The sequence below is a fragment of the Staphylococcus felis genome, assembly GCF_003012915.1.
Lineage (GTDB): Bacteria > Bacillota > Bacilli > Staphylococcales > Staphylococcaceae > Staphylococcus > Staphylococcus felis.
Window position 1 is genome coordinate 922,744 of the sequence record NZ_CP027770.1, and the last position, 230,686, is coordinate 1,153,429.

At 36.1% G+C, this 230,686-nt stretch carries 182 protein-coding genes and 2 pseudogenes (2 of these 184 running past the window's edge); 133 read left to right on the plus strand and 51 right to left on the minus strand.

Annotated features, from left to right (window positions below; genetic code table 11):
• Together hisG and C7J90_RS04350 are read right to left on the minus strand one after the other, a co-directional pair.
• Nucleotides 1–476, minus strand: the 5' portion of a protein-coding gene (gene hisG / locus C7J90_RS04345; protein ID WP_103209197.1) for an ATP phosphoribosyltransferase. The gene continues 139 nt to the left of window position 1, outside the view; the window shows 476 of its 615 coding nt (coding positions 1–476); it begins with the start codon at nucleotides 474–476; its stop codon lies off the left edge, out of view.
• Between the two features lie 15 nt (nucleotides 477–491).
• Nucleotides 492–1,295 carry an ATP phosphoribosyltransferase regulatory subunit gene (locus tag C7J90_RS04350; RefSeq protein ID WP_103209199.1) on the minus strand — a complete coding sequence of 268 codons (804 nt, stop codon included), beginning with the start codon at nucleotides 1,293–1,295 and terminating at the stop codon, nucleotides 492–494.
• Nucleotides 1,296–1,508: 213 nt separating this feature from the next.
• Between C7J90_RS04350 and deoC the strand changes: the two genes are divergently transcribed.
• The 9 genes from deoC (at nucleotide 1,509) to dhaM (ending at nucleotide 10,005) form a co-directional block, all read left to right on the plus strand.
• Complete coding sequence (gene deoC / locus C7J90_RS04355; protein ID WP_106465097.1) at nucleotides 1,509–2,171, plus strand: deoxyribose-phosphate aldolase; 663 nt, start codon at nucleotides 1,509–1,511, stop codon at nucleotides 2,169–2,171.
• A 27-nt stretch (nucleotides 2,172–2,198) separates the two neighbouring features.
• Nucleotides 2,199–3,377, plus strand: a complete 1,179-nt coding sequence (gene deoB / locus C7J90_RS04360) for a phosphopentomutase (RefSeq protein ID WP_106465088.1) — start codon at nucleotides 2,199–2,201, stop codon at nucleotides 3,375–3,377.
• 519 nt (nucleotides 3,378–3,896) lie between these two features.
• Nucleotides 3,897–5,648, plus strand: a complete 1,752-nt coding sequence (locus C7J90_RS04365) for a sensor histidine kinase (RefSeq protein WP_103209073.1) — start codon at nucleotides 3,897–3,899, stop codon at nucleotides 5,646–5,648.
• A 3-nt stretch (nucleotides 5,649–5,651) separates the two neighbouring features.
• On the plus strand, nucleotides 5,652–6,380 hold the full coding sequence (locus tag C7J90_RS04370; protein ID WP_103209071.1) for a response regulator transcription factor LytR: 729 nt from the start codon (nucleotides 5,652–5,654) through the stop codon (nucleotides 6,378–6,380).
• A gap of 350 nt (nucleotides 6,381–6,730) precedes the next feature.
• Complete coding sequence (lrgA, locus tag C7J90_RS04375) at nucleotides 6,731–7,159, plus strand: antiholin-like murein hydrolase modulator LrgA (RefSeq protein ID WP_103209069.1); 429 nt, start codon at nucleotides 6,731–6,733, stop codon at nucleotides 7,157–7,159.
• Complete coding sequence (gene lrgB / locus C7J90_RS04380; RefSeq protein WP_103209068.1) at nucleotides 7,152–7,853, plus strand: antiholin-like protein LrgB; 702 nt, start codon at nucleotides 7,152–7,154, stop codon at nucleotides 7,851–7,853. The genes lrgA and lrgB overlap by 8 nt, the downstream gene beginning before the upstream one ends.
• Before the next feature lie 226 nt (nucleotides 7,854–8,079).
• Nucleotides 8,080–9,048, plus strand: coding sequence for a dihydroxyacetone kinase subunit DhaK (gene dhaK / locus C7J90_RS04385; protein ID WP_103209066.1), 969 nt, complete (start codon nucleotides 8,080–8,082; stop codon nucleotides 9,046–9,048).
• 11 nt (nucleotides 9,049–9,059) lie between these two features.
• The gene (gene dhaL / locus C7J90_RS04390; protein ID WP_103209064.1) at nucleotides 9,060–9,638 is read left to right on the plus strand and encodes a dihydroxyacetone kinase subunit DhaL; all 579 of its coding nucleotides are present in this window, start codon (nucleotides 9,060–9,062) and stop codon (nucleotides 9,636–9,638) included.
• 1 nt (nucleotide 9,639) lies between these two features.
• Nucleotides 9,640–10,005, plus strand: a complete 366-nt coding sequence (dhaM, locus tag C7J90_RS04395) for a dihydroxyacetone kinase phosphoryl donor subunit DhaM (protein WP_103209063.1) — start codon at nucleotides 9,640–9,642, stop codon at nucleotides 10,003–10,005.
• Nucleotides 10,006–10,272: 267 nt separating this feature from the next.
• On the opposite strand, the gene C7J90_RS04400 is transcribed toward dhaM, so the two are convergent.
• Nucleotides 10,273–10,620: a zinc ribbon domain-containing protein YjdM gene (locus C7J90_RS04400; protein ID WP_103208535.1), complete on the minus strand. Its 348-nt coding sequence runs from the start codon at nucleotides 10,618–10,620 to the stop codon at nucleotides 10,273–10,275.
• Between the two features lie 153 nt (nucleotides 10,621–10,773).
• On the opposite strand from C7J90_RS04400, the gene C7J90_RS04405 reads away from it, so the two are divergent.
• The 4 genes from C7J90_RS04405 (at nucleotide 10,774) to C7J90_RS04420 (ending at nucleotide 15,315) form a co-directional block, all read left to right on the plus strand.
• Entirely contained in the window at nucleotides 10,774–12,153 is a 1,380-nt protein-coding gene (locus tag C7J90_RS04405; RefSeq protein WP_103208533.1) for an NAD-dependent succinate-semialdehyde dehydrogenase, read from the plus strand.
• Between the two features lie 325 nt (nucleotides 12,154–12,478).
• The gene (locus tag C7J90_RS04410; RefSeq protein WP_103208531.1) at nucleotides 12,479–12,874 is read left to right on the plus strand and encodes a YbaN family protein; all 396 of its coding nucleotides are present in this window, start codon (nucleotides 12,479–12,481) and stop codon (nucleotides 12,872–12,874) included.
• A gap of 6 nt (nucleotides 12,875–12,880) precedes the next feature.
• The gene (locus tag C7J90_RS04415) at nucleotides 12,881–13,210 is read left to right on the plus strand and encodes an antibiotic biosynthesis monooxygenase (protein ID WP_103208529.1); all 330 of its coding nucleotides are present in this window, start codon (nucleotides 12,881–12,883) and stop codon (nucleotides 13,208–13,210) included.
• 167 nt (nucleotides 13,211–13,377) lie between these two features.
• Nucleotides 13,378–15,315, plus strand: a complete 1,938-nt coding sequence (locus tag C7J90_RS04420; RefSeq protein ID WP_103208527.1) for a hypothetical protein — start codon at nucleotides 13,378–13,380, stop codon at nucleotides 15,313–15,315.
• A gap of 58 nt (nucleotides 15,316–15,373) precedes the next feature.
• Here C7J90_RS04420 and C7J90_RS04425 read toward each other — a convergent pair whose 3' ends face one another.
• The gene (locus tag C7J90_RS04425) at nucleotides 15,374–17,371 is read right to left on the minus strand and encodes a glucosaminidase domain-containing protein (RefSeq protein ID WP_103208526.1); all 1,998 of its coding nucleotides are present in this window, start codon (nucleotides 17,369–17,371) and stop codon (nucleotides 15,374–15,376) included.
• A gap of 355 nt (nucleotides 17,372–17,726) precedes the next feature.
• On the opposite strand from C7J90_RS04425, the gene C7J90_RS04430 reads away from it, so the two are divergent.
• Nucleotides 17,727–20,576 carry a YhgE/Pip domain-containing protein gene (locus tag C7J90_RS04430; RefSeq protein WP_103208524.1) on the plus strand — a complete coding sequence of 950 codons (2,850 nt, stop codon included), beginning with the start codon at nucleotides 17,727–17,729 and terminating at the stop codon, nucleotides 20,574–20,576.
• Between the two features lie 77 nt (nucleotides 20,577–20,653).
• Here the strand turns inward: C7J90_RS04430 and C7J90_RS04435 are convergent, their stop codons facing one another.
• Together C7J90_RS04435 and C7J90_RS04440 are read right to left on the minus strand one after the other, a co-directional pair.
• Nucleotides 20,654–21,100, minus strand: coding sequence for a hypothetical protein (locus C7J90_RS04435; RefSeq protein WP_103208522.1), 447 nt, complete (start codon nucleotides 21,098–21,100; stop codon nucleotides 20,654–20,656).
• 198 nt (nucleotides 21,101–21,298) lie between these two features.
• Nucleotides 21,299–21,517 (minus strand): YozE family protein, encoded by a 219-nt coding sequence (locus C7J90_RS04440; protein ID WP_103208519.1) that lies wholly within the window; start codon nucleotides 21,515–21,517, stop codon nucleotides 21,299–21,301.
• A gap of 166 nt (nucleotides 21,518–21,683) precedes the next feature.
• On the opposite strand from C7J90_RS04440, the gene C7J90_RS04445 reads away from it, so the two are divergent.
• From C7J90_RS04445 to C7J90_RS04470, 6 genes are all read left to right on the plus strand, one after another.
• Nucleotides 21,684–22,424: an epoxyqueuosine reductase QueH gene (locus tag C7J90_RS04445; RefSeq protein WP_103208518.1), complete on the plus strand. Its 741-nt coding sequence runs from the start codon at nucleotides 21,684–21,686 to the stop codon at nucleotides 22,422–22,424.
• A gap of 76 nt (nucleotides 22,425–22,500) precedes the next feature.
• Complete coding sequence (gene nikA / locus C7J90_RS04450) at nucleotides 22,501–23,988, plus strand: nickel ABC transporter substrate-binding protein (protein WP_103208516.1); 1,488 nt, start codon at nucleotides 22,501–22,503, stop codon at nucleotides 23,986–23,988.
• Nucleotides 23,978–24,964 carry a nickel ABC transporter permease gene (gene nikB, locus C7J90_RS04455; protein WP_103208514.1) on the plus strand — a complete coding sequence of 329 codons (987 nt, stop codon included), beginning with the start codon at nucleotides 23,978–23,980 and terminating at the stop codon, nucleotides 24,962–24,964. The genes nikA and nikB overlap by 11 nt, the downstream gene beginning before the upstream one ends.
• Nucleotides 24,961–25,782, plus strand: coding sequence for a nickel transporter permease (gene nikC / locus C7J90_RS04460; protein WP_103208512.1), 822 nt, complete (start codon nucleotides 24,961–24,963; stop codon nucleotides 25,780–25,782). The genes nikB and nikC overlap by 4 nt, the downstream gene beginning before the upstream one ends.
• Nucleotides 25,775–26,551 (plus strand): ATP-binding cassette domain-containing protein, encoded by a 777-nt coding sequence (locus C7J90_RS04465; RefSeq protein WP_103208510.1) that lies wholly within the window; start codon nucleotides 25,775–25,777, stop codon nucleotides 26,549–26,551. Before nikC ends, C7J90_RS04465 begins: the two co-directional genes overlap by 8 nt.
• Nucleotides 26,544–27,248, plus strand: a complete 705-nt coding sequence (locus C7J90_RS04470) for an ABC transporter ATP-binding protein (RefSeq protein WP_103208508.1) — start codon at nucleotides 26,544–26,546, stop codon at nucleotides 27,246–27,248. The genes C7J90_RS04465 and C7J90_RS04470 overlap by 8 nt, the downstream gene beginning before the upstream one ends.
• Nucleotides 27,249–27,351: 103 nt before the next feature.
• Here the strand turns inward: C7J90_RS04470 and C7J90_RS04475 are convergent, their stop codons facing one another.
• On the minus strand, nucleotides 27,352–29,523 hold the full coding sequence (locus tag C7J90_RS04475) for a bifunctional glycosyltransferase/CDP-glycerol:glycerophosphate glycerophosphotransferase (protein ID WP_103208506.1): 2,172 nt from the start codon (nucleotides 29,521–29,523) through the stop codon (nucleotides 27,352–27,354).
• A 119-nt stretch (nucleotides 29,524–29,642) separates the two neighbouring features.
• Nucleotides 29,643–31,814, minus strand: coding sequence for a bifunctional glycosyltransferase/CDP-glycerol:glycerophosphate glycerophosphotransferase (locus C7J90_RS04480; RefSeq protein WP_103208504.1), 2,172 nt, complete (start codon nucleotides 31,812–31,814; stop codon nucleotides 29,643–29,645).
• Between the two features lie 154 nt (nucleotides 31,815–31,968).
• On the opposite strand from C7J90_RS04480, the gene C7J90_RS04485 reads away from it, so the two are divergent.
• The gene (locus C7J90_RS04485) at nucleotides 31,969–33,450 is read left to right on the plus strand and encodes a glycosyltransferase (RefSeq protein WP_106465099.1); all 1,482 of its coding nucleotides are present in this window, start codon (nucleotides 31,969–31,971) and stop codon (nucleotides 33,448–33,450) included.
• 16 nt (nucleotides 33,451–33,466) lie between these two features.
• The gene (locus C7J90_RS04490) at nucleotides 33,467–34,399 is read left to right on the plus strand and encodes an NAD-dependent epimerase/dehydratase family protein (RefSeq protein WP_103209454.1); all 933 of its coding nucleotides are present in this window, start codon (nucleotides 33,467–33,469) and stop codon (nucleotides 34,397–34,399) included.
• A 277-nt stretch (nucleotides 34,400–34,676) separates the two neighbouring features.
• Here C7J90_RS04490 and C7J90_RS04495 read toward each other — a convergent pair whose 3' ends face one another.
• The 4 genes from C7J90_RS04495 to C7J90_RS04510 form a co-directional block, all read right to left on the minus strand.
• Nucleotides 34,677–36,170 (minus strand): tripartite tricarboxylate transporter permease, encoded by a 1,494-nt coding sequence (locus C7J90_RS04495; RefSeq protein WP_103209451.1) that lies wholly within the window; start codon nucleotides 36,168–36,170, stop codon nucleotides 34,677–34,679.
• A gap of 12 nt (nucleotides 36,171–36,182) precedes the next feature.
• Nucleotides 36,183–36,626, minus strand: a complete 444-nt coding sequence (locus C7J90_RS04500; RefSeq protein ID WP_103209450.1) for a tripartite tricarboxylate transporter TctB family protein — start codon at nucleotides 36,624–36,626, stop codon at nucleotides 36,183–36,185.
• A gap of 14 nt (nucleotides 36,627–36,640) precedes the next feature.
• A complete protein-coding gene (locus C7J90_RS04505) occupies nucleotides 36,641–37,597 on the minus strand; it encodes a tripartite tricarboxylate transporter substrate binding protein (protein WP_416060872.1) in 957 nt (318 codons plus the stop codon).
• Nucleotides 37,598–37,861: 264 nt separating this feature from the next.
• Nucleotides 37,862–38,527, minus strand: a complete 666-nt coding sequence (locus C7J90_RS04510; protein ID WP_103209448.1) for an NAD(P)H-dependent oxidoreductase — start codon at nucleotides 38,525–38,527, stop codon at nucleotides 37,862–37,864.
• Between the two features lie 155 nt (nucleotides 38,528–38,682).
• On the opposite strand from C7J90_RS04510, the gene C7J90_RS04515 reads away from it, so the two are divergent.
• Nucleotides 38,683–39,546: a fructosamine kinase family protein gene (locus C7J90_RS04515; RefSeq protein ID WP_103209446.1), complete on the plus strand. Its 864-nt coding sequence runs from the start codon at nucleotides 38,683–38,685 to the stop codon at nucleotides 39,544–39,546.
• A complete protein-coding gene (locus C7J90_RS04520) occupies nucleotides 39,533–39,979 on the plus strand; it encodes a DUF1648 domain-containing protein (RefSeq protein WP_103209444.1) in 447 nt (148 codons plus the stop codon). The genes C7J90_RS04515 and C7J90_RS04520 overlap by 14 nt, the downstream gene beginning before the upstream one ends.
• 281 nt (nucleotides 39,980–40,260) lie before the next feature.
• Here the strand turns inward: C7J90_RS04520 and C7J90_RS04525 are convergent, their stop codons facing one another.
• Complete coding sequence (locus C7J90_RS04525; RefSeq protein WP_158701906.1) at nucleotides 40,261–40,863, minus strand: YIP1 family protein; 603 nt, start codon at nucleotides 40,861–40,863, stop codon at nucleotides 40,261–40,263.
• 215 nt (nucleotides 40,864–41,078) lie between these two features.
• Here C7J90_RS04525 and C7J90_RS04530 point away from each other — a divergent pair, with 215 nt between their 5' ends.
• The 3 genes from C7J90_RS04530 to C7J90_RS04540 are packed head-to-tail and all read left to right on the plus strand — an operon-like array spanning nucleotide 41,079 to nucleotide 43,985.
• Entirely contained in the window at nucleotides 41,079–42,134 is a 1,056-nt protein-coding gene (locus C7J90_RS04530; protein ID WP_103209126.1) for an efflux RND transporter periplasmic adaptor subunit, read from the plus strand.
• Nucleotides 42,131–42,817 (plus strand): ABC transporter ATP-binding protein, encoded by a 687-nt coding sequence (locus tag C7J90_RS04535; protein WP_103209124.1) that lies wholly within the window; start codon nucleotides 42,131–42,133, stop codon nucleotides 42,815–42,817. Before C7J90_RS04530 ends, C7J90_RS04535 begins: the two co-directional genes overlap by 4 nt.
• Entirely contained in the window at nucleotides 42,810–43,985 is a 1,176-nt protein-coding gene (locus tag C7J90_RS04540; RefSeq protein ID WP_103209122.1) for an ABC transporter permease, read from the plus strand. The genes C7J90_RS04535 and C7J90_RS04540 overlap by 8 nt, the downstream gene beginning before the upstream one ends.
• A gap of 580 nt (nucleotides 43,986–44,565) precedes the next feature.
• On the opposite strand, the gene lip is transcribed toward C7J90_RS04540, so the two are convergent.
• Nucleotides 44,566–46,635 (minus strand): YSIRK-targeted triacylglycerol lipase, encoded by a 2,070-nt coding sequence (gene lip / locus C7J90_RS04545; RefSeq protein ID WP_103207227.1) that lies wholly within the window; start codon nucleotides 46,633–46,635, stop codon nucleotides 44,566–44,568.
• A 349-nt stretch (nucleotides 46,636–46,984) separates the two neighbouring features.
• On the opposite strand from lip, the gene C7J90_RS11965 reads away from it, so the two are divergent.
• Together C7J90_RS11965 and C7J90_RS04550 are read left to right on the plus strand one after the other, a co-directional pair.
• Nucleotides 46,985–47,122: a hypothetical protein gene (locus C7J90_RS11965; RefSeq protein WP_167388986.1), complete on the plus strand. Its 138-nt coding sequence runs from the start codon at nucleotides 46,985–46,987 to the stop codon at nucleotides 47,120–47,122.
• Nucleotides 47,123–47,306: 184 nt separating this feature from the next.
• Nucleotides 47,307–48,242, plus strand: a complete 936-nt coding sequence (locus tag C7J90_RS04550; protein WP_103207225.1) for a cation diffusion facilitator family transporter — start codon at nucleotides 47,307–47,309, stop codon at nucleotides 48,240–48,242.
• 116 nt (nucleotides 48,243–48,358) lie between these two features.
• Here C7J90_RS04550 and yut read toward each other — a convergent pair whose 3' ends face one another.
• Nucleotides 48,359–49,279, minus strand: coding sequence for an urea transporter (yut, locus tag C7J90_RS04555; protein WP_232618883.1), 921 nt, complete (start codon nucleotides 49,277–49,279; stop codon nucleotides 48,359–48,361).
• 326 nt (nucleotides 49,280–49,605) lie between these two features.
• On the opposite strand from yut, the gene C7J90_RS04560 reads away from it, so the two are divergent.
• The 5 genes from C7J90_RS04560 to C7J90_RS04580 all read left to right on the plus strand — a co-directional run bounded on the left by C7J90_RS04560 (nucleotide 49,606) and on the right by C7J90_RS04580 (nucleotide 53,595).
• The gene (locus tag C7J90_RS04560) at nucleotides 49,606–49,908 is read left to right on the plus strand and encodes an urease subunit gamma (protein WP_103207222.1); all 303 of its coding nucleotides are present in this window, start codon (nucleotides 49,606–49,608) and stop codon (nucleotides 49,906–49,908) included.
• An 11-nt stretch (nucleotides 49,909–49,919) separates the two neighbouring features.
• A complete protein-coding gene (locus C7J90_RS04565; RefSeq protein ID WP_103207221.1) occupies nucleotides 49,920–50,276 on the plus strand; it encodes an urease subunit beta in 357 nt (118 codons plus the stop codon).
• Nucleotides 50,273–51,988 carry an urease subunit alpha gene (gene ureC / locus C7J90_RS04570; protein ID WP_103207219.1) on the plus strand — a complete coding sequence of 572 codons (1,716 nt, stop codon included), beginning with the start codon at nucleotides 50,273–50,275 and terminating at the stop codon, nucleotides 51,986–51,988. The genes C7J90_RS04565 and ureC overlap by 4 nt, the downstream gene beginning before the upstream one ends.
• Nucleotides 51,989–52,147: 159 nt before the next feature.
• Nucleotides 52,148–52,693: a dCTP deaminase gene (dcd, locus tag C7J90_RS04575; protein WP_103207218.1), complete on the plus strand. Its 546-nt coding sequence runs from the start codon at nucleotides 52,148–52,150 to the stop codon at nucleotides 52,691–52,693.
• Nucleotides 52,693–53,595 (plus strand): CobW family GTP-binding protein, encoded by a 903-nt coding sequence (locus C7J90_RS04580; protein WP_103207216.1) that lies wholly within the window; start codon nucleotides 52,693–52,695, stop codon nucleotides 53,593–53,595. The genes dcd and C7J90_RS04580 overlap by 1 nt, the downstream gene beginning before the upstream one ends.
• 423 nt (nucleotides 53,596–54,018) lie before the next feature.
• Here the strand turns inward: C7J90_RS04580 and C7J90_RS04585 are convergent, their stop codons facing one another.
• Nucleotides 54,019–55,254, minus strand: a complete 1,236-nt coding sequence (locus C7J90_RS04585; protein ID WP_103207215.1) for an aminoacyltransferase — start codon at nucleotides 55,252–55,254, stop codon at nucleotides 54,019–54,021.
• A 216-nt stretch (nucleotides 55,255–55,470) separates the two neighbouring features.
• Here C7J90_RS04585 and C7J90_RS04590 point away from each other — a divergent pair, with 216 nt between their 5' ends.
• From C7J90_RS04590 to C7J90_RS04625, 9 genes are all read left to right on the plus strand, one after another.
• A complete protein-coding gene (locus C7J90_RS04590; RefSeq protein WP_103210069.1) occupies nucleotides 55,471–55,893 on the plus strand; it encodes a universal stress protein in 423 nt (140 codons plus the stop codon).
• A 441-nt stretch (nucleotides 55,894–56,334) separates the two neighbouring features.
• Complete coding sequence (gene cidR / locus C7J90_RS04595) at nucleotides 56,335–57,216, plus strand: cidABC operon transcriptional activator CidR (RefSeq protein ID WP_103210067.1); 882 nt, start codon at nucleotides 56,335–56,337, stop codon at nucleotides 57,214–57,216.
• A 116-nt stretch (nucleotides 57,217–57,332) separates the two neighbouring features.
• Nucleotides 57,333–57,722, plus strand: a complete 390-nt coding sequence (locus C7J90_RS04600; RefSeq protein ID WP_232332032.1) for a CidA/LrgA family protein — start codon at nucleotides 57,333–57,335, stop codon at nucleotides 57,720–57,722.
• Nucleotides 57,722–58,405 carry an LrgB family protein gene (locus tag C7J90_RS04605; protein ID WP_103210063.1) on the plus strand — a complete coding sequence of 228 codons (684 nt, stop codon included), beginning with the start codon at nucleotides 57,722–57,724 and terminating at the stop codon, nucleotides 58,403–58,405. The genes C7J90_RS04600 and C7J90_RS04605 overlap by 1 nt, the downstream gene beginning before the upstream one ends.
• A 221-nt stretch (nucleotides 58,406–58,626) precedes the next feature.
• Entirely contained in the window at nucleotides 58,627–58,803 is a 177-nt protein-coding gene (locus tag C7J90_RS11970) for a hypothetical protein (protein WP_167388987.1), read from the plus strand.
• A gap of 203 nt (nucleotides 58,804–59,006) precedes the next feature.
• Nucleotides 59,007–59,975, plus strand: a complete 969-nt coding sequence (locus C7J90_RS04610; protein ID WP_103210062.1) for an ABC transporter permease — start codon at nucleotides 59,007–59,009, stop codon at nucleotides 59,973–59,975.
• Complete coding sequence (locus C7J90_RS04615) at nucleotides 59,965–60,924, plus strand: iron chelate uptake ABC transporter family permease subunit (protein ID WP_103210060.1); 960 nt, start codon at nucleotides 59,965–59,967, stop codon at nucleotides 60,922–60,924. The genes C7J90_RS04610 and C7J90_RS04615 overlap by 11 nt, the downstream gene beginning before the upstream one ends.
• Nucleotides 60,921–61,739 (plus strand): iron ABC transporter ATP-binding protein, encoded by an 819-nt coding sequence (locus C7J90_RS04620; protein ID WP_103210058.1) that lies wholly within the window; start codon nucleotides 60,921–60,923, stop codon nucleotides 61,737–61,739. Before C7J90_RS04615 ends, C7J90_RS04620 begins: the two co-directional genes overlap by 4 nt.
• A 2-nt stretch (nucleotides 61,740–61,741) precedes the next feature.
• The gene (locus tag C7J90_RS04625; protein ID WP_103210056.1) at nucleotides 61,742–62,776 is read left to right on the plus strand and encodes a ferrated catecholamine ABC transporter substrate-binding lipoprotein SstD; all 1,035 of its coding nucleotides are present in this window, start codon (nucleotides 61,742–61,744) and stop codon (nucleotides 62,774–62,776) included.
• A 115-nt stretch (nucleotides 62,777–62,891) separates the two neighbouring features.
• Here C7J90_RS04625 and C7J90_RS04630 read toward each other — a convergent pair whose 3' ends face one another.
• Complete coding sequence (locus tag C7J90_RS04630) at nucleotides 62,892–63,332, minus strand: MarR family winged helix-turn-helix transcriptional regulator (protein WP_106465101.1); 441 nt, start codon at nucleotides 63,330–63,332, stop codon at nucleotides 62,892–62,894.
• Nucleotides 63,333–63,465: 133 nt separating this feature from the next.
• On the opposite strand from C7J90_RS04630, the gene C7J90_RS04635 reads away from it, so the two are divergent.
• Both C7J90_RS04635 and C7J90_RS04640 read left to right on the plus strand, forming a co-directional pair.
• Entirely contained in the window at nucleotides 63,466–64,095 is a 630-nt protein-coding gene (locus C7J90_RS04635; protein WP_103210054.1) for a nitroreductase family protein, read from the plus strand.
• 162 nt (nucleotides 64,096–64,257) lie between these two features.
• The gene (locus C7J90_RS04640; RefSeq protein ID WP_103210052.1) at nucleotides 64,258–65,001 is read left to right on the plus strand and encodes a GTP pyrophosphokinase; all 744 of its coding nucleotides are present in this window, start codon (nucleotides 64,258–64,260) and stop codon (nucleotides 64,999–65,001) included.
• A gap of 73 nt (nucleotides 65,002–65,074) precedes the next feature.
• Here the strand turns inward: C7J90_RS04640 and C7J90_RS04645 are convergent, their stop codons facing one another.
• Complete coding sequence (locus tag C7J90_RS04645; RefSeq protein WP_103210050.1) at nucleotides 65,075–65,632, minus strand: M23 family metallopeptidase; 558 nt, start codon at nucleotides 65,630–65,632, stop codon at nucleotides 65,075–65,077.
• A gap of 416 nt (nucleotides 65,633–66,048) precedes the next feature.
• Between C7J90_RS04645 and C7J90_RS04650 the strand changes: the two genes are divergently transcribed.
• The 3 genes from C7J90_RS04650 to C7J90_RS04660 all read left to right on the plus strand — a co-directional run bounded on the left by C7J90_RS04650 (nucleotide 66,049) and on the right by C7J90_RS04660 (nucleotide 68,365).
• Nucleotides 66,049–66,723 carry an ABC transporter ATP-binding protein gene (locus C7J90_RS04650; RefSeq protein WP_103210049.1) on the plus strand — a complete coding sequence of 225 codons (675 nt, stop codon included), beginning with the start codon at nucleotides 66,049–66,051 and terminating at the stop codon, nucleotides 66,721–66,723.
• A 4-nt stretch (nucleotides 66,724–66,727) separates the two neighbouring features.
• Entirely contained in the window at nucleotides 66,728–67,888 is a 1,161-nt protein-coding gene (locus C7J90_RS04655; protein WP_103210047.1) for an ABC transporter permease, read from the plus strand.
• A gap of 66 nt (nucleotides 67,889–67,954) precedes the next feature.
• Nucleotides 67,955–68,365 (plus strand): hypothetical protein, encoded by a 411-nt coding sequence (locus tag C7J90_RS04660; RefSeq protein ID WP_103210045.1) that lies wholly within the window; start codon nucleotides 67,955–67,957, stop codon nucleotides 68,363–68,365.
• A 244-nt stretch (nucleotides 68,366–68,609) separates the two neighbouring features.
• On the opposite strand, the gene C7J90_RS04665 is transcribed toward C7J90_RS04660, so the two are convergent.
• Together C7J90_RS04665 and C7J90_RS04670 are read right to left on the minus strand one after the other, a co-directional pair.
• On the minus strand, nucleotides 68,610–70,454 hold the full coding sequence (locus tag C7J90_RS04665) for an acyltransferase family protein (RefSeq protein ID WP_103210043.1): 1,845 nt from the start codon (nucleotides 70,452–70,454) through the stop codon (nucleotides 68,610–68,612).
• A 248-nt stretch (nucleotides 70,455–70,702) separates the two neighbouring features.
• On the minus strand, nucleotides 70,703–71,407 hold the full coding sequence (locus C7J90_RS04670) for a transglycosylase SLT domain-containing protein (protein ID WP_103210041.1): 705 nt from the start codon (nucleotides 71,405–71,407) through the stop codon (nucleotides 70,703–70,705).
• 409 nt (nucleotides 71,408–71,816) lie between these two features.
• On the opposite strand from C7J90_RS04670, the gene C7J90_RS04675 reads away from it, so the two are divergent.
• Entirely contained in the window at nucleotides 71,817–73,235 is a 1,419-nt protein-coding gene (locus C7J90_RS04675; RefSeq protein ID WP_103210039.1) for a phosphate--AMP phosphotransferase, read from the plus strand.
• Between the two features lie 142 nt (nucleotides 73,236–73,377).
• A complete protein-coding gene (locus C7J90_RS04680; RefSeq protein WP_103210037.1) occupies nucleotides 73,378–74,262 on the plus strand; it encodes an alpha/beta fold hydrolase in 885 nt (294 codons plus the stop codon).
• Between the two features lie 337 nt (nucleotides 74,263–74,599).
• On the opposite strand, the gene C7J90_RS04685 is transcribed toward C7J90_RS04680, so the two are convergent.
• Nucleotides 74,600–74,809: a hypothetical protein gene (locus C7J90_RS04685; protein ID WP_103210036.1), complete on the minus strand. Its 210-nt coding sequence runs from the start codon at nucleotides 74,807–74,809 to the stop codon at nucleotides 74,600–74,602.
• 210 nt (nucleotides 74,810–75,019) lie between these two features.
• Here C7J90_RS04685 and C7J90_RS04690 point away from each other — a divergent pair, with 210 nt between their 5' ends.
• Entirely contained in the window at nucleotides 75,020–79,408 is a 4,389-nt protein-coding gene (locus C7J90_RS04690; protein ID WP_158701907.1) for an Ig-like domain-containing protein, read from the plus strand.
• 101 nt (nucleotides 79,409–79,509) lie between these two features.
• Here the strand turns inward: C7J90_RS04690 and C7J90_RS04695 are convergent, their stop codons facing one another.
• Together C7J90_RS04695 and C7J90_RS04700 are read right to left on the minus strand one after the other, a co-directional pair.
• Nucleotides 79,510–80,376, minus strand: a complete 867-nt coding sequence (locus C7J90_RS04695; protein ID WP_103210033.1) for an SDR family oxidoreductase — start codon at nucleotides 80,374–80,376, stop codon at nucleotides 79,510–79,512.
• Between the two features lie 27 nt (nucleotides 80,377–80,403).
• On the minus strand, nucleotides 80,404–82,398 hold the full coding sequence (locus C7J90_RS04700) for a catalase (RefSeq protein ID WP_103210032.1): 1,995 nt from the start codon (nucleotides 82,396–82,398) through the stop codon (nucleotides 80,404–80,406).
• 297 nt (nucleotides 82,399–82,695) lie between these two features.
• On the opposite strand from C7J90_RS04700, the gene C7J90_RS04705 reads away from it, so the two are divergent.
• The 6 genes from C7J90_RS04705 to C7J90_RS04735 all read left to right on the plus strand — a co-directional run bounded on the left by C7J90_RS04705 (nucleotide 82,696) and on the right by C7J90_RS04735 (nucleotide 102,155).
• The gene (locus C7J90_RS04705; RefSeq protein WP_103210031.1) at nucleotides 82,696–83,823 is read left to right on the plus strand and encodes a hypothetical protein; all 1,128 of its coding nucleotides are present in this window, start codon (nucleotides 82,696–82,698) and stop codon (nucleotides 83,821–83,823) included.
• 129 nt (nucleotides 83,824–83,952) lie between these two features.
• On the plus strand, nucleotides 83,953–84,834 hold the full coding sequence (locus tag C7J90_RS04710; RefSeq protein WP_103210030.1) for an SDR family oxidoreductase: 882 nt from the start codon (nucleotides 83,953–83,955) through the stop codon (nucleotides 84,832–84,834).
• Nucleotides 84,835–85,795: 961 nt separating this feature from the next.
• Entirely contained in the window at nucleotides 85,796–89,989 is a 4,194-nt protein-coding gene (locus C7J90_RS04720; RefSeq protein WP_106465102.1) for an Ig-like domain-containing protein, read from the plus strand.
• 463 nt (nucleotides 89,990–90,452) lie between these two features.
• On the plus strand, nucleotides 90,453–100,292 hold the full coding sequence (locus C7J90_RS04725) for an Ig-like domain-containing protein (RefSeq protein WP_158701908.1): 9,840 nt from the start codon (nucleotides 90,453–90,455) through the stop codon (nucleotides 100,290–100,292).
• A gap of 236 nt (nucleotides 100,293–100,528) precedes the next feature.
• Nucleotides 100,529–101,683 carry an FAD/NAD(P)-binding protein gene (locus C7J90_RS04730; RefSeq protein WP_103208437.1) on the plus strand — a complete coding sequence of 385 codons (1,155 nt, stop codon included), beginning with the start codon at nucleotides 100,529–100,531 and terminating at the stop codon, nucleotides 101,681–101,683.
• A gap of 79 nt (nucleotides 101,684–101,762) precedes the next feature.
• Nucleotides 101,763–102,155 carry an NUDIX domain-containing protein gene (locus C7J90_RS04735; protein ID WP_103208441.1) on the plus strand — a complete coding sequence of 131 codons (393 nt, stop codon included), beginning with the start codon at nucleotides 101,763–101,765 and terminating at the stop codon, nucleotides 102,153–102,155.
• A gap of 226 nt (nucleotides 102,156–102,381) precedes the next feature.
• Here the strand turns inward: C7J90_RS04735 and C7J90_RS04740 are convergent, their stop codons facing one another.
• Nucleotides 102,382–102,768 carry a hypothetical protein gene (locus C7J90_RS04740; protein ID WP_232618879.1) on the minus strand — a complete coding sequence of 129 codons (387 nt, stop codon included), beginning with the start codon at nucleotides 102,766–102,768 and terminating at the stop codon, nucleotides 102,382–102,384.
• A gap of 67 nt (nucleotides 102,769–102,835) precedes the next feature.
• A complete protein-coding gene (locus C7J90_RS04745) occupies nucleotides 102,836–103,966 on the minus strand; it encodes a PucR family transcriptional regulator (RefSeq protein ID WP_103208439.1) in 1,131 nt (376 codons plus the stop codon).
• A 411-nt stretch (nucleotides 103,967–104,377) separates the two neighbouring features.
• Between C7J90_RS04745 and C7J90_RS12310 the strand changes: the two are divergent.
• From C7J90_RS12310 to ltrA, 3 genes and pseudogenes are all read left to right on the plus strand, one after another.
• Nucleotides 104,378–104,489 (plus strand): annotated as a pseudogene (locus C7J90_RS12310) (YSIRK-type signal peptide-containing protein); the annotation flags it as partial.
• A gap of 302 nt (nucleotides 104,490–104,791) precedes the next feature.
• On the plus strand, nucleotides 104,792–111,331 hold the full coding sequence (locus C7J90_RS04750) for an Ig-like domain-containing protein (protein WP_425319623.1): 6,540 nt from the start codon (nucleotides 104,792–104,794) through the stop codon (nucleotides 111,329–111,331).
• Between the two features lie 596 nt (nucleotides 111,332–111,927).
• Entirely contained in the window at nucleotides 111,928–113,214 is a 1,287-nt protein-coding gene (gene ltrA, locus C7J90_RS04755) for a group II intron reverse transcriptase/maturase (protein WP_106465067.1), read from the plus strand.
• A 168-nt stretch (nucleotides 113,215–113,382) separates the two neighbouring features.
• Here the strand turns inward: ltrA and C7J90_RS04760 are convergent, their stop codons facing one another.
• Both C7J90_RS04760 and C7J90_RS04765 read right to left on the minus strand, forming a co-directional pair.
• Nucleotides 113,383–114,378 carry a YeiH family protein gene (locus C7J90_RS04760; RefSeq protein ID WP_406688127.1) on the minus strand — a complete coding sequence of 332 codons (996 nt, stop codon included), beginning with the start codon at nucleotides 114,376–114,378 and terminating at the stop codon, nucleotides 113,383–113,385.
• A gap of 456 nt (nucleotides 114,379–114,834) precedes the next feature.
• The gene (locus C7J90_RS04765) at nucleotides 114,835–115,623 is read right to left on the minus strand and encodes a putative hydro-lyase (RefSeq protein WP_103209143.1); all 789 of its coding nucleotides are present in this window, start codon (nucleotides 115,621–115,623) and stop codon (nucleotides 114,835–114,837) included.
• A gap of 148 nt (nucleotides 115,624–115,771) precedes the next feature.
• Here C7J90_RS04765 and C7J90_RS04770 point away from each other — a divergent pair, with 148 nt between their 5' ends.
• The 9 genes and pseudogenes from C7J90_RS04770 to C7J90_RS04805 all read left to right on the plus strand — a co-directional run bounded on the left by C7J90_RS04770 (nucleotide 115,772) and on the right by C7J90_RS04805 (nucleotide 125,059).
• On the plus strand, nucleotides 115,772–117,412 hold the full coding sequence (locus C7J90_RS04770; protein ID WP_103209141.1) for an alpha-keto acid decarboxylase family protein: 1,641 nt from the start codon (nucleotides 115,772–115,774) through the stop codon (nucleotides 117,410–117,412).
• A gap of 523 nt (nucleotides 117,413–117,935) precedes the next feature.
• Complete coding sequence (locus tag C7J90_RS04775; protein WP_103209140.1) at nucleotides 117,936–119,339, plus strand: anthranilate synthase component I; 1,404 nt, start codon at nucleotides 117,936–117,938, stop codon at nucleotides 119,337–119,339.
• On the plus strand, nucleotides 119,336–119,899 hold the full coding sequence (locus C7J90_RS04780; protein ID WP_103209138.1) for an anthranilate synthase component II: 564 nt from the start codon (nucleotides 119,336–119,338) through the stop codon (nucleotides 119,897–119,899). The genes C7J90_RS04775 and C7J90_RS04780 overlap by 4 nt, the downstream gene beginning before the upstream one ends.
• 3 nt (nucleotides 119,900–119,902) lie before the next feature.
• Nucleotides 119,903–120,907: an anthranilate phosphoribosyltransferase gene (gene trpD / locus C7J90_RS04785; RefSeq protein WP_103209137.1), complete on the plus strand. Its 1,005-nt coding sequence runs from the start codon at nucleotides 119,903–119,905 to the stop codon at nucleotides 120,905–120,907.
• Nucleotides 120,904–121,674, plus strand: a complete 771-nt coding sequence (gene trpC / locus C7J90_RS04790) for an indole-3-glycerol phosphate synthase TrpC (RefSeq protein ID WP_103209135.1) — start codon at nucleotides 120,904–120,906, stop codon at nucleotides 121,672–121,674. The genes trpD and trpC overlap by 4 nt, the downstream gene beginning before the upstream one ends.
• A gap of 6 nt (nucleotides 121,675–121,680) precedes the next feature.
• Nucleotides 121,681–122,292, plus strand: a pseudogene (locus C7J90_RS12155) (phosphoribosylanthranilate isomerase); the annotation flags it as partial.
• Between the two features lie 15 nt (nucleotides 122,293–122,307).
• Nucleotides 122,308–123,525, plus strand: coding sequence for a tryptophan synthase subunit beta (gene trpB / locus C7J90_RS04795; protein WP_232618930.1), 1,218 nt, complete (start codon nucleotides 122,308–122,310; stop codon nucleotides 123,523–123,525).
• Entirely contained in the window at nucleotides 123,518–124,243 is a 726-nt protein-coding gene (gene trpA, locus C7J90_RS04800) for a tryptophan synthase subunit alpha (protein WP_103209131.1), read from the plus strand. Before trpB ends, trpA begins: the two co-directional genes overlap by 8 nt.
• A 105-nt stretch (nucleotides 124,244–124,348) precedes the next feature.
• A complete protein-coding gene (locus tag C7J90_RS04805; protein ID WP_103209128.1) occupies nucleotides 124,349–125,059 on the plus strand; it encodes an HAD family hydrolase in 711 nt (236 codons plus the stop codon).
• 663 nt (nucleotides 125,060–125,722) lie between these two features.
• Here C7J90_RS04805 and C7J90_RS04810 read toward each other — a convergent pair.
• Nucleotides 125,723–126,151: a 6-pyruvoyl trahydropterin synthase family protein gene (locus C7J90_RS04810; protein WP_103207934.1), complete on the minus strand. Its 429-nt coding sequence runs from the start codon at nucleotides 126,149–126,151 to the stop codon at nucleotides 125,723–125,725.
• A gap of 531 nt (nucleotides 126,152–126,682) precedes the next feature.
• On the opposite strand from C7J90_RS04810, the gene C7J90_RS04815 reads away from it, so the two are divergent.
• The 13 genes from C7J90_RS04815 (at nucleotide 126,683) to C7J90_RS04865 (ending at nucleotide 139,239) form a co-directional block, all read left to right on the plus strand.
• On the plus strand, nucleotides 126,683–128,473 hold the full coding sequence (locus tag C7J90_RS04815; protein WP_103207936.1) for an ABC transporter ATP-binding protein: 1,791 nt from the start codon (nucleotides 126,683–126,685) through the stop codon (nucleotides 128,471–128,473).
• A complete protein-coding gene (locus C7J90_RS04820; RefSeq protein WP_103207937.1) occupies nucleotides 128,454–130,235 on the plus strand; it encodes an ABC transporter ATP-binding protein in 1,782 nt (593 codons plus the stop codon). Before C7J90_RS04815 ends, C7J90_RS04820 begins: the two co-directional genes overlap by 20 nt.
• A 355-nt stretch (nucleotides 130,236–130,590) precedes the next feature.
• Nucleotides 130,591–130,731 carry a hypothetical protein gene (locus tag C7J90_RS11870; protein WP_158701909.1) on the plus strand — a complete coding sequence of 47 codons (141 nt, stop codon included), beginning with the start codon at nucleotides 130,591–130,593 and terminating at the stop codon, nucleotides 130,729–130,731.
• 204 nt (nucleotides 130,732–130,935) lie between these two features.
• Complete coding sequence (locus C7J90_RS04825) at nucleotides 130,936–131,142, plus strand: hypothetical protein (RefSeq protein ID WP_103210275.1); 207 nt, start codon at nucleotides 130,936–130,938, stop codon at nucleotides 131,140–131,142.
• A 25-nt stretch (nucleotides 131,143–131,167) separates the two neighbouring features.
• The gene (locus C7J90_RS04830; RefSeq protein WP_103210277.1) at nucleotides 131,168–131,746 is read left to right on the plus strand and encodes an MptD family putative ECF transporter S component; all 579 of its coding nucleotides are present in this window, start codon (nucleotides 131,168–131,170) and stop codon (nucleotides 131,744–131,746) included.
• On the plus strand, nucleotides 131,743–132,183 hold the full coding sequence (locus C7J90_RS04835) for an energy-coupling factor transporter transmembrane protein EcfT (RefSeq protein WP_232618877.1): 441 nt from the start codon (nucleotides 131,743–131,745) through the stop codon (nucleotides 132,181–132,183). Before C7J90_RS04830 ends, C7J90_RS04835 begins: the two co-directional genes overlap by 4 nt.
• Nucleotides 132,184–132,221: 38 nt before the next feature.
• A protein-coding gene (locus tag C7J90_RS04840; protein ID WP_103209691.1) for an IS3 family transposase occupies nucleotides 132,222–133,366 on the plus strand; the annotation gives its coding sequence in 2 pieces (ribosomal slippage) (nucleotides 132,222–132,468 and nucleotides 132,468–133,366; 1,146 coding nt in all).
• A gap of 21 nt (nucleotides 133,367–133,387) precedes the next feature.
• Nucleotides 133,388–133,702, plus strand: coding sequence for an energy-coupling factor transporter transmembrane component T (locus tag C7J90_RS04845; RefSeq protein ID WP_269780138.1), 315 nt, complete (start codon nucleotides 133,388–133,390; stop codon nucleotides 133,700–133,702).
• The gene (locus C7J90_RS04850) at nucleotides 133,695–135,149 is read left to right on the plus strand and encodes an ABC transporter ATP-binding protein (RefSeq protein WP_103209941.1); all 1,455 of its coding nucleotides are present in this window, start codon (nucleotides 133,695–133,697) and stop codon (nucleotides 135,147–135,149) included. Before C7J90_RS04845 ends, C7J90_RS04850 begins: the two co-directional genes overlap by 8 nt.
• Before the next feature lie 29 nt (nucleotides 135,150–135,178).
• On the plus strand, nucleotides 135,179–136,933 hold the full coding sequence (locus tag C7J90_RS04855; protein WP_103209939.1) for an ABC transporter ATP-binding protein: 1,755 nt from the start codon (nucleotides 135,179–135,181) through the stop codon (nucleotides 136,931–136,933).
• Between the two features lie 34 nt (nucleotides 136,934–136,967).
• Nucleotides 136,968–138,701, plus strand: coding sequence for an ABC transporter ATP-binding protein (locus C7J90_RS04860; RefSeq protein ID WP_103209938.1), 1,734 nt, complete (start codon nucleotides 136,968–136,970; stop codon nucleotides 138,699–138,701).
• 3 nt (nucleotides 138,702–138,704) lie between these two features.
• Nucleotides 138,705–138,848, plus strand: a complete 144-nt coding sequence (locus C7J90_RS11875) for a Rossmann-fold NAD(P)-binding domain-containing protein (RefSeq protein ID WP_142380720.1) — start codon at nucleotides 138,705–138,707, stop codon at nucleotides 138,846–138,848.
• A 13-nt stretch (nucleotides 138,849–138,861) separates the two neighbouring features.
• Nucleotides 138,862–139,239, plus strand: coding sequence for a hypothetical protein (locus tag C7J90_RS04865; protein WP_158701910.1), 378 nt, complete (start codon nucleotides 138,862–138,864; stop codon nucleotides 139,237–139,239).
• A gap of 114 nt (nucleotides 139,240–139,353) precedes the next feature.
• On the opposite strand, the gene C7J90_RS04870 is transcribed toward C7J90_RS04865, so the two are convergent.
• The 3 genes from C7J90_RS04870 to C7J90_RS04880 form a co-directional block, all read right to left on the minus strand.
• On the minus strand, nucleotides 139,354–140,742 hold the full coding sequence (locus C7J90_RS04870; protein ID WP_103209935.1) for an alanine/glycine:cation symporter family protein: 1,389 nt from the start codon (nucleotides 140,740–140,742) through the stop codon (nucleotides 139,354–139,356).
• 427 nt (nucleotides 140,743–141,169) lie between these two features.
• On the minus strand, nucleotides 141,170–143,116 hold the full coding sequence (locus C7J90_RS04875) for a fructose-1,6-bisphosphatase (RefSeq protein WP_103209933.1): 1,947 nt from the start codon (nucleotides 143,114–143,116) through the stop codon (nucleotides 141,170–141,172).
• Nucleotides 143,117–143,529: 413 nt separating this feature from the next.
• Nucleotides 143,530–143,916 carry a hypothetical protein gene (locus C7J90_RS04880; RefSeq protein WP_103209932.1) on the minus strand — a complete coding sequence of 129 codons (387 nt, stop codon included), beginning with the start codon at nucleotides 143,914–143,916 and terminating at the stop codon, nucleotides 143,530–143,532.
• Between the two features lie 214 nt (nucleotides 143,917–144,130).
• Here C7J90_RS04880 and C7J90_RS04885 point away from each other — a divergent pair, with 214 nt between their 5' ends.
• The 4 genes from C7J90_RS04885 to C7J90_RS04900 all read left to right on the plus strand — a co-directional run bounded on the left by C7J90_RS04885 (nucleotide 144,131) and on the right by C7J90_RS04900 (nucleotide 148,031).
• Nucleotides 144,131–145,402, plus strand: a complete 1,272-nt coding sequence (locus C7J90_RS04885; protein ID WP_103209930.1) for a pyruvate MFS transporter — start codon at nucleotides 144,131–144,133, stop codon at nucleotides 145,400–145,402.
• Nucleotides 145,403–145,602: 200 nt separating this feature from the next.
• A complete protein-coding gene (gene srtA, locus C7J90_RS04890) occupies nucleotides 145,603–146,205 on the plus strand; it encodes a class A sortase SrtA (RefSeq protein ID WP_103209928.1) in 603 nt (200 codons plus the stop codon).
• Between the two features lie 118 nt (nucleotides 146,206–146,323).
• On the plus strand, nucleotides 146,324–147,466 hold the full coding sequence (locus C7J90_RS04895; RefSeq protein ID WP_232618873.1) for a glycerate kinase family protein: 1,143 nt from the start codon (nucleotides 146,324–146,326) through the stop codon (nucleotides 147,464–147,466).
• A gap of 16 nt (nucleotides 147,467–147,482) precedes the next feature.
• Nucleotides 147,483–148,031 (plus strand): tubby C-terminal domain-like protein, encoded by a 549-nt coding sequence (locus tag C7J90_RS04900; RefSeq protein ID WP_103209926.1) that lies wholly within the window; start codon nucleotides 147,483–147,485, stop codon nucleotides 148,029–148,031.
• A gap of 329 nt (nucleotides 148,032–148,360) precedes the next feature.
• Here the strand turns inward: C7J90_RS04900 and scdA are convergent, their stop codons facing one another.
• On the minus strand, nucleotides 148,361–149,035 hold the full coding sequence (scdA, locus tag C7J90_RS04905) for an iron-sulfur cluster repair di-iron protein ScdA (protein ID WP_103209924.1): 675 nt from the start codon (nucleotides 149,033–149,035) through the stop codon (nucleotides 148,361–148,363).
• A 256-nt stretch (nucleotides 149,036–149,291) separates the two neighbouring features.
• Here scdA and C7J90_RS04910 point away from each other — a divergent pair, with 256 nt between their 5' ends.
• Nucleotides 149,292–150,383: a Glu/Leu/Phe/Val family dehydrogenase gene (locus C7J90_RS04910; protein WP_103209923.1), complete on the plus strand. Its 1,092-nt coding sequence runs from the start codon at nucleotides 149,292–149,294 to the stop codon at nucleotides 150,381–150,383.
• A gap of 105 nt (nucleotides 150,384–150,488) precedes the next feature.
• Here the strand turns inward: C7J90_RS04910 and C7J90_RS04915 are convergent, their stop codons facing one another.
• The 3 genes from C7J90_RS04915 to pflB form a co-directional block, all read right to left on the minus strand.
• On the minus strand, nucleotides 150,489–151,547 hold the full coding sequence (locus C7J90_RS04915; protein WP_103209921.1) for a PTS sugar transporter subunit IIC: 1,059 nt from the start codon (nucleotides 151,545–151,547) through the stop codon (nucleotides 150,489–150,491).
• Nucleotides 151,548–152,059: 512 nt separating this feature from the next.
• Nucleotides 152,060–152,815 (minus strand): pyruvate formate-lyase-activating protein, encoded by a 756-nt coding sequence (gene pflA, locus C7J90_RS04920; protein WP_103209920.1) that lies wholly within the window; start codon nucleotides 152,813–152,815, stop codon nucleotides 152,060–152,062.
• Nucleotides 152,816–152,849: 34 nt separating this feature from the next.
• A complete protein-coding gene (gene pflB / locus C7J90_RS04925) occupies nucleotides 152,850–155,099 on the minus strand; it encodes a formate C-acetyltransferase (RefSeq protein ID WP_103209918.1) in 2,250 nt (749 codons plus the stop codon).
• Nucleotides 155,100–155,426: 327 nt separating this feature from the next.
• Between pflB and C7J90_RS04930 the strand changes: the two genes are divergently transcribed.
• The 9 genes from C7J90_RS04930 (at nucleotide 155,427) to argS (ending at nucleotide 165,998) form a co-directional block, all read left to right on the plus strand.
• On the plus strand, nucleotides 155,427–156,089 hold the full coding sequence (locus C7J90_RS04930) for an SDR family oxidoreductase (RefSeq protein ID WP_103209917.1): 663 nt from the start codon (nucleotides 155,427–155,429) through the stop codon (nucleotides 156,087–156,089).
• 558 nt (nucleotides 156,090–156,647) lie between these two features.
• Nucleotides 156,648–158,363 carry an oligopeptide ABC transporter substrate-binding protein gene (opp4A, locus tag C7J90_RS04935; protein WP_103209915.1) on the plus strand — a complete coding sequence of 572 codons (1,716 nt, stop codon included), beginning with the start codon at nucleotides 156,648–156,650 and terminating at the stop codon, nucleotides 158,361–158,363.
• Nucleotides 158,364–158,447: 84 nt separating this feature from the next.
• Complete coding sequence (locus C7J90_RS04940; protein ID WP_103209914.1) at nucleotides 158,448–159,425, plus strand: ABC transporter ATP-binding protein; 978 nt, start codon at nucleotides 158,448–158,450, stop codon at nucleotides 159,423–159,425.
• A gap of 24 nt (nucleotides 159,426–159,449) precedes the next feature.
• Nucleotides 159,450–160,439 carry an ABC transporter ATP-binding protein gene (locus tag C7J90_RS04945; protein ID WP_103209912.1) on the plus strand — a complete coding sequence of 330 codons (990 nt, stop codon included), beginning with the start codon at nucleotides 159,450–159,452 and terminating at the stop codon, nucleotides 160,437–160,439.
• Nucleotides 160,436–161,398 carry an oligopeptide ABC transporter permease gene (gene opp4B / locus C7J90_RS04950; RefSeq protein WP_103209910.1) on the plus strand — a complete coding sequence of 321 codons (963 nt, stop codon included), beginning with the start codon at nucleotides 160,436–160,438 and terminating at the stop codon, nucleotides 161,396–161,398. Before C7J90_RS04945 ends, opp4B begins: the two co-directional genes overlap by 4 nt.
• A 10-nt stretch (nucleotides 161,399–161,408) precedes the next feature.
• Nucleotides 161,409–162,296: an oligopeptide ABC transporter permease gene (gene opp4C, locus C7J90_RS04955; protein WP_103209909.1), complete on the plus strand. Its 888-nt coding sequence runs from the start codon at nucleotides 161,409–161,411 to the stop codon at nucleotides 162,294–162,296.
• A 181-nt stretch (nucleotides 162,297–162,477) separates the two neighbouring features.
• Nucleotides 162,478–163,617, plus strand: coding sequence for a hypothetical protein (locus C7J90_RS04960; protein ID WP_103209907.1), 1,140 nt, complete (start codon nucleotides 162,478–162,480; stop codon nucleotides 163,615–163,617).
• Nucleotides 163,618–163,817: 200 nt separating this feature from the next.
• Complete coding sequence (locus tag C7J90_RS04965; RefSeq protein ID WP_103209906.1) at nucleotides 163,818–164,072, plus strand: hypothetical protein; 255 nt, start codon at nucleotides 163,818–163,820, stop codon at nucleotides 164,070–164,072.
• A 261-nt stretch (nucleotides 164,073–164,333) separates the two neighbouring features.
• Nucleotides 164,334–165,998: an arginine--tRNA ligase gene (gene argS / locus C7J90_RS04970; RefSeq protein WP_103209904.1), complete on the plus strand. Its 1,665-nt coding sequence runs from the start codon at nucleotides 164,334–164,336 to the stop codon at nucleotides 165,996–165,998.
• Between the two features lie 833 nt (nucleotides 165,999–166,831).
• Here the strand turns inward: argS and sdaAA are convergent.
• The 3 genes from sdaAA to C7J90_RS04985 are packed head-to-tail and all read right to left on the minus strand — an operon-like array spanning nucleotide 166,832 to nucleotide 169,481.
• Complete coding sequence (gene sdaAA / locus C7J90_RS04975) at nucleotides 166,832–167,731, minus strand: L-serine ammonia-lyase, iron-sulfur-dependent, subunit alpha (RefSeq protein WP_103209903.1); 900 nt, start codon at nucleotides 167,729–167,731, stop codon at nucleotides 166,832–166,834.
• A 17-nt stretch (nucleotides 167,732–167,748) separates the two neighbouring features.
• On the minus strand, nucleotides 167,749–168,426 hold the full coding sequence (sdaAB, locus tag C7J90_RS04980; protein WP_103209901.1) for an L-serine ammonia-lyase, iron-sulfur-dependent subunit beta: 678 nt from the start codon (nucleotides 168,424–168,426) through the stop codon (nucleotides 167,749–167,751).
• Nucleotides 168,427–168,440: 14 nt separating this feature from the next.
• Nucleotides 168,441–169,481, minus strand: a complete 1,041-nt coding sequence (locus C7J90_RS04985) for a PTS sugar transporter subunit IIC (protein ID WP_103209900.1) — start codon at nucleotides 169,479–169,481, stop codon at nucleotides 168,441–168,443.
• 458 nt (nucleotides 169,482–169,939) lie between these two features.
• Between C7J90_RS04985 and C7J90_RS04990 the strand changes: the two genes are divergently transcribed.
• On the plus strand, nucleotides 169,940–170,119 hold the full coding sequence (locus tag C7J90_RS04990) for a hypothetical protein (protein ID WP_103209898.1): 180 nt from the start codon (nucleotides 169,940–169,942) through the stop codon (nucleotides 170,117–170,119).
• Between the two features lie 428 nt (nucleotides 170,120–170,547).
• Here C7J90_RS04990 and C7J90_RS04995 read toward each other — a convergent pair whose 3' ends face one another.
• A complete protein-coding gene (locus C7J90_RS04995; protein ID WP_103209897.1) occupies nucleotides 170,548–172,035 on the minus strand; it encodes an aldehyde dehydrogenase family protein in 1,488 nt (495 codons plus the stop codon).
• 1,216 nt (nucleotides 172,036–173,251) lie between these two features.
• On the opposite strand from C7J90_RS04995, the gene C7J90_RS05000 reads away from it, so the two are divergent.
• The 19 genes from C7J90_RS05000 (at nucleotide 173,252) to C7J90_RS05090 (ending at nucleotide 196,226) form a co-directional block, all read left to right on the plus strand.
• Nucleotides 173,252–174,259: a PTS sugar transporter subunit IIC gene (locus tag C7J90_RS05000; RefSeq protein WP_103209895.1), complete on the plus strand. Its 1,008-nt coding sequence runs from the start codon at nucleotides 173,252–173,254 to the stop codon at nucleotides 174,257–174,259.
• A gap of 179 nt (nucleotides 174,260–174,438) precedes the next feature.
• The gene (locus C7J90_RS05005) at nucleotides 174,439–175,953 is read left to right on the plus strand and encodes an SLC13 family permease (RefSeq protein ID WP_103209894.1); all 1,515 of its coding nucleotides are present in this window, start codon (nucleotides 174,439–174,441) and stop codon (nucleotides 175,951–175,953) included.
• A 47-nt stretch (nucleotides 175,954–176,000) separates the two neighbouring features.
• Nucleotides 176,001–176,180, plus strand: a complete 180-nt coding sequence (locus C7J90_RS05010) for a hypothetical protein (protein WP_103209892.1) — start codon at nucleotides 176,001–176,003, stop codon at nucleotides 176,178–176,180.
• 100 nt (nucleotides 176,181–176,280) lie between these two features.
• Nucleotides 176,281–177,096: a formate/nitrite transporter family protein gene (locus C7J90_RS05015; protein WP_103209891.1), complete on the plus strand. Its 816-nt coding sequence runs from the start codon at nucleotides 176,281–176,283 to the stop codon at nucleotides 177,094–177,096.
• Nucleotides 177,097–177,259: 163 nt separating this feature from the next.
• Nucleotides 177,260–177,805, plus strand: coding sequence for a GNAT family N-acetyltransferase (locus C7J90_RS05020; protein WP_103209889.1), 546 nt, complete (start codon nucleotides 177,260–177,262; stop codon nucleotides 177,803–177,805).
• A 524-nt stretch (nucleotides 177,806–178,329) separates the two neighbouring features.
• A complete protein-coding gene (locus C7J90_RS05025) occupies nucleotides 178,330–179,040 on the plus strand; it encodes a sirohydrochlorin chelatase (RefSeq protein WP_103207705.1) in 711 nt (236 codons plus the stop codon).
• On the plus strand, nucleotides 179,021–179,482 hold the full coding sequence (locus tag C7J90_RS05030; protein WP_103207658.1) for a precorrin-2 dehydrogenase/sirohydrochlorin ferrochelatase family protein: 462 nt from the start codon (nucleotides 179,021–179,023) through the stop codon (nucleotides 179,480–179,482). Before C7J90_RS05025 ends, C7J90_RS05030 begins: the two co-directional genes overlap by 20 nt.
• Complete coding sequence (gene nirB, locus C7J90_RS05035) at nucleotides 179,475–181,880, plus strand: nitrite reductase large subunit NirB (RefSeq protein ID WP_103207660.1); 2,406 nt, start codon at nucleotides 179,475–179,477, stop codon at nucleotides 181,878–181,880. Before C7J90_RS05030 ends, nirB begins: the two co-directional genes overlap by 8 nt.
• 2 nt (nucleotides 181,881–181,882) lie before the next feature.
• The gene (gene nirD / locus C7J90_RS05040; protein ID WP_232618926.1) at nucleotides 181,883–182,197 is read left to right on the plus strand and encodes a nitrite reductase small subunit NirD; all 315 of its coding nucleotides are present in this window, start codon (nucleotides 181,883–181,885) and stop codon (nucleotides 182,195–182,197) included.
• Nucleotides 182,188–183,126, plus strand: a complete 939-nt coding sequence (cobA, locus tag C7J90_RS05045) for a uroporphyrinogen-III C-methyltransferase (RefSeq protein WP_103207664.1) — start codon at nucleotides 182,188–182,190, stop codon at nucleotides 183,124–183,126. The genes nirD and cobA overlap by 10 nt, the downstream gene beginning before the upstream one ends.
• A 454-nt stretch (nucleotides 183,127–183,580) precedes the next feature.
• The gene (locus C7J90_RS12240) at nucleotides 183,581–185,977 is read left to right on the plus strand and encodes a 5'-nucleotidase C-terminal domain-containing protein (protein WP_269780129.1); all 2,397 of its coding nucleotides are present in this window, start codon (nucleotides 183,581–183,583) and stop codon (nucleotides 185,975–185,977) included.
• Between the two features lie 212 nt (nucleotides 185,978–186,189).
• A complete protein-coding gene (locus C7J90_RS05055; protein ID WP_103207666.1) occupies nucleotides 186,190–189,861 on the plus strand; it encodes a nitrate reductase subunit alpha in 3,672 nt (1,223 codons plus the stop codon).
• Entirely contained in the window at nucleotides 189,851–191,407 is a 1,557-nt protein-coding gene (gene narH / locus C7J90_RS05060; protein WP_103207668.1) for a nitrate reductase subunit beta, read from the plus strand. The genes C7J90_RS05055 and narH overlap by 11 nt, the downstream gene beginning before the upstream one ends.
• Nucleotides 191,400–191,975: a nitrate reductase molybdenum cofactor assembly chaperone gene (gene narJ / locus C7J90_RS05065; protein ID WP_103207670.1), complete on the plus strand. Its 576-nt coding sequence runs from the start codon at nucleotides 191,400–191,402 to the stop codon at nucleotides 191,973–191,975. The genes narH and narJ overlap by 8 nt, the downstream gene beginning before the upstream one ends.
• A complete protein-coding gene (gene narI / locus C7J90_RS05070; protein ID WP_103207672.1) occupies nucleotides 191,968–192,645 on the plus strand; it encodes a respiratory nitrate reductase subunit gamma in 678 nt (225 codons plus the stop codon). The genes narJ and narI overlap by 8 nt, the downstream gene beginning before the upstream one ends.
• A gap of 15 nt (nucleotides 192,646–192,660) precedes the next feature.
• Nucleotides 192,661–193,122 (plus strand): nitrate respiration regulation accessory nitrate sensor NreA, encoded by a 462-nt coding sequence (nreA, locus tag C7J90_RS05075; protein WP_103207674.1) that lies wholly within the window; start codon nucleotides 192,661–192,663, stop codon nucleotides 193,120–193,122.
• On the plus strand, nucleotides 193,119–194,162 hold the full coding sequence (locus C7J90_RS05080) for a sensor histidine kinase (RefSeq protein WP_232618922.1): 1,044 nt from the start codon (nucleotides 193,119–193,121) through the stop codon (nucleotides 194,160–194,162). The genes nreA and C7J90_RS05080 overlap by 4 nt, the downstream gene beginning before the upstream one ends.
• Before the next feature lie 10 nt (nucleotides 194,163–194,172).
• Complete coding sequence (gene nreC, locus C7J90_RS05085; protein ID WP_103207676.1) at nucleotides 194,173–194,823, plus strand: nitrate respiration regulation response regulator NreC; 651 nt, start codon at nucleotides 194,173–194,175, stop codon at nucleotides 194,821–194,823.
• A 233-nt stretch (nucleotides 194,824–195,056) separates the two neighbouring features.
• Entirely contained in the window at nucleotides 195,057–196,226 is a 1,170-nt protein-coding gene (locus tag C7J90_RS05090) for a nitrate/nitrite transporter (protein ID WP_103207678.1), read from the plus strand.
• Nucleotides 196,227–196,523: 297 nt separating this feature from the next.
• Here the strand turns inward: C7J90_RS05090 and C7J90_RS05095 are convergent, their stop codons facing one another.
• Nucleotides 196,524–198,131, minus strand: coding sequence for a M20/M25/M40 family metallo-hydrolase (locus C7J90_RS05095; protein ID WP_103207680.1), 1,608 nt, complete (start codon nucleotides 198,129–198,131; stop codon nucleotides 196,524–196,526).
• Nucleotides 198,132–198,316: 185 nt separating this feature from the next.
• Between C7J90_RS05095 and C7J90_RS05100 the strand changes: the two genes are divergently transcribed.
• From C7J90_RS05100 to C7J90_RS05110, 3 genes are all read left to right on the plus strand, one after another.
• Nucleotides 198,317–198,673, plus strand: coding sequence for a DUF3139 domain-containing protein (locus C7J90_RS05100; protein WP_103207681.1), 357 nt, complete (start codon nucleotides 198,317–198,319; stop codon nucleotides 198,671–198,673).
• 282 nt (nucleotides 198,674–198,955) lie between these two features.
• The gene (locus C7J90_RS05105; protein ID WP_103207683.1) at nucleotides 198,956–200,029 is read left to right on the plus strand and encodes a M42 family metallopeptidase; all 1,074 of its coding nucleotides are present in this window, start codon (nucleotides 198,956–198,958) and stop codon (nucleotides 200,027–200,029) included.
• Between the two features lie 246 nt (nucleotides 200,030–200,275).
• Complete coding sequence (locus C7J90_RS05110) at nucleotides 200,276–201,184, plus strand: EamA family transporter (RefSeq protein ID WP_103207685.1); 909 nt, start codon at nucleotides 200,276–200,278, stop codon at nucleotides 201,182–201,184.
• 75 nt (nucleotides 201,185–201,259) lie between these two features.
• Here the strand turns inward: C7J90_RS05110 and C7J90_RS05115 are convergent, their stop codons facing one another.
• Nucleotides 201,260–201,604, minus strand: a complete 345-nt coding sequence (locus C7J90_RS05115) for a DUF4889 domain-containing protein (RefSeq protein ID WP_103207686.1) — start codon at nucleotides 201,602–201,604, stop codon at nucleotides 201,260–201,262.
• Between the two features lie 200 nt (nucleotides 201,605–201,804).
• Between C7J90_RS05115 and C7J90_RS05120 the strand changes: the two genes are divergently transcribed.
• A complete protein-coding gene (locus C7J90_RS05120) occupies nucleotides 201,805–202,998 on the plus strand; it encodes a CynX/NimT family MFS transporter (protein WP_103207688.1) in 1,194 nt (397 codons plus the stop codon).
• 85 nt (nucleotides 202,999–203,083) lie between these two features.
• Here C7J90_RS05120 and galU read toward each other — a convergent pair whose 3' ends face one another.
• From galU to C7J90_RS05140, 4 genes are all read right to left on the minus strand, one after another.
• A complete protein-coding gene (galU, locus tag C7J90_RS05125) occupies nucleotides 203,084–203,977 on the minus strand; it encodes a UTP--glucose-1-phosphate uridylyltransferase GalU (RefSeq protein ID WP_103207690.1) in 894 nt (297 codons plus the stop codon).
• Nucleotides 203,978–204,206: 229 nt separating this feature from the next.
• Nucleotides 204,207–206,348 (minus strand): helix-turn-helix transcriptional regulator, encoded by a 2,142-nt coding sequence (locus C7J90_RS05130; RefSeq protein WP_103207692.1) that lies wholly within the window; start codon nucleotides 206,346–206,348, stop codon nucleotides 204,207–204,209.
• Between the two features lie 562 nt (nucleotides 206,349–206,910).
• Nucleotides 206,911–207,849: a magnesium transporter CorA family protein gene (locus C7J90_RS05135; protein WP_103207695.1), complete on the minus strand. Its 939-nt coding sequence runs from the start codon at nucleotides 207,847–207,849 to the stop codon at nucleotides 206,911–206,913.
• The gene (locus C7J90_RS05140) at nucleotides 207,846–208,310 is read right to left on the minus strand and encodes a MarR family winged helix-turn-helix transcriptional regulator (RefSeq protein WP_103207697.1); all 465 of its coding nucleotides are present in this window, start codon (nucleotides 208,308–208,310) and stop codon (nucleotides 207,846–207,848) included. Before C7J90_RS05140 ends, C7J90_RS05135 begins: the two co-directional genes overlap by 4 nt.
• Before the next feature lie 341 nt (nucleotides 208,311–208,651).
• Here C7J90_RS05140 and C7J90_RS05145 point away from each other — a divergent pair, with 341 nt between their 5' ends.
• The 5 genes from C7J90_RS05145 (at nucleotide 208,652) to tnpA (ending at nucleotide 213,668) form a co-directional block, all read left to right on the plus strand.
• Nucleotides 208,652–210,331: a Na/Pi cotransporter family protein gene (locus C7J90_RS05145; protein WP_103207711.1), complete on the plus strand. Its 1,680-nt coding sequence runs from the start codon at nucleotides 208,652–208,654 to the stop codon at nucleotides 210,329–210,331.
• A 265-nt stretch (nucleotides 210,332–210,596) separates the two neighbouring features.
• Complete coding sequence (locus tag C7J90_RS05150; protein ID WP_103207699.1) at nucleotides 210,597–211,847, plus strand: copper resistance CopC/CopD family protein; 1,251 nt, start codon at nucleotides 210,597–210,599, stop codon at nucleotides 211,845–211,847.
• Between the two features lie 17 nt (nucleotides 211,848–211,864).
• Nucleotides 211,865–212,473, plus strand: a complete 609-nt coding sequence (locus tag C7J90_RS05155; protein ID WP_103207701.1) for a YcnI family protein — start codon at nucleotides 211,865–211,867, stop codon at nucleotides 212,471–212,473.
• 100 nt (nucleotides 212,474–212,573) lie between these two features.
• Complete coding sequence (locus C7J90_RS05160) at nucleotides 212,574–212,996, plus strand: DUF2871 domain-containing protein (RefSeq protein ID WP_103207703.1); 423 nt, start codon at nucleotides 212,574–212,576, stop codon at nucleotides 212,994–212,996.
• 213 nt (nucleotides 212,997–213,209) lie between these two features.
• Nucleotides 213,210–213,668 (plus strand): IS200/IS605 family transposase, encoded by a 459-nt coding sequence (gene tnpA, locus C7J90_RS05165; protein WP_106465105.1) that lies wholly within the window; start codon nucleotides 213,210–213,212, stop codon nucleotides 213,666–213,668.
• 150 nt (nucleotides 213,669–213,818) lie between these two features.
• Here tnpA and C7J90_RS05170 read toward each other — a convergent pair whose 3' ends face one another.
• From C7J90_RS05170 to C7J90_RS05180, 3 genes are all read right to left on the minus strand, one after another.
• Nucleotides 213,819–214,241, minus strand: a complete 423-nt coding sequence (locus tag C7J90_RS05170; protein ID WP_103209028.1) for a GNAT family N-acetyltransferase — start codon at nucleotides 214,239–214,241, stop codon at nucleotides 213,819–213,821.
• A gap of 44 nt (nucleotides 214,242–214,285) precedes the next feature.
• On the minus strand, nucleotides 214,286–215,623 hold the full coding sequence (gene glcP / locus C7J90_RS05175) for a glucose transporter GlcP (RefSeq protein ID WP_103209030.1): 1,338 nt from the start codon (nucleotides 215,621–215,623) through the stop codon (nucleotides 214,286–214,288).
• A gap of 510 nt (nucleotides 215,624–216,133) precedes the next feature.
• Nucleotides 216,134–217,135, minus strand: coding sequence for an acrylyl-CoA reductase family protein (locus tag C7J90_RS05180; protein ID WP_103209031.1), 1,002 nt, complete (start codon nucleotides 217,133–217,135; stop codon nucleotides 216,134–216,136).
• Nucleotides 217,136–217,447: 312 nt separating this feature from the next.
• Here C7J90_RS05180 and C7J90_RS05185 point away from each other — a divergent pair, with 312 nt between their 5' ends.
• Nucleotides 217,448–218,161, plus strand: a complete 714-nt coding sequence (locus C7J90_RS05185) for a hypothetical protein (RefSeq protein WP_103210129.1) — start codon at nucleotides 217,448–217,450, stop codon at nucleotides 218,159–218,161.
• A gap of 185 nt (nucleotides 218,162–218,346) precedes the next feature.
• Nucleotides 218,347–219,966 (plus strand): L-lactate permease, encoded by a 1,620-nt coding sequence (locus C7J90_RS05190; RefSeq protein ID WP_103210127.1) that lies wholly within the window; start codon nucleotides 218,347–218,349, stop codon nucleotides 219,964–219,966.
• Between the two features lie 104 nt (nucleotides 219,967–220,070).
• Here the strand turns inward: C7J90_RS05190 and C7J90_RS05195 are convergent, their stop codons facing one another.
• Nucleotides 220,071–221,228: a glycosyltransferase family 4 protein gene (locus C7J90_RS05195; protein WP_103210125.1), complete on the minus strand. Its 1,158-nt coding sequence runs from the start codon at nucleotides 221,226–221,228 to the stop codon at nucleotides 220,071–220,073.
• A 349-nt stretch (nucleotides 221,229–221,577) separates the two neighbouring features.
• On the opposite strand from C7J90_RS05195, the gene mqo reads away from it, so the two are divergent.
• Nucleotides 221,578–223,083: a malate dehydrogenase (quinone) gene (gene mqo, locus C7J90_RS05200; RefSeq protein ID WP_103210123.1), complete on the plus strand. Its 1,506-nt coding sequence runs from the start codon at nucleotides 221,578–221,580 to the stop codon at nucleotides 223,081–223,083.
• 286 nt (nucleotides 223,084–223,369) lie between these two features.
• On the opposite strand, the gene C7J90_RS05205 is transcribed toward mqo, so the two are convergent.
• Complete coding sequence (locus tag C7J90_RS05205; RefSeq protein WP_103210121.1) at nucleotides 223,370–224,692, minus strand: MFS transporter; 1,323 nt, start codon at nucleotides 224,690–224,692, stop codon at nucleotides 223,370–223,372.
• A gap of 33 nt (nucleotides 224,693–224,725) precedes the next feature.
• Nucleotides 224,726–225,562, minus strand: coding sequence for an MBL fold metallo-hydrolase (locus tag C7J90_RS05210; RefSeq protein WP_103210119.1), 837 nt, complete (start codon nucleotides 225,560–225,562; stop codon nucleotides 224,726–224,728).
• Nucleotides 225,563–226,201: 639 nt separating this feature from the next.
• Here C7J90_RS05210 and C7J90_RS05215 point away from each other — a divergent pair.
• The 5 genes from C7J90_RS05215 to C7J90_RS05235 all read left to right on the plus strand — a co-directional run.
• Nucleotides 226,202–226,549, plus strand: coding sequence for a DUF3870 domain-containing protein (locus C7J90_RS05215; RefSeq protein ID WP_103210117.1), 348 nt, complete (start codon nucleotides 226,202–226,204; stop codon nucleotides 226,547–226,549).
• A gap of 214 nt (nucleotides 226,550–226,763) precedes the next feature.
• Nucleotides 226,764–227,720, plus strand: coding sequence for a hypothetical protein (locus C7J90_RS05220; RefSeq protein WP_142379858.1), 957 nt, complete (start codon nucleotides 226,764–226,766; stop codon nucleotides 227,718–227,720).
• On the plus strand, nucleotides 227,717–228,979 hold the full coding sequence (gene fahA / locus C7J90_RS05225; RefSeq protein WP_103210113.1) for a fumarylacetoacetase: 1,263 nt from the start codon (nucleotides 227,717–227,719) through the stop codon (nucleotides 228,977–228,979). The genes C7J90_RS05220 and fahA overlap by 4 nt, the downstream gene beginning before the upstream one ends.
• Nucleotides 228,980–228,997: 18 nt before the next feature.
• Nucleotides 228,998–230,173: a homogentisate 1,2-dioxygenase gene (locus C7J90_RS05230; protein ID WP_103210111.1), complete on the plus strand. Its 1,176-nt coding sequence runs from the start codon at nucleotides 228,998–229,000 to the stop codon at nucleotides 230,171–230,173.
• Nucleotides 230,174–230,266: 93 nt separating this feature from the next.
• A protein-coding gene (locus C7J90_RS05235; RefSeq protein ID WP_103210109.1) for an acetyl-CoA C-acetyltransferase crosses the window boundary here: on the plus strand, nucleotides 230,267–230,686 show its 5' end (the start). It continues 762 nt past the right edge of the window; 420 of the gene's 1,182 nt are visible here — the first part of the coding sequence; it begins with the start codon at nucleotides 230,267–230,269; its stop codon lies beyond the right edge, outside the window.

Sequence of the window (230,686 nt, forward strand, 5' to 3'; positions counted from 1 at the left end):
CGTAACGTTGTCCCTGTTTGTACAATATCAACAATGCCATCAACCATTCCGATAACACATGCTAATTCAATAGAACCTGATAGTTCTATGCAGGTGATATCACGGCCTGTGGATTTAAAGTAATCTTGAGCCATGTTAGGAAAAGAAGTGGCAATCGTTTTATATGTTTGAGTGGAATCAAACGATGCGACGGATAGGTGACATTGACCAAAAGGCAATGCTAATAACTGATTGACATCATATTGATTTTCACTTAGAATATCGCCTCCTGTAATCCCGATGTCTGCAATCCCTTGTTCGACATAAATAGGGACGTCTTTACCTTTTACAAATAAAAAGTGATAGTTTTCGGTTTTTATTTGTAATTGTCGCTCGCGTGACTCAAGTTGTTCGACTAATTCATTTTGATTGATTGAAGCCAAATAGGCTATAAAGCTTTTTAATAAACGTCCTTTTGCTAATGCAATCGTAAGCACATCGTTTGCCTCCTTTTATAATGTCAATCCGAGTCCAAAGCCTTCTAAGCCGTTATTATAATAACCACCTGACAATACACGTTCATCTGTTAAATGTGCTTTTACGAAAGTTCCCTTGTAATAGGAACGTGGTGCAAGTGGAGTGATATCTAGATGAATTTCGTTTAGGCCTAGTAATTTAAAAAATGTTGCCCAACGATTTAAGCTTGCGATGATATGGTGCTCTACGTTATAAATCAAGTTTAATCGCTCGAGTTGTTGGTGTGTTGGTGTTAGAAGTAACTGTACAATGGGATGTTGAACGCCTAGTTTTACTTTAAGTTCTGAGATATTGCGCTGTGTGATAAGTGTAAGAATATCTTCTGTCTTTTCTTTTTGATCTAAAAGTAAATCGATCAACTGGTAATGTCCGATAACTACATATTGTATGTCAGCATTGAGTTCAGATTGAATATAAGTGTAAAAAAATTTAAATGCTTGATGAATATCTTGAATAGTAGGGTTGTAACATTCTAATCCTAGTTGTGTATGGACTTGTTGATGTCTCACAATAGGGCCACTATATGCAATTGCAAAATCTTGAAGTGGATAATGTTGATAGTAACGTACTAGTTGATCTGTAAAGTCATTGCGTAATGCATAAATCATTTCACCATTTTGCCAAATGCTACGCTCACCCATCTGCTTTAAATCATCAGAAGTTAGTTGTGACCACTTCAAAGATTCAATAAAAGACGTGTCGATGAGCGTAAAGCCATGACGAGAGAAATACTCTAAAAAGCGAACTTCTAATGTCTTGTATTTGAGAAGTTGTTGCATGAAGATAACCTCACTTTCATTCTCTACCGAACTAAAGTATTTTTAAGAATATGGTTATCATAGCATACTGATATTTTGATTTCAATGAATAATCTGAAAATAAAGAAAAATACAAGCTTGCTAGGTAGATATTAAATAATCGTATTTCATGCAATCAAACTGTATAATTGAAAGTGAATCGTTAAATTTTATAGATATAAGGAGTGATTCATGATGAATTATGAAAAATATATAGATCATACACTTTTAAAACCAGAAACAACGCGTGATCAAATCGATCGTATTATCGAAGAAGCGAAAACATATCACTTTAAATCAGTGTGTGTCAACCCTACTCATGTTGAATATGCTGCCCAACAATTAGAAGGGTCTGACGTTTTAGTATGTACGGTCATTGGCTTCCCACTTGGAGCGTCAACAACTGAAACGAAAGCATTCGAAACACGTGACGCAATCGCAAAAGGTGCAGATGAGATTGATATGGTGATCAACATCGGCGAATTAAAAGACGGGCGTGATGACGATGTGCAACGTGATATCGCAGCTGTTGTAGAAGCGGCGCAAGGTCACACAGTCAAAGTCATTATCGAAACAGTTTTATTAACAGATGAGGAGAAAGTGAAAGCGTCAGAACTTTCAAAAGCAGCAGGGGCGCACTTTGTGAAAACATCTACAGGCTTCGCTGGTGGTGGCGCAACACCTGAAGATGTGAAGCTCATGAAAGATACTGTAGGGGATGCATTAGAAGTGAAAGCATCAGGTGGCGTTCGAAACTTAGATGACTTTAAAGCAATGCTCGATGCAGGTGCTACGCGTGTAGGCGCAAGTGCAGGTGTACAGATTATGCAAGGATTAGAAGCAGACACAGACTATTAATGACTCGGCGAAGAGGAGTGAAGGAGTATGGCAAGACCATTTCAACGTATTCATATCATCGTAATGGACTCAGTCGGCATCGGTGAAGCACCAGATGCCAAAGACTTTAACGACGAAGGTTCACATACGCTCAAACATACATTAGAAGGCTTCAATCAAACGTTACCCGCGTTAGAACGTTTAGGCTTAGGTAATATTGATGATCTACCAGTGGTCAAGCGTGTTGAAGACCCACAAGCGTACTATACAAAACTGAGCGAAGCGTCAGTAGGTAAAGATACGATGACAGGACATTGGGAAATAATGGGACTGAATATTCACAAGCCATTCAAAGTTTATCCGAATGGCTTCCCAGATGAACTTATCGAACAAATTGAATCGGTGACAGGACGCAAAGTAGTCGCTAACCGTCCAGCATCAGGCACACAAATTATCGATGAGTGGGGCGAGCATCAGATGAAAACAGGCGATTTGATCGTCTATACATCGGCGGATCCAGTTTTACAAATTGCAGCACATGAAGATATTATTCCACTCGAAGAACTGTATGATATTTGTGAAAAAGTACGTGAGATGACAAAAGATCCGAAATATTTGATCGGTCGGATTATTGCACGACCATACGTCGGGGAGCCTGGCAATTTTACCCGCACAAGCAACCGTCATGACTATGCGCTAAAGCCATTCGGCAAAACAGTGATGAACACATTAAAAGATGAAGGCTACGATGTGATTGCGATCGGTAAAATTAATGACATCTTTGATGGAGAAGGCGTGACACAAGCGGTTCGTACGAAAAATAATATGGACGGCATGGATCAACTCATGAAAGTCGTTGAGCAAGACTTTACAGGGATGAGCTTTTTAAATCTCGTTGACTTCGATGCGTTGTATGGACATCGTCGTGACAAACCAGGCTATGCGCAAGCCATTAAAGACTTTGATGAGCGCTTACCGGACTTGCTTGAAGCATTGCATGAAGATGACTTACTCATCATTACAGCTGATCACGGTAACGATCCAACAGCAGAAGGAACAGATCATACACGTGAGTATATTCCAGTCTTAATGTACAGCCCAAAATTCAACGGAGGTCAAGCGCTTGAAGGTGATACGACCTTTAGTTCGATCGGTGCGACCATTGCGGACAACTTCGGCGTAACATTACCTGACTATGGCCGCAGTTATTTAAAAGCATTAAAATAACATAACTTGACTATAAGAGATTGGGACATCAATCTCAAAATAATAGCGTAGAGATGATTGATTCATGATTGAATCACCTCTACGTTTTTCTTTTATCAATCATTCGTATTGTTTGGCTCGCATTTCCTAGGGGATGGGTCGAGCCGCGGTCTCGACGCTCATCCTATTCCCTCAGGCGTCTCGCCAACAATACTATGTGATATACATGTAATTTTGCTTTAAAAAAAGACATTTTCGTATCATTGAATGAATCGCCTCATTATAAGAAAACTTCGAGATATTTATGTCCCAGCCTGTTTTTTATCTTGTTGTGACCCAATTCCAAATATTTGAGGAGATACTTTATATTAAAATTGATTCATAAACTTCACAATTATAAAAGTATGTAAACAAATTCATATGCTAAAATAAAATGTAATCCATATTAATTTTATAGTGAATGAATATAGATGATAGACTGTACTGTAAAGTATCGTCTGTTTTGAGCACGATTAAAAGAAAACGGTAGAAGGTGCATATATGTTTAACTTAATGATTCTATTACTTGAGCGTGTCGGTTTAATTATTATTCTGGCTTATCTTTTAATGAATTTACGCTATTTCAAAAAGACAATGAACAACCGAGACAGTTGGCGTTCAAAATGGCAGCTCTGTATCGTGTTTAGTTTGTTTGCGATTATGTCTAATTTTACGGGGATTGTGATTCATAATGGAGACATCTTATCAAGTCAAATTTATTTTCAACTTGAGGATGATGTATCACTCGCAAATACACGTGTACTTACAATTGGTGTAGCTGGTTTAGTTGGAGGTCCATTTGTAGGGGCTATTGTTGGGATTGTTTCTGGCGTATTTCGGTTTTATATGGGCGGTGCAGAAGCGTATACATATTTAGTTTCATCACTCTTTATTGGTTTGATTGCAGGTTACTTTGGTCAGCATACGCGTCGCATTCAAGAGCGATATCCTTCAATTGGAATGAGCGCATTAATTGGTGCATTGATGGAGATTTTACAGATGATTTGCATCTACCTATTAGCCCAAGATAAAACCCATGCCATTGATTTATTGCAATTAATCGCACTGCCGATGATTATTGTCAATAGTACAGGGACGGCTATTTTTATGTCAATTATCATTTCAACACTCAAGCATGAAGAACGTATGCGTGCTGTTCAGACACATGACGTATTACAGATTACCAACCAAACATTGCCATACTTTAAAGAAGGGTTAAACCAACACTCCGCGCAACATGTGGCGATGATTATTAAAGACTTAATGAAAGTGTCAGCAGTTGCTATTACGAGTGGGCGTGATATTTTAGCGCATGTCGGTGCAGGAAGTGATCATCACGTCCCGCAAAAGGAAATTGTGACACACTTATCTAAAGAGGTCATGCATACAGGCGAACTCAAAGAAGTGCACACTAAAGAAGAAATAGGATGTCCTCACGAAGATTGTCCTTTACATGCAGCTATTGTGATTCCACTAAAGACACATGGCGTTGTCATCGGCACATTGAAAATGTATTTCACAGATCCAAACGATTTGACCTTTGTTGAGCGCCAACTTGCAGAAGGATTAGCAAAAATCTTTTGTAGTCAAATTGAACTAGGTGAAGCTGAAATGCAAGGTAAATTATTAAAAGATGCAGAAATTAAATCCCTACAAGCGCAAGTGAATCCACACTTTTTCTTTAATGCGATTAATACGATTTCAGCACTAGTTAGAATTGACAGTGAAAAAGCACGAGAATTATTATTAGAGCTTAGTCATTTTTTCAGATCCAACTTACAAGGGTCTCGTCAAAATAAAATCACACTTGATAAAGAGTTAGGTCAAGTGTCTGCATACTTATCTTTAGAGCAAGCACGATTTCCGGGGCGCTTCAATATTCAATTTGATGTTCCAGAGTCTTATATGGATGTATTAGTCCCGCCATTTTTGATTCAAATTCTTGTTGAAAATGCGTTGAAGCATGCATTTCACAATCGAAAAAAAGACAATCAAATTATTGTTTCAGCTCGGTTAGAAAGTGAGGGACTAATGATTTCGGTACAAGATAATGGTCAAGGTATTCCTCAAGATAAGCTCACCATCCTTGGGAAAAAAGCAGTGAAGTCGGAGTCTGGGACAGGTAGTGCGCTTGAAAATTTAAATTTACGGTTGAAAGGATTATTCGGAAAAGCGTCGATGCTCCATTTTGAATCCAATCAAACTGGTACAACAGTATGGTGTCAATTACCATATGAAAGAGAAGAGGTGTAAGTGATGCGAGTCTTAATTGTTGATGATGAACCTTTAGCACGTAATGAACTCATGTATTTACTCAATCGCATTGGCGGTTTTGAAGTTTTGGATGAAGCTGAAAATGTCTCTGAAACTTTAGAGGCATTACTCTTACATGAATATGATGTTATTTTCTTAGATATTAACTTAATGGACGAAAATGGCATTGAACTAGGGCGGAAAATTCAAAAAATGAAGGCCCCCCCAGCAATTATATTTGCGACAGCTCATGATCAATATGCGGTTCAAGCCTTTGAATTGAATGCGACAGATTATGTACTCAAACCATTTGAGGAAGATAGGATTAAACAAGCCGTCCAAAAAGTACGTCTACAACAAAAAGAACCCTCAGAAACGCAGGTCGTACATACACAATCGACAGAGCAAGCGTTGCCAATTGAAATAGAGGATCGTATTCATATGTTGAATCAATCAGATATTATTGGTTTTAGTGTAAACCAAGGCGTCACGACTATATTTACGATACAAGGTGAATTTGAAGTGGCTGAACCCCTTAGTGCGTACGAAAAGAAATTGAACCCGCATTATTTTTTACGAATACATCGCGCACATATTATTAATAAACAACATATTCAAGCGGTGGAACATTGGTTTAATTATACATTTATGGTGACGTTAACGAATGATATTAAAATGCAGGTGAGTCGCTCATATATGAAAGGATTCAAAGTAGCGATTGGTTTATCGTAATCATTTTTAAAAAGAGGCTGAGAGATAAATCTCAAAACCCTATTGTTAAAAAGGATACTGTGTATGATGTCATAAGTTGGCAAAAATAAAGATAGCGTTTAATCAAACCACTTTCATTAATGCTGTGAACTTTAGAATTAGGGCTGAAAATGCCAATTGTAAAGGGTGCACATTATGGGAGTGGTTTTTTGTGTTGCTCGTTTTGTGATTCGGACTGTCGCCATTTGCTTCACTACCTATGTGTTTGTGCATTTCACATGTGAATATGTGCATTTCGGAATGAAAACGCTTTATTTATCGTTTTTCATACTAAAATAGAGTTAATCAATAAGCCACAGGAGGCCGGGAAAATGAGAGAGGAAAAAGGGAAAGCGTATAGTTTTTTACATCAAGTTTTAGTGATGGCATTGATATTATTTGTTTCAAAAATAATTGAGTCATTTATGCCAATACCGATGCCTGCTTCAGTGATAGGTCTTGTATTATTATTTATCTTATTATGCACAGGAATCGTCAAACTAGGACAAGTAGAGTCAGTTGGGACAGCACTAACGAATAATATCGGTTTCTTATTCGTTCCAGCAGGCGTATCAGTCGTCAACTCATTAGGCGTTTTGGGTCAAAGCCCATTTTTAATTATCGCTTTAATCATCGTTTCAACATTATTGTTACTCGTGTGTACAGGATTTGCATCACAAATCATTTTGAAAGTTACATCAAAGCCTGCCGAAACATCGCGTAAATCGAAAAAAGTGAAGGGAGCGCACTCACATGGTTAATCATCTTGCGTTAGATACACCTTATTTTGGGATATTGCTATCGGTTATTCCATTTTTAATTGCAACATATCTATTTAAAAAAACAAACGGATTTTTCTTATTTGCACCATTGTTTGTAGCTATGGTTGTCGGTGTTGCATTCCTTTACTTTACTGGTATACCATACGAAAAGTATAAAGTAGGTGGCGATGTCATTAACTTCTTCTTAGAGCCAGCCACAATAGCCTTTGCGATTCCACTATACAAAAAGCGTGATGTACTTGTTAAACATTGGCATCGTATTATTGGAGGCATTGGCTTAGGAACAGTGGGGGCACTGGTCGCAATTTTCTTCATTGCAAAGGCGCTACAATTTGGGGATCAAATTATCGCATCAATGTTACCACAAGCAGCAACAACTGCAATTGCATTACCGGTATCAGAAGGGATTAATGGTATTAAAGAGCTTACATCTTTAGCTGTTATTTTAAATGCGGTAATCATTTATGCACTAGGAAATAAACTATTGAAATTTTTCCATATTGAAAATCCAATCGCAAGAGGCCTTGCGTTAGGCACAAGTGGTCATACTTTAGGAGCTGCTGCAGCAAAAGAACTTGGACAAACTGAAGAATCAATGGCAAGTATTGCGATTGTACTTGTGGGTGTCGTTGTTGTAGTCGTTGTTCCAATCTTAACATCAATATTCTTCTAAGAATTCACTTAGTTTAATATAAAAAATAAAAACGATAATTCATCATTTCAACATAAGCGCGAAGAGAAAGGTTGAGCACATCACCTTATTCTTTGCGCTTATCGTTTGATGTGAAAGCAATAAGCAAAAAAGATATAATACTAGAAAAGGGACAAAAGATTTGAATTGATAGAAGTATGTACCATCATTTTTAATCTTTTAAATCTTAGAAAAGCAGGTGAGTCGATTGAAAAAATTAGTTCAAGACAAGCAACATTTTCTTAAAGATATGTTAGAAGGGATGCAATATGCAAACTCAGATATTGAAGTCATTCATGATACGATTGTTGTCCGTCAATCCAAAAAGCAATCTGGCGTTGCTATCGTGTCAGGTGGCGGAAGTGGCCATGAACCGGCTCATGCGGGTTATGTCGCGAGTGGTATGTTAGATGCAGCTGTTTGTGGCGAAGTGTTTACATCACCAACGCCTGACAAAGTATTAGATGCGATTAAAGCAGTGAATACAGGAGACGGTGTACTGTTGATTGTCAAAAATTATGCAGGTGACGTGATGAACTTTGAGATGGCCCAAGAAATGGCGCAAATGGAAGGGATTGATGTTGAGACGGTCATTGTCAGAGATGATATCGCAATAGAAGATGTCAAACAGCGCCGTGGTGTTGCAGGAACAGTGTTTGCACATAAATATGCAGGTTATCTCGCTGATCAAGGTGAGGCACTTTCGACTATCCAATCTAAAGTCGCGACGTTTATTGAAGATATACGCTCGATTGGTATGGCCTTAACGCCACCAATGGTTCCAACTACAGGTAAATATGGTTTTGATATCGATGAAAAAGACATGGAAATCGGAATTGGCATTCATGGTGAAAAAGGACTTAAACGTATACCAGTTGAACCAATTCAGAGTATCACTGATCAACTCGTCGAACGTCTTGTTGAAGAGGTTCAAGATGAAGAAGTCATTGTGATGGTGAATGGAATGGGGGCAACACCACTCTCAGAATTGAATATTGCTACGAAATATGTGGCTCAATCACTTCAATCGCAAGGAAAAACTGTTCAATCTTGGTTTGTTGGAGACTATATGACATCTCTAGATATGCAAGGTTTTTCCATTACGTTAGTTCCGTATCAAGAAGAAATTAGTAAAGCATTGAATGCACCGACAGCGAGTCAATATTTTGCAAATTAGGAGGCGAACATATGGATAAAACAACACTTAAACAGCGCTTACTACAACTCAAAGAGACATTTCAAGATCAAGAAGAGACATTAACAGAACTTGATCGTGCTATTGGAGATGGTGATCATGGTGTAAATATGCGCCGTGGTTTTGAAGCATTAGAAGAGAAAATCGATGACAATTCGGTTGCGAGTATTTTGAAATCTACGGGTATGACACTTATGTCAAATATTGGTGGTGCGTCAGGTCCGTTGTATGGGTTTAGTTTTGTCAAAATGGCGCAGGTCGCACAAGAAGATGAAATTAATCATGACCAATTAGCCCAATTATTAGCGGCTTTTTCAGAAGCAGTAGCACAGCGTGGTAAAGTAGAACTCAATGAAAAAACGATGTATGACGTTATTGAAAGGGCACGCCAAGCCGTCGAAAATCATGAGTCAGTCACGTTAGAAGTGTTGCAAAATTTTGCGAATGAGACAAAAGATATGGTTGCTACAAAAGGGCGTGCAGCTTATTTTAAAGAAGATTCCAAAGGCCATATCGATCCAGGTGCACAAAGTAGTGTCTATATTTTAAATGCATTGATTGGAGAGGATTAAGATGACAACGATTGTGATTGTAAGTCATAGTGAAGCCATTGCCACAGGGACTAAATCTTTACTCAATCAAATGGCACAAGGTGTTGATGTGATTGCTGTAGGTGGTAACCAAGGCGAAATCGGGACATCATTTGATGAAGTTTCAGAAGTGATCAATCAACTTGAAGAGGATGCATTATGTTTTTTCGATATTGGTTCATCTGAAATGAATCTCGATATGGCGATTGAAATGTATTCAGGTCAACAGCGCATTGAAAAAGTGACGGCACCTATCGTTGAGGGAAGCTTTGTTGCAAGCGTTGCACTTTCAACAGGGAAAAGTTTTGACGAAGCGATTGAAGCGGTTTATGAAGCATATGCAAGATAAGTAGAAAAAGCGGTGAAGAAAATGGTTAACATCTTTCTTCACCGCTTTTTAAATCCTATTGCTAAAAACAATTTTGTTTGCTATGAGGTTCTGCTCAAATCCTAAACGCTTTTGTCCCAACCTTGGCTTTGCTCAACAACCTTGTGATAGACGGTGTTTCGCATGCAGAGTTTTCGGCATAACTTCGCAATTCTTCAAAATTTGAGGAACAATTTTTTGAATTGCTCGAGTTATGCTCAAACTCTAACCGCATGCTCAACAACCTTTTTATATTTTTTTGACGAGTTCTGATTTCAGGCCGATTTGTCCGAAGCCTGGGATTTTACAGTCGATGTCGTGTCCGTCTTCGGGTTCGACGATTTTAATGTTTTTGACTTTTGTGCCTTGCTTGATGGCACTTGATGAGCCTTTGACTTTTAAGTCTCGGATGACTGTGACTGTATCGCCGTCTTTAAGTTCGTTGCCATTTGCATCGCGTACAATGGCGGCTTCAGTGGCTTCATCGATTGAAGCTTGTGTCCATTCGTGTCCACACATAGGGCATACGTAGGACGTGCCATCTTCGTAAGTGTATTCTGATTCACATTGTGGACAGTTGGGTAATGTTGCTGTCATTTCTTTAATCCCTACTTTCATGAGTACTTACCTATAATCTAGCACAATTAATCAAAAATGTATGTATGTAAACGTTTAAAATGATACGATAAAAGGGAATAAATCAATAAAATAGCCGATATACGAGGTTATTGTGAAAAGGGGTCTGTTAACATGTCAAAATTAGAAGTTACCAATCCTTCAACAGGTGAAGTGATTCAAACTTTGGATTTTACCTCAGATGAAGCTATCACAGCAACAATTGAACGTGCGTATAAAGCATTTAAATCATGGCGTCACGTTGATGCGCATGAACGTGCATCATTACTTTGGAAATGGTCATCATTGATTAAAGCACATCGAGATGACCTTGCTCGATTAATTACATTAGAAGGTGGTAAACCATTTAAAGAGGCACAGGGTGAAGTTGATTATGCTGTGTCGTATGTAGATTGGTATGCGGAAGAAGCCAAACGGACATATGGACGCACTATCCCTGCTAATACACCTGACAAGAAAATCATTATTGATAAGTTTCCAGTTGGTGTTGTCGGTGCGATTACACCATGGAATTTCCCAGCAGCAATGATTACTCGAAAGATGGCTCCTGCACTTGCAGCAGGTTGTACCATTGTATGTAAGCCAGCTACACAAACACCACTGACAACGATACGCCTTGTTGAGTTAGCGCATGAAGCTGGGATTCCAGAAGATGCTATTTCATATATTATTGCGAGTGGCAAAGATGCCGGCAAACACTTTACAGAAAATACGAAGGTTCACAAAGTGACATTTACGGGTTCAACTGGCGTTGGTAAAAAGTTAATTGCACAAGCGTCAGAACAAGTTAAAAATGTAACGATGGAATTAGGAGGACTTGCACCGTTAATTGTACACAAGGATGCTGATATTGAGAAAGCAGTCGAACAAACAATCGCATCAAAATTTAGAAATGCTGGTCAAACGTGTATTTGTGCAAATAGAATCTATGTCCATGAAGATATCGCAGAAGCGTATGAACAACAATTGATTGAAGCCGTACATGCACTCAAAGTAGGAGATGGTTTCGATCAAGATGTGAAAGTTGGACCGCTCATCAATGAAGGTGCTGTTGAGAAGGTGCTCGACCATATTAATGATGCCATTGCGCATGGTGGGGAGTTGTCGCGTTCGCTCGAGGATATTAAGATGGGCGGCAATTTCTTAAAACCTGTTGTCATCACAAATGTGAATCAAAATATGAAAGCAATGCATGAAGAGACATTTGGCCCCATCGCACCTGTTATGCGTTACAGTGATTTAGATACAGCGATTAAATATGCAAATGATACTGAATTCGGTTTGGCAGCGTACTTTTTTACGAATGATTATCGTACAGGTCTCTATATTTATAATCATTTAGATTATGGTGTTGTTGGATGGAATGATGGTGGACCATCAGCAGCGCACGCACCATTTGGTGGCATGAAGGAAAGTGGATACGGCCGTGAAGGTGCAATCGAGGGTATTGAGCCGTATTTAGAAACGAAATATTTATCAATCGGATTAGAATAATAAAGTCATTAAAGCGTCTAAGACATCAATCTCAAAATAATAGCGTAGAGATGGTTCAATGATTGAATCACCTCTACGCTTTTCCTTTATCAATAATCCGTATTATTTGTCTCGCATTTCCTAATATACATGTAATTTTACATTAAAATACTTTAAAAAGACACTTTTGTATCATTGAATGAATCATCTCATTATAAGAAAACTTCGAGATATTTATATCCCAACCTGTTATTTTATAACCATTAAATCATGGCATTTACAAAATGAAAATGTTACAATACAATTGATAGTGATAATCGTTATCAATAGAAATGGAGGTTGTGAGATGAAGCCATTGTTGATTACGATAGGCATATTGTTTTCGGGATTGGGTTTTTTAGGTGTGATACTTCCATTACTTCCAACTACGCCATTTTTATTAGTAGCAGTCATTTGTTTTTCGAAAAGTTCGGATCGCTTTCATGACTGGCTAGTCCAAACGAAAATGTATCGTACGTATGTTGAAAGTTTCCGTAAATATCGAGGGTATAGTATGCCAGAAAAAATCAAACTTTTAGTGAGTTTGGTTATTGTTGTCGGTTTTTCCATTATAATGATTTCGAATACATATATACGTATAGGCCTCTCAGTCATGTTAATTATGCAAACGATTATTTTGTTTACAGTGGTCAAAACGTTGCCGAGATCTTATCGAGAAACCAATATTTTAAACAAGGAGTGACAAAGGATGTTTATGGCAGAAAATAAGCTCACTTTGACTAAAGGGGCTGCAGAAGAGACAATGCAACGCTTCGATAAGCGACAAGGTATCGAAACGGTTGACGGATTTTTAGACATGTATGTTACCAAAACTGAAAATCTTAAGGAATATGATGAGGTTAAAATTTTAACAATTTGGCGCTCAGAAGATGACTTTAAAACATGGTTACAATCAGATGTATTCAAAGAGGCGCACCAAAATGTACGCCAACATAATGAAGATCAAAAGAGTCCTATACTCGATAACAAAATTTCAAAATATACAATTGGATACCATTATGGGAAGGCGCACGCTTAATATATCTCTGATAACCAAACGTGTACGTCATATCGTAACAGGATGCACCTTGAAAAGTTGGACAAAAGTTCTAACTTTTTCGGGTGTATTTTGATATGGATTTTATAGTTTAAATTAATGGTTCGGACGTTTATAATATGATGTATGATAATGAAAGGATGGATGACATGTTACACAAAAAGAATGTACGCCATGTCAAAATGTTACATCAGTTTACGTTAACGACAACAATGTTATTAACAGGGGCGCTTGTGTATCATGAGGCTAATGATCATGTGTATGCTGACACAAACCCTGCAGTACAAGAAGGAACGAATCAAACATTAAAGCAACAATTGGAGGAAGCTGAACGTCACATTAATGATTTAAAACATCTAAATACAGATTATAAACAATCATTTTTAGAACTTGCACAGTTACAACATGATTCAAAATCAGGGATCAATTCTATCTTGGATAAGGCCGATCATGCGGATGAATTGGCTCAAGCGTCCGCAACGCAAGAGAACAAAAGACCTATTGTTGATGAGATTGATCAGATGATTGAAAAGTTAAACGAAAAAGTTGATACGTATCAACGGGGGAGCTCAACTGCTAAAACTACATCAAATCATAACACGACTGGGCATGATCATCGCACTGACACAAATACAGATGTAACGAAAATATTAGATGATATTGATTCATTATCGCGCGTAATCGGTAATGAAGGTGAAACGTCTGAATCTCAAGTTGATGAGGCAACAGGAAATACAGAGAATCATGAAGCAACGCAAAACGAAGGGGCTTCATCAGAAGTTGGTGTAGTAGAAGCGTCATCCAAAGATAAATCACACCATACAATGATAGATGATATTTTCAAAACAACTGACGCCTCATCGCAATCATCATTACTGTCTGCTGATCGAACGACTCAAAAAATTGATGATATTGTTAGTGACAATGCCAATCGTCACAGTCGAAATGACAGCTATTACGCATCTAAATCTCAAGCTTTAAAGCAATTGAAAGAGACATTCCAAAAGAATGAAAATGTCAGCGATGCTCAAAAAAAGCAAATTGACCAAAGTGTTCAAAATGTACAATCGCAATTGGATCAGCAAAATAATGCTATTTTAACGCAATTAAGCGAATCAAATCATAAGCGTCAAGCTACTGAAGACGTATTAGGTCAATTGTTTAGTGATGCAGAGTCAAAGAAAATAGCCAATCAAATGGCGATATCAGGACAATCTGATCAACATATAGCTGACCAAATTCAACGTGCGATGGGACAATTACGTGACACGTCAAGTGATACACTACTTGATGGCATGTTAAATAATACGTCAGATCAAAAGCAATTGGTTAAAAGTCTATTAGCATCAAGGTTTGATCGAGGCGATGCGACAGCACTTGCAGATCGGATTATGCAAGACAATCCTACAAATGATGTCATCATAGAGCGATTAAAGCAAAATTTTAATTCAAATGGTCAAGCGACAAGTGATGATATTTTAAATGCATTATTGAATAACACGGATCGCAAAAAAGAAGTGGTAGAAGCGATATTAGGTGCAAAATTGAATCCTGAAAATGCACGTATTCTTGCTGAAGATATCGCAAAAGATATCAAAAATGCGAACGATTTGTTAGGATTAGTACGTGGAGAGCTTAATGATAAAGCCAATCATTTATTAGCATTGCGCCACGAAATCGCACAAGCACGAGAAGATGCCCAAAAACGACTGGATTGGATTGTAGCCCCATTAAAAGGATTGCCAGATTTAAATTTGGATCAAGGATTGAGTGATTTGAAATTACCTTCACCAAGTACAAATGATCGATACCGTCATTTAATGAATAATGGTGGTTCAGGATTAAAAGACAAATTAGGTAGTGGGTTGTTTCAACATGATTTTGCATCTAAACCACATATTGATCCGAATCAATTGATTGGCAAGAACACAAGTGGTGGCATACTCGATGGATTGTTTGATGATAAAGGCAACTTGAGTTTACCTGATACAGGCACAGTCGCAAAACGCGCATTACTACCAGTAGGAATCATGATAATCGCCTTAGGTGCATGTCTCATTTGGAAGTTTCGTAAAAAGCGCAAATAGTTATATAAAGCTAAAAAAAATCCCCGTTTCATCGTTGAAGCGGGGATTGATAGTATATTTATGACTCACCTTGAATATAATCAAGTGTTTTAGCAGATTCTGCATCAATCGTACGATAAGATATGACACCGAGTCCTTTAACGTTTGACTCTGAAATCACAATTGAGCCGTCTTGATTCACTTTTTCTACAAATGCGACATGACCATAATAACGGTCAGCACCCAATTCTCCGGGACTGAAGACAACAACGCTATGCTGACGCGGATGATCTGAAACGCTGTAGCCTTTAACCAATGATGAGTATGTCCAATCTTTGGCATCGCCCATGTCGCCTGCAATATCGAGTCCAAATTGACTCATACGGTGATAGACATACCACGTACATTGCCCAAATGGATAAGGAGATACGCCATGAGGGGAGAACGCCTTAAATGGGCTACCGTCAGCAGTGCGCGTCTCTTTTATATCTTTTGATTTTAATAATGTTGGCATCTTTTTCTGATCAAATCTTTCCAAATCATACGTTTCGATTAGCGATTTGAGTTTTATGTCATAGTTAGGGTCTGTCGCATATGTGCCTACTAATTCAGAAGTTGCGGTGCGATAGCTCACGCTTTGACTTTTCCAAACTGCTTTATAAATATCGGGATTACCATCAATACCATGCTTAATCAAATCCGCATAATCATTCAGTGAAGCCTTCAAATTAGGATACTTTCGGAATGACGCATTAATCTGATACATCGAATGACCGTTAGATTCTAAAGTATCAAAGTTTGACGATTGTCCTTGATAAGCCCCTTTCATCCCAAATAAGTTGTAATTCGGTGCTTGAGATAATGCACTACGACCCGAATCAGACTCTAAAATTGCTTGAGCAATCATGATTGATGCATAAATATCGTGGTCTTGCCCGATGTCATGAGCCTCTTTGGCGATAGAATTGATAAATTGACGTGTAGACTGATTTGGGACCGCTTTGAAGCTTGCATCGTCGTGATTTGCCCCTGTTATCTCTTGGAATAATGTGATCTGACGCAAAGTGTCGGCATCTGTATCGTTTTTGAATGATTGTTTAGGGACTTGGGATGCATCATTTTTATATGTGTCAGTACTTGGGATTTGTGGATTACGAGATGTCTTGTCATTTACAGATGAAGACGATGATTTAGGGTTATCTTGGTATTCATTTTGTGTCTTTTCGGCTTTTTCGCTATATTCATCAAGTAAGGCGTTAATGGTTGCCTCGCTACCGACGGATTCTGTAGAGGATTCACTAGCTTGATCCGATTGCGAAGGTTCTTCTTCGGGTAGTTTTGCGTCGGTTTCTTGATCTGTTGGTGTTTCGTTTGTTGTTTCCTCAGATGATGTTTCCTCTTCATCAGAGGGATTTTGATGAGACTCATCATCTTGAGTCGATTCGGTGCTAGGTGTTTCCTCTGATAATGACTCTTTCGCATTTTCATTTGCTTGAGAGTCAGAACTTGATGGTGCATCTAATTCACCTGATAAAATTGCATTTAAATTGTCAAAAAAGCTACGATCGTCTGGTGTTTCAGATGAAGGACGTGATTCATTCTCTGCTGTATTTGAGTGCTCCTCAGATGACGATTCTGATGGAGTTTGTGATTCATCTGTCACACTTGTCGCTGAATCTGAAGATGATGGTGTCTCAAGAGATGATGATGAATCAGATGAGTCAAACAGGGTATCGAAAAATGACGTATTCGATGATGACTGTGAAGGGACTTTGAATGGCGCAAATACATCAAAGTGATAGGGATATGCATTTTGGTTTGACTCTAATTGATCTTTGGACTTTTCGTCGTTACGTTCAGATGATGTGTCTTCTTTTTTTGAACGTTTTGATTCTGTGTCATCGGAGCGTTCGTTTTGTGTTTCAGATGAAGGTGACGCATCAGTGACTGTACGTGCTTTATGATTCGGTGATTGCGATGAGGATGTCTCAGTCGCTGCTTGCGAAATGTTTGATATAAGTGATGGTAAAAGTAGCGCAGTGGATAAAACTCCAGCAACAATGTATTTTTGATTCAAGATAATCCTCCTTATTTATATGTTAAATTTCGAATGATGTGATCTTTTAAATATGTATAAGCGATGTCGTATATCATACAATTTTAATGTACATAGATGAATTGAATATGGGTTTTCAACAGCGAAGTACAGCTCGACTCAATTGGAGGCATGATTTTGCGCGCTGTTAGGAAAACACTTTTTCAACAACTTGGTGTTTGTTATACTATGTTAGGTTATCCTATAATGTTGATACATATCAACCAAAATGATTTCAAATAGATAGAATAATAAAGTTTTACGATTACAATTCATATGATAAGATATTTTTCAATTGATGTACATCTTTATAAGAATAAATTTTGAGGTGAAAAAAATGAAAAATGCCATCAAGCTCTTTATGATGGATGTGAAAAAAGTTGCTCAAACGCCTGGTGCACTGGTTTTAATTGCAGGGCTGGCTATTTTGCCCTCTTTTTATGCATGGTTTAACTTAGAAGCAACCTGGGATCCTTATTCGAATACGGATCAAATTAAGATTGCCGTTGTGAATGAGGATGAGGGGGATGTTGTCAAAGATAAAAAAATTAATGTTGGGAATAAAATTGAAGAAACATTGAGAAAAGACGACCATTTTGACTGGCGATTTATGAGTCGTGAAAAGGCGGATCAAGATTTGCGTATGGGTAAGTATTACGCAGCTATTTATATTCCTAAGGCGTTTACACATGAAATTACAGGTACGTTACGAAAAGATCCGCAACAAGCTAAAGTGACGTATAAGGTCAATCAAAAATTGAATGCGATTGCGCCTAAAATGACAGATGCTGGTACGAGTGAAATTGTCAAAAAAGCGAATGATAACTTTAATGAAACAGTCACTAAAGTGTTGCTCGATCAAGCAGACCAACTCGGTATTAAATTAGAAGATCAAATTCCAGCTTATGAAAAGATACGGGATGGTGTTTTTGCGGCGGATCAAGCATTACCAAAGATTGAACGTTTCCGCCGAGCGATTATTTATGCAGATGATAATCAAGATAAGATCGATAACTATGCCAATGAATTTAGGAATTTAGAAAATTATAAAGATGAAGCGATTAGTGCGACAGAGCGTCTCAATCAAATTAATGCAAGTATTCCAGCAATTAATGAACGCGCGGAATTGATTGTGGATTTGAACCGATATATGCCCGATATTGAGCGAGCATTGCAGGTCGCAAGTGGTGTGCCAAATCGTTTTCCAGCGATTAATAATGGCGTTGATTTAGCAGTCGCAGGAACGGAAAAAGGATTGCAAGACTTAAATGCGGCGAATGAACGATTACCGCTTGTGAAAGAGCGTCTCAATGCATATGGAGAAGTGATTGATCGTGCGCAATCAACAAATCAAGATATTGCGAACAGCATACAAAATGCACCTACTGACAATCACGTACAAACTACACCTCAAAGTAGTCCATCACATCAATATCAGACGGCACAACTGAGTACGGCAAATGACTCAAATCTTCAGCCACTACCAGATGGCCAAGTGATGTCAGAAGAGGATGCAAATGCGATGACTGCTGCTTATGCTAAAGCACTAACGAGTGTGAATGATACGGCGGCTTCACAAATAGAGGCCACACAATCAGATATTGAAGCTGCTAAGACGTTAAGTTTTGGCATTATGAGTTCAAACCAACCTGATGAGTTCAAACAACCTCTAACACATCTCATTGCGCGAATGAATCATGCGAGTAAGTCTTTGCGTGATTATCGTGACTTTTTATCACAAGTTGAACAAACAGAAGGTATTGACCTTTCAAAAGCGCAACAAAAGCTCAAGAATACGCAAGAGGATCTAACGACTGTGACAAAACGTTTAAACGCACTGAATGATGCTATTGCTGGAGGGAACTCTGGTAAAAGTGAAGCGGCTGATGTCATACATGCACTCAGTGATATTCAAGAGCGCCTTAACTCAGCTCAAACAACAGTTGAGACTGATATACAAAATGCACTGTTGAATGTTTCAGATGCAGTGGGTAAAGCACTGAATAAAGGTGCGACAACGATTGATACTGCGCAGGCGAAATTACAAGACGTTGAACGCATCATTCGAACAGGTCAAAGAGTGTTGACAGAAGGCAATGAACGTTTAACACGTCTAAGAGAAGTATTGCCGTCAATTGAGGCAACGTATGTCGATGCGATGTCAATTGCACAATCAAACTTCCCGAAATTTAAAGAGAATGTCGCACGTGCATCAGATTTTGTCCAAAATGATTTGCCAAAATTAGAGTCGCGTCTCAACAACGCAACAAATACGGTCAATCAAAACTTACCGGAACTCTTTGCAAAATATGATCGCTTACGTGAAATCTTAGATGAAAATCAACCTAGAGCCAAAGCGTCGTTAAGTCAACTAGCGGACTTTGCACGTAACCAAATGCCAAATGTAGAAAAAGATATCCAAAAAGCGAATGATATTTTTACAGAGTTGGATAAAAATAATACGTTACAAGATATGATTGACTTTTTACGTAATGACCTTAAGAAACAAGCAGGTGTCATCGCTAATCCAATAGATATCCAAAAAGAAGACGTCTTCCCAGTTAAGGATTACGGTTCGGCTAGTACACCGTTCTACACGGCACTTGCGATATGGGTTGGCGCACTCCTTTTAGTGAGTTTGTTGACGGTTCATAATAAGCACGAAACACTTAAACCTTACTTAACGATTCGAGAAACATATCTTGGTAAGATGGGTATCTTTTTGACGATGAACATGATACAAGCCTTTATTGTTTCGGTTGGAGATATTGTCATATTAAAAGCATCTGTTGAGTCAGTCCCTTTATTTATTGCATTATGTGTCTACTCAGCGATGATTTTTATGACGATTGTTTACACGTTAGTATCATTACTGGGAAATCCAGGTAAAGCATTAGCCATTATTATTTTAGTGTTACAAATTGCAGGAGGAGGGGGCACGTTCCCTATTGAAGTGACACCAGCATTTTTTCAAGCGATTCATCCATTTTTACCATTCTCATATAGTATCGATGCACTACGTGAAGCTGTAGGAGGACCTGTACCTGAGATATTAACGTACAAAGTACTAACACTTGGACTATTCGGTGTTGGATTCTTTTTACTCGGTATTATCGGTAAGCCTTATATCGGTCCATTAGCTCAAACGCTCGCAGATAAAGCAGAAAAAAGTGATATTTTAGAATAAAAGTCACCATACTATTAAAAAAGAGGGAACATATTCAAGCTGTTAAATGGTCTTTGAATATGTTCCCTTTGTCTATATTAATTGGAGTTATCACTTGTACCGTTCGATTGTGCGGGTGGTGTCTCTAAACTTTGATTCGTTTGTGGTGTGCTTCTTTCAGGAGATGCATCTTGATTATTTGTGTCTTGTGATTGAGACGGTTCGGTTACAGGTTTGGATTCCTCGGTAGACGGCGTATTAGTTTGTTGTGACTCTGATGAACGCTGAATGGGTGTTGACTGTTGTCCTTGTTGAGGAGCGTACTGATTCTGATTGTTCGATGGTACATTAGAACGAGGTGTCGTTTCTTGTGTGGGTGGTGTCTCTACATTGTTCTCTTCAGTAGACGGTCCTTCTTCTGTTTGAGGTTCGTCTTTTTTTGAATTTACAAATGGAATCGTTTCATGGTTGATGGCTAAAACTGTAAAGAAGACAAGCGCTATGACAAGAATGCCAATGATCATTGAAATGAGTGCTTTTTTCATCGTCGCACCCCCTTTGTAAGGTTGTTTATATTGAGTATAGCGATTTTAGAGCAAAATCAAAAGTAAATATCGAATGAACTTATAGAAATGATATGGACTTAAAAAGGGCTGGTCATCAAGCAGTGACGTTTGAAAACGTGTTGTACTTTAGACTCAACCCATGAGGTGATATATACGTTTATTTAGTGAGTATTGGCTTCATTCGGCTGATCCAAATTGCAAATAGATTGCAATCGCTCGCTTAATATCAGCTAACTTGAATTGACCAGTCTGACAAGCAAATTGAAAATACGCTAATATTTCATCGGACGTATGAACATCTTTAGGAAACTTAGCATCCGACTGTATATAGCGAGCCAAATCACCTAATAGAGTATCATCACCAATGTATATTTGCATATAATCATAAAAGCTCAAATAACGTCACCTCATTTACGAGCTAGCAAATATTATAACACAACCCGAAAGAAGAGAGGTGAAAAATAGGGATAAATGCTTCTAAAAAGATTCAAAATATGATGAGATTCTTGAGATAGATATGATATAGTTAGTGTCATAATATAGATATAAGCGGGGGTATATCATGATACAAGCTGAACAAATTTTAGATAAAATGAAAAATCAAAAAATCAATTACGATAAAGTTTTACGCAAAATGATTATGAATTGGGAACGTGAAGGTGAGAGACCTTCTATTTTACTTCACAGTTGTTGTGCGCCATGTAGTACATATACGTTGGAATTTTTAAGCGAATATGCAGATATAGCGATCTATTTTGCAAATCCTAACATCCATCCTAAAAATGAATACTTACGTCGTGCGCGTGTCCAAGAGGAATTTGTAAAAGAATTTAATGAACGAACAGGGAACCACGTCAAATATATTGAAGCTCCATATAAGCCGCACGAATTTATGAAAATGGCCAAATCACGTGGGCTGACAGAAGAGCCAGAAGGTGGCGCAAGATGCTCAGCTTGTTTTGGGATGCGTCTTGAAATGGTAGCTGAAGCTGCAGTTGAATTCGGTTACGATTATTTTGGAAGTGCGATTACTTTATCACCAAAGAAAAATGCACAGCTCATCAATGAGATTGGTCTTGATGTGCAACAACTTTATGATGTGAAATATTTACCGAGTGACTTTAAGAAAAATAAAGGATACGAACGTTCAATTACAATGTGTAATGACTATAATATTTTCCGACAATGTTATTGTGGGTGTGTTTTCGCTGCGCAACAACAAGGTATTGACTTTAAGACGATTAATCAACAAGCAAAAGCTTTTCTAGATCAATTGGAGAGTACAAAATCCCAGAACGTATAATTAGGTTCGCCTAACAAAATTATGCTAAAATAGCTTTGTATTTTTGACAATGAAATAGAAAGAAGGCGTTTGAAGTATGAAGTTGAAGCATGCATTAGCAGTAGTTGCAACGAGTTCGGTCGTTTTAGCGAGTTGTGGGACGCAATCGTCATCAAATGATAAAGTGTTGGATATAGAGTTACCTCTTAAGACGACATCGATTGCGCCGTATGAGACAGATGTTCCTGTAGAAGCGGGTGCAATGGAATCTTTATTTAAAGTCACTGATAAAGGTAACGTAGAGCCATTTCTTGTGAAAAGTTACGAACAAGTGACACCACAACAATTAGATATGACGATCAAAGACGATGTCACATTTCAAAATGGAGAAAGACTCACAGGGGAAAAGGTCAAACAAAGTTTAGAATATGCACTTAAGCATAGTGACCTTGTCAAAGCGACGTTACCTATTCAAAGCATCCAAGCAGATGGTCAGAAAGTGACGATTAAAACGTCTGAGCCCTATCCAGAATTAGCATCAGAATTAGCAAGTCCTTTTGCTGCAATTTTTGATGCAAAAGCTAAAGGTAATATCGACGCTAAGCCTGTTGGAACGGGACCGTATCAAATTAAAGATTACAAACGATCTCAAAAGATTGAGTTGAGTCGATTTGATGATTATTGGCAAGGGCGACCTAAACTTGATGGTGTGAATGTGACATATCAGGAAGATGGAGAGACACGTGTAAGTCATCTGAAGTCAGGTAAAGCAGACTTGATTACCAATGTCCCTGTGACAAGTGTCAATCAATTGAAAAAAGATACAAAGACAAAAGTATCAAGTGTACCAGGATATCGCACGCAAATGATCGTTTATAATCAAGACAGTGACAAAATGTCGAAAGATGTGCGTGAAGCATTAGATTTGATAATCGATCGCGAAAGTATTGCGAAAGAAATCTCAAAAGGACATGCTAGACCTGCTACTGGCCCATTTAATGATACTTTGGATTTTGTAAAGCATCAGTCCGTGCCAAAACAAGATATTGCAAAAGCCAAGCAATTAATAGAATCACTGGGTTATACCAAAGACAAGCCACTCAAAATTCAACTTGCTACTTATGAAGGGCGTCCAGAACTACCTAAAATTGCACAAGTGATCCAATCGGATGCTAAAAAAGCACACATTAATATTGAGATACGAAATGTAGACGATATTGAAGGATACTTAGCAGACCGCTCACAATGGGATGCAACGATGTATAGCTTTGGTACAATTCCACGTGGTGATGCAGGATACTTCTTTAATCAAGCGTACCACCCAGATGGTGCTGTCAATAAAGGTGATTATCACAATCAAAATGTGACAAAAATGATTGAGCAACTGAACAAAACAGTAGATCGTAAAGAGCGTGAGAGACTCTCTAATGAGATTGTTCGTGAAGCTGCTAAAGATACGCCGAATAGTTATATTACTTACAATGATACAATTGATGGATTGAACCGTAATGTTTCTAACTTTAAAGCGACACCAGAAGGCATATATTTAATAGATTATAAAGTTGAGATAAAAGATGCGGATTAAGCAATTGCTGATGTCGCTTATTCAAATGATGGTCGTGTTGTGGATACTCTCGACCATCACTTTTATTTTAATGAAGTTGACACCTGGAGACCCTGTCAATGCGATATTACATGTCGGGGAATCTAATGTGTCTCAAACATCTATTAATGAAACTAAAGAAGCATTAGGTCTCAATCAATCTATCTTTCAACAATATTTTGAATGGCTGGCTCAAATTGTAAGGCTTGATTTTGGCACAAGCTATCAAACAGGAGAGCCTGTGATTCAGGAGTTATTATTTTATACGCCTCCAACACTTACAATAGCAGGATTAACGGTTATATGTGTGTTGATAGTGGCTTTACCGCTCGGTGTGATAGCAGCCTTTCATTATCAAAAATCATTAGATCGTATGATTCGTGTAGGGACTTCTATGACAGTAAGTATTCCCTCATTCTTTTTAGGGATTATACTGATTTATGTTTTTGCGACACGGCTCAATGTGTTGCCATCATCGGGGTTTGACTCACCTTTTCATATAGTGCTACCTGTAATTGCAATGAGTGTTGGAATGAGTGCGTATTATGTTCGACTCATGCGATCAAATGTTATTGATTTATATCAGAGTCGAGAAGTTGAAGCTTCAAGGTTACGAGGAATGTCAGAGCGTTATATTTTCTTATATGATGTGCTTAAGCCATCTCTCGTGCCAGTCGTGACAATATTAGGGATGTCAGTGGGCAGTTTAATCGGAGGCACAGTCGTGATTGAAAATTTATTTGGTATACCAGGTGTGGGACAGTTTCTTGTCGATAGTATTCGTGCACGTGATTACCCTGTGATTCAAGGGGTTGTTTTGATGATTGGCTTATTTGTAATGGTAGCCAATTTTCTGAGTGATATGCTCATCTTATGGCTTGACCCTAAGCAGCGCTATCAGAATCACCGAAAGAATAAAGCAAAGATCAAAACACCTGATCGCGAGGTGACGTTATGACACAGATAAAGCGTATTCCTTGGCTTGTTTGGGTGTGTATCGGATATATAGTGTGTATTGTTCTTGCCCAATTTGGGGTGTCTGAAGGACGTGCATTTGAAGTGCATTTAGGTGATACATTATTGCCAATCAGTGCTGAACATTGGTTAGGTACAGATGATTACGGAAGAGACTTGTTTTCACGTATCGTCATGGGTGCGCGTGATACATTGCTTGTGAGTTTATTAACACTTCTCGTCACTGTTCTCATCGGAGTGCCTATCGGTTTAGTAGCAGGCTATTTCAAAGGATATATAGATCGCATGATTATGCGCATAGTTGATATCGGTCTAAGTATTCCAGAGTTTGTTTTGATGATTGCGATGGCTAGCTTTTTAAAGCCAAGTATTTGGAATTTAGTAATCGCGATGACACTTTTGCGATGGATGACATATGCGCGTATGACTCGTACGATTGCTGGGGGTGTCCGTGACATGGACTACATTCGAATGGCTAAAATGTTCAAAGTACCGACACCTATCATTATGATTCGTCATGTTGTACCACATATTTTGCCATCGCTTCTCGTTATAATGACTGTTGATTTTGGCAAGATTATTTTATATATATCCTCGCTATCATTTTTAGGACTAGGTGCACAACCCCCATCACCAGAGTGGGGCGCAATGCTGAATGCAGGACGTAGCTTTATGACAACACATCCTGTCATGTTAATTGCGCCAGCTGTGATGATTACAGTGACCATTTTGATATTCCAACTAACAGGCGATACATTGCGCGATCATTTTATGAAAGAGGGGCGTGAGCTTCATGAATAAGCTACTTGAGATACAAGACTTAACTGTCCGTCATGTGTCTCATACACTTGTTGACCATATTCATCTCAATCTTTATGAAGAAAAGGTTAATGTTTTGATTGGTGAAAGTGGTTCTGGCAAAAGTATGACAGCTAAAGCGATATTGAATGCGGTGCCAAAAGGGATTGATGTAACGATGGATAGTATGATATTCAAAGGTGAAAGGGTACAGTCAATCCAATCTCACCTTGGTCGAAATATTGGTTATATCTCACAAGATTATACACATAGTTTTAATGCGCATATGACTATCGGGAAGCAACTAATTGCGATTTATCGGCAGCATTTTAACGTATCTAAGGCAGAAGCTTACCAAAAAGTGTTACGTGCACTAAAATGGGTAGACTTGCATCATATTGATATGATGAAGCGTTATCGTTTTTCATTGTCAGGAGGTCAGCTTGAACGAGTGCTTATAGCGAGCGTGATGATGTTAAATCCCTCATTGATTATTGCGGATGAACCGACAGCATCACTTGATGTCGTAACGGGACATCATATTATGTCATTGTTGCAGCATTTAGCAGATGCGCATGGGGTGACGTTGTTCATCATTACACATAATCTGTCACACGTCCAACGATTTAGTGACTACATCAATGTGATGAGAGAAGGACGCATGATTGATCAAGGGACAAAAGCGTATTTTGAAAATAATCATGTCAGTGCATATACGAAGCAACTCTTTCAACGTCGAAGTCAGCTCAAACGTGGTGATTATCATGCTTAAAGTTGAAGCGGTAGGTTTTTCTTATGGACAGAATCTCATATTAAATCAAATCACCTTTGATGTTATGCCTGGGGAAATTGTCGGTATTGTCGGTATAAGTGGTTCAGGTAAATCAACATTAGGCCGTTTGATTTTACAAGAAATGGCACCTAACCAAGGACGAATAGCGTCTACATACGAATCAGTACTTCCTATTTTTCAACATGCGACGTATGCATTTAATCCAAAGTTAACGATACAAGCTTCGTTAAATGAGGCTGCTCAGTATCAACAGCAAACAGAAAAAGAGATCAAAGCTTATCGTGATGAGTTGATGAGTCAAATGGAATTACCCAAACATCTTTTATCGCATTACCCGAGTGATGTCAGTGGTGGGCAGCTTCAACGGTTTAATGTCATACGGACGTTAATGTTAAAACCGGACCTACTTATTTGTGATGAAGTGACAGCCAATTTAGACGTTGTTGCAGAAGCTAAAATGGCGCATCAATTAAAACGTTATGCAGAAGAAGCGGGTAAAGCAATGATTATCATTTCGCATGATATTGCTTTTTTGCAAGGCATTGTCAATCGCATCATCGTCTTGCATGAAGGGCAGTTGGTAGATGACTTCCCGATTTCAGAGTTGTTTGAGACGTCAAGACATCCAGCAACACAAGATTTGTTACGAATTTATACAGATATGATGTCGGTATAATGGTTGCGCTACGTTGGCATCATCAGTTTATGATTATAAATAGAAAGAGCTATGAAAAATGTATGATTAGCATTTTTCATAGCTCTTTTGCGTGGCGTTATATTTAATGTTGAGTCTCAATATAGTTGTGAATTATGTCCCCAATATACTTTGAAGCTTGTCCATTCTCAGTAGTACAAAAACGTTCGTAAAAGCGATCGATTTTGGGTTGATACTGTTGTTGCAATAGATCTAAGTCTTTCAGTCCATGAATAAGAGAGGACGCATCAGTGTAGATTGGACCGGGTAAATCTTCATGATAATCAATGTAAAAGCCACGCAAATCATTTGCATACTTGTTGATATCATATGCAAAGAAAAGTTGTGGGCGCTTTAATATACCATAATCAAACATAACAGAAGAGTAATCTGTAATTAAACAATCACTCATCAAATAGAGTTCAGAAACATTCTGATAGTTTGACACATCATATGCAAACCCTTCATATCCAGAAAGATCTAGCTGATTGGCAATAAGATAATGCATGCGCAATAAGACAACTGTATTTTTGCCTAGTGCTTGCTGCATCTGTGCTAAATCAATTTTTAGATCGAATGTATAAGCATCAGCTTCGATATATTCATCGTCTCGCCATGTCGGTGCATATAGCACAACACGTTTATGTGAAGGGATACCTAATGATGATTTAAGTGATTGAATATAATCTGCATCATCTTGATGATTCACTAAAATATCATTTCTAGGGTAGCCAATCTCTAAAATTTGATCACGTTGCATCCAAAATGCCGATTGAAAGATGTCTGTCGAATACGCATTAGGCGAAATGAGAAAGTCCCACCGTTGTGTCGCGCGATAAAAATTGCGCTTATATTTTGGCGTTGTGGTATTGGGCAAACGGACTTGTTTCATATCATTGGCTAAACGTTTCAGTGGTGTGCCATGCCATGTTTGAATATAAAGTTGATTCGGTTTCTTTTTCAAATAGAGTGGTAATCTAGCGTTAGTGACCCAAACTTGCGCAGTTTTGAAAAGATTGTAATACGCTTTACTGCCTTTTTTAATGACATGTACATCATCAGGTAATGATGGGTGATTGACGTCTTGTAGAATCCAATAATAATGATAATCAGGATAGTGTGTCTTCATATAGTCATAAATAGCTTGAGGACTGTCATTAAATGATTTACCACCAAAGGATTCAAAAAGCACCGTTTTAGGTTTCACTGCACGTGTTGAGTTATATAACATATACTTCGAATAATGTTTACTCGGCTTATTCAAAGCAATATTTTTTAATAAGCGACTACGATAACGATATTTATTTAAAAACCATGCCAAAGGTACATACTGCCACTTTAAAGAGAGAAGCTCTAACTTAAAGAGTAACTTTTGACGATAGTTCATAACAGGCTTTAATAAAGGAATGATTTGAGATAGGACCTCATGAAATGCCTGATAACGAGCCTTAATATCACGATGACTAGGGTCAAATGCTTTATAAATCTTGTCAAGCATCTCTTGTAAGATGACATGGCGCACTGCATCATTATTTGATCGTGCTAACGCATCGTAAAAAGCAGCAATATAATCAGAAAAAGTCTCATCAAATTGACGTGCAGTTAACTTTGAACCGTAGAAAGGGTCGAATACTTCCCCTTTATAGTAAAATGCAATACCACTTAGTTTAGTCGCAGTATGAGTTAAATTTATATAATCAATGAGGAATGACCAGTCTACATAAATCGATAAATCTGTATTAAAAGCTAAGCCGTACTCTTGTATGATAGATGTCTTGAAGATGATATTACTGATGGCCCGATGCTTAAGTAAAGGTGCAACCCTCTCATCGTCTGTTAAATGATCGTATGTTAACGTTGTAGCGTCAAAACGAGTAGATGGCTCAACTGTAAAAGGTGAGATAGGCGCGAATAATATATCTTCATGAGCAAGTGCTGATAAATAAGTTTCAATTGTATATGGCGATAAAGTATCATCAGCATCTAAAAACATCAGATAAGGTGTTTCAACGTGAGACATGCCAATATTTCGAGCATGAGCATGTCCATGATTTTGGTCAAGTGTAATCACGCGTACCGATTTATGATAGTGCTCAAGTGATGTCATTAATAAACGTTCGCTTTCATCAGTTGACCCGTCATTAACAACAATCACTTCAAAATCTTGAGACGTTTGGTGTATGACAGATGTCACACACGACTCAATATAATCAGCCGCATTATACATTGGTATAATAATCGTTAATGGATGTGTCATAAAATAACCTCTTAATTTTTTTATTATGCTCCCTATTATAGTAAAGAAACCGACATGTTAAAAATAAAATAGTAAAGAAACCGACATGTTAAAAATAAAAATTAACATGTCGGTAAAAATTAACCTTCATTTTTTTTGATTTCTTGATAAATCATATCTCCAATGAATTTGGAAGCTTTACCATTTTCAATAGAGCAAAAACGATTATAAAAAGTGTCTATATTTTTTTTGTAATCTTTCTTGATTTGGTCAATATTTTTTAGTCCAGCTATCAATTCTACTGGATCTGTATATATAGGACCAGGTAAGTCGTTATGATAATCAATATAGAAGCCACGTAAATTTTTATCGTATTTTTCAATGTCATATGCAAAGAAAAATTGAGGTCTTTTGAGTATACCATAGTCAAACATTACCGAAGAATAGTCAGTAATTAAACAATCACTTATTAAATATAACTCTGAAATATCGCTATAGTTTGACACATCATATGCGAAATCTTCATATCCATTCAAGTCTAAGGCATTTGCGATAAGATAATGCATTCGTAGAAGAATAACGTATTCGTCTCCTAGCTCCTTCTTAAGTCTTGGTAAATCGATTTTGAGATCAAAAGTATATTTGCCTTTTTTTATAAATTCATCATCTCGCCAAGTGGGAGCATACATGATTATCTTTTTATTTAGAGGAATATTTAAGTCTTCACGTATATTTGCTTTTAATTTTTCATCATTTGATTTTTTAACTAAAATATCATTACGAGGATAACCAATTTCTAAAATATCGTCTGTTGACATCCAAAAAGCAGTTCTAAAAATTTCTGTAGAATAATGGTTTGGAGAAATTAAGTAATCCCAACGTGATGCTTCAGCGTGAAAATTTTTCTTATATAAAGACGTCGTGGTACCAGGCATACGAACAACCTTCATATCATTAGCTAAGCGTTTTAATGGTGTGCCATGCCATGTTTGGATATATATTTGATTAGGTTTTTTATTTAAATATAAAGGTAATCGTGCATTTGTTACCCAAAACTTAGCTTCTGAATAAGCTTTATAATACGCATCAGTTTCTTTTTTGACTTTTACAACTGAGTGTGGAGAATCATTATTTTCAGGATCTTTAAAAATCCACTTATATTTTAATTCTGGATAAGTATCTTTCATATATTCGTAAATATATTTAGGGCTATCACTGTAATTTTTACCACCAAATGATTCAAATACAATAGTTTTATTATCAACATTTTGCTCTTTATCAGATAAAAAGTATTTAGAACGTGAGTAGCCTTTTTGTCTAAGCAATATACGTTTGATATGACGAGTAATAAACCTTAATTTATTAATCTTGCTAGCTAGCTTGGGACGTTTAATCATCAGAGCAAACATTTCAAAAGCAAATAAAATTTTCTTTTCTTTAACTATAGATATTCCTAATTTACGTGAAACGTAATGCAGTTGGTGTTTATGAGTTTCATAACGCGAAGGTGTTGCTTTTAAATTAGGGGTAAACTCTGTATGTAATTTTTCTAACATTTTTTTCTTTATAAAGTAACGGACATTTGAATCCTTAACTCGAGATAAAGAATCGATAAAACTTTTTGCATAGTCTTCAAATAATATGTCAAAATTTTGTTCTGATAAAGTATTGGTTTCAAAAGGATCATAAACTTCCCCTTTGAAATAAAATGGGAATTTAGTTATTCGAACAAATTCATTTGCATATTGCATGTATTCCAATATAAATGACCAGTCTGAATAAACTTTAAGGTTTTCATTAAATTTAATATTATGTCCTTTTACGATACCTGTTTTAAATACAATATTACATACAGTATTTTTTCGTAAAAAGGAATTGGCGTTATTTTTTATATTGTAATAATGGATTTGTACTTTATTTTTATCAACATATTGTGGTATTTGTAAACTAAAATCATGAACTGGAGCAATTAGTGCATCTAAACCATTCAAATGTTTTAAATAGAAATTGATAGCATATGTTGTAAGTTTGTCATCAGAATCTACAAACATGAAATATGGCGTTTTAACATTTGCAATACCAACATTACGTGCATACGCATGTCCATGATTATTAGCTAAATATATATATTTTACATCTTTTTTATAATCTTTTAGTGCTTCATCTAGTAATATTTTACTATCGTCTGTAGAACCATCATTGACGATTATTAAATCGAAATTTTGGTTTCGCTGTCTTTTTATATGGTCTATGCAATCGCTAATGTATTCTTCTGAATTATAAAGTGTTACTATTATCGATAGTTTATTCATACAAATCTTCCTTTTCAAATTTCTTTTATCATAGGGTATTATAGCATTTCCAAATAAGGTAAAATAGTAATATCCATAAATAAATTATTATAACTATTTAAGAAACTTAGTATAGCGAGACATTAGAACTTTTTATATAGGAAAGAGGAATTAAATGATTTACACAGTGGCTTCAGTATTAGCAAAGGAACATGGCGGTAGAACTAAATCATTACTAAATAGAATCAAATTATACAGGGAAGAATTAGGGATTGAGCAAGTTATTTTAACAACAAATTACAATGCGAACTATAACAGTGTTTATAATTTATATAAGGAAAAAGAAGTTATAAGTACTGATCAAAAGATAGTAAATATTTACGATTGGTTATCCAATTATAATTTACTTAAAGATAAGAAAAACAAAGTCTTCAAACGGCGTATAAAAGAGCAAGATTTACCTATTGAAAATTATTATTTGAGATCAGATGCAGAAAAAAATTGTATAAGATATTATGATATAAAGACTGACAATTATCTTATGTATCGCAATTACTACAAGGGAACGGATATTGCAAAATTTGACGATTTTTTTACTAGTGGTGTTCGTCATAAGATTGAAAGATGGGAATATAATGATAGCGGTATTTTGCATAGAATAACTAATTATAGTCGTAAGTATAACACTAAACTTGTAGAAAAGTATTATGATTTAAATGGGCGTCTATATTGTAAAAAATTTTATGATAATACGCCAGAAGCTAAACTTAATATGATATTAATATATGAAAATGAAGTCCCATCTTTTAGTTTTTCTAATGAAAAAGACCTATTTACTCATTTTTTTAATGCCTTTTTCTTACCTGGCGATATCATTTTTAATGATGCTAGATTACTTGATAAATCATTAATAAATTGTAAAATTGATATTAAACCAATATTAGTTTTCCATAGTTCACATTTAGAAGGAAATAATACTAAAAACTCTTACAAATTAGCTTTAAGTAACTCGGAAAAAGTGTATAAGTATTATTTATTAACAAACCATCAAAAAGAAGATATACAAAACGTGTACAATATCGGGGATGAAAAATTCGCAGTAATTCCACATTTCATTAAGCCTTCAATAACTACGAGAAATAGAAAAAATCAATTTGTTTTTATGGGAAGATTTAGTCCAGAAAAGCAAATTGATCACATTATTGAAAGTTTTTATAAATATGTAGAAAAAGGTTATCTGTTTAATCTAATGTTATTCGGTGGGAAACCGGGAAAAGAACGAGAAAAAATTGAGAAGTTAATCAAAGAATATAACTTAGAAGAAAGAGTGACAATCAAAGAATTCACTAATAATCCAAGTGAGGTTTTTGCTGAATCAAGGGCATCTTTAGTGACAAGTAAGTATGAAGGATTTCCGCTTAGTATTATGGAAAGTATTAATGAAGGGTGTCCCGTTATCTCATATGATATAAGGTATGGTCCAAGAGAAATCATAGAAGACAATAAAAATGGAATACTAGTTGAGAAAGATAATATTAAAGAATTTTCAGAAGCTATGATGAAAATTACAGATAACCCGTTAGAAGATGTTGAAACTAAAGAAAATATTAAATACCAATCAGCTATAGCAAATTTTAAAAAATTAATTAAGGATTAAAATGGGAGATGGAAAAGTGAAGGTACTTATAACAGGTGGTGCAGGTTTTATAGGATCAAATTTAGCAAAATACTTTTTTGATAAAGGAGAAGAAGTGTTTGTTCTAGATAACCTTTCGACGGGACATTTAGAAAATATTAGTTTTTTAGACAAGAGTTATTTTTTTAAAGGTGATATTACAGATACAAAATTCGTAGAAGAAGTATTTGATAATCATCATTTTGATATAGTGGTTCATCTAGCAGCTGTTGTAAGCGTTGTAGATACTGTTAATGATCCAATAACATCACAGAAAGTAAATATACAGGGAACACTCGATATTTTGAAGATAATAAAAGAAAAAAATGAAAATATCAAGCGTTTTTTATTTGCTTCTTCTGCTGCTGTTTATGGGAATACATCTGATTTACCTAAAAAAATGGACTCTTTAATTTCTCCTGAGTCACCTTATGCAATAGAAAAATTTAGTGGAGAGCAGTATACTAAGTTGTTTTATAAATTATATGGAATACCCACTACAGCTTTAAGGTTTTTCAATATATATGGTCCTAAGCAAGATCCAAATTCTCAGTATTCAGGAGTTATCTCTATCATGATGGATTGTTTTGAAAACAATAAAACGTTTACTTTTTATGGTGATGGCGAACAATCTAGAGACTTCGTTTATATAACAGATTTAATAAAATCAATAGAATTGATTTTATCCGATTCTGATAGTATAGGTAGAATTTATAATGTAGGTACAGGAAATAGTACATCATTGAATGAAGTCTTTAATGCATTTTGTAAAATTTATGAAAAAAGAATACCTGTTGAATATGAAGATTTTAGGAATGGTGATGTAAAACATTCTCTTGCAGATATTTTGCCATTAAAGAAAATAGGGTATGAGCCGGAATACGATATTAATAAAGGATTAGAGGAATATTTCAAAGTGTTAAACCAATAACAATATAATTAGATGTTTAAATAAATCGATGTTTCTAAATTTGATATATACTAAGGCGCTATGTCCAATAAGATTGGCGAACCAATACGTAGAGATTAAGTAGCATAAAGTTACTTAATCTCTTTTTTGAATTAGCTGTAAAAGGTTTGTACATAAAATGAAGATATCCTATTTAGGACTGATGATTTACTCACCAGTCCTAAATGGTACAGAAAGCATTTAATATTGTTAAAAGATAAAGTGTCAGTTAATTTTCAAAATAACGCCACTGCTTTTCTTATATACTATTTCTTTTTACCAACTTCATGATGAGCGGGTAAAAGAGTGCAAGCACTGTCATGATTGTTAATACGATAGAGATAGGTGAACCAAAGAAAATATCTGGTACATTATAATTGTTCGTTATTAAGCTTTTTCGAAAGTTTTGTTCCATATCTGATCCGACGATTGTTGCTAATATTAAGGGTGCTATTGGGAAGTCGAGTAGCTTTAGTAAAAGTCCAATAATACCGAATATAAGTAAAATATAGAAATCAATAACACTATATCCTAAAGTGTATGTACCTAAAAATGCTAAAACGAGAATGATTGGATATAATGTTTTTGGTGGTGTTTTCAAAATTTTCAATAGTACCCCGATTAATGCAATGTTTAAAATAACAAGAAAAATATTTCCGATAAACATACTATTTACAAGAGTCCATACCATTTCAGGATCTTTATCAAATAAAAGAGGGCCAGGTTGTAAACCGAGCATAATGACAGCACCAAGTATCACAGCTGTTGTTCCTGATCCGGGTATTCCCATTGTTAGTAATGGTATTAATGAGCCGACTGAAGCAGCATTATTCGAAGCTTCAGGTGCTGCAACGCCTTCGATAGCGCCTTTACCGAATTTTTTACTGTTTTTTGAAACTTGTTTTTCAATAGAATAACTTAAAAGAGAGGCTACAGAACCGCCAGCTCCAGGCAGTACCCCAATGAGAAAACCAAGAGGACTTTGTCTAAGCATTGTCCAGCGTGTCCGTTTCCAGTCTTCTTTAGTTAGTTTCATGGAACCTAAATCACTACTAGGTGGTTTGAGTGCATCCAAATGCATATAGTTATAAAAAACTTCCGCTACAGCATAAATACCTATAATAATGACTAAAAAATCTATACCTTCACTTAAGTGTGTAGCGCCATATGTAAATCGATAGACACTAGTTTGTAAATCTACGCCTATGGTACTTATCATTAACCCAAGAGACATAGCTATAAATCCTTTAACCATCTTCCCTAAAGATAATGTGACAATCATTGAAAGCGTAAATAAAAATAAGACAAAGTATTCTCGTGGTCCAAAGTTTAAAGCAAAATTAGAAAGAGGTTTAGCTAAAATGATAAATCCAACGACGGCAAAGAGTCCACCAATCAATGAAGCAATAGCAGAAATGGACAAAGCTTTCCCGGCTTGATTATTTTTAGTCATAGGATAACCATCAAATGTAGCGGCAATTGCTGAACCGTCTCCTGGTGTATTTAAAAGTATAGAACTACGAGAGCCACCGTACATAGCCCCATAATAAATTGAAATCATGAGTACAAGAGCACTGACAGGATCCATCCCAAATGTAACGGGAATTAACACAGCAACAGCAGTAGCAGGACCCAATCCTGGTAGCATTCCAACAACTGTACCTAAAAACCCTCCAATTAATATCCAAAGTAAATTCATCGGATGAAATGCTGTTGTCAATCCTTCCCAAAAGCTATTTATATCAATACCCATATTTATCCCCCCTTATGGTAAGCTGACATTCAATAGTACTGAAAATGTGTACCATGCGACTCCAGAAAATATGATGGCGACCAAAACATTTTTTAACCAATGTTTAATCCCATTAATTAAAAACATGATGGAGCCTAAAAATAAAATAGTAGATATTAGAAAACCTATCCTTTCAAAAATAAGCGCATAAACTAAAATCATCAGACAAGTGGCAAGGATACGCTTCAATACGATTCCTGAAAATAATACTTTGAGAGATTCAAATGTTTGATCGTTTTGGCGTAATTCTTGAAAAAAATAAATAAGGCTCATGATGATCAGGATAGTAGCAATTAAGACAGGAAAGAATTTAGGACTATGTGGATGTCCTATATGTGAAATTTGAACATTAAGCGATAGAATAAAATAAATAATACCAATCGATAACATAACAATTGGTGCAATGAGTCTTACCATTAAACAACCTCCTTTTAAAATCCTGCGTCTTGAATAAGTTGCTTGTATTGTTCTTGTTGTTTGTCTAAAAAGGCTTTTGAATCTTTGCTATCTTTATAAAAATCGTCCCAGTCGTTGTTTTCCCTTATTGTTTCCCATTGTTTGCTATCGACGACTTTCTTAATTGTTTCGTCCCAGTATTGAATTTCAGCATGAGTCATATCTGATGGGCCCATGATACCGCGCCAATGAGGAAATACAATATCGAGACCTTGTTCTTTCCAAGTAGGAACATCTTCAAGACCTTTAATTCTTTCATCTGAGGTTGTAGCAAGAATTTTTAATTTGCCGACTTGATGTTGTTCTTTGACTTCGGATACTGCAGTTGAAGCAATATCGACATGTCCACCGAGAAGTGCAGTTTGTAAATCACCGCCACTTTTGTAGACGAGAAAATCAAGATTTTGGACATCTACGCCATATGATTGAGCTGCTTTGACGAATGCTAAGTGGTCATTGTTGCCTAGACCGGGTGCGACGCCAATCGTAAGTGATTTGGGATTGTCTTTGAGTTTTTCCATAACTTCCTTACCAGACTGGAGATTCGACTTTTTCGAAGCAGATAAACTAATCCATTCAGTAGCCAAAATAGCTATCGGTGTAAAGCTGTCATTGTTTAAATCACTAAGGCCTAGTTCATGGTTTGACAACAATAAACTTGAGTTAATAGCTATGGAAGTTGAAGGACGTGATGCCAAATACTGCCAGCCTATTTCGCCGCCACCACCAGGTTTATTGACTACCGTGATATTTTGATCTGTTAAATTTTCATCTTGCATTATTTTTTGAATAGCACGAGCTGTTGTGTCCCATCCGCCCCCAGGAGAAGCGGGAGCAATAATTTCAATATTTTGATCTGGAAAGCTTGATTTTGAATGAGATGACTGATTTGGACTGCATGAAACTAACACAAAAACCCCAATAAAAATCATAATCATTAATCGCCTCACAAATATACCCCCTTTATTGTTTGACAATTAAAAATATTTTAACATATAAATTAAGCGTTTTCATGAAATAAGTGCAAAAAAACTTTATATTATAGTTAGTCCAAAAGATAAATAGGGTATGTCACGTTTTGAATGGGGAATGTAGCAAAAGATGAAAAAAGAGCTGGTGCTGAGAGGGGGAATAAAAATGAGGGATTCATACAAAAATCTGATATCCAGACCTTTGTTTTAATCCCTCAATAGAAGTTATTCTATCCACTTTACGACGTCATCTTGAGGGCGACGTGTTTTTTCGCGCTTAGGATCTTCCTCGCGATAGCCGAATGCGACCATGACAGAGGGCTCGAATACCGAACGATCAAAGTATCCTTTGTCGCTTAAGAGTTGTGCGACCTCCTGGTATTGAAATCCCTCAATCGGACATGAATCGATACCTAACATAGCAGCTGTGGTCATCATGTTAGCTAGTGGAATATAGGTTTGTTTACTTGCCCAATCCCATAAGGCGCGTTCACTTTCATATAAGTTTAAGTTATCACCTTGGAATGCTGTTGTACGTGTCATCATTTGCTCGATGACATCTTCAGGCATTTGCTTTGTATCCTTTAGTAGTTGGTGAACGTATTCGTTACCTGGACGTACATTCTTACGTGCAAGGATTAAAATGAAATGACTGGCAGTATCCAGTTGACCTTGTGCGCCCCAGCTGATTGGTTTTAATGCGTCACGTACGTCTTTATTTTGAATCACTAAAAATTGCCACGGCTCAAATCCTAGAGAGCTTGGCGATAAGCGACCTGCTTCTAAAATGGTTTGGAAGTCTTCGTTGGTAATTTTTTGGTTTGCATCAAAGCGTTTTGTCGCAAAGCGATAGTTAAATGCATCAAGTATGAATTGATGTTTATGCTCCATACGATAACCACTCCTCTATTATCATTGATTTACGATTCTATTATAAGTGAGTTGTTTTCCGTTTGAAAATATTGTGATTTGATATCATGATAATGTATAGGGTGTATCCTTTTGAGGTATACATAAAGAGATAGAATAAGAGAGGAGTCAGTCATATGCATGAGCAATGGTATCAACAGTTGCCACTTGAAGGTATTCAAAATGTGCGACCTGTGAGCGGTGGCGATGTGAATGAAGCGTATCGCATTGAGACAACTACGGATACGTATTTTTTACTGGTTCAGCCTAATCGTACGGAAGATTTTTATGATGCAGAAATCGCAGGTCTTAAAGCTTTTGAGGAAGCAGGTATTACAGCGCCTATTGTGATTTCAAGTGGAGAGATTGAGCAGGATGCTTACCTTCTGTTAAGTTATTTAGATGAAGGCAGTTCGGGGAGTCAGCGTGAATTAGGAGCGCTTGTTGCTAAGCTCCATTATACATATGCTCCGAATGGACAGTATGGTTTTGACTTGCCGTATGAAGGTGGCGATATACGATTTGAAAATGAATGGACGTCGACTTGGAAGGACTTGTTTATTCATCAACGTATCGACCCGTTAGTTGAGCGTATTCGACAAGCACATTTATGGAAGGAGCAAGATGATGTGTTATTTGAAAGTGTACGTCAGATTATGATGGATACTTTAGGGGAGCATCGTAGTGAGCCGTCATTACTTCACGGTGATTTGTGGGGCGGAAATTATATGTTCTTAAAAGATGGCACGCCTGCGTTATTTGATCCTGCGCCGCTTTATGGTGATCGAGAGTTTGATTTAGGTGCGACAAAGGTGTTTGGTGGTTTTACACAAGACTTTTACGACGCATACCATCAAGCGTATCCACTTAGCGAAGGCGCAATGTTTAGAATTCATTTTTATGAATTGTATCTGTTGCTCGTTCATCTAGTGAAGTTTGGTACGATGTATGCAGGTAGTGTCAGACGGATGATGGAGGTGATTCAAAGTGAAGTGGCTTAATAGTGTTATACCGATACTATGGGGCATTGCAATGATAGCTCTAGCTATAACATATCATCATATTCCTGAAACGATAGGAACGCATTTCAATTTTACAGGTCAACCGGATGCTTTTGGATCGAAAAGGGAACTATGGATTATTCCTATCGTGCTTTTAATCGTTTGGTTTGTGATAACAGTACTTGTTAAATACGTTCCAACATTAGAAAAGAATATGACTGGAAAACGCAGCAAACAGTCAGCCTCCCAATCGAAAGGGTTGGTGATTCTATTTGTAGTCATTCAACTTGGAGTATGGTTGTTATATGTATCACATTTATATTTACTTCTGAACGGTCATGATGTGATTCCTATGGGATTAATGTTAGTCGTCATTGCGGCGGTATTGATCGCATTTTGTTATAAAGTGTGGACGATGTTTCGTTTTAACTAAAAAAGAACAGGCTGGGACATCAATATCTCGAAGTTTTCTTATAATGAGATGATTCATTCAATGATACGAAAGTGTCTTTTTCAAAGTATTTTAATGTAAAATGACATGTATATCACGTCGTATTGTTGGCGAGACGCCTGAGGGAATAAGATGAGCGTCGAGACCCAACCCCTAGGAAATGCGAGCCAAACAATACGAATGATTAATAAAAGAAAAGCGTAGAGATGATTGAACCATCTCCACGCTATTATTTTGGGATTGATGTCCCAAAATCTGTTTGATTATAAGAAAAAGAGTGGCAAAATCATGAATAAAATTATATAGATGATAACAAATATCCATGATGCTTTTTTACTTAAATGCAGTGTTGAATGTAAGATGACACCAAACAACCAAGCACTAATTAATGTTGATAAACGAATAGAACCAAGTTTCATATTGCCTGGATCAAAAATGTTCAATGAATCAATCGCAATTTCTTGAGGATCAATATGTGCAATCCATTGAATCACTAAAATAATCAAGGTGATAATCCCTGTAATAATGGTATAGCGAAGAATACTAGCAAAGATTGACTTCGCACTGACGTCGGCTTTAAAGATTTTGCCAATGATAAAGACAACAAGCATTGTAATACCAATCGCAACCCATACGCCGATAAATCCTCCAATCACACTTCCGTATTTCATGATGTTTGCAGTTTCTTCTGCTTGTGATTGAGATAAGCCGTTATCAATAAGCGTTTGTGTAAGATCAACTACAAACATTGACAAAACAGATGAAATAGCGGCAATGATAATCACGAGTAAAATTTTCAACCCTACTTTAGGTTGGTCGCGATCTTGTTCAAAAGAATCAATATGTAAAATTTTCGAATATTCCATCATAGAAGTCCTCCTCAATTTTTTTCAATTGTATTATAACATTATTATTATAAAAAATAATAGGCTATTTAAAATATAATTTTAATAGAATGTATAGGCTCTTTTTACGAATAAAATTAAAGAAAATGTAAAACTTGTATTTTTAATATTTTTTCATACCTATTTTATGATATGATGCAAATGACATCAAAAAATGGAATAAGGAGCGGTGTATTTTGAAAAAGAAAACACTTATCATATTATCAGTGGTTGGTGTGTTATTACTAGTAGGTATTGCATTATTAGTAAGAGCATTTGGCCAAGGTAATCATGACGATAACAAAGGGTACGATACATATAAGGTTCAAAAAGAAAGTCCGATACGAATTACAGGCAAAGTGTCTCCAAATTCTATCAAAACATATCAAAACAATTCGCAAGTCGGTGATTTTGTGAGTGTACAAGTTGAGGATGGTCAATATGTTCAACAAGGAACACCTCTAATCAATTATGATATCGATCCGACGCAGCGCCAAAAACTCGTTGATCAAATTAATCAAGCGAATGCTAAAGGAGATCAACAACAAATCGATAAGGCGATTAAACAACTTAATCGTTATGATGGACAAATTTATAATAGTGTCAACGCGACTTTCAGTGGTACAGTGGCAGTGGACAATTCAACTAATGTCAGTGAGGGTGAGCCGATTTTAAGACTCATTTCAAATGAACCTGAAATTCAAACGACTGTTTCAGAATTTGATTTGGACAAAATTAAAGTCGGTAATGACGTTAAAATTAAAGTAACAAGTAACGGTAAAACAGGCCAAGGGAAAATTACGAGAATTGGTCAATTGCCAACAAGTTATGACTCGCAATCTGCTTCACAATCAGGTGGGGGCGAAGCAATAGGTGGTATGGAAGGTGATGAAGAAGGACAAAGTTCTCTATCTACCAACAATCCAATTGACAGCAATCCTTCACTAGGTAAAGGAAATGAAACATCTAAATATCAAGTGATGATTGGAGAATTAGACTTCGATGTGAAAAATGGATATACAGTTGAAGCACAAATCCCACTTGATGCGCTTAAAATACCGAAAAGTGCACTTACAAAAGATGATAAAGTTTTTGTAGTGGACGATAAAAACATAGCACATAAACGTACAATTCAATATGATGAAAATAATGGAGATATTATCATCAAAAAAGGACTTAAAGCGAACGACAAAATCATTAAAAACCCTGACAATAAAGTGAAAGATGGCAAAAAGGTCGAGGTGTCTGAATGATAGAGCTTGTCGATGTTAATCGTCACTTTAAAAATGGTAATGAAACAAACCATATCCTTAAAGATATTAATTTACGTATCGATCAAGGAGAGTTTGTCGCAATCATGGGTCCATCTGGGTCAGGGAAGAGTACTTTAATTAATATTTTAGGATTTATTGACCGTGGTTACGATGGTAGTTACTATTTTAATGGTGACAATTATCAAAAGCGTTCAGACAATGAATTAGCAGAAATACGAAATGAAACGGTTGGGTTCGTATTTCAAAATTTCAAGTTGATTCAAAACAATACGATTCTTGAAAATGTCAGTATCCCATTATTGTATGCAGGTATTAATGCGAGTGAGCGCAAGCAGCGTGTCATAGAGATGTTGCACAATGTAGGTCTATTTGATAAAGAACACCTCATCCCGAACAAATTATCAGGCGGACAACAGCAACGTGTCGCAATAGCACGTGCAATTGTAAATAAACCTAAGTTCATTATCGCTGATGAGCCAACAGGTGCACTTGATTCTAAAACATCAAAAGATATCATGGAACTTTTTATGCAATTGAATCAAGAGCAAGGGACGACGATGATTGTCGTAACACATGACCCGAAAGTGGCACAGCAAGCAGATCGTGTTATTCACATATTAGACGGGCGTGTGCAACGAGAAGAGGTGAACCACCATGAGTAACTTAGGAAATATTATTAGTGTCTCACTTCGATCGATTTTAAAAAATAAAAGACGTAATATTTTTACGATGATTGGAATTATCATTGGGATTGCGGCTGTTATTACAATCATGTCGCTTGGGAATGGATTTAAGCAAACAGCGAATAAACAATTTAGTGATGCTGGCGCGTCTAAAGATGCGGCACTGATTAATTTTTTAGCGGATAACTTTGACAATCCGAATCCTGAGCCTTTTACGGATGCTGATATTGACCTTGCGAAACAAGTTGATGGAGTGACTGATGCACGAATTAAAGCAGACGATACGTTCGGTTTATCATCTGAAGCAGAAATCCCGAAGAAAAAGACAGATATCTCTATTGTGAAACAAAAAGAAGTGACAAATGCATCTGAAGGTAAAGGGTTTACTACGGATGATAATGATATGAAAAATCGAGTTGTTACGATTTCATCACAAGTAGCAGATGACCTTTTTAAAGGAGATGCAGTTGGCAAAACAATCTATATTGATGACATGGGGTTTGAAGTTGTAGGTATTTCGGATAATATGCAACTGCCAGATGTTGTTAAAATGCCAACACAAACAGCAGAACGTTATTTGCCTAATCTCAAGTCGTCATTCCCACAACTTGAAATTAAGTTTGATGATACATCAAAGAAAAAGAATATCGCTAATGATGTTGCGAAAAGATTGAATCAGAGTGGCTCGGCAACTGGTGATGGTGAGTATCAATACACTGATATGGAAGAAGCAATGAAGAGTATTGGAAAAATTTTCGATGGCATTACTTATTTTGTTGCTGCGGTTGCGGGAATTTCACTTTTTATTGCAGGTATTGGTGTAATGAATGTGATGTATATTTCAGTAGCGGAACGTACTGAAGAAATTGCCATACGACGAGCATTTGGCGCTAAAGGTCGAGATATCGAACTACAATTTTTAATTGAAAGTGTTATTTTATGTTTAATCGGTGGTATTATCGGTTTAATCATCGGTATTCTTATTGCATCTTTAGTAGATGTTTTAACGCCAGATTATATTAAGAGTGCAGTTAGTCTTGGTTCGATTATATTAGCAGTCGGTGTGTCTACATTGATTGGTATCGTGTTTGGATGGATTCCAGCACGCGCAGCTTCGAAAAAAGAATTGATTGATATCATTAAATAAATTAAAAAATGAGGTTCTGTAGTAAATCGGACTGGTGTATAAAAATTTCATTTATTTGATTATTCCATAAAGCCTCGCTTTTCTAGGCGCCTCACCTCAACTCATTTTAAGATTGAACTTACCCAATCTTAAAATGGATTTTCGGTTACGGCAAGATGCCTCAGAAGTCTTGGCTTAGGAAACCAATCAAATGTGCTATATTTATTCACACCCCTAAGTTATAAAATATGTTTTACCAACTCAATTTTACTGATTTTTTGTTGTATTAGAAGAGGCATTAATGTTCAAGACTTTATGATCACACAACGAAAAAGGCGTTATGCAATCCATTATTGCATAACGCCTTAATTTAATGCGACCAGTCCAATTTGACTGAGAGCTAAAAATGAGGTTGGTCTAACTCAAGCTTCTAGAAAACCGGTTCTCGGTATTAAAGGCGCTGTTGTTAGACCAACCTCATTTTATTTATATTTGATGAAAGTGACTAAGTGATTAGCCACCAAATAAGACTTTAAGGACATTGAATAAGGATTGAATCAGTTCTCCAATTGTTCCGCTCATAAGTGTTAGCCTCCTTGTATTATGATGTGACTTTTTCTGCAGCGACAAGATCTTCAGCAATATTGTGCCAGAAATTTTGGAGTTCTTCAGGCGTGCGTGATAAGTCTGTTGAATCTTGACCTACAAAATCAACGTGATCCCAGTCGTGACGGACATCTGTCACTTGCCATATGCCTTTTTGAATTTGATCTGTAGCTTTAACAAAGGCTTGGTTCGCCGGATGTAATGATGAAATGACTGAAACAAGACCATCATTTTCACGCCATTCAGGTTCTTTAGCTTTACCGATAACATTGGCAGTTAATGTAAATAAGAAGAATAGATCAAGGTCTGCTTTTTGTTTGCCAAATAATGTTGAATGTGTTGCTTCGCCTGTATAAGTTTTATAGACGATGTTTGGATTGAGTGATGTTTTTGCATTGAGTTCTGATGCGCCTTGACGAGTCAAATCATAGAAACCATTGTCTTTTGTTTTCCAGAGTGGATTTTCATTTTTGATGCGTTTGTAGTAATCGAGTAGTTTTTCACCTTCACCACGTTTAATGCCCCATTGATCAAGTCCGAATGAGACGCGTGCATCTGCGTTAGAAAGCATTTTCGCAAAGTCATACACAAATTGTCTTACAATGGGTTCGTTACCAATTTGGTCAGCTGCATGTGTTCCATTATGAGGTGTGCCGAGTGTTGTGATAGAAGCTACCATATTGTCATGATTACCAGCAAATAATGGTGAAATATCACCACCGTGTTCTTTTTGATAAGCGATTTCTTCTGCGCTTCCATGACGGAGCAATTCTTCTAATTGACGGATTGTTTGACCACCCATGCTATGACCGACTAAGTGTACTTTTTGGCCAGGTTGCCAATCTTTATATACACCCTCGTATGTTTTACCATAACGTGCATGGCCATATTTTTGGGCATGTGCGGCACCGTAATCCACACGTCCTCCTTTGATGTAGTAGTACAATTCGACAGCGCGATCATAGTTGCTACCAAAGGCACTAATACTTGCTTCATGCGTTTCATAGCCGTTCTTTTCTAAATCATCACGTATATTTAACTTGTCACCACCCCAATAATGCGCAAGAACTGATGGGTTGATGTCATCTGTGAATCCGTTGAAACCATGGACTAAAATAATAGGATACTTGTTTTTATAGAAGCCTTTTTTAGCTTTTTGGCTCGGTTGTTCTTGAAGTTTTTCGGCGTCACGTGTGTTTGTTTTGGATTGTGTTGTTGCGGCATTTGAATCCTTCAATGATGCTAAATCTTTATCAGGTGAAGAGTTGTCATCACTTGAAGGTTGTGACGATTTATTTGTATTCAATGCTTCTGGTACTTTGACATTATCTTTTGCTTTCGGTTCAGATGATGTGATTTCATGTAAGGGTTCTTTCGCTTTAGGTTCAGCCTCAACTGTCGTATTTTGTTGTGAAGATGTTTCGACAGTTTGCTTTGTATCATCTATATCCGGCTGTTGTTGTGTTTCTAATGATGACGTTACGGATTCATTTTGCTTTGGATGAGATAGATCTTGCTCCTTAGTCTTTTGATCTTCAGTTGATGTAGATGTGTCACGCGTTGGTGCTTCTGTAGTATTAGGATGTTCATCTGAAGATTGTAATGTCTGACTTGGATTCGAGTCTTTAGCAGTCTCATTTGAAACAGGCGCATCTTGTGATTTAGGTAACTGTTCATCATTTTTTGCAGTATTGTCAGATGTATCTAATGGTTGATTAGATTCAGCAGTAGTTTCAGTAGATGGTGTTTCGACTGATTCGTCTTCAGTGGTAGGTTTATCTGTTACATGCGTTTCAACTGATTCAGTTTTTTCTGTTGTTTCATCAGTTGTTGAGCCTGTTTCTGGATCTTCTGAAGTATGTAAATCAGATGTTTGTTCATTTACGACATCATTAGTATTTGATGTTGTCGTTTCAGTTTGTGGGTTTGTTTCGCTTGAAGTGACAGAATCAGTTTCGCTCGCTTGAGCCTGACCTGTACTGATGAAGAATAGTGATGCAATCATAATGGATGACGCACCGATGCTGAATTTACGGATGCTATATTTATTTTCCCTTTTGTTCATAATGGACACCTCTTAACTTTTAATATTACCCCAATAAAAAACGCCATTGTCCCATCATTAAACAAAAATATTAATCAAAATGCGCGGAATGAGTTCAAATAATTTACCGATTAACGCTAACATTATTGTGTCCCCCTTTCGTCAAAATGAAAAGGCTTTCAAATAAGTGAATATATCATACAATAATTTATAAATTATGTCAATGCTTAAAAAAACAAAAAGATTAATTTAAAGCATAGTTAATTTTTGGAAGATATATATCATATAATTATAATATTGTGAGGTTTGATTAATGGTGCAAATTGAATAGAATGTGATACACTGTATTTGAACAATGGAGGGATATCATATGGACAAACTATTTAAAAGTGTTGCCTATGTTGCTGGCGGTGTACTTGTACTCGTATTAGGCACTGTTGGTTATTTGACATATCAGCAATATCAAGTGGATGACTCGTTAGTTAATAAAGATTTTGGTGAAAATTAATAAAAATATCAATAAAGCATTTTTTAAGGGTATAGACATATCAGCTTTTTAATGAACGTTGTCTGAGTCCCTGAAACTGTGAAGACCCTTATAAGTTGGGGCGGAACAACAAATTTTGTGATTTGTTATTCCGCTCCTTCGTCGTTTATAGACATTGAGAAATGTTATCAAGGAGATGATTAAGATGGCAAGACGACATTATTTTCATCATGTCGAACATCGAAAAACACAAGCACATTCAAAGTCAACGTTATGGCTTTCGTTGATGATTACATTATTTTTTACGGTCGTTGAGTTTGTTGGAGGGATTGTATCTAACTCTCTTGCACTGTTGTCAGATTCTTTTCACATGCTCAGTGATGTTTTAGCCTTAGGTTTGTCAATGGTAGCGATTTACTTTGCGAACAAAAAGCCTACTTCAAATTATACGTTTGGTTTTTTACGTTTTGAAATTTTAGCTGCATTTTTAAATGGTTTGGCACTGGTAATTATTTCTTTATGGATTTTTTACGAAGCCATTATGCGTATCATTTATCCGAAACCTGTGGAAAGTGGTCTCATGCTTGTCGTGGCAACGATTGGTTTAGTAGTCAATATTGTGTTAACGGTTATTTTGATGCGTTCACTAAAAAGCGAGAATAATATTAATATTCAAAGTGCATTATGGCATTTTATAGGAGATTTACTTAATTCAGTAGGCGTTATTGTGGCAGTTATTTTAATCTATTTTACAGGTATTCAAATGATTGACCCTATTCTTAGTATGATTATAGCGGCAGTAATCTTACGTGGGGGATACAAAATCATCCGTAATGCATGGATTATACTGATGGAAGCTGTTCCGACCACGTTTGATACTGATGAAATTATTGAAACGATGATATCTGTAGAGCGTGTCTTAGATGTACATGAGTTTCATCTGTGGGCGATTACGACGGAACACTATTCATTAAGTGCCCATGTCGTATTAGACAGTAGACATAGTGACGATGCCTACGAAACCATTAATCAATTGGAGCGACTACTCAAAGAAAAATATGGCCTTCAACATACAACGCTACAAATCGAGCATTTAGATATTAATCAACTAGACGAGCAGTACTTTGACCACGTTAAATAAAAAGGGGCTGATGAGAAGCTCTCAATACTGTTTAGCATTTCTAAGTCAATCGTATAGTCAAAAACGCGACCCACAAAATCACTTGGGTCGCGTTTTTTGAATGTGATGATAAGAGGTTAAGTCGTTTCGCTTTCTTTTTGTTCAGGTTGTCCTGCTAGTAATAATGTCCATGTGACTAAGATGAATGGGAAGGTTAATATCGGTATACCAATCGGATCGAAAAATGTGGCTAAAGCTGCGTACATCATAGGTGTCATTAAGACAGTCAATAAAAATGCAACGATTGGATTGAGGTGATTGGCTGAACGAAATGTATAGCTCACTGCAATAATAGCTAAAATCAAGTTAAAACCGAATAATCCGTGGTTAATTGTAGCAATATCTGCGCCTAGAACAAACTCAAGTAATAGCCCTAATATATTGGCAATAAATACGTAAATTCCAGCACGTCTAGAGGCAATCAAACAAGCGATAGCGATTAATAGCCCTGTTAATAGGTGTTCGATTAAGAAAATTTGACTTAAGTTTTCAAAAAAGGCTTGAATTGGCTTGAAAGGTGTCTCCAAATCAACATTAATATTTGTAGTTAAAGGTAAAACGGATACATTGGTTTTTAAAAATTTAAATTGTTCAGCCATTAATAAGACAATCCATGTAATTAACACAAATGGTGTAGTCAATTCAGGCACGTTGAGTGGTTTTAAGAAACTTTTGATGGCTTGAGCAATAGGCATAGATAATAAAATGCTAAGCAAAATGATAAAGACGGCTTGCCAAGACCATTGTAAGAAGAGGGTCAAGTCAATAGCTATTAAAACAGGATTGAATCCTGCAAGGCCAGCATGAATCTCTTGGTGGCTATAATTAAAATACTTTGCAGTCATTAGACTCAATGCATTACCGATCATCGCAGCAAGACCCACTTTCCAATTCCCAATCCAAAGTGCGATTAAAATGAGTGCACCTGTCCATGTATTTTCTAATAAAACGACTTGCGAAATATTTTTGAAAAAGGGTTGTCCCCACTTGATCATCATGTCCACTTCTTTCTCATTTTAAGTGATGAATATGTTCAAAGATTATCACGATAAATAAGTCCTGACAATTATTATGATATAGGATTAAGTTACTTGACACATATTTGGATAAAGAAACAGTAATGTAAAAAATGCATGAAAATAGAGTGGAATTTAGGTTAATTGAAAGGTTTAAAACTGAATAAAGAAGCTTTTGTTTAAATTTATATATCAATTATGAAAATGAAAACTATTCTCATATAGCTTTGTGAATTGATAAAATATTTTGATAAGACTATAATCTGTATCGTGGAGTTACTATTTTGATTTAAAGGAGACGAGAGACCATGTATTTTACTCAGCGTGAACAAGATAAACTTATGCTTGTTGTTGCGGCAGATTTAGCCAAACGCCGTAAAGAGAGAGGATTGAAGTTAAATCATCCAGAAGCTGTGGCCCTGATTAGTTATGAAGTGCTAGAAGGGGCACGTGACGGTAAAACAGTTGCAGATTTGATGAGTTATGGCCGAGAAATATTGTCTAAAGATGATGTGATGGAAGGTGTTGAAGCTTTGATTACCGATATCGAAATCGAGGCGACATTTCCAGATGGCACTAAATTAGTGACAATTCATCATCCAATTGTGTAGGAGGGGAAAGTATGAAACCAGGTGAAGTAATCGTTCATAAATCAGAAATTATGATTAATCAAAATCGTGACAATACTAAAATCAAAGTAAAAAATATGGGCGACCGCCCAATTCAAGTAGGATCACATTACCATTTTTATGAGGCAAATAAAGCGTTAGAGTTTGATCGTGATTTAGCATACGGTAAACATTTAGACATTCCAGCAGGTGCTGCGGTTCGATTTGAGCCCGGTGATGAAAAAGATATCCGCCTTGTACGTTATGCAGGACGCCAACATATATACGGTTTTCACGGTGAGGTAGATGGTCCGATTGACGAATCACGTGTAACACCTCCAAATATGGACGAAGGAAGTGAAGTCAAATGAGTTTTAAAATGACAGAATCTCAATATACGAGTTTATACGGTCCGACAACTGGGGACTCCATTCGTTTAGGTGATACAGATTTATTTGCCAAAGTTGAAAAAGATTATGCATCATTTGGTGATGAGGTTACTTTTGGCGGCGGTAAAGTTATACGTGACGGTATGGGTCAAAACCCGAACATGACTCGAGATAGCAAACGTGTGGCGGATTTAGTGATCACAAATGCGGTTGTGATTGATTATGATAAAGTCATTAAAGGTGATATCGGTATTAAAGGCGGCTATATTATGGGCATCGGTCGAGCTGGAAACCCTGATATTATGGATGATGTGGATATCGTAATTGGATCAGCAACAGATGTAATCGCTGGAGAAGGCAAAATTGTAACAGCGGGTGGTATTGACACACACGTACACTTTATTAACCCTGAACAAGCTGAAGTGGCTTTAGAAAGTGGTATCACGACACATATTGGTGGAGGTACTGGTGCTTCAGAAGGATCCAAAGCGACAACTGTTACACCAGGGACATGGTATGTACATCGTATGTTAGAAGCGGCAGAATCGCTACCAATTAATGTTGGATTTACAGGAAAAGGACAGGCCGCTAGTCATACGGCATTAATCGAACAAATTCATGCGGGTGTAATTGGACTAAAAGTGCATGAAGACTGGGGTGCAACGCCATCAGTATTACGAAATGCATTAGAGGTAGCCGATGAGTATGATGTTCAGATTGCTCTGCATGCTGATACTTTAAATGAAGCAGGGTTTATGGAAGATACTATGGAAGCTATTGGAGATAAAGTGATTCATATGTATCATACAGAAGGGGCTGGTGGGGGTCATGCACCAGACTTAATCAAGTCTGCAGCGTATCCCAATGTACTTCCGTCATCAACGAATCCTACGCTCCCTTATACACATAATACGATTGATGAGCATTTAGACATGGTTATGATTACACATCATTTAAATGCGTCTATTCCAGAAGATATTGCATTCGCAGACTCTCGTATCCGCAAAGAAACGATTGCAGCAGAAGACGTTTTACAAGATATGGGTGTATTCAGTATGATTAGTTCTGACTCTCAAGCGATGGGACGCGTTGGTGAAGTAATCACTCGCACATGGCAAGTCGCACATCGTATGAAACAACAGCGAGGCCCTTTAGAAGGCGATGGTGAATATGATGATAACAATCGAATTCGTCGCTATATCGCCAAATATACTATCAACCCAGCTATTACGCATGGTATTTCTGAATATGTTGGATCAGTTGATCAAGGCAAACTTGCAGACTTAGTGATTTGGGATCCGCGCTTTTTCGGGGTAAAACCTGAAATGGTCGTTAAAGGTGGCTTGATTAATGTTGCGGTTAACGGTGATGCCAATGGGTCGATCCCAACTTCAGAGCCATTAAAATATCGTCATATGTATGGACAACTTGGTGGTAACCTACAAAGTACAGCTGTGACATTTGTATCAGAAGCGGCATATATGTCGGGAATTCGTCGTACTTTAAACCTTAAACGTCATGTGCGTCCAGTACGTAATATTCGTCAACTGACTAAAAAAGATATGAAAAACAACACTGCTACGCCAAAACTTGACGTTGATCCGCAAACATATGAAGTGTTTGTAGATGGTGAAAAAATAACAAGCGAACCAGCCACTGAACTGCCACTCGCACAACGTTACTTCTTATTCTAATCAAAATGTATCAATCAAACACCCTAGCTTTTCGACTCGTTCAACAGCTAGGGTGTTTTCATATGGATGTGGCTTGTATATTTTGTAAGAGCATGTTAAATTTTGAAGTGTCAAAATCGTAATATTTACGATTTAAGTTAATCAAAGTGAGGGACTGACATGATATTATCAGATCGTGATATTCATCAATTTTTAAAGCAAGGACTACTTAAGATTGAACCTTGTATTGAAGAACATATAGAACCTGCATCTGTCGATTTAACATTAGGATGCCATTATTTAAAACCACAGCCTTCAAAAAGTGGTATTCAAAAACTAAGTGAGCCCATTACATATGAAGAAATTGTCCAAGACTCTGTCGTCATTCCTGCACATGCTTTTATACTAGCAACGACAGAAGAATATTTAACGCTACCAGCAGAATTGACGGGCTTTATCGAAGGGCGTAGTTCAGTTGGTCGTGCAGGCTTATTTATTCAAAATGCGGGATGGGTTGACCCGGGATTTGAAGGGAAAATCACGCTTGAATTATATAATGCGAATGATTTTCCACTTGAAGTTTCGAAAGGACAACGAATCTGCCAAATTGTACTTGCTATGACGAAAACAACGCCAAAAGTTGTGTATCAAGGTAAATATCAAGGCCAGAATACAACAACAGGCAGTCGTTTTTTCCGTGATTGGATGAAGGACGGCGGTTATTAGTGGATATTGTAGTGCTGACGGGGTTTTTAGGAAGCGGAAAAACATCACTTTTAAATGCATTGGTACGGGACGTAAAGTCCAAACAACAGAAAGTGGCAGTAATTATGAATGATTTTGGTCACCAAAATGTAGATGCACATCTTGTAGATGAAGAGGTTGAAGTGATGCCGCTTACCAATGGATGTGTTTGTTGTACATTAAAAGAAGACTTAACGGCGCAACTCCATGAAATATATCTTGAGCATCAACCTGATATAGTATTTGTAGAATGTAGTGGCGTTGCACATCCAGTCGAAGTTTTGGATGCATGCTTAACGCCTGTACTGACACCTATTACCACACATGTAGACATTTTGGGTATATTAGATGCTGTATCGATAAGCGATGATAGGGACTACCCTGAAGACATTCAACAGTTAATGTATGCGCAACTCAAATATTCGAGCACAATACTTGTGAACAAAATTGACTTAGTGGACACGACAGCATTATTAGAAGTGATTGACTATGTACAGCATACCTTTCCCAATACACCATACCAATTAACACAATATGGCGATGTCACGCTTGATGTGATGCAACATCAATCCCGACACATATCAGGACACGAAGTTGCGCATCATCATAGTCATCTTAATCATTTTATATATGAGATTGAAACAGCTATTCCCCAGCATGCGCTTTTAGAATGTATAAAACAATTACCCGGCACAGTATATAGAGTAAAAGGCTTTGTAAATATAGAGGGATATCAACAACAGTGCATTGTACAATTCGTTCCCAACCAACTCGATATCAAACCTGCAGCAATGCAGCTACCATCTTATATCGTTGTAATAGGATATCAACTTGACGTTGTGCAATTAAAGGAGATTTTTGATGAAATGGTCATTTCGTCGTAACAGTGTAGCGCATTAAAATTTGAATAGGCTAGGATTTGGACTAGTCTTGTGGGGATCGATAAACGGTGTTTCGCAAGTAGGATTCTCGACAGAATGTCATGACTCGACAAAATTTGGGGAACAATTTTGCTCGTCATTCCATTCTGCTTGAATCCTGAGCACTTGCTCAACAACCTTGTGATAGACGGTGTTTCGCATGCAGAGTTTTCGGCATAACTTCGCAATTCTTCAAAATTTGAGGAACAATTTTTTGAATTGCTTGAGTTATGCTCAAACTCTAATCGCATGCTCAATAACCTTGATAGACGGTGTTTCGATTGCTGACTTCTCAACAGAACTACACAGTTTCACAAAATTTGGGGAGCAATTTTGTTCACTGTTAGGTTCTGCTCGAAGTCAAACCGCAAACTCAACAACCTTTTTTTACAATCGTTTTTGGTATATTTTGTATAATAACGGATAGACTGGTTTGATGAAGTCGCCGATTAATTCTTCAATATGTCCGCCGAATCCTTTTTTGAAGTCTAATACGCCGTAATCTTCAGCTTGAGGTGTAAAGTCTCCTGTAATTCCAAAAAAGTTATAACGACATATTTTTTGATCTAATGCGTATCGAATCATATTCCATTGAAGGGCGTAATTTCCCATGTAACGATTAAATTTAGGGTTAGATCCACTATACATATATGTAAGTTCATCGTCAGTTTGTACGAAAATAGCTGATGCTAAATACAATGTCTTTCCATATTCTTCATATAATGCTTTGGCCTCAGCTTTTCGCTTGTTGATACTATTGACTATAATTTCTTGTTCTTTAAGAACGTTGCGTTTTTTCTTTGATGGTGCTGTGTCAACAGCTTTTTGAAGTTCTTGTCGTTTGGTTTCAGCTTCTTGCCAATCTCGAGCTAAATGTTCAAGATGCTCATCAAGGTTTAAATAAGCAACTTTTAAATGTGTCATACATCCATATGTAGATAGAAATTTTTTCAAGTCTGCTCTAGAAAATAATGAAAAATGATGTTTTTTTTCAGCCATTCGATATAAATCATAAAAAATATCAAATTCGTCTTCGCTCAAGTCTCGAACTTTAACCCCCATTTCAATGGATTTACGGATACTGCGCGCGGTTGTATAATCCATAGCCTCTAAGATTGCTTCTTCATTTCGTCCTTTTAATGCGAGAATCGACAACCATCGAGCTTGGCTAAATTGACTGTAGCCAGTGGTAAATCCTTGATGGTGATAGCCGAGCTTTTTCAAACGAGACATCCAAACAGAGTTATCTTTAGATCTCAAAATGTCCCCGTGATGGTTGCGTATATTTTCGACAACATATGGATCGACTAATACAAAAATAGTTTTTTGACGACGAAAGTATCGCGTTAATGATTTGAAGTAATATTCAACCAGTTCAATGTTGTGGTAATCCATGATTGGTCCACGATGGCTATAAGCATAATTGAAAAACTTCATAATAGGAGCCATTGTAAAAAGACCGGCCGCAATCACTTGCTCATTATCGTCTTTAACGCCTAATAAGACAACCGGTTGCTGATGCGCATTACGATAATTAAAATGCTCAAGCGTTTGTGTGTATTGACTTGAATGTTGTTTGATAAAACTTGCATACTCATCTTGAGTAAGTTTTGTGAAATACATAGCATTCTCTCCTTCTTTTATATAAAATTATCATGTTTAAACTATATATTCCACAAAATTTAGCCCTCTTAGAGAATAAATTTAGCTAAAAATGATTTTTATATAATTTATAAGTAAATTTTTAGTATTATTGTGAAAGCGTTATCAAAATGGTATAATAATGGTGAATTGAAGATGTTTTTGTGAGGAGTACATATTTTGAGGAGGGATGTACACATGTATCAAAATATTTTAGTGCCGTATGACTTTGGCAATAGTTTTAATAATATACCTCAGCAACTTGTTAATTTAACTTATGCAGTTGAGAATTATAGTATTGTGGTATTTAATGTCATTTCAGAAACAGAACTTGCAAATTATGTACGCTATCAAGGTAAACATTTTGAAGAGGTGGTTGAAGAGAAAAAAGAGGAGATGCAACCATTTTTAGCAAAACTTGATCAAGAAGGGCTGAAGTATCAAGTGAAGTTTACGACAGGCACGCCGACAAAATCAATCGTTGAAGAAGTAGAAGAGAATGATTATGATGTTGTTGTAATGAGTAATAAGCGTTCTGAAATAGACATCAAGCACGTATTAGGACATGTTACACATAAAATTGCAAAACGTGTAAACGTGCCAGTATTGATTGTGAAATAATTTTTCAACGGCTCTCAGTCAAATTGGACTGGTCGCATTAAATTAGGGAGTTATGCAATAATGGATTGCTTAACTCCTTTTTCGTTGTGTGATCATAAAGTCTTGAACATTAATGTCTCTTTTAATACGACATAAATCAGTAAAATTGAGTTGGTAAAACATACTTTATAACTTAGGGGTGTGAATAAATATAGCACATTTGATTGATTCCTAAACCGAGACTTCTGAGGCGCCTAGAAAAGCGAGGCTTTATGGAACAATCAAATAAATGAAATTATTTATATACCAGTCCGATTTACTATAGAACCTTTTCAACAAGGCTCAATGCTTTCATGGACTGAATGGTCATGTTAGTGTTGAGTTTTTTATTTTGGATTTTACGTACGGGGTTGAAGAGGACGTGTTAAGATATGTAATGATAAGACGTGATGAGGTGACAGTATGGATATTAAGCAAATGACATATTTTGTAGAAATTGTAAAACAAGGAGGAATGACAAGAGCAGCAGAAGCGCTTTATATCGCACAGCCTACAATTAGTAAAGCCATCAAAGAATTAGAGCACGAGCTCGGTAATGCATTGTTTGATCGTTCAAAACGTCAACTCACTTTAACTGATGTTGGGGAAGTGTTTTATGAGAAGTCTCTTGAGATTTTAAATTTATATGGAAATTTGCCAAATGAAATTAGTAGTGTTTTAGGTGTTGAGCAAGGTCATATTACCATTGGTTTATCAGCGATTATGGATATGGAACGATTTAGTCGTGTGCTGGGGACATTTCATCAAAAATATCCAAGCGTTACTTTCAATTTAATTGAAAATGGTGGTAAAACAATCGAAACGCAAATTCGAAAAGGGGATATCAATATCGGTGTAACGTCACTGCCTGTTGATAACATGCAATTTGACTCTTTTCCATTGTATTCTGAAAAGTTCCAAGTTGTGGCACATAGTTCACACCCATTGGCACAACAACAAACAGTTGAAATATCAGCGTTGAAAGATGAAGATTTTATATTATTTAATGAAGACTTTTATTTGAATGATAAAATTATTGCGGCTGCACGTAAAGTAGGATTTGTTCCTAATATTGTTTCTAAAATTTCGCAGTGGCACTTTATTGAACATTTATTAAGTGCCAAGATGGGCATCAGCATCCTACCAGAAAACATCGTAAATATTATTAGCCAAAATCAAAATATCAGTGTGCTTCAACTAAGTGATGCTGAATTGCAATGGGAAATGGGGGTCATTTGGAAAAAAGATGTCTATCTCAATCATGCGACACAAACTTTTTTAGATTATCTCAACATCCATCATTAGCATTGATGTGATCAAATCATAGCTAAAAGTAATAGGTTATATGAAAAACCTATATTTTTATTATGAGTTGGCGCGAGTTATAATGAAACTACTCGAATGAAGAAAGGATGTTGAAAATGACTGTTAGAAAAGTGTTACGTACATTAACACAAATTGTGATGATTTATGTGATTACCTTGTCAGGTAATTGGATTCAACAGTTTTTTCACATCCCAATTGCAGGAAGTATAATTGGAATGCTGTTATTCTTTATACTCTTACAATTGAAAATCATTAAAGTAGAATGGATTAAAGAAGGTGCCAACTTTCTACTGACGATGATGGTATTTTTCTTCGTTCCATCTGTGGTAGGTGTGATGGATGTTATCACTGAAATGGACTTAAACTTTATTATCTTTTTCTTGTTACTGGTAATAGGTACCATTCTTGTTGCATTATGTTCAGGATTAGTTGCTGAAAAAATGACAATGGGGTATTTATTCCAACAACCCCGAGGTGACAAGTAATGTGGGTTCAAGCAATAGTGATGATTGCCCTAACAATGATTATCTTTTGTCTTGCCCGAATGGTTTATTTAAAGTTTAAATCACCATTTCTCAACCCCGCATTGATAACAGCGATAGGTGTAATAGTCATATTACTCTTATTCCATCAAGACTATCATGCTTATATGGTTGGCGGTAAATGGATTAATCATTTACTCAGTTGTACAGTGGTTTGCTTAGCATATCCGTTGTATGTCAACCGTCAAAAAATCCTTAGACATTTCCAAACGATCTTTACGAGTGTTATTACAGCAGTAATTCTAAACTTTTCCCTAATATTTTTCTCTCTCAAATTACTCGGATACAGTCGTGAAGATATTGTTACTTTATTGCCTCGTTCAATCACAGCCGCTGTTGGGATACAAGTATCACATCAGCTAGGTGGCGAGGATACGTTAACGTCGATGTTTATCATCGCAACCGGTATATTAGGAAGTATTTTAGGCGCCATACTCATCAAAATGACAAACTTCCAATCCTCCATCGCGCGTGGGATGACATTTGGTAATGCGTCACATGCATTTGGGACTGCCCGAGCCCTTGAGATGGACATTGAGTCTGGTGCTTTTAGTTCGATTGGCATGATACTTACAGCTGTGATAAGTTCAATCATGCTACCCCTATTGTTGATGTTATTCTATTAGTTCTGACATGTCATGGTATGACCCTAGATACCATGGCATGTTTTTATGATTAAAGGAGATATTTTGATATAAAGACACTTAGCTTTGCTATGTCTAAACGCTTATTACACAGTGGAATGTGTCACAATTGTTACAGCTCGGGAGCAGTCATAGTCGAAATGAAGTCCTTTGTGATAAAATGGGGAGAGTGAGTATTAGATTGGCGGAGGTGTTAAGATAGGATGTATACCATTATTATTATTTTAGGTATATTGACATTTGTGTCATGGACATTTGCAGTGCTTGCTTTCAGAAAAAATGAAGATCACACAAGTCAAAAGCCAACGAACCTGGCTATTATTTCAGCAGTTATTACAACACTTTGGATTATGTTGATGATTATTCGAAGTTTAAATTAGTTTTGATTAAAATGATATCTTATCAATCGTATCATTCACTATAAAGCTACTATAAAATCTTTCAAAGGAGACGTTTTGTCATAGACTTTGAAGGATTTTTTATTTTAACAATTACTTTGAAAGATATTGTCTAATTTTATATTTGGTGCTACACTCTTATTGATAATGATTTTCATTATCAAAAATATGAAGGAGACAGAGCGATGCGAATTTTAATGAATGGTTATGTTTTATTGGTCATCCTCTGTATTCTTACTGTTTGTTCCTTATTTATTGGTGTGAGTAGTGTTTCGGTAGCGGATGTGTTTCGTTTGGATGATAAGCAACTTAATATTTTATTTGCTAGTCGTATTCCTAGAACGGTAAGTATCCTTATTGCTGGTAGTAGCCTAGCTTTGTCAGGATTAATAATGCAACAGATGATGCAAAATAAATTCGTGAGTCCGACGACTGCAGGAACGATGGAGTGGGCGAAACTTGGGATATTGATTTCGTTGATTTTTTTTCCATCGCAGCATATTTTTTTGAAGCTCATCTTTGCGGTTCTCTGTAGTGTGATAGGAACATTTTTATTTGTTCAAATTATTCAACGTATTCAGTTTAAAGACGTGGTTTTTGTCCCTTTAGTTGGCATTATGATAGGTGGTATTGTTTCTAGTTTTTCAACGTTTATCGCTTTACAAACAAATGCTGTACAAAGTATTGGAAACTGGTTAAATGGCAATTTTGCGATTATTACAAGTGGGCGATATGAAGTTTTATATCTTAGTTTACCGCTACTCATATTGACATATGTATACGCTAATCAGTTTACAATAGCAGGTATGGGACGTGATTTTAGCCAAAGTTTAGGTTTGAATTATCAATTTGTTATGAATATGGGATTAATGATTATTGCAACAATTACTGCATTAGTTGTTGTAACTGTAGGAACGTTACCTTTTTTAGGTTTGATTGTCCCAAATATAGTAGCTATTTTTAAAGGTGATCACTTAAAGTTTGCTTTGCCTCACACAGCGATGCTCGGAGCGATTTTTGTAATGATTTCAGATATTTTAGGTCGTTTAATCGTTTATCCATATGAAATCAATATTGGTCTAACAATTGGTGTATTTGGAACTGTGATTTTCATCTTAATGTTGATGAAAGGGCGTCATCAATATGCACAATAAACCGTTGTATCGATTAATGATTTTATGTGGTGTGACAGTTGTATTCTGTTTTATTTATTTATTTTTAGGGTTAGATTTCGAAATATTTGAATATCAATTTACAAGTCGTTTACGTAAATTAATCCTTATATTATTAGTGGGTGGCGCAATTGGGACCTCTACAGTCATTTTTCAGGCTATTACGGTCAATCGATTATTAACACCTTCAATAATTGGGCTAGATGCGGTGTATATATTTAGTAAAGTACTTGTCTTGTTTATATTTGGTACAAGCTCCATATGGGTCACGCATCTTTATATTAATTTTTCAATATCGCTTATCATAATGATTATTTTTGCATTACTATTATTTGAGGGAATATTTAAGTTTGGTCAATTTTCGGTCTATTTTATTCTACTTATTGGGGTCATTTTAGGTACGTTTTTTAGAAGTTTCACAGGATTTTTAGAATTACTAATTAATCCTGAAGACTTTTTAGCGATACAGAGTGCGATGTTTGCTAATTTCGATGCTTCAAATCCATTATTAGTTACTTTATGTGCGATAGTATTAAGTATTTTATTTGTTATTACATTGGTTTGTTTGCCGTACTTAGATGTATTATTACTTGGAAGAGCTCAAGCTATAAATCTAGGTGTTAACTATACCGCTTTAGTACGATTTTTATTTATTCTTGTCGCATTAATGGTAGCTGTTGCCACATCATTAGTAGGTCCTATTACATTTTTAGGACTTCTTGCAATCAATATTGCACATGAATTTATCAAAACATTTGAACATCGCTATATGTTACCAGCAACACTATTTGTTAGTTGGATTAGCCTGTTATTAGGACAATGGGTTATTGAAAATATTTTTGAAGCGACAACACAAGTGAGTATTTTAATCAACTTAATAGGTGGCGTTTACTTTATTTATCTATTAATTCGGAGGAGGACAACGACATGATTTGTATTCGTGAATTAAATCAAACGATTGATCAGAAATCAATCTTGTCAGATATTAATGTTGATATTCAAAAAGGGAAGTTGACCTCTCTCATTGGCCCTAATGGAGCTGGTAAAAGTACCTTGTTATCAGCTATTAGTCGTCTTAATGCATTTGATAGTGGTGAGATTTTAATAGATAATCAAAAGGTTGAAGATTACCCTTCGATTGAACTGGCTCAAAAGTTGTCAGTATTAAAGCAAGCGAACCATACAGAATTGAATATTACAGTTGAACAACTTGTCAATTTTGGGCGATTTCCGTACTCAAAAGGACGTTTGACACCAAAAGATCGAAATCACATTAATGAAGCTATTCGCTTACTCAAACTAGAACCTATTCGTCATCGTTATTTGAAAACGCTATCAGGTGGTCAACGTCAACGCGCTTATATTGCAATGACGATTGCACAAGATACGGATTACATTTTATTGGATGAACCACTCAATAATTTAGATATGAAACACTCAGTACAGATTATGCAAATATTAAGAGAACTTGCAATGTTTTATGACAAAACAATTGTTATTGTAGTACATGATATCAACTTTGCTTCTGTTTATTCAGATTACATTGTCGCACTTAAAGAAGGAAAAGTGATTAAATCTGCAGAAAAAAATGAAGTGATAGATACACATGTACTGCAACAAGTTTATGATATGAATGTCAGAATTGAAGACATACAAGGTCAAAAGATATGTATATACTTTGATGAATCACCTTGTCAATATCATCAAGTTCACAAAGCACTTTTTAAGGTATCAACAGGAGGATAAAAATGAAAAAATTAGGTATATTATTAATAATAGCACTCATGTTTGTGCTTGTTGCTTGTAGCAATAATGAATCCTCTCAATCAAAAGAGGATCAGAAATCAGATAAAGTAAAAACAGTCAAAATTCAAAATGATTTTATGATGCGTGGTGAAGCAGAAGACGGTAGTGAAGACAAAGCATTCCAAAATACAGTTGAAGTTGTTCAAAATCCTGAAAAAGCAATTGTATTAGATTATGGAGCGGCAGATACAATGCATGCCCTTGGTTTAGAAGATAAAATTGTAGGATTACCAAAAGGTGAGAACAACGCCTCTTTACCTGATTTTATGGATGAGTTTAAAAGTGATGATTATGAGAATACAGGAAGCTTAAAAGAAGTTAACTTTGATGTAATTGCGAAAGCTAAACCAGATGTCATTTATCTATCAGCACGAACAGCAAATCAAAAAACGATGGATGAATTGGAAAAAGCAGCACCTGAAGCGGCACTAGTTTATATGGGTGCAAATAATGATAACTATATTGAATCAATGAAAATGAACACACAAACTATTGGTAAAATATATGACAAATCTAAAGAAGCACAAGCGCTTAATGATGAATTAAATCAAAAAATAGATCAAATGAAATCAAAAACGAAGGATTTAGACAAAACAATGATGTACCTTTTAGTAAATGAAGGTGAATTATCAACGTTTGGCGCTGGATATCGCTTTGGTAATTTGATTTATGACACCCTTGGCTTTAAACCAGCTGATAATCAGATAAAAGGAAGCTTACATGGACAAAATGTTACAAATGAATATGTAAGTGAGAAGAATCCAGACATTATTTTAGCGATGGATCGTGGCCAAGCGGTTGGTGGAAAATCAACAGCACAACAAGTATTGAACAATGACGTTTTGAAAAACGTGAGTGCTATAAAAAAAGGCAATGTAGTCGAAATTGACCCTAAATTATGGTATTTTGCAGCAGGTTCAACAACTACAACAATTAAACAAATTGAAGAACTTGATAAAGCGCTAGATTTGAAATAAGACAATAAAAAGACGTGTATCGAACAAATTTGTTTAGATACACGTCTTTTGCGCTAATTATGGAATTTAGTTAAAGGCACGCATGAATATGAAAAGTATGTAACGCTATCATAGTTTAAACAGTCTTATCGAAATTGTTTTTGACGAAACGATTTAAGATATTGACTAAATCTTCCATATCGTTATCTTCAAATATAAGTTCTTCAGAGACTTGACGTGACAGTTGCTTAATTTCAGCTTTGACGCGTCTTCCTTCGTCAGTAAGGGATAAGTTGAGATTGCGTTCATCATCAGGATTACGCAATTTTTGAACAAGTCCTTTGCTGACGAGTTTTTTGATTAAAGGCGTAAGGGTACCAGAGTTTAGAAAAATACGATCACCAAGTTCTTTAATATTTAATACCTCTTCATCACCAATTGAAGTCAACGTAATGTAGCCAGTATATGTTAGATCGAAAGGCCTTAAATGTGTTGAATATTTTTTAATGACTTCTTTTGATGAGACGTAACACAAAAAACATAATTCACTTTTGAGTTTTGGGTCATTTTTTGGCATCATAGCACCTCCAAGTTATATAATAAATTTATTATAACACTTCTTGCTTGCATGACTTAATCATTTAAAATATAATCAAATCACGCTTGATTTAATTAAAGATATATACATTAGTGAAGAAAGGTGGTATAGTATGCCCTTAAATAATCACTTTGATGATATTTTAAAAGGTAGACGATCAGTAAAAGTCTTTGATGAAAATGTAAAAATACCCCGTTCAGAAATGGATGAAATACTTACAAAAGCCACGCTTGCACCTTCATCAATCAACATGCAACCGTGGCGTTTAGTTGTAGTGGATACTGAGGAAGGTAAAGAAAAATTAAGACCACTTGTAAGATTTAACTCACGTCAAAATGACACTTCAGCAGCGATGATTGTCATTTTTGGAGATATGCTCAATTATGAGTATGCTGAAGACATTTATGGTGCGGCTGTTGAAAAAGGCTATATGCTAAAAGAGATTAAAGAAGAGCTTGTAGAGCGTTTCGTAACGATGTATAAAGCACTAGATAGACAAGCGATGAATGATATTGTGAAAGTGGATAGTAGTTTAATGGCGATGCAATTGATGCTTGTGGCTCGTCAATATGGCTATGATACAAACCCAATCGGAGGATTTGATCGCGAAAATATTGCACAAGCGTTTGATTTAGATCCAGAACGCTATGTACCGGTAATGATTGTTGCTATTGGAAAAGAAGCGGTAGAAGGCCGTCCATCATATCGATTACCCATCAATAAAATTGTACAATACCACTAAATATAATATTTATAAGATCGGAATTATAAAAATAGTTTTCAAAATATACCTGTCTCGATATAATGAGATTAGGTATATTTTTTATAGAATTCTTAACTTGTTAATACAAAAAACCAATAAAATATAGTACTATATAAAAAACTAAAAAAAGAAGTGGTAAAAATGCTTTTTGAGAACTGGTTATCCCTAAATGATTATATTTTAAGGCATAATGATGAAGTAGGTAAAAAACACAGATTCCTCTCTTTTGATGACTATCATAAATATGCACAGTTTCTGGAACTTACTCATATTTATAAAGCTGCAGCACGAGAACTTAGCACTAAATTAATCATTTTAGATGAAGACTTTCAAATCAAAAATGAACATAACCCGATTCATAACATACAACGACGTATTAAAAAAATATCAAGTTTAGTTGAAAAGTTAGAGCGAAAAGGGCTGCCAGTTTCAGCTGAGGCCGCTCAAAAGCATATTATGGATATTGCTGGTATTCGGGTAGTATGCAAGTATATTGAAGACATTTATACTATGGAGTCTTTATTGCTTAAACAAGATGACATTAAGTTATTAAAGCGAAAAGACTATATCTTAAAGCCTAAGAGAAATGGTTACAAAAGCTTGCATATTGTTGTCTCAATATCAATTTTTTTAACTGATCAGAACACTGCAATTGAAGTTCCGGTAGAAGTACAATTACGCACAATAGGTATGGATATGTGGGCAAGTTTAGAGCATAGACTCCATTATAAAAACACAAAAGGTTGTACAAAATTTTATAGAGATATATTAAAAGAGTGTGCAGATGATATTGCGCGAATAGAACGAAAAATGCAACGTGTACATCTGAATATTCAACAACATGATTCGACAAATTATCATTCAAATGAAGACGAATTAAAGTAGGGGTGAATAGTATGCATATCAAAAAAGAGGTCATTCATTACTCCACCCTACTCAATGTTGGAACGACACGAAACTACTTAAGACGATATAAGCTGCGTTGTCCATTAGGCAATGAGTCTATAAATGGTTCTGGATCTTCCGCAAATCGGTTACCAATCCCGCCTTTCATACGTTGGAAGTGAAGATGAGGGCCTGTTGTTCGCTCACCTGTATTTCCTGACTTTGCTATAACATCACCTGTTTCGACAGAATCTCCAACTTTAACTTCATAGTCACTCAAATGCATAAACCATTCGTAATAACGTCCATTTTCTTCTTTTATTTCGAGTACATTGCCACCTAAATCATCTTTGAAAATACGCGTGACCACGCCATCAGTTGGGGCAAGTATATCTGTACCAACTGGTAAACGATAATCTATCCCATAATGACGATTATCGCCATCAAATGATAAATTATAATTATATGTGCCAAATCCATGTGTCTTACGATCTTGTTCAAACCATTCATTTGCTTGATTATCGTACCATTTTGAATAGTCTTGTTGATAGTCATTCAAATGATTCGTGATATATATAATGATTATTCCAATAATTATCAAACTTATAATCGATACAATCCAATTTTTCATTTTAACCCCTCACCTAGACGAATGAAATGTTTCTTTATTGTAAATAGAGCGTATGTATAGCGCAATACAAATGCTTACAGAGCGAAAAGATACATAAAGAGACGTATAAGGTCATCAGACTAAAGTAGTATAGTGAAGCTATTTTATTGAGGGCTAATTGATAAATGCAAAAGAACGTAAAAGCTATTGTCAAAGTGTGACCTATCGAACATTACAATAGATTAAAATGAATACGCTTTTTTTAACACTTCTAAGGGAAGTGTTTTTGATTTAAAAGCAATTAGCACATCAGATGTTGGATTATTTTAATAATATGTTTTAAAAATTTAATATCACCCAATAAGCATTGTTTATAAATATAAACCACAGTATGATGAATAAAAAGAAATCATATGAGAATACGAAAGGAGTGTACAATGCAGAGCATAATAGAATGTACCAATTTAAAAAAGATATATCAAAATGGTGAAACAGAAAACAAAGTACTCAATAATATCAATTTAATTGTTGAGCAAGGAGATTTTATTTCTATAATGGGAACTTCGGGTGTTGGAAAATCGACATTAATTAATATATTAGGGTTGATTGATTCAGATTTCGAAGGAGCATATTGCTTTAATCATGCTGCTGTCAAAGAAATGAACGATGATGAATTATCAGAATATAGAAATAATTATATTGGATTTATCTTTCAAAACTTCAATTTAATCGATGAATATAATGTAAAAGAGAATATTTTACTTCCCTTTTTATATACGAGTCGGAAGTCGAGCGCAAATAAAATCAATGAACTAGCTAAAAAAATGAATATATTTGATAAATTGAGTGAATACCCACCAAATTTATCTGGGGGACAAAAGCAAAGAGTAGCGATAATGAGAGCACTCATTAATCAACCTCAAGTCATCATAGCTGATGAGCCTACGGGATCTCTAGATGAAGAGACGAGAGATGAGATTTTAGATATATTAGTACAACTGAACAAAGAGGGGAAAACAATTATATTAGTGACACACGATCCAAAAGTCGCAAATAAAAGCTCTAAAATTTTAGAAATAAAAGAAGGTCAATTAATGGAGAAATTAGGTTAAAAGAGTGAAATATTATCAAATTTTTAAAGATGTTTTGAAACTATTGAAACGTAACAAAAGGCAAAGTATTTTAACATCGATTGCAATAGGTATAGCAACATTTGTCGTGTTAATCATATTATCAAGTCAGTCATATACGTTTAATGCATTATCAGAAGATATGAAAATAGATGAACATACAACATCACTCACGTTCACACCACATGACAAATTAGATTTAGAAGGTTTTACAGATGAAGATAGTCAAATCATCCAAAAACAAACAGGTTATCATCCTAAGCTGATATCAAGTTCATACGGAAAAATGATACCAGTCAAACTGAATGGTAATCAACAAATTTTGAGTTTTAGAACAGAACATAATTTGAAAGAAAACCATGTTGAATTGCCCGAAGTTTTAAAAGGTAAAGACATTCATCATATTCAAAACGTAGGTCAAGTTGCGATAAGTGATAAAGCGCTTATGAAATTAACGCGAAGTAATGATATCGAAAATGGTTTAGATAAAGTATTAACGATAGATCAGCGTCAATATAAAATTAAAACAATATATCAAAGTTCAGCAGTTAAAGAAGTTATACCAGATATGATTGTTTCAACAAAAAGTGAAAAGGCCATTTTAAAAAATCATGTCTTTTATGATGAAATGGAAGTTTCAACATCTAAAACATCTGACATATACAAAATGTTAGCGATTTTAGATCAGAAAGGAACACATAGGGAAAGAGGAACCTATGATTTTATAGACAATGTTCAAACCTATAAAGATACTAAAAAAGAAGCAAACACCATTTTAAATTTTATCGCTATTTTATCAAGTATCTCTATTTTTGTTGCTGGGTTTGGAGTGATGAATGCAATGTTTTCTACCGTAAGTGAGAGGAGTAGAGAAATTGCTATTAGAAGAGCATTAGGTGCTAAAAAATCGCATATTTACCTATCTTATATGATAGAGGGAACTTTATTATCAATCATGGGTGGCATCATGGGAGTGATTTCGGCATTTATTTTTATTGCTTTAATGAATTTATCTGGAGTTGACTCAGCGGTTTCAACTATACAAGTACTCATCACATTAGCTGCTACTGCTATTTTAGGTGTTTTATTTAGTATGCTACCAGCAATGGTTGCAGCCAATAAAAATGTAGTCGAAGGTATGAAGTAAATGATGTTTGCAATCATGATGCTACATATTCAACAAAATTAATCCAAATAGAGGTGGAATGACATTATGAAAAAGTGGGATTATGTTATATTAGCCCTTATCATTAGCGAATATGTCTTCTGTTTTCTTGTGATGGGTCAAATGAGTATTTTTCGTTTTATGATATTTGGACAAGTATTGCCTACAATATTGTTAGCTATACTAGGGGCTAGAATAGCATCTAACTATAAATTTAAGTGGGGAATCGTTGGAATGATGAGTATTTTGTATGCGGTACTCATGTATATTTTATTAATCAGTGCACCGATGCAAATGATAGAAAACAACACAATTCAAAGCGGATCATCTACATTTGAATTTAATAGAGAAATAGGTTTGAAAACGTATCTAGGCTTATTTATTCAACAATTTATCTTAACAGCTTTGATTACAGTTGTAATCGGAGTGGTGAAAAAGATAAAAAAAGGCGAGTTTTAGTATAAAGTCTAGTCGAATATCGTGCTCGAATTACATGAAAAAATGAACTAGGGCATTTATGGCGGGCTAAAATCCTAATTATACACATAAGAAGTATTTGTAAAAGCAGATTAAATGAGGAAGTCAGACAACAGCATGGTGTTTGATTTCCTTTTAATTTTGTCATTTTTAAAGTATGAATTGAAAGAAATGAGCCTTTCTAAAATGTTAACAAGTTTAGAAAGGCTCATTCATTCATGACATGTTATGAGGATGAGGTTTCTGTTTCATGATGTTTTTTAATACGACTTTGAATTAAGTCAGATAATGCTTTTGATCCTTCATATTCTAAATGAATACCATCATAGGCAAAATAGTCTGTGTGTCCTTCAGAAGCTGAATACCAATCAATCAGATGCACATTTTTATGCTTTTTAGCTGCTTCTGCCATTAATGCATTGACATGTGATTCGTATTCGCGAGGAACACGTACATTCACGAGGTAAACATTTGCTTTTTTAAATCGAGCGAGTAGTGTTTCAAGTTGTTCTTTTGTAAAATCGCCATTCGTTCCCAATTCTAAAACGACATCAGCGTCTTTTGAATTAAAAGATTGATACTGGCTATCTACCAAATCCGGGACGTCAATCAGTTGGCGACCGACTTGACCGTCAATCGTTGCATTTGGAACCTTTTCATGGAAAATATCACCAATATCAACCATGACAGAATCACCAATAAGCAACGGCTCAGCCTTTTCAATATCAAAATCTTCAGCTGGCGCTTCGGTTGACTTGGATTCGTTGTCTTTGGACTCTTGGGTAGACTTTGAAGTTTGATTGTGTGTTGTGAAGCTCGTTTCTTTTTTCTTTTCTTTATGGACTTCACCAATTCCATCAAAGGCACCTAATAAAAAGAGTACCGTTGCTAAAGTTAAAACAGTTGTAATACTTAACCTTACAAAAGACATGAGACGCTTAGGTGTAATAGAAAAAGCTTTAAAACCATGCTTTCGTATTGGATTTTCAATAAAGTGATATGAAATCTCAGTCATAATCAAAATAAGTACAATGTCAATGATATAAACATAAAACGGTATTTGACCATTGACGAAATGACTATGTAAGAAAACAATAATAGGATAGTGCCATAAATACATACTATAAGAACGTTTTCCAATATAAGTGAATAATTTGTTCCCTAATACCATAGCAAAAATACCTGATGGCAATACTGAACTTGCAATGATAAGCAAAGTCAGAACGGAAATAAGGTAAAATCCACCCATATACAGCCAAGTATCATTATTATTGATAAAGAAAAATAACAAGATGAGTCCCGCGATGCTGAATAGTCCTATTAAACTAATCCAGATATTTTGTTTTTTCGGTATATTAAGAGACAGGTTAAACGGTGGCCATATAAATGCTAACAGTGAACCGAGTAGTAAGGTTTGTAATCGTGTATCTGTCCCAAAATAAAGACGTGAATAGTTATGATCGACCACTGTAAAACTTAAAGCTATCATCAAAATGAGTGATAAGAGCGATACTGCTAAAATAATAAAGAATGTTGTTTTTTTCTTGAACACTTTTAAACAAATCAAGAGAATCAAAGGATAAAATAAATAAAATTGCTCTTCGATAGCCAACGACCATAGATGTTTAAAAGGCTCTATAGCAAATTGATTAAAATAGTCAACATCTTCAAATATATACCACCAATTTGAAACATAAAATATTGCCGCGATAGCATCTTTTTTAACACTGAAAAAGATTTGTGGCTCAAATAGAATCGTATAAATGACAACGATTGTAATCATAAAAAAGACTGCAGGTATGAGTCGCTTCACTCTTCGCAACCAAAATTGAACTAAATCAATATGGTTTTTCTGGGTGTATTCAGATAAGAGTAACGAAGTGATTAAGTAACCTGAAATTACAAAAAAAGTATCAACACCTAAAAAGCCACCTGGTAGCCATAGAGGATTAAGGTGAAACATAATAATTGCAAGGACCGCAATAGCTCTAAAACCATCAAGACCAGGCAAGTACCTACGCTTTTGATTGTACTTATAGCGGTGCGTACGCTTTAATTCAGATACTGACATGAATAAACCACCATTTCATTAAAAATTATAACTGTCTCTATGTATATATGAGTATAACCTATCATATCTTAAGGAGTTTATAAAGTTAAAATCCAAGGTTACAATCTAAAAATAAGAATGATGCGTTATAAGTGAGATCAAATCAAAAGGCATAACGAAAGATGAATAAAGGGAAAGAAGTTGAAGAGGGGAATGCGTATGAGTAATCAAAAAAACGCCCTCGTTAAGAGAGCGTTTCATCGTCTATATTACATACCCCAAGCTGAAAGACCTTGAGCTTTGTATGCTTTTGTAGCTGCATCAAGTTGTTCGTTGTAGCTACCAGTTGAACCCCAACCAGGCATAGTTTGGAATAAACCAGAAGCTCCTGATGCGTTACGTGCATTTAATTGACCATTAGACTCACGTGCAATAATAGTTTCCCAAGTAGATGCTGGAACACCTGTACGTGCAGCCATTTCTTGAGCGGCTCTTGAACCAACTGAACCTGCAGTATTACCGTTACCTAAAGTGATAGAACCTGCACTAGCTGTTGATGTTTGAGTTGTTTGTGGCGCGCTTGTTGCAGCTGGTGCTTGAGTGTTTGATTGTTGTACAGTTGAAGCAGTGTTGCTACCATTTGATTGCGTTGCTTGTGCATTTACGTCTTGGATGTCAAATTGTGATGGTTGCGCTACTGTGTCAGTAACATTGCCATAACCATTGAATGACCAACCGAATTGAGTACCGTTTGACCAGAAGTGGTAGCTTACACCGTCAAGTGTAAATGTATAGTCATAAGCACCCTCATGAATTGGGTGTTGATTTAATGATGGGTCATTGCTTGATGCTAACTCTGCTAATTCTGCTTTATCAATGTTTTCTTCAGCGGCATTTGCGTCTGTAGCGTGAGTCGCAACGCCTGTAACTCCTAATGTTAACGCTAATGTTGAAGCGAATAATGTTTTCTTCATAATAATAAGTCCTCCAGTAAAAATAATTTTTTCATTTTCAAATTGGCTTACCAAAAAAATTCAACAACCACACTCTACCAACCTTCAAGCTATTTGTAAATTACGTGTAAATAACAAAACATTACAAGTTCTTTTCACATATCATTTGTGTAATGCTTTTGTAATATTGATAATGGAAAATTTACGTTTTTTATAGTGGGAAAATGTTAGTAAGACTCGCTTTAAGGTGAACTGGCGTTTAAAAATAGCGTACGGATTGCTATTACAAATATTACAGTGCAGTTTTAAATTGTAATACTTATGACAGCAATGAAGACGAAAAATAAGAAATAAATACTCAAAAATGGACATGAGACAATAGCAGTGAAATATAAACTTACGTATAATATAGTTAATTGAGGTGAAACATATGAATGAAAAAATTGAACAATTAAGATTACATGCAGCAAAGTTGACACGTCGCACAAATGAACTTGGTATTCCTGTTATGGTCGTCTTTGAAGGTGTTCCAGCATCTGGAAAAACACGACTAACAAATGAATTGTTGTTAACGTTAGATGCTAAATATACGCATTTTATTGCAACAAAAACCCCTTCTGACTTTGACTTGAGGTATCAATTTTTACAAAAATTTTGGAATACATTGCCTGCGAAGGGACATATCAATATTTATTTTCGTAGTTGGTATTCGCATTATATTGATTACCATGTGCATAATATTAAAAAGACATTATTCAAAGATGGAAAAGTGATGCGTGATGCGATTACGAATTTTGAAACGATGCTTGATGCTGACCATCATGAGATTATTAAATTTTATATCCAAATTAATGAAGATAAGCGTCAAGAACACATTGCTCAAATGAAAGCAAATCCACTTACAAGTTGGAAAGCGCAAGAATATGAACATGTGATTCCGAGAGAACAGTATGTGGATATGATGCAACAATTAATGGATTATAGTTGGGAAGTGATTGACTATACACATCGAGAAGCAGCTATAGAGCAAATGTATAATCGTCTAATAGAGCGACTAGAAAATGCAATCAAAACATATCAAACAAAGGAATGTATCACAGATGGACAATTCACACCTGGCTTTACAACAAAACGATTCAAAAAACCAACAGAAAAAGTTAAAAAGGATGAATATCGTGATCTAATTGAAGCATTGCAGTTGCGCTTAAGAGAGTTGCAATTCGCATTATATGAACGTAAGATCCCCCTTGTTTTAGTATATGAAGGAATGGATGCAGCAGGTAAAGGGGGCAATATTAAGCGTGTCCGTGAATTGTTAGATCCGACAGGTTATGAGGTGACAGCAATTAGTGCGCCGTCTGATGTTGAATTGAATCATCATTATTTATGGCGATTTGCAACAGTGATGCCAAAAAGTGGTCATATAAGTATATTTGACCGTAGTTGGTATGGACGTGTTTTAGTTGAGCGTGTTGAAGGGTTTGCGAATAAGTGTGAGTGGACGCGTGCTTATCATGAAATCAATACTTTTGAAAAAATGTGGACAGATGAAGGCGCAATTATATTAAAATTCTTTTTATCATTAGATAAAGAGGAACAACTCAAGCGATTTAAAGCCCGTCAAGAAGATGAAAATAAACAATGGAAGATTACGGATGAAGATTGGCGTAATCGTGAAAAGTGGGATTTATACGTGCAGGCAAGTGATGAAATGATCGAAAAAACCAATACGAATGATGCCCCTTGGTTAGTCGTACCTGCAGACCATAAAAAAACAGCACGTATTCAAGTCTTAAAATATATCATTAAGAAATGTGAAGAAAAGCTTTGGGGCGTTAAAGATTATTAGTTGCTAAGCCTTGAGTGCGATTCTCATGTGATGCATTTGTACTATAATATAGGTATATGATTAATAACACGAAGTAGCTAAGTTTATAATGATAGGCTATACTAATGCCAATTTTATGAATATAGAAACAGAGGTTAGATGAATGTCACATTCAAATTATGAACATAACGTTATGACGTTAACGAAGCATCAAGATGATCAGTTAGAAATTGTTTCAACAGGAGCAAAACAATCTAAGTACGCCATTGTTTTGTTACATGGTGCAGTGATGAATTATAAAATTATGACAGTGTTTGAAAAATACTTACATGACGTGCGTTTGATTTTTATTAATTGTCCTGGCCGTGGTCAAAGTACAACGCTTAATCGAAAAGATCATGACTTATCGGACTATGCAACGAGAGTGAATGAGGCACTGGTCAATATTGTTGAAACAGAACATATCGAAAAGTTAGCCATTATTGGTTACTCTATGGGTGGGCTGATTGCGACAAAATTAGCAGGTTATAATACATTGCCTATTACACATTTGATTTATTTGAACAGTGCAGCCAAGATTGATTACAAAGAAATTAGAATCAGTAAGTTAATGACTGAAGTGATTAAAGAGATGACTCCAGATACTAATGATGGGATGATTAAAAGCATTCCTGAGTATGTTCTTGAGCGCGGTATCTCAAAAAAGTATAAAAACCAAAAAGATATCGACTTTTTGAATTATTTTGCCCCCATTAACGCAATGATTACAGATTTACAATATACTTTAAATACGAATTATTTAGATGATATTGATCGCATTCAGCAAATGCCAGATATTTTATTTTTGCTAGGGGAAGAAGATGTCATTTTTCCAAACAAGGATTCCAAAGAGACGATTGAACGATTTGAAGCGAGAGGGGCTAAGGTTAAGTCAATTATATATCCTGATGTAGGGCACCTCGATTTTTTACGTGTATTAGATCGTGAAGATGATGGGCAACTTGGCAGTATTGAATATCACCTGAATCATTGGTTGGTACTTGAATAAAATAAAAATAGATATAAGTATGGGGAGCGCGCGAATGATTTTAAGTGCTTGACGCAAACGTTTTGTAATTAATATTTTCAAACGTCTTAGAGTAAGAATAAAAAATAAACTGGAACTGAAGTAGTGAACGAGGTATAACGCCTTTTCTTCTGGGAAGCAGTAGACGGTATATGCATGCTAGTCTCTCAACACCCCTCGTATCACGTACTTTTGTTCCAGTTTTTTGCATATAAATTATAGCCGCAAAAAAATATCTATGCCGAATAAGCATTAAGCACAATGATGACGCATATAGTGAAGGCTGATTAACCTGTATACTTAAATCATCATAGTGGCATTAAAAGAAATCCGACGGTAACACATCGCTTAGTTCTAAATTTTGGACATGTTCAATAGGCTTGCTATTTAAAAAAGATTGTACTGAATCGCTGTAGACAACTTGATCTTTATAATGTTCGAGTGTTGATAAATTGTCTGGTTTGTCTATGAAGTTTGTGATGGCTATGATTGTGACTACTGCGATAGCCGCCCGTATGATTGTTCGCATATTATCCCTCCAATCTGTAGGTAGTATTCACAATTTTACATAAATTCGTATAGTATCTCATGGGTCTAAAGTAATAGATTCTAGCAAGTCTTAAGTTTTACTTAAATAAGACATTTCAATTGATTTTGCAATTTAAAATTTACTTTATAAACATATTGCGCTCTGTTAATATAAAGTTAAGACATGATAAATAGGAGGACATATGAGTTAATGAGTAACCGTAACCGTCAAAACTTTGGAGTGCATAAGGAAAATAGATATGCAATACGTAAATTCAATATTGGGATTGCTTCGGTATTGTTTGGAGCTACAGTATTATTGTCAATGACTCATGAAGCAAAAGCAGCAGAAACGAACACATCGCTCACACAAAAAAGCGAAATAGCACCTTCAACAAATGAGCCGCTAAATCACAATGAACAGAAAACAGCGTCGCCAATGCCAGTAGAAACAGAAAGTGAAAATGTTGAATCAGATACATTAGAAACGCCAATCGATAATAAACATAAAGATCAAGAAGATATAACTGCTCAAGCGGATACTTTAAAAATGGAAAGTGTCTCAAATAGTCTTAATGATATCGCTACGAATACACCTTCAGATGACGTCATTCATGAAGGTCAAAAGAACACCAACAATGAAATGAAACAACTGGAAAACGCAACTGTAAAGCAAAATAGTTTTCGTTCTGTTGCCAATAATGCAGTAGACCATCCATCACCGTCACCTGAGGCTAAGACGACACAAATTGAAGTTGAGGGTATTGAGGAAACAGTCTATCGAAAAGAGGTACCTGTATTGCAAGGGTCTAAGGTTGCTCAAACATTAGGGATGAATCGCGGTCTAGGACAAGGAAGAGAAAGCTTGGGGATTATTTTACCTGAAAATGCCAAACTTTATATTCGTCAAGCGAAAGAACAAAATGAATCAGACCTTCGTGTAAGTCTTATGACGAATGACGGTCAATTTAACAAAAATGAAGTTGTGCCTAAAAGTGGAGAGTGGGTGTCTATATCAACAGGACTTGATAGCGCAGCATTTGTATACTTGCCAAGAGGACTTGACAATCCACCGTTAATCGATTTTTATGTTGAACATAATAATATAAAAGCATTGCCAACGTATCGTCGTGGCCAAAGTCAAGAAGCGTTTGAAACACAATGGGTTGACCAAGATTCAAGTTATGCATATGTGGATGGTACATATAACGCGCTTTTAATCCCACGTGTTGATCGTGACCGTATATTAAATATGAAAAATCAACAAGGTGATACAGCATTTCGCAATCTTGATGAAATGATTGATTATTATGACGACATTATTCAAAAGTATAACAAATGGGTTGGACTGAATGATAATCTAAACTCAGTTGATTTTAATCTAGGTCAAAAGTATTTTACTGTTGCGAATCAAAATGGCTATGGCTTAGCGTACTGGTCATGGGATCATATGGGTTCGAATGAGCAATCAATCCGTAGCTATCTAACAAAAGGATGGCTTGCGTTACATGAGGTGGGACATGGTTTTGATGGATGGTTAACAGATGATCCTAAAATGCCTTTATTAGAAGTATGGAATAATATTTTAGCAAATGAATATCAGATGAATGTAGAAAAAGAAGAAAAGGGATGGTTATACCAAGGTGACCAAGAAGGTTTTCAACGCTATGTACAAGACGAATTGCTAGATAAGGAGGTATATCGTCATATTAATGAATTTTCGCTGAAAGAGCGTTTGGATTTTATGACGCGTATCGTACGTTTAACAACTATTGAGGGTTTCACTGAAATGTTACAAAAGCTACGTGTTGAATCTTCTAAAACTTCTTTATCAATTGATATGCCAGCATGGGTAGGGGAATATTGGTTAGCCAATAGAGGTTATAATGGTTTAGCTTATTTTGACTTATTTAAGATTGATACGCCGCAATATTTAGAAGATCGTCTAAACGAATATACGCATTCATACATTTATCCGTTAGCAATGTTGATTGAAGATGAAGCAGAACGTCAAAAATACATTGAAAAATTAGGCTTAGCGACGATATATGAGCTCGTTAAATCATCTGATATTGCTGATACTCAAGTGACTGCACCTGCGACGATTCGTTTGAATTTAAATGGACACACACTCCCTAATGGTTCTAAAGTTCAGCTATTAGATGGAACAGTTAAAGTGGCTGAAGCTATTGTTGAGAACGGTGTAGCAAAGTTTGATCAGATTCGTGCAGGTGTTTACAAGGTTGTTGCGCCATTAACAGAAGCTTTAGCCTTGCCAGCACATGCCTATTTAGTCATACGTGAAAATCGAAACAATGAAAAGACGTTAGATTACCCACAAATTGATATCACACAAAAGGCAATCTCTCAAAAGATTTCATTACAAGGTTTATCAAACTGGGAGTTTGCGTCAGTGAGTTATGATCCTAGTACAAAACAAGTCCAATATCGACAAAATAAAGGCCAGCCACATCTTCACTTTAATGATGAGTACGCTCATGTCACAATTAAAAAGCAAGATGGAACAGTTGTATTTGACCAATCTTTTATTGGCAATGATGAAGGCTCAAGTGTAAGTAATGATTATACGTTAGAATATAGTGATCAAATTATAGTCAAGCATCGTGAGCCTTCGCGTAGACAAATCAAACGCATTGAAACAGGTGAAGAGATGTCTTTACCTGAATCTGGAAAAGAAACAGTGACATATACGTTAACAGAAAAAGGATTCAAGGTTAACGACGAAACAATGGAAAATGTCGAAACACGCTATACGGAAACTATTAAAAATGATATTCATACACTTATTGAAAAGATTAATGCTACTCCTAGTAATGACTATCGCATACAAATATACCGCCTAGTTCAAGATGTGAGTGAAGTTTCATCAGAAACAGAGAAAGAAGCACTAATGGCTCAGCTTGAACCTTATTTAGATAAGCAAGTTGTGACACCATTAACAGTTAAGCCTATCGAATATAACAACCAGGTGATATCTGGCCAAACAAGTAATCAAGCATCTGTTCAAGTGACGTTACCTTCTGGTGAAGTTTTAAATACACAAGCAGATGAAACGGGGGCATTTACAATCAATGTTCCTAAATCACAAGCACTTGCTTTGAATGATACAGTTCAAGTGGTCGCTACTAAAGAAAGCGAAACATCATCACAAGTTGAATCTATAAAAGTTACTGATACTATTCGTCCAGAGTCGCCAGTTATTTTCCCAACTCAAGCGGGAAGCAAAGAAGTGAAAGGTTCAGCAGAGCCCAATACTATACTAGAATTCCGATTCCAAAATGGAACAATCGTAACTACAGATGTGTTAGATAATGGCACTTGGACTATCAAAGTACCTGAGTCAATTCACCTTGAATTTAATGATCAAATCATTGCCAAAACAATAGATAAGGCGGGAAACGTGTCTGAACTTACATTTAAAAATGTCATTGATACGATTAGACCCGTGAGACCTGTTGTTACAAATACTGAAGCGGGTTCACATATTATATGGGGGCATGGTGAAACGTATAAAGATGAGATACATGTGCGACTCCCGAACAATCGTTTAGTTTCTACAAAAGTAGGACGCAATGGAACGTGGATGATAGGTGTGCCATGGGATATCACACTTAATGTAGGGGATCGAGTCTATGTATTTGAAGTGGATAAAGCTGGCAATTACTCATTACCAGGGATTGGTCGAATCGTCGATACTAAAGCACCGGAAGCACCTAAAGTAGACGAGGTAACATCAGAATCAGAGAATATCAAAGGAACAGCAGAACCTAACAGCACCGTTACAGTGATATTCGCAGATGGTACAACAGATGAAGTAACGGCAAATGAAGCAGGTGAGTTCACGGCAAACATCCCAATAGATTTAGCAGGTGGCGAAAAAATACAAATCAAAGCAACAGATCAATCGACAAATGAATCACCTGTGACAGAAGTGACAGTCAAAGCTATAGTCATATCGGAAGAACCGGTTGAAGATTCAGGAGAGAATGAAACAGAGGAAGAACTAGCTGAAAATTCCGGGAAGGGTGAAACAACGGAAGAACCGGTTGAAGATTCAGGAGAGAATGAAACAGCAGAAGAGCCAGTTGAAAATTCGAAAGTAGATAAAACAGAGGAAGAACTAGCTGAAAATTCCGGGAAGGGTGAAACAACGGAAGAACCGATTGAAAACTCAGAAGAAGCAGAAACACCGGAAGATGATCAAAAAGCAGAAGTAGATCATAATCCGGAATTAATACAAAGTATTATAGATAATCAAAAGGCGAATCCAAAGCCATTAGCTGAAGAAATGACACAGGTTGATCCATCCAATATTGAAGCTAAAACAATGATTTCGCTTCAACAGACTGAATTACTCAGTCAATCTATCCCGAAAGAGCCTAGTGGAAACACAAATGTTGTCATTCGAGCTAAAGTGGTTGAGAAGGATAAAGACAATCATAATTCAAGAGATACTACTTTACCTAACACGGGAACCTCTACAGACAACGCACGAACAGGTTGGATCATGTCATTATTTGGTTTTGGAGTGCTTGCAAATTTCTATAGAAGAAAGCAAAAAGATACTACCCAATCGTAAATCAGCTTGATGATACGTTTATCCAAACGAGCGGTATTATCACTCTTAAAAAAGGTGGAACAGAAGCATTTTGGCTTCGTGTTCCACCCTTTTTTATGATGTTACGAACTTAAATAATCGCCACCATTAAGGTGCAATGTTTGACCTGTCATATATGAGCTATCTGTTGAAGCTAAGAACACATAGGATGGTGCAAGTTCTGCCGGTTGACCTCTTCGCCCCATCGGCGTATCATTGCCTTGATTTTCGACCTTATCTTCATCGAATGTTGATGGAATTAAAGGTGTATAAATAGGTCCAGGTGCGACAGCGTTAACATAAATCCCTTTGTCCATGAGTGATGTTGCGAGTGAACGTGTAAATGAGACAATCGCACCTTTAGTAGAAGAGTAATCAATCAAATGTGCTGAACCACGATAAGCTGTAACACTCGTCGTATTTATGATTTTATCGCCGCTAGATAAGTGTGGCAGCGCGGCTTGCGATAAATACATCATGCCATAAATGTTAGTTTCAAAAGTGGTTTGGATCTGTTTTGGCGTGACATCTTCATAATGGTCTTTTGGAAATTGAACCGCACCATTGTTGACTAAAATATTTAACCCACCAAAATCTTGAACCACTTTATCAATTAAAACTTTTGATTCATCAGCATTTCGTAAGTCATGGGCATATGCTTTGGCTTTAACGCCCAGTTCTACTAGTCTATTTACAGTTTGTTCAGCATCGATATGTTCATTTAAATAACCAATCGCAACGTCTGCCCCTTCTTTAGCAAAATGAATTGCAACAGCACGGCCAATACCTGAATCTCCACCTGTTATGAGTGCGACTTTACCCTTAAGTTTCCCTGCAGGTCGATAACTGTCCAATTCAAAAATCGGCTTTGGATTCATATCTTTTTCAGAACCTGGTTGTGTCTCTTGCGTATATCCTTTGATAGAATCATGAAATTGTTGTAAATCCATATAGGTCACCTCGTTAGTCGTATTTAATTATGCGCGATCCCAATAACGTGGTTGTTCAAATGCGTTAATCACAGTTTCAGGATCATTGGATACAAAAATCCCCGGTTGAGTTGTATCCACTTTGCTATTTAAAAGTCCTTGAGCCGCTTGTTCATTCAGGATAAGTGGCTTGAAATGGTTATATGTCATCTCAGCAAATAATTCAGTTTGGTCAAAGATATTTTCACTTTCTGATAAAACGATTAAGCTATCAAATAAGGTAGGATGCACAGTATCGAAAGTTTCTGTAATACCAAAGTCTTCTTGGATGTCACGAGGTTTATCTGATATAAATGCATAGTTTAATTGATGATGTGTGAGTACGCTGGCATAAGTTTTTAACGTCTCTACATCGATATTTCCATCTATTATTATGGCCACAGAATGTCCGCGAATAGGGCGCTTGAATTTTTCCATTGTGAGTTGTGAGTCGCTTTTGTTTGATGGAACTTCTTCATTTTTCTGAGGTGCTTCTACTCCGATATTTTCTGCGACACGTTCAGCTAAATCTCTAGATATTTTATTGAGTTGATTGACTGCATTTTGTTTGACTTTAAGCGACTGACATTTACCAAGTTCGAATGAGAACCCATCAATAGTATGATCGTATTCTGGTTTTGTTAAACTATTTAGGTAGAGTCTAGCTTGAGAATAGTAATCTTTAAAGCTTTCACTTCGACGACGAACTTTTCGTCCTTCTACTTTTTCTTGATAGTGCTCAAATCCACCTTCCTCACGTGAAGAAGTATGGGGCTCATTATCATTTAAACTATTCATATGATAAGAAGTTTGACCTTGATGCACATTCATTTGATGCATGGCATCTCTCTGATTGTTATGCACTGGATTAATAGGGCGATTAATTGGAATTTGATGAAAATTGGGACTGCCTAAACGTGAAATTTGTGTATCTGTATATGAAAAAAGTCGCCCTTGTAGTAATGGATCATCTGAAAAATCGATACCTGGTACAATATGGCCTGGATGGAATGCAACTTGTTCGGTTTCAGCAAATACGTTATCAACATTACGGTTTAACGTCATTTTACCAACTATTTTGACTGGAACTTCATCTTCTGGCCAAATTTTGGTTGGATCTAATATGTCAAAGTCATATTTAAATTCATCTTTTTCAGGAATAAGTTGTATACCCAGTTCCCAAGCGGGATAATCGCCTTTTTGAATGGATTCATACAAATCTTGACGATGAAAATCAATGTTTTTACCTGATACAATTTGTGCTTCATCCCATACCATTGATTCAAGACCATAAATAGGCTTCCAGTGAAACTTAACAAAGTGTGACTGTCCTTCTTTATTGACCAAACGAAATGTATTCACTCCGAAACCTTCCATTTGTCTATAATTTTTAGGAATACCTCTGTCGCTCATTGCCCATACAGTCGTATGAGTTGATTCGGGATTTTGTGCGAAAAAATCCCAAAATGTATCATGAGCTGAGCCACCTTGAGGGATTTCGTTATGGGGTTCAGGTTTAACAGCATGAATTAAGTCTGGAAACTTAATAGCATCTTGGATGAAGAAGACCGGAATGTTATTGCCAACAAGATCAAAAACACCTTGATCGGTATAAAATTTTGTCGCAAACCCTCGAACATCTCGAACAGTATCAGGCGAGCCTTTTGAACCTTGAACAGTTGAAAATCTTACAAAAACAGGTGTCACCTTTTGAGTATCTGTTAAAAAGTCAGCATATGTGACGTCCGACAAATCTTCATAAAGTTCAAAATCACCATGTGCGCCATATCCTCTAGCGTGTACGACGCGTTCTGGAATACGTTCATGGTCAAAATGCGTTATCTTTTCTCTAAAGTGAAAATCTTCAAGTAAACTTGGACCACGATCTCCAGCTGTAAGTGTATTTTCATCTTCATTCACTTTAATTCCTTGGTTCGTTGTCATTGCTTGATTGTCATTGTGCTTACGAAATGCTTCTAAATCTTTATCTTTTTGATTCGACATAGTATGATTTCCCCTTTCAATGATAAATCAAGTAGGAGAATATGACATCGATGATAAGGTAAGTGCCGTTATTTTAATCTGTACATACAATGTCACTTCCTCTTAAAAACATTACCATTAATTTACGAGATTAAAACATAACGATTGATGAATACAATAGAAATCAACGGCATATATTTGTATTGGCATAAGAATGGTTTTAATGAATGTTTTAAAATAAAATTTACAATCTTTGTACATGATTCATAAATTCAAGATAAAATAGAGATGAACTGTTTAGAGATGAGGAGTAATGACATGTCACAGATTACGTTTGAAGCAATCGTCAATAAGCAAGGTATTGTACAAGCGCATTATCATGATGGATTTTATGAAGGGATGATTCGTTTTGAAATGGCGGATCCTATATCAGTTAGGACAGATTTAGTCGCAGAGGCATTAGCAGCGTTGTGCGGACAATATTATGAATCCATAGACATGAAGCTTCATGTTTCAGATAGAACCAAAAAGATGATAGCAAAACGGACAGGGGCGACTGTAATATGTCGTAAAGGAACGCGCTTCTGGAATTTTAATAAAATGATTAATAAAGAAGTCAAAACGCTTAATTTTAGTGGTGATATACCGAATTTATCAGCAATGGCTTTAACCCCTGATGACACAAATAAAGTTTCGCTTGATTTTGGTCCTGAGACAGTACATCAATATACAATGTACGATAAAGTAGAAAGTAAAATTATTAAAACGAATGTAATGCAGACTCACTTTCCTAAAATATCCTCTGACTACTATGCGATTGGAGCCATTTTGTATAAAGATTATTTTAATACAACATATATGATTACAGGATTACAATTAAATCCTAAAACGATGAATATGACTAAAATTGAGGCAGAACAAGCAATTGCGGGTATGATCAATCTACCGCATACACTTGGATTAACAGCAGTTGGTCATACGCACATCGCATGCCACAGTCACCCTGAATTGGTAGAGGATGCGATACAATCAGTTAAAGTGTCCGAATCTTTTTTGAATGTTCAACAGCGTATACTGGTCGAAATGGAAAATGATATGTATCGATTAGGCTTACCGTTAAAAAATAGAACGATTCACCCTACAGGCATACAATGGGGTGTCAATGAACGATTGGATTTTTATGCGCTATATATTCTCAAAAAAGGTGGCAGAGCACTAGCGGAATATTTAGTTAAGGATATTCCAAGCTCAGCTGAGACAATCATTCAAAGCTACACATTATCTTTTTATGAAAAATATTATCCGGGTGTTTTGCACTACCTTCCTAAATCTATACAGTCATACGTACTTTCGCAATTAAAACGCTATGAAATTCCTTTATATCATGATGAAGACTGGCAAGAATTTAAAAAAGTTCAAAAATGGTTGCGACACAATCGAACATAAAAACTGTAAAGCCATTAATTGCTCAAATCCAAAGCGCTTTTGTCCCAACCTCCGCGCTCAACAACCTTGTTTTACTTTTTTGTTTTAAGGGAATGGTTTATAAAAAAATGAAAGAGTGAGGTTTTTTGAATGGCGAAACAAAATCCAGTGACGCAATTTTATCATGAAAAGTATGAAAAGCAGCCTCAAGATTATCCAGGTCTTCAACATAAAATGACACCTGTGCCAGATTGTGGAGAAGAGACTTACCAAGGTGCAGAGAAACTTGTTGGTAAAAAAGCATTAGTAACGGGAGCTGATTCAGGTATTGGCCGTGCAGCTGCGATTGCATACGCTAAAGAAGGGGCTGACGTTGCAATTGCGTATCATCCCGATGAACAACAAGATGCAGAAGATGTAAAAGCAGTGATTGAAAAAGCAGGTCAAACAGCAGTACTCTTACCAGGTGATTTGCGTGATGCAACGTATGCCAAACAAATGGTTAAAGATGCTTATGATGCACTTGGTGGGTTAGATATTCTCGTATTAAATGCAGGTATGCAACAGTTTGAATATGATATTCAAAAATTAGATCCTAAACAATTAACAGACACATTTGAAGTGAATGTGTTTTCGACAGTTTATTCTATTCAGGAGGCATTGAATTATTTAGAAGCAGGTTCAAGTATTATTTTAACGTCTTCTATTCAAGCAATGAAACCGAGTCCGCATCTACTCGATTATGCGATGACAAAGTCTTGTAATGTCTCATTAACTAAAGGACTTGCAGCACAATTAGGACCTAAGGGGATTCGGGTCAATGCAGTAGCACCAGGTCCAGTGTGGACACCACTTCAAATTTGTGGTGGTCAGCCGCAAGTTAATATTCCTGAGTTTGGACAAAATCAACCATTACAACGTGCGGGACAGCCTGTTGAACTTGCAGATGTGTATGTATTGTTAGCTTCTGAAAACGCAAGCTTTATTACAGGACAAGTGTATGGTGTCACAGGTGGCGCACCAATTAATTAAAAATTTTGAGTTAGATATTCGTCAAAATATATTATCTAGGATTGAAGAAAGCGGATGATTCGCTTTTTTCAATCCTTTTTAACTAGTGCGATGTGACTGGAGGCTTGTGATATTAATCTTTTCTTTGATCACAATGATAAAAACAATAGTCTCACAAAATCAACAGGTGTCATGAAGTAAAAAATGCAACTCATGAAAACTAAAATCACCTGAATGTCAACAGCTCGAGTTTCCATAGTGATTATTTTTTCAACAATTGTATAAATGGATATGAGCCTATATACATAGGAATGAGCTTATTAGAGCATGAAAATAAGTTGGGCAGTCGCACAAATACAAAAAATCTTTTAACAGGAAGCCATGATATTTATAGGAATGGTGCAGTTGTGTTATCGAGTTTACCCATTTCGAGTCGTGAAATTGAAGGTGTTTTTGGAATGACAGTATATAAAAATATATTGATAATCGTCATTAAGTTGAAAGTTTTATAGGGGATTTGTTTGATACAGAATCTATACATTCCGAGAACCAGAAAAAGAGACGATGGACGGGGCTTTTTTACGATAAGCCTTGTGGTTTAGCAGGGCCTTATATTTTAGAAAATAGGATAGTGATGATGATGAGATAGACCCCTAATATGAGGGGGTAGAGGGGGATGTGATTGTGCATTTGCCCTCTTTTTTTTATGCAAAAATGATATGACATTTTTATGTTTTAACACGCTGAAACATACGCCGAATATAAATTCTTCGTTGTTTTTTAGTATAAAAAAATAATAAAAATATTCTATGTTGATAATAAAAGTATGTTTTATTTATTTACCTCCTAAAGACAGGTTTATATAATGTGACCATTACTATAATTTAAAGAAGATTTTTTATAGCATACTTTAAAGTTATGAAAAATATGATATAAGTATTTAAATTATGTAATTAATATTTTTATTATTGGGGGTAAAGAAATGAAAAAATTAAAAAAAGCAAACAAGTTAGATTTTAGACTAAGTGAAAATAGCAAGTCACTAGTTCGAAATCTAACAAGAGGAACAGTATCTCTTCTCATCGGTTCGACATTAGTTTGTGGAATTTCTCACGATGCTGAAGCTGCTGAAAAGGTGGCAGAAGATGTCAAACCTATCGATAATCAGACAACAAATGAATCATCACAAACTATAGCTGAGACAGCAACTGCAGTGCCCCAAGAGACACCGCTAGAAACTTCAACAAATTCACCTTCAAACTCCAAGACAGAAAGCACTTCAACAGAGCATCCACACGAACCTACACAAGGTATAACATCATCTCAAGAAGACGGAATATCATCAAAAACAACACCTGTACCATCAGAAGAATCAACATCAGAATTACCTCAAACAAGTGATGCATCATCACAAGAGGAAAACTTTACAAATACATCACCAGCAGAAACAACGATAGGACAAGAAAGTCAAACAACAGAAGAAGTTCTACCTATTCCGACAGAAACTCAGTCGGTATCTGAAAGTAACAATGCTAACACTGAAATATCCAATGAAAAAGCAAGTGATACCACGCACAAAGAAGCGACATCCAATACAAAACTAAGCACATCTGAGGCAAGCAGTACTTCTGAAATACCTGAAGCTCAAAATGCAGACAAAACAACATTAACAAAATCATTAAAAGACGCACCACCAAAGCAAAAAGAAGTCAAGACTCAGTCATCACCTAGGAAATCACATAGGTTAGCGTCTCGTCCAGCATCTGCAACAACGCAACAAACAGGGCGCAAATCTTATATTATTCCAGATGATCGCAAGTATTTATATTTACTTCGTGATTTAGGATATGATGCATTAACCGTTAAAGAGCGTACACAGTTACGTTTTGCAGGTATTAGTCAAATGGAAGCACAAACGACGAGCCACATTCATTTAATGCTAACGAAATGGTTGGATTTAAAAAATGAATTTACTAGAGGTGGCAAAATACATTTATCATTCAGGCAAGAAAAGTTTTTTAAAGCCATTGAAGGTATTACAATAAACGGCGTTCGAATGGAGACGACAAATAATGGGCAAGATTGGTCAGCACCTGTCTCGGGTTCTACAGTCAAAAGCGGATTAATCGGAGTCGTCACAAATACACCTGTTGTGATTACTTTGAAAGGTAACCAAACTTTAGAATCACTGGGCTATAGTTACGAGCACCCTGTACATCTCACACACACGTGGACAACCAATAGTGGAGAGATTGCTGCAGAAAGCATCCAACAAACGACTATTACACCCCAGTTGAATCCTAAAGCACCAAAAGAAACGCGATTGACCAGTTTCGTCTCAGGTCGAATGATTAACCGACTTCTTTATCAGCACAATAAAAAAACAATATATTCAATGCATATATATAAACCAGATCAAAGTTTCTGGAGAACAGATTACGGATGGGTCCTCTACATTAAGGAACAAATCCCTAAAAAGCTATTACCATATATTGATACTTCATCGATTAAACTATATGTTTCGGATGAGTTTGGAAATCCAATATCTAATGATAAGGTCATTACTATTTCAATTGGTAGTGATGGGTTAGTCGATACAAGTAAAGTACCACAATTATCAATTGAACATGATCAATCAATATCACATTGGAAAAAAGTACGTACTGAATTAAACAGTAAAGTATTTTTTGGTTTACTAGGTCAATCGAGAGCGTATACGATTGCTTATAAATTAAGAGATGATATGAATATGGAAGACGTTGTCGAGCAAATCAATAAAAATCATCCGACATCTAGTGAAGCACGCTTGAGCTTTGCGTCTTGGCTTGAGAGTGACTATTTAGATTCACGGATTCTTGGTAAAAAAGATGGTGGAGCACCTCATGAACGACTCTTTGGTTCATATGCGACATCATATATGGACTTTTATGATTATGATAATGCTAGTGTTGCGCCAAACCCACCAACTATTAATGATGTTGAAGCAGGATCTAAAGTGATCAGCGGTACAGGTGTAGCAGGTAATCAAATTACTGTGACATTACCTGGAGGGACAAAGGAAACTACAACAGTTGGAGCAGATGGCACATGGACAGTTACTGTTACTGATACAGAACACTTAAATGATAGTGATGTTGTATCAGCCATCCAAAACGATGGTCAAAATGACTCGGCTGTATCCTCAGTAACAGTCAAAGATACCATTGCACCGAATACGCCGTTAATTAATGCAGTTGAAGCAGGGGCAACTCAAATATCTGGGCAAGGTGAAAATAGTGCGTTGATTATTGTGACATTCCCAGGCGGCACAATGGCATTCACAAGAGTAGATGAAAATGGAAATTGGACAATACATGTACCTTCAGCAGTACCAAAACTAACTGTAGGCGATAAAATCACGGTTATTTCAGTAGATAATGCCGGCAATAAATCGGAAGAAACGTCAACAACAGTAGAAGATCAAACAGCGCCAGAAGCACCAACTGTAGATCCAGTAACATCAAAAGCAACAGTCATAACAGGAACAGGGGAAGCAGGAAGCACAGTGACAGTAACGTTCCCAGGTGGCACAACGACAACAGGAAAAGTGAATGGAGAAGGACGATATGAAGTGAAAATTCCGGACACAGTAGATTTAAAAGGTGGAGAAACAATTAAAGTGACGTTAACAGATGAAGCCGGCAATAAATCGGAAGAAACGTCAATAAAAGTAGAAGATCAAACAGCGCCAGAAGCACCAACTGTAGATCCAGTGACATCAAAAGCAACAGTCATAACAGGAACAGGAGAAGCAGGAAGTACAGTGACCGTAACATTTCCAGATGGCACAACGACAACAGGAACAGTGAATGGAGAAGGGCGTTACGAAGTGAAAATTCCGGACACAGTAGATTTAAAAGGTGGAGAAACAATAAAAGTGACGTTAACAGACGAAGCAGGCAATCAATCAGAAGCAACGTCAATAACAGTAGAAGATCAAACATCACCCGACGCACCAACTGTAGATCCAGTAACATCAAAAGCAACAGTCATAACAGGAACAGGAGAAGCAGGAAGCACAGTAACAGTAACATTCCCAGACGGCACAACAGCCACAGGAACAGTGAATGGAGAAGGACGATATGAAGTCAAAATTCCAGATACAGTAGATTTAAAAGGTGGAAAAACAATTAAAGTGACGTTAACAGATGAAGTCGGCAATCAATCAGAAGCAACGTTAACAACAGTAGAAGATCAAACAGCACCAGAAGCACCGACAGTAGATCCAGTAACATCAAAAACAACAGTCATAACGGGAACAGGAGAAGTAGGAAGCACAGTAACAGTGATGTTCCCAGATGGCACAACAGCCACAGGAACAGTGAATGGAGAAGGACGATATGAAGTCAAAATTCCGGACACAGTAGATTTAAAAGGTGGAGAAACAATAAAAGTGACGTTAACAGACGAAGCCGGCAATAAATCGGAAGAAACGTCAATAACAGTAGAAGATCAAACATCACCCGACGCACCAACTGTAGATCCAGTAACATCAAAAGCAACAGTCATAACAGGAACAGGAGAAGCAGGAAGCACAGTAACAGTGACGTTCCCAGATGGCACAACAGCCACAGGAACAGTGGATGAAGAAGGACGATATGAAGTGACAATACCAGGAACAGTAGATTTAAAAGGCGGAGAAATAATAAAAGTGACGTTAACTGATAGTTCAGGAAATGTTTCAAAGCCAACAGTAGTAGTGGTAACGCAAGATCATTCTGGAATGCAAAACAAACCGCCAAAAACAGACGGCCCAACTTCACCAGGTACAAGTGGCACAGTCATAACAGGAACAGGAAAACCAGGCAGTACGGTAACAGTCGCATTCCCAGGTGGATCAACTTCAACAGGAACAGTGAATGAAGAAGGACGATACGAAGTCAAAGTACCAAGTGCAATAGATACTGAAGGTATGGATGTTCAAAAAGTTAAAGTCTCTATTACAACAGGAAATAGAAAAACAGAACATGACTCTGATGTACGTATTGAACAAAAAAAGATAAATGAATTACCTGAAACAGGAGTAGGATCTAATCCATCAATGGCATTAATCGGTAGCTTAATGACAATATTAGGAGGATTATTACTATTATTGTTCAAACGTCGTAAGAAAAAAGAAGAAAGTGATAAGTCGTAATAAAAATGATTTTGTTATATAAGTAAGCTTTATATATTTAAAAATCATATATAAATTAGAATGACTGGCCCTTTTCGCTAGACTTAAAATCTAACGAAGGGGGCTATTGCATATATACAGTTTGTTTAATAACAATACTATTACTTAGAAATAAAATACATGTCAATGTGATTGTGCGTTTGCCCTCTTTTTTTATAAAAAAATGATATAAATTTTGAGAGACTCATTTGCTAAAAAGTGTGCAAAATATAAGTTTTTTGTAGTTTTAAAATGTGAAAAATAATAAAAAAATTTCACATTGAGATTATAGAAAATTTTTAATTGTTTACCTCTATTACTCTAATTAATATAATGATATTAGCGCTATTAAAAATAAAAAAATTATCTATAGCATACTTCAACTTTTGGTTTTTTATTATGTGGGTATGTGAATTATATAGTGTTAATGTTGAGGAGGAGAACAATGAAAAAGAGAAAAGGCGTAAGAAGATTAGACTTTTTACCAAATAAAAATAATAAGTACTCCATTCGAAAGTTTACAATTGGAACAGCATCCATTTTAATCGGTTCAACATTGGTATTTGGATTACCAAGAGACGTTGAGGCGGCAGAAACGGCATCAGAAAATGTAAATACTACAAATGAATCGTCACAAACTAAAGACACAACGCCAGATACGGCTTCTCAAGATATAACACCGACAATTGAAAGTAACGAAGCATCACAAAGTGAAACACTGACGTCACAACAACCTTCAAGCGATAAGACAGAAAACACCCTAACTCAGCCTTCAAATGAACCTACACAAGAATCATCAAGTACCGAAACACCATCTCAAGAAGATTCAAAATCAGAAGAAACACCACCTTCATCAACAGAATCATCTCAAGCAAATGAAACTTCATCACAAAATAGTAAATCTACAAATACGTCTGATAGCACTCAAGATACTTCAACAGAAGAAACCCCAACTCAAGAAGAGTCTACAGCACCTCAAGATTCTGCATCATCAGAAGATTCAACCCAAGAAAGCCAATCAACAACTGGAAGTAAGGACGCCCCAACTACAATTCCAAATAATCAAACAGGTGACAAAGGTGTTGCACCGGATACATCAGAGGCCACACGTGCTTCGTATGAGACATTAACCTCAAGTATAGACAATACAAAATTAACTGACTCATTAAAAACAGTGTCACCAGATCAAAAAGAAACTGAAGCACAGACGTTTTTAACAAAATATGTCTCTGAAGAAGAAGCTCAAAAAATTGTGGACGAAGCAAATATAGATTTTACAACAGCTACAGATCAACAGATTAATGAAGCAGTTTTATTTTCAGCGGTGCAAAATTTATCTGATCAAATCAATCAATCCTCACCAGAAGCAGTGCCTATGACATCTTTTAGAATGGCCGCTCAACCAGCATTTGCGACAACAGTTCAAGAACCCAATCGTCAAACTTATACGATTCCAGATGATCCGAAATATTTATATTTACTACGCGATTTAGGATATAATGCAACAACTGTTAAAGATAACACACAATTACGATTTTCAGGTATTGGCCAATCATCAGATCAAATAACAAATAAGATTAATTTGAACCTGACAAAATGGCTCAATTTACAGAGCGAATTCGTCAATGGTGGTCAAGTACATTTATCATTTAATCAACCTAAATTTTTCAACCAAATTGAGAGCATTACAATTAACGGGGTTCAAATGACAACAACAAATAACGGTCAAGACTGGTCTGCACCGATCTCATCAAATACCGTTAAAAGTAGTTTAATTGGAGTCGTCACAAATACACCTGTTGTCATCACTTTGAAAAACAATCAAACATTAGAATCACTCGGCTTCAGTAATGAGAATCCTGTTTATTTGACTCACACATGGACCACTAATAATGGAGAGATAGCTGCAGAAAGTATCCAGCAAACGCTGATAAAACCTAAATTAGATAGTCAAGTGCCACAAACAACGCAATCAAGTGGTTTTTTAACGGGACGAATGGTTAATACAATCCGTTATAATCAAGATGAAAATGCAATCAAATCAGTTCATCTGTATAAACCAGATGAAAACTTCTTACAAACTGATTATGATTGGTTGCTTTATATTAAAGAGCAAGTCCCTAAACAGTTATTACCCTATATTGACCTTTCATCGATTAAACTATATGTATCTGATGAATATGGTAATCCAATCTCAAAAAATCGATATGTTAACATCTCAGCTGATGCAACGGGGTTAGTAGATACGAGTCAGGTGCCACTAATCTCAATTATGCAAAATCAATCGTTATCGCAATTAAATGCTGCCCGTGGTGAACTTGATGCGAATGTATTTTACGGTACATTAGGTCAATCGAGAGCATATACGATTTCTTACAAATTAAAAAATGGCGTAACTATGGAGCAGATTGCAAAACAAGTCAATCAAAATGCGACCACAACGAGTGAAGCACGTTTAAACTTTGCATCATGGCTTGAAAGTGATTATTTGGATAAACGCGTAATTGGCAAAAGTGATGGAGGCGCACCACACAATCGAATATTAGGATCATATGCGACATCGTTTATTGACTTTTATGATTATGATGGCGATGGTATTCCAGATATCGCGGATACTTCCCCAGGTGTTAACAACGAGGATACAACGCCTCCAGATGCGCCTGTAATTCAAGCCATTGAGTCTGGAAGTCAAACTGTTACAGGAACAGGTGAAAGTGGCGCAACGGTTAAAGTGACATTTCCTAACGGTCAAACTTCAACAAGTACAGTTCAATCGAATGGAACATGGACAGTTGCAGTGCCAGCAGGGACAACGTTAAAGCATAACGATACAGTATCTGCAACATTAACGGATCAAGCAAATAATCAATCAAAAGCTAGTGCAGTGATTGTTAAAGATACCATCGCACCTAATGCAGTGTCCATTAACCCCATTCAAGATACAGATCGAATGATTACTGGATCGAATGCTGAAGCAGGTTCTACTGTAAAAGTGACGTTTAACAATGGTTTAACAGTTAATGCCAATGTAGACCCAAATGGAAATTGGACGCTTGCAGTACCATCAAATGTGACACTAAAAATAGGTGATACAGTTAAAGTAACTGCTACAGATGCTGCTGGTAACAAGTCGCCAGAAAGTGTTGCACAAGTCTTTGGCATTAAAATACCAAATCCACCAACCATCAATCATATTGAAGCGGGATCTAAAGTGATCAGCGGTACAGGTGTTGTAGGTAATCAAGTTACTGTGACGTTACCTGGAGGCGCGAAGGAAACAGCAACGGTTGGAGCAGATGGAACATGGACAATTAATATTCCTAGTACAGTAAGTCTAAATGATAATGATGTTGTATCAGCAATTCAAAATGATGGTCAAAATAATTCAGGCGCATATTCAGTCATAGTCAAAGACACTATTGCACCGAATGCACCATTGATTAATGCAGTTGAAGCAGGGACAACTCAAATATCCGGACAAGGTGAAAATGGTTCACTGATTGTTGTGACATTCCCAGATGGTCAAACGGCATTAACAAGTGTAGATGAACATGGAAATTGGACAGTAGACGTACCACTAGAAACGCCTTTGCCGGTTGTAGGAGATGTAATTAAAGCAACATCGATAGATAACGCAGACAATACATCAGAAAATACAATTGCGAAAGCTGTTGATACTACAGCACCAGATACACCAGGTGTATTACCAGTTGAATTAGGTGAAACAACAGTGACTGGTACAGGAGAACCAGGTGCAACAGTAGACGTATTATTTAAAGATGGTACGGTGAAATCCGCTCAGGTCAATCAAGAAGGTGTATGGACGCTTGAAGCGACTTCAGAGAACTTACAATTAAATGATTCTATCATTGTTACGCAAACAGACCCATCACAAAACACGTCATTATCTGTAGAAGTCACAGTTAAAGATACAGTCCCACCAGAAGCACCAGGTGTGGAATCCATTGAGGCAAATGCCCCTCAAGTTAAGGGAACATCAGAGCCCAATGCACATATTATTTTAGAGACACCAGATGGTAAGGTAGTTGAAACAGACGCAGATCGTAATGGGAATTGGACGGCCGATGTATCAAATGTAGCTCCTTTACAAGATGGAAGTATTGTTGTAGTTCGACAACAAGATGCTTCATCGAATACATCACCTGTAACCCGTGTTACAGTCAAAGACACAGTTGCACCAGAAGCGCCGACCTTTAATGAAATAACATCCAGCAACTCAAACATCACAGGAACAGCAGAACCCAATAGCACCGTATCAATAAAACTTCCAAATGACGTTGAATTAACTGTCCAAGCACAGCAAGATGGAAGCTTTAGTGTCGCTATTCCTGAAGGCGTTGATTTAGCTGGAGGCGAAACCGTTCAAGCAACAGCTACAGATGCAGTAGGTAATATCTCACAACTGGCAACAACAACTGTCAAAGATACAACACCACCAGATTCACCTATTATACTGCCAATTAGCTCAAATGATACGACCATTTCAGGCATAGCAGAACCGAATAATACAATTAACATTAAAATGAATGGTCAATCGCTAGAACCAGTTCAATCTGACGAAACAGGACGTTTTACTATTAATATTCCTACAGTGTTAAATGGAGGCGAAATTGTAACTGCAACATCAACAGATCAAGCAAATAATACATCAACTGAGAATACAACAACTGTATCAGATGAAACGCAACCTGAAGCACCAACAGTCAATAAAGTCACATCAGAAGATACGATAATAACAGGAACAGCAGAGCCAAATAGTACTGTAACGATTAAATTTCCTAATCGTGAAACAGCAGTTGGAGAAGCGGATACGAATGGTAAATATACAATTAATATTCCAAGTACTATAGACCTTAGAGGAGGGGAAACGATTGTTGTAACAGCTACAGATACAGATGGGAACACCTCTCCAGCGTCAGAAACTATAGTCGAAGATCAAACAGCACCTAATCCTCCGACCGTTAATCCAATCACATCGGAATCAACAACGATTACAGGAACAGCAGAACCGAACTCGACAGTCCTTGTGACATTGCCGGGAGGTTCGATAATTGAAGCAACGACGGAGGCAAATGGACAATATAGTGTAGATTTCCCTGATACGCTTGATTTAAAAGGAGGGGAAACAATCACAGTTGTGGCGAAAGATAACGCAGACAATACATCTACATCAACCGTTAAAATAGTAGAAGATGTAACGCCACCAAACGCACCAACTATCAATCCAGTTACGTCGAACAGCACAGTAGTGACAGGAACAGCAGAACCCAATAGTACCGTAACGATTGCATTCCCAGATGGAACACAATTTGAAACGATAGCAAATGCAAGTGGTCAGTATTATCAAGATATATCGTCAGTAGGAACACTTATAGGTGGTGAAAGGGTGACTGCAACAGCTAAAGATGAGGCAGGCAATACATCTGATTCGTCATCTGCTCAAATTATTGACAAAACAGCACCGGATGCACCATCAGTTTCAGAAATCCATTCAACAGATAAATCTATTGTAGGAACAGCAGAACCCAATAGTACGGTTGAGGTTGTTTTTCCAGATCAAACATCAAAAACAACGACTACAGATAACACCGGTAAGTTTGAAATAGATATGACGGATGCTTATCCGCTTTTAGGTGGAGAAGAGCTTATTTTTAGCGCAACTGACAGTGCAGGCAATAAATCAGAACCATCGTCAGCGATTGTGCTAGATACAACGCCACCAAAAACACCAACCATTGAAACAGTAAAATCAACTGACACCACATTAAAGGGGCAAGCAGAGCCAAATACTATCGTGACAGTGACTTTCCCTAACGGTGATAAAGCAATTGGTGCAACAGATAGACTTGGACAATTTGATTTGGAAATGCCACCAAATGTTAATTTAAAAGGTGGAGAAGTGTTAACTGTGACATCAACAGATGGAGCAGGTAATACGTCAGAAGAAACGACAACAACAGTAGAAGATCAAACAGCACCAGAAGCACCGACGGTGAATCCAGTGACATCGAAAACAGAAGCCATAACGGGAACAGGGGAAGCAGGAAGCAAAGTGACAGTGACGTTCCCAGATGGCATAACAGCCACAGGAACAGTAGATGAAGAAGGGCGTTACGAAGTGAAAGTTCCAGCTACAGTAGATTTAAAAGGTGGAGAAACAATTAAAGCCACATTAACAGACAAAGCAGGTAATACGTCAGAAGCAACGTCAACAATAGTAGAAGATCAAACAGCACCAGAAGCACCGACGGTGAATCCAGTGACATCGAAAACAGAAGTCATAACAGGAACAGGAGAAGCAGGAAGCACAGTGACAGTAACATTCCCAGATGGCACAACAGCTACAGGAACAGTAGATGAAGCAGGACATTATGAAGTGAAAGTTCCAGATACAGTGGATTTAAAAGGTGGAGAAGTGTTAACTGTGACAACAACAGACGAAGCAGGTAATACATCAGAAGAAACGACAACAACAGTAGAAGATCAAACAGCGCCAGAAGCACCGACGGTGAATCCAGTGATATCAGAAACAGAAGTCATAACGGGAACAGGAGAAGCAGGAAGCACAGTAACAGTAACGTTCCCAGATGGAACAACAGCTACAGGAATGGTAAATGAAGAAGGTCGCTACGAAGTAAATATTCCAGGAACAGTAGATCTAAAAGGCGGAGAAGTGTTGACAGTGACAACAACAGACAAAGCAGGTAATACGTCAGAAGCAACGTCAATAACAGTAGAAGATCAAACAGCGCCAGAAGCACCGACGGTGGATCCAGTGACATCGGAAACAGAAGTCATAACGGGAACAGGAGAAGCAGGAAGCAAAGTGACAGTGACGTTCCCAGATGGAACAACAGCCACAGGAACAGTGGATGAAGAAGGGCGTTACGAAGTGACAATACCAGCCACAGTGGATTTAAAAGGCGGAGAAACAATTAAAGTCACAACAACAGACGAAGCCGGAAATCAATCAGAAGAAACGACAACAATAGTAGAAGATAAGAGTGCACCAGAAGCACCGACGGTGGATCCAGTGACATCGGAAACAGAAGTCATAACGGGAACAGGAGAAGCAGGAAGCAAAGTGACAGTGACGTTCCCAGATGGAACAACAGCCACAGGAACAGTGGATGAAGAAGGGCGTTACGAAGTGACAATACCAGCCACAGTGGATTTAAAAGGTGGAGAAACAATTAAAGTCACATCAACAGACGAAGCCGGAAATCAATCAGAAGAAACGACAACAACAGTAGAAGATAAGAGCGCACCCGACACACCGACGGTGGATCCAGTGACATCAGAAACAGAAGTCATAACAGGAACAGGAGAAGCAAGAAGCACAGTAACAGTGACGTTCCCAGACGGCACAATAACCACAGGAACAGTAGATGAAGAAGGGCGTTACGAAGTCAAAGTCCCAGATACAGTGGATTTAAAAGGCGGAGAAGTGTTGACAGTTACATCAACAGACGAAGCAGGTAATACATCAGAAGAAACGACAACAACAGTAGAAGACCAAACAGCACCAGAAGCACCGACGGCGAATCCAGTGACATCGGAAACAGAAGTCATAACAGGAACAGGGGAAGCAGGAAGCACAGTAACAGTAACGTTCCCAGATGGAACAACAGCCACAGGAACAGTGGATGAAGAAGGGCGTTACGAAGTGACAATACCAGCCACAGTGGATTTAAAAGGCGGAGAAACAGTTAAAGTGACATCAACAGACAAAGCAGGTAATACGTCAGAAGAAACGACAACAACAGTAGAAGATCAAACAGCACCGGAAGCACCGACGGTGAATCCAGTGACATCGAAAACAGAAATCATAACAGGAACAGGAGAAGTAGGAAGTACAGTGACAGTAACGTTCCCAGATGGAACAACAGCCACAGGAACAGTGAATGGAGAAGGCCGATATGAAGTCAGAATTCCGGACACAGTGGATTTAAAAGGTGGAGAAACAATCAAAGTGACATCAACAGACGAAGCAGGTAATACGTCAGAAGAAACGTCAATAACAGTAGAAGATCAAACAGCACCGGAAGCACCGACGGTGGATCCAGTGACATCGGAAACAGAAGTCATAACGGGAACAGGGGAAGCAGGAAGCACAGTGACAGTAACGTTCCCAGATGGCACAACGTCAGAAGGCATAGTGAACCAAGAAGGAAGATACGAAGTGAAAGTTCCAGCCACAGTAGATTTAAAAGGTGGAGAAGTGTTAACAGTAACATCAACAGACAAAGCAGGAAATCAATCAGAAGAAACGTCAACAACAGTAGAAGATCAAACAGCACCGGAAGCACCGACGGTGAATCCAGTGACATCGGAAACAGAAGTCATAACAGGAACAGGGGAAGCAGGAAGCACAGTGACAGTAACATTCCCAGATGGCACAACGACAACAGGAACAGTAGATGAAGCAGGACATTATGAAGTGAAAGTTCCAGCCACAGTAGATTTAAAAGGTGGAGAAACAATTAAAGTGACAACAACAGACGAAGCCGGGAATCAATCAGAAGAAACGACAACAACAGTAGAAGATAAGAGCGCACCCGACACACCGACGGTGAATCCAGTGACATCGGAAACAGAAGTCATAACAGGAACAGGGGAAGCAGGAAGCACAGTGACAGTAACATTCCCAGATGGAACAACAGTCACAGGAACAGTGGATGAAGAAGGCCGATATGAAGTCAAAATTCCGGACACAGTGGGATTAAAAGGCGGAGAAACGATTAAAGTGACGCTAACTGACGAAGCTGGCAATCAATCAGAAGAAACGACAACAACAGTAGAAGATAAGAGTGCACCGGAAGCACCGACGGTGAATCCAGTGACATCGGAAACAGAAGTCATAACAGGAACAGGAGAAGCAGGAAGCGCGGTAACAGTGACATTCCCAGATGGAACAACAGTCACAGGAACAGTGGATGAAGAAGGCCGATATGAAGTCAAAATTCCGGACACAGTGGGATTAAAAGGCGGAGAAACAATTAAAGTCACATCAACAGACGAAGCCGGAAATACATCAGAAGAAACGACAACAACAGTAGAAGATAAGAGTGCACCAGAAGTACCGACAGTAGATCCAATGACATCAGAAACAAAAGCCATAACGGGAACAGGAGAAGCAGGAAGCAAAGTGACAGTAACATTCCCAGATGGCACAACAGCCACAGGAACAGTGGATGAAGAAGGGCATTACGAAGTGAAAATTCCAGATACAGTGGATTTAAAAGGTGGAGAAGTGTTAACTGTGACATCAACAGATGGAGCTGGCAATCAATCAGAAGAAACGACAACAACAGTAGAAGATAAGAGCGCACCAGAGGAACCGACTGTAAATCCAGTGACATCGGAAACAGAAGTCATAACGGGAACAGGAGAAGCAGGAAGCAAAGTAACAGTAACATTCCCAGATGGCACAACAGCTACAGGAATGGTAAATGAAGAAGGTCGCTACGAAGTAAATATTCCAGGAACAGTAGATCTAAAAGGCGGAGAAGTGTTGACAGTGACATCAACAGACAAAGCAGGTAATACATCAGAAGGAACGACAACGACAGTAGAAGACCAAACAGCGCCAGAAGCACCAACTGTAGATCGAGTGACATCGGAAACAGAAGTCATAACGGGAACAGGAGAAGCAGGAAGTACAGTAACAGTGACGTTCCCAGATGGAACAACAGCCACAGGAACAGTGGATGAAGAAGGACGATATGAAGTCAAAATTCCGGACACAGTGGGATTAAAAGGCGGAGAAACAATTAAAGTGACGTTAACTGACAGTTCAGGAAATGTTTCAAAACCAACAGAAATGGTGGTAGCGCAAGATCATTCTGGAATGCAAAATAAACCGCCAAAAACAGACGGACCAACTTCACCAGGTACAAGTGACGCAGTCATAACAGGAGTAGGAAAACCTGGTAGTACGGTAATAGTGACATTCCCAGATGGCACGACTGCAACAGGTATAGTTAAAGCAGATGGCAGTTATGAAGTGAAAGTCCCGAATACAGTAAATGCTGAAGATATAGATATTCATAAAGTCAAAGTCTCTATTACAACAGGCGATGGAACAATGGAACATGACTCTAATGTACGTATTGAGCAAAAAGAGATGAATGAATTACCTGAAACAGGAGTAGGGTCTAATCCATCAATACCATTAATCGGTAGTTTAGCGACAATATTTGGAGGATTATTACTATTATTGTTCAAGCGTCGTAAGAAAAAAGAAGAAAGTGATAAATCATAATAAAAATTAAATTATCTCACTAAATATAAATAGCTAATGATGACAGTATTTTGAAATCACTTTGGAGAAAATGTAGCCCTACAAGTTAGATGTTAATTTCGAACTTGTGGGGTGCTTTTTTGATTAACCATCTAAAATTAAAATGCACAGTGACGGATATCATATTATAAGTTGCTTTTCAAACTGATTTCCATTATTATAAATCGTAATTATTACTATTTAAGAAGAGGGATACTATGTTTGAATGGATAATTATCGGTGGAGGTATCCACGCAACAACGATTGCATTAAAATTGAGAGAATTGGGTCTTCCAACGCAACAGTTACGCATTATCGATCCACATGATTATTTAATGGCCAACTTTGATAGACAGACATCGAGAATTGGTATGCCGTATCTACGTTCTCCACTTGTACATCACTGTCATCCAGAGCCGTTTGATTTAAAAAAATTTAGCAAAAAAGAAAAATATGCACAACCTATGAAAGGGCAGTATCAGAGGCCTCGATTAGATATGTTTATGGAACATTCACAGTACTGGATTAAACATTATGGATTAGATTATTGTCATATACGTCATAAAGCAATGTATTTAAACTATTCTAATCATTATTGGACTGTAACGCTTGATAATAACACAGAAATTACTGGTAAATATGTAGTGTTAGCAATGGGGACACATCAAACGCCATTTATCTCCAAAATATTTGAGAATCAACCAGATGTTCAACACATTCATCAAGTAGAAATAGACGATAAACAATCTGTTTCGCATGTTGTCGGAAGTGGTATATCGGCTGGACATTTGACATTGAAATTATTAAAAGAAAGCCAAAAACAAATTCATTTATGGATGAAAAAAGATTTTGAAATACATGACTTTGATGCAGATCCAGGCTGGTTAGGGCCTAAAAATATGAAAACATTCCAAGCTGAAGAAAGCTTAGAAAAACGAATTGAAGTGAATAAAAAAGAAAGACATAAAGGTTCTTTACCTAGAGAAATGTATATTACAATTAAAAATTATGAAAAAGAAGGAAGACTTGTTATTCATCGTGAGCCGATTGAAAAATTGGAAAATCATTGTATTGTAACTCAAAATGAATGTATAGATTATGACGGTATTTATTTAGCGACTGGTTTTGATATAGACTTAATGAGACAACCTTTAATTAAGAACTTAATTACAAAGTATCATGCGCCGCTTATTAAAGGTTTTCCGATTATATCTGAGTCATTAGAATGGATACCTCAAGTTTTTGTTTCGGGCATGCTAGCCGATTTAGAATTAGGTCCTTTTGCAAGGAATATTATGGGAGGAAGACAAGCAGCTCAGCGAATAGGTCAGGTGTATCTTGAGCAGAAACGTTTAGATCAAATTGCCAATTAATAGGAATATGGAGTTTATGGACGTATTAAAAATGGAATGCTATCCTTATAAAGAATGTTAAAAAGGAGAGTGGCATGTGATGATACGTTGCGTATGTCTAGTGGATGTAAGACAAGACTATTTAAGACTTGTACAAGTTAGGCATAGGGAAAAAATGTATTTCCCAGGTGGTAAAATTGAAACAGGTGAGACTCTTGAAGAGGCATTGATTCGTGAAATTAAAGAAGAATTAGACTTAACTTTGTCTCCGGAAGATTTGACATTTATTGGGAAAGTGACAGGTCCAGCATATCCACAGAAAGATGAATTAACAGAATTGAATGGTTTTAAAACGAATCAGCCAATTGATTGGTCGCAGGTTAAAATCCATGCAGAAATTACAAATATTGATTGGGTTCATTTTGATGAAGTTTCATGTATAGCACCAGCAGTATTAACGTGGATTAATACATTTGAAAGAGTAACAGATTAAGAATAAATAGAGAACGTATAAACAAAAAAGTAGAGATTGGGACAAAGGCAGTTTGGATTTGAGTATAACTAGAGCAATTCAAAAATGGATTTCAAAATTTTGAAGGATTGCTCTAAGCTATATCGAAAATGCTTCTTCTTTTGGGGAACCGTTTATCGGTTACCTAGAAGAAAAATCTGCCAAGTTTCAACCTCTACTTTTTTCAATAGAATTGAATAACAGTTTGCTATTGCTCTATTTTATATAAATTTGGGTATAACCCTATACTAGGAATATTGAATCCGATTGTGTAAATTCGAGCTTTTTGCCCTTCTTTAATCTCTTTTTGCAAATGATGACTATCAAACTTATTTCTTAATAAGATATCGCTATTTTCTATTTTAATCGTATCATTGCCACTTTTGAGCTCAACAAATTGTGTTTTTCCAGTTGTAAGTAAGTGATTTTCTTTATATTTTTGAACGATTGTACCTTCGTATGTTTGACGATTCAATTCAGGTAAAATCGTTCCCATGCTAATAAATAAGATTAATATGATAAATGCAATTATAAAAATAAAATTCATCATACGTGAGCCTATTTGATCAAATAAGCGGTAGAGTATATTTTTCAAAAGAGCCCCTCCAAGTATGTCGTTCTATTATTATAGGTGAATCCTATTTGAAAAGAAAGTATTCATTTTAATGTTGGTGTTGGTATAAGATTTGTGCCAATCGTAATAAAACGATACCGTCAACGGTATGAGGATCCCATTTTGTAATTTCATGGATTTTTTTGAGCCGATAGTTTAACGTGTTTCGATGAATAAATAAATCATTTGCAGTTTTGAGGAGTTTTCCATGGTTATTAAAGTATGCTTCTAACGTTTCACCTAAATAATTATCTTCACCAAAATGAATAATCCTTTCATAATTTGATATTAATGAATACTGGTTTAAAAAAGGCGTATCTTGAATTGTATGGCAAATCACTTCTAATTCATAGTCTAAATAACAAAATACACCAATAGTTATGTTCATCTCATCTAACAGTAATTTTAAATGTTTGCAATTACTGTGCGATTGCACAAGACCTCGAATCCCTGACTCAAAGGTGCCAATCGTAATTAGACTATGTTCTTGTATATATTCATCAGAGGATTTCTCAATAAAAGTTTTGATTTCTCTTTCAGTTTCACCTCTATGTTGATTTGATTTAAAGATAAGTAGGTATTCTTGAGGTGAAACTTTGATGATGTCATCATGGGGTAACCGCCAATTTTCCAGAGTATCGCGTACTTTTTTTAATTTAGATTTACTTGAAGTATTAATATAAACTGTTGCGACTACAAACGAATCATCTAAATCTAATTGAGCTTTAAAATGGTTACGATTATATTTTTGAATGTCAGGATGATCACTAAATAAAATATGAGATAACATTTGTGTGCGTGACAGCACTTGATTGAAATCATTTTCTCGTTCGATGTCTTGAGCAATTACATATTCTGCATTAATTTTAATGAGACGCGTGTGTGTTCGTATGTCACTAGGGTGTCCGGATACAATAATGGCACCATAACTTTCATTTTTATATTTAATAGGTGTGATAACTGCTGGGAATGTCATATTCCAAAATTTTAAGTTATCTTCTTCAACTTCAATTGGTAAGTTACGCTGAATAGATAATACGGCGGTAGGATAAATTTCGCCCAAACTTTGTTGATTAGAGGCACTTATGACTTGCCCACTGCGATTAGTAATATAAATGTTGGATTTAAGAACCCCAGCTGCTTGCTTCACAAACTTTTCAGCCCACTGTTTTTTAATCATCTCAATACAGCTCCTATAAATATAATCATATGTAAATTTATCATAAAACTCTAACATTCAACGTGATATAGTCAATGTTTAAAAGTGAGTAAGATAAAATATTTTTTGTTGTTTAAAATTTCAGCGGAAGAATACGCTAAGTATTTGACTCAACTCATGTTGTGCATATTAACAATATTATAAATATATTTTGATGAGAGTACAACTGTATTATTTCCTTTATTTATAGTCTATAAACATATTTGTCAATCTATTTTATAGTGTTCAAAATAATGCATTGCACTATATAGTTGGCATAAAACTATTACCTCGCTCATTTTTATATGATAACATTTATTATGTATTACTCAATATAGTTTCTGGTGATAAGAACACAGTGAGTAAAATGTTGTATAAAGCGAGGGGTAAATAATGGCGAAAAACAATAAGCCTAATTCGAGAAGTCTAGATTTCTTACCAAATAGGCAAAATAAGTATTCTATTCGTAAATTTACAGTAGGAACTGCATCAATTTTAGTAGGTGTTACTCTCCTATTAGGAGCTCATAATGATGCACAGGCTGAAGAAATCAGTCAGAAAGCAAATGCTACCGAAGAAAACACAAAAGAAAATGATGAAGATAATTTGAATTCATTAGAAAATAGTGGCCCAGCAGCAATTGAAGAAGAGCGTGCTGAAGAGGAAGCATCATTACAAGATGATGCGGCAACTTCAACAGAAGAAGATTCAGACGAGGCAGTTCAACCTGCTGAAGAGCCAGTAGTAAATAGTGACAGTAATGAAGTTGAAGCAATTGATAGTAATAGCAACAAAGAAACAATAGAAATGACAGAAGAAAATACGCCATCTCAAAGCAACAGCATCGATAACGAAACATTACAAACACCTCCAGCAGATACTGAAAATACAATCAAAGAGGACAAACCTGAAGTAACAAAATCTTTGGAAACTGATGAAGAAGCGACTCATGATAATAAAGAGCATAATACTGATGTGGTTTTAATCGATTCAGTCGTTGATAGCGAAACAGCAGTAACATATCTTTCTAAGAGCAACAATATATCTAAAGAAAAAGCAACGCAAATTGTCAATAACTTAGGTGTTGATCTTGAAAACGTGACGCCTAAAGCGCTTCAAAAAGCAATAGTTGATGCATTAGCAAATGAACAAAACAAATATGATGTACAAGCATCAACAGCAGCAATTCGTAAGCCAAATGCTTTAACGAATTCATTTGTGACAGGTACAACAAGATTTTTTGTTGCGGTTCAACCTAAACAAGATATACCTCAAAATGAAACTTACCAACCGCACGCTAAACAAGCCCCAACACATTACCGTTATGGTCAAGTTGGTGTTGCCAAAGAAGCTATTGCAAACTTAAATGTCTTGCCAAAAGATGCTAGATATTCATGGAAAGACAATAGCGTTTTCCAAAAAGTGGGCAATCAATTGGCTACAATCGTGGTCACTTATGCTGATAACACAGTAGATGAAGTGAAAGCGCCGATTTTTGTGGCTTATGGATATGAGGAAGATGGAGAAAAGTACAGCGGTGTAGCATATTCTGCTGAGAATAAATTCGAAACAACAAATGCAGATGTATTTATTGCCCCACGTACAGAAGACTTAACATCTGATGAATCGCGTCAAGAAAATACAATTGATTTCTCACTGTCAACAGTATACAACTTGAACAGAGTTACATCCGGTATGACAACTTATATTGAATTAGATGAACGTATTGCAAAGTATGTTACAAAAATCACTGGAAATATTGGTCAAGTAGATGCCGGCGCTAAACCAAATCGTCCATTTGAATGGGAACGCGTACGTAATGCTAAAGGTGAATTGACAAATACTTGGAAACACCGTACATTCAATGCATTAGGTTATTCAGATAAGCAAACATCTGTATTTTTAGGGGATTCTCCGGCTGTTTCACAAGTTAGTGCATCTCAAATTCATTTAGAAGACTCTATTAGAAATTTGATGAATGAAGATACATTGTTACAAAACGGTGATTTAACATTTAGAACATATACAACGAATAAAGATGGACAAATCATCCTAAATACAGACCGTAATAATTATTTCCAAGTTGCAGACGAAGCAAAAGATGAATTAGTAGAAGGTACTAATTTAACTGAAAGAAACTGGTTTAATGATTCTGGTACAATTACGCATTTCGAACCACAAGCAGGACCTAATGGTGGCATCGTATTTGATCAATATATCAATAAAGATTCACGAGGTACTTTAAATGGTTACGGTGCACAACCTAATAAAAACTGGGAATATCGATTTGAGATTGATCCGAGATTATTAAAATATGTAGATGATGTTGAAATACATTATATAAAAGAAGACGGTAAAAGCTGGGAAGTGAGCGAAAGCTTAAAAAATCGTTTTGATAATGAAAGTAATGCCCTAGGTGGAACGAAACGTGAAGGATGGAATGATTTTGAATATCGTTTCAATAATGGAGATAAGATTGAATCTACTTATACTGGAAATCCTACAGATGGTGGACCCCAAACTGGAATCAGTGGTACACGTGGACCAGTAGCATGGTTTGATACTCGAGAACAGTCACAAGATAAACCAAACGGATATAAACATCAAGACAGTGAGTTAAAGCCTGGACAAGGTTATTTTACGTTAGATTCTGTTGCTTCAAATGTAGATGCGAGACAGTTAAACTTTAAGCCAGGTTTAATTGATCCTGCACGTGTAAGGGTTGTTGCAAAATTAAAAGATGGAATAACACTGAATGATGTATTAGGCGAAAATCGAGATGAAAATTTTGCTTTTAGAGGTTATTTAGTTAATAAAAATAATGAAATTATCCCAAGTTCAGCTGGATCAGGTTTTTATCAGGCATTAGATGTTGATGGTGATGGTGTCGCTGATGAAATTGATAATGAAATTGTCATCCCAGATCCACCAACACCTATTGCAGATAATTTTACACCTCAAGGACAAGGGATTGAGACAAACGTTGGAGAAGTACCTGATCCTAAATCAGGCATTACAAATATTAATGAGCTACCAGCTAATGCAACATATCATTGGGAAGTTGTTCCAAATGTGAGTGTACCAACTGAAGAAGGTAATCCAATTGAAGCAAATGTCATTGTAACATATGAAGATGGGTCTCAAGATAAAGTAGCTGTTCCAATTACTGTCAAAGATATTCCAAATGAAGCACCGACAATTACACCAATTGAAGATAAGACAGTGGTAGAAGGTCAGCCAATAGAGGCAATTCCAGTTACAACAACAGATGACAGCGGAGAAAAACCGACGGTAGAAGTGGAAGGATTACCACCAGGATTAACATATAATACTGAAACAGGAGTCATCGAAGGGACACCGGAAGTACCAGACTGGAGAGATGATCTCCCAAATAAAGACTTTGAAGAAGAAAGAGATTACACAGTAACAGTAACGTCAACAGATGGAGACGGAGCGACAACGACAGAAGACTTCACAATCAAAGTCCAAAGAGATACAGATAAAGATGGTAATCCAGATGTAAGAGATACAGATGATGATGGAGACGGCGTACCAGATCAAGACGAACTAGATAACGGAAAAAATCCGAAAGACGGAACAGATCAAAATAACACACCGCCGACAATTACGCCAATCGAAGATAAGACAGTGGTAGAAGGTCAGCCAATAGAGGCAATTCCAGTTACAACAACAGATGACAGCGGAGAAAAACCGACGGTAGAAGTAGAAGGATTACCACCAGGATTAACATATAATACTGAAACAGGAGTCATCGAAGGGACACCGGAAGTACCAGACTGGAGAGATGATCTCCCAAATAAAGACTTTGAAGAAGAAAGAGATTACACAGTAACAGTAACGTCAACAGATGGAGACGGAGCGACAACGACAGAAGACTTCACAATCAAAGTCCAAAGAGATACAGATAAAGATGGTAATCCAGATGTAAGAGATACAGATGATGATGGAGACGGCGTACCAGATCAAGACGAACTAGATAACGGAAAAAATCCGAAAGACGGAACAGATCAAAATAACACACCGCCGACAATTACGCCAATCGAAGATAAGACAGTGGTAGAAGGTCAGCCAATAGAGGCAATTCCAGTTACAACAACAGATGACAGCGGAGAAAAACCGACGGTAGAAGTAGAAGGATTACCACCAGGATTAACATATAATACTGAAACAGGAGTCATCGAAGGGACACCGGAAGTACCAGACTGGAGAGATGATCTCCCAAATAAAGACTTTGAAGAAGAAAGAGATTACACAGTAACAGTAACGTCAACAGATGGAGACGGAGCGACAACGACAGAAGACTTCACAATCAAAGTCCAAAGAGATACAGATAAAGATGGTAATCCAGATGTAAGAGATACAGATGATGATGGAGACGGCGTACCAGATCAAGACGAACTAGATAACGGAAAAAATCCGAAAGACGGAACAGATCAAAATAACACACCGCCGACAATTACGCCAATCGAAGATAAGACAGTGGTAGAAGGTCAGCCAATAGAGGCAATTCCAGTTACAACAACAGATGACAGCGGAGAAAAACCGACGGTAGAAGTAGAAGGATTACCACCAGGATTAACATATAATACTGAAACAGGAGTCATTGAAGGGACACCAGAAGTACCAGACTGGAGAGATGATCTCCCAAATAAAGACTTTGAAGAAGAAAGAGATTACACAGTAACAGTAACGTCAACAGATGGAGACGGAGCGACAACGACAGAAGACTTCACAATCAAAGTCCAAAGAGATACAGATAAAGACGGTAATCCAGATGTAAGAGATACAGATGATGATGGAGACGGCGTACCAGATCAAGACGAATTAGATAACGGAAAAAATCCGAAAGACGGAACAGATCAAAATAACACACCACCGACAATTACGCCAATCGAAGATAAGACAGTGGTAGAAGGTCAACCAATAGAGGCAATTCCAGTTACAACAACAGATGACAGCGGAGAAAAACCGACGGTAGAAGTAGAAGGATTACCACCAGGATTAACATATAATACTGAAACAGGAGTCATTGAAGGGACACCAGAAGTACCAGACTGGAGAGATGATCTCCCAAATAAAGACTTTGAAGAAGAAAGAGATTACACAGTAACAGTAACGTCAACAGATGAAGACGGAGCGACAACGACAGAAGACTTCACAATCAAAATCCAAAGAGATACAGATAAAGACGGTAATCCAGATGTAAGAGATACAGATGATGATGGAGACGGCGTACCAGATCAAGACGAACTAGATAACGGAAAAAATCCGAAAGACGGAACAGATCAAAATAACACACCACCGACAATTACGCCAATCGAAGATAAGACAGTGGTAGAAGGTCAGCCAATAGAGGCAATTCCAGTTACAACAACAGATGACAGCGGAGAAAAACCGACGGTAAAAGTAGAAGGATTACCACCAGGATTAACATATAATACTGAAACAGGAGTCATCGAAGGGACACCGGAAGTACCAGACTGGAGAGATGATCTCCCAAATAAAGACTTTGAAGAAGAAAGAGATTACACAGTAACAGTAACGTCAACAGATGAAGACGGAGCGACAACGACAGAAGACTTCACAATCAAAGTCCAAAGAGATACAGATAAAGATGGTAATCCAGATGTAAGAGATACAGATGATGATGGAGACGGCGTACCAGATCAAGACGAACTAGATAAAGGGACTAATCCAAAAGACTCTAGTGACACACCTGATGTTGTAGCACCAGATGCACCGAAAGTGAACAATCCACAACCAGGAGATAAAGAAGTGACTGGAACAGGAGAACCAGGAACAACAGTTGTCGTAACATTCCCGAATGGAGAAACAGGCACAGGAAAAGTGGATGAGAAAGGAAACTGGAGTGTACCAGTACCACCAACAGAAGTGCTGGAAGAAGGAGAAATCATTACAGTTGTCAACAAAGATAACAACGGTAACACATCAGAGCCAGGAACAGGAACAGTAACAGATACAATCGCGCCAGATGCACCGAAGGTGAACAATCCACAACCAGGAGATAAAGAAGTGACTGGAACAGGAGAACCAGGAACAACAGTCGTCGTAACATTCCCGAATGGGGAAACAGGCACAGGAAAAGTGGATGAGAAAGGAAACTGGAGTGTATCAGTACCACCAACAGAAGTGCTGGAAGAAGGAGAAGTCATTACAGTTGTCAACAAAGATAACAACGGTAACACATCAGAGCCAGGAACAGGAACAGTAACAGATACAATCGCGCCAGATGCACCGAAGGTGAACAATCCACAACCAGGAGATAAAGAAGTGACTGGAACAGGAGAACCAGGAACAACAGTTGTCGTAACATTCCCGAATGGGGAAACAGGCACAGGAAAAGTGGATGAGAAAGGAAACTGGAGTGTATCAGTACCACCAACGGAAGTGTTGGAAGAGGGAGAAGTCATTACAGTTGTCAACAAAGATAACAACGGTAACACATCAGAGCCAGGAACAGGAACAGTAACAGATACAATTGCGCCAGATGCACCGAAGGTGAACAATCCACAACCAGGAGACAAAGAAGTGACTGGAACAGGAGAACCAGGAACAACAGTTGTCGTAACATTCCCGAATGGGGAAACAGGCACAGGAAAAGTGGATGAGAAAGGAAACTGGAGTGTATCAGTACCACCAACAGAAGTGTTGGAAGAAGGAGAAATCATTACAGTTGTCAACAAAGATAACAACGGTAACACATCAGAGCCAGGAACAGGAACAGTAACAGATACAATTGCGCCAGATGCACCGAAGGTGAACAATCCACAACCAGGAGACAAAGAAGTGACTGGAACAGGAGAACCAGGAACAACAGTTGTCGTAACATTCCCGAATGGGGAAACAGGCACAGGAAAAGTGGATGAGAAAGGAAACTGGAGTGTATCAGTACCACCAACGGAAGTGTTGGAAGAGGGAGAAGTCATTACAGTTGTCAACAAAGATAACAACGGTAACACATCAGAGCCAGGAACAGGTATCGTTACAAGTGATAAAACTGTAACTGGTAAAGGTGAGCCAGGAGAAACGGTTCTTGTGACATTGCCAAGTGGAGATGTTGTCCCATGTGAAGTGGATGAGAACGGTAATTGGCTAGTCAATATTCCGGCGAATGAAAAAGTAAATGTTGGTGACATGATAGCTGTGAAAGATCATAAAGGTAATATGAGTAAATCAAAAGTAGAAATGTTACCGGAAACAGGATCAAATGGTGAAAATCATACAGCTTTATTCGGAGGATTAATGGCTGGATTAGGATCATTATTCTTAATCGGAAGACGCCGTAAACATCAAGAAGAAAAATAACTGTTAAAGTTAAAAAACTGAGATGAACATAACTCAATAATCATTAAAATCCGAGGTTTTCGTAAAATTTACAAAAGCCTCGGATTTTTCTGTGCGCCCGGCATGGGTAACATCTTGACGGTGAAAGTCCGTTACAGGCTTGGTAGTAGGAACTGTTAGCGAAAGACAAGGGTGTCCATTGCGAAGTGGAATCTGAAGGAAGTCGGACGCAAACACTCGCACTGACGAACAGAAACATCATACAAGGCTATGTAGAATGGATGAATCTGCAGAACAAGATAAAGTCCAATACTACCCGAGTTCTATATAGTAAATGATGCGGTGGCATGAGTGGAAAGAGGTTACATCTTACCCGGGGAGGTCTCATCAGCGGTACTCTACCGTAGTAACAACGAATGATGAGAAGTCAGCAGAAGTCATAGTAGGGAAAATGTACCGAAGGACTGAACAATATTCAATACAAAGTAAAGATTGGAGGTTATAGATTTACGACGTACAGAATACGGTTTAATCGGCAGCTTATGGAAGGATAAGTAGTGGAACGAAAAAAAAGAATACATAAGTGTGTACAGTAAATCTTAGGTGAAATGAAAGAAATGTATCGTAAGTCTCCATCATTGATGGAGCTTGTTGTAAGACCAGACAACATAGAAAAAGCTATCAAGAAAGTTAAGAAAAACAAAGGTGCTCCTGGAATTGACGGCATGAAAGTCAGTGAACTTCGTGCTCACTTTGCGCAGTACTTTTCACAGATAACGAAAAAACTGCTTGAAGGCACATACCAACCTCAAGCAGTTCGAAAAGTGCAAATTCCCAAACCAAATGGGAAAATGCGTGTGCTTGGTATCCCTGTCGCTAGAGACAGGGTAATACAACAAGCGATTAAACAAGTGATTGAACCCAGCATCGACCGAACATTTTCGAATCATAGCCATGGTTTCAGACCTAATCGTAGCACAGGAACAGCACTTAAGCAATGCGCTATTTACTACGAAGAGGGCTATAAAATAGCCGTGGATTGTGATTTGAAACAGTGCTTTGACATGTTAAATCATGATAAGCTGATGTATTTGTTCGAACGCCATGTTCAAGATAAGTCAATTTCAACATTTATCCGTAGAAGTTTACAAGTAGGTGCCATTGACCTATCTGGCGAAGTCGCAGAAAGAAAGATAGGTGCACCACAAGGGGGCGTTATCTCTCCTTTACTATGTAATATCTATCTACATGAACTGGATAAAGAACTCGAAAAGCGTGGACACCGGTTTGTACGCTATGCAGATGACTTTGTCATCTTTGTACGGACAAAACGTGCAGGTGAACGCGTAATGATGAGTGTAACGAAATTCATTGAAAAGCAACTGAAGTTGGCTGTCAATGAAGATAAAAGCAGAATAGGAGCAGTCACACGTTTAAAGTTCTTGAGTTGTCTAATAACCAAGGTAAATGGGGTTTGTCGTTTCAGACCGACTACGGAAGCAAAAAGAAATTTAATACGCGTCTTAAGGAAAATAACGAAACGAAATAGACCCGGTACCTTTAAAGACATTATCACTGAAATTAACCAAGTGACGAGAGGCTGGATAAATTACTTTGGTAGAGGTTTTATTAGAGAATTTATTGAAAACACGCAATCTTGGTTAAACCGCCGACTTAGACAACTCATACTTAAACGGTGGAAAAGAGTAAGAACTAAGTATAAGATGTTGCGCCAATATGGTCTTGACCATAGAAGTGCGATGAAAATCGCACAGTCTCGAAAAAAGTACTGGCGACTATCAAACACGCACGAGGTTCATCGTGCACTTACAACAAAACAACTCTACAAGTGGGGACTGATACCATTAACCCAGCTTGCAGAGTTGGCTTACGCAAGATATTGAACCGCCGAGTACGGAACCGTACGCTCGGTGGTGTGAGAGGACGAGTAGTCAATTAATGGCTACTCTCCTACTCGATTTTAATTCTCTAAACCTTAAACATACAGTTTTGAAGTGCCATCGTTATCGCTGTGATTGATTTAAATAGGACTTAAGTGATGCTAACAAGGGTTAGGAAAGCATACCAGTTATCAAAAGAATCATTAAACTTGTCAAAATGAGAATACACCAAGTGATTAAACCAAGTAAAAGCGGTTTGAAGCCCGCAGATTTAAAGTGTTGAATTTTAACTGATAATCCAACGCCAGCGAGTGCCATCGTAATCAAGAACATTGCAATTGTTTTAAATAGTGCAATGATATCTGTAGAGAAGTTAAAAATAGTACTGATAAGAGAAGCAAGCATAAACCCAATAATAAATTGAGGCATGATATTCCAAATTGATATTTTATTTGATGAATGCGTTTGATAATGGTGTCTTTTGAAATTCCACAAAGCAAGGCCGATTGTTACCGGAATAATAAATAATGTACGGGTCAGTTTGACAATTGTCGCGACTTCCAATGCTTTTGAGCCATAAATAGAACTGGCCGCTACCACACTAGATGTATCATTAATCGCTGTACCACTGAAAAAACCAAAAGTGGTTTGATCCATTTGAAATAAGTAACCTAAATAGGGAAAAAGAATGACGCCAAGTAAATTGAATAAAAAGATGGTTGATATACTTAGCGCAATCACATGTTCACGTGCTTTGATGACAGGACTTGTTGCTGCAATAGCTGAACCACCACATATTGCTGTACCTACTCCAATTAGAATGCCCGTATTTAAGTCTATTTTGAGGCATCGGATAAGTATTATTATTGTAACAAGGCATACAAGTAAAGTAATTAGAATAATGGGAAGGGATCGTAATCCCACGTCACCAATTTGACTTAAACTTAATGTGAATCCAAGCATAATAATGCTATAATGTAAGACATTTTTACTACTAAATGTAATGCCGGGGTGTAATGAATGTGACAAACTTAAGGTGTTGTTCAGTAAGATACCTATTAGTATTGCAAAAATGGCACTTCCAATAATGGGAAAAAAGTGTCCTAAAATTGTTGAGATTATCGCAATTATACATGTTAGGAAAATGCCCTTTAAATATTTAATCATAATCGTGTTCCTTTCAATATGATAAAAACAAAGATGTTAAAAGAATAATTCAAGCGAGATGCAATTTGCCCTGGCAATATTTTCTTCAAGAAAAGTGATAATCGGTGTTTTGCAAGTAGGATTCTCGACATAATGTCATGACTCGGTAAAATTTGGGGAGTCTAGGACTTATTTTCTGGGAATTGATAAACGGTGTCCCAAAAGCAGGATTTTCGGCAGAACGCCATAGCTCAGCAAAATTAAAAAACAATTTTGTTCGCTATGAGGTTCTGCTCAAATCCTAAGCGCTTTTGTCGCAACCTCCGCGCTCAACAACCTTGATAGACGGTGTTTCGCATGCAGAGTTTTCGGCATAACTTCGCAATTCTTCAAAATTTGAGGAACAATTTTTTGAATTGCTCGAGTTATGCTCAAACTCTAAGCGCATGCTCAACAACCTTTTGATAAATGTTATTTTTAGTTTTTAAGAAAAGTTTCCTTTTTATCAGTAATAAACATATAACCCGGGGAATGTGTAATCATTAGGTCGGGTTTTGTTTTTAATGCTACAGATTGAGGGGTTACTCCGCATGCCCAAAAGACTGGGATTTCATCGTCATGAATATTTACAGGTTGGCCATAGTCGGGTTTATTAATGTCTTTGATACCAATAACAGATGGATTACCGAGGTGTAATGGTGTGCCGTGTGTGGCACGATAATGACTCGTAATATCAACAGCTTCGATAGCTTGAGCCGGTGTCATTAGGCGCATACTTACAGTGACTGGACCATGAAAAATACCTGCTGGCTGAGTTTGTATATTTGTAACGTACATAGGGACGTTATGTCCTTCTTCGATATGACGTACGGGGATTTTTGCATCTAATAGTGCGCGTTCAAAAGAAAAGCTACAACCGATCAAAAAGCATACCATATCTTCGTTATAGTATGCTTCAATATGATTTGTTTCTTCTATAAAAACCCCGTTTCGATAAATACGATAATGACCTACGTCATAGCGGATATCCGCATGAGGTGCAAAGTTAGGAAAATGAACAGCACCGTCCTCAGTTATATCGAGTACAGGACACGGTTTAGGATTTCGTTGACAAAACTTCAAAAAGTCGTAAGCATCATGTTTAGGTAAAATGACTACATTTGCTTGGATATAACCAGTTGAGATCCCGCTTGTGGGCTGATTGATCTGGCCTTTGCGTATTTTTTCTCTAGCTTCATGTGGTAATAAATCGCCTAAATCTTCCATAAAATCCCTCCTAAGTCTAGCTTTGATTAAAGTATAGATGTTTATTTTGAGAAGTGCAATGGGTCTTATAGGTCAATAGAGTTGCCTTAATTAAAGTTGGAATGTAGAATATAGATGTATGGAATTTAATAGAAGGATGGGGTATTAAATGAAGAGACGAGTAGGACAATTTTTAATAGATGAAATTGCAAAGTACAACGTTGATAAAATATTTGGCGTTCCTGGAGATTTCAACCTAGCCTTTTTAGATGATATCATAGCCCACGATCAGCTAGAATGGGTCGGAAATACGAATGAACTAAATGCAAGTTATGCTGCTGATGGCTATGCCCGTATTAAGGGGCTTTCTGCTTTAGTGACGACATTTGGTGTAGGAGAATTAAGCGCAATTAATGGTATTGCAGGTTCATATGCTGAAAATGTCCCAGTCATCGCTATTACAGGGGCACCAACAATTCAAGCTGAAAAGTCGGGGCGCTATATACACCATTCACTTGGAACTGGAACTTTTGATGATTATCGCAAAATGTTTGAACCTATTACAACGACTCAGGCATACATTACGACAGATAATGCACTTGAAGAAATACCAAGAGTCATACAAGCTGCGTATGATGAAAAGCGTCCAGTTCATATTCATTTGCCAATTGATGTAGCAATGAAAGAGATAGACGTACCAGAGCGCGTGGAATACCCTGAAAAAACGAGCTTTGACTTAACAGCGACAATGTCTAAAGTGGAAAAGGCATTGAAAAATGCGCAACAACCTACACTGATTGTGGGGCATCAAATTAACAGTTATCATCTACATGATGAAGTACAGGCATTAGCTGAAAAGATGAATTTACCAGTTGCCCAACTTTCTTTTGGTAAAACTGCATTTAAAGAGTCTTCATCTCAATATATGGGAATATATGATGGTAGTATTGCGGCACCGCGCATTCGAGACTATGTCGATCAAAGTGACTTGATTATTTTGTTAGGTGCTAAATTAACAGATTCTGCGACTGCAGGTTTTTCACAAGGATTTGATGAAGAGTCGATTATCACGTTAAATCATAAAGATATTAAAATACAAAATGAAGTAATACAACAACCATCATTGTCGGACATTGTTTCAGCATTTAAGGATATTGATTATCAATTTGAAGGTCATTATCCCAAATATGAATGGCCTAGGGAAAATCAATATAGTCTCAATGATGCGCCGTTAACTCAAAAAAAATATTTCGACATCATACAATCGTTTATACGTTCAAATGATGTGATTTTAGCTGATCAAGGGACGTCATTTTTTGGTGGTTATGATTTAGCATTGCCAGATGGGGCGACTTTTATTGGTCAACCGCTATGGGGGGCAATAGGCTATACATTGCCTGCAACATTGGGGGCACAACTTGCTGATCGAAGTCGACGTCATATATTGTTGATTGGTGATGGGTCACTACAACTTACTGTTCAAGAAATCTCAACAATGATACGTCAGAAACTTCATCCAATTATATTTGTTATTAATAATGATGGTTATACAGTTGAACGTAAAATTCATGGCGAGACTGAACCATATAATGATATACAAATGTGGGATTATAAAGCACTACCAGCGCTGTTTGGCGGTCGAAATGTGCCTACGCATGACGTCAAAACATCACAAGAATTATATGATACATTAAAACAAATCGAAAATAACCCTAATCAAATGCATTTTGTTGAGGTGCATATGGATGTTCACGATGCACCTGAAAAGCTTGAAAAAATTTCGAAAGTGTTTGCTGAACAAAATAAATGATGATTTATTCGAAAAAGTGTTGACATTTAAATGAAAAGACCTTATAGTATGAATTATCAAAAAACAAATTAGATTGATAGAGTAGTTTTTATGCGTTGTAGCCAATAGAAAGCTAACGGGTGATGTAAGTTAGCACAGCATAAAAATGAACTGGGCAATCTGATGTATAATATACGAATAATGAATTTAAAGTATGAGAGATTGAATTTTATCTATTCCTCTTTAAACTAAGGTGGCACCACGGTAACGCGTCCTTATAGTGAAGCGTTATTGTGGTGTTTTTATATTAAATATGAGGTAAAAATAAGTAGTTTGAGATTAAGGTAGCATTAGAAAGTGAACGGTTGATGCAAGTTCACACCTCCTCAAATGAATTGGGTTTTACTGAAAGCAGCTAATTGAATCAATAATGAGTGAATAGTCGTGTACAGACTATTAATGAAGGTGGTACCGCGTGCAAGCGTCCTGAATAATACAAGGGATGTTACACGCGGTTTTTTGTTTGAATGAGAGGAGGCATTTTATGAAATATGTATATAAGGTATTGGATGCATCGATTAATCCAGAAACATTAGCACGTCATAAAGAAAAGAAGATATTGTTAGAGAGTGCATCTACACAAGAGATGAAAGGGCGATATTCAATTGTTGCATTTGAAAAGAGTGGCGAAATGATACTTAAAGAAAAAGCACTGCACGTCACAGTAGGAGCCCAAACAGATGTGATAACAGAAGCGCCATTTAATGCGTTAAAAGAACTGATAGCGTCATATCAACAAGATATAGTAGATGAACAGTTACAAGCATTACCGTTTGTATCAGGATTAATAGGTTCATGTAGTTTTGATTTAGTCCGACATGCATTTCCTACTTTAAGACAGACATCAATTGATGAACAAGGCGATGATGTTCATTTATATATGATTGAATCCGTCTATGTATTTGATCATTACAAAGAACAAATCTATCTTATTGCGACTAATTTATTCTCAGGTGAAAGTGATGAACGATTAAATCATCGTCTCAAAGCGATGGAGGATGAATTTAAAGCGATTGAATTATTTGAAACGCCTTTACATCATCATTTTGGAAAGCCTGAAATTGAAACGAGTGATACAGATGAATCCTTTATAAGACAAGTAGCCTATTTTAAATCGCTCACACAACAAGGTGATATTTTTCAAATCGTACCGTCAAGGATATATCGTTATAAGCATTATTTTGGTAACCAAAGAGGACCTTACAGTTATCGCTTATATCAAAGTTTAAAGCGTAAAAACCCGAGCCCATATATGTTTTATGTCAATATGAGTGATGATATTTTAGTTGGGAGTTCACCAGAAAGTTTTGTGAGAGTGCGTGGTGACCAAGTGATGACGAATCCTATTGCAGGAACAGCTAAACGCGGACAAACAATTGATGAAGATTATAAAATTGAAAAAGCACTGATTCAAGATGAAAAGGAACTCAGCGAACATCATATGCTTGTCGATTTAGGACGAAATGACATCTTGAGGATTGCTAAACAAGGCTCTTTGGAAATACCGAAGCTAATGATGGTTGAACGATATGAACATGTAATGCATATTGTCAGCGAAGTCACAGCTACAGTTGACTCAAATTTATCTGCTATTGATATCATTGCCAGTTTACTTCCAACAGGGACTGTATCTGGGGCACCGAAGTTAAGAGCAATACAAAGAATATATGAACAAAAACCTGTCAAACGTGGTGTATATAGTGGCGGAGTGGGATACATTAATTGCAATGGTGATTTAGATTTAGCATTAGCTATTCGTACAATGGTAATTGACAATCAATATGTGAATGTTGAAGCAGGATGTGGTGTAGTCTATGATTCAGTACCGGAAAAAGAATTAGAGGAAACACGACTAAAAGCTAAAAGTTTACTGGAGGTGACATTATGATCCTTGTCATCGATAATTATGATTCCTTTACTTACAACTTAGTGGATATGCTCAGAAACTTTGATGAAGTTGTGATCAAGTATCCTGATGATGATTCATTATATCATCTAAAACCGGACGCTGTTGTTATTTCGCCCGGACCTGGACACCCTGCTGATACATCTCATTTAATGCGTATCATTGATTTCTATAAAGAATTACCGATTCTAGGGGTTTGTTTAGGAGCACAAGCACTTTATCATTACTATGGTGGAAAAGTTAGAGTAGGAGAACAGGTGATGCATGGCAAGGTGGATAGGATTCAGTTTGAAGCCCCAAGTATTTTGTATCAGCATATATCAGAATATTCAGAAATAATGAGATATCATTCCTTGATATGTGATGAAGAAACATTGCCTAATATGCTTATAGTAACAGCACGTACCAAAGACTGTATACAATCATTTGAACATCGAGAACGATACCATTATGGGATCCAGTATCACCCTGAGTCATTTGCGAGTATTCAAGTTAAAGATATAGTTAAACAATTTATTAAGTGTTATCGAAAGGTGGGATAGCCCATGACTTTACTAAAAAAAATAATGACCAATCAATCATTGACAAAAGAAGATATTCATCAGCTGGCAAGCCTTTTAATTTCAGAAACGGAATCAGACGAAGAAAAATTAGCATTGCTTATTGCATACACAATGCGAGACGATTCTTCAAAAGAATTATATGCACTATGTAAAAGCTTGATTCATTCCACATATGAAACACAGCCCTATTACCCTAATGCTATCTGTGTATGTGGGACGGGTGGTGATGGATCAAATAGTTTTAACATTTCAACAACGGTTTCTTTTGTCGTAGCAAGTGCGGGTGTTCCTGTCATTAAACATGGCAACAAGAGTATTACATCAAAGTCTGGAAGTACAGATTTATTAGAGGCTTTAGGTGTGATACCAACACAAGTAAAAGACGTGGAAAAAGTAGTAAATCAAAATCAGTTAGCATTTATTAGCGCAACTGACTCATATCCTGTGATGAAGCATGTTCAAAGTATAAGACGTAAAATTCCAACACCTACAGTTTTTAACTTGATGGGCCCTATCATTAATCCATTTGCGTTAGATTATCAAGTAATGGGGGTATATGACCCGACAAAAATGCATCATATAGCGAAAGTATTATACCAACTTGGCCGTAAAAGAGCTTTAGTGATTCATGGCGCAAATGGCATGGATGAAGCGTCATTATCAGGTGATAATAAAGTGATTGAAGTATCACAAGCATTAGGACTTCGTGAATATACTGTTAATGCACAAGATTACGGATTGAGATATGCAACAGATGAAGCGTTACGAGGAGGTTCAGCTGAAGAGAATAAAGAGATAACGCTGAATATTTTACGTGGTGAAGATCGTACAGTACGACGAGATGTGGTCATATTGAATGCAGGTCTAGCCTTATATGCCGCAGAAAAAGTGACATCCATACAGGACGGTATCATTTTAGCAGCGGAATTGATTGATACAAAGCGAGCTTATCAACAATATGAAAGATTGCGAGGTGTACAGATATGACAGTTTTAGATGAAATTGTAGCATACAAAAAAACGTTATTATCATCAGGATATTATGAGTTAAAACTCAATCAGTTTGAAGCAATTGATGTGAGTGCTAAACAAAAGTTAAGCGCAGCTTTACAATCATCGTCAGAAATAGGTGTTATTGCTGAAATAAAATCTAAAAGTCCGACAGTTTCAGATATACCGCAAAAAGATTTAAAAGCACAGTTAGATGCATACAGCAATGCGTCAGCCATTTCGATATTAACAGATGAGGTCTATTTTGAAGGCAGTTATGAAAGGCTTTATGATTTAACACAGCAAACAAAACTACCTGTACTATGCAAAGATTTTATGATTGATAAGAGACAGATTGACCTTGCGAAAAAAACGGGAGCATCCATTATTTTACTCATTGTAAATATATTAAGTGATGAAAAATTACATGAACTATACAATTATGCGTGTGATTTAAACTTGGAAGTTCTGATAGAAGTGCACAGCAAGGAAGAATTAAAGCGTGCGCATCAACTTCAACCAGAATTAATTGGAATTAATAATCGAGACTTAAAAACATTTATAACTGATGTGAATCATACTGTTGATATATTACAGACAAAACGTCCGAACACGCATTATATTTCAGAGAGTGGTATCCGCTCACGTGAAGACATTGAACGGTTAACAAATGCAGGAATATCTGGAGTACTAGTAGGTGAAACGTTAATGAAAGCAGAAGACCCCCATACACTTATTGAGTCATTCAAAGTGAAAAAAGGGTGAGTTCAAATGTATATCAAATATTGTGGTTTTACAAGGCAACAAGATGTGCAGAATGCAGTGGATTTAAACGTGAATGCGATTGGCTTTATCACTTATTCCAAAAGTTCTCGGTATGTTTCTATCGACGAGATACAAGAACTCACGCATTTGATACCGAATCATATTGAACGTGTGGCAGTAGTTGTGAACCCGTCATTTCAATTTATTGAGAAATTGCTCAAAGACACAAACATAAATGCGATTCAATTTCATGGCAATGAACCTCAGACATTGATTCAACAAGTGCGAGAGGCTTATCCAGATATCAATCTTATACGTGCATTGCCAGCTAACCATCATTTATTGAAAAAGATGAAGCAATATCAACATGATGTAGATAGGTTCATCATTGATACACCTTCAACTCAATTAGGTGGGACGGGGCAAACTTTTGACTGGCAACACCTTAACCAAATTAAAGATATTGATTATATTGTAGCTGGTGGTTTGAATGAAGCAACCATTCCTCGTCTTTTACAAGAGTATCCGAATATTCAAGGCGTGGATGTTGCGAGTGGTATAGAAAGTCAAAAAGGGATTAAAAACCAAAATAAAATGATAAAGATAAAACAATTATTGAAAGGAGCAAGTAAGATGTCAAAAATACAATTACATGCAGATGAAAACGGATTTTTTGGTGAATATGGTGGGCGATTTGTTCCTGAAACGCTCGTTCCTGCTATTCAAGAGTTAAAAGAGGCCTATGATAAAGCGAAAAATGATCCGGATTTTATGAAAGAATATCAATATTACTTAAAACATTACGTCGGTCGAGAATCTCCATTAACGTATGCAGAATCGTATACGAAAGAATTGGGTGGCGCAAAAGTTTATCTTAAACGTGAAGATTTAAATCATACAGGTGCACATAAGATTAATAACGCTTTAGGACAAGCACTATTAGCTAAACGAATGGGCAAAAGAAAGCTTGTTGCTGAAACAGGAGCAGGACAACATGGTGTAGCAAGTGCGACGGTGGCGGCATTATTTGACATGGAACTCATTGTATTTATGGGTGAAGAAGATATTCGTCGTCAACAATTGAATGTTTTTCGTATGGAGCTACTCGGTGCAAAAGTGGTTTCAGTAACAGATGGTCAAGGTACATTGTCTGATGCAGTGAACAAGGCGTTGCAATATTGGGTATCACATGTTGATGATACACATTATTTACTAGGATCTGCACTAGGACCAGATCCATTCCCAACAATGGTTAGGGATTTTCAGCGTGTTATAGGTGATGAGATTAGAGCACAAGTTTTAGAAACAGAGTCCCGTCTTCCAGATGCTGTCGTTGCTTGTATTGGTGGAGGTTCGAATGCAATCGGTACATTCTATCCTTTTATTGAAGATGAAAGTGTAAAATTATATGGTGTTGAAGCGGCAGGAGAAGGCGCTGACACACAACGACATGCTCTTGCAATCAACAAAGGAAAAAAAGGTGTGTTACATGGTACAAAGATGTATTTAATACAAGATGATCAAGGTCAAATTGAGTTGGCTCATTCAATTTCTGCTGGTCTTGATTATCCAGGTGTTGGACCTGAGCATTGTTACTATCACGATATTGGTCGTGTTGAATATCAAACAGCTACAGATACTGAAGCAATGGAAGCATTAATCCGTTTTACAAAATTAGAGGGGATTATTCCAGCAATTGAAAGCGCGCATGCTTTAAGCTACGTGGAAAAATTAGCGCCTTCTATGAGTAAAGATGACATTATTGTGGTGACTGTATCAGGACGTGGAGATAAAGATATGGATACGATTCGTCAATACATGAAAGAACATGGAGGAGTTAATCATGACTAAACAACTAGTGACATATATTATGGGCGGTATGAGATTTATTGATGAACTACGAGCTTTAGATGATGTTGGTGTTGACTATGTTGAAGTAGGCATACCATTTTCGGACCCTGTAGCAGATGGTCCGACGATTATGCAAGCTGGTCAAGAAGCTATTCAAGATCAAATGACAACTCAAAAAATATTCGACGCTTTGAAGTCAGTCAAGGATGATGTGAAGACGCGCATTGTATTAATGACGTATTATCATTCTATCGAAACGTATGGTGAGGCAGCGTTTATACAAGCAGCAGAAGAAGCTGGCGTGTATGGTCTCATTATTCCAGACATGCCACATGAATATATCGTACAATTAAAAGAGAAATATCCGAAACGCCAAATCAAGTTAATTTCGCTTATTGCGATGACAGCCAACCAAGAAAGAAGAGAAACGATTGCGAGACAAGCAGAAGGATTTATTTATACAGTTACAATGAACGAAGTCACGGGGCAAAATGGGACATATCATCCAGAGCTGAAAACGCATATTCAAGACATTAAAAAGATTGCCCAAGTCCCAGTCTTTGCTGGATTTGGTATTCGGACACCAGCACACGTTCAAAGTATTACGGAAGTGGCAGACGGTGTTGTGGTAGGGAGTGAAATTGTTAAGCGATTTAAACAAGAAGGCATTGCTCAAACGAAAGCGTACGTTCAATCATTGTGTGATGTATTAGACTAGTAAGCATAAACGATGATTAATTGACTCAATTGTGCGAATATTATAAGTGCAAAATGAGAAGATGAACGTTAAAACATAAAGTGATGAATCAAGGGGGTGGCACGAGTGGCTTTAGCATTTATTTTTGATTTGGATGATACACTGTATAATCAATTACAAGCCTTTCAGTATGCATATTACCGTCATTTTGAAGATAGTGATATAGGGGTTGAATCACTCTATCGTCATTTTAGACAATATAGTGATGAAGTGTTCGAAAAAACGCAAGATGGACGTATGTCTATAAGTGAGATGCATCTGTACCGCATTACAAATGCAGTGCGTGATTTTGATATCAACCTACCTGAAAGAAAAGCACGTTCATTTCAAGAAGATTACGAATATGCACAACGGAATATTAAGTTATCTGAAACGATGACAACGCTTTTATCAAAACTCGCAAAAGCGCCAATCGTTTTAGGAATGATTACAAATGGTGAGTCTGATCGTCAACGTGCTAAAATTGAAACGCTAGGAGTGACTCAGTGGATCCCTGAAAATCACATTTTCATATCGGGAGAGCATGGCGTCTCAAAACCGAATTGTGCTATTTTTGATCAAGTTGTTAAACAATTGCAACTTGATATAGAAGAGACGTATTATATTGGAGATAACTTTGAAAATGATGTTTTAGGCGCAGCTAACGCAGGTTGGAAAACGATATGGTTCAATCGGCGTAATCACATCGTAGCTGCCCAAAATGAACAAGCAAATATCAATATACAAGATGAAGACGCATTAGCAACAGCAATCAACCATATCATAGCATCCAGGTAAAAACTACCAAAAGGTTGTTGAGTATAGGATGAACGTTTTGAGGACTATTTTAATTGATGCTAATTCCCCTAAATTTGAATTTTGGAAATTGAGTATATACCGGAATGAATGATAAGCGAAAGCGTACGCATTTTATTATAATGAAGTGCACTAAATTATGCACTGCTCGAAGTCAAAGCGCAAACTTAACAACCTTGGTAGACGGTGTTTCGCAAGTAGGATTCTCGACAGAATGTCATGACTCGTCAAAATTTGGGGAACAATTTTGCTCATCATTCCATTCTGCTTGAATCCTAAACACTTGCTCAACAACCTTGTGATAGACGGTGTTTCGCATGCAGAGTTTTCGGCATAACTTCGCAATTCTTCAAAATTTGAAGAGTCTTATACTTGTCTTCTGGGAATTGATAAACGGTGTTTCACAAGTAGGATTCTCGACAGAATATCATGACTCGGCAAAATTTGGGAAACAATTTTGCTCGTCATTCCATTCTGCTTGAATCCTGAGCACTTGTTCAACAACCTTGGTAAACGGTGTCCCAAAAGCAGGATTTTCGGCAGAACGCCATAGCTCGACAAAATTAAACCACAATTTTGCTCACTATGAGGTTCTGCTCAAATCCTAAGCGCTTTTGTCCCAACCTCTGCGCTCAACAACCTTGTTTATTGTGCCATTATGTTACGGGTTAGTTTGATGCCTTGGTCTTGTGTTTCGTAAAGGGAGATGCTATTTAAAGATATGTTGTCTGGTAATTGTTCATTAAAGCGTAACCAAATCCAATGTGCGATGTTTTCGACTGTTGTATTCATATCAGGGAGTGTATCGTTTAATAATTGGTGATCAAGTAAAGGGCGTAAATGTTGATTATAAATATCATCAATCATATTAAAGTCGACGGCTAGGCCATGTTCATCTGTTTTGGACCAAATTTCCATTTCGAGTCGATATTTATGATTTTTTAAATCAGTATATGATGTTTCAGAAAAATAAATGCGATTATCACAAATAAATGTAAAATGTTTAATGACCAATAGTGTTTTATGATGGCGTGCAAAATGTTGAGGTGGTCGCACGTGATCAAATTTTGCCATATATATTCCTCTTTTCTATCATTTTAATATTAGCTTAACATATGAATGCGAATATCCTACTATATTTGATTAAATATACGATAGAGATGATAAGATGTTTTGTTCATTTCTTCAGAATCTTAAATCCATTTTTTTACACAAACTATCATTATAATTAAAACGATCGTTCTTGTTTTGCCACAATGGTGAGAGTCGAGATTGAACTGTTTCAATTTCACTATTGGAAACACCATTCCTCAATGCGAAGTACTTTAAAAAATGCTTCGGAAAGTGTGTGGCAAGCAAGCGAGAGGTTTACATCTGCTCTTTAAAAAAATCCCCCCCATTTTAAATTGTGTTTATAAATCCCTTATTTAACAAATGATAAATATTTAATAATAGACGAAATATTTTGATAATTCATGTATAATGGATATGATAGACTTAAATAGTTTTGAATAAGAAGGGTGTATAGTAATGTAGGATTAAATGACATGACCATAAAATGATGAAATAGACTATATTGAAATTTAATAGAGACAGGTGGAGTACATGAGAGTTTTTAAAGACTTAAGTTGGTTTTTTAAACAAGAGAAAAAACGTTTTATGATTTCGTTTATTGCTTTACTTATTACAGCATTTTGCAATCTTGTCCCGCCACAGATTATGGGGTTTGTCATCGACCATATGACTCAGAAGACGTTAACGCCACAAAATTTAACGGGATATCTTCTTGTGATTTTATGTGCAGGCTTGATTGTGTATGCTTTGCGATATTATTCAAGGTTGAAGTTATTTGGTGCAAGTGCAAAGTTAGGTCGCATTCTTCGCAATCGCTTATATATCAAATATACATCGATGAGCCCATCATTTTTTCAAAAATATCGAACTGGAGATTTAATGGCGCATGCTACTAATGATATTCGTGCTGTCCAAAGTACTGCGGGAATAGGTGTGCTGACTTTGTCGGATGCAGTGATCACAGGTGGAATGACTTTAGTGATGATGGCAATTACGATTAGTTGGCAATTGACGATTATTGCTATGATTCCATTACCTTTTTTGGTGATATTAACGAGTTATTATGGGCAATTATTGCATAAAGGCTTTAAAGAAGCACAAGAATCATTTAGTCAATTAAATGATAAAACGCAAGAAAGTGTGGCGGGTGTAAAAGTCATCAAGTCTTTCGGTTATGAAGCAAGTGACGAAGCTGATTTTACAGCATTAAGTGACCGTGTAGTGGCGAAAAACTTAAAGGTTTCTAAAATAGATGCTTTATTTGATCCAACTATCCAAGCAATTATTGGCATCAGTTATCTGCTTAGTGTGATTTTTGGCGCGATAATGGTGACAAATCAAAATATCACAATAGGACAACTCATTACATTTACAACATATTTAGGCATGCTTGTATGGCCATTATTAGCATTGGGATTTTTCTTTAATATCGTACAACGTGGTGCGGCGTCGTATGATCGCATACGTGATATAGAGAATGAAACAAATGATATTCAACTCATTCCACAAACTGATGAAATACCAACTGGCGATATCGATATAGATATTCGATATTTTAAATTCACAGATGAAACAGCACCTCGCTTACAAGACATCGTGTTTTCAATTCAATCAGGAATGACAGTTGGAATTGTAGGGCCAACAGGTTCAGGAAAGAGCTTGTTGCTTCGTTTATTATTGCGTGAATTTGATACTAATAGATCTGAGGATATCAGGTATGGCGGGCGTTCCATTCGCGATTATGATATCGAAAAGTTACGAGGGCAGTTAGGATATGTACCTCAAGAGCATTTTCTATTTTCGTCAACGATTCGCGGAAATATTGCTTTTAGTAAACCGACTATTTCTGATGAAGCTTTATACCAAGCGAGTACGGTGAGTCATATCCACCAAGATATTATGTCATTGCCAAATGGTTATAACACTATTGTTGGGGAACGAGGTGTTTCTTTATCAGGTGGCCAAAAGCAACGTATTTCGATTGCGCGTGCACTTGTAACACAGCCAGAGGTACTCATATTGGACGATTCATTATCAGCAGTGGATGCAGAAACAGAAGCAGCTATATTGCAACATTTAAAGCAAGAACGTCACGGGCAAACCAATATCATTACGGCGCATCGTATGAGTGCAGTCATGCATGCTGATTTAATCATTGTGATGCGAGATGGTACGGTTATTGAACGAGGCACACATGATGAATTAATGCAAGAGGATGGATGGTATCATGAAACATTCAATGCACAAGCAATGCAAAGTCGATTGACTCATGATTTAGAAGATGAAGTAGGTGGTGAAGATAATGAAGTCAAAAGAAGATAATCACTTACAACTCTCAGCTAAACAACAAATGCATACATTATGGAGATTGATACGCTATACTTTTCCGTTCAAGAAATTAATCATACTTGCATTAGTTCTACTTGCGATTTCAACTGTAGCTAATATGGCAGTTCCTTATATTGTGAAGGTGTTTATTGATCAATATTTAACAGTTAACCATTTTCCAAAACGTGATATCAGTTTGTTATTGGTGGCATTTATCGGAATTGAGATAATAGGTGCGATTACAACTTATTTTAGTATATATTACTTAGAATATTTAGCGTTTAAGGTGATTCAACAATTAAGGATTGAAGCATTTCATAAAATAAGTCGACTAGGCATGCGATTTTATGATCAAACGCCAAGTGGAAGTATTGTTTCTAGATTAACAAATGATACTGAAGCGATTGTTGAAATGTTTACAGGTGTTTTATCATCATTTTTAATTGCAATTTTCATGATTATTGCAAGTTTTGTCATGATGTTTTTGCTGGATATTAAACTTGCATTTTTTGCATTACTATTTATACCTATTATTATATTGATCTTAGGTATTTATCGTAAGTATGCATCCATTTATTTTGATGAAACAAGACAAAGATTATCTGACTTAAATGTAAAGTTAGGTGAATCGATTGAAGGTATGAAAATTATTCAAGTCTTCAATCAAGAGAGACGTTTGAAAAAAGAGTTCGAGAGTATTAATGCGTCACATTATAACTATACTATGAAAACCATTCGATTAGATAGTTTATTATTACGTCCGGCAATTACAATGCTTTCGACATTTGCGATGGTTATGATTCTAGCTTATTTTGGGATAATGAGCTTTAATAGTGTCGTTACAGCGGGTGTGGTATATGCATTTATACAATATATACAACGCTTTTTTGAACCTATCAACCAAGTCAGTCAAAATTTAAACTTATTTCAACAAGCGGTAGTTTCAGCTAGTCGAGTATTTAAAATGATGGACGATGATACATTAGAGCCAACACAAAATATTGACAGTCTTGCAAAGGTGACTGAAGGGAAAATTGAATTTAAAAATGTCTCCTTTAGTTATGATGGTGACAATGATGTGTTGAAAGACATTCAATTCACTGTTGAACCGGGGCAAACCGTTGCATTAGTGGGACATACCGGGTCTGGAAAAAGTTCAATTATTAATTTATTTATGCGCTTTTATGAATTCAATCGAGGCGATATCCAGATTGATGGCCAATCGATTAAGCATTTTTCAAAAGAACAGCTCAAACAGAACATAGGTCTAGTGTTACAAGATCCATTTATCTTTTATGGTACGATTGAGTCTAATATTAAGATGTACCATCCGACGATGACATTTGAACAGGTAAAAGCTGCTGCACAATTTGTTCATGCGGATACTTTTATTGAATCATTAAAAGATAAGTATCAGCATCAAGTTATCGAAAAAGGAAGTGCATTTTCAAGTGGACAACGTCAATTAATTGCTTTTGCAAGGACAATGGCAATAGACCCTAAAATTTTAATTTTAGATGAAGCTACAGCAAATATTGACTCTGAAACAGAAGAACATATACAACAGTCATTAAAGCGTATGCGTCACAACCGTACAACAATTGCGATTGCTCACCGATTGTCGACGATTCAAGATGCACATCAAATTTTAGTATTAAACAAAGGGGAGATTGTTGAGAGAGGGACACATGAATCATTAATTGCTCAAAAAGGAATTTATCATAAAATGTATCAACTGCAACTTAAAGGTGAGTAAAATACAGTGCAGTTTACAATAAAAAGAGGGGAGGTGCTGGGGTACTGAACCCTGTATTTGAGACATAACAAAAAGCATCACAATTAGGCTGCTTGTTTTCGATATTCTATCGGAGATAAGCAGCCTAATTTTTGTTGAATTCTATTTTTATTATAATTCTTGATGCCATAGATATAAAATATATATAATGATTAGCCCTATATCAACACAATCTATTAGTATGTGTATATTATGTTATAATCAAATATTTAATTAATAAACACTTATTGATTTAGAAATTTTTACATAGATGTCAATTGATAATGATTATCAGTTGAGATATCATAATACTGTAAGATTCTAAAAATAATAACAAATGACACGAGAAGTGGATGTTTTATTGAATAAATATTTAATCGATAACCATAATGAATTTGATAAATCTATTATTTTATTTCCATTTGCAGGCGGTGGATGCAATATTCATATTTTGTCGGTAGAAAAAAGAATTAAATGAACAGATTGGACAGTATATAAAGAGTTTATCGGAAAATAATTCAATATCAATTTTAGAATTAGGTGCTAGGACAGGTGTCACAATTCAAAGGGGATTGGATAAAGTATCTGACTCATTCACTGAACATTACGTCTTTACAGATATATCTAAGTATTTCTTAATTTCTTCATATAAAACACAAATAGCAAGTTGGGAAGGGCACATATGACACCTACTACTTATATAGGTGATGTAACTTATTTGAAAGCACAAGATAAGGATGGGGCTGATTTGTTACCAGCACAAGATAGTAATGAATTTTGGCAAAATTGTTGTATCGGTAACTTCACTGAAATACCTATACCTGGTAATCATTATAATTGTGTTGAAGACAGTGAACATGCATCATATGTTGCCAAATTATTAATATAAAATTTTAACAGACAGGAGTTAGATTATGAATAAATTAACAGTTAAAGATTTAATTACAGTAGGTATTTTTACAGCGATATATTTAGTAGTGTTCTTTGTTACTTCCATGATTGGTTACATACCATTTTTAATACCGTTTCTAGGTTTCATTTGTCCGATTGTATGCGGTATTCCTTTTATTTTATATGTTATGAAGATTGATAAATTTGGCATGGTGACATTAACTGGAACGATTTTAGGTATTGCTTTTACAGTGATGGGCAGTGGCTTAATTATGATACCGTTTGGCATTATCTTTGGTTTGATTGGTGACTTTATTATGAAATCTGGTGGATATAAAGAGTGGAAATCAATTGCGTGGGGTTATGCTATTTTCTCATTTTGGCTGATGGGATTTGTCGTAAGAATGTTTATTGCAAGAAATCAATATTTTAAAGAGATCGGGCAGTCTTACGGTCAAGATTACGTAAATGTCTTGGAATCTATTACACCTTTATGGACATTACCTGTGATGTTTATTTTGACAGTGATTGGTGGTCTTATTGGTGCTTGGTTAGGTAAGAAAATGTTTAGTAAACATTTTAAAAAGGCGGGACTTGTGTGAAGACGGTTGTTGGTTCATTAAAAGATCATAGGAACATTTTGGCAAAATTAGATCCTAGAACTAAGATCGCTTTAACAATCACGATAAGCACAATTTTAATATCAAGCGGTAGTTCGCAAAGTATTTTAAGAGTGTGTTTAACGTTATTTTCACTCGCACTATTACTATCTATTCATAAGATCAGTTTATTTATCAAATGTGCTGTTACTTTTTTGGTGCTGATATGCATCCAATATTGGGTTGTTCCTTATACAGAAGGCATGATTAAATTTATTCTGCTCGCATTTGTTGGAATCTTTATGAATATGTTTCCTGGATTTATCGTTGGTTATTACACTTTATTCTCTACAAAAGTAAGTGAATTTATAGCAGCTATGGAAAAAATGAAATTACCTAGAAATATGAATCGTCTACACTTAGTTGGACAAATTCTATGAGAATAGATATTGTTAAATTAAGAAAGTAGGCGATTTTTATGACAAGAGAAAGAAGAACTTTTAGTCCTGAATTTAAATTACAAATGGTAAAGCTTTATGAAAATGGTAAGCCTAGAAATGAAATTGCTCGTGAATATGATTTAACACCTTCGGCGTTAGGGAAATGGATTAAGCAACATCAAAATACTGGTTCATTTAACCATCAAGATAACTTAACTAATGAAGAAAAAGAACTAAGAAAATTACGTAAAGAAAATCAACAATTGAAAATGGAAAATGATATTTTAAAGCAAGCAGCGCTGATCATGGGACGAAAATAGATGTCATTCGAAAGAATGCCAATAAATATTCAGTATCAGCAATGTGCAAAGTCCTGCAAATCTCTAGAAGTAGTTACTATTACGAAATTAACAAATCACCCAACGTTGAAAAAGATGATCGAGATAAGGAAATTAGCGATAAAATTATCGAGATTTTCAATTCTAATCGCAAATGTTTTGGAACAAGAAGGATTAAAAATGAACTTATCAAAAATGGTTTAAATGTCTCAAGACGACGTATAGGACGCATTATGAAAGCAAATAAATTAGTATCTTCTTATACGACATCGAAGTATAAATCATTTCCTTCTCGCTCAAGTGAACGCGAAATCAATAATGAATTAAATCAAAGTTTCAATAGAAAAGAACCATTGGAAGTTCTTGTCAGTGATTTGACATATGTAAAAGTGGCTGGAAAATGGCATTACATATGTTTATTTATTGATCTTTTTAACCGTGAGATTGTTGGGCATAGCGCAGGCTCAAAGAAAGATAGCACGCTTGTATCCAAGGCACTTAGTAGCATTAGACACGATTTAAGAGACGTACAAATGTTTCACACTGACAGAGGAAAAGAGTTTGATAATCACATGATTGATGATGTACTAGATACCTTTGGTATCAAAAGATCTTTAAGCATGAAAGGATGTCCATATGACAACGCAGTAGCTGAAAGTACATTTAAAGCGTTAAAAACTGAATTCATTAAACAGTATGATTTTAAATCTATTAATCACTTAAAACTCGAATTGTTTGATTATGTTAATTGGTATAACAACATTCGACCTCATAGTGCATTAAATTATCTGACGCCGAAAGCGTACAAAGATAGTTTCTATAAAAACTGTCTAGAAATCTGTTGACATACCAATATTATCATTCCAATATCTGTGATTTTTAGATTTTTCCCGACGATTGCTGAGGAATATCGAAATATTAATTATGCCATGAAAATGAGAGGTATTAACTTTTCAAATCATTTTTTTAAAATGATTGAATATAGAATGATTCCACTTATCATATCCGTTGTACAAATTGGGAATGATCTTTCTTTTACAGCGATGACAAGAGGGATTGATTCTCCATTTAAACGGACGAATGTATGCGTTGTAAAATTTAAACTACTTGATATCTTGTTAATCATTATCATGGCGATATTATGGATTATTTATTTTAAGGAGAAGTTGTTTAATGATTAAATTTGATAATGTAACTTTCAACTATGCTTCTTCAGAAAAACCAGCTATTCAAAATGTCTCGCTTCATATTAAACAAGGTGAATTAGTCGTGTTCTGTGGTAAATCAGGTAGCGGGAAGTCTACTGTTGCTAAATTGATAAATGGCTTAATACCTAAAGTTCAACATGGTGACATAAGTGGACATGTTTACTTGAATGGACGCAATATATCGGAAATCGACATGTATCAATTATCACAAATGGTTGGTAGTGTATTTCAAAATCCGAAGACACAATTTTATAACGTCGATACAACAAGTGAGCTTGCGTTTAATTTGGAAAATCAAGGTATTAATAAAACGGTCATCATTGAAAAGGTTAAAACAGTTATGAACCATTTTAAGATTGAGCATTTATTGGATCGTAATATATTTGGGTTATCAGGTGGTGAAAAACAAATCATTGCATGTGCGACAGTGCTTATTACTAATCCAGATGTTGTTGTTTTAGATGAGCCATCTTCAAATCTAGATATGTATAGCATTAAGAAATTAAAAGAAATGATTTGTTATTTAAAAGAACGTGGTAAAACGGTCGTACTGATAGAACATCGATTGGATTATATTATGGATGAGGCAGATCGTGTCTGTTATATGGAGGACGGCTCGTTATATGCTCATTACCCAATAGATAGATTTAAATCACTTGATTGCGATGAACTTGAAAGCATGGGTATTCGATACGCACAAGAGGAACGATTACAATATGAACTACAGTTTGGTAATTATGTCATGGAGATGCATAACTTTACTTATATGTATGACAAATTTAGTAAAGAGAAACAATTAGACGTGAATGAAATAGTCATACCAAAAGATGGAGTAGTCGCGATTATTGGCGATAACGGCAGTGGTAAATCGACCTTTGCTAAATGTTTATGTGGTTTACTGAAAGATTTTAAAGGACATGTAATGTATAACCAAAAGCGACTTAAACAGAAACAATTATTAAAGCAGAGCTATATGGTTTTCCAAGATGTAAACACACAATTATTTACGGAAAGCTTGAAACAAGAATTACAGCTATTAAATGTTCAAGTAACAGAAACACAAGTTGATGACATGTTAGAAAATATGAATTTGTTAGATAAAAAGCATGAACATCCATTGTCACTTTCTGGTGGCGAAAAACAAAGAATGGCCATTGCTACAGCAATATTGAGTGGTAAAGAAATTATTATATTTGATGAACCTACTTCAGGGTTGGATTTATATCATATGAAAAAAGTCGCGAAAATGATTAATGACATCCATGACAAAGGTAAGCAAATCTTTATCATTACACATGATAAATCATTGGTATTAGAGATTTGTACATATGTCTTACATTTTGGAGAAGGTCGTCTCATTAATCAATTCGCATTGAATCATCAAGGTATCAAGCAATTGAATCATTATTTCGATGTATAAATCACATCAATGAGAGGAGTCAGTAAAGAATGAACACCGATGAACATTGGGTAAAATCATTATTCGTATTTGGACAAGATGCTAAATGGAAGATTGTTTTATCTGTTGTATTGTCTATTATTAGTGTATTTTCAGGATTAGTTCCTTATTGGACGGTATATAAAATCATACTATTAATGATTGATGGAAGTACAGAGATGAATCAAGTTATTTATTATATAAGTATCGCGGTAGGTGCTTATGTTATACAGGTTATTTGTTTCGGAAGTTCGACGATGTTATCGCATGTGACGGCTTATGATATTTTATCTAATATTAGAAAGCAATTGGCACATAAATTAATGCGTTTACCTTTAGGTGTTGTAGAATCTAAAAAAATTGGTGAACTTAAAAGTATATTTGTCGATAAAGTAGAAACAATTGAATTACCGTTAGCGCATGTTATTCCAGAAGTAGTAGGTAATTTATTACTGTCTATTTCTATATTTGTTTATATCGTCATTATCGATTGGCGTATGGCTTGTGCTATGTTGATTACAGTGCCAATCGCATTTTTTGCTTTCAAAAAATTAATGACTGGATTTAATGAGACATACGAAGAGCAAATGGCATCGAATAATTACATGAATAGTTCGATTGTTGAATACATTGAAGGTATAGAAGTCATTAAAACATTTAATCAATCTCAAAATTCTTATAAAAAATATAAAGATGCTGTTAATGCATATAAGACGCATACTTTAAATTGGTTTAAAAGTACATGGGGCTATATGAACTTAGGAGCGAGTATTCTTCCTTCGACTTTTCTAGGTGTGCTACCACTAGGAATGTATTTAATTTCAATTAATCAGTTAAACTATGCAGAATTTTTTATCTGTTTAGTACTGTCTTTAGGTGTTGTCGCACCTATCAAGAACTTTACAAATTATGTTAATCAATTAAAATCAATCCAATATGCGATTACAGAAGTACGACAAGTATTGAATTTAGAAGAACTTGAAGTCTCGAAATCATTTAAAGAACCTAAAAATCATCAAATCTCATTTAATGACGTTGGGTTCTCATATTCCGACGATAAAGATAACTTAGTATTTAATCATTTGTCGTTTGATATTCCAGAGAAGACTTTTACAGCAATTGTTGGTGCATCTGGTAGTGGTAAGTCTACAATTGCGAAATTACTGTCAAGATTCTGGGATGTAACGTCTGGTGAAATTGATATTGGTGGTGTAAATATTAAAGATATTGGACCTAAAAAATTGAACGAATTAGTTGGTTTTGTAGGGCAAGATAACTTCTTATTAAATCTTACGTTTAAAGAAAATATTAAATTAGGTAATCCGGAAGCATCGGATGAAGCGATTGAAGAAGCGGCTAAATTAGCGCAATGTCATGAATTTATTACAAAATTGCCAGAGGGCTATGATACGAATGTAGGTTCAGTTGGTGATAAATTATCAGGCGGTGAAAAACAACGTGTCACAATAGCGAGAATGATCTTGAAAGATGCACCAATCATTGTATTAGATGAAGCGACAGCTTATGTCGACCCAGATAATGAACAAAGAATTCAAGCTGCATTAAATGCTTTAACTCAAAATAAGACGCTCATTGTTATTGCCCATCGATTATCTACTATTAAACAAGCAGATCAAATTATTGTGTTAGGTCATCAACAAATTCTTGAAAAAGGTGACCATTCAAGATTATTGGATATGAACGGTCGCTATAAACAAATGTGGGATATGCACATTGGTGCGAAAGATTGGGGGGTCTCTTCTTAATTTGTAATACATTCAAATATAAAGGAGGATTAACATGTTTCAGATTACATTTAAGATTTTAAAGTGGGCAACACCTTATAAATCAAGAATGATTTTAGGGTTTGTAATGTCATTTATTAATTCTATTTTTATCGCCTTACCAATCTACTTAGCTGCCCAAGTGTTTAACCGTATACTATCTCATAAACAAATTGAAATGTATGAAATTATGAGTGTGTTAGGCATCATGATTTTATTAGTTTTAGCAAGATTTGTGACAGCTTATTTAAAGAATAGACTTCAAGAAAGTATCGCTTATGAAATGAGTGCGAAAGAACGTTTAAATATTGGTGATAAACTTAAGAACGTAAGACTAGGGTATTTTGAAGACCATCAAACAAATGAACTCGCAACGGTCGTTACAACTGATTTAACGTTCTTAGAAAATTATGCAATGAAGATGATCGATATTGTCATAAACGGCTATATATTAATTACCGTATTAATTTTGTCACTTTTAGTTGTGTCTTGGGAAGTGTCGCTATTAGCACTCGTAGGCGTAGTTCTATCTTTACTTTGCATTCATTTATTAGAAAAGAAAAGCCATCAAAACGCGCCTCATTATCACCATGTTCAAAATCAACTTGTTGAGAAAGTGCTTGAAGTTGTTCGAGGTATTCAAGTTATTAAATCATTCTCAAAAGAAAATACAAGTCTTCAAAGTTTTAACAAAGCAGCAGATGAAAGTAAACGCGTGAATTCAAAAATTGAATTACAATACATACCGTTTAATTTATTACATTTGTTGAGCTTAAAGATTGTTTCTATCATCATAGTATTCATCGCATGCTTATTATATATCAATCAAAGCATTGATTTACCAACGCTTATTATGATTTCAATCTTTTCATTTGTGATATTTGAAAGTGTGGAGAATGTAAACAGTGCAGCACATGTGTTAGAAATGATTGATATGACGTTAAATGATATTAAAGAAATTAAGAAAGCGCCTGTATTAGATGAAACAGGAAGAGATATCGAAATCGATAACTTTGATATTGAATTTGATCACGTCAGTTTCTCTTACAGAGAGCACAAAGTGATTAATGATGTGAGCTTTAAAGTAGGGTCGCATACATCTACAGCAATCATAGGACCTTCAGGAAGTGGTAAGTCTACCCTGTGCAATTTATTGTTAAGATTTTACGATGTAGACGAAGGTACGATTCGAATAGGTGGCGTCGATATTCGAGATATGACACTTAGTACGTTGATGTCGCATATTAGTGCGGTATTTCAAAAAGTCTACTTATTTAATGATACAATCGAAAATAATATTTTATACGGTAAGCCAGATGCAACTAAAGAAGAAGTTATTGCAGCTGCGAAACAAGCATGTTGTCATGACTTTATCATGTCACTACCGGATGGCTATCAAACAATGGTCAATGAGAAAGGGAATAATTTATCTGGTGGAGAAAAACAACGTATATCTATTGCAAGGGCGATATTAAAAGACGCACCAATCATCATTTTAGATGAAGCAACTGCAAGTATTGATCCAGAGAACGAACATCTCATACAAAGTGCGATTGATGAATTAAGCAAAGGCAAAACAGTCATCACAATTGCGCATAAAATTGGAACAATTAAAAACGCCAATAAAATCATCGTATTAAGTGAAGGTGAAATCATTCAAAAAGGCGATCACGAAACACTCGTGAATCAATCAGGTACTTATCAGAACTTCATTCAAATCAAGACACAATCAGAAGGTTGGAGATTGTAGATTATGAGTAAACAAATTGGGATTTTAGGTGGAAATGGAGCACTAGGTAGTAAGTTAACGAAGTTATTATCTGAACATAAAAATGTGCAAATTAAAGTCGGTACAAGAACTAAGAACTTTACCAAATTAGAACATCATCAAAGTTGATACTTCTGGTAAGTTGGATTTAGCTCAAAGTGAAGGGAAATTGGATGATCAATTGAAGCAAAAACAATTAAGTGCAGTACAATTTGGAGGTGTAAATCCAGGATTAACAGAAGTGCTGATCGCATATTGTACAGCATGTTTGAATGTTGATGAATTAGAATTATACTTTTCAGGTGTTGGTGAATTATCGGATTCAGCAGTTCTTGAAATGATAGAAACATCAGAACCACCATATTCGTATAGTCAGATGTACATTAATAACGGTAAACCTGAACAGTTAAATTATATGATAAAAGAAGCTAACTTAATGGGTAATGAACGATCATTTTATCAATTGCTTATTGTTTCATTTGCTATCACCTCTTTTAATGTTTACCCGGTGTGTGAATAAGAAAAACACCTTGACTTAAGAGAGATGAACATAAAAAGGCTCAGACTGAAAAGTTGATAGTAGGGTTAACAGTTGTTCCATACTTTCAACATAATCGTCTGGCCTCTTTATAGATTAATGATTGGATTGTTTAATAGATGGTTTGAAATAATCATCTGTTAAAGATTTAATGACTTTATATAAGAATAAGATACCGATTAAGTTAGGAATCATCATGAGTGCATTTGCAATATCAGCAAACATCCATACTGTTCGTAAATTAGCAACAGTTCCCACAAAAGTTGCGATGACGTAAATGACACCGTAAAGCATGACGAAGCGCACACCAAATAGATACTCAAAACATTTAGCGCCATATACAAACCACGCGATAATCGTTGAAAAGCCAAAGAAAATGACCGATAATGACACAACATATTCGCCAAGTGTACCTAACCCAGCTCCAAATGCCATGCTTGTTAAAGCACCTGCTTCAAGATTAGGATCATGTGTAACGCCAGAGAGGAGTCCACCTGTTGGATCCCAATATCCTGTTACAAGTAGAACAAGTGCTGTCATTGTACATACAACAATGGTAACAATGAAAGTACCTGTCATCGCAACTAATGCTTGAATCACAGGATGTCCTGCTTTGGCATTACCAGAAATCAAAGCAACCGTACCTAAACCAGCTTCGTTTGAAAAAATCCCTTTAGAGACGCCATTTTGAATGGCTTGCATCACCATAATACCTGAAAAACCGCCCGCCGCAGATACAGGTGTAAATGCATATTCAAAAATCAAACTAAAGGCAGGAATAATTTGATCGTAATTAATAATTAAAATTGTAACGGCTGCGCCAATGTAAAAAATAGCCATCATTGGCACGAAAAATCCAGCAACGTTACTAATTCGCTTTAAGCCACCAAAAATAATCAATGAAATTAATATAACAAGTATAACCCCTGTAATAGCACCATGAACGTTAAAGCTTGTTGTCATCACATCAGCAATGGTATTAGACTGAACGCTATTGCCGATACCCAGTGCAGCAAAAGCACCGAATGCAGCAAAAGCAATTGCTAAAAACTTGAAACGATGTCCTAATCCTTGCTCTATGTAATACATTGGTCCACTTGAGTACTCGCCATTTTTATTTTTAACACGATATTTCATTGCTAATAGAGCTTCGGCATATTTTGTTGTCATACCTAGTAATCCAACGACCCACATCCAAAATACCGCTCCAGGACCACCTAACGTTACGGCAGTTGCTACCCCAGCAATGTTACCATTACCAATCATGCCTGCGAGTGAAGTCATTAATGCTTTGAAGTTACTGATGTCACCTGCACTGTTGTTATTCTTTTGATCTGGAACAAAAGCAAGTTTGAATGCATGCAGCAATTTACTAAACTGCATCCCTTTTAAAATGATTGTTAAAAATAGTCCCGTTCCTGTAAGTAAAATGAGACTCGGTGCGCCCCACAAGAGACCACTTATTTTTTCTAAAACATCATACACGCATAACCCCTCCAATTAATACACTTCATAAGTAAACGCTTTCATTATTATATTACACTTCATGGTTCGATGTAAAATCAATATCATTTAACATTAAGTTGCCTTTTAAAATTTAACAAGATGAGATGGATAAAGGGGTACACTATGTTCGGATAATTTATCCCCTTTGTCCGACGAGATGGAGCGTTGACTTATGAAATGATGCGAATGGATATTTAATTGTCGCACTCTCAAATTTTACACTTATATTGGAAAAAATGCGAACGAAATTTTGAATTAAAATGATTTAATGGATGAATACAATACATAAAAACAGTCCAAATTAAATTACAAGGCTAAACAAAAACAAACGATTCTTCAAAATCTAAAAACAATGTTGAAGAATCGTTTGAATTCTGTATGATTTAAGCCACTATTACAAGGCGATTTATTTCATATAACGGTATGACATAAGCTCCTTAAGCAATTCAATTTCTTTTTGGAGATCTTGACCTTTATTCGTATCTCGAATTAACTTACGTTCAAGCTCTTTATCGACAACACGTCGAATCGAAAGTTCGTCTTCACCTGTTTTTAAGACATTTTCTTTTGAATTGAATTGTTGATGCGCGACAAGTTGCATGCCAAATGAGTTATATAACAATGTATAACCAGCAATACCTGTCGTTGATTGATAAGCTTTCGAAAAGCCACCATCAATCACAAGCATTTTACCATTTGCTTTAATAGGATTTTCACCATCTCGCTCTTTAACGGGTGTATGCCCATTAATAATGCGCCCTTGTTCAGGATCTATACTAAATTCAGACAACATTTTTTTAACCATTTCTTCATCTTCGCGCAGATGGTAATAAGGATTTTTTGTTTCTTTATGAGTGGCTTTATCACTAATAAAGTATCGTTCAAATGTTGTCATAGCACGTTTACCGAATAATGATGAATATTTGCCAGTCCATAAATACCATACTAAATCTGTCGAAATATCGTCTTGTTGCTCAATGTGGTCGTAGGCGTAGCGAACATGGTCTTCAAAAGAATCGATCAATTGACAACCTGATAAAAAGCGACCATCAATTTCCATTCCTTCCATTTCGCCATTTTCATCTACAGGAATACAACCATGAATGAGAAGATTACCATTATAGCGTAAATAGAGATTTCCTTTTTTCATTAAAAAGTCAACATGGCGTCGTAGCTTCTCAGACTCTTGAACGGAAGCGAGGAGTCGATCAATCACTTCTTGTTCTTCATCAAGTAATGCGGTAGGATTTTTCGGATCAATTGTACTAAAGCATGTATTTTCAAGGCTATAGCTTGTGCCATCAATATTTAATGTATTGTCATTATAATTGACGTGGTCAAGCAATAAACGTTCATCCATATCAAACTCTGGTCGTCGCTTAATGATAGGGGCTTCTAATTTGAATTGAATCATCGCAATAGCTTGATGAATTTTTGTAATTTGTAACCTTTCAGACTCTGACGGTTTTTTTTCAGGGTGTTTTTTGGGACGGAAAGCTGGATTATCGTCGTAATATTTTTCAGCCAATGTCAGTAATGGACGCAAATTGATTCCGTACGCATCTTCAATGATGTCCAAATTGTCGTAGCGTGCACAAATCCGTAGTAAATTAGCTAAACAAACCTTCGAACCAGAGTAAGCACCCATCCATAAAACGTCATGATTACCCCATTGGATATCGACAGAATGATAGTCAATGAGTGTATCCATAATTTTATCAGGGTGTGGACCACGGTCATAGATATCGCCAACAACGTGTAAATGATCAACGACAAGACGTTGAATGGTATTCGCCAAACTAATAATGAGTTTATCAGCTTGGTTCAATTTAATGATTTGTTGCATGATATTTTGATAATAGCTGTTCTTATTGTTGTATTTATTACTTTTGTATAATAGCTCCTCAATAATAAATACATACTGTTGTGGTAATGCCTTACGCAATTTCGAACGTGTATATTTAGATGAAGTATATGTAATAATTTCCAGTAATTGCGGGATGGTTCTTTCATACCATATACAACGTTCTTCTTTACTATTAAAATTACTTTTAATCAGTTTCAGCTTATCTTCAGGATAATAAACAAGGGCAATCAGTTCATTAATCTCATCTTCAGAAATGCGGTAACCGAAGATATCATGAATCTTAGATTTGACGTTACCCGATCCGTTTCGCAACACGTGTTGAAACGCATGAAACTCTCCGTGTAGGTCACTGACAAAGTGTTCAGTCCCTTTAGGAAGTTCGAGTATCGATTCAAGGTTAATAATTTCAGTCGCTACTTTTTCTTCTGAATCATACTTTTCTGCTAGTAAATCTAAATATTGTTTTTTGAGTTCGTCTTCAAGCATGAATTTTTACACCTCTTCTATATTTTAAGATGGCTCTCTTTAAGGCTACATTCTAGTCAACAGAAAATCAAAAAGAATGTATTGATTAAGTATAAAATAATAAAAGTTTATTAAATAAAATGTACCTGTGAATGAAGCGCTTTCATATATTATTAAATCATATTCAAGCATGCAATCAAATGGTTGTAGTGCTTGATTTTTAAAAATTATAGGATAGGGACTAATCATGTAATCGTCAAAGGAATAATATTGGGGGATTAAAGAGGGATAATTGTGAAGCTTCTTTCATGAGAAATCCACAGGTTTAATTTTGGCTATTATTATAAATCATACTCAGATAAGGGAAGACAAAGATATAAATGTTTACGACAATTTAATCTTTATGTCTGATTCCCTATCTGAATATATAGAAATTACTTACGCTTCGGCGGGGTACCACTGAAGAAAAAAGTAACTAAAATCACTGTTGTTAAACCTGTAATGGCACCCAAGATAATAGAGCCTAACATAAAACCTGTTTGGATATGAACAAGTGAGATTACAGAAAAGTAAACAAGCATTGAAAGTATAAGCAATTTAAAAATATAGATTAAAGGCTGCCGAGGAATAGGCTTAGCACGCCCTGTTTTAATATTAAAATATAGTAAGGTTAACACGATTAAGACAACAATTGTGAGAAAACCTTCAATTAACCAACTACTTGTGCGTGTGGCTTTTGGTAATAGTTGATTAATCGTAAAATTAACCATCAAGCTTAAAATAATCAATTTGATTACAAAGCCAAGCGGTAATTGTTTCATCCCAAACATCCTTTCATTCATAAGAACAGATAGTACTATAGTAGCGAAGATGTATAGAAAACTTCAAGCACTTTAAACTATGTGATGTTTTACACAATTGAAAATAAATAAATAATATTTAAAATTTATGTTGTAACCGTTTTCTATATGTGGTATTATCAGGTGGCTAATTGAATTGGTCATCAGATGACCAAATGAAAGCGGGGTATATTTTATGAGTCAAAAGAGAACAAAAGTACGTTGGATGTTCGCAGGGTTATTCTTTTTAATTGGGGTTATTGCATATATGGATCGTTCAAATATTTCGTATATAGCAGGTCCAATGATGGAAGATTTAAATTTAACCAAAACACAATTTGGTTATTTAGCATCATTTTTTGCGTTAGGTTATGCATTAATGCAAGTACCATCAGGTATTTTAGCAGAAAAGTTTGGACCTAAGAAAATGTTATCAATTGCTTTACTTTGGTGGAGTGCATTTACGATTTTAACTGGGGTAGTAAAAAATCACGGATTATTATTCTTTGTCCGTTTCTTGTTTGGTGTAGGTGAGGCACCAATGTATCCATCAAATGCAGTATTTAATACGCACTGGTTCAGTAAAAATGAAAAAGGACGTGCAGCTAGTGCACTACTCGCAGGTTCATATTTTGGGCCAGTTATTGCTCCATTTATTACGATTGCGATTTATAATGCATTCGGTTGGCAAGCGGTATTCTATATCTTTGGGATAATTGGATTTTTAATCGCTATTTTATGGGCAATTATAGCGAAAGATTTACCAGAACATCATAAAATGGTAAATGAGGCTGAAAAGCAGTTTATTTTGGCTAATCGTGATGTTGTAGAAACTGAAAAATCATCAGCACCATGGGGCGTATTCTTTACACGATTTAGCTTTTACGCAATTGCAGCACAATATTTTATCGTTCAATTTGTGATTACATTATTTTTAATTTGGTTACCAACATATCTTATGGAAGAATTTAATGTTGATTTTATCACAATGAGCAAAATTGCAGGTATACCATGGTTATTAATGTTTATTTTAATCATGGCAGGTGGCGCTATTTCAGATAGAATCCTAAGTGCAGGGAAATCTCGTTTTGTAGCGCGTGCATCGATTGCAATTTTTGGATTTATTGTATTTGGAATTTCACTAAATTTTGCAGTTGCGTCTAATAGTTTGACAGCCAATATTTTCTGGATGTCTTTATGTCTTGGTGGTGTTGGTCTTTCTATGGTTATGAGTTGGGCATCAGCAACAGATATTGGGCGTAATTTCTCAGGTACTGTTTCTGGTTGGATGAACCTTTGGGGGAATATTGGAGCAATGTTAAGTCCGGTACTAGCAGGTTTCTTAGCTGAAAAAATTGGTTGGGATGCGACACTACGTTCAATGCTCGTACTTGTAATTGTGGCTATATTCTTCTGGTTCTTCGTAAAGCCTGACCAACCATTAATTCGTAAAGAAGCGAAGTCATGATTAAAGAGCGTTAATGATCAATATTATAAAAATAAATGATAAGACGCCATGCGTGGCATATTAAAAGTTGTAAATAGGGCACTTTTAATATGCTAAGCTAGGCGTCTTTTTGATAATGAGTTCGATTCATTCATGAAGTGAAATTATTTTAAATGTGGTAAAATAGTCACAAAACTAAGAGTGAGAGGACGTACGGAGTCATGAAAAATGTTTCACGTGTCATCATGCCATTAATCGGGGTGATATTGATACTTGGAGGACTGTATTTAGTGTTAAAACCTAAAATTGATGCGTATTTTATTCATCAGGATAATGAAAAAAAGATTGAGCAGTATGAGAATAGTACAAATCATAATCAAAATAAAAAGACGGCGCTGGATATACCTCAAGATAAATCTAAAGTAGTAGGTATATTAGAAGTACCGTCAGTCGGGATTAAAGAACCTGTTTATCCTGGACCCGCTACACCTGAACAACTACAGCGTGGTGTGAGTTTTGCTGAAGAGGATGAGTCTTTGAATGATCAAAATATTTCGATTGCAGGTCATACAGATTATGCGCTTAATTATCAATTTACAGATATGCATAAAGCTAAAAAAGGCGATAAGGTTACGTTTACAGTTGGACAAGACAAAAGACATTATAAAATTACATCAATTCGAGATGTTGATCCTTATGAAGTAGAAGTGCTTGATGAAATGAAAAAGAATAAAGATCAACTGACTTTAATTACTTGTGATGATTATGATGAGAAGACAGGGACATGGTTAACACGTAAAATTTATGTTGCTGAGGCAGTTTAATAGTAATTAATATGAGATAAAGTTGGGGCAATGAAGGTCTGTCTCAACTTTATCTTTTTTTATAATATTGAGAAAGGATATAATAAAAGAGAAGTGATTAATATTGAGGAGGGATAAGGTGAAAACAATTCTAATTGCACCTGACTCTTTTAAAGAATGTATGACGGCTATGGAAGCGGCAAATGCGATTGAAAAAGGATGGCGACGTGTTTTTGGTGATACGATGGCTTACATTAAGTTACCGATGGCTGACGGGGGAGAAGGTACATTTCAAGCACTTCATGATGCATTATCAGGACATATCGTATCCTTATCTGTAACAGGACCGTTCGGGGAAAAAGTCAATGCTCATTATAGTTTAGTGCATGAGGCGCATACCGCTATTATTGAAATGGCTCAAGCATCAGGACTCGATTTAGTTGCCCCATCTAGGAGGAATCCGATGCAAACAACGACTTTTGGAACAGGAGAAATGGTAAAACATGCTTTAGATCAAGGTGTAAAACAGATTATTTTAGGTATAGGTGGGAGTGCTACAAATGATGGTGGCGTTGGTTTTTTACAAGCATTAGGAGCTAGAGTGATTAACCAAAATGAAGAAGAAATAGGTTTTGGTGGCGGGCAATTAGAGAGGATTCAACAGATTGATTTGTCTACACTTGATGAACGTTTGCGGGATATTAAGATTGAAGTGGCTTGTGATGTAGATAATCCTTTACTAGGTGAGAATGGTGCAACAAAAGTGTATGGTCCTCAAAAGGGTGCAACACGTGAAATGGTAGACAAGCTAGAAGCAGGAATGACGAAATATCATTCGATTTTATCCCAAACTTTAGGAAAAGAAATATCCAAAGTGCCTGGTGCCGGTGCAGCTGGTGGATTAGGAGCAGCATTGATAGCATGTACGCATACATCATTAAAACGAGGTATTGATATTGTACTAGAATTAACACAGTTTGAAAATCATGTTAAACATTGTGATCTCGTTATAACTGGTGAGGGTCGTATCGATGGTCAAACACTATTTGGTAAAACGCCAATGGGTGTGGCGCAGTTGGCAAAGCGATATCAAAAACCTGTTATTGCAGTAGCAGGTTTATTAGGTTCAGGATTTGAGCAAGTTGTAGAATCCAATAACATTGATGCGGTTTTTAGTATATCTAAAGGGCCAACATCGCTTGAAAAAGCGTTAGAGCATGGTATAAAAGATTTAGAAATGTGGGCTTATCAGTTGGCGCGCTTTTATCAATTACAACTTTAAAAAGGATGTGTTAAATTTGTCACGATATTATTACAGGGAAAACTTCTTTAATACGTCAACCAAGCCAATCGAAATTTTTAACGAACAAAATACAGCAGTTTATCAAATGGCATTATATTATCAATCAACAGTTCAAAAAGTACGGGGTATTCTCGGTCATCTCAAGTATAATTTTAATATTACAGACAATCAAAATATCTATTCTTCTGAGCGAGAAAAAGCATATAAATCTCTTGTCTCATCAAAATGGCATATTTACAAGAACGAAAAGAGAATAGGGGAATTACGAACAGTTTTAAGTTTACGTTCAAAATTAGTGTTTAAAGATCAAAGAGGCGAAACTTTAACGTTTCAATCGGGTTTTTTCTCTAAAAGTGTTAAAGTCTATGATGGAAAGAAACACCTCGTCATGACAACTTCTTCTGAACGATTTAAAATTGCATCACGACACGATTTACACATTTTAGAGTCAACGCATCATGATATGCTACTCATTTTATTGTTTCAAGTTTTTTATGAATATCAGGAGGCGAGACGGCGTGCAGCATCTTCAGCATCCACATAAAATGAGGAACAGGCTGGGTCATAAATATCTCGAAGTTTTCTTATAATGAGATGATTCATTCAATGATACGAAAGTGTCTTTTTTAAAAGGATTTTAATGTAAAATGACATGTATATCACGTCGTATTGTTGGCGAGACGCCTGAGGGAATAGGATGAGCGTCGAGACCGGGGCTCGCCCCATCCCCTAGGAAATGCGAGCCAAACAATACGAATGATTGATAAAAGGAAAGCGTAAAGATGGTTCATGATTGAATCATCTCTACGCTATTATTTTGGGATTGATGTCCCAACCTGTTTTAATTTTCTATTTTGATGATACGGTTACAAATTACGAAATGAGTTTAGGAAAGAGCACGTTATTTTCAAGGTGGACATGTTGATGAGTTTCTTTTTCAAGGACTTCTAAACGCTGATAAACGAGACGCCATGTTCCACAAGCTTCTACAGGTGGTTCGTAATCATTTGTTAATTCTCGCATTTTGGATAAAAGCGCTCCTGCACCTTCATGATCTTCGACTAAAGATTCAATCACTTTATTTAAATCATCGACTTGTTCACCTTTGTGAGCTTGAATTAATTTTGGAAAAGATTCATGATCTTCTTCTGTTGTGTGGATTAACATTGCTTCCTTAAATATTTGATATATCTTTTTTAGTTCTTGGAGGTATGGATAATTGGAGCCATGTACACGTGCTAACTTTGTAATATAAGGCGTTAGTTGATTGAACTCTTCTATTAATGTTTGATGATATCTGGATTGAATATATTGAATCAGCGAAGGAATGGTTAAGTATTGAAGATCTATACCTTCACTTTGAACGAGTGATGCAGATTCAAGTTCAGATAATAAAGTACTCAAGTCTATTTTTTTATTGGTATCAATGGCTTTTGATATTTCGATTTGGCCACCGCAACAAAAATCAATACCGTACTGTCGGAAAATATCAGCGGTTTTAGGATACTTAGTAACAACATCAGCGACCTTATCATTTTTTTGTATCATTATGTTCATCCTTTCATTAAGTGATTATCATTATCATACATATCATGTTGAAAAATAGATATTAGGGAAATAGCTAAATTTTAATAGTGAAGTCGATTAATTTATAAACACAACCATTTAAAAATTTTGATTATTGTTAAAGATATGGAATTAATATTTTTGAATACCAAAGATTTTAATTGGCATGTTATGATGAATAATGTGAGCAAATCACGAGATGAGGAATTGAAATTAAAAATACATAGGAGGAATGAAAATGATTTTTGAGAAAATGGAACAACATGACTATGAGCAATTGGTATTTTGTCATGATAAGACAAGTGGTTTAAAAGCAATTATTTGTATTCATGACACAACACTTGGTCCAGCACTTGGTGGATGTCGTTTTTGGAATTATGATTCTGAAGAGGAAGCTATTGTCGATGTTATGCGCCTAGCAAAAGGAATGACATATAAAAATGCGGCGGCTGGTCTTAACTTAGGTGGCGCTAAAACAGTAGTCATTGGAGATCCTAAAAAAGATAAGTCAGAAGCATTCTTCAGAGCATTAGGGAGATACATTAATAGTTTAGACGGACGTTACATTACAGCAGAAGATGTCGGCACGACAGTAGAAGATATGGATATGATATATCAAGAAACACCTCATGTGTGTGGTGTGAGTGAGTCATATGGTTCAAGCGGTAATCCAAGCCCAATGACAGCATTAGGCGTCTATTACGCAATGAAACGTGCAGCCAAAGAAGCTTATGGTGACGACAGTCTTGAAGGTAAAACAGTCGCAGTTCAGGGTGTTGGTAATGTAGCCTATCACATGTGCAAATATTTACATGAAGAAGGCGCAAAGTTGATTGTCTCTGATATTAATGAAGAGGCGGTTCAACGTGCGGTAGATGATTTTGGGGCCAAAGCAGTTGATGTGGATGATATTTATAGTGTTGAGGCAGATATTTTTGCACCGTGTGCACTAGGCGGTGTCTTGAATGATGAAACGATTCCATCTTTAAAAGTTAAAGTGGTATGTGGTAGTGCCAATAACCAGCTTTTAGATGAAGACAAACATGGTCAAATGTTAAAAGAACGCGATATTATGTATGCACCAGACTTTGTTGTTAATAGCGGTGGTGTGATCAATGTATCAGATGAATTACAAGGTTATAATCGTGAACGTGCGACCAAAAAAGTGAAAGCAGTCTATGATCAGATGGATAAGATTTTCGAAATTGCGAAAGCTGAAGACATCTTACCACTTCAAGCAGCAGAACGTTTAGCAGAAAATCGCATTGAAGCTATGATGCGTGTGCATAGCAAATTTTCTTCAAAGCCAAATAATCAAATCAAACGATAAATGATAATAAAGGTTGGGGGCATCGCTTTTTAGGAGTACTGTTCGATCAGTGTCTAAAAGAAGGATAGTACCCCAACCTTTTGATTTAGGTTTGATAATATGATGTTATTGATTTGCAGTGAATTTAAAAATGTCTAAGCTATATAACTTAAAAACACGTGATAAAAGGTAATTGATAATCAATCCACTAACGAGAGGTACAATGATATAGACGAATAGAACAAGTCCTATATTCACCAATCCTGATCCCATTATTTCGAAAGCTTTGATAGGGCCTACGAGACCAACTAAGCCAAATCCTGCAGTTTCTTTAGTTCCGGCTATACCTACGATAGCACCCACTGCGCCTGTGATTGCTGCAGTAAGACCGATGGGTAATAAAATAATAGGATAGCGTATAGCGTTAGGCATCATCATTTTCATTGCACCGAGTAATATGGCTATAGGCACGCCTATTTTATTCACGCGTACTGTTCCAATAAATAGGACTATCGCTGTTGTGGCAACACCAATAGCAGCAGCACCAGCAGCAAGTCCAGAGATTCCGATAGCTAAACCGACTGCGATTGTAGATACTGGTGAAATAATAATAAATGAAAACAATACAGCTATCAAAATACACATTAGAACCGGTTGTAAATTCGTAAAGGTGTTAACGACTTCACCGATAGCAAGTGTAATTTGACTGACGTATGGTAATGTCAGTGTACCTATAAGACCTGGAATGCCTCCTACTAATATTGGGAGTAAGATAATGTTTAAGCTGCCTAGCTTACCATCTAGCCATAATACGAGCAAGACGGCAATAGCGGCTGTAAGCATCGTATTAATCAAGTCTCCAATACCAACAATTTGCCAACCTACATCAGTCACTTTTGCCGCACCAGATCCTACGAAAGATGCTGCACCGACAATAGCGATACTCATCGGATTCAGTTTAAATTGCAAGGCGATGAGTACGCCGACAATGACTGGAAGTGTATATTGAATGCCTAAGACAACTTGATGCAGTGTATTAAAAATAGATGCGTATTGGCTTAGATATGCGAAAAGACCTCCTAAAACAGCATTAGGAATAAGTCCTACAATAATCGCAATAGCTAACCCATTTAATACGTTAAAGATAAATGTTTTTAAAGTCATGTGTGTTTGCTCTGATGACATATGTATATCCTCCTATGTGATGTATATGTATTATGGCTTAGTCTGCATTGGATTGCAACGGTTAATTTTAGAATTTTCTTACTTTTTAAATAAAGACTCTCAGTCAAATTGGACTGGTCGCATTAAATTAAGGCGTTATGCAATAATGGATTGCTTAACGTCTTTTTCGTTGTGTGATCATAAAGTCTTGAACATTAATGCCTCTTTTAATACGACATAAATCAGTAAAATTGAGTTGGTAAAACATATTTTATAACTTAGGGGTGTGAATAAATATAGCAAATTTGATTGTTTCCTAAGCCGAGACTTCTGAGGCGCCTAGAAAAGCGAGGCTTTATGGAACAATCAAATAAATGAAATTATTTATACACCAGTCCGATTTACTATAGAACCTAAATAAATAACTACCTATTGCACAAAGAATATGCTTTTGAATAAGAATAGGATACTTGCCGGGGGTACGACAAGTATCCTAGATTCATTTATCATTTAAAGGAGTATGAATAAGTCTATCATACGGGCGTTAATGGTGTGTGGCCTTTAAAACCGACTAACGCATACGCTTTTTCTACATCTTCGTCATTAGGAGGGGTAATATTTTCGAGTTGATAATTAATGCCAAGTGCTTCCCATTTGTGTACGCCGAGTTGATGATAGGGCAATAACTCAAATTTAACGACGTTACTGAATTGATTGATAAAGTCACCTAATGCACGCAAGTCTTCTGGGGCGTCTGTGAGACCTGGTACAAGGACGTGACGAATCCAAATAGGTTGCTCTTTTTCTGCAAGGTATCGAATATAATTTAAAATATGCGTATTCGGTCGGCCCGTTAATTTTTTGTGTTTTTCATTATGAATATGTTTGATATCGACCATCATTAAGTCTGTATAAGGCAATAATTCATCAAAATGGCGTCTGAATGCGTCTGTATCATTAGCACAGCCGAGTGATGTATCGATACAAGTATGAATACCATGGCTTTTTAATTTTTTAAAAAGGGCGGTAACAAATGGCATTTGTAATAATGGCTCTCCACCACTCATTGTGACACCGCCCCCTGATGCTTCAAAATATGGGCGATAAGGGATGATTTCGGATACAAGTTCATCCACTGTTGCTACACGTGAGGGTGCGTTTACTTTCCATGTGTCGGGGTTATGACAGTATAAGCAGCGCAATAAGCACCCTTGCGTGAAAATAATATAACGTAGACCTGGTCCATCTACTGTACCTAAACTTTCAACAGAATGAATGTGTCCTTGCATTTTGAATCCCTCATCTTTCTTTCATTTGCTTGACTTACATTGTTTCGTGGAACGTACGTGAAATGACATCTAGTTGTTGTTCACGTGTTAGTTTAATAAAGTTTACCGCATATCCTGATACACGAACTGTTAATTGTGGATATTCTTCAGGGTGTTCCATAGCATCTAGTAATGTTTCGCGGTTAAATACGTTGATATTTAAGTGATGACCATGTTGCAGTGCATAACCATCTAAAATACCGACTAAGTTTTGTTGTTGTGTATGATCTTCTTTACCTAATGATTTAGGAACGATGCTGAATGTGTTAGAGATACCATCTTTACAACAGTCATAAGGTAACTTAGCAACTGAAGATAATGACGCAAGTGCACCGTTAGCGTCTCGGCCATGCATTGGGTTTGCCCCTGGTGCAAATGGCTCACCAGCTTTACGTCCGTCTGGAGTGTTACCTGTCTTTTTACCGTATACAACGTTTGATGTGATTGTCAGTACACTCATTGTATGCTCAGAGTTGCGATAAGTTTGATGTTTACGTAATTTTTTCATAAAGCTTTCAACGAGTTTAACAGCGATGTCGTCAACACGTGGATCATTGTTACCGTATTTTGGAAATTCTCCAGAAATATCGAAATCAACTACAAGTCCATTTTCATCACGGATTGGGCGAACTTCACCGTATTTAATAGCAGATAATGAGTCGGCAGCTACTGAAAGACCAGCGATACCTGTTGCCATTGTGCGATGAACATCAGTGTCATGTAGTGCCATTTCAATACGCTCATAGCTGTATTTGTCGTGCATGTAATGGATAACATTAAGTGAATTAATATACACACCTGCAAGCCATTCCATCATTTCATCAAATTGTTTATAAACTTCATCATAATCTAAAACATCTGATGTGATTGGGGCAAAGTTAGGCGCAACTTGCATGCCTGATTTTTCATCTTTACCACCGTTGATTGCATACAATAGCGTTTTAGCTAAGTTAGCACGCGCTCCGAAAAATTGCATTTGTTTACCAATTCGCATAGCTGATACACAACATGCAATACCATAATCATCGCCGTAGCTTTCACGCATTAAATCATCATTTTCATATTGGATTGAGCTCGTGTTAATACTCATTTTAGTACAATAACGTTTAAAGTTTTCTGGTAAGCGTGTTGACCAAAGTACCGTTAAGTTTGGTTCAGGTGCAGGACCAAGGTTATCTAATGAATGTAAGAAGCGGAATGAGTTTTTCGTTACCATTGGTCGGCCATCAATACCAACACCACCGATTGATTCTGTAACCCAAGTTGGATCCCCTGAGAATAGCGCATTATATTCTGGTGTACGTGCAAATTTAACAAGACGTAATTTCATGATAAAGTGGTCAATAATTTCTTGAACTTCTGATTCTGTAATGATTCCAGCTTTTAAATCACGCTCAGCATAGATGTCCAAGAATGTAGAAGTACGTCCTAAACTCATTGCAGCACCATTTTGTTCTTTGATTGCTGCGAGATAAGCCAAATATAACCATTGTACGGCTTCTTTAAAGTTTTCAGCAGGACGACTTAAGTCAAAACCGTAAATGTTTCCTAATTCTTTTAACTCTTTTAAAGAACGATATTGTTCTGAAACTTCTTCGCGTAAACGAATGATATCCTCAGTCATAGTTGAAGATAAGTTGTTAAAATCGCGTTGTTTTTCTTCCATTAAGAAGTCAATACCGTATAGAGCAACACGACGATAGTCACCGATGATACGACCGCGTCCATATGCATCTGGTAAGCCTGTAATAATACCAGCTTTACGACAAGCTAACATTTCTTTTGAATATGCATCAAAAACACCTTGGTTATGTGTTTTGCGATATTCAGTGAAGATACGTTCAGTCTCTTTATCAAGTTCATAGCCATAAGCTTCACATGATGCTTTTGCCATACGAATACCACCGAATGGTTGCATTGAACGTTTGAATGGCTTGTCGGTTTGAACACCCACAATTTGTTCTAATGACTGATCTAAGTACCCTGCATCATGGGATAAAATTGTAGATGGAACTTTAGTATCCATGTCCCACATACCACCGCGATCGCGTTCTTCTTTTGTGAGTTTCATGACTTGATCCCATAACTTTGATGTTGCTTCAGTTGGACCTTCTAAAAAGCTGTCATCACCTTGATATCCAGTGAAGTTAAGTTGAATAAATTCTCTTACATCAACGTGACGTGTCCAACGCCCTGTCGTAAATCCTTCCCAAGCATTATGAGTTGTCTTACTATTTTTAATCATAATAAACCTCCAATCGATATGTTCATCATTTCACAAGTATTGTATCATTATTTGTGAAAGAAATCACTTTATAATGTAAGCGTTTTATAAAGTGTCACAATTTAGCATTATTTTGATTGAAAAGTTGTCACAATTAAATGTATAAATATATATTCTATTAACTCATTGATGTTTTGAATAAGGCATAACGAAAATGATTTAGCACATTCAAAAACTGTTTCAATGCTTATCATGATTCTAAATGTACGATGTGAGCAAAAATATTAAAGTGTATTGGGAGGATGTATTATCATAAAAATGTAGTTGAAAATAAGGAGGTCATCATAAATGGTAAAGACATTAATTTTAGGCGCAAATGGCGGAGTAGGTCAAAAGTTAGTTCAAATCATGAAAGAAAATGACCAAGACTATGTTGCAGGAGTACGAAAAGATTCACAAAAAAAGAACTTACAATCTGAAGGGATTCAAGCAGAGATAGTCGATGTTGAGAAGCAAACGATCGATGAATTGAAAGAGATATTTAAAGCGTTTGATCAAATTGTCTTTTCAGTAGGTTCTGGTGGTAGTACAGGAGATGATAAAACAATTATCGTTGACTTAGATGGTGCTGTCAAAGCTATTAAAGCAAGTGAACAAGCAGCTATTGAACACTTTATTATGGTTTCAACGTATGATTCTAGACGTGAAGCGTTTGATGATATCCCTGAACTCAAACCATACACGATTGCTAAACATTATGCAGATGACTATTTGAAACGTAGTCAACTCACATCAACAATTGTGCATCCAGGTGCGTTAAAGGATGAACCAGGTACAGGTCAAGTGAACGTTGCGCAATTGTTTGAAAATCCTGAAAAACGTGAAATTCCACGTGAAGATGTTGCACGTGTACTCTATGAAGTAGCTACAAATACTAATCATCGTGGTAAAGAATTCCAAGTTTTAACAGGTGAAACAGACATCGCCGAAGCATTAAAAGCATATCGTTAATATAGATTGCGTCCTTTCATAAAAATATTGATTATGAAATACAAGGAACAGGCTGGGACATAAATATCTCAGTAATCGAAAAGCTTCGAGGTTTTCGTATGAAATTACGAAAAATCTCGAAGTTTTTTCTATAATTAAATGCTACGAAAGAGGCTTTTTTTTAAAGCAAAATTACATGTATATCACGTCGTATTGTTGGCGAGACGCCTGAGGGAATAGGATAAGCGTCGAGACCGGGACTCGACCCATCCCCTAGGAAATACGAGCCAAACAATACGAATTATTTTAGGATTTATGTCCCGGACTTTGTATTACTCAAAACGTATCGATTCATGTAATTTATACAGAAATAATTATTTTTTGGAATACTATCTATCGTTCGTTTTGATGAACGATTAAAGAATTTTAAGTAAGTTTAATATAATTTGGTTGATATTTTATATTTAAAGGTAAACTTTAATTTATAATAAAAAGGTTCCGTTACGCATAAAAGTATTGACAAAATTATCTGAATAATAAGATAATGTAAATAATTACATTAACAAAGGGGAGATGAGGATGAAACATCCATGGCGCTATTTATTATTAATAGGCTTAATTTTCGTGCTAGCTGCATGTGGTAAAGGAAGCTCAGAAGATGTGACTAATAAGAAAGGAAAGACAGAGACGAGTGATGCGTCAGGTGGCACGCTGAATGTCGGAATAGCAGAGGCACCTGAAGGGAATTTCCAATCAATATTTGCAGGTTCAACAGGAGATTCTGACGTCATTAAATTTTTTAATGATGATCTCGTGACTTCAGATAAAGAGTTGAAATTAAAGCCTCGTATTTTATCATGGGAAGTTCAAAAAGACGATCCTCTTACATATACATTCAAGATGAAAAAAGATGTGAAATGGCAAGACGGCAATCCACTAACTATTAACGACTGGATTTTTACGCTTGAAACAATTGCTGACCCTGATTATACAGGTCCACGTTTTGGCGATGGTGTTCAAGTGGTTAAAGGGGCAGATGAAAAGCGTAAAGGCGAGACAGATAAAATTGAAGGTATTAGAAAGATCGATGATTATACAGCTGAAATTACTTTTAAAGAGAATAAAGCTAACAACCTTCATAACTTATGGTTAAGTGCACCAATCAGCGAGAAAATCTTTAAAGATATTCCTGTTAAAGATATGGCAAAATCAGATGCTGTAAGAAAAAATCCTATCGGAATAGGGCCATTTAAAGTAAAAAGTATTGTCGATGGGGAGTCAGTAGAATTAGAAAAAAACGATGACTATTGGCAAGGCAAACCGCATTTAGACAAAGTTAATTTACGTGTGGTTGAACAAACGTCAATGACACAAGCACTTGAAAATGGTGAGGTCGATATGGCGAATATCACAGCACCAATTGCTAAGGAAATTAAAGATAATAATCCAGAGAATATACAGTTACTAGAATCACCATCAACGAGTTACTCAATCATTGGGTTTGTATTAAATGATTACGACAAAAAATCACAAACAATTGGCAAAGAACGTCCAAAATATCAAAATAAAGCATTAAGACAGGCAATGGCTTTAGCAATTAACAGAAAAGAATGGATTGATGCATTTTATTACGGTTACGGTAAACCACTCAACGGGCTCATTCCTTCTGCACATTGGAGTGGTGCAAAAGAAGGAGACGTTAAAGAGTATGAATATAATGTCAAAGAAGCTAAAAAATTATTAGATAACGCGGGCTATAAAGATAAAGATGGTGATGGTTGGCGTGAAGATCCTAAAGGTGAAAAGTTTGAAGTAAACTTAAAACACTATGCGGGATCTAATCCAACTTTCGAACCGAGAACAGCGGCAATAAAAGGTTACTGGGAAAAAATTGGATTGAAGACCAAAACTGAAATGGTTGAGTTTGGTAAATTTGGAGCTGACCTAGAAAAAGCGTCACCAGATATGGAAGTTTATTTCCGTTCTTGGCAACAAGGTAGCGATCCTGATCCATCAGGTTTATACAAGTCAACGGCATTATGGAACGAATCACGCTACAACAATCCTGAAGCTGATAAAGTTTTAGATGAAGCACTAGATGGTGATGTTGTCGGTGATGATAATGAAAAGAGAAAAGAAAAATATCTAGAGTGGCAAAAAATAATGGCTGAAGATGTACCTGTTATACCAATCGTTGAATTAACTGACGTTTATGCAGTGAACAACAAGTTGAAGAATTTAGAAATATCATTAGGTGGTACGAACGATATTTATAAATGGACAGTGGCAGAATAAAGATTGGGTTAGTTATTAAGGGGATGAAGACATAAAGTCTCATCCTCTTTACTATAGAAAATCTCAATTCGAGGGGGGCATTATATGGTAGAACAGCATTTATTAGAGATTAAAAACTTGAGTACTGGGTTTATCATTAATGATAAGAATTATAATGCGATTAGAGACATTCATTTAACAATTGATGAAAATGAAATAATGGGTATCGTTGGTGAGTCAGGATCGGGCAAATCTGTTCTAAGTATGTCTATTTTAAAACTACTTCCTGAAAAAATAGCATCAATTAATTCAGGTGAAGTTTTATATAAAGGAAATAGAATCGATCAGTTAGATACAGAAGAGTTAAATGAATATAGAGGTAAAGAGCTAGCGATGATCTTTCAAGAGCCAATGACCTCTTTAAATCCTGTCTTCACAATTGGTAATCAGCTTATTGAAATGATGCTATTACATTTAGGTATCTCGAAGAAGGAAGCGACAGAAAGAGCAATCTCATTGCTGAAACAAGTGGGCATTCCACGCGCCGAGAGCGTGATTCATGAATATCCTCATCAGTTATCAGGAGGTATGCGCCAAAGAGTGATGATTGCCATGGCGATTTCCTGTTCTCCTAAGTTACTGATTGCGGATGAGCCTACAACGGCATTAGACGTCACTGTTCAAGCCCAAATATTGGAATTATTAAAAGCAATTCAAAACGAAACGAATATGGGCATTATTTTTATATCCCATGATTTAGGTGTTATCGCTGAGATTTGTGATACGGTGGCGGTTATGTATGCGGGTAAAATTGTTGAACGCGCAACGGTTTCTGAAATATTTTCAGATCCTAAACATCCCTATACGCAATTATTACTTAAAGCGATTCCGCGTATGGATACAAAACAAAAGAAGTTGGAAACAATTAAAGGGACAGTACCAACTATTGATCAACTTACTGAGAACGGTTGTAGTTTTGCAAATAGATGTCCTCATGCTATGTCAATTTGTAAAACTAAAGCGTTAGAAACAATTAATATCAATAAAAATCATAGTGTATCATGCCATTTGTTTAAATCATAATCGGTGCATAAAGGAGGGGAAAATATGTCAAAGCAAGTCGTTTTAGATGTCAAAGATTTAAAACAGTATTATCCAATTAAAGGGGGAATCTTCCAAAGAAAAGTAGGTGAAGTTAAGGCAGTAGATAAAATATCATTTAAAGTGCGTCAAGGTGAAACGGTAGGATTAGTTGGAGAATCAGGGTGTGGGAAGTCATCAGCAGGACGTACAATTATGAGGCTTCAACAAGCCACTTCAGGCGAAATTAACTTTTGTGGGGAGAATATTACCAAACTTAAAGGAAAAAAATTAAGAAATGTCCGTAAAGGCATACAAATGGTGTTTCAAGATCCATACGCTTCTTTAAATCCAATGCAAATGGTGGGGGATATCGTAGCAGAGCCTATTAGAAATTTCTATAAAAAATCGAATAAGGAAATTGAAAAAGAAGTCAAATCCCTACTGCGTCAAGTTGGGTTGGATGAATCATCGTATTATAAGTATGCTCATGAGTTTTCTGGGGGGCAACGGCAACGTGTTGGAATTGCGAGAGCACTTGCATTAAAACCGAAATTAATTATAGCTGATGAACCTGTCAGTGCGCTTGATGTATCTGTTCAATCACAAGTATTAAACATCATGGATGAACTACAAGAAAATTTTGGATTAAGTTATTTATTTATTGCGCATGATTTGAGTGTAGTTAAGCATGTGAGTGATTACATATGCGTGATGTATCTTGGACAAATTGTAGAACAAGGGCCAGCTGATGAGATATATGAAAATCCAAAACATCCCTACACACAATCGCTTATTTCAGCAATTCCTGAAATTAATCCAGAAAAGCGCAAAAAGCGGATTCTCTTAAAAGGAGATTTACCGTCACCAAGTCATCCACCAACAGGTTGTCCATTTCATACAAGGTGTCCTGTTGTTCAAGAAAGGTGTAAACATCAAAGACCAGAATATCGTCAAGTTGGAGATGAGCATTACGCAGCTTGTATCTTAATAGATGATGGGGTGAATGTATCGTGACTACATTAATTATTCGTCGATTCTTATTAATGATTCCTTTGCTACTATTGATGTCTATCGTTATTTTTATATTAGCTAAGCTACAACCTGGAGATGCATTTACAGGTCAAATGGATCCAAGAGTAGGAGCAGAGTACTATGAAGAACAACGTGAAAAATTAGGATTAAATGATCCGATACATGTGCAATACCTCAAATGGGGAAATAATGTGTTACATGGAGAATTAGGAGAGTCTATTCGTTATAAAAGGCCAGTGATGGAATTAATCCAAGAACGTATGCCAAATACAATTTTATTAGGTGTAGTGAGTATCGCCATTACATATTTAATAGCTTTTCCATTAGGAATATTAGCTGGACGAAAACCATATAGCTTATATGATTATAGTATTCAATTTTTGAATTATTTGATGTTAGCGATACCTTCATTTGTGGCGGGTGTGTTTGCCATTTATGTTTTCGCTTTTCAATTAGGGTGGTTTCCATTCTCAGGCTCGGTTGAAATAGGTCTTGAAAAAGGGACAATGGCTTATTACATCAGTAAATTGTATCACGCTATTCTTCCAGGGACCGTTTTAGGATTACTTTCTACAGCGAGTTATGTACAATTTTTAAGAAATGATATTATTGAAAATTCGAGAAAAGACTATATTCGAACAGCACGTGCTAAAGGTTTATCTGAATCAAAAATTTACAATAAGCATATTTTAAGAAATTCAATCATCCCTATTGTTACTTTCTTTGGAGCTGATGTACTTTCTGTTTTTGGAGGCGCAGTCATTACTGAGACGATTTTTTCTTATCCGGGAATAGGAAAATTAATGATTGATGCAATTAGTGGTAAAGATTATCCATTAATGATGGCATTATTACTCTTTTTCTCATTTCTAGGATTATTAGCGAATCTTATATCAGATATTACGTATAGTATTGTTGATCCAAGAATTAAAAGTAACTAGGAGGGGTAATATGTCAAAAAAGGCGATTAGTCAGTCTCCATTCACAATTGCGAGACGAAAATTTATAAAAAATAAACCAGCCATCGTTGCTTCTTGCATATTATTGTTAATCTTTTTAATTTCATTAATTTCACCATTGATTGCACCTTATGATCCTAATGTTCAAAATTTAGTCCAAATCAAAGGGGATATGTCTATAGAGCATTGGTTAGGTACAGACTCTGGTGGGAGAGATATACTTAGTCGGTTGTTGTATTCAGGTCGTGTTTCGCTCATGTTCGGTTTAGTGACAACTGTAGGTTTGATGATTATAGGTGTTTTGATAGGGATGATTGCAGGATATTATGGTGGATGGGTTGATACATTATTAATGCGTTTTACTGAATTTGTAATGTTGTTTCCGTTTATTCCATTCGCTATCGTTTTGAATGCAACGTTCAGTGGACAATTACAAAATAAATACGGTTCGGCTATTATACTAGCCCTTGTATTAATTGCATTATCATGGGTAGGCGTGGCAAGAGTTGTTCGTGGTAAAGTAATGCAAGAAAAAGAAAATGAATATTTTTTAGCAGCTGTGTCAATAGGAACGCCTACATATAAGATTCTTTTTAATCATTTACTTCCTAATATATTAAGTGTTGTTATCGTACAAGCGACATTGATTTTTGCTGTACAAATCGTAGCAGAAGCAGGACTTAGTTTTTTAGGATTTGGTATTGATAAAACGATTCCAACTTGGGGTAATATGTTAACTGATGCACAAGAAGGAGATATTTTAAGATCTAAGCCTTGGATTTGGATGCCGCCTGCAATTATGATTACAACAACCATTTTGTGTATCAATTTTATAGGAGAAGGATTAAAAGATGCATTGAATCCTAAATCAAGACGATAAAATAAGACAGTTTAATTGTAGGTCATTTTTATTTCAAAAAAGAACGCGAAGTAGTGTGATAAAGGGAATAGTTGAGATTAATTTAAAGAAACGCTACTTATATTAAACTATTGTGAATTCACAAATCATTAAAAAGTGCTAAAATAAAGAAAAGTGATTAATTAATAAGGTGATAAAATTGATGCGTTTTAAAGATGATATAGAAGCATTTTTAAGTCAACTCTCTGCCAAAGAACGAGCACAAATTGAAAAAATGTTAAGTTCAAAAAGGGCTTATCAATTGAATCATGCACAAAATAGCATTTGTGAATTAATGAAAAATTATAAAGTCGATGAGATTAAAGCGTTATGTAAATCTCATGGTATAAAAGGTTACTCTAATTTAAATAAAGACACTTTACTCATTCATTTTATTACGAATCTTGTAACTGAAGATTACCTTGATGAGATGGTGGCTACGTTTAATAAGGCACAGAAGTTAGCATTTGTGATTACAAGTCAATTTAGTGCTTGGCAAGCTCCACTGCCAACACGTCTTCACTTCGAAAATAATTTTGTACTGTTTCATTTTAATGGAGAAGATGGATATTATTTGACTTGGATTCCAGATGAAGTATCCAATATTGTTGAAAAATATATTGATTCTCATACAGAATTGAAACAGCTAAAGTTAGCATATGCGCTTTTAGAAGCGGCTAGTAACTTATACGGACTTTATTCTTTTACTCAATTACAACGAGTGTATGAGGTATATTTGAATAAAAGCTATTCGTTATTAGATATTCAAAAGTGGCTCAAACAAATTGAGCTTGTTAATCCGGAAATGACTAACTTTAGAGTGTTTAAGGGCTTAATTGCGAGTAAAGGATTAGAATTTGAAGAGGATGAGTATCACTATTTTGTAAAAGACGCCAAATACTATATGCCTGATACTACGCAAGAAATATTAAGCTATCAAGAACTCATTTATGGTATTGATGATGAAGCAGAGATTAAGTTTATGAATTGGCTAGAACAGAACATTCTCAAAGACAATCACTTTGAAGCGGAGGTCACAAGCTTATCTGGTGAAATTTTAACGATGATGAAACACGCAATGACTTATGATATGGTACAAGATGTACTGCAATCATTAGTGCAAGATGGTATATTAAGAAAACGCGTTGAGTTCACAGCTGAAAATGTTGTAAAACCCATCTATATGAAGATGAGAAATTGGATTTATCACGGTTATACTTTTGAAGAGTATATGGATTTAATGGATAAAGATGAGCATGAACAAAGAAATAATGTCATTGATTTTAAACAATATCGCAAATAAAGTGGCGTTATGAGGAAGTATCGAATTAGTGAAGAAGTTAAGTTATTCACTAATTCGATTTTTTTAATAGTTAAGGATAAATCTATGTTTTAATAAAGAATTTTCTGAAAAAGGGTATCTTTTCATCATCAAAAGTGATATAACTATTATTAAGATTATAAGGGGATGCATTTTAATATATTGCAAAGGGGATGACATATATGCTCAAAAAACTATTGCTATTATTTATAGCAATGATTGTAACGACGACTATTGCAGAAACATACCTTATTGCTGGCACATGGCAATACTTAATGATGCAATCTTTAACTCTAAGCATTATTATCTTCTTTGTTTATCATTTTGTCGTGTTTCAAGCAAAACAAAAAGAGAAAGAATCACAAAAAGCAGATCGAATATTACATCAAACTAATCAAGAAGCATGCCATAAACGTAGACTGAAAAAAATAAAATAGTTTTAAAAGTATATTTCATAAGAAATGGCTTTCATTAATAGTAAAAAGCGCTCTGTCAAATAGGACTTGTGAGTCAATCATGGGTCTTAATTGACAGAGAGCCTATTATTTTTAATTAAACGTTTATGTCGTTAAAAAATCTCCTGATCATACAAGCCCTCTTTGAAAATAAGTTTAATGTTATAACAACGTAAAGCCTCAATTTTCGAAATATTACAAAAATAAATCTCCTTTTATATTTTAGAGAAGAAGGTGAAATCTATGTTTAAACAATGCATTGCAAAAGATTTATCAAACATTTTACAAGACCAAATGACTTATGAAGAAATATATACTCTTCTTGAGCGTCCATCTAACGAGAATCATGGCGAATATTCATTTCCAACCTTTCAGCTTGCTAAAATTTACAAAAAGCCACCAGTTTTAATTGCCAATACTATCAAAGAAAAGTTTGATAATGAGTATATACATAAAGTTGAGGTCGTAAATGGTTTTCTTAATTTCTTTCTAGATAGACAGTCCAGTTCACGTAAAATAATTGAGCATTTCAACGAAGATGGTTCAAAAGCCAACAAATTATTAAGGACAGAGAAAATAGTCATAGATTATTCAAGTCCCAATATAGCGAAACCTTTTTCTATGGGACATTTAAGAGCTACGATTATTGGAGACAGTCTGGCAAAAATACTTGAAGCAAACGGGGCAGAAATTATTAGAATAAATCATTTAGGGGATTGGGGGACTCAATTTGGCAAATTAATTGTTGCTTATAAAAAATGGGGAGACCAAAATAAAGTTAAACAAAATCCTATACTTGAGCTGTTTCATTTATATACCCAGTTTCATACAATAAGTGAAGACAACCCTCATATGAATTTAGAGGCTAGAAAAGCATTCAAACTACTCGAAAGTGGGCATAGTGAATATGAACAGCTATGGTCTTGGTTCCGCGATGTTTCGATGGAATCTTTTAATGCTTTATATAACCTCTTGGATATCAACTTTGATTACGTTCAAGGAGAGTCTTTTTATAATGAAAGATTAAAAGAGACTATAAAATTATTGGAAGAAAAGGGATTATTAAAGTATGACGATAACGCTTATATTGTAGAGTTAGACGACTTGCCTCCAGCGCTCATAAAAAAAAGTGATGGCGCCTCTCTCTACATCACAAGAGATTTAGCAGCTGTACTATATCGTACAAAAACCTTTCACCCTACGCGCATCCTCTATATAGTAGGGCAAGAACAGTCTATTCATTTCAAGCAACTAGATAAGATTACTCATTTATTGGAATTAGATCCAGTCATAGAACATATCCCTTTCGGTTTAATTTTGAAAGATGGTAAAAAAATGTCCACAAGACAAGGCAAAGTCATATTACTTGAAGACATTATTGCAGAATTAGAAGAGGCCGTACTAAAAACTTTAGAAAAGAAAAAATCCAATTTAAAGCATAAAAAGAAGGTTGCTAAAGAAATGGCTATTGCCTCTATTAAGTTTTATAATCTTAAAAATGATCGTCTTAGTAGCTATGATTTGAGAATTGATGAGATGTTGGCTTTCGAAGGGGATACTGCATTATACATTATGTACACTTATGCAAGAATCCAATCTATTTTAGGAAGAACCCAATACGCTGATAATTTCAAAGAAAATTTTCAATTTGAAGAAAGTATGTGGCCAATTCTAAAACACTTAAAATCCTATAATGAAGTTTTGGAATTGGCTGCCATAAATTATGCCCCTTCTTCAATATGTAGATATTCTTTACAGTTGTGTAGACTTTTTAATAGCTATTATAATATCGAAAGAATACTAGACAGTACAAATGAAGAATCAAAAATAATTTTGTTAGGAATAGTCTCCCAAAATATTGAAAGTTCTATGAAACTACTAGGTATAAATTTAATAAAGGAAATATAGAAAATACATTAGCATTTCCTATTAATAGTGATATCTAATAAAGAGGCTCGTGGGATTTTTTAGCTTTACGCGCTGTTTTAGATGTGATTTCAATAAACAAAAACTACAAAATAAAAAGAGGCAGAGGATGTTCCCTCGGAAAGCGAAGTTATATTATACAAAGTTTTATCATAAAAGGAACAGGCTGGGACATAAATATCTCGAAGTTTTCTAAATGAGATGATTCATTCAATGATACGAAAGTGTCTTTTTTAAAAGTATTTTAATGTAACATTACATGTATATCACGTCGTATTGTTGGCGAGACGCCTGAGGGGATGAGCGTCGAGACAGGGGTTCGATTCATCCCCTAGGAAATGCGAGCCAAACAATGGTTCTATAGTAAATCGGACTGGTGTATAAATAATTTCATTTATTTGATTGTTCCATAAAGCCTCGCTTTTCTAGGCGCCTCACCTCAACTCATTTTAAGATTGAACTTACCCAATCTTAAAATGGATTTTCGGTTACGGCAAGATGCCTCAGCTTAGGAAACAATCAAATGTGCTATATTTATTCACACCCTTAAGTTATAAAGTATGTTTTACCAACTCAATTTTACTGATTTATGTTGTATTAAAAGAGGCATTAATGTTCAAGACTTTATGATCACACAACGAAAGAGGAGTTAAGCAATCCATTATTGCATAACGCCTTAATTTAATGCGACCAGTCCAATTTGACTGAGAGCCCAAACAATACGAATGATTGATAAAAGGAAAGCGTAGAGGCGATTCAATCATGAATCATCTCTACGCTAGTATTTTGGGATTTATGAGCCAACCGCTTTATTTTTACGAGAATACTTCATTTTTATTAGATTCACCAAAGATTTTCTCTTTGATTGCTTGACCAGTTGGTGTTCCAGCTAAACCGCCGATACCAGTTTCACGTAATGATGCTGGTAAGTTACGTCCAACTTTATCCATTGCCATGATCACTTCATCAACTGGAATCCGACTTTCTACACCTGCAAGTGCTAAGTCAGCAGAGATAAGCCCATTACCAGAACCAATTGCATTACGCATGACACAAGGAATTTCAACTAATCCTGCAACAGGATCACATACTAATCCAAGTAAGTTACTTAAACTGATTGCGATAGCATGACCTGATTGTGATGGTGTACCACCAAATGTTTCGACTGCAGCGGCCGCCGCAATTGCTGATGCTGTCCCTACTTCAGCTTGACACCCACCTGTTGCGCCTGCGACAGAAGCATTGTTTGCAATAATCATGCCGCACATTGAAGCTGAAAATAAAAACTTAATCATTTGGTCATTATCAAGGTCATGTGATTTTTCTAATTTGAATAAAACCCCTGGAATCGTTCCCGAGGATCCAGCAGTCGGAGTAGCGCAAATGATACCCATTGCTGCGTTGACTTCATTTGTAGCAATAGCGCCTTCTACTGCTGATATCATATCATAGCCTGATAATGCTTTATTATTTTGATTATATTGATGCACTTTGATTGCGTCTTGACCTGTGTAGCCCGTTACACTTTTAACACCTTCGCCAGTAGTGCCTTTTTCTACTGCATTGCGCATCGTATCAAGATTGTGTTGCATCATTTCAAATACTTCATCACGAGAAATACCACGTGTTTCCATTTCATGTTCAATCATGATTTCGGAAAAACTTTTATCATTTTGTTCTGCATATTCTATGAGTTCTTTCATAGTATCAAACATTATTTAATCCCCCTCTATTACTGAATGTACGAGAAATTTAAGTCAGCGTGATGTTGTCTTAAATCTTCTAATAGTTCTTCTTTTAAGCCTTTATTTAAATGAAGCGCAAGCAAGCAACGTCCATTGCTCATCGTTTTAATTTCTTCGTTAATATCTACATTTTTTTCAACAAGTTCGTTAATAAGGTGATTGATTTTTGAGATACCATATTCTCCATCAATGACTAAAATGTTAGGTGTGTGTGATAATAAGATACACATGTCATTGACGTGAATACTTTTGACTTTAAAGGCACCACCGCCAATTGAAATACCATTCAGTTCAACGTGACGATCGCCTTTTTCAATGATAATGAGTGCACAGTTCGGATGTTCCCCCAAACTAGTTCCTTTTTCTTCAATAAATTCAAATGGAATACCTTGTTCTTTGGCAATTTTAGTAGATGTTTTAATGCGTTCGTCAAATGTACTAAATCCAAGCAGTCCCCCGATGATTGCCAAATCTGTACCGTGACCTTTATGTGTTTCAGCAAAAGATTCATAATAATGCACTTTTATTGATTCAGGTGTTCCTCCTAAAACAGCTCTTGCAGCTTGTGCAATTTTAACTGCCCCCGCAGTATGTGAACTTGACGGTCCCATCATGACTGGACCAATAACATCAAATGCACTTTGGAAATCTTTAGTACGTGCCATAATCTATCTACTCCTTAGCTAGCTTGATTTTCTAATTGATTTCTTTTAAAACCAACAGCAAGATTTTTCTTACTAATGATTGTTCCAATAATATAACTTAAAATTAAACTTACGATTGCAACGATAATGACTGTAATGAGAACTTTCATATTATCATTAAATCCTAAAGCAACGATTGGACCTGCAATTGGTGTTGCCATACCTGGTTGGTTTACAACAATTCCCATCGCAGTGACAATTAAGCCGTTAACCATACCTACAATTGCATTCGTTCCGTATAATTGAATTGGATATTTCGCAATGGTATCAATTTGTGTTAAAGGTTCTACAGCTACAGCGAATGCTTTACTTTTGTTGCCGATTTGTAATTTTCTAAACATGACAAAGTTTACGAAAGAACTTCCCATACAACCTAGCGCACCGATAGCCATTGGGATACCTGTCAAACCTAGGAGGCTAGTGAATACCATAGAGCTTAATGGTGTCATTCCAACAACAGGAACGATTGCTCCGATGACAAGTGCAAGTGCGTAAGGGTTGTTATCACCTACAGCTGTTACGGCTGTACCAATTTGTTTCAATACTGCAATGACACTTGGTGATACGATTGAAGCAATAGCATAAGTGATTGCAGGTGATAATAAAATAACTACGATTAAATCGATACCTTCTGGAACATATTTTTCTAATGCTTTAAGACCGAAAGCGACAAAATAAGCAGCAATGAATGCAGGTAATAATTTAAAGTCTATTAAGACAAGTCCCGTTAAAACTGCGAAAACAGGATTAACCCCAAATTTTAAACAAGTTAAGATACCTACTGCAATACCACTTAATCCACCGGCAAAGTCTCCAATTTTTACAAAATACTCACCGATTTCACCTGGTATTGTGCCACCGATCGCATATTTTAAAAATGCTTCAGGTAAAAATGTAGCACATGCTGCTCCCGATAATGCTTGTAAGCTTACTTTGCCGTTAGGTGCAAACTTCAAAAATAAAGTCATCGCTAATAAAACGACAAGTAATGTACCAATCCCTAAAATGAAATCCATAAACATTTCCTTCTCTCTAAAAAATATTTTTTTGTTTTATTTATTCTTTAACGCACCACAATAATAAAATCTTTTGTAAGCGTATGCAACCCCACTGTAATGGGGGAAAGAGGGGATAGAATACTTTTAATAAATTTTAAATAAAAATAATATAGAGATTGTGAAATTTTTTCTTGAGGAAAAGCCTATCACACCGCAACGCTTTGACGCTTCTTCACATTAATACATTAAAGTTTTTAAGCAAAACAGTAATATATGACAAATTTGTGTCGTCAAAAAGTTTAAATGTTAAAAATATTCAGATGTTTGAAAGGCTTATTTTTGCGTTAAATACAGTAAAAATATATAAAGTAAAGATGTGAATTTTATGTGAAAATAATCACAAAATACTATGATTTTACGTTTGCTAGCGTTACAATGTACATAAGGAAAGTAAATATGAAAAGGAAGTGTTAAAGATGAGAGAAGCTATTATTAAACTCATTAACTCACAACAAGGTTGCTACGAAATTTATCAAAATACAGGTGTCAGTCAAGGCGTTATTTCAGATTTACGTTCGGGATACCGTACAGTTGATGATATTAGTTTAGGCGACGCTGAGAAGCTATATGCGTATGCTTGTCACATAGCAGCATAACACTATATATCATATTGAAAGTCAGATATTGTATTTAACGCTTCAATTAAAGGCCATGTTAATCATTTCATATAAAGAAGCTGAGACATAATATCTCAGTAATCGAAAAGCTTCGAGGTTTTCGTAAGAATTTACGGAAAATCTCGAAGTTTTCTTATAATGAGATGATTCATTCAATGATACGAAAGTGTCTTTTTTAAAGTGTTTTAATGTAAATTTACATGCATATCACGTCGTATTGTTGGCGAGACGCCTGAGGAATAGGATGAGCGTCGAGACCGGGGCGCGACCCATCTCCTAGGAAATGCGAGCCAAACAACACGAATGATTGATAAAAGAAAAGCATAGAGGTGATTCAATCATGAATCATCTCTACGCTATTATTTTGGGATTGATGTCCCAACTTCTTTTATAATTCAGTCATCTATTTAGAAGAAACCTTTTGTTTCATTACTAATATCGATGTAGATATTTTTAACTTGTTGATAGTTTTGAATTGCGGATTTGTACGTTTCACGACCGATACCGGATTTTTTATAACCACCAAATGGGGCACCTTCAAGTACTTGGTTATACGTATTAATCCACACACGTCCTGTGCGAACATTTTTAGCAATGTTTAATGCACGATTGATGTTAGTTGAGAAGACACCACCAGCAAGCCCATACTCAGAGTCATTTGCAATAGCAATGGCTTCTTGATCATCTTTTATCTTGATTACAGTTAAAACAGGTCCAAATATTTCTTCTTGCGCCAGTTTATTGTTGTTATCATCTACTTCGATAATTGTTGGCTCAAAGAAATAACCTTTATCTAAGCCGTTATCTGTAATACGTTGACCACCTACTAAAATGTTAGCGCCATTTTCTTTTGCATAATCAATATAGCTTTGAATTTTATCGATTTGTGCTTGACCCGTTTGAGAACCCATTTGTGTATGAATATCTAGTGGGTCACCTACTTTAATTTTTTTAAATGCGTCAACAAGTTTTGGCATTAATTCATCATAAATAGCTTCGTGCACAAGGAGTCTTGAACCTGCACTACATACTTCACCTTGATTGAATAAAATTCCTAATTGGATACCTTCTAAAGCAACGTCTAAGTTAGCATCATCTAAAATGATATTTGCACTTTTACCACCTAGTTCTAAAGTTGCTGGAACGATGCGCTTAGCACCGGCTTCTGCAACTTGGTATCCGACATCAGTTGAACCAGTGAATGACAATTTATCAACGCCTTCATGATTGAAAATAGCATTACCAGATTCAGAGCCTTTTCCAGTAACAATATTGACAACACCTGCTGGTAGAACTTCTTGGAATATTTTGGCTAATTCAATTAAGCTCAAAGGCGTTGTAGATGATGGTTGAATGACAACAGTATTACCTGCAGCAAGTGCTGGACCTAACTTCCAAGAGGCTAATAACATTGGGAAATTCCATGCTACAACAGCACCGACAACTCCAATAGGTTCGTGTTGGATTAAGCTCATTGTATGATCGTCAATATTGTTCAATGTTCCTTCGTCAGTGTCTGCAACACTAGCAAAATATTGGTAGTGTCTGGCTGCTAAAGGAATATCAAGTGCTGAAGATTCGCGATATGCTTTACCTGTATTTAAACTTTCGACAGTCGCAAAGAAATCATTTTTTTCAACAATTTTCTCATTGATTTTACGTAACATATCTGAGCGTTCTTGCTTTGATTTACGGCTCCATTCAGGGAAAGCTTTTTGAGCTGCCTCTACTGCTTTGTCTACATCACTCTCATTTGCTTTAGCGACTTTAGAGAGTTGTTCACCAGTTGCTGGATTATATACATCTAAATATTCACCTGACTGTGGTTGAACAAATTCTCCACCAATAAATAAATCATATTGTTCAGAAATATAGTCTCTTATATTGATAGCCATCGTTATGACCTCCCTTAAGTTTAACGTACAGTTATTAATCTATGAATCTGTTTGTTGATTGCTCTAACTCTAAAGCAATCAATCATCTTTCAATTTAATTGTAACGAGCGACATTTGAAAGGTAAACTAATTTGACTTATTTGATAAGAGGGAATCCTCAAAACAGTAGCAAAATCGTTCTTGTTTAATAAAATGAAATTGCGTTATTGTAGTTTGAATAATGGAAGAGGTTTCAATATAAAAGTTCAAAAAAATAGATTTCCGCCGAAGCGAAAACCTATTTATTGGGGAAAGAGAAGTCTGAGAGCGACAAAAACTCAAACTTCCAACATTGTAACTATGAGTTTATGGAAGACTCAAGTTAGAAAATGACTGACACCTAGCTAGTATATGATTCGACAGTGAAGTTATCAATCGTCACATGTTTCAATCATATAGAGGTTATGACAAAAGCAATTAGAATGGAATCATAATTTTATTTAATTCAATGATTGATTCTATCATAAAATAAAAAGTTGCTTTATATCAATCCTCTAAAATGCATTATATAGTAATGATTACGATTTGTAAATGATAATGATTCTCTAAATAATATAATTTTCTAATACTTCAGTTGTAGTTGAAGTCCAATCTTTTGTACGATGTGAAAAAGTGGCTTATCAGATATGATATATACAGAACAGTTAATTCACTATTCCCATTAAAACTGTTCAATAGATGTAAGATGATATACACCCTATGTAATATCCCAAAGACCTCCTTAAAAGTTTATAATAGGACAAAGTTGATTAAAGTTGATTTTCGAACGCTAATGCACAAACCCCATGCATTAGCGTTTTTTGTCGTTTCAAAAAATAAAACGTTGTTGAATAACTAAAGCGCAATCTCAACAACCTTGTGATAGACGGTGTTTCGCATGCAGAGTTTTCGGCATAACTTCGCAATTCTTCAAAATTTGGGGAACAATTTTTTGAATTGCTCGAGTTATGCTCAAACTCTAAGCGCATGTTCAACAACCTTGATAAACGGTGTTTCGATTGCTGACTTCTCAACAGAACTACACAGTTTCACAAAATTTGAGGAACAATTTTGTTCACTGCTAGGTTCTGCTCGAAGTCAAAGCGCAATCTCAACAACCTTGTGATCCTATTTGAATTTGGAGTGTGGTAAGATATTGTTTGTATACATACACCATACAAACAAAAGGGGGAAAAAGATGAAAAAGTTATTGTATCGTTGGTTCATTGAGGGCTTGAGGTATATGACGTTAGGTCTGTTTAGCTCTCTTATTATTGGATTAATACTTGAAACGATTGGAAAACAAACGATTCTACCACAGTTAGATTTAAGTTTTTTAGTCGATGTGGGGAATGTTGCTAAAAGTCTGACGGGTGCTGCAATTGGTGCAGCGATTGCGTATGGTCTAAAAAGTAAGCCACTTGTTATATTTTCTTCAGTTGTTGTAGGCATGTTAGGGTATGATACCTTTAGTGGTGGTGCAGTAGGAGCATTTGTAGCTTCACTCATCGTTGTAGAGTTGAGTCGTTTTTATGCAAGTAAAACAAAAATAGATATTATTATTACACCATTGATTTCTTTAATAGCGGGTGGCGTTATCGCTAAGTTTCTTGGCCCTATTTTAAATCAATTGATGACAGCAATTGGTAAAATGATTATAGTTGCCACTGATCAACAACCCTTTATCATGGGGATGATTGTTGCTGTCATATTTGGACTATGTTTGACAGCGCCTATCTCAAGTGCAGCGCTTGCTTTAATGTTAGACTTATCTGGTTTAGCAGCTGGTGCAGCTACGATAGGATGCGTCTGTCAAATGGTGGGATTTGCAGTTACAGGATACAAAGACAATGGAATAGGGGGCTTGATTTCAATCGGTATCGGCACAAGTATGTTACAAGTGCCTAACATTCTTATGAAACCATTGATATTGATTCCGCCTACATTTGCGAGTGCAGTGATTGCACCTATTATGACGACTTTCTTTCCTATGTCGAATAATGCAGCAGGAGCTGGAATGGGAACGAGTGGATTAGTGGGACAAATTATGACGATTTATACGATGGGTCATTCCCCATCTACATATAGTTTAATTTTGATCTTCCATTTTGTTTTGCCTGCATTTGTAACATGGGTCATTTATAGAATGATGGTAAAGCAACAATGGATTAAGTCAGGAGACCAAACGATACGCACCTCTTTATAAAGAATATAATTTAGAATGGCGAAGTTTCTCAAAATCCTTAATGGCAAAGTAACAGCTTAAATGAAAAATAATTAAAATGACAATAAATTTAAAATATTTGTGAAGTTTTGAATGATAACGTCTCACGATCCGTTTCAATTGTTAAAATAAAATAAAAAAACAAAGGGAGTGGTTTGACGATGAGTCAATCATCTACTAGTACATTCAAGCCTTTATGGTTAATCATTAGCTTTATTGTATTAATAGGCATCATGTTGTTACCTGTTACACATAATCTACCTTTAATGGGAAGGGCTGCACTGGCAATATTAGCATTCGCGGTGATTTTATGGGTGACAGAAGCAGTGAGTTATCCCGTTTCGGCTACATTAATTATGGGGCTTATCATTATCTTATTAGGCTTTAGCCCTGTTCAAAATTTGTCAGAGAGTTTAGGAAATCCACAAGCTGGAGGCGAGATACTAAAGGGGTCTGACTTATTTGGAACGAGTAACGCCTTAAAGCTTGCATTTAGTGGTTTTTCTTCAAGTGCTGTAGCCCTTGTTGCAGCAGCGTTATTTTTAGCAACCGCTATGCAAGTTACTCATTTACATAAGCGATTGGCTTTGTGGGTGTTGATGCTTGTAGGCAATAAGACTAAAAATATTGTCATCGGTGCAATTTTGGTAGCGATTATTTTAGCATTTTTCGTGCCATCCGCAACAGCTCGTGCGGGTGCCGTTGTTCCTATTCTTTTAGGAATGGTTGCTGCATTTGGTGTAGGAAAAGAGAGTAAACTTGCAGCACTATTAGTGATTACAGCAGTACAAGCTGTGTCTATTTGGAATGTTGGTATTAAAACAGCTGCTGCTCAAAATATTGTTGCTGTCAATTTTATTAATGGTCAGCTGGGTCAGGACATTTCTTGGGGTGAATGGTTTTTATATGCAGCACCATGGGCTGTAATAATGTCTATTATCCTATACTTTATTATGTTGAAAGTCGTTCCGCCAGAACAACAAGCAATTGAAGGCGGTAAAGAACTTGTTAAAAAACAGCTAGATGAGCTAGGTCCGATTAAACCGAAAGAATGGCGATTAATTATCATTTCCATTCTGCTTTTGCTGATGTGGTCAACTGAAAAAATATTACACCCTATTGATTCGTCTTCAATAACGATTATCGCACTTGCATTTATGTTATTACCTAAAGTGGGAATCATGAGTTGGAAAGAAGCAGAAAGTCGTATACCATGGGGGACAATCATTGTTTTTGGTGTAGGGATTTCATTAGGTACTGTATTATTACAGACAAATGCGGCACAATGGTTAAGTGACCAAACATTTGGGTTGATTGGATTAAAAGGTATGCCAATTGTCGCAACCATCGCGATTATATCTTTATTTAATATATTAATACATCTAGGCTTTGCAAGTGCAACAAGTTTAGCGTCTGCGCTCATTCCAGTGTTTATTTCGCTGACAACAACGATAAATCTAGGTGATCAATCTATTGGTTTTGTCCTAATTCAACAATTTGTCATTAGTTTTGGATTTTTATTACCTGTGAGCTCTCCTCAAGGGATGTTAGCTTATGGAACTGAAACATTTACGGTTAAGGACTTCTTGAAGGTAGGTATACCCATCACTGTCATTGGCTATCTGTTAGTTATTATTTTGAGTATGACTTATTGGAAATGGATTGGATTGTTATAAAGGCGCTACGAATACAGGAATAATTAAACAAAAGGGAGGAACATGAAATGAATAAACGTTATTTAAAGTTATTGGTTTTGTATGTTGTAAGTAGTGGTGTGTCGTCTATTGTAGGACGGTTTGTTTCATCAAATCGATTTGTGAAATGTTTGCTTGAAACGACAGTGAGCTTTGGGGTGTTTTCATATGGATTAAAAGTAATGAAACGTAGAAGTATGGATCGCTAAATCGTGGCATAGCTATATTATCTGTCAGCGCATGTTAATTGATGATAGACGGTATTCATAAATATCTTAAAACGAAAAAAGAGTATATGGAGGTCTTGAAATGGGGATGAGTAAACCAACCAAATCTGTGAGCGATACATTTAGCTCTCGACAAACAGTAGAAAGTATTGTGGAATCAGTTGCAATGAAAGAAGTATTGTTAGATAAAGCGATGCCACGATACATATTAAAGTCAATGATGTCGGGTTTTCTCTTAACGATTGTAACTGTATTTATGCTTGCGATGAAGACACAAATGCATGATGCATTGCCTGGTGTTGTCAATTTAATGGGAGCGATTGCATTTAGTATTGCTTTAGTATTTATTGTATTAACACATTCTGAGTTGTTGACGAGTAATTTCATGTATCTCACTGTCGGAATGTATTATCGCACTATTACAATTGCGAAATCGACGTGGTTATTTTTTGTTTGTTTCCTGGGAAATATTTTAGGTGCTTTTGTCTTATTTATTATGATGTTTTTTACAAAAGTAATGACACCTGAAATGATTGCGGCATTAACAACAACTGTTGATGCTAAGACAATTGAACCCACTTGGTATGCTATTTTAGTGAAAGCGATATTTGCTAACTTTTTTATCAATATTGGGATTTATGTGTCTATGCAATTTAAAGATGGTTTATCAAAAACATTTTTTATCGCAATAGGTGTCATTATCTTTGTATTTATGGCATATGAACACGTTGTATATAATGCAGGTTTATTTGTAGGGATGCTCTTTTATAATGTAGATGCTATGTCGTGGTTAGGTGTCCTAAAAAATATTGTATTTGCATTTATCGGTAACTTTATCGGTGGTGGGATTATGATTGGGCTACTTTATGCATACTTGAACGGATCTCGCCAAAAGTAGTGATAGATTGATAAAAGAGACGAAATCAAAGTACAAACGATGTATCAGTACTTTGGTTTTGTCTCTTTTGTGCTGTTATTGAATGGTGAGCTTAATTATTTTGAGTCATATCATATTTCTGCTAATCTATAATTACTGAAATAATCAAAAAGGGGGCAGTTTAATGTCTAATGAAATAATTCGAATGGCCACATTACAAGATGCTGAGGCACTTCAAGAGCTCATGTATCGTGCATTTACACCTTTAAGAGAAGTCGGTATTGAATGGCCCTCTGTCAATGCAGATATTGAGATGATCGAAAAGAATATTAAGTACAATACGGCGTTAGTTTTGGAAAAAGAGGGGCGTATTATCTCAACGTTATCAATACGCTATCCTTGGGAACCTAAAGATGCCGTCTCAAAATATCCTTTTGTATGGTGGTTTGCTACAGATCCAGATTATGCTGGACAAGGATATGGCAACCAAATGATGACTTATGTTGAAGAGACGATTTTAAGAGATACGTTAAAAGCACCAGCAGTCGTTTTAGGTACATCTGCACGTAAAATGGCATGGTTAAAAGATGTTTATGCTAAGCGCGGCTATGAAACATTTTTTGAAAAAGAAGATGAAACTGGTGATATTGGTGCGATGATGGTCAAAGTTTTAATACCAGAACGTTATAATAAAGAATTATTAGAAACACCACCATGGTTTCGAGAATAGAAACATATGAAACTATTATGAGAGATATTGTCAATTCAGCGATGCGTGTTTTAAAGGCTCTCAGTCAAATTGGATTGGTCGCATTAAATTAAGGCGTTATGCAATAATGGATTGCTTAACGCCTTTTTCGTTGTGTGATTATAAAGTCTTGAACATTAATGCCTCTTTTAATACGACATAAATCAGTAAAATTGAGTTGGTAAAACATACTTTATAATTTAGGGGTGTGAATAAATATAGCACATTTGATTGATTCCTAAGCCGAGACTTCTGAGGCGCCTAGAAAAGCGAGTCTTTATGGAACAATCAAATAAATGAAATTATTTATACACCAGTCCGATTTATTATAGAACCGTTTTAAATGCAAAGTATCAAAACTAGGGAATCCCCTGAAGCTACAGGCTAGGGGATTCCCTAGTTTTTTGCTTATATGTGAATTTCATCACATATTGTCTCAAGAATCATTTACAATGTAAGTGAGAGGGGTGAAAAAATTGCAAAAGGTTATTTTAGTCATTCATGGGATGCGAAGTGGAAAATTGAATGAAACATTACTTCATTTTACAAAGAGACTTTTTAAAGAAACAGATTTAGATTATGACATTGCTTTCTTAGAGAGTAAAACACAAACATTATCTGACTGCATTAGTCACAATGTCCAAAATGGATATCAGCAGATTCAAATGATCCCTTTACTTTTATTAAATGCGTCACATTATTTTGAGGATATCATCGCAATACGTGATGAATGGCAGTACAATCACCCAGAAATAGAAATTCAAATCGCACAACCATTAGGAACACATCCAGCTATGAAAGATTGGATAAGTGAACAAATTGAAAACTGTAGCAGTCAAATTAATGACAAAACAGCAATTGTCATATTAGCACATGGGAATAAGCGGTTTGATGAGCCAGACATAGCCCTGACCCAAATAACACAAGAATTAACGGCACAGTATCATGCATGTTTTCCGGCGATGGTTTATGGATCGCTTAATTTCAAACAAATATTGCCACCATTAGCTCAAGTCTATAAGCGACTCATTATTATTCCATATTTCTTTTATGATGGTTTTTTAGTGAATCGTACGAAACAGCAAATTAGCGAAATGCATCTAGACTGTGAAATGTATTTTACACCAGCAATTCATTTTCACCCAATATTAAAAAAGGTCATCCTAGCACGACTACATGAATTAGAGGAGGGAGCATGTGTATCCGGTACAACTTAATCTTAGTCAAAAGCACGTCACTATTATTGGTGGGGGAAAGATAGCATGGCGAAAGTTTAAGAAACTAAAAGATGAAGGATGCACGATTGATATTGTCAGTCCAACATTCCTTGAACTTTTCACGAATAGCGCTTGGCCCTCTCATATCCGATTCATTCAAAAGAGATACGAATCAAATGATATTGAAGGTGCAGACTTAATTATAATAGCGACGAATGACCGAAAAGTGAATGACCAGGTGCGTTCAGATGCACAAAGCCATCAATGGGTTAATCATACGGGAGATCGTTCGCAATCTGATTTTTTTAATATGAAGACAGTGACTTATGATCATGTCACATTTCATCTCAGTTCAAACGGGCAATCTGTTCAAAAAACACAATATTATGCCGCAAAACTTGAAACATTTTTAAAGACATTAGAGGGGGATTTTGATGCGTAAAACAAAGTTATTAATGATTGGAAATGGCATGGCGGGTGTACGTACGATAGAAGAAATCTTAGAACGTGATCCGGATCGTTTTGATATTACAATCATCGGTAAAGAACCATATCCGAATTACAATAGAATTATGTTATCAAATATATTGCAAAATAAAATGACTGTTGATGAGACGATTATGAATCCATATGAATGGTATGAAGAGCACCATATTCACTTAATAACAGGTGATAAAGTCGTTAACATTAATCGAGAATTACAACATGTCGAAACAGAGCAAGGACAAGTTGTCGAATATGATCAAATGATTATTGCAACAGGTTCAGATTCATTCATCTTACCAATTGATGGCTCCAGGTTAGAGGGAGTTGTTGGTTTTAGAACGATTGATGATACAGAGAAAATGCTAGAGATAGCGAAAACGAAGAAAAAAGCTATTGTTATTGGCGGGGGACTATTAGGATTAGAGTGTGCACGAGGACTTGTCGATCAAGGCATGGATGTGACAGTCGTTCACTTGGCAGAATGGCTTATGGAAGTACAACTTGACCGTAAAGCTGGAGAATTATTGAAAACAGACTTGGAAAAGCAAGGAATAAAGTTTGAACTCCAAGCGAATACGCAAGAGATTATAGGTGATGAGCATGTAGAAGCGATACGTCTTTCTGATGGTCGTGTTTTAGAGGCTGATATGGTCGTGATGGCAGTTGGTATACGTCCAGTCACAAAAGAAGCACGTGCAGCAGGCTTAGAAATCGGACGAGGTATTGTTGTAGATGACTATATGAAAACAAGTGATCCCAATATCTATGCAGTGGGAGAATGCGCGGAACATCGCTCTAAAGTATATGGGTTAGTCGCGCCTTTATACGAACAAGGCAAAGTATTAGCAGACCATATTACAGGAAACCTGACAGAAGGTTATAAGGGATCAACAACATTTACATCATTAAAAGTGTCAGGTTGTGATTTGTTTAGTGCTGGACGTATTAATGAAACAGATGAAATCCATGGAATTGAAACATTTAATAGTGTCGATAATATCTACAAAAAAGTATTTATCAAAGATCGTACCATTGTAGGCGCTGTCCTGTATGGAGATATTGAGGAGGGCAACCGCTTCTACAATATGATGAAAAAAGGCGATACGATTGATGATTATACATTAGTATCTATATTGCATAAAGCAGGTGAAGTCGATGCAATCAGTGTTGCAGAAATGGATGATGATGAAACGATATGTGGCTGTAATGGCGTATGTAAAGGAACTATCGTGAGTGCGATTCAAGAAGAAGGATTGACATCAGTGAATGAAGTGACCAAAGCGACTAAAGCAGGGAACTCTTGTGGTAAGTGTAAATCGCAAATTGCAGAGTTACTTGAACATACATTAGGTGAGGACTTTGTAGCGACTGCACCAACTGGCATTTGTGCGTGTACAGATTTAACGCGAGACCAAATTGTGACGCAAATACGTGCGAAAGGACTCAAAACCTCAAAAGAAGTCCGCCACGTGTTAGATTTTAAAGACAAAGGGGGATGTCCGAAATGTCGCCCAGCGATTAATTACTATTTGAACATGGTCTATCCTCACGAGCATGAAGATGAAAGAGCATCACGATTTGCGAATGAGCGCTATCACGCCAATATTCAAAAAGATGGGACATTCTCAGTTATTCCACAAATGCGTGGGGGTGTCACTGATGCAGATCAATTAATACGTTTAGGTGAAGTTGCGAAAAAGTATCATGTCCCACTCGTCAAAGTGACGGGTTCACAAAGAATTGGACTTTACGGCTTGAAAAAAGAAGAGCTCCCTCAAGTATGGGAAGAATTAGGGATGCGTTCAGCATCAGCATATGCGAAGAAAACACGTTCAGTCAAAAGTTGTGTGGGAAAAGAATTTTGTCGATTTGGCACACAGTATACGACTCAGTTAGGTATTCGATTAGAAAAAACATTCGAATATATTGATACGCCACATAAATTTAAAATGGGTGTATCAGGATGTCCAAGAAGCTGTGTCGAATCAGGCGTGAAAGATTTTGGTGTCATCGGTGTTGAGAATGGCTTCCAAATTTTCGTGGGCGGTAACGGTGGAACAACTGTTGAAGTCGCGGAGCATCTTACAACAGTCGAAACAGAAGATGAAGTGATTCAGTTATGTGGGGCTTATATGCAATATTACAGAGAAACAGGGATATATGCAGAACGTACAGCACCATGGTTAAGACGATTAGGATTTGATCACATCAAAGCAGTCGTACTTGATCCAGAAAAACAAAAAGCATTGTTTAATCGTATTATGGATGCTAAAGAAGCGGTATCAGAAGAACCTTGGAATGCCATTATCAATAATGAAGAAAAGCAAAAAATATTTGAAGTTGAGAAGGTGTAAAAATCATGCTACAAGAAAAAGTAAAAGTTGCACATATATCAGAACTTGAACCTTTAATTGGTAAAAAAATCATTGTCAATGGCATTCAAATTGGACTTTTTTTAATGGAAAATGGTGATATTAAAGCCATTCATAACGTATGTCCACATAAAGAAGGACCATTGTCAGAGGGAACAGTGAGCGGGCATTATGTTTTTTGTCCATTACATGATCAAAAAATTGATTTAAACAGTGGTGAAGTTCAAGAACCAGATGAAGGCTGTGTTGCGACATATGCGGTAGAAGTAAAGGATGGAGATATATACGTATGTCTCTAATCGAAAAGGGTAAAGTTTATTTAGTGGGAGCAGGACCAGGCAATCCGCTCTACTTAACTCGCAAAGCCGAACGATGTATACAAAAAGCGGACGTTATTTTATACGATCAACTTGTAAACCCCTTTATTTTACAATTATCAAAACCAAGTGCGGAATGGATTCATGTTGGGAAAACGCCTTATACAAAATATATAAAACAAGAACGTATCAATGCATTATTAGTTGAAAAAGCGAATGAATATCAGACAGTTGTTCGACTTAAAGGTGGAGATCCAGCGATATTTGGACGTGTTGCTGAAGAAGTCGAAACATTAAAAGCGCATGGTATTCACTTTGAAATCGTTCCAGGTGTTACAGCAGCAAGTGCAGCAGTGAGTCAATTAGAGAGAGGATTAACTGAAAGAAATGTATCTACAAATATTACATTTACAACAGGACACTTCAAAAATAACGAAGACAATGAAATTGATATCACAACGTTAACTCACAATGGAACATTAGCGATATATATGGGGATTAAACGCTTGCCGCAACTAATGCAACAGATTAAGTCGCATATTCAAAAAGACTTTCCAGTGGCAGTTGTGTTCAATGCATCATGTCATAATCAATATATCGTGACAGGTACTGTAACAACGATAGTCGATCGAATAGCACAATTACCGGAACGACTCGGCCCAGGTATCACTATCGTTGGAGATGTAGCAAGAGAGATTCAGTCTGACACAGTATTACCTTTACAATCTCCAGACATTATTTTATTACAAGGACCAAAAGACGCTTGTTTATCACTTGCATATGACTTATATGAACAAGGTCAAGTGGCCTATCTAGATTACCAAAATGATAATACTATTCACCACACTCAGCGTCAAAAAATAACTGAGTTGATCCAACAGACACGTATTACAGAAATCATTAAATTATAAAAAGAATCAAAAGGCAAGGATAAAAAGCAGTAGGATTAGAGTCTGGGGCATCAATCCCAAAAATAATAGCGTAGAGATGATTGAATCACCTCTATGCTTTTCTTTTATCAATCATTCGTATTGTTTGGCTCGCATTTCCTAGGGGATGGGTCGAGCCCTGGTCTCGACGCTCATCCTATTCCCTCAGGCGTCTCGCCAACAATACGACGTTATATATGTGTCATTTTACATCAAAACACTTTAAAAAAGCCTTTTTCGTAGCATTTAATTGTAGAAAAACTTCGAGATATTTATGTCCCAGCCTGGTCCAGATGAAAAAACTGCTATATCCTAGCCTTTTTTAAATAGATGAATCTATTTTACGTAAATCATAAATAAATTTTATGAAACTTTAATTTAAAGTTCATTAAATATGCTAGGATATATGAGAATACAATAAAAAAGGGGGATTTAAATGAAAAATAGGATTTTACCCATCATACTAATGATATGTTGTGTAATGGGGATATTACTTGCATTCGATGGTCCATCTGTTCATGCAGACGAACTAGTACCATCAAATCAACAATCTGGTGAAACTGTAGAAAAGGTTGATACAGTTATACCCAAATCTCAAGCTGATACAGAAAGTCAAGTGACTGAACAAGATACAACGACAGAACTTTCTAATGACAATCCAGAGCAATCATCAAAAGTAAATGCACTCAAAGCAAATCAAAACCAAGAGATAAATAAAATCGAATCACAACAAGATAATGTTAAGCAATCAGAAACAGTACCGTCAATAGAGCCTGAAGACACAGCGCAAAATACTGATTCAATGAAAGCTGAAGGTGCACAACAACCAGCACTGCGAGCTACTACACAATCTGAAAATAGCAATCAAGCTCATGATACGAAGCGTACGATTTTACATACAAATGACATACATGGGCGAATGGTGGAAGAAGATGGTCGTGTCATTGGGTTGCCTAAACTTAAGGCAATCAAAGAACAAAAGCAGCCTGATTTAATGGTTGACGCGGGCGATGCATTCCAAGGATTGCCTCTTTCGAATCAATCTAAAGGTGAAGAAATGGCTAAAGCAATGAATGAAGTCGGCTATGATGCGATGGCAGCTGGAAATCATGAATTTGACTTTGGTTATGACCAATTGAAAAAATTAGAAGGGATGTTAAACTTTCCAATCTTAAGTTCTAACGTGTATAAAGACGGAAAATTATCCTTTAAACCTTCAGTCATCATTGAAAAAAAGGGTTTGAAATATGGTGTAATCGGTGTGACGACACCCGAAACCAAAACGAAGACAAGTCCTGTAGGGATTAAAGGCGTGACATTTACAGATCCATTAAAAAGTGTCATACGTGAAATGGATAAGCTCAACGGTCAAGTGGATATTTTTGTTATTTTATCTCATTTAGGCATTGATGAAACGACGAAAGAGGTATGGCGTGGTGATTATTTAACGAAACAGTTAAGTCAGAATAAAAACTATCAAGTCCCTATTTTTGTCATTGATGGTCATTCACATTCTGTACTACAAAACGGTGAAACTTTTGGACATGATCTCCTTGCACAAACTGGTACAGCACTTGCAAATATTGGCCAAATTACATTTGATTATCATGATGCACATGTTGAAAATGCGAAAGCGTCATTGATTTCAGCTGAAGATGTCAAAAATGTCGTTCCTAATGCAGCATTACAAAATCAAGTGGAACAAGCTAATAAGCAATTTTTAGCGGAAACATCAGAAGTGATTGTTCCAAATCATACCATCGATTTGATGGGAGAACGTGAAGCGGTTCGTACAGGTGAGACAAATCTAGGCAATGCTATCGCTGATGCTATGGAGGCATATGGTCAAACTGGATTTAGTCATCCATCAGATTTTGCAGTTACGAACAGTGGTGGCATTCGAGCATCAATTAAAAAAGGAGAAGTTACCCTTAATGACATTATGACTGTTTTGCCATTTGGTAATACAATTGCACAAATTCAAGTTAAAGGAGATGATGTTCTAAAAGCCTTTGAACAAAGTCTAAGTGCACAAGTTGTAGAAACAAATGGTCAAAAGCAACTCGCTGCTAGTGGTGGGTTCCTTCAGATTTCTCGTTCTATTCGTGTTTATTATGATTTAGACCAAGAACCTGGGAACCGCGTTCGTGAAGTGCAATTATTTAATCATCAAACAAATCGATTTGAACCACTTGATTTAAATCGAACATATTATGTTGCGACAAATGATTTTACCGCTTCAGGTGGAGATGGCTATGATATGTTTATCGGCCCTCGTGAAGAAGGGGTATCTCTTGATAAAGTTTTTGCAGATTACTTGAAGGTGGCAGATCTTTCGCAATATGATACGACACAACCAGTTCGTATCATTAATGGTGTACCCGAGTCAACATCTCAAAATACATCAGAAGGGCAGCCTGAAATCGAGAAGATACAAACACATCCAAAAGTCGAACAACAACAGATTGGACAGGCATCAGGATTTTCAAACGATAGCGCAACGCAACAAACAAATACTTCTCATTCAGTTGCAACAATATCTAATTCTCATCTACAAGCGTTAGGCAATGCTTCAGAAACGTTGAACGTGGCATCAGGAAAAATGATGCTATGGGATAAAACGATTACTGAATCAAAACATCATTTGCAGCTTACATCAGTAGACGAGACATTTAGCAATGAACACTCTACAGCTCAAAAGAATAATCATGCGCGTGTTGACGTTTTACCTGAAACAGGAACGAATGAAGCAATACCACTAGGATTAGGCCTTATGATGATAGGTGCAGGTATGGTCGTAGTGAGGTTTAGACGTCATCATTCACAAATTTAAAATGAAGTATCAGACTAGATTGACGCCATAGTTGAAGGTGTGCAATCTGGTCTTTTTTTGGAATGGCAAGCTTTTTGAGACTGGAAGTGGTGTTCAACTGTTTTGATAGGGATTCTCCTTAGTTAAATAGGCATTTCCCTAATATCGTGAAAAATTGAACAAAGGTAAAATAGTGATAACTAGGAAAGTCTATGGGAATGAGGAGGATAAAAATGGCAAAATTTGGATTAAATTTTTTTAAGCCAACTGAAAAGTTCAATGGCAACTGGTCAGTATTGGAGCATAAAAGCCGTGAATGGGAGAAAATGTATCGAGAAAGATGGAGTCATGACAAAGTTGTGCGTACGACCCATGGTGTGAATTGTACGGGATCGTGCTCTTGGAAAGTATTTGTCAAAAACGGTGTCATTACATGGGAAAATCAACAAATTGACTATCCAAGTTGTGGCCCAGATATGCCAGAGTTTGAGCCGCGTGGATGTCCTCGTGGTGCTTCTTTTTCTTGGTATGAGTACAGTCCATTGCGTATTAAATATCCATATATTAGAGGGAAACTTTGGGAATTGTGGACCGCTGCATTAGAAGAACATCAAGACCCTATAAAAGCTTGGGCCTCTATCGTAGAAGATGAGGACAAAGCGCGTATATACAAATCTGCACGAGGAAAAGGCGGCCATATTCGTGCAAAGTGGAAAGATGTCTCTCAATTAATTGCAGCACAATTAATTTATACTATCAAAAAAGATGGTCCGGACCGTATAGCTGGATTCACACCAATTCCTGCGATGTCTATGATTAGCTATGCAGCGGGCGCGAGATTTATCTCACTTCTAGGTGGAGAAATGTTAAGTTTTTATGATTGGTATGCTGACTTACCACCTGCTTCACCACAAATTTGGGGTGAACAAACAGATGTACCAGAATCAAGTGATTGGTATAACGCATCCTATATTATGATGTGGGGATCAAATGTCCCGTTAACACGTACGCCAGATGCACACTTTATGACGGAAGTTCGTTATAAGGGCGCAAAAGTGGTTTCTGTAGCGCCAGACTATGCCGAAAATGTCAAGTTTGCAGATAACTGGCTAGCCCCTAATCCAGGTACCGATGCGGCATTAGCACAAGCAATGACACATGTTATCTTACAAGAATTTTATGAAGACCAACCGTCGGAAATGTTTATCAATTATGCGAAACAATATTCAGATATGCCATTTATTATTCGCCTTGATCAAGATGATAACGGTTATAAAGCTGGACGATTTTTGCGTTCGAGTGACTTTGGAGGTACGACTGAAAATAGTGAGTGGAAACCAGTTGTGATTGATGCAAACACCGACACAATTCAAGTTCCAAATGGCACAATGGGACAGCGCTGGGAAGAAGGTAAACAATGGAACTTAAAGCTTGAAAATGAAAATGGTGAAGCAATTGACCCTGCCATGACAGTTGCGAATGGAGCACACAGCATTGAAACGATTCAGTTTCCATATTTTGATAATGATGGGAATGGAATTTTTGAACGTCCTATACCAGTTCGTCACGTTAAACTAGCGAATGATGAGGACGTATTAGTGACTACAGTTTACGACTTAATGGCAAGTCAATACGGTGTTAAACGCTTTAATCATGTGCTTGAAGCAAAAGGATTTGATGATACTGAATCGTTTTATACACCAGCATGGCAAGAAAAAGTAACTGGTGTTAAAGCCAACGTGATTACACAAGTGGCACGAGAATTTGCTCAAAATGCGATTGATACAGGTGGCCGCTCTATGATTATTATGGGTGCGGGTATTAATCATTGGTTCAACTCAGATACGATTTATCGTTCAATCCTTAACCTAGTGATTTTATGTGGATGTCAAGGCGTCAATGGTGGCGGATGGGCACATTATGTAGGTCAAGAAAAATGTCGTCCAATTGAAGGATGGAGTACGATTGCTTTTGCCAAAGACTGGCAAGGTCCACCACGTCTACAAAACGGGACAAGTTGGTTCTATTTTGCAACGGATCAGTGGAAATATGAAGAATCAGGTGTTGACCGATTAGCCTCTCCTTTAGCGGATAGTATTAAATTGCAACATCCAGCAGACTATAACGTTTTAGCAGCACGTAATGGCTGGCTGCCATCTTACCCGCAATTTGACCGCAATAGTTTGTTATGGGGAGAAGAATCGCGAGACCGCGGTGAATTTACAAATGAAGCGATTTTAAAACAAGCGATTGAAGATGTAAAGACACGTCAAACTAAATTTGCTGTTGAAAATCCAGGATTACGCAAAAATCATCCGAAAACCTTATTCGTGTGGCGTTCAAACTTAATCTCAAGTTCGGCTAAAGGTCAAGAATATTTTATGAAACACTTACTTGGAACAAAATCTGCGTTAATGGCTGAACCTAATGAAAAAGATAAGCCTGAAGAGATTGAGTGGAGCGATGATACTGTTGGAAAGTTAGATTTGCTTGTATCGCTTGATTTTCGTATGACGGCGACACCTTTATATTCCGATATTGTGTTACCTGCAGCAACATGGTACGAAAAACATGATATTTCATCTACAGATATGCATCCATTTATTCATCCGTTCAATCCGGCTATTGATCCATTATGGGAGTCGCGTTCAGATTGGGACATCTTTAAAACTATTAGTAAAACATTTTCAGAGATGTCACGTGTGCATTTACGAGGAACGTTTAAAGATGTTGTGACGTCTCCTTTAGCGCATGATTCAAAGCAAGAAATCTCTCTTGCATACGGTAAAGTCTATGACTGGACTAAGGGAGAAGTTGAAGCTATACCAGGAAAGACGATGCCAGGATTTGCAGTTGTTGACCGTACGTATACAGATGTTCACGATAAGTTCATTTCAGTCGGACCATTACTTGAAAATGGCAAAGTAGGAGCCCATGGCGTGAGCTTCTCTGTTAAAGAAGAGTACGACGAATTACGTAGCATGGTCGGAACATGGGATGATGATACGGTGAAAAAGAATAAGCCACGTATTGATACAGCGCGTAAAGTGGCAGATGTCATTTTAAACGTATCATCAGCATCTAATGGACGTGTATCTCAAAAATCATATGAAGATTTAGAAGCACAAACAGGAGTGACACTGAAAGATATTTCCGCAGAACGAGCATCCGAGAAGATTACATTTTTAAACATTACATCTCAACCTCGTGAAGTCATTCCAACAGCGGTATTCCCAGGGTCTAATAAACAAGGGCGTCGCTATTCTCCATTCACTACGAATATTGAACGCCTTGTACCTTTTAGAACATTGACAGGTCGTCAAAGCTACTACATCGACCATGAAGTCTTTTTACAATTTGGTGAGGCATTGCCTGTATATAAACCGACATTACCGCCAATGGTATTTGGTACAAAAGATAAAGAAGTCAAAGGTGGCGTAGATGCACTTGTGTTGAGATATTTAACACCACATGGGAAATGGAATATTCATTCAACGTATCAAGATAATCAACATATGTTAACACTTTTCAGAGGTGGGCCTACAGTATGGATTTCAAATGAAGATGCGGTACAACATGATATTCAAGACAATGATTGGTTAGAAGTTTATAACAGAAATGGCGTTGTGACAGCGAGGGCTGTCGTTTCTCATCGTATGCCTAGAGGGACAATGTTTATGTATCACGCACAAGATAAACATATCGAAACACCGGGATCCGAAATATCTGGAACGCGAGGCGGGTCACATAACGCTCCGACACGAATTCACTTAAAGCCGACACAATTAATGGGAGGATATGCACAGATTAGTTATTCATTTAACTACTATGGTCCCATTGGAAATCAACGAGATGTGTATGTTGCAGTGAGAAAGATGAAAGAGGTGGATTGGCTTGAAGATTAAAGCGCAAGTAGCAATGGTATTAAATCTAGACAAATGTATTGGGTGTCATACGTGTAGTGTGACCTGTAAAAGTACATGGACAAATCGACCTGGTGCAGAATATATGTGGTTTAACAACGTCGAAACAAAGCCAGGTATTGGCTATCCAAAAAGATGGGAAGATCAAGATCATTATAAAGGGGGATGGACACTTAATAAAAAAGGTAAGCTAGAACTAAAATCTGGCACACGTATTAATAAAATTGCCTTAGGTAAAATATTCTACAATCCTGATATGCCAGTGATTAAAGATTATTATGAGCCTTGGACGTATAATTATGAACACCTTACGACTGCTAAAAATTCAAAGCATACGCCTGTTGCTAAAGCGCATTCAGTCATGACGGGTAATCGTATGGATATTGATTGGGGACCAAACTGGGAAGATGATTTAGCAGGTGGTCATATAACAGGACCACAAGACCCTAATATTCAAAAAATTGAGGAAGACATCAAATTTAATTTTGATCAAACGTTTATGATGTATTTGCCGAGATTATGCGAACATTGTTTAAACCCAAGTTGTGTCGCATCATGCCCTTCTGGAGCAATGTATAAACGAGATGAAGATGGCATTGTACTCGTAGACCAAGATGCATGTCGTGGTTGGCGTTACTGTATGACAGGTTGCCCATACAAGAAGGTTTATTTTAATTGGAAAACAAATAAAGCTGAAAAATGCACATTCTGTTTTCCTCGAGTTGAAGCAGGTATTCCGACAGTATGTTCAGAAACATGTACAGGTCGCATGCGCTATTTAGGCGTATTACTTTATGATGCAGATCGTGTACAAGAAGCAGCCTCAGTAGAGAATGAGCAAGATTTGTATGAAAAGCAATTAGATTTATTTTTAAATCCATTTGATGAAGATGTAATTGAACAAGCTGAAAAAGACGGTATTTCACAAGATTGGATAGAAGCAGCTCAAAATTCGCCGATTTATAAATTAGCAATTGAATATAAATTAGCGTTTCCACTTCATCCTGAATATCGTACAATGCCCATGGTTTGGTACTGTCCGCCGCTCAGTCCAATTATGAATTATTTTGAAGGTAAAAATTCAACTCACAACCCTGATGCCATCTTCCCAGCGATTGAAGAGATGCGTCTACCTGTTCAATATTTAGCTGAACTTTTTACTGCGGGCGATACAAAGGCAGTCAAAGGGTCCTTACAACGTATGGCAATGATGAGAAGTTATATGCGTGCAGAAAATACAGGACGAAATTTTGATATGTCGCGTCTTGACAGAGTCGGGTTAACAGAAAGACAAGCCAAAGATATGTATCGTTTGCTAGCGATTGCGAAACATGAAGACCGATTTGTGATTCCTACTTCTCATAAGGAACAATATATGGACACGTATGCTGCTCAAGGAAGTCAGGGATATGGTGGTGAATATTTTGGAGCGAATTGTGATGGCTGTGGCGTTCCTGTAGGTGCTGGTGGTAAAACGGGACAAGAAATATACAACGATAATTTCTATGGAGGGATTTTCCGTGATTAACCTCGAAACTTTAGAATACTACAAAGACACATTAGGTTACATGAGCCAACAATTAAGTTTTCCGGAAAAATTAACATTTCACCCTCAAACATTTGATGAGATATTCAACGAGGCGCACCCTGCTTATCCTCACGTGAAACGATATCGCGAGTTAATGTATGAAAAGAGCTTATCAGAAATTAAAGCGCTCTATACTGATACATTTGACTTTAACAAAAAAACGACATTGTATATGACTTTCAATAAGTTTGATACACAAAAAGAGCGAGGACAAATGCTCGCAAAACTTAAGGTATTATACGAAATGTTCGGGTTAGAAATGCCGTCATCAGAGTTATCAGATTATCTACCTTTAATGTTAGAGTTTTTATATGCTGTCCGTTTAGATGGAGATGCACGTGCACAAGAAAATATGCAATTACTTATTATGATTATTGAGGACGGTACTTATCCAATTATGAAACATTTAGAAGAAAAAGAAAATCCGTACGGTTATTTAATTCGTGGACTCCGTGAAACGTTAAAACACTGTATTGTACAAGACAATGAGGTGATCGGGCATGTTTAATCAATTTTTATGGGTGATATTTCCATATCTTTGTCTTGCAACCTTTATCATTGGTCATATTGCACGATATCGATTCGATCAATTTTCTTGGACTGCTAAATCGAGTGAATTTATAGAAAAGAAACAACTTAAATGGGGGAGCTTATTATTTCATTTAGGGATTATACCTGTATTTTTCGGTCATGTTGTAGGATTGCTTATTCCGGCACATTGGTTAGAATCTGTAGGAGTGAGTAACCATATCTACCATATTGGTGCTGTGTATATTGGTAGTATTTTTGGTATAATAACACTAGTTGGAATGTTTTTGTTAACGGCTAGACGTGTTACAAAGCAAAATGTACGTCGCTTGAGTTCGGCATCAGATATTTTCGTTAATATTTTATTATTAGTGATAGTATGTGTAGGGTGTTATGCAACTTTAGTGACAAATGCGACAACGCCTGACTTTGATTATCGTCAAACCATTTCAATTTGGTTTAGAGGATTGTTTATGTTTAGTCCAGATGCGCACTTAATGACACAAGTCCCGTTGGCATTTCAATTACATGTATTATTAGGATTTACAATTATGGCTTGTTGGCCTTTTACACGCCTCGTGCATGTATGGAGTGTACCGGTCTCTTATGCAAGCCGCAGTTACATTATTTATCGTAAACATAAAGCTTAATATGGAGTGATGGCCGTGAAACAGATTGATTTGACTCAATATGAGTATCAAGACGAATTAGAGAGATTACGTCACGAATATCAATTTGATTTTGCTGGCATCGCCTTACCTATAGATGACCACGCTTGTACTAAAATTAAATGGAGATACGTATCCGGTAATTTAAATGAACGGTATCAACGTATTATTCTAAGACATGGTCGAGGTGTAGCAGGCAATGTCATGAAAACAGGTAAACCCATGATCATTGCCGATGCGACACAAGATGAAATCCAAAACACATTGTTTAATTTTCCAATTATTATCAGTGAAGAATTGACGTCACTTATTGCGATACCGCTTTGGCACAGTCATCGTGTCAAAGGGGTGTTGTTATTTGGACAACGTCATCATAAAAAACTACCCAAAATCGCTGAAAACATCTCTAATATTAAAGGGATCGGAATTTTCACAAGTGAAGATAAGGTGATGTTATAGTGAAACCACAATCTGAAGAACTCTCTCAATTTTTAAATGCTTATTATCAAAATACGTCCGAAATGATTATTTTTATTGACCAAGAAGGCAAAGTGATTTATATGAACCATGCGGCAAAGCGTGTCATATCCCCTAATAATATTTTTACAGAAGCGCCGCATACGATTTGTGGTAGGTGTGAAGGCCATACGAATGAGTATGGACTCCAGACTTGTTTCAATTGCTTTTTGGAATCAGAGGATTTAGGAGGATCAACGTTTCAAGTATTTATGAAAACAACAGATGACACGATTGAGCCTTTTACAGCATCTTATCAAACGATAGATGAAAAAAAGCAAATTAAAGCTTTTACATTACAAAACGTCACACCTCAGTTACAACGACAGGAAAAATTCTATCAACGCAACATGATGCAAAAAACGATTGCCGCTCAAGAAAATGAAAGAAAACGTATTTCTAGAGAGTTGCATGATGGTGTGGTGCAAGAGTTGATTAATGTCAATGTAGAGTTACGTTTGTTAAAGTACCAACAAGATATTGATACTTTAATCGAACATTCCAAAAATATAGAAGGTTTGATGGCCAAATTGATTGATGATATTAGAAATCTCTCACTTGAATTGAGGCCGTCTTCACTTGATGATTTGGGACTCAATGCTGCGTTTAAGTCTTATTTTAAACAGCTTGAAAATAACTATGGATTGATTGTCAATTATCACTATGACATGGAAGAGGAACGCTTTGATAATGAAATTGAAACCGTCGTCTATCGCGTCGTTCAAGAAGCGGTATTTAATGCGATGAAATATGCAGCTGTAGATACAGTCGATGTGAATGTACGTAAAGATGATATTCATTTATATGTGGAAGTGTCTGACCAAGGCCAAGGCTTTGATCCAAAAGATTCACCCAAAGGCTCTGGTTTAGGATTGTATGGTATGAATGAGCGTGCTGAATTGGTGAACGGGCACCTAAATATCGAAACACAAAAAGGGAAAGGTACGATTGTCACGTTAGAAGTACCGATTAACCAAAAGTGAGGGAACAAGAATGAAAATCGTAATTGCAGATGATCATGCAGTAGTACGGACTGGATTTTCAATGATCTTAAACTTCCAAGAGGATATGGAAGTGGTAGGTACTGCTGCAGATGGGGGAGAAGCTTACCAAAAAGTAATGGAACACGAGCCGGATGTACTCATTATGGATTTAAGTATGCCACCTGGTGAATCAGGGCTCATTGCTACTAGTAAAATTCTTGATAGTTTTCCTGATACTAAAATCTTAATCTTAACAATGTACGATGATGAAGAATATTTATTTCACGTTTTAAGAAGTGGTGCAAGTGGATATATTTTAAAAAATGCACCTGATGAACAATTGTTATTAGCAATACGTACGGTCTATCAAGGGGAAACATATATTGATCCTAAAATGACTACATCATTGGTCAAAGAATTTGTACAGTCATCTAAAAATGATGATTATTCGAATGATCCATTTAAAATTTTATCTAAGCGAGAACTGGAAATATTACCACTTATTGCTAAAGGATATGGCAATAAAGATATCGCGGAAAAGCTATTTGTGTCAGTTAAGACAGTCGAAGCGCACAAGACGCGAATTATGGACAAATTAGACTTAAAATCTAAACCTGAATTAGTCGAGTTTGCATTAAAGAAAAAATTACTTGATTTTTGAAGTGGGAAACAGTAACAAAATTGAGATTTGCATGGAATCTTAATATTGTTACTTTTTTTATGGGATTTTTAGAGGGGCGTAAACCACTTGGCAAAGATAGGGATACTCCTTCAAGTGTATAGGGGATATCCTTATGTTATCAAATTCACAATAACTGTAAACTAGACTTAAAGTTAATCATGCTTTAGTTAAATGAATGATTTCAGAATTGAAAAAGAAAAGGTGAATGAACGATGAATAAGTCTAGTGGTGGTTTACAATTAGCACTTCAAACATTAAGTTTGGTAGCTGGATTTATGGCGTGGAGTATTATAGCGCCATTAATACCATTTATTTCGCAAGATGTTACAATTTCAAGTGGTCAATTGTCTATTATTTTAGCCATTCCTGTAATCCTTGGATCGGTGTTGCGTGTCCCATTTGGATTTCTAACGAATATCGTTGGTGCGAAGTGGGTATTTTTTGGAAGTTTTATTGTTTTATTAATACCAATCTTTTTATTAAGTCAGGCGACATCACCAGGGTCATTAATGTTCGCAGGATTTTTCTTAGGTGTTGGGGGCGCGATTTTTTCAGTTGGTGTAACTTCAATACCGAAATATTTCTCAAAAGATAAAGTAGGACTTGCGAATGGTATTTATGGTATGGGGAACTTAGGAACGGCTGTCTCTGCCTTTTTAGCACCTTCTATTGCAGGCATGATTGGATGGCAAAATACAGTACGTAGTTATCTTATTGTAATGGTCGTTTTTGCTGTTGTCATGTTTATTTTAGGTGATAAAGATGAACCTAAAGTTACAGTGCCTCTTATTGAACAATCAAAAAAATTATTTGCTGATTATAAGCTTTATTATTTAAGCTTCTGGTATTTTATTACCTTTGGATCATTTGTGGCATTTGGCTTGTTTTTACCTAACTTTTTAGTGGAACATTTTGGTGTTGACAAAGTTGATGCAGGTATAAGAACAGGTGTGTTTATCGCATTAGCGACATTTCTACGACCATTAGGTGGCATATTAGGGGATAAATTTAATGCAGTCACAATGTTAAAAATATTTTTTACGCTAATGATTGCAGGTTCTTTAATTTTAGGGCTTTCTAGTCATATGGTGTTGTTTACAATAGGGTGTTTAACTGTTAGTGTTTGTGCGGGTATTGGTAACGGACTTGTCTTTAAGTTAGTGCCGTTTTATTTTACAAAGGAAGCAGGTGTAGCAAATGGTATTGTATCGATGATGGGAGGCTTGGGAGGATTTTTTCCACCTATCGTCATATCAATCGTGACATCAATGACAGGTACAAGCCATTTCGCATTTATCTTATTGTGCCTTTTGGGGCTCATTGCACTATGGACAATGTTTAATTTAGGAAAACGTGAAAACAAAATGAATATAGAAGTTTAACTTTATTGGAAAGTTAAGATGAGAACAGGCTGGGACATAAATATCTCTAAGTTTTCTTATAATGAGATGATTCAATCATTGATACGAAAGTGTATATTTTTAAAAGTATTTTAATGTAAAATGACATGTATATCACGTCGTATTGTTGGCGAGACGCCTGAGGGAATAGGATGAGCGTCGAGACCGGGGCTCGACCCATCCCCCTAGGAAATGCGAGCCAAACAATACAAATTATTTTAGGATTGATGTCCTAGCCTGTTTCAAATGGGAGAGACGACTTGAATTTTTATCTCTTATTTAATTGTCTTTGATAAAGTGGCGTTTGATAATAGTCTCGAGTACGACAGGTAATTCTTCAAAAGCGCTATTTTTATGAATCCGTTCGCTGACTTTATGGGCATCTTTTCCGATTGGACCACAATTGATTAATGGTGCTTGTATACGTTCAATAGCCTCAAACGGAATCGTATAAGTTTGGTCGAAAACGGGTGTATTCATTTCGTAAGCTTTGAACATAGAGCCACTTGGTGAGGGTGATACATAGCTCAAATCACTAATGCCATTAAAATAATGAATGCGCTGTGATGTTCGCTTGAATTTTGTCAGCAATGTATTTGATATTGTTTCACCAATTGATTCAATAAGTGGATGATATGATGCGTTTGTTGCTGGATAATAAGGTGGTGCAAAAAAAGTAATGGTCGTTGGACCTAATTCTCTACATAAATTTATCAATTGATCAACAATTTCGATAGATTGGCGATAAGGTTCTGATTCAACTGCAACAACATCGTCAATAATTTGTTGGACAGTTGAGAACTGGTGATGTTGGATGGCATGCTCATACAGTTCGTGATACGACATAACCTTCATATCAAAATCTAACGCAATACCCTCTTGACGAATGCGTTCTTCGTATACAGTCATTCCCTTCTGGACAGCGGATTTTACAGCCTGATTGAATTGTTCAAAGACAGCATCAGCATGTCTCTCAAATAAAAATAAATTAAATAAGGCAATCGATCTAAATGGTGTTTGGACATCGTATTGTAATTTAATATCGCGCATAAGTAAGCTGACTGGCATCGGTGTCGTTTCATCTTCAAATGTTTCTTTAAAGTCAAAACTATATTCAATTTCTTGTTGAATATAACTTAGAATGAAGTTTGAACTTAAACCAATTGCGGGTGTGCCTACATGCGTCTCACGGCCATAGACTAATACACTCGGCATAATTTTGCCAATAGACCCTGTATAATAGTAGTGATTGTGGTCATGACTTGCTTGTTGAAATGTCGGTTCACTATTTAAGTGGAGTTTAATGTCTAAATCATACTGCAGGCGTAGTTTGTCTAAATAGTTCACTGCAGCAAGCATCCCTTGAGAGTTGACTTCTTCATCGGGGACGGTTATTAAGACGAGATTCACATCCCAATTTTCAATGGTAGCTTTTTCGAGAAGTGACATGTGAAGCATTAACCCAGGTTTCATATCCATAGAGCCACGACCAAATGCATAGTCTCCTGATTTTAAATCTTTAATACTGTCTTGATCTAAGTATGTTTGATTTTGGTGAAAAGAGTGTGTGATTTCGTCCATATCAAAAGCGTGACCTTGAAGTGTCCCGTAGTCTTCAATGCCTACAGTATCGTAGTGACTGATTAATGTTACAGTCTGTTTTGAATGAGGCGCTCTATATAGTGCAACAACAGCATGACGTTGATCTTTCGTTGGGACAAGATGGATCAATTCAGGATGTTGTTTATAATAATTTAATGTCATAAGTTCATCTTGAATCATATATGGAAATTGTCTCTCGCCTGAAGAATGGGTCACACTTGAATGTGCAACTAATTGCTTCAGTAATGTTTCGCGAGACAATTTAGATTGCCACTTAGTAAGCATAAATATCTCTCCTTTAGTCACATTGGTATTACTCTTATGTATTGTAAAAGGTTTAGAAGAATTTAACAACTTGATTGACGATGAATATGACGTTTATGTGACTAACTGCTTTGTCATAACGATATAAGGCCTGTTTGTGATAAGATGTTATAAAAGTAGAGTAATAGATGGGGGACAAACCGAACATGCTAAAAAAAGTAATAGGCTTTATAGCTGCAGCGATATTATTATTTGTACTAGTGGCAGCAGGTTTCTTTACATTTAAAGCGTATCAAAAAAGCCAAAATGTAAAGATGATCGATCAATATTTAACAGAAAAAAAGTTAACAAATAAGATTATTAATGAACAAACCGAATACGATTCGCGTAAAGGTATATTTTATAAAGAGCTGACATTAAAAGGTGATAAAGATAATACGTATATTGCACAACCGCTGAGTTTAAAGCGAGGATTTTTCTTACAAGGCTTTGATAATGAATCGAAAGAGCTAGATAAAAAAGCACCTTATAATTTTTTTGATGAAGATTATAAGCTTAAGTAACGATATGATTTCAATACAATGAACATTAGGGCATCACGAAGAAGACCGGTCCATCAGTAACGATGTATCTTTTCTTCATGAACAACCTAATGTTTCATTGTTTTTTAGTTTGAAGTTGGCCTTATTGACATATCACGGATGAATTTAGTGTTTCTTGTTCGTTATCGTCTAATCATTATTGTTTTTATTTTAATATTGTTAAAAATATAAAGTTTGATGAACACATCTTATTAAAAAATTTGATATGATAATATTAAAATATATAAAGGGGTTGTGATCGTTATGAAAAATACGAAGCAATTATTAAAGCAATTAACCGACATAGATGGTATCGCTGGACATGAGTATGATGTCAAAAAAGAGATGACTTCATTATTAGAGCCTAATAGTGATGAAATGATTTATGACAATTTGGGTGGTGTTTTTGGTAAAAAGAACACGCAAACAGGCCAACGTACAGTAATGGTGGCGGGTCACCTAGATGAGATTGGTTTTATTGTCACTAAAATCACAGATCAAGGGTATATTCGCTTTACACCGATTGGCGGATGGTGGAATCAAGTGATGTTGTCTCAAAAGATGACAATCACAACTGATGAAGGTCAAAAAATAAGAGGCATTATTGGTTCGACACCGCCCCATGTTTTGAGTCAAGAGGCACGTCAAAAACCCGTTCAGATTAAAAACATGTATATTGATATAGGGGCAAAAGACAAAGCAGAAGTAGAAGCGGCAGGTATCGAAATTGGTAATATGATTACACCGTATTCTGAATTTGAAACATTACTGAATGACAATTATATTACTGCCAAAGCGATTGATAATCGTTATGGATGTGCATTAGCTGTTGATTTATTAGATGAAGTTAAAGATGAACAATTAGATATTCATTTAGTTGCAGGCGCTAATGTTCAAGAAGAAGTCGGTTTAAGAGGGGCGAAAGTAGCAGCACACCAAATCAAGCCTGACCTTGCAATTGCAGTGGATGTAGGTCTAGCTTATGATTCACCAGGTCTTGAAAATGAAGGAGATGTAACGATTGGAAAAGGTCCTATCATTTTGAATATGGACGCAACTAATATTGGTCATGTAGGATTGATTCGCCATATCAAAAAGGTTGCAAAAGCAAACAATATCGATATTCAATTTGACTCCATGTCAGGAGGCGGAACGGATGCTGGTTCTATTCATACGGCATTAGATGGTATTCCATCTGTTGTAATTTCTATTCCGTTACGTTACATGCATTCAAATGTGTCAGTGATGAGTATAGAAGATTATCAAAATGCAGTAAAACTCGTCACAGAAGTAGTGCGTTCATTAAATGATGAAACAGTTGATGAGATAATCTGGTAACACCTACCCCCATTTGGATAAGTGAAATAATCAGTAAGAGGTTAAGATAACGTTGTCGCATAATGATTATATGACAACGCTCTTAACCTCTTTAAAATGTTTAAAGGAGTTCATCATGGAAAGTGATAGTATTGAAAACCATGCAATATGCTTATGAACGCTTGCGAAAGTCGCTAAATGATATTGTTTATCTATAAAGAGCATGATATCTTAAAGGGAATACATATTAAATGGGGGTGAGTATAGGTGAATCAATCGGCTCATTTAAAAAAGCGTTGGATAGGTTATTTACTTGTCATCATTGGAGCGTCGTTTTGGGGGATTGGTGGTACAGTTTCACAATGGTTATTCCAAAATGCTAACCTTGAAGTGACATGGTTTGTATCTGTCAGACTCATCATATCAGGATTACTTTTAATTATTATCGCGTTTTTTACTCAAGGACCGAAAGTGTTTGTTATTTGGTGGGATAAGCATGCAGTCTTTAAAATTATAGTTTACGGGTTATTGGGAATGTTGGCTGTGCAATATACATTTATGTCATCAATTAACCATGGTAATGCTGCTGTTGCGACACTGTTACAATATTTAGGACCTATTTTTATCATTTTTTATTTAGTATTTACGAAAGTTACTCAATTAGGCCGTAAGGAAGTTTTAGCAGTGCTATTAGCTGTATCTGGAACGTATTTGCTATTAACAAATGGCAATATTGAAAATTTACAAGTTCCTGTTATTGCTATTGTCTGGGGACTTGCTTCTGCTGTTGCACTTGCATTTTATACGATTTATCCAGTCAAACTTTTGGCGAGATGGGGCTCGTTGAATGTTGTAGGTTGGGCTATGCTCATTGGAGGCATCGTTCTTAGTTTTATCCATCCGCCGTGGGAAGTGGCGCTTTCGAGTTGGACCTTAGAAACACATCTTTATTTTTGGTTTGCGATTATTTTTGGAACGATGTTTGCCTTTTGGTTTTATATTGAGAGTTTAAATTATCTGTGGCCTCATGAAGCAGGTTTATTAGGTACGATTGAACCACTGATGGCACTTTTAGCCTCTGTTGTATGGTTGAATGTGTCATTTGGCTTATGGCAACTTTTAGGTGTGTGCTTAATTATTTTAATGGTTGTGGTGTTGTCGGTAATGAAGAAATAAGTAATCGAAGTACGTGGCGTAATAGCAAGAGTCGTTACATTGTGAGGATGCGTAACGACTCTTTCAAATATGAAATTAGTGAGACATATCCATTTCGTGGATTTGCATCATTAGACCGTGAGGCACATCATCATGGTCTACAACTTCTTTTTTGATGAAATGTGATTCATCATCTTTATTCGCAACTAATTTTACGAAATCTCCTTTTTGAGGTTGGAAATTATCATCAGTAGGGATTTTAACATTTTCTTCAATTGTTTTTTCAGATTCACTTATCACTTTTTCGGCTGTTGTATTATCTTTCATATAGCCATAGTAAGTTTCTTTTTGACCTGACATCATGATTGCAACGATAATAGCAACAGTGATAACAAGCATCACTACTATTAAAATAATACCTAGTGTTTGTTTTTGTTTCATTCTTTTGACTCCTTTTTTGAGTTTGGTTTAATTGTATAGGATAGTTTTAATTTCTAAAAGTTATTTTACATTTATATTGTGACAATTTTATGACGTTCTAAAATGAGAGAGTGTATTAAGGTGCAGTGACTGGCAAACAAAATGCAACATGTGGAAGACCATGATCGTATCATATCGGCTAAATGAATGGAGGGAATGCAATGAATCATTTAAGGGAAACGCAACGACTACAAAATAATGGATTATTAGTGATAGGTATCGTTCTCGTTGCATCCACTTTACGGGCGCCTCTAACAGCTGTTGGGCCCATTATTGAGCAAATTAAGTTAGATTTGGAGATTAATAATGGTGTTGCAGGTATGATTACTACGATACCACTTTTAATATTTGGTATCGTATCTCCTTTTGTCTCCAAAATGATGGCGCGCATCTCGATGGCGCATATTTTATGCTATGCATTGCTATTGACAATGATAGCACTTATATTGCGTGTATCTGGTGGGGTTATCCCTTTTTTTGTAGGGACGATAATGTTAGGTGTATCTATTGCATGTGGTAATGTGACATTGCCTGCATATGCTAAATGGCAATTTCCTTTACAAATTGGGGTGATTACAGGTATTTATAGCGCAACGATGAACCTTACAGCAGGACTAGGTGGTGGAGTCAGTTATCCTTTATCTGCCATGACATCATTAGGTTACCGGTTCTCATTAATATTTTGGATTGTATTTGTAGTGATGGCACTTCTATTATGGTTACCCCAAACGAAACGAATGAGTCAATCTCATTATGAAAAAGAGACAAAAGCAACCAAAGTGATCGCCTCGAAAATGGCATGGGCCGTTGCATTGACTATGGCCTTCCAAAGTATGACGTTTTATAGTGTAGTTGCTTGGTATCCGTCGATTCTTATAAGTAAAGGTGTTGAAGCGGAGTGGGCAGGTTACTTTTTAATGATAAATCAATTTGCACAGCTACCAATGACTTTTACATTTCCTATTTTGGCTGAAAAAATGAAAAATCAACGACTACTCATTCTAATTATCGTGGTGTTGATGTTCACAGGCTTTAGCTTATTATTTACAACTCAAGTATGGGCATTAATTCTAGCGATGATTTTAACAGGCATGGGTATTGGTGCATGTTTTAGTGTCTGTATGACCTTTTTTTCGATACGTGCCCGTACTATGAAAGGGAGTTTAGCACTGTCAGGTTTTGGGCAGTCGGTAGGGTATTTAGTAGCATCTCTTGGCCCATTATTATTAGGTGTGTCTCACGACTTAACGAAAACATGGAATGTAGCGATTGTGATGTTGATGTGTATGGCATTTTGTATTCTACTTGTTGGTCTGTATGCATCGAAATCTGCTTACGTTGAAGATGACTCATAAAGTATGCCCACAAATATTGCAAGATTTAACAGCATTTGTGGGCGTCTTGAATGAGTAAAGCGATTTAGAAGTGCTAATCTATAGTTTAGGAGTCTTTGTTTTGATTTTCATAGGCTTGAAGAAGCGTCTTCATATAATCGGCAATTGCATCGTTCATAGTTGAATCCTTTAATGCGAAACTTAATGTCGTTTTAACAAATCCGATTTTTTCACCAACATCATATCGTGTGCCTTCAAATTGATAAGCGTACACTTGATCATCTTGATTCAAACGTTCGATCGCGTCTGTTAATTGAATTTCACCGCCAGCCCCAATCTCTTGTGTGTCAAGATAATTAAAAATATCAGGTGTCAGTATATAGCGTCCCATAATTGCCAAATTAGAGGGAGCTGTCCCTTTTTTAGGTTTTTCGATGAATTGGTTAACTTTATAAAGGCGTTCTTTTTGAGTACTAGGTTCGACAATACCATAGCGATATGTCTCTTCATAAGGCACTTCTTGCACGCCGATGATAGATTTTCCTGTTTGATCGTACTGCTCAATTAATTGTTGTATGGCAGGTTTGTCTGATTCGACAATATCATCACCTAGCAATACAGCAAAAGGTTCATCACCGAAAAATTGTCGCGCGGTCCATATCGCATGGCCAAGCCCTTTTTGTTCTTTCTGACGGACATAAAAAATATTGGCTAGAGATGTTGAGTGTTGAACTTTCTCTAATAAATCAAATTTTTCCTTCTCTATTAATGTCGTTTCAAGCTCTTTTTGATTATCGAAATGATCTTCAATAGCACGCTTATGTTTACCAGTGACAATAATGATATCTTCTATTCCGGCACGTGAAGCTTCTTCAACGATATATTGAATCGTAGGTGTATCTAAAATGGGTAACATTTCTTTTGGCATCGCTTTTGTTGCAGGTAAAAAGCGTGTTCCTAGTCCTGCAGCAGGTATGATGGCTTTTTTTATTTTAGACATTCAAATAATCCTCCTATTAAATTAAAGTAGCATATTTAATTTTATTATAGTATAAAATGGTGCTGATGACTAAAGAGGTTAATAAAAGTAAAGAGAGAAAAAAGATGAACGGGGCTCGGATATCAAGTGAGCGCTCATTTTAATGACTATTCATTCTGCTATGCGCTCACTTTAGATATATCATCCCCGTCAAAAGATTGAATAAATCAATGTAGATGGAAGAAGGAACTTAGTAAAGATCATGACGTAATGTCGGTTGATGTTTAAAGATTTTAATGAGTTTAATTTCTCGATGGTTTAATGTGATGTTCAAATCATTATTTATAAAATCATGAATATTCACGTGAAGCTGTAAATGATTCATATGATTAATTTCTTCTATTAAATGTGTAGGTATATAATAATGTTGAATATTTGATGGCAACATGGACTCGACATTTGACAACTCATTTTGAAAACGATAGGTGGCCATCATATTTTTAGATAAATGATCAGATTTAATCACTTGATACTGACTTGTTGAATGAACACTCGACCGTGGTTTGATTAATTTATGATAATAATCAAACAATAAAATATGGTAGGCGTTTGACGTTTCACTAACAATGTATCGATCTGTCTGTGTCACATAATGGTCTTGGAATGGATACAACATATCATACACCAAATGGATTGCATTTTTATTACCATAGTGGTTGTAAAAGGACAGGCTTTGTTCGTCTTTAGGAATAAGCGGAAATGACAACCCATTGACTTGATGATTAAACATTAACAATAAATTCAAAAACAATTCAGGATAATCAGTTATCCGTTTCTTATATAGTATTTTTACGAATGATTCATTCAAATCGGCAAGAATAAAATGATAATTTGATTTAGGAATGATTTGAGTTAAATCGTCTATCATGCTTTGAAATAATTCGAAAGGTGTCTCATCTCTATACTCTTTTTGGTATGTGGCCCAGTTTAAATCTTTAAAGACCAACATATAATAATCAAATGTTATACCTTGGTCAAATAATTGCTGAATGATGCGATTTTTTTGTGACACGTAAGGTAAAGGAACGATTAGTGTAAACTGACAACTAGCAAATTGACTTTTTAAGTGTTGTCTCATGTAATCGATATCATGTACAGATAAATAGTCTACATCTAAGACAATATTTAAATTAAACGATGTCTTTTGAAAAGTAATGTTGTTATGCGCAATCACTTTAAAAAGTGGCTTTAAAAATTGGGATTCGAACTTTTTGAGTAATTGAACTGAATCAATTTTGAAAGCTAAGTTTAAATTTGCATTTTGAATTTGTTGACATAACCATTCTATTTCTTCAGCATTATCAAATTCTAAATTCATATGAGATAGCCTGTTAAAGTACAAGTAATAATGTTCATTATGATTTGATGTCTGGACATGATTTTTAGCTTTAATCGCTGATACAATTGTATTGAATTGAGAGACTTCTAAAAATAAAAACTTTCGATGAATATATGTTGTTGGATTTAAAGTGTCTAAATGAATATGCGTATTAGATTGATAGGTATTCGTCGATGTGTGATTCAACAGATATGGCTCAAAATAATGAGTATCAAAATTTGATATTTGAATAGCTGGAATAGCCGTGTGTAAAGATTTACGGTATTCAACAGGGCTAGTACCGATTAGACTTTTAAATTGCTTTGAATAATTACTGTAATTTGTGAACCCATACGCTAAAGAGATATTTTGTATCGTATCATTCGATAATAAAAGATGTTTTAAAGATAAATTAATCTGTAAAGATGCGATATAGGTTTTAAAATTCAAACCAATGTATCGGTTAAATAGTATTGAAATGTAAGATTGAGATACAAAAAAATGATCAGCTAGATCTTTAAGTGTGATGTGCTCTTCTCGATGTTGATAAATATAATGTACAACATTAGAAAAGAGTGCATTTTGTGACCATAACTCTGGTATATAGACGCGGTCAGTATCTACGTATGTCTCTTTAAAAATAATTGAAATGACGTCATCTAATAAAATATTTTGCTGCTCATAGTTGTCTTCTTTAATAATAGACTTCATCAAATCTTTAATTCTATTATGTGATGATAATTTTTCTGTATTAAAATACCCTAGTAAGTAATTCGGTTGATATTTTGAGAAAAAATGTAATGGGATATGCACAATCATAATTGACTGTGCATCGTAAACTTTGACAATATCATTATGATTAAGAATAGCAATATGATTGTAATAGTTAATATTTTTACCATTGAGTTGTATATTGAGTATATTTTCGAATGATATCATCAATCTCATTTCGTTGATTATGCGATGTGCTTCTGTTTGATGTTGCTTTATAAGTTCAATAGTTACACCTTGCATAGCAAACCTCTTTCGATTTCGCAAAAAGTATTTTGTGAAATCATGTAATAATTCAAATTAATTATAAAGTTGAGACTTGGGGAGGACAATGGCTGATCAATCGTTATATAAATAATGACACAATCATAAAATTAATTAGATTTTTGGCAGTGAGAAGTATTAAAAAAATGACATAAATATAAAAAAAGAGGATAAAACATTAAATTAAATAAATAGGGTTAAGAGAGAAGATTAATATTTTAGCATAAATCAGAAGGGGGATATTTAAATATTTAACTGGGAACGAATGGAGAATGTATTTTCTTTTGTTTAATTGAGGTATTTTGGAATGATTAGAGAAGGAGAGGGTACTGCTTATTGCATGGAGATTGAGAAAAAGAGCACTATTCTAGTCGGTTGTTTTGACAATATACAGATTTGTAAGAACCCTTAACGTATGTATTACCACGACTACATACGTTAAGGGTTCGTTTGCATCAGTTAAAACTTACTCGAATGGTCTTCATATGTTCAATCTTGTTGTATTGTGAAAGTGTGATAGATTGATGCAATTTTAGGTTAGTCACAATTTATCACTACGCCATAAAAATGTGAACATCACAATGACAAGTACAATCGAAATCACAATAATAATCAGCCAAGATAGCATACTTTCTGTATCGATAGGTAGCGGTACATTCATCCCAAAAAAGCTAAAAACTAAAGTAGGTAAAGTTAAAAGTACGGTAAAAATGGTCAGTGTTTTCATTGTTGTATTAAGTTGGTTTGATAAAAGTGATGCGTAAGAATTCGACATACTTTCAACGATGCGTAAATAGAGCTCTGTCGTTTCAACGGCTTGTTGGTGTTCATTTTGTAAGTCCTCAAGTAACTCTTCATCTTCATCAAATCTTTTAATGGCAGGTAAGCGAAATAAACGACGAATTGTTGATGAATTGGTCTCTAATGAAGCTAAAAAATAAACGAGACTTTTTTCAATTTCACTGAGTAAGTACAATCTTGTATTTGTCACACGATGTTGTAAATTATATTCAACTTGACGACGTTCTTTATTGAGAAGTCTGAGGCTACGGTTGTATTGTGCCGCCATGTCGTACATTAATTTAAGTGCAAATTGACTTTTATATTTTAAGTTAATTTGACGTTTGGCGAGATGATCAAAATATGAAAAAGGTTTGGCACATACAGTGACGATAATATCTTTTCCAATAATGATACCAAGTGGCAATGTGGTAAAACTTTTAAGCTTGTACTTGCCAGATTTCGAAATAGGCAAGTCACTAATAATTAATGAATAGCCGCTTTCATCATCATATTCAATTCGTGAACTCTCTTCACTGTCTAAGGCATCCTCTAAGAAATCTTTTGGAAAACCATATGATTGAATTAAGCGATTAACTTCGTCTTGAGTTGGTTTGATGACATTAAGCCATTGCGCGTCGTTCCAATCTTTTACAGTTTCAACAAATAAGTCTGTGGTATTTTTGTATGCAGTTATCAACTTTCTTCACCTTCATCAATCTGTAATTTTAAATGTTTAATATCTTTATAACCTTGTCTATAAGCTGCAAAACCTTCCATCATGGCATACCAATTATCCCCTTTAATAGACTTAATATGGTTAAAGAGTTCGCTTTGAGCTTGATTAAGTTTTTGAATCAAGGCACTTCCCTCTTGAGTGGGATATAGACACTTAAGCCGACGATCTGTTAAATCGGCCTTTTCATAGATATAACCTTTTGCTTTAAGGCGTTTTAATGTCGCATGTGATCCTTGCTTAGAAATCTCTAAGTTCATTAACAATTGTTTTGTCGTAATACCAGGTAATTTGTTAATAAAAAATAAAAAGCGATGATGCTGGCGACTCAAACCGTACTCTGCAATAATGTCATCAGCTGTTTTTGTAAATGTTTGATAAGCATAATAAAATAAAAAAAGTTCGTAATCATTATTTTGATTCATAGGGAAACATCCTTTTATATAATCACTGCTATTCATTATATAAAACATTAGTACATATGTCATTGATATCAAAAAATAATACATTTGAACGTATTGTAATGAATGTGAACTTTGTGAAGGGACTCAAATAGAGAATTAATGGCATTATGCAACTAAAGAAATAGGAATGTAACAATGTAAGCGGTTAAAGTAAGTTAAAATTCACAATATCTTAACATTAAATTTACAATTATCATTCATAATTTATATTGAACAAGTTTTGATTGACTTAAAGGTCTAATCATGATTATTTTAACATGTAGCGTCTTTACGTAATTCTTAATTGAGGTGAAATCATGGATATGTCAGTGACAGAGATCATCTTTTCTTTTTTAGGTGGTCTTGGTATTTTCTTATACGGATTGAAGGTAATGGGAGATGGCCTTCAAGCATCAGCAGGTGATCGACTTCGAAGTATTTTGAATAAGTTTACCTCTAACCCTGTACTCGGTGTGATAGCAGGAATGATTGTAACTATTTTGATTCAAAGTAGTTCGGGGACTACAGTTATTACGATTGGTCTCGTAACAGCAGGGTTTATGACATTAAAACAAGCAATTGGTGTCATTATGGGAGCTAACATTGGAACAACTGTCACTTCTTTTCTAATTGGTATTGATTTAGGAGAATACGCAATGCCAATATTAGCATTAGGTGCTTTTCTGATATTTTTCTTTAAACGATCTTATATTAATAATATTGGACGTATTTTATTTGGTTTTGGTTCTTTATTCTTTGGTTTGGAGTTCATGGGTGGCGCGGTAAAGCCATTAGCTGAATTACAAGGGTTTAAAGATATTATGTTAGATATGTCATCTAATCCACTTTTCGGAATTTTAGCAGGTGTAGGTTTAACGGCTTTAGTGCAAAGTTCTAGCGCAACAATTGGTATATTACAAGAGTTTTATGGTCAAGGTTTAGTCAACTTGAATGGGGCTATTCCAGTGCTTTTAGGTGATAATATTGGGACAACAATTACTGCAATATTAGCTTCACTAGCGGGCTCGATTGCGGCAAAACGTGCTGCATTTGTACACGTTATATTTAACGTAATCGGTGTGATTATCTTTTCTATCTTCTTGCCGATTGTCATCCACTTAGTTGAGTTATTGCAAGCTTCATGGCATCTTAATCCAGCAATGAGTATTGCATTTGCACATGGTGCATTTAACGTCACAAACACACTTATTCAATTACCATTTGTAGGCGTGCTCGCATGGATAGTCACTAAAATTGTGCCAGGTAAGGATGTAACTGAAGACTACAAACCACAACATTTAAATAAAGACTTAGTTTATCATGCACCAGGTGTAGCATTACAAGAAACGCAAAAAGAACTTCAAAATATTGGCCATATTGTTGAATCAATGCTGGAAGATGTTAAAAATCCATCATCAATTGACAAAAAAGTAGCCAAAACATTAGAACAAAAACATCAAGCAGTAGAAACAATCAATGATAGTATTCGTGGGTATTTAGTACGTATTTCAACAAAGGATATTAACAAAAAAGACGTTGAACGACTTGCTGTAATGTTCGATGTCAATCGTTCAATGCTCAAAGTATCCGAACTTATTAAAGAATACAGTTCGTTAATTGAGAAGAAGAAATATAAAGAAATTACCTTAACTGACGATGCATTGAAAGGAATTGAAAAACTCTTTAAGTTTGTAACTGAATCATTCAATAAAGCATTAGAAACACTAGATGTATACGATACAACGAAAAAAGATGAAGTTGTAGAGCGAAGTAAACAAGCATTCAATATTGAACATAAATTACGTAAAGGTCATATTAAGCGCTTAAATAGAGGAGAATGTTCGACTGATGGTGGTCTCTTATACGTAGATGTCATAGCGGTTCTTGAGCGTATTGGTTATAACGCACGTAATATTTCGGAATCAATGGTGGGGCTGAATGATGATGTCGCACATGAAGATGAAGATATTATTGCAATCGGAGAAAATGAATCTAATGTGTAAACATAGTAACATGAGATTATAAGTAAGTCATTCAAAAGACGCATTAAAAAACGGAATAAAGGTCATGTCAAAATATAAGCTAAGTAGTTAGAGAAAGTTTGCTTTGGGAACACGTATTGTTTCAAGTGAGACATTTTCTCTAATGCTTAGCTTTTTGTTGTTAAATCATGACAATTATTTGAACAAGTTATACTGTAAGATTGTATTCTTCTTTGAATTTGATATGATTTTATAGCATGACTTTTTAATGATATTGGAGGTGTGTATGGTGAATAAAGTGAAGCATGTATTATATCTCATTACGTTAATGATAATAATAGGGAGTTTGATAGGGGCAGAATGGAATACTGCTTCAGCACATGCAACTTTACAAAAACAAAATCCAGGTGAAAATAGTACAGTTCAAAATGTGCCTGAAGTTCTTGAATTAGAATACAATGAGCCTGTTTATACAGAATATACTACTTTGAAAGTGTTTGATAATCAAGGAAAAGAAATTGCCGAGCTTGAGCCAAATGAATCTGGACAAGCGAAAGTCGTCACATTTGATTCGAGTGATATTAAAAAAGGGACATACGCATTAGAGTGGGAAACAGTCTCTCTTGATGGGCATGATATCAGTGGTCGTTATCAATTTTCAGTAGGAGCACCAACTGCGAGCACGATTGATACTTCTAGTCCTATTTATACACAAACTTTCTTTTGGTTTGGTCTGATTCGTTTTATTTTTCAAGGCAGCGTTTTGATACTGACAGGTCTATTTATTGTGAATCGTTTTATGTCTCAACAAGGCGCGCCAATATACGATATTATTCCGAAATATCGAAGTGCAATTTGGTTGTTAGTGATGACTGCTTTTTCAACAGGTATTGTCTATTTAATGACTTTGCCTAACGACGTAATAAATGAAATATTGAGGTTAAACTTTTCAACATGGCTTCAATTTCCTTTTGTCATATCGATAGTAGCATTGATTATCATATTAATTTTATTTTCATTGCGCAACATGGAATGGATATGGTATATCATCATGTCTATTTTGATTCTTTTAGCAATGGCGATTTCTGGGCATGTGTGGACACAATCAGTGCCTGTGTATTCAATTCTGATTCGTACGCTACATTTGGCGGGTATTGCTATTTGGTTAGGGAGCTTTGTCTATTTAATAAGTTACCTTTTCAAACGACCTAAACATTCATATATATTAATTATCAAAGATACGATTTTTAAATTAAATGTCACATCTGTAGTTATTATTATTGTAACAGGTCTATTGATGTCTATTGATGCGACAACGTTATCAGCAATTTTAACACAACCGACGATATATACATTTTTATGGATAAGTAAGATGATCATGACGATTGTTTTGATGATTCTTGGTGCGTATCAAACATATATTGCAATGGGCCAAAGACGTGATATTAATAAAGTGATTATATATATAGAATTAGGGTTAGGTATTTGTTTAATATTAGCAGGTGTTGTGATGAGTCAAATTGAAATACCATTATAAGAAAGGGAAGAATAAAGATGAAACTTAAAAAATTGATAATAAGTACTATTTTTATGATGATGTTAGTCGGATTAACATATACAGCGCAAGCACATGTGACATTAAATCCCAATACAAGTGAGCCCGGTTCGTACGATGAATATAATGTTAGAGTACCTGTCGAAAAGGATTCACATACTACAAAATTGGAACTTGAAGTCCCTGATGGTTTGACATTGTCAACTGTTGAACCTGTTGTAGGCTTCAAACATCGATTTGAAAAAGATAAACAAGGAAATATTAAAAAGGTAACTTGGGAAGCAACAGGAAAAGGAATTGGGCCCAATGAACATATGGATTTTCCAATTGTAGTTGCTAATCCTGAAAAAGAGGGCACATTCAAATGGAAAGCGATACAGACATACAAAAATGGCGATGTCGTGAAATGGACAAGTGATGATGAAGATAGTGAAACACCGGCACCTGTTACTGAAGTGAAAAAAGGTGATAGTGAGGCTGATACAGCTGGTGCAACACAATCTACAGGCAGCAGTCATCCAGCACTATGGATTATGACTATTGCTTCATTGATCATTGCATTAATAGCGTTGTTTAAGCGTCGAAACTTTACGAAATCAGACAAATGATAGATATTGACACTTACGAGGCGAATCGTGATAATGTAATGAGTAAGATATATGAAATGCACGTGGTCATCGTGTTTGATAATAGAGTGGAGTGAAAAGGATGAAACGTATTTTATATGCTTTTATGGTTTATACGATGTTAGGGCTCTTTAGTGGATTTTTATATCGTGAACTCACGTTACATTATCATTATACGGGTGAGACGCAAATGAGCGTGTTACATACGCATTTGCTGACGCTTGGAATGTTTATGTTTTTAATTTTAATACCAATTGAAAAATTGTTTAAGTTAAGTTCGTATTATCTCTTTAATTGGTTTTTTATCATTTACAATCTCGGCGTTATCATAACAGTAGGTATGCAGTTTGCGAAAGGCTTCACGCAGATTTCAGGTCAAGGAAATGCTGCAGCGTTATCAGGTTTTGCAGGTATTGGACATGTCATTATTACAGCGGGATTCATATTATTATTTTTCTTGTTAAGACAAGCGATTATCAAAGAGCCAAGAGATCACACCAATTAAATTGTAAAATAAAGCGGTAAAGTCATCCATTCGCATAGATGATTTTACCGCTTTTTTATATTAATGACTTCAGTCAGTTGAGCACGTAAAACGTGCGAAACAATAAACCACCTGCTATGCGGGTGGGCAACAAAAGTTATACTAAAAAAATCCCTGCTTAGCGTTATAATTAAGGTGTTCAAGCCAAATTAATAACGAAAGTAGGGATTTTTTATGGCTAATAAAGCCAAGAGTTTAGCACATACAAAATGGATGTGTAAATACCACATTGTATTTACTCCAAAGTATAGAAGAAAAATCATATACAATCAATACAGACCATCAATTATTGAAATTATAAAGTTATTGTGCAAATACAAAGGTGTGGAGATTATAGAAGGACATATGATGCCAGATCATGTACATCTATTAGTGAGCATCCCACCCAAAATAAGCGTTTCAAGCTTTATGGGGTATTTAAAAGGTAAAAGCGCTTTGATGATATTTGATAGACATGCAAATTTGAAATACAAATTTGGAAATCGTCACTTTTGGACAGAAGGATATTATGTAAGTACAGTTGGATTAAATGAAGCTACAATAAAAAAATATATACAGAATCAAGAAAAACACGATAAAGCGATTGATAAGTTGAGCGTAAGAGAATATGAAGACCCTTTTAAGGGTTATTGAAGTTAGTCAAAAGCCTCTTTAGAGGCTAGCTAAAGAGACAATGGCATTTTGGCTTGAGCATGAAATGAAAAAGCCAGCGTCTTTAGACGCTAGCCGGTAAAGCGGGCTTATAGCCCAAGAGCAAACCACCCGTTTTACGGGTGGTCCTGATTAAGAATCTGAAGTGTATGGAAAAGATAAGTACATCCCATGTGATTGGGGTGCGGTCATCACAAAACCGAATTGTTGATATAAATATTCAGCCGGATAATCAGCAATTAGACTGACATAGGTACCCGACACCTGAACCTCGTGTATATAATCCATTATTTTTGACATCACTGTTTTACCAAACCCTTGCTTTTGATAATCAGGGTGTACTGCAATGTCTATCACTTGAAAAGCAGTTGCACCATCACCAATAACACGACCCATGGCAATAAGACGATTGTCATCATAAAGCGTCACTGCGAAACAACTATTTTGTAATCCGATTTCAGCTGCATGAATAGATTTTTCACTCAAACCACATATCTTTCTTAAGTGACAATATTCAGCTGGGTGAGGGGGTGACGTTAAGATTTGAATAGTCATGAATCAACCTCCATAGCACAATTCTTGCAATCTTTTAAGCATTATTACGCCTTCAAATGACTACGTTGACGTAACTCACCTTCAATTTCTTCTAGGCTACGGCCACGTGTTTCTGGTAAAAACTTTATAACAAAGAATAAAGCGAATAAGCCAATTGCAGCAAATATGAGAAAGACTTGTTGTACTTGTAATACACTAACGAGCATTGGGAAAAATTGGGCAACGAGTAAGCTTCCAATAGAAAGAACTAGTGCAGCAATTCCAGTTGCAGCACCCCGAGCTCTCATCGGGAATAATTCAGGAAGCATCACCCAAAGTACAGGCCCCCAAGACATACCAAAGAATATGATAAACGTTGTCAGACAAACAATCATAATCCAAATAGAGCTATTCACGCCAATCATCCAAATTAAAAGACTCATAATTAATAAAGAGGACACCATTCCGATATTCCCAATAACGAGCAGTTTTTTGCGATCGACTTTATCAATAATAAAGATAGCAAAAATGGTAACCAAAACGTTAACTGTTCCAATACCGACTGTACTTAAAATGGAAGCAGAGCTACCTAAACCAGCGTTTTCAAATATTTTGGGTGCATAATAAATGATCGCATTAATCCCTATAAGTTGTTGCAATAATGCAAAGACACTTCCGATAATAATCGTTGATAGCAACCAAGGTGATTTAAGAACAGTCCAAGTACTTTCAGAAATCGCATTAATATGCTTCATATTTGCAATTTCTTTATCAATTTCACCTTCAGGGTATGTTAATTTCATAACATCTCGTGCTGCCTTCTCACCACGTTTTTCAAGTAACCAACGTGGACTCTCAGGCATAAAGATAACACCAATCATTAGAATAAGGGAAGGTACAACAGCTAGACCAAGCATCCAACGCCATCCTTCAATTGGCGTAAAGGCTAGGTTGACTAAGTACGATGATAAAATTCCAATGGTAATCATTAATTGATTGAGTGAGCTCAATGATCCACGCGCTTCAGTTGGAGCTAATTCAGATAAATAAACTGGAACGATAGCAGTTGATCCACCTACAGCAAATCCAATCACCAGTCGTCCTAGTACTAATATTTCCATTGAAGGTGCGAGTGCTAATATGAGAGCACCAATAATAAATATAATTGAGATCATAAAAACGAGGCGTCTACGTCCTAACTTTTCAGATAAAGGACCGCTGAATCCAGATCCAAAAATCGCACCAATTAGCATTGATGAAACGACAAGCCCTTCAGTAAACGCATTTAAAGGAATATCATTTTTTAAATAAAGTAATGCACCTGAAATAACACCCATGTCATAACCGTAAAGAAGGCCACCAAGTGCACCGATGAAGAAAATTAATTTTTTATTGATTTTCATTTGCTTTACCTCCCAAACATTTTGCAAGTTAAGTATACGCTTTCATATATCATTAGTAAATAGTAAAACAGCCACGAACCAACTACACACATGTTGTCAGCATATGCTCATTTGCTTGATGTGCATGTTTTCAGGTGAGGCTTCAGCGATGGTTTCATATTTTATAATAAACAGGCTGGGACATAAATATCTCGAAGTTTTCTTATAATGAGATGATTCATTCAATGATACAAAAGTGTCTTTTTTAAAAGTATTTTAATGTAAAATGACATGTATATCACGTCGTATTGTTGGCGAGACTCCTGAGGGAATAGGATGAGCGTCGAGACCGCGGCTCGACCCATCCCCTAGGAAATGCGAGCCAAACAATACGAATGATTGCTAAAAGAAAAGCGTAGAGGTGAATTCAATCATGAATCATCTCTACGCTATATTTTGGGATTGATATACCAGACTCGATATACTTAAAGTAAGGGATTCTAGCTTTATCACAACAGCTAGATTATATAATCAAAATGATGAATTGACGCCCATATCGATAACGATTCGACCGAAATGGTTGTCAGATTGAATAATGTCAAAAGCATTTTCAATATGACTAAAAGGAATGATTGTTTTAATCTCATGCAGATTTTTGGGTTTTAAATCTTTAGCAAGACGACGCCAAATATGTTGACGGCGTTTCATAGGAAAGTTTACTGAGTCAACACCAATTATTCGAATGCCGCGCAAAATAAAGGGGAAAACTGTTGATGTGAATTCTGCACCACTGACATTGCCACTAAGTGCGACAGCGCCGTGTGATTGAATATGTTTTAAAAGTTCACCAACAGTTGAGCCGCCAACAGGATCGATTGCAGCTTGCCACTTCATTTCACGTAAAGCTTTGGGACTCTCACATTCTATTCTAGGTATGACGTCTTTAGCACCTAGTGAAAGTAATTTTTCGGTTTGTTCTGATTGACCAGTACTAGCAATAGCTTTATAGCCGATAGCATTTAACATCATAATAGCCATCGATCCAACGCCACCACTTGCGCCCCTTACAAGTACAGGACCATTCGTACTCATCATTTTATTATCTTCTAAAAGTTGAATAGATAACGCAGCTGTGAATCCTGCTGTTCCGATAATCATCGCCTCTTCTAGAGTCAAATCTTCAGGCAAATGTACCAACCAGTCTCCATTCAAACGTACGATTTCACTAAAGCCACCAAAGTGAGATACACCAAGGTCATAGCCAGTTGCAAGGACTTTATCATTTTCTTTAAATGACGGGTGGCTTGATTCAATGACAGTACCGGCTAAGTCTATACCGGGAACCATTGGATATTTTTGAATGATTTTGTTTTGTGGCTGTGTAGCTAACATATCTTTATAATTGATACTTGAGTAATGGACTTGTATCGTTACATCACCCTCAGGTAATTGTGCAGTATTGAGTGTTTTGAATGCTTTTTTAAATTGATTATTGTCATGATTGACAACATATGCTTTGAAATCCTGTACCATTGAAAGGCGCCTCCTTGTTAGTTTTTACGTATCAAAGAATATCAACTTTAAGTTTGTAATTGCAACTATCCGATACACAGAATCGCTATAAAAAGTCTCCTGTTACGTCAGGGGGGGTTTGAGTGTGATATAATCGTATAATATAAATATATATATAGTTAATAATCATTGAATAGATTTAACTTATCATTTTAGAAAAAATATTAAAGAAATTGTTTAGTATTGATATGTTGTATGTTTATCGTATATGATCATAGTGTATAAAAAAGTGATAGAAATTTTATATAATAATTGATTATGGAGGCGTTTAATATGAAAAAGTTATTTGCAAGTTTTTTAGTTGTAAGTGTTGTATTATCTGCTTGTTCATTGAACGATGATGATTCAAGTAATGACAAAAAGGAAGATAAGAGTACCGAGCAACAAACTCAAAAAAATGACAAAGATAGTTCTAAAAAAAGCGATTCTGATAAAGATAAAGCTAAAAAGGAAAGCAATGATCAAAACAAATCTAATGATCAATCGTCAAGTAACACTAACGAGCAAGACAATAGTGCTAACTTGAATAATGAGACGACGCAAAATAATCAAAACTCAACAAATGATCAAGGAACTGATAATGGCTCAGTAAGTCAAAACAATGGTACTGTTCCACAATCTGGTAATAACGCGTATGCTACAAATAACAATGGACAGTCAAATGCGACTGCTTCATCATATGTAGCACCGTATCAAGGTCAAAATGTTGTACCTATTGCACAAAATTTAGTGAGAATGAATGTGGATACTCAAGAAGCATTACAAAACTTGCCTAACTTTGAGCAATCATTACAAGCAGCATCAACACAAGCGAATCAGTTGAATGGTCAAAATAATCCTTACAATGACTATGCAATTCAAGGTGAAGATGGTAATTATTCTTATATGTTCAGTTTTATAAATCAATCTAATCCAGGTACATATATGATTGTGACAGTGGATTATACAGGCCAAGCGAAAATTGTTGATCCAGCATATCGTCAATAGAAGATGAATTTAAAAGTGAGTTCTGACTTCAAAGATGAACTCACTTTTATTATTAAAAAATTGTAAAAAGTTATCTGCAAAGTATTGATTTCAAAAATAGAAAATGTTATATTTTTTATGTGAAATAAATCACAAATAAAAAGAGATGTGATTTGTTTAAATTTTATTGAAGGTAGATGAAAGAGATGTTAGTAACTAGTTTTGACCCCTTTAACAATCTTGCAATATCTGCATTAATTGCAAGTATTCCTATCGTTTTATTTTTATTATGTTTAACTGTTTTTAAAATGAAAGGAATTTATGCAGCGTTAACGACACTTATTGTAACTATCGTTATTGCAGCATTCATCTTCAAATTACCATTTGGTATTGTGACAGGTGGAATGGTCGAAGGTTTTTATCAAGGTATTTTACCAATTGGCTTTATCGTCATGATGGCTGTTTGGTTATATAAAGTGACAGTGGATACAGGTCAGTTTGCAACAATCCAAGATAGCATTACATCAATATCTGAAGACCAACGCATTCAATTACTTTTAATTGGTTTTAGCTTTAACGCATTTTTAGAAGGTGTTGCAGGTTTTGGTGTACCAATTGCCATTTGTGCTGTACTCTTAATCCAGTTAGGATTCGAACCACTTAAAGCAGCGATGTTATGCTTAATTGGTAACGGTGCTGCAGGTGCATACGGTGCAATTGGATTGCCAGTATCTGTAATTAATACATTATCATTGCCAGGCAATATTGAGGCGATTGATGTATCACGTGCATTAAACTTAAGTTTACCTTTATTAAGTTTATTCGTACCGTTTTTATTAGTGTTTATTTTAGATGGTTTTAAAGGTATTAAAGAAACGTTACCAGCGATACTAGCAGTGGCAATACCGTTTACAGCATTACAAACGTTATTCAACCAAATTCAAGGACCAGAGCTTGTAGATGTTATTCCACCTTTAGCTGCAATGGCAGTATTAGCATTATTCTCAAAACATTTACAACCAAAACACATTTTCCGCGTGAATCAACAGGACAAAAATAATGAAGAAAAAGTAGAAACAAAGCATCATTCAATTGGTGAGATTGTATATGCTTGGAGTCCATTCGTGATTCTGACAGTACTTGTATTAATTTGGAGCTCTAAATTCTTCAAAGGTTTATTTGTTGAAGGTGGCGCACTTTCATTTATGAACATTACGTTTGGTCTACCAGGTACTCATAACGATGTATCAGGTCATCCAATTATGTTAACATTTAACATTATTAACCAAACAGGTATGGCATTACTCATTGCAGTAGTGATTACGATTTTAATGTCAAAACGCGTTAACTTTAAACGTGCTGGACAATTACTCGTTCAAGCCTTTAAAGAATTATGGTTACCTATTTTAACAATATGTTTAATTCTTGCCATTGCAAAACTGACAACTTATGGTGGTTTAACGAGTGCGATGGGTGAAGCAATCGCTAAAACGGGGACAATCTTCCCGCTATTATCACCTATCTTAGGCTGGATTGGTGTATTTATGACAGGATCAGTTACAAATAACAATGCGTTATTTGCACCAATTCAAGCAACTGTTGCACCTCAAGTAGGTACAAGCGGTGCATTATTAGTCGGTGCGAATACAGCAGGTGGTACGATTGCTAAACTGATTTCACCGCAATCAATTGCTATTGCAACAGCAGCAGTAAAACAAGTCGGTAAAGAATCTGAACTCTTAAAAATGACTTTAAAATACAGTGTAGGACTATTAATATTCTGGTGTATTTGGACGTTCATATTGTCACTTATTATTGGTGGCTAAATAAAACACCTATCATTATAAAAGAGAAGCGGACCAGTATCACATAGGTTCCGCTTCTCTTTATTATTAAGTCATTTTGAATATGAATGAGGGCTTTATAACTATTAAAGTTGTTGTATCATCGATTTAAATTGTTGATAGATATCGTGAGGTCCATATTTTTCGACGGTCTGATAAGCATTGTTTATGATATTTTTCATTTGAGGTGTGTGACTATATTCGATGACTTCGAGTAACTGTTGCCCTAACAATTTAGCGTTAAGGTGTGGTACTAAGAAACCATTTTCTTGATGTTTGATTAAAGACTTAGGTCCCACATTTCCATCAAAGCTGACAACAACACTTCCTTGATTCATTGCCTCTAATATAGTCATACCAAATCCTTCATTACGTGATGGGACACATGTTATTCGACTTTCAGCAAGATGAACATTAATATGCTGTGTAGCAGGTTTGAGTGCAATTAAGTCCTGCAATCTTAAAAAGTTGATTTGTTGACCTAAAGCTTCTTTTTCACGTCCTTCACCGTATATTTCAACAGTGTAACCGTACTCTCTTAATTCTTCTTGAATCGTATAAATCGCTTCGATTAATAGGTCGAAGCCTTTTTCGTATTCAAAACGTCCTACCGAAATAATACGCTTATGTTTCATAATTTGATGGCGCTTTTCATCAATCATATTCGGCAAAAGAAATACGGGTCGACTTATTTTAGAGGCATAACATGCTTTATCTTCATGAGTTAAGGTCGTAATAGCATTCAATCTATGATAATAAGTGACTATCTCTTTTTGAAGCTGTGGATGGTGCGCTGTAAAGTTCATATGTTCCATACCGATAGTGATTTGTTGAGATTTGGCAAACCGCGCAATGAGTATGTTATGGCTTGCACGTGTGCCGATAAAGACATCTGATGTATCATTTTCAATTGCACGAATTAAATGACGCTCAATAAAACTCGAATACTGATTAAAACCTGGCTCGAAACGAGACAACAGTTTAGGTTTTAAAAAAGGTGTAAATTTGCGAATGCGGTTGGCACATAATGGAATCACATTACGTATATTAAGTTGGTAGTTGATGACATGTTCAACTTTCACACGATGATCTAAATGAAAATAAGGCGTTTTTTTAGTTTTGAAAATAGTCAAAATTTTAACATTATGCCCTTGTTTAACGAGCTGATTGGATAAATTCGTAATCGTTTTGACAGTACCACCTACAGCATAAATGTTGTGCAATAAAAAGGTAATAGATTTCATGAAAAATCCCTCAATATACTATGTTTTTTATAATTATATCATTGTTAGGTCATGAAGTGGGAAGTAGTTCACTTTTTGAACGTGTTTTCCTATCAAAAAGACTCACAGCATTATTTGAAATGAAGTAAAAATCAATTAAAAGTGATATCTAATGAGTACAATTCGTTATCTCTATAATACAATCATTTTCGATTAAGCACTATCAATTGAATAGAATTCCTTTTTTCTTATAAGGTTTAGGTATATAATTAATGTGTTGAACATTTTTTTAATCTAATGAGATAATACAAAGGGCATGGTCTCAAAAGGTAATACAAGCTTTAATTTTGAAAAGGGGGTCTGTATTGTTATGAAGCATTTACATAACAAGACAGATGTTGTACTTATCGGCGGTGGCATCATGAGTGCAACATTAGGCGTATTATTAAAAGAGTTACAACCAGAATGGGATATTAATGTATTTGAACGTTTAGATGCATGTGCAAAGGAAAGCTCAAACGTTTGGAATAATGCTGGAACAGGTCACTCAGCATTATGTGAATTGAACTATACAAGTGAGCAGGCAGATGGTTCAATGGATATTACTAAAGCAATCCGAATTAATGAGCAATTCCAAGTTTCTAAACAGTTCTGGTCTTATTTAGTCAAAACAGGAAAATTACCACAGCCTGAAGCGTTTATTCATGCTGTTCCGCATATGAGTTTTGTGTCAGGAGAGTCGAACGTTAAATTTTTAGAAGCACGTGTTAAAGCTTTACGTGAAAATGTCTTATTTGAAGGTATGGATATTACCGATAATAAAGAAACGTTACGACAATGGATTCCATTGATAATGGAAGGGCGAAAAGATGATGATGAAGCTATTGCAGCAACACGTGATGAATCGGGAACAGATGTTAACTTTGGTGCATTAACACAACAGCTATTAGCACAACTTGAGTCTCAAGGAGGTTCTCTATATTACGAGCACGAAGTTAAAAATTTATCTCAAAATAAAGATGGATCTTGGACAATCAAGATTCGTAATCTTAAAGAAGACAAAACTTTTACAGTAGAGAGCAAATTTGTATTTATAGGTGCAGGTGGTGCAAGTTTACCACTACTGCAAAAGACTGGATTGCCTGAGTCTAAGCATATTGGTGGTTTTCCAGTAAGTGGGTTATTTTTAGTATGTCAAAATCAAGACGTCATTCAAAAACATAAAGCGAAAGTATACGGAAAAGCAGAAGTGGGTGCACCACCTATGTCAGTTCCGCATTTAGACACAAGGTATATCGACGGTGAACGCTCACTATTATTCGGACCCTTTGCAGGATTTTCACCTAAATTCTTAAAAACAGGTTCATATTTAGATTTATTTAAATCAATTAAGCCTAATAATTTAACGACAATGTTAGCAGCGGGTGTTAAAGAAATAGATTTAACGAAATATTTAGTTTCGCAATTGCTATTGTCTAACGAAGAGCGAATGGATGATTTACGAAAGTTTGTACCTGAAGCAAAGGATGAAGACTGGAAAGTAGTTGTTGCGGGTCAACGTGTACAAGTGATTAAAGATGTAAAAGGTAAAGGTAAGGGCACACTTCAATTTGGCACAGAGGTCATTACATCTCAAGATGGTTCATTAGCGGCATTACTTGGCGCATCACCAGGTGCGTCAACGGCAGTAGCAGTTATGTTAGACATTTTAGAGCGTGCTTTCCCAAAACAATTTTCTTCATGGGAACATAAAGTTAAAGAGATGATTCCTTCATACGGTGTTAAACTTACAGATGAAGTGGCATTATTCAAAAAATTGAATAAAGAAATTGCACAAAATTTAAAACTTAATACAGATGGAACATTGTTAAGTTGATATGCATTTAGGGGTACTATCATTGGATTATTTTTGATGTGTAAGCAAAGAAGTTGTACATGAGTCTATAAAATAAAAAATGATATAAGATTAAATGATACGAACGCTTGGTTATTGATGATGAGATTCCTGTGAGAGCCGAAGACTACAAGCTGAGGCTGTCTTCTCGAAAAGCGAAATCATATCATACAAAGTTTGATCATAAAAAGAAGCGCTAAGACGTATTTTTATTAAAAATCATCTTAGCGCTATTTATTTGGGGAGTGATATCCCAGCCTCTTCATTGTTATGCTCTAAATACACTATATTTTTCTTGAACATAGAAAAATGAGATTGCTGCAATAAAACAAGGAATAGCAAAAAGTAAAAAGTTAACGATATAAGGCATAGCGATACTTGATAGAATGAGACCTCCGATGATTGGGCTCACAATTCCTCCAATACGCCCGATACCAATACTCCAACCAGTCCCCGTAGCTTTAATATGAGTTGGATAGAACTGCGCAATATAACTATTCATTAACATTTGAGTTCCGTTAGTTGCAGCGCCTGAGATAAATAATAAAATATAACTTATGATAAAAGGAGGTTTTAACCCGAGAATAATTAGAGCTATAAACCCAACTATAAAATATACGACTATGACAAATTTAGCATTAAATCGATTAGTAAATCCACCACCAATGACCGCTCCTACAATGGCTCCTAATTTTAAAATTAATAAGAAACTAATACCAAGTGTTAAAGAGTATCCAGCTTGAACCATAATGCTAGGGATCCAAGTGCTGAGCCCGTACAAAGCGACAAGATTCATAAATACAGCCACCCAAAAAAGTAAAGTCGATACAGCACGTTTATCCGTAAATAAGCTTTTAACTGAAGATTGATTTTTTACGTTTTGAGATGTGAATGTATATTTAAAATCATTTGCATTGTATATATTTTTTCCAGTTATTTTATTTAACACATCAGATAGCTTTTCAAATTGACGGTTACGAAAATTATACTCTGGAGAGTTGGGCAATACCTTTAGTACAAAGGGGATTAGGAATAGAGGTAATGAACCAATCCATAATACGGGTCTCCAACCAAAGTGTGGAACAATATAGATAGCTGTAAGTGAAGTGAGCATCCCACCAATGGGAGCCCCTATATTCACTAAAGTGACAATAGCAATACGTCGCTTCTTAGGTAAGAACTCTCCTAATGAAGCATTCAGTACGGGGATAACACCACCCAAACCAAGCCCGGCTAAAAAGCGGCATATTGCAAAAAATATAGGCTCTACAGCAAAACTAGCAATGAAAGTAAATATTGAAAAAGTGAAGATAGCGAATGAAACTGTAAAACGACGACCCATTCGATCTGCAACCATTCCTAATATGACTGCGCCTAATGCCATTCCGACAAGTCCAGAACTCATTAATATGCCAGCCGTTGTTGTGGTAATACCCCAGTCTTGAATAAGAGAAGGGATGATGTTACCAAGATAAAACATATCATAACCATCAAACATAGTAATAATAATAAAAGTAATCAGTAATTTGATATGAAAAGGATTCACGTGACTTTGATCAATAACAGTTTTGACATCTACAGTTGGCTTCATAAAATCATACCTTTCTCAAAGATATTGTTGGAATTAGGGCGTGATAATATCTAAATCATTCGGAATGATGGTGTTGCCTGAAAATATTTTCTCTACTTCAGTACGTATTTCATCGACGTCGATTTGTGGTAAGAAGTGCGTTAAAATAAGGTTTTTAACATTAGCTTGATGAGCAGTTTGAGCCGCTTGGGTAGGTGAACTGTGTTCTTTTTGTAGATTTTTCCAAACTTCTTTCATTTCAGAGCGTGTTGTGTAACTGTACATAGACGTTGTCGTTAAGCAACAATCATGAATGAGAACATCAGCATCTTGTGATAGCGTAACTAATTGTTTTGTTGGTGCAGTATCACCTGATATAACGATTGTATGGGCACCGTCATCGAAACGATAAGCAAAAGTTAAAACGTTGTGAGCCATTTTAGAAGCCTGTACGTTAATATCTAAGCCGGTATCAATTGAAACGATAGACGATGTATCCCTTATCTCTATAATATTGGCGTTCAATAGGCCTTCTGTCGGAAAACCAAGTGATGTTCGATATGCGATATCCTCGTGATACATTTGTAATACTAGTTCGTGCATTTTTTTAGTTCCTTCTGGCCCAATGACTGTCAAATGCTTGCGTCCACTCCCCCAACCTGCAATTAAAAAATGCGCATAACCATAAATATGATCACCATGTAAATGCGTAAAGAAGATGTTTTCGATTTGATTGAGTTTATAATTAGATTGCAAGATACGATTGACTACCCCTTCTCCAGCATCAATGAGTATGGGTTCGCCATTGATGCTTACAATTTGAGATGGACCACTCCGTTCGAGGCTTGGTCTAGGACTTCCTGTACCTAACATTGTGATAGACAGACTCATATATACCCCTCCCTTGTTTGATTCAATAACTTATTCACAAAATTAAATGTGTCACTTATCACTTAATCATTAAGAATAGTGATGAATGCCCATAAAATACAAAAAAAGTAGTTAACAATAAATGACAAAATAAAGCCATTCAATAAGTTAACTACTAGTAATTAAGCGCTAACGAAGTAATCTTTAGGAAAACCTCCGCGCATAAGCCAGTATTTGAGTAAAATATTAACACTACACCTGAATTTTTACAGTGAAGGCTGAGTTGAATATATTTTTCTCAATTTAGGGATGCGTATTTAATTTTGTAATCGTTTTCAATGCTAGCACAAGTTATATTCTGGTGCAAATAAAATTTTTAAAAATATTCGAAAATACTGACAAATCGGTCGTTAAACTGCTTTTGAATTAAAATATAGCGCTTATTTAAAATCATAATAATTGGCATAAGGGGATTAAAAATGGTAAATATATAAAAACAGAATCTAGAATAACGTTGTAATCTGATATTGAAATCATCTTCAAAGGGGATTTAATAAAAATTGAAACGTAATCAAGGAGTCTGTTTTTTACCGAATTGCATGAAGGCACATCATTTATGATAAAAATGGAATATGTCGTCATTAAAGGGGGGATAAATTTATGCGTCAAGAGGATCAAGTATATCTTATTGTTGTTGGTTTTGCACATTTACCAAAAGGAACGCCATTATACGAAGTACATAAATATATTGCCAGCGTATTAAAAGTTAATACAAATAATCACACGATTGTTGATGCATCATTTAACTATTTATTACCTTTAACTAATGAGTTTATTACAACACTCATTAAGAATTATAAAGTGACAGATGGATTAGAGCCCATTTCAAAAATCATTGAAAAACACTATGTTGCAACTGAACAAAAAGCGCTAATACAGTCCTTAAATGCATGTTTTGAAAGGTACTATGAACACTGCAAAAAGCATAAAATAACATTCAATCATTAAAATGATTTGCATTTGTGACAAATGTGTGGCATAATTGTAAGCGATTTCAATACAAATTGAACTGGTTTATTTGTCGGAACGAACCAAAAGTTTGTTTATAAGCAAATAAGGAGCCAGTAACCATTACCAAACTAAAACATAAGTCAAATTTTGTTTTAGTCTCGTAATCAGGTTACTGGCTTTTTTGTATTCATTAACGAAGGAGATGAGAATGTTGGCACATGTTTTTAAAGTATTTGAAAACCAATTGATTGATTATGCGGGCTTATTTCCGCCTACTCAATTGCCACTTGAACAAGCTATTCATAACTACGCCGAATATATTCGTTCAGATGAATCTTGGAAATTGAGTACGTTTGTCATACCTGTTAGCCAATTAGAGCAGCTATTAGAGTATCAAAAGTTGTTCGATTCAAATTATAAACTGAAGCTTTCAGTGACTGGCAAGCCATCACAGGATAATTTTTCAAGCATCAAGGCTTTAAAGCAAACTCACCTTAAAACATATCAGTTTGCTGAAGACAATGCAGAATGGTTAGAAATTGTTGCGTTAGAATATCCATTTGCCAAGGAAGTACCTAGTAAGCTGTTTTTAGATGAATTATACAATGTTTCAACACAATTGGATGTTCAAGTGTTTTGTGAGATCCCTGTCATGAATGTAGTTGAATTTGAAGATTTTGTTGTTCGTACGATGGAGGCAGTAGTTGAATATAATCAAAGAATAGAACGACCATTTCATATTAAATTACGAACAGGGAATGAGAATCGAGAATTAGTACCTTCCTCGGAAAAAGTGGCTTATTTCATTCAACAAGCGATGCAACATGATTTGACAATAAAGTTTACAGCCGGTTTGCATCATCCAGTTCGTATGTATCGTGACGAAATTGAAGACAAAATGCATGGACACCTTAACGTATTTATTGCTAGTGCATTAGCTAAGCATTTTCAGCTTGATTTAGCAACGATTACGTCGATTATCGAAGAAGAGTCTGAAGAAGCGTTTGTATTTACAAAAGAGCATATAGGTTGGAAAGAATATGAAATGACAGCAGAAGATTTCGCTGATATGAGAGACAAATATCTGAACAGTTTTGGAAGTTGTAGCTTCAATACACCAACACAAGAATTAATTGAAGTATTGAAAAGAAAGGGGACCTTATCATGAAATCATTTATAGAAGTAGATCAAGAATCAGATTTTCCTATACAAAATCTACCTTACGGGGTATTTACGACTGAAACACAATCAACTAAGCATATTGGTGTAGCAATTGGCGAGTATGTACTTGATATCACGTTATTAGAGGCCAAAGGTTTTTTGACGGAAGCTTTAAATGGTGCTCAAAATATCTTTAATCAAGGGGTGCTTAATCCATTTTTAGCGTTAAAAAATGATGTTTGGCATCAAGTTCGAAAAACATTGCAATCATTACTATCAATAGATAACGATACGATTCAATCAGATAGTAGTTTGAAAGAAGAGGTGTTGATTCCGAGAAGTATCATCACCAATCACGTCCCTATTTCAATTGGAGATTATACTGATTTTTACGCATCTAAGAACCATGCCACTCATGTAGGGACAATGTTTCGTGGTAAGGATAATGCGTTAATGCCTAATTGGACCTCATTGCCAGTTGGCTACCATGGACGTGCGAGTTCAATAGTTATGAGTGGTACAGATGTAAGAAGACCATTAGGACAAACGAAGCCTAAGGAGGTTGAGCAGCCAATATTCGGTCCATCCAAACAGTTGGATTTTGAATATGAAATGGGATTTATTATGGGTTATGGCAATCAATTACAATCACCGATTAATGTTAATGAGGCAAAGAACCATGTTTTCGGTATGGTCATTGTCAATGATTGGAGTGCACGAGATATACAAGCTTGGGAATATCAACCGCTTGGTCCATTTTTGGCTAAAAATTTTGCAACCTCTATTTCGCCATGGGTAGTCACACTTGAAGCACTAGAAACATTTAAAACAGAAGGTCCTACACAGATTCCTGAGCCATTTGATTATTTAAAAGATACATCAACTAAAAGTAGTTATAATTTAACACTTGAAACTTATTTACAGCCTGATAATGAGAAGGAAGTTCAAATTGCGCAAACAAATTATAACTCTACTTACTGGAGTATTGCTCAAATGGTAGCACACCATACGATTACAGGTTGTAACTTAAAAACTGGAGACCTCCTTGCTACTGGGACAATTAGTGGTAAAAATCAAAATGAACGTGGTAGCTTGATGGAAATTACATGGCGTGGTGAAAATCCAATTAGAGTTAATAATGTTAAGCGAAGTTGGTTAGAAGATGGTGACACGTTAACTTTAAAAGCATACGCGCAAGGTGAAAATTATCGTATCGGATTTGGAGAAGTGGTAGGTAAAATTTTACCAGCCCATCAAAATATCTAAATAAAGGAGTGGATAAATATGACGTTTTATCAACACCGTGGTGTCTTACCGCACAAAAGACATACTGTATTTAAAAAATCAGACGGAAGTTTGTATAAAGAGCAGCTCATGGGAATGAAAGGTTTTGTAGGAGTCCAATCAATATTGTATCACCATAATGCGCCAACCGAATTTTTTAAATCAGAATATGTTGGGAAATTTAGTCCAGAATACGAAACACAAACTGAATTAAGACCACGTGCCTTTTTTACAGATATATCTAAAGTGGACGGTGGCGATGCCATTCAAAGTAGGGAATATATTTTAGGAAATGATGATTTAATTATAGGTATAGCAGAGCCGACTAAGCCTATGGACTACTTTTATCGAAATTCAGATGGTGACGAGTTATTATTTGTTCATTATGGCTCAGGTAAAATTGAAACAACTTTCGGTACAATTTTTTATAAAGATTGGGAATACATCAAAATCCCTATTGGCACCATTTATCGTATCGTACCAGATCAAGGGGTTAAAACAAAGTTTTTGGTAATCGAAACGACGAGTTGGATTACAACGCCGAAACGTTATCGAAATGAGCTAGGTCAATACCTTGAACATAGTCCATTTTGTGAACGCGACTTTTTTGGGCCTGATGAATTAGAGACGCATGATGAAAGAGGAGAGTTTGAAGTATTAACACGTAAGCACGGACAAATGCATAAACATTACTTTAAACATCATCCATTAGATGTTGTAGGTTGGGATGGTAATATATATCCTTGGCGTTTTTATATTCTAGATCATGAGCCGATAACAGGCCGTATTCACCAACCCCCACCGGTACACCAAACGTTTGAAGGTCATAACTTTGTAGTATGTTCATTTGTACCGAGGTTGTTTGACTATCATCCTGACTCAATTCCAGCACCATATTATCATAGTAATATTGAAAGTGATGAAGTGTTATATTATGTGGATGGTGAATTTATGAGTCGAAAAGGCGTTCGTGAAGGCTCGATTACATTACATCCGGGAGGGATTCCACATGGTCCTCATCCAGGTAAAATTGAAGAAAGTATTGGGGCTGAAAAAACTGAAGAACTTGCAGTCATGATTGATACATTCAAACCATTGCATGTGATTGAAAGCTCAAGATATATGGAAGACGAAGATTACCAATATAGTTGGGTCGAAATTGAGAGCATGGATTGATATACAAAAATAAAAGTTAGAAAATTTTGGAAATAAGCAGAAATGATATTCATTTCTGCTCTTTTTACAACTTAATTAAAGGAGGAATTCAGTGTGCGTGTAATATTAGCAGAAGCATTTCGCACACCTATAGGATCTTTAGGTGGTGCTTTTAAAGATGTGCGAGCAACAGACTTAGGCGCAACGCTTATCCAACATATCATTCAAAGACATCCATCTCTTGTAGAGAAAATAGATGAAGTTATTATTGGCAATGTATTACAAGCAGGACAAGGGCAGAATCCAGCGCGTATTGCTGCTGTTAAGGGAGGGCTTCCCTATAATGTTCCTGCTTTTACAGTGAATAAGGTGTGTGGGTCTGGCTTGAAGGCGATTCAATTGGCATATCAATCTATTATTACTGGAGACCAAGAAGTCGTTTTAGCAGGAGGCATGGAGAATATGTCTCAATCCCCACTATTGATGACTACGGGGCGCTTTGGTTTTAAAATGGGTAATCAGACGCTGATAGAT

Bases quoted from the DNA above. Each gene is read 5' to 3' on its own strand.
- C7J90_RS04910 (WP_103209923.1), top strand. From the start codon at position 149,292: ATGATTTTTGAGAAAATGGAACAACATGACTATGAGCAATTGGTATTT.
- C7J90_RS04420 (WP_103208527.1), top strand. From the start codon at position 13,378: ATGTTACACAAAAAGAATGTACGCCATGTCAAAATGTTACATCAGTTT.
- C7J90_RS05115 (WP_103207686.1), bottom strand. From the start codon at position 201,604: ATGAAACAAAAACAAACACTAGGTATTATTTTAATAGTAGTGATGCTT.
- C7J90_RS04415 (WP_103208529.1), top strand. From the start codon at position 12,881: ATGTTTATGGCAGAAAATAAGCTCACTTTGACTAAAGGGGCTGCAGAA.
- C7J90_RS04495 (WP_103209451.1), bottom strand. From the start codon at position 36,170: ATGGGTATTGATATAAATAGCTTTTGGGAAGGATTGACAACAGCATTT.
- C7J90_RS04875 (WP_103209933.1), bottom strand. From the start codon at position 143,116: ATGCTTGAAGACGAACTCAAAAAACAATATTTAGATTTACTAGCAGAA.
- C7J90_RS05130 (WP_103207692.1), bottom strand. From the start codon at position 206,348: ATGCAAGGTGTAACTATTGAACTTATAAAGCAACATCAAACAGAAGCA.
- C7J90_RS04585 (WP_103207215.1), bottom strand. From the start codon at position 55,254: ATGTATTTCACAAAACTTACTCAAGATGAGTATGCAAGTTTTATCAAA.
- C7J90_RS04445 (WP_103208518.1), top strand. From the start codon at position 21,684: ATGATACAAGCTGAACAAATTTTAGATAAAATGAAAAATCAAAAAATC.
- C7J90_RS04685 (WP_103210036.1), bottom strand. From the start codon at position 74,809: ATGCGAACAATCATACGGGCGGCTATCGCAGTAGTCACAATCATAGCC.
- C7J90_RS05205 (WP_103210121.1), bottom strand. From the start codon at position 224,692: ATGAAGCCAACTGTAGATGTCAAAACTGTTATTGATCAAAGTCACGTG.
- lrgB (WP_103209068.1), top strand. From the start codon at position 7,152: ATGGTTAATCATCTTGCGTTAGATACACCTTATTTTGGGATATTGCTA.
- C7J90_RS04515 (WP_103209446.1), top strand. From the start codon at position 38,683: ATGCATGAGCAATGGTATCAACAGTTGCCACTTGAAGGTATTCAAAAT.
- trpD (WP_103209137.1), top strand. From the start codon at position 119,903: ATGACTTTACTAAAAAAAATAATGACCAATCAATCATTGACAAAAGAA.
- C7J90_RS04745 (WP_103208439.1), bottom strand. From the start codon at position 103,966: ATGATTAAAAAACAGTGGGCTGAAAAGTTTGTGAAGCAAGCAGCTGGG.
- C7J90_RS05210 (WP_103210119.1), bottom strand. From the start codon at position 225,562: ATGAGTCTGTCTATCACAATGTTAGGTACAGGAAGTCCTAGACCAAGC.
- C7J90_RS05195 (WP_103210125.1), bottom strand. From the start codon at position 221,228: ATGAAATCTATTACCTTTTTATTGCACAACATTTATGCTGTAGGTGGT.
- C7J90_RS04605 (WP_103210063.1), top strand. From the start codon at position 57,722: ATGTGGGTTCAAGCAATAGTGATGATTGCCCTAACAATGATTATCTTT.
- C7J90_RS04775 (WP_103209140.1), top strand. From the start codon at position 117,936: ATGAAATATGTATATAAGGTATTGGATGCATCGATTAATCCAGAAACA.
- C7J90_RS04945 (WP_103209912.1), top strand. From the start codon at position 159,450: ATGTCAAAGCAAGTCGTTTTAGATGTCAAAGATTTAAAACAGTATTAT.
- C7J90_RS05170 (WP_103209028.1), bottom strand. From the start codon at position 214,241: ATGACTATTCAAATCTTAACGTCACCCCCTCACCCAGCTGAATATTGT.
- C7J90_RS04480 (WP_103208504.1), bottom strand. From the start codon at position 31,814: ATGAATAAACTATCGATAATAGTAACACTTTATAATTCAGAAGAATAC.
- C7J90_RS04350 (WP_103209199.1), bottom strand. From the start codon at position 1,295: ATGCAACAACTTCTCAAATACAAGACATTAGAAGTTCGCTTTTTAGAG.
- C7J90_RS04815 (WP_103207936.1), top strand. From the start codon at position 126,683: ATGAGAGTTTTTAAAGACTTAAGTTGGTTTTTTAAACAAGAGAAAAAA.
- ureC (WP_103207219.1), top strand. From the start codon at position 50,273: ATGAGTTTTAAAATGACAGAATCTCAATATACGAGTTTATACGGTCCG.
- trpA (WP_103209131.1), top strand. From the start codon at position 123,518: ATGACTAAACAACTAGTGACATATATTATGGGCGGTATGAGATTTATT.
- pflB (WP_103209918.1), bottom strand. From the start codon at position 155,099: ATGATTAAAAATAGTAAGACAACTCATAATGCTTGGGAAGGATTTACG.
- C7J90_RS05020 (WP_103209889.1), top strand. From the start codon at position 177,260: ATGTCTAATGAAATAATTCGAATGGCCACATTACAAGATGCTGAGGCA.
- C7J90_RS05160 (WP_103207703.1), top strand. From the start codon at position 212,574: ATGAAACGTATTTTATATGCTTTTATGGTTTATACGATGTTAGGGCTC.
- C7J90_RS04860 (WP_103209938.1), top strand. From the start codon at position 136,968: ATGTTTCAGATTACATTTAAGATTTTAAAGTGGGCAACACCTTATAAA.
- C7J90_RS05000 (WP_103209895.1), top strand. From the start codon at position 173,252: ATGAAAAAGTTATTGTATCGTTGGTTCATTGAGGGCTTGAGGTATATG.
- nirB (WP_103207660.1), top strand. From the start codon at position 179,475: ATGCGTAAAACAAAGTTATTAATGATTGGAAATGGCATGGCGGGTGTA.
- trpC (WP_103209135.1), top strand. From the start codon at position 120,904: ATGACAGTTTTAGATGAAATTGTAGCATACAAAAAAACGTTATTATCA.
- glcP (WP_103209030.1), bottom strand. From the start codon at position 215,623: ATGAAAATCAATAAAAAATTAATTTTCTTCATCGGTGCACTTGGTGGC.
- C7J90_RS04645 (WP_103210050.1), bottom strand. From the start codon at position 65,632: ATGAAAAATTGGATTGTATCGATTATAAGTTTGATAATTATTGGAATA.
- C7J90_RS04650 (WP_103210049.1), top strand. From the start codon at position 66,049: ATGCAGAGCATAATAGAATGTACCAATTTAAAAAAGATATATCAAAAT.
- C7J90_RS11970 (WP_167388987.1), top strand. From the start codon at position 58,627: ATGTATACCATTATTATTATTTTAGGTATATTGACATTTGTGTCATGG.
- C7J90_RS04680 (WP_103210037.1), top strand. From the start codon at position 73,378: ATGTCACATTCAAATTATGAACATAACGTTATGACGTTAACGAAGCAT.
- lrgA (WP_103209069.1), top strand. From the start codon at position 6,731: ATGAGAGAGGAAAAAGGGAAAGCGTATAGTTTTTTACATCAAGTTTTA.
- C7J90_RS05120 (WP_103207688.1), top strand. From the start codon at position 201,805: ATGAATCATTTAAGGGAAACGCAACGACTACAAAATAATGGATTATTA.
- C7J90_RS05180 (WP_103209031.1), bottom strand. From the start codon at position 217,135: ATGGTACAGGATTTCAAAGCATATGTTGTCAATCATGACAATAATCAA.
- C7J90_RS05105 (WP_103207683.1), top strand. From the start codon at position 198,956: ATGAAAAATACGAAGCAATTATTAAAGCAATTAACCGACATAGATGGT.
- C7J90_RS04690 (WP_158701907.1), top strand. From the start codon at position 75,020: ATGAGTAACCGTAACCGTCAAAACTTTGGAGTGCATAAGGAAAATAGA.
- C7J90_RS04770 (WP_103209141.1), top strand. From the start codon at position 115,772: ATGAAGAGACGAGTAGGACAATTTTTAATAGATGAAATTGCAAAGTAC.
- C7J90_RS04930 (WP_103209917.1), top strand. From the start codon at position 155,427: ATGGTAAAGACATTAATTTTAGGCGCAAATGGCGGAGTAGGTCAAAAG.
- C7J90_RS04635 (WP_103210054.1), top strand. From the start codon at position 63,466: ATGCCCTTAAATAATCACTTTGATGATATTTTAAAAGGTAGACGATCA.
- cobA (WP_103207664.1), top strand. From the start codon at position 182,188: ATGTCTCTAATCGAAAAGGGTAAAGTTTATTTAGTGGGAGCAGGACCA.
- C7J90_RS04565 (WP_103207221.1), top strand. From the start codon at position 49,920: ATGAAACCAGGTGAAGTAATCGTTCATAAATCAGAAATTATGATTAAT.
- C7J90_RS04700 (WP_103210032.1), bottom strand. From the start codon at position 82,398: ATGTCGAATCAAAAAGATAAAGATTTAGAAGCATTTCGTAAGCACAAT.
- C7J90_RS04660 (WP_103210045.1), top strand. From the start codon at position 67,955: ATGAAAAAGTGGGATTATGTTATATTAGCCCTTATCATTAGCGAATAT.
- C7J90_RS04705 (WP_103210031.1), top strand. From the start codon at position 82,696: ATGTCACAGATTACGTTTGAAGCAATCGTCAATAAGCAAGGTATTGTA.
- yut (WP_232618883.1), bottom strand. From the start codon at position 49,279: ATGATGATCAAGTGGGGACAACCCTTTTTCAAAAATATTTCGCAAGTC.
- C7J90_RS04990 (WP_103209898.1), top strand. From the start codon at position 169,940: ATGAGAGAAGCTATTATTAAACTCATTAACTCACAACAAGGTTGCTAC.
- C7J90_RS04525 (WP_158701906.1), bottom strand. From the start codon at position 40,863: ATGGAATATTCGAAAATTTTACATATTGATTCTTTTGAACAAGATCGC.
- C7J90_RS05140 (WP_103207697.1), bottom strand. From the start codon at position 208,310: ATGAATCAAAATAATGATTACGAACTTTTTTTATTTTATTATGCTTAT.
- fahA (WP_103210113.1), top strand. From the start codon at position 227,717: ATGAAATCATTTATAGAAGTAGATCAAGAATCAGATTTTCCTATACAA.
- C7J90_RS04610 (WP_103210062.1), top strand. From the start codon at position 59,007: ATGCGAATTTTAATGAATGGTTATGTTTTATTGGTCATCCTCTGTATT.
- C7J90_RS04550 (WP_103207225.1), top strand. From the start codon at position 47,307: ATGGCAAGACGACATTATTTTCATCATGTCGAACATCGAAAAACACAA.
- tnpA (WP_106465105.1), top strand. From the start codon at position 213,210: ATGGCTAATAAAGCCAAGAGTTTAGCACATACAAAATGGATGTGTAAA.
- C7J90_RS05055 (WP_103207666.1), top strand. From the start codon at position 186,190: ATGGCAAAATTTGGATTAAATTTTTTTAAGCCAACTGAAAAGTTCAAT.
- C7J90_RS05155 (WP_103207701.1), top strand. From the start codon at position 211,865: ATGAAACTTAAAAAATTGATAATAAGTACTATTTTTATGATGATGTTA.
- C7J90_RS05100 (WP_103207681.1), top strand. From the start codon at position 198,317: ATGCTAAAAAAAGTAATAGGCTTTATAGCTGCAGCGATATTATTATTT.
- C7J90_RS04410 (WP_103208531.1), top strand. From the start codon at position 12,479: ATGAAGCCATTGTTGATTACGATAGGCATATTGTTTTCGGGATTGGGT.
- dhaL (WP_103209064.1), top strand. From the start codon at position 9,060: ATGGATAAAACAACACTTAAACAGCGCTTACTACAACTCAAAGAGACA.
- C7J90_RS04710 (WP_103210030.1), top strand. From the start codon at position 83,953: ATGGCGAAACAAAATCCAGTGACGCAATTTTATCATGAAAAGTATGAA.
- mqo (WP_103210123.1), top strand. From the start codon at position 221,578: ATGAAGCATTTACATAACAAGACAGATGTTGTACTTATCGGCGGTGGC.
- C7J90_RS04505 (WP_416060872.1), bottom strand. From the start codon at position 37,597: ATGATTTTTATTGGGGTTTTTGTGTTAGTTTCATGCAGTCCAAATCAG.
- C7J90_RS04855 (WP_103209939.1), top strand. From the start codon at position 135,179: ATGAACACCGATGAACATTGGGTAAAATCATTATTCGTATTTGGACAA.
- C7J90_RS04405 (WP_103208533.1), top strand. From the start codon at position 10,774: ATGTCAAAATTAGAAGTTACCAATCCTTCAACAGGTGAAGTGATTCAA.
- C7J90_RS04400 (WP_103208535.1), bottom strand. From the start codon at position 10,620: ATGACAGCAACATTACCCAACTGTCCACAATGTGAATCAGAATACACT.
- C7J90_RS04720 (WP_106465102.1), top strand. From the start codon at position 85,796: ATGAAAAAATTAAAAAAAGCAAACAAGTTAGATTTTAGACTAAGTGAA.
- C7J90_RS04985 (WP_103209900.1), bottom strand. From the start codon at position 169,481: ATGGATTTCATTTTAGGGATTGGTACATTACTTGTCGTTTTATTAGCG.
- opp4A (WP_103209915.1), top strand. From the start codon at position 156,648: ATGAAACATCCATGGCGCTATTTATTATTAATAGGCTTAATTTTCGTG.
- C7J90_RS04965 (WP_103209906.1), top strand. From the start codon at position 163,818: ATGCTCAAAAAACTATTGCTATTATTTATAGCAATGATTGTAACGACG.
- nreC (WP_103207676.1), top strand. From the start codon at position 194,173: ATGAAAATCGTAATTGCAGATGATCATGCAGTAGTACGGACTGGATTT.
- C7J90_RS04735 (WP_103208441.1), top strand. From the start codon at position 101,763: ATGATACGTTGCGTATGTCTAGTGGATGTAAGACAAGACTATTTAAGA.
- C7J90_RS04730 (WP_103208437.1), top strand. From the start codon at position 100,529: ATGTTTGAATGGATAATTATCGGTGGAGGTATCCACGCAACAACGATT.
- C7J90_RS05190 (WP_103210127.1), top strand. From the start codon at position 218,347: ATGTTAGTAACTAGTTTTGACCCCTTTAACAATCTTGCAATATCTGCA.
- C7J90_RS05025 (WP_103207705.1), top strand. From the start codon at position 178,330: ATGCGAAGTGGAAAATTGAATGAAACATTACTTCATTTTACAAAGAGA.
- C7J90_RS04760 (WP_406688127.1), bottom strand. From the start codon at position 114,378: ATGATTAAATATTTAAAGGGCATTTTCCTAACATGTATAATTGCGATA.
- C7J90_RS11870 (WP_158701909.1), top strand. From the start codon at position 130,591: ATGACACGAGAAGTGGATGTTTTATTGAATAAATATTTAATCGATAAC.
- scdA (WP_103209924.1), bottom strand. From the start codon at position 149,035: ATGATACAAAAAAATGATAAGGTCGCTGATGTTGTTACTAAGTATCCT.
- C7J90_RS05090 (WP_103207678.1), top strand. From the start codon at position 195,057: ATGAATAAGTCTAGTGGTGGTTTACAATTAGCACTTCAAACATTAAGT.
- dhaM (WP_103209063.1), top strand. From the start codon at position 9,640: ATGACAACGATTGTGATTGTAAGTCATAGTGAAGCCATTGCCACAGGG.
- C7J90_RS04500 (WP_103209450.1), bottom strand. From the start codon at position 36,626: ATGGTAAGACTCATTGCACCAATTGTTATGTTATCGATTGGTATTATT.
- C7J90_RS04670 (WP_103210041.1), bottom strand. From the start codon at position 71,407: ATGAAGAAAACATTATTCGCTTCAACATTAGCGTTAACATTAGGAGTT.
- C7J90_RS04465 (WP_103208510.1), top strand. From the start codon at position 25,775: ATGAATAAGCTACTTGAGATACAAGACTTAACTGTCCGTCATGTGTCT.
- C7J90_RS04615 (WP_103210060.1), top strand. From the start codon at position 59,965: ATGCACAATAAACCGTTGTATCGATTAATGATTTTATGTGGTGTGACA.
- C7J90_RS05185 (WP_103210129.1), top strand. From the start codon at position 217,448: ATGAAAAAGTTATTTGCAAGTTTTTTAGTTGTAAGTGTTGTATTATCT.
- C7J90_RS04820 (WP_103207937.1), top strand. From the start codon at position 128,454: ATGAAGTCAAAAGAAGATAATCACTTACAACTCTCAGCTAAACAACAA.
- C7J90_RS04995 (WP_103209897.1), bottom strand. From the start codon at position 172,035: ATGGCTATCAATATAAGAGACTATATTTCTGAACAATATGATTTATTT.
- C7J90_RS04370 (WP_103209071.1), top strand. From the start codon at position 5,652: ATGCGAGTCTTAATTGTTGATGATGAACCTTTAGCACGTAATGAACTC.
- C7J90_RS04600 (WP_232332032.1), top strand. From the start codon at position 57,333: ATGACTGTTAGAAAAGTGTTACGTACATTAACACAAATTGTGATGATT.
- C7J90_RS05010 (WP_103209892.1), top strand. From the start codon at position 176,001: ATGAATAAACGTTATTTAAAGTTATTGGTTTTGTATGTTGTAAGTAGT.
- sdaAA (WP_103209903.1), bottom strand. From the start codon at position 167,731: ATGTTTGATACTATGAAAGAACTCATAGAATATGCAGAACAAAATGAT.
- C7J90_RS05095 (WP_103207680.1), bottom strand. From the start codon at position 198,131: ATGCTTACTAAGTGGCAATCTAAATTGTCTCGCGAAACATTACTGAAG.
- ltrA (WP_106465067.1), top strand. From the start codon at position 111,928: ATGTATCGTAAGTCTCCATCATTGATGGAGCTTGTTGTAAGACCAGAC.
- deoC (WP_106465097.1), top strand. From the start codon at position 1,509: ATGAATTATGAAAAATATATAGATCATACACTTTTAAAACCAGAAACA.
- C7J90_RS04960 (WP_103209907.1), top strand. From the start codon at position 162,478: ATGCGTTTTAAAGATGATATAGAAGCATTTTTAAGTCAACTCTCTGCC.
- C7J90_RS11965 (WP_167388986.1), top strand. From the start codon at position 46,985: ATGGACAAACTATTTAAAAGTGTTGCCTATGTTGCTGGCGGTGTACTT.
- C7J90_RS04485 (WP_106465099.1), top strand. From the start codon at position 31,969: ATGATTTACACAGTGGCTTCAGTATTAGCAAAGGAACATGGCGGTAGA.
- C7J90_RS05005 (WP_103209894.1), top strand. From the start codon at position 174,439: ATGAGTCAATCATCTACTAGTACATTCAAGCCTTTATGGTTAATCATT.
- narI (WP_103207672.1), top strand. From the start codon at position 191,968: ATGTTTAATCAATTTTTATGGGTGATATTTCCATATCTTTGTCTTGCA.
- opp4C (WP_103209909.1), top strand. From the start codon at position 161,409: ATGTCAAAAAAGGCGATTAGTCAGTCTCCATTCACAATTGCGAGACGA.
- C7J90_RS04620 (WP_103210058.1), top strand. From the start codon at position 60,921: ATGATTTGTATTCGTGAATTAAATCAAACGATTGATCAGAAATCAATC.
- C7J90_RS04725 (WP_158701908.1), top strand. From the start codon at position 90,453: ATGAAAAAGAGAAAAGGCGTAAGAAGATTAGACTTTTTACCAAATAAA.
- C7J90_RS05215 (WP_103210117.1), top strand. From the start codon at position 226,202: ATGCGTCAAGAGGATCAAGTATATCTTATTGTTGTTGGTTTTGCACAT.
- nikC (WP_103208512.1), top strand. From the start codon at position 24,961: ATGACACAGATAAAGCGTATTCCTTGGCTTGTTTGGGTGTGTATCGGA.
- C7J90_RS04830 (WP_103210277.1), top strand. From the start codon at position 131,168: ATGAATAAATTAACAGTTAAAGATTTAATTACAGTAGGTATTTTTACA.
- nikA (WP_103208516.1), top strand. From the start codon at position 22,501: ATGAAGTTGAAGCATGCATTAGCAGTAGTTGCAACGAGTTCGGTCGTT.
- C7J90_RS04765 (WP_103209143.1), bottom strand. From the start codon at position 115,623: ATGGAAGATTTAGGCGATTTATTACCACATGAAGCTAGAGAAAAAATA.
- C7J90_RS04750 (WP_425319623.1), top strand. From the start codon at position 104,792: ATGACAGAAGAAAATACGCCATCTCAAAGCAACAGCATCGATAACGAA.
- C7J90_RS04640 (WP_103210052.1), top strand. From the start codon at position 64,258: ATGCTTTTTGAGAACTGGTTATCCCTAAATGATTATATTTTAAGGCAT.
- C7J90_RS05150 (WP_103207699.1), top strand. From the start codon at position 210,597: ATGGTGAATAAAGTGAAGCATGTATTATATCTCATTACGTTAATGATA.
- lip (WP_103207227.1), bottom strand. From the start codon at position 46,635: ATGAACAAAAGGGAAAATAAATATAGCATCCGTAAATTCAGCATCGGT.
- C7J90_RS11875 (WP_142380720.1), top strand. From the start codon at position 138,705: ATGAGTAAACAAATTGGGATTTTAGGTGGAAATGGAGCACTAGGTAGT.
- C7J90_RS05145 (WP_103207711.1), top strand. From the start codon at position 208,652: ATGTCAGTGACAGAGATCATCTTTTCTTTTTTAGGTGGTCTTGGTATT.
- C7J90_RS04475 (WP_103208506.1), bottom strand. From the start codon at position 29,523: ATGACACATCCATTAACGATTATTATACCAATGTATAATGCGGCTGAT.
- C7J90_RS04665 (WP_103210043.1), bottom strand. From the start codon at position 70,454: ATGTCAGTATCTGAATTAAAGCGTACGCACCGCTATAAGTACAATCAA.
- galU (WP_103207690.1), bottom strand. From the start codon at position 203,977: ATGTCTAAAATAAAAAAAGCCATCATACCTGCTGCAGGACTAGGAACA.
- C7J90_RS05015 (WP_103209891.1), top strand. From the start codon at position 176,281: ATGGGGATGAGTAAACCAACCAAATCTGTGAGCGATACATTTAGCTCT.
- C7J90_RS04560 (WP_103207222.1), top strand. From the start codon at position 49,606: ATGTATTTTACTCAGCGTGAACAAGATAAACTTATGCTTGTTGTTGCG.
- C7J90_RS04625 (WP_103210056.1), top strand. From the start codon at position 61,742: ATGAAAAAATTAGGTATATTATTAATAATAGCACTCATGTTTGTGCTT.
- dcd (WP_103207218.1), top strand. From the start codon at position 52,148: ATGATATTATCAGATCGTGATATTCATCAATTTTTAAAGCAAGGACTA.
- C7J90_RS12240 (WP_269780129.1), top strand. From the start codon at position 183,581: ATGAAAAATAGGATTTTACCCATCATACTAATGATATGTTGTGTAATG.
- nikB (WP_103208514.1), top strand. From the start codon at position 23,978: ATGCGGATTAAGCAATTGCTGATGTCGCTTATTCAAATGATGGTCGTG.
- C7J90_RS04510 (WP_103209448.1), bottom strand. From the start codon at position 38,527: ATGGAGCATAAACATCAATTCATACTTGATGCATTTAACTATCGCTTT.
- C7J90_RS04915 (WP_103209921.1), bottom strand. From the start codon at position 151,547: ATGTCATCAGAGCAAACACACATGACTTTAAAAACATTTATCTTTAAC.
- sdaAB (WP_103209901.1), bottom strand. From the start codon at position 168,426: ATGGCACGTACTAAAGATTTCCAAAGTGCATTTGATGTTATTGGTCCA.
- C7J90_RS04540 (WP_103209122.1), top strand. From the start codon at position 42,810: ATGAGTAACTTAGGAAATATTATTAGTGTCTCACTTCGATCGATTTTA.
- C7J90_RS04850 (WP_103209941.1), top strand. From the start codon at position 133,695: ATGATTAAATTTGATAATGTAACTTTCAACTATGCTTCTTCAGAAAAA.
- C7J90_RS04825 (WP_103210275.1), top strand. From the start codon at position 130,936: ATGACACCTACTACTTATATAGGTGATGTAACTTATTTGAAAGCACAA.
- C7J90_RS04780 (WP_103209138.1), top strand. From the start codon at position 119,336: ATGATCCTTGTCATCGATAATTATGATTCCTTTACTTACAACTTAGTG.
- C7J90_RS04590 (WP_103210069.1), top strand. From the start codon at position 55,471: ATGTATCAAAATATTTTAGTGCCGTATGACTTTGGCAATAGTTTTAAT.
- C7J90_RS04695 (WP_103210033.1), bottom strand. From the start codon at position 80,376: ATGGATTTACAACAATTTCATGATTCTATCAAAGGATATACGCAAGAG.
- C7J90_RS04810 (WP_103207934.1), bottom strand. From the start codon at position 126,151: ATGGCAAAATTTGATCACGTGCGACCACCTCAACATTTTGCACGCCAT.
- C7J90_RS04365 (WP_103209073.1), top strand. From the start codon at position 3,897: ATGTTTAACTTAATGATTCTATTACTTGAGCGTGTCGGTTTAATTATT.
- C7J90_RS04470 (WP_103208508.1), top strand. From the start codon at position 26,544: ATGCTTAAAGTTGAAGCGGTAGGTTTTTCTTATGGACAGAATCTCATA.
- C7J90_RS04435 (WP_103208522.1), bottom strand. From the start codon at position 21,100: ATGAAAAAAGCACTCATTTCAATGATCATTGGCATTCTTGTCATAGCG.
- C7J90_RS04940 (WP_103209914.1), top strand. From the start codon at position 158,448: ATGGTAGAACAGCATTTATTAGAGATTAAAAACTTGAGTACTGGGTTT.
- trpB (WP_232618930.1), top strand. From the start codon at position 122,308: ATGTCAAAAATACAATTACATGCAGATGAAAACGGATTTTTTGGTGAA.
- C7J90_RS04535 (WP_103209124.1), top strand. From the start codon at position 42,131: ATGATAGAGCTTGTCGATGTTAATCGTCACTTTAAAAATGGTAATGAA.
- C7J90_RS04675 (WP_103210039.1), top strand. From the start codon at position 71,817: ATGAATGAAAAAATTGAACAATTAAGATTACATGCAGCAAAGTTGACA.
- C7J90_RS04885 (WP_103209930.1), top strand. From the start codon at position 144,131: ATGAGTCAAAAGAGAACAAAAGTACGTTGGATGTTCGCAGGGTTATTC.
- C7J90_RS04630 (WP_106465101.1), bottom strand. From the start codon at position 63,332: ATGCCAAAAAATGACCCAAAACTCAAAAGTGAATTATGTTTTTTGTGT.
- argS (WP_103209904.1), top strand. From the start codon at position 164,334: ATGTTTAAACAATGCATTGCAAAAGATTTATCAAACATTTTACAAGAC.
- C7J90_RS04430 (WP_103208524.1), top strand. From the start codon at position 17,727: ATGAAAAATGCCATCAAGCTCTTTATGATGGATGTGAAAAAAGTTGCT.
- cidR (WP_103210067.1), top strand. From the start codon at position 56,335: ATGGATATTAAGCAAATGACATATTTTGTAGAAATTGTAAAACAAGGA.
- C7J90_RS04880 (WP_103209932.1), bottom strand. From the start codon at position 143,916: ATGAAACAATTACCGCTTGGCTTTGTAATCAAATTGATTATTTTAAGC.
- C7J90_RS05230 (WP_103210111.1), top strand. From the start codon at position 228,998: ATGACGTTTTATCAACACCGTGGTGTCTTACCGCACAAAAGACATACT.
- deoB (WP_106465088.1), top strand. From the start codon at position 2,199: ATGGCAAGACCATTTCAACGTATTCATATCATCGTAATGGACTCAGTC.
- pflA (WP_103209920.1), bottom strand. From the start codon at position 152,815: ATGCAAGGACACATTCATTCTGTTGAAAGTTTAGGTACAGTAGATGGA.
- srtA (WP_103209928.1), top strand. From the start codon at position 145,603: ATGAAAAATGTTTCACGTGTCATCATGCCATTAATCGGGGTGATATTG.